The 227,178-nt window shown below is 72.2% G+C and carries 221 protein-coding genes, 5 tRNA genes, 5 pseudogenes and 1 CRISPR repeat array (2 of these 232 only partly in view); of the genes and pseudogenes, 121 read left to right on the top strand and 110 right to left on the bottom strand.

The window, feature by feature from the left end; all coding sequences use genetic code 11:
- A protein-coding gene (locus IMZ35_RS09245; RefSeq protein ID WP_199440569.1) for an AI-2E family transporter crosses the window boundary here: on the top strand, window positions 1-866 show its 3' portion. It extends 313 nt beyond the left edge of the window; 866 of the gene's 1,179 nt are visible here — the last part of the coding sequence; its start codon lies beyond the left edge, outside the window; its stop codon occupies window positions 864-866.
- A 4-nt stretch (window positions 867-870) separates the two neighbouring features.
- Here IMZ35_RS09245 and IMZ35_RS09250 read toward each other — a convergent pair whose 3' ends face one another.
- Entirely contained in the window at window positions 871-2,067 is a 1,197-nt protein-coding gene (locus IMZ35_RS09250) for a diguanylate cyclase (protein ID WP_199440570.1), read from the bottom strand.
- A gap of 153 nt (window positions 2,068-2,220) precedes the next feature.
- On the opposite strand from IMZ35_RS09250, the gene macS reads away from it, so the two are divergent.
- The 7 genes from macS to IMZ35_RS09285 are packed head-to-tail and all read left to right on the top strand — an operon-like array spanning window position 2,221 to window position 9,363.
- A complete protein-coding gene (gene macS, locus IMZ35_RS09255; protein ID WP_229371509.1) occupies window positions 2,221-3,375 on the top strand; it encodes a MacS family sensor histidine kinase in 1,155 nt (384 codons plus the stop codon).
- Window positions 3,376-3,402: 27 nt separating this feature from the next.
- Window positions 3,403-4,044 carry a response regulator gene (locus IMZ35_RS09260; RefSeq protein WP_199440990.1) on the top strand — a complete coding sequence of 214 codons (642 nt, stop codon included), beginning with the start codon at window positions 3,403-3,405 and terminating at the stop codon, window positions 4,042-4,044.
- A gap of 3 nt (window positions 4,045-4,047) precedes the next feature.
- On the top strand, window positions 4,048-4,665 hold the full coding sequence (locus IMZ35_RS09265; RefSeq protein ID WP_199440571.1) for a DUF1707 SHOCT-like domain-containing protein: 618 nt from the start codon (window positions 4,048-4,050) through the stop codon (window positions 4,663-4,665).
- 42 nt (window positions 4,666-4,707) lie between these two features.
- The gene (locus IMZ35_RS09270; RefSeq protein WP_199440572.1) at window positions 4,708-6,183 is read left to right on the top strand and encodes an SDR family oxidoreductase; all 1,476 of its coding nucleotides are present in this window, start codon (window positions 4,708-4,710) and stop codon (window positions 6,181-6,183) included.
- Window positions 6,184-6,241: 58 nt separating this feature from the next.
- A complete protein-coding gene (gene tdh, locus IMZ35_RS09275) occupies window positions 6,242-7,270 on the top strand; it encodes an L-threonine 3-dehydrogenase (protein ID WP_199440573.1) in 1,029 nt (342 codons plus the stop codon).
- A complete protein-coding gene (locus IMZ35_RS09280) occupies window positions 7,270-8,448 on the top strand; it encodes a glycine C-acetyltransferase (RefSeq protein ID WP_199440574.1) in 1,179 nt (392 codons plus the stop codon). The genes tdh and IMZ35_RS09280 overlap by 1 nt, the downstream gene beginning before the upstream one ends.
- Window positions 8,449-8,478: 30 nt before the next feature.
- Complete coding sequence (locus IMZ35_RS09285; RefSeq protein WP_199440575.1) at window positions 8,479-9,363, top strand: LysR family transcriptional regulator; 885 nt, start codon at window positions 8,479-8,481, stop codon at window positions 9,361-9,363.
- Window positions 9,364-9,370: 7 nt separating this feature from the next.
- Here IMZ35_RS09285 and ptsP read toward each other — a convergent pair whose 3' ends face one another.
- The 7 genes from ptsP to IMZ35_RS09315 form a co-directional block, all read right to left on the bottom strand.
- The gene (gene ptsP, locus IMZ35_RS09290) at window positions 9,371-11,002 is read right to left on the bottom strand and encodes a phosphoenolpyruvate--protein phosphotransferase (RefSeq protein WP_199440576.1); all 1,632 of its coding nucleotides are present in this window, start codon (window positions 11,000-11,002) and stop codon (window positions 9,371-9,373) included.
- 187 nt (window positions 11,003-11,189) lie between these two features.
- A complete protein-coding gene (gene rbsD, locus IMZ35_RS09295; protein WP_199440577.1) occupies window positions 11,190-11,579 on the bottom strand; it encodes a D-ribose pyranase in 390 nt (129 codons plus the stop codon).
- Complete coding sequence (locus IMZ35_RS09300; RefSeq protein ID WP_199440578.1) at window positions 11,576-12,445, bottom strand: ribokinase; 870 nt, start codon at window positions 12,443-12,445, stop codon at window positions 11,576-11,578. Before IMZ35_RS09300 ends, rbsD begins: the two co-directional genes overlap by 4 nt.
- Complete coding sequence (locus tag IMZ35_RS30525) at window positions 12,442-13,368, bottom strand: substrate-binding domain-containing protein (protein WP_229371344.1); 927 nt, start codon at window positions 13,366-13,368, stop codon at window positions 12,442-12,444. Before IMZ35_RS30525 ends, IMZ35_RS09300 begins: the two co-directional genes overlap by 4 nt.
- 49 nt (window positions 13,369-13,417) lie before the next feature.
- Window positions 13,418-14,380: an ABC transporter permease gene (locus IMZ35_RS30530; RefSeq protein WP_229371346.1), complete on the bottom strand. Its 963-nt coding sequence runs from the start codon at window positions 14,378-14,380 to the stop codon at window positions 13,418-13,420.
- Complete coding sequence (locus tag IMZ35_RS09310) at window positions 14,377-15,894, bottom strand: sugar ABC transporter ATP-binding protein (RefSeq protein WP_199440579.1); 1,518 nt, start codon at window positions 15,892-15,894, stop codon at window positions 14,377-14,379. The genes IMZ35_RS30530 and IMZ35_RS09310 overlap by 4 nt, the downstream gene beginning before the upstream one ends.
- Complete coding sequence (locus IMZ35_RS09315) at window positions 15,887-16,879, bottom strand: LacI family DNA-binding transcriptional regulator (RefSeq protein WP_229371516.1); 993 nt, start codon at window positions 16,877-16,879, stop codon at window positions 15,887-15,889. Before IMZ35_RS09315 ends, IMZ35_RS09310 begins: the two co-directional genes overlap by 8 nt.
- A gap of 174 nt (window positions 16,880-17,053) precedes the next feature.
- On the opposite strand from IMZ35_RS09315, the gene IMZ35_RS09320 reads away from it, so the two are divergent.
- Entirely contained in the window at window positions 17,054-18,964 is a 1,911-nt protein-coding gene (locus tag IMZ35_RS09320) for a DUF2339 domain-containing protein (RefSeq protein WP_199440581.1), read from the top strand.
- Between the two features lie 193 nt (window positions 18,965-19,157).
- Here IMZ35_RS09320 and IMZ35_RS09325 read toward each other — a convergent pair whose 3' ends face one another.
- Window positions 19,158-21,329: an MMPL family transporter gene (locus IMZ35_RS09325; protein WP_199440582.1), complete on the bottom strand. Its 2,172-nt coding sequence runs from the start codon at window positions 21,327-21,329 to the stop codon at window positions 19,158-19,160.
- A gap of 138 nt (window positions 21,330-21,467) precedes the next feature.
- Here IMZ35_RS09325 and IMZ35_RS09330 point away from each other — a divergent pair, with 138 nt between their 5' ends.
- Window positions 21,468-22,211 carry a TetR/AcrR family transcriptional regulator gene (locus tag IMZ35_RS09330; RefSeq protein ID WP_199440583.1) on the top strand — a complete coding sequence of 248 codons (744 nt, stop codon included), beginning with the start codon at window positions 21,468-21,470 and terminating at the stop codon, window positions 22,209-22,211.
- A gap of 42 nt (window positions 22,212-22,253) precedes the next feature.
- Here the strand turns inward: IMZ35_RS09330 and leuS are convergent, their stop codons facing one another.
- Complete coding sequence (gene leuS / locus IMZ35_RS09335) at window positions 22,254-25,100, bottom strand: leucine--tRNA ligase (RefSeq protein WP_199440584.1); 2,847 nt, start codon at window positions 25,098-25,100, stop codon at window positions 22,254-22,256.
- Window positions 25,101-25,363: 263 nt separating this feature from the next.
- Between leuS and IMZ35_RS09340 the strand changes: the two genes are divergently transcribed.
- Window positions 25,364-25,816, top strand: a complete 453-nt coding sequence (locus IMZ35_RS09340) for an SdpI family protein (RefSeq protein ID WP_307867882.1) — start codon at window positions 25,364-25,366, stop codon at window positions 25,814-25,816.
- A 62-nt stretch (window positions 25,817-25,878) separates the two neighbouring features.
- Here the strand turns inward: IMZ35_RS09340 and IMZ35_RS09345 are convergent, their stop codons facing one another.
- Entirely contained in the window at window positions 25,879-26,451 is a 573-nt protein-coding gene (locus tag IMZ35_RS09345; RefSeq protein ID WP_199440585.1) for a YqgE/AlgH family protein, read from the bottom strand.
- 281 nt (window positions 26,452-26,732) lie between these two features.
- On the opposite strand from IMZ35_RS09345, the gene IMZ35_RS09350 reads away from it, so the two are divergent.
- The gene (locus tag IMZ35_RS09350; protein WP_307867883.1) at window positions 26,733-28,031 is read left to right on the top strand and encodes an MFS transporter; all 1,299 of its coding nucleotides are present in this window, start codon (window positions 26,733-26,735) and stop codon (window positions 28,029-28,031) included.
- A 37-nt stretch (window positions 28,032-28,068) separates the two neighbouring features.
- On the opposite strand, the gene IMZ35_RS09355 is transcribed toward IMZ35_RS09350, so the two are convergent.
- Complete coding sequence (locus IMZ35_RS09355; RefSeq protein ID WP_267877089.1) at window positions 28,069-28,323, bottom strand: response regulator transcription factor; 255 nt, start codon at window positions 28,321-28,323, stop codon at window positions 28,069-28,071.
- A 126-nt stretch (window positions 28,324-28,449) separates the two neighbouring features.
- A complete protein-coding gene (locus tag IMZ35_RS09360; RefSeq protein ID WP_199440587.1) occupies window positions 28,450-29,910 on the bottom strand; it encodes a CCA tRNA nucleotidyltransferase in 1,461 nt (486 codons plus the stop codon).
- 92 nt (window positions 29,911-30,002) lie between these two features.
- Here IMZ35_RS09360 and IMZ35_RS09365 point away from each other — a divergent pair, with 92 nt between their 5' ends.
- The 9 genes from IMZ35_RS09365 to IMZ35_RS09405 all read left to right on the top strand — a co-directional run bounded on the left by IMZ35_RS09365 (window position 30,003) and on the right by IMZ35_RS09405 (window position 40,472).
- Window positions 30,003-30,521: an NUDIX hydrolase gene (locus tag IMZ35_RS09365; protein WP_199440588.1), complete on the top strand. Its 519-nt coding sequence runs from the start codon at window positions 30,003-30,005 to the stop codon at window positions 30,519-30,521.
- Entirely contained in the window at window positions 30,518-32,860 is a 2,343-nt protein-coding gene (locus IMZ35_RS09370; protein ID WP_199440589.1) for a DUF6049 family protein, read from the top strand. The genes IMZ35_RS09365 and IMZ35_RS09370 overlap by 4 nt, the downstream gene beginning before the upstream one ends.
- Window positions 32,861-32,874: 14 nt before the next feature.
- Window positions 32,875-34,509: a murein biosynthesis integral membrane protein MurJ gene (gene murJ, locus IMZ35_RS09375; protein WP_307867884.1), complete on the top strand. Its 1,635-nt coding sequence runs from the start codon at window positions 32,875-32,877 to the stop codon at window positions 34,507-34,509.
- Window positions 34,510-34,593: 84 nt separating this feature from the next.
- Window positions 34,594-36,144 carry a protein kinase family protein gene (locus tag IMZ35_RS09380; RefSeq protein WP_307867885.1) on the top strand — a complete coding sequence of 517 codons (1,551 nt, stop codon included), beginning with the start codon at window positions 34,594-34,596 and terminating at the stop codon, window positions 36,142-36,144.
- A 63-nt stretch (window positions 36,145-36,207) separates the two neighbouring features.
- Window positions 36,208-36,825 carry an RNA polymerase sigma factor SigM gene (gene sigM / locus IMZ35_RS09385; RefSeq protein ID WP_199440590.1) on the top strand — a complete coding sequence of 206 codons (618 nt, stop codon included), beginning with the start codon at window positions 36,208-36,210 and terminating at the stop codon, window positions 36,823-36,825.
- A complete protein-coding gene (locus tag IMZ35_RS09390; protein ID WP_199440591.1) occupies window positions 36,822-37,625 on the top strand; it encodes an RsmA family anti-sigma factor in 804 nt (267 codons plus the stop codon). The genes sigM and IMZ35_RS09390 overlap by 4 nt, the downstream gene beginning before the upstream one ends.
- A gap of 107 nt (window positions 37,626-37,732) precedes the next feature.
- Window positions 37,733-38,725, top strand: coding sequence for a thioredoxin-disulfide reductase (gene trxB / locus IMZ35_RS09395; RefSeq protein ID WP_199440592.1), 993 nt, complete (start codon window positions 37,733-37,735; stop codon window positions 38,723-38,725).
- Between the two features lie 63 nt (window positions 38,726-38,788).
- On the top strand, window positions 38,789-39,118 hold the full coding sequence (gene trxA / locus IMZ35_RS09400; RefSeq protein ID WP_199440593.1) for a thioredoxin: 330 nt from the start codon (window positions 38,789-38,791) through the stop codon (window positions 39,116-39,118).
- A gap of 214 nt (window positions 39,119-39,332) precedes the next feature.
- Window positions 39,333-40,472 carry an N-acetylmuramoyl-L-alanine amidase gene (locus IMZ35_RS09405; protein ID WP_199440594.1) on the top strand — a complete coding sequence of 380 codons (1,140 nt, stop codon included), beginning with the start codon at window positions 39,333-39,335 and terminating at the stop codon, window positions 40,470-40,472.
- Between the two features lie 59 nt (window positions 40,473-40,531).
- Here IMZ35_RS09405 and IMZ35_RS09410 read toward each other — a convergent pair whose 3' ends face one another.
- Window positions 40,532-41,164 (bottom strand): GNAT family N-acetyltransferase, encoded by a 633-nt coding sequence (locus tag IMZ35_RS09410; RefSeq protein ID WP_199440595.1) that lies wholly within the window; start codon window positions 41,162-41,164, stop codon window positions 40,532-40,534.
- A 148-nt stretch (window positions 41,165-41,312) separates the two neighbouring features.
- On the opposite strand from IMZ35_RS09410, the gene IMZ35_RS09415 reads away from it, so the two are divergent.
- Together IMZ35_RS09415 and IMZ35_RS09420 are read left to right on the top strand one after the other, a co-directional pair.
- Window positions 41,313-42,629 carry an aminotransferase-like domain-containing protein gene (locus tag IMZ35_RS09415; RefSeq protein ID WP_199440596.1) on the top strand — a complete coding sequence of 439 codons (1,317 nt, stop codon included), beginning with the start codon at window positions 41,313-41,315 and terminating at the stop codon, window positions 42,627-42,629.
- Between the two features lie 78 nt (window positions 42,630-42,707).
- Window positions 42,708-43,652, top strand: a complete 945-nt coding sequence (locus tag IMZ35_RS09420) for a D-alanine--D-alanine ligase family protein (RefSeq protein ID WP_199440597.1) — start codon at window positions 42,708-42,710, stop codon at window positions 43,650-43,652.
- A gap of 74 nt (window positions 43,653-43,726) precedes the next feature.
- Here IMZ35_RS09420 and IMZ35_RS09425 read toward each other — a convergent pair whose 3' ends face one another.
- From IMZ35_RS09425 to rpmH, 8 genes are all read right to left on the bottom strand, one after another.
- Window positions 43,727-44,710: a ParB/RepB/Spo0J family partition protein gene (locus tag IMZ35_RS09425; protein WP_199440598.1), complete on the bottom strand. Its 984-nt coding sequence runs from the start codon at window positions 44,708-44,710 to the stop codon at window positions 43,727-43,729.
- Entirely contained in the window at window positions 44,707-45,579 is an 873-nt protein-coding gene (locus tag IMZ35_RS09430; RefSeq protein ID WP_307867886.1) for a ParA family protein, read from the bottom strand. Before IMZ35_RS09430 ends, IMZ35_RS09425 begins: the two co-directional genes overlap by 4 nt.
- A 182-nt stretch (window positions 45,580-45,761) precedes the next feature.
- The gene (gene rsmG / locus IMZ35_RS09435; protein WP_199440599.1) at window positions 45,762-46,439 is read right to left on the bottom strand and encodes a 16S rRNA (guanine(527)-N(7))-methyltransferase RsmG; all 678 of its coding nucleotides are present in this window, start codon (window positions 46,437-46,439) and stop codon (window positions 45,762-45,764) included.
- Window positions 46,440-46,749: 310 nt separating this feature from the next.
- On the bottom strand, window positions 46,750-47,322 hold the full coding sequence (locus tag IMZ35_RS09440; RefSeq protein WP_199440600.1) for a Jag family protein: 573 nt from the start codon (window positions 47,320-47,322) through the stop codon (window positions 46,750-46,752).
- A 30-nt stretch (window positions 47,323-47,352) separates the two neighbouring features.
- Window positions 47,353-48,405 carry a membrane protein insertase YidC gene (gene yidC / locus IMZ35_RS09445; protein WP_199440601.1) on the bottom strand — a complete coding sequence of 351 codons (1,053 nt, stop codon included), beginning with the start codon at window positions 48,403-48,405 and terminating at the stop codon, window positions 47,353-47,355.
- A gap of 4 nt (window positions 48,406-48,409) precedes the next feature.
- Entirely contained in the window at window positions 48,410-48,700 is a 291-nt protein-coding gene (yidD, locus tag IMZ35_RS09450) for a membrane protein insertion efficiency factor YidD (RefSeq protein WP_199440602.1), read from the bottom strand.
- On the bottom strand, window positions 48,697-49,128 hold the full coding sequence (gene rnpA / locus IMZ35_RS09455) for a ribonuclease P protein component (protein WP_199440603.1): 432 nt from the start codon (window positions 49,126-49,128) through the stop codon (window positions 48,697-48,699). The genes yidD and rnpA overlap by 4 nt, the downstream gene beginning before the upstream one ends.
- Before the next feature lie 13 nt (window positions 49,129-49,141).
- Window positions 49,142-49,285, bottom strand: coding sequence for a 50S ribosomal protein L34 (rpmH, locus tag IMZ35_RS09460; protein ID WP_199440604.1), 144 nt, complete (start codon window positions 49,283-49,285; stop codon window positions 49,142-49,144).
- Between the two features lie 513 nt (window positions 49,286-49,798).
- Between rpmH and dnaA the strand changes: the two genes are divergently transcribed.
- The 13 genes and pseudogenes from dnaA to IMZ35_RS09520 form a co-directional block, all read left to right on the top strand.
- The gene (dnaA, locus tag IMZ35_RS09465; RefSeq protein ID WP_199440605.1) at window positions 49,799-51,478 is read left to right on the top strand and encodes a chromosomal replication initiator protein DnaA; all 1,680 of its coding nucleotides are present in this window, start codon (window positions 49,799-49,801) and stop codon (window positions 51,476-51,478) included.
- Window positions 51,479-52,311: 833 nt separating this feature from the next.
- Window positions 52,312-53,451 (top strand): DNA polymerase III subunit beta, encoded by a 1,140-nt coding sequence (dnaN, locus tag IMZ35_RS09470; protein ID WP_199440606.1) that lies wholly within the window; start codon window positions 52,312-52,314, stop codon window positions 53,449-53,451.
- Between the two features lie 27 nt (window positions 53,452-53,478).
- Window positions 53,479-54,393: a phosphogluconate dehydrogenase (NAD(+)-dependent, decarboxylating) gene (gene gnd / locus IMZ35_RS09475; RefSeq protein ID WP_199440607.1), complete on the top strand. Its 915-nt coding sequence runs from the start codon at window positions 53,479-53,481 to the stop codon at window positions 54,391-54,393.
- 8 nt (window positions 54,394-54,401) lie between these two features.
- The gene (gene recF / locus IMZ35_RS09480; protein WP_199440608.1) at window positions 54,402-55,553 is read left to right on the top strand and encodes a DNA replication/repair protein RecF; all 1,152 of its coding nucleotides are present in this window, start codon (window positions 54,402-54,404) and stop codon (window positions 55,551-55,553) included.
- A gap of 196 nt (window positions 55,554-55,749) precedes the next feature.
- Window positions 55,750-56,247 carry a DciA family protein gene (locus tag IMZ35_RS09485; RefSeq protein WP_307867954.1) on the top strand — a complete coding sequence of 166 codons (498 nt, stop codon included), beginning with the start codon at window positions 55,750-55,752 and terminating at the stop codon, window positions 56,245-56,247.
- Window positions 56,248-56,495: 248 nt separating this feature from the next.
- Complete coding sequence (gene gyrB, locus IMZ35_RS09490; RefSeq protein WP_199440609.1) at window positions 56,496-58,466, top strand: DNA topoisomerase (ATP-hydrolyzing) subunit B; 1,971 nt, start codon at window positions 56,496-56,498, stop codon at window positions 58,464-58,466.
- A gap of 55 nt (window positions 58,467-58,521) precedes the next feature.
- The gene (gyrA, locus tag IMZ35_RS09495) at window positions 58,522-61,026 is read left to right on the top strand and encodes a DNA gyrase subunit A (RefSeq protein WP_199440610.1); all 2,505 of its coding nucleotides are present in this window, start codon (window positions 58,522-58,524) and stop codon (window positions 61,024-61,026) included.
- Between the two features lie 282 nt (window positions 61,027-61,308).
- On the top strand, window positions 61,309-61,944 hold the full coding sequence (locus IMZ35_RS09500; protein WP_199440997.1) for a DUF3566 domain-containing protein: 636 nt from the start codon (window positions 61,309-61,311) through the stop codon (window positions 61,942-61,944).
- Window positions 61,945-61,996: 52 nt separating this feature from the next.
- Window positions 61,997-62,070: transfer RNA gene (locus IMZ35_RS09505), tRNA-Ile, on the top strand.
- Between the two features lie 276 nt (window positions 62,071-62,346).
- Window positions 62,347-62,460, top strand: a pseudogene (locus tag IMZ35_RS30535) (DLW-39 family protein); the annotation flags it as partial.
- A 37-nt stretch (window positions 62,461-62,497) separates the two neighbouring features.
- Window positions 62,498-62,570, top strand: a tRNA-Ala gene (locus IMZ35_RS09510).
- 178 nt (window positions 62,571-62,748) lie between these two features.
- On the top strand, window positions 62,749-63,216 hold the full coding sequence (locus IMZ35_RS09515; RefSeq protein ID WP_199440611.1) for a winged helix DNA-binding protein: 468 nt from the start codon (window positions 62,749-62,751) through the stop codon (window positions 63,214-63,216).
- Between the two features lie 173 nt (window positions 63,217-63,389).
- A pseudogene (locus IMZ35_RS09520) lies at window positions 63,390-64,100 on the top strand (PP2C family protein-serine/threonine phosphatase); the annotation flags it as partial.
- A 292-nt stretch (window positions 64,101-64,392) separates the two neighbouring features.
- On the opposite strand, the gene IMZ35_RS09525 reads toward IMZ35_RS09520, so the two are convergent.
- Complete coding sequence (locus tag IMZ35_RS09525) at window positions 64,393-64,812, bottom strand: DoxX family protein (RefSeq protein ID WP_199440613.1); 420 nt, start codon at window positions 64,810-64,812, stop codon at window positions 64,393-64,395.
- 120 nt (window positions 64,813-64,932) lie between these two features.
- Here IMZ35_RS09525 and IMZ35_RS09530 point away from each other — a divergent pair, with 120 nt between their 5' ends.
- Window positions 64,933-65,481, top strand: coding sequence for a DUF2020 domain-containing protein (locus IMZ35_RS09530; protein WP_199440614.1), 549 nt, complete (start codon window positions 64,933-64,935; stop codon window positions 65,479-65,481).
- Window positions 65,482-65,563: 82 nt separating this feature from the next.
- On the opposite strand, the gene IMZ35_RS09535 is transcribed toward IMZ35_RS09530, so the two are convergent.
- Complete coding sequence (locus tag IMZ35_RS09535) at window positions 65,564-66,094, bottom strand: hypothetical protein (protein ID WP_199440615.1); 531 nt, start codon at window positions 66,092-66,094, stop codon at window positions 65,564-65,566.
- Between the two features lie 260 nt (window positions 66,095-66,354).
- On the opposite strand from IMZ35_RS09535, the gene IMZ35_RS09540 reads away from it, so the two are divergent.
- Window positions 66,355-66,903: a peptidylprolyl isomerase gene (locus IMZ35_RS09540; protein WP_199440616.1), complete on the top strand. Its 549-nt coding sequence runs from the start codon at window positions 66,355-66,357 to the stop codon at window positions 66,901-66,903.
- Between the two features lie 10 nt (window positions 66,904-66,913).
- Window positions 66,914-67,849: a rhomboid family intramembrane serine protease gene (locus tag IMZ35_RS09545; protein WP_199440617.1), complete on the top strand. Its 936-nt coding sequence runs from the start codon at window positions 66,914-66,916 to the stop codon at window positions 67,847-67,849.
- A gap of 57 nt (window positions 67,850-67,906) precedes the next feature.
- On the opposite strand, the gene IMZ35_RS09550 is transcribed toward IMZ35_RS09545, so the two are convergent.
- A complete protein-coding gene (locus IMZ35_RS09550; protein WP_307867888.1) occupies window positions 67,907-68,317 on the bottom strand; it encodes a PH domain-containing protein in 411 nt (136 codons plus the stop codon).
- Between the two features lie 236 nt (window positions 68,318-68,553).
- Window positions 68,554-68,820 (bottom strand): cell division protein CrgA, encoded by a 267-nt coding sequence (gene crgA, locus IMZ35_RS09555; protein WP_199440618.1) that lies wholly within the window; start codon window positions 68,818-68,820, stop codon window positions 68,554-68,556.
- A gap of 563 nt (window positions 68,821-69,383) precedes the next feature.
- On the opposite strand from crgA, the gene IMZ35_RS09560 reads away from it, so the two are divergent.
- Together IMZ35_RS09560 and IMZ35_RS09565 are read left to right on the top strand one after the other, a co-directional pair.
- Window positions 69,384-70,607: a class E sortase gene (locus IMZ35_RS09560; RefSeq protein ID WP_307867889.1), complete on the top strand. Its 1,224-nt coding sequence runs from the start codon at window positions 69,384-69,386 to the stop codon at window positions 70,605-70,607.
- Window positions 70,607-70,762 carry a hypothetical protein gene (locus IMZ35_RS09565; RefSeq protein WP_199440619.1) on the top strand — a complete coding sequence of 52 codons (156 nt, stop codon included), beginning with the start codon at window positions 70,607-70,609 and terminating at the stop codon, window positions 70,760-70,762. Before IMZ35_RS09560 ends, IMZ35_RS09565 begins: the two co-directional genes overlap by 1 nt.
- 78 nt (window positions 70,763-70,840) lie before the next feature.
- On the opposite strand, the gene IMZ35_RS09570 is transcribed toward IMZ35_RS09565, so the two are convergent.
- Complete coding sequence (locus IMZ35_RS09570; RefSeq protein WP_199440620.1) at window positions 70,841-72,184, bottom strand: FAD-dependent oxidoreductase; 1,344 nt, start codon at window positions 72,182-72,184, stop codon at window positions 70,841-70,843.
- A gap of 67 nt (window positions 72,185-72,251) precedes the next feature.
- Between IMZ35_RS09570 and IMZ35_RS09575 the strand changes: the two genes are divergently transcribed.
- Complete coding sequence (locus IMZ35_RS09575; protein WP_199440621.1) at window positions 72,252-72,893, top strand: aminodeoxychorismate/anthranilate synthase component II; 642 nt, start codon at window positions 72,252-72,254, stop codon at window positions 72,891-72,893.
- 173 nt (window positions 72,894-73,066) lie between these two features.
- On the opposite strand, the gene pknB is transcribed toward IMZ35_RS09575, so the two are convergent.
- From pknB to IMZ35_RS09610, 7 genes are all read right to left on the bottom strand, one after another.
- Window positions 73,067-75,067 (bottom strand): Stk1 family PASTA domain-containing Ser/Thr kinase, encoded by a 2,001-nt coding sequence (pknB, locus tag IMZ35_RS09580; protein ID WP_199440622.1) that lies wholly within the window; start codon window positions 75,065-75,067, stop codon window positions 73,067-73,069.
- Window positions 75,068-75,152: 85 nt separating this feature from the next.
- A complete protein-coding gene (locus IMZ35_RS09585) occupies window positions 75,153-76,727 on the bottom strand; it encodes a serine/threonine-protein kinase (protein WP_199440623.1) in 1,575 nt (524 codons plus the stop codon).
- Window positions 76,727-78,190 (bottom strand): peptidoglycan D,D-transpeptidase FtsI family protein, encoded by a 1,464-nt coding sequence (locus tag IMZ35_RS09590; RefSeq protein ID WP_199440624.1) that lies wholly within the window; start codon window positions 78,188-78,190, stop codon window positions 76,727-76,729. Before IMZ35_RS09590 ends, IMZ35_RS09585 begins: the two co-directional genes overlap by 1 nt.
- On the bottom strand, window positions 78,187-79,620 hold the full coding sequence (locus tag IMZ35_RS09595) for an FtsW/RodA/SpoVE family cell cycle protein (RefSeq protein WP_199440625.1): 1,434 nt from the start codon (window positions 79,618-79,620) through the stop codon (window positions 78,187-78,189). The genes IMZ35_RS09590 and IMZ35_RS09595 overlap by 4 nt, the downstream gene beginning before the upstream one ends.
- Before the next feature lie 3 nt (window positions 79,621-79,623).
- Window positions 79,624-81,054 carry a PP2C family protein-serine/threonine phosphatase gene (locus tag IMZ35_RS09600; protein ID WP_199440626.1) on the bottom strand — a complete coding sequence of 477 codons (1,431 nt, stop codon included), beginning with the start codon at window positions 81,052-81,054 and terminating at the stop codon, window positions 79,624-79,626.
- Window positions 81,051-81,512, bottom strand: a complete 462-nt coding sequence (locus tag IMZ35_RS09605; protein WP_199440627.1) for an FHA domain-containing protein FhaB/FipA — start codon at window positions 81,510-81,512, stop codon at window positions 81,051-81,053. The genes IMZ35_RS09600 and IMZ35_RS09605 overlap by 4 nt, the downstream gene beginning before the upstream one ends.
- Before the next feature lie 51 nt (window positions 81,513-81,563).
- Window positions 81,564-82,769 (bottom strand): FHA domain-containing protein, encoded by a 1,206-nt coding sequence (locus IMZ35_RS09610; RefSeq protein ID WP_199441000.1) that lies wholly within the window; start codon window positions 82,767-82,769, stop codon window positions 81,564-81,566.
- A 116-nt stretch (window positions 82,770-82,885) separates the two neighbouring features.
- Between IMZ35_RS09610 and IMZ35_RS09615 the strand changes: the two genes are divergently transcribed.
- The 3 genes from IMZ35_RS09615 to IMZ35_RS09625 all read left to right on the top strand — a co-directional run bounded on the left by IMZ35_RS09615 (window position 82,886) and on the right by IMZ35_RS09625 (window position 84,933).
- Window positions 82,886-82,968: transfer RNA gene (locus IMZ35_RS09615), tRNA-Leu, on the top strand.
- 684 nt (window positions 82,969-83,652) lie between these two features.
- Entirely contained in the window at window positions 83,653-84,270 is a 618-nt protein-coding gene (locus IMZ35_RS09620; RefSeq protein WP_199440628.1) for a hypothetical protein, read from the top strand.
- A 15-nt stretch (window positions 84,271-84,285) separates the two neighbouring features.
- A complete protein-coding gene (locus IMZ35_RS09625) occupies window positions 84,286-84,933 on the top strand; it encodes an NAD(P)H-binding protein (protein ID WP_199440629.1) in 648 nt (215 codons plus the stop codon).
- A gap of 45 nt (window positions 84,934-84,978) precedes the next feature.
- Here the strand turns inward: IMZ35_RS09625 and IMZ35_RS09630 are convergent, their stop codons facing one another.
- A complete protein-coding gene (locus IMZ35_RS09630) occupies window positions 84,979-86,274 on the bottom strand; it encodes a D-arabinono-1,4-lactone oxidase (protein WP_199440630.1) in 1,296 nt (431 codons plus the stop codon).
- 104 nt (window positions 86,275-86,378) lie between these two features.
- Between IMZ35_RS09630 and IMZ35_RS09635 the strand changes: the two genes are divergently transcribed.
- Entirely contained in the window at window positions 86,379-87,554 is a 1,176-nt protein-coding gene (locus IMZ35_RS09635; RefSeq protein ID WP_199441002.1) for an amino acid deaminase/aldolase, read from the top strand.
- Here the strand turns inward: IMZ35_RS09635 and IMZ35_RS09640 are convergent.
- Entirely contained in the window at window positions 87,524-88,186 is a 663-nt protein-coding gene (locus IMZ35_RS09640; RefSeq protein ID WP_307867890.1) for a TetR/AcrR family transcriptional regulator, read from the bottom strand. The two genes, IMZ35_RS09635 and IMZ35_RS09640, sit on opposite strands and share 31 nt — an antisense overlap.
- Before the next feature lie 199 nt (window positions 88,187-88,385).
- Between IMZ35_RS09640 and IMZ35_RS32075 the strand changes: the two genes are divergently transcribed.
- Window positions 88,386-89,870, top strand: a complete 1,485-nt coding sequence (locus tag IMZ35_RS32075) for a family 1 glycosylhydrolase (protein WP_368857013.1) — start codon at window positions 88,386-88,388, stop codon at window positions 89,868-89,870.
- Here IMZ35_RS32075 and IMZ35_RS09650 read toward each other — a convergent pair.
- Both IMZ35_RS09650 and IMZ35_RS09655 read right to left on the bottom strand, forming a co-directional pair.
- Entirely contained in the window at window positions 89,759-90,115 is a 357-nt protein-coding gene (locus IMZ35_RS09650; RefSeq protein ID WP_199440632.1) for a hypothetical protein, read from the bottom strand. The genes IMZ35_RS32075 and IMZ35_RS09650 overlap by 112 nt on opposite strands.
- Window positions 90,116-90,128: 13 nt before the next feature.
- The gene (locus tag IMZ35_RS09655) at window positions 90,129-90,455 is read right to left on the bottom strand and encodes a hypothetical protein (protein WP_199441054.1); all 327 of its coding nucleotides are present in this window, start codon (window positions 90,453-90,455) and stop codon (window positions 90,129-90,131) included.
- Between the two features lie 196 nt (window positions 90,456-90,651).
- Between IMZ35_RS09655 and IMZ35_RS09660 the strand changes: the two genes are divergently transcribed.
- The 3 genes from IMZ35_RS09660 to IMZ35_RS09670 all read left to right on the top strand — a co-directional run bounded on the left by IMZ35_RS09660 (window position 90,652) and on the right by IMZ35_RS09670 (window position 93,405).
- The gene (locus IMZ35_RS09660; protein WP_498063210.1) at window positions 90,652-92,055 is read left to right on the top strand and encodes an NsdA family TPR-like regulatory protein; all 1,404 of its coding nucleotides are present in this window, start codon (window positions 90,652-90,654) and stop codon (window positions 92,053-92,055) included.
- A gap of 28 nt (window positions 92,056-92,083) precedes the next feature.
- The gene (locus IMZ35_RS09665; RefSeq protein ID WP_199440634.1) at window positions 92,084-92,998 is read left to right on the top strand and encodes a phosphotransferase family protein; all 915 of its coding nucleotides are present in this window, start codon (window positions 92,084-92,086) and stop codon (window positions 92,996-92,998) included.
- A gap of 122 nt (window positions 92,999-93,120) precedes the next feature.
- Window positions 93,121-93,405: a hypothetical protein gene (locus tag IMZ35_RS09670; RefSeq protein ID WP_307867891.1), complete on the top strand. Its 285-nt coding sequence runs from the start codon at window positions 93,121-93,123 to the stop codon at window positions 93,403-93,405.
- Between the two features lie 178 nt (window positions 93,406-93,583).
- On the opposite strand, the gene IMZ35_RS09675 is transcribed toward IMZ35_RS09670, so the two are convergent.
- Genes IMZ35_RS09675 through IMZ35_RS09690 form a run of 4 tightly spaced genes read right to left on the bottom strand, consistent with a single transcriptional unit; the run spans window position 93,584 to window position 96,536 of the window.
- Window positions 93,584-94,603, bottom strand: a complete 1,020-nt coding sequence (locus IMZ35_RS09675) for a CopD family protein (RefSeq protein ID WP_199440635.1) — start codon at window positions 94,601-94,603, stop codon at window positions 93,584-93,586.
- Window positions 94,600-95,175, bottom strand: a complete 576-nt coding sequence (locus IMZ35_RS09680) for a copper resistance CopC family protein (protein ID WP_199440636.1) — start codon at window positions 95,173-95,175, stop codon at window positions 94,600-94,602. The genes IMZ35_RS09675 and IMZ35_RS09680 overlap by 4 nt, the downstream gene beginning before the upstream one ends.
- A complete protein-coding gene (locus tag IMZ35_RS09685; protein WP_199440637.1) occupies window positions 95,172-95,951 on the bottom strand; it encodes a YcnI family copper-binding membrane protein in 780 nt (259 codons plus the stop codon). Before IMZ35_RS09685 ends, IMZ35_RS09680 begins: the two co-directional genes overlap by 4 nt.
- 48 nt (window positions 95,952-95,999) lie before the next feature.
- Entirely contained in the window at window positions 96,000-96,536 is a 537-nt protein-coding gene (locus tag IMZ35_RS09690) for a hypothetical protein (protein ID WP_199440638.1), read from the bottom strand.
- Between the two features lie 247 nt (window positions 96,537-96,783).
- Here IMZ35_RS09690 and IMZ35_RS09695 point away from each other — a divergent pair, with 247 nt between their 5' ends.
- From IMZ35_RS09695 to IMZ35_RS09715, 5 genes are read left to right on the top strand one after another with little or no spacing between them, the layout of a single operon-like run.
- A complete protein-coding gene (locus tag IMZ35_RS09695) occupies window positions 96,784-98,517 on the top strand; it encodes a BCCT family transporter (protein WP_199440639.1) in 1,734 nt (577 codons plus the stop codon).
- A complete protein-coding gene (locus IMZ35_RS09700) occupies window positions 98,514-99,164 on the top strand; it encodes an ABC transporter permease (protein WP_199440640.1) in 651 nt (216 codons plus the stop codon). Before IMZ35_RS09695 ends, IMZ35_RS09700 begins: the two co-directional genes overlap by 4 nt.
- A complete protein-coding gene (locus IMZ35_RS09705) occupies window positions 99,154-100,284 on the top strand; it encodes an ABC transporter ATP-binding protein (RefSeq protein ID WP_307867892.1) in 1,131 nt (376 codons plus the stop codon). The genes IMZ35_RS09700 and IMZ35_RS09705 overlap by 11 nt, the downstream gene beginning before the upstream one ends.
- A complete protein-coding gene (locus IMZ35_RS09710; RefSeq protein WP_199440641.1) occupies window positions 100,281-101,045 on the top strand; it encodes an ABC transporter permease in 765 nt (254 codons plus the stop codon). Before IMZ35_RS09705 ends, IMZ35_RS09710 begins: the two co-directional genes overlap by 4 nt.
- On the top strand, window positions 101,042-102,013 hold the full coding sequence (locus tag IMZ35_RS09715; RefSeq protein ID WP_199440642.1) for a glycine betaine ABC transporter substrate-binding protein: 972 nt from the start codon (window positions 101,042-101,044) through the stop codon (window positions 102,011-102,013). Before IMZ35_RS09710 ends, IMZ35_RS09715 begins: the two co-directional genes overlap by 4 nt.
- A gap of 37 nt (window positions 102,014-102,050) precedes the next feature.
- Here IMZ35_RS09715 and IMZ35_RS09720 read toward each other — a convergent pair whose 3' ends face one another.
- Window positions 102,051-102,497, bottom strand: coding sequence for a DUF6474 family protein (locus IMZ35_RS09720; RefSeq protein WP_199440643.1), 447 nt, complete (start codon window positions 102,495-102,497; stop codon window positions 102,051-102,053).
- Between the two features lie 95 nt (window positions 102,498-102,592).
- Between IMZ35_RS09720 and IMZ35_RS09725 the strand changes: the two genes are divergently transcribed.
- Window positions 102,593-104,233 carry a TM0106 family RecB-like putative nuclease gene (locus IMZ35_RS09725; RefSeq protein WP_199440644.1) on the top strand — a complete coding sequence of 547 codons (1,641 nt, stop codon included), beginning with the start codon at window positions 102,593-102,595 and terminating at the stop codon, window positions 104,231-104,233.
- 39 nt (window positions 104,234-104,272) lie between these two features.
- Here the strand turns inward: IMZ35_RS09725 and IMZ35_RS09730 are convergent, their stop codons facing one another.
- Window positions 104,273-105,037 carry an SDR family NAD(P)-dependent oxidoreductase gene (locus IMZ35_RS09730; protein ID WP_199440645.1) on the bottom strand — a complete coding sequence of 255 codons (765 nt, stop codon included), beginning with the start codon at window positions 105,035-105,037 and terminating at the stop codon, window positions 104,273-104,275.
- 368 nt (window positions 105,038-105,405) lie between these two features.
- Here IMZ35_RS09730 and IMZ35_RS09735 point away from each other — a divergent pair, with 368 nt between their 5' ends.
- The 5 genes from IMZ35_RS09735 (at window position 105,406) to IMZ35_RS09755 (ending at window position 109,934) form a co-directional block, all read left to right on the top strand.
- Entirely contained in the window at window positions 105,406-107,205 is a 1,800-nt protein-coding gene (locus IMZ35_RS09735; protein ID WP_199440646.1) for a gamma-glutamyltransferase family protein, read from the top strand.
- Window positions 107,206-107,342: 137 nt separating this feature from the next.
- Complete coding sequence (locus tag IMZ35_RS09740) at window positions 107,343-108,131, top strand: helix-turn-helix domain-containing protein (RefSeq protein ID WP_199440647.1); 789 nt, start codon at window positions 107,343-107,345, stop codon at window positions 108,129-108,131.
- A 10-nt stretch (window positions 108,132-108,141) separates the two neighbouring features.
- Window positions 108,142-108,369, top strand: coding sequence for a DUF397 domain-containing protein (locus IMZ35_RS09745; protein ID WP_307867893.1), 228 nt, complete (start codon window positions 108,142-108,144; stop codon window positions 108,367-108,369).
- Window positions 108,370-108,390: 21 nt separating this feature from the next.
- Window positions 108,391-109,275, top strand: coding sequence for a sensor histidine kinase (locus tag IMZ35_RS09750; RefSeq protein ID WP_199440649.1), 885 nt, complete (start codon window positions 108,391-108,393; stop codon window positions 109,273-109,275).
- A complete protein-coding gene (locus IMZ35_RS09755) occupies window positions 109,272-109,934 on the top strand; it encodes a response regulator (RefSeq protein ID WP_199440650.1) in 663 nt (220 codons plus the stop codon). Before IMZ35_RS09750 ends, IMZ35_RS09755 begins: the two co-directional genes overlap by 4 nt.
- Here the strand turns inward: IMZ35_RS09755 and IMZ35_RS09760 are convergent.
- Window positions 109,931-110,305 carry a hypothetical protein gene (locus tag IMZ35_RS09760; RefSeq protein WP_199440651.1) on the bottom strand — a complete coding sequence of 125 codons (375 nt, stop codon included), beginning with the start codon at window positions 110,303-110,305 and terminating at the stop codon, window positions 109,931-109,933. The genes IMZ35_RS09755 and IMZ35_RS09760 overlap by 4 nt on opposite strands.
- A 308-nt stretch (window positions 110,306-110,613) precedes the next feature.
- Between IMZ35_RS09760 and IMZ35_RS09765 the strand changes: the two genes are divergently transcribed.
- The 3 genes from IMZ35_RS09765 to IMZ35_RS09775 are packed head-to-tail and all read left to right on the top strand — an operon-like array spanning window position 110,614 to window position 115,376.
- The gene (locus IMZ35_RS09765; RefSeq protein WP_199440652.1) at window positions 110,614-111,882 is read left to right on the top strand and encodes an alginate O-acetyltransferase AlgX-related protein; all 1,269 of its coding nucleotides are present in this window, start codon (window positions 110,614-110,616) and stop codon (window positions 111,880-111,882) included.
- 54 nt (window positions 111,883-111,936) lie between these two features.
- Window positions 111,937-113,421, top strand: coding sequence for a polysaccharide pyruvyl transferase family protein (locus tag IMZ35_RS09770; protein ID WP_199440653.1), 1,485 nt, complete (start codon window positions 111,937-111,939; stop codon window positions 113,419-113,421).
- Entirely contained in the window at window positions 113,418-115,376 is a 1,959-nt protein-coding gene (locus tag IMZ35_RS09775; protein ID WP_199440654.1) for a glycosyltransferase, read from the top strand. The genes IMZ35_RS09770 and IMZ35_RS09775 overlap by 4 nt, the downstream gene beginning before the upstream one ends.
- Before the next feature lie 57 nt (window positions 115,377-115,433).
- Here IMZ35_RS09775 and IMZ35_RS09780 read toward each other — a convergent pair whose 3' ends face one another.
- The 5 genes from IMZ35_RS09780 to IMZ35_RS09800 all read right to left on the bottom strand — a co-directional run bounded on the left by IMZ35_RS09780 (window position 115,434) and on the right by IMZ35_RS09800 (window position 120,656).
- Window positions 115,434-116,600: an SHOCT domain-containing protein gene (locus IMZ35_RS09780; protein WP_199440655.1), complete on the bottom strand. Its 1,167-nt coding sequence runs from the start codon at window positions 116,598-116,600 to the stop codon at window positions 115,434-115,436.
- A 114-nt stretch (window positions 116,601-116,714) separates the two neighbouring features.
- Window positions 116,715-117,728, bottom strand: coding sequence for a hypothetical protein (locus IMZ35_RS09785; protein WP_199440656.1), 1,014 nt, complete (start codon window positions 117,726-117,728; stop codon window positions 116,715-116,717).
- A complete protein-coding gene (locus IMZ35_RS09790) occupies window positions 117,664-118,860 on the bottom strand; it encodes an acyltransferase family protein (protein ID WP_199440657.1) in 1,197 nt (398 codons plus the stop codon). Before IMZ35_RS09790 ends, IMZ35_RS09785 begins: the two co-directional genes overlap by 65 nt.
- The gene (locus IMZ35_RS09795) at window positions 118,857-119,900 is read right to left on the bottom strand and encodes a hypothetical protein (RefSeq protein WP_199440658.1); all 1,044 of its coding nucleotides are present in this window, start codon (window positions 119,898-119,900) and stop codon (window positions 118,857-118,859) included. The genes IMZ35_RS09790 and IMZ35_RS09795 overlap by 4 nt, the downstream gene beginning before the upstream one ends.
- A gap of 132 nt (window positions 119,901-120,032) precedes the next feature.
- Window positions 120,033-120,656 carry a hypothetical protein gene (locus IMZ35_RS09800; protein ID WP_199440659.1) on the bottom strand — a complete coding sequence of 208 codons (624 nt, stop codon included), beginning with the start codon at window positions 120,654-120,656 and terminating at the stop codon, window positions 120,033-120,035.
- A 68-nt stretch (window positions 120,657-120,724) separates the two neighbouring features.
- Here IMZ35_RS09800 and msrA point away from each other — a divergent pair, with 68 nt between their 5' ends.
- Window positions 120,725-121,378: a peptide-methionine (S)-S-oxide reductase MsrA gene (gene msrA, locus IMZ35_RS09805; RefSeq protein WP_199440660.1), complete on the top strand. Its 654-nt coding sequence runs from the start codon at window positions 120,725-120,727 to the stop codon at window positions 121,376-121,378.
- A gap of 364 nt (window positions 121,379-121,742) precedes the next feature.
- Complete coding sequence (locus tag IMZ35_RS09810) at window positions 121,743-123,452, top strand: DUF11 domain-containing protein (RefSeq protein ID WP_199440661.1); 1,710 nt, start codon at window positions 121,743-121,745, stop codon at window positions 123,450-123,452.
- Window positions 123,453-123,462: 10 nt separating this feature from the next.
- On the opposite strand, the gene IMZ35_RS09815 is transcribed toward IMZ35_RS09810, so the two are convergent.
- From IMZ35_RS09815 to IMZ35_RS09830, 4 genes are all read right to left on the bottom strand, one after another.
- Complete coding sequence (locus IMZ35_RS09815) at window positions 123,463-123,909, bottom strand: contact-dependent growth inhibition system immunity protein (RefSeq protein ID WP_199440662.1); 447 nt, start codon at window positions 123,907-123,909, stop codon at window positions 123,463-123,465.
- Between the two features lie 2 nt (window positions 123,910-123,911).
- On the bottom strand, window positions 123,912-124,337 hold the full coding sequence (locus IMZ35_RS09820) for an OsmC family peroxiredoxin (protein WP_199440663.1): 426 nt from the start codon (window positions 124,335-124,337) through the stop codon (window positions 123,912-123,914).
- Window positions 124,338-124,475: 138 nt separating this feature from the next.
- Window positions 124,476-124,548: transfer RNA gene (locus IMZ35_RS09825), tRNA-Gly, on the bottom strand.
- Between the two features lie 42 nt (window positions 124,549-124,590).
- Window positions 124,591-125,001, bottom strand: coding sequence for a DUF7674 family protein (locus IMZ35_RS09830; protein ID WP_199440664.1), 411 nt, complete (start codon window positions 124,999-125,001; stop codon window positions 124,591-124,593).
- A 246-nt stretch (window positions 125,002-125,247) separates the two neighbouring features.
- On the opposite strand from IMZ35_RS09830, the gene IMZ35_RS09835 reads away from it, so the two are divergent.
- From IMZ35_RS09835 to IMZ35_RS09850, 4 genes are all read left to right on the top strand, one after another.
- Window positions 125,248-126,744, top strand: coding sequence for a sigma-70 family RNA polymerase sigma factor (locus IMZ35_RS09835; protein WP_199440665.1), 1,497 nt, complete (start codon window positions 125,248-125,250; stop codon window positions 126,742-126,744).
- A gap of 99 nt (window positions 126,745-126,843) precedes the next feature.
- Window positions 126,844-127,281: a DUF983 domain-containing protein gene (locus IMZ35_RS09840; protein WP_199440666.1), complete on the top strand. Its 438-nt coding sequence runs from the start codon at window positions 126,844-126,846 to the stop codon at window positions 127,279-127,281.
- Window positions 127,282-127,308: 27 nt separating this feature from the next.
- Window positions 127,309-128,172: an Fpg/Nei family DNA glycosylase gene (locus IMZ35_RS09845; RefSeq protein WP_199440667.1), complete on the top strand. Its 864-nt coding sequence runs from the start codon at window positions 127,309-127,311 to the stop codon at window positions 128,170-128,172.
- A 148-nt stretch (window positions 128,173-128,320) separates the two neighbouring features.
- Complete coding sequence (locus IMZ35_RS09850; protein ID WP_199440668.1) at window positions 128,321-129,574, top strand: GAF domain-containing sensor histidine kinase; 1,254 nt, start codon at window positions 128,321-128,323, stop codon at window positions 129,572-129,574.
- A 12-nt stretch (window positions 129,575-129,586) separates the two neighbouring features.
- On the opposite strand, the gene IMZ35_RS09855 is transcribed toward IMZ35_RS09850, so the two are convergent.
- On the bottom strand, window positions 129,587-129,751 hold the full coding sequence (locus IMZ35_RS09855; RefSeq protein WP_199440669.1) for a hypothetical protein: 165 nt from the start codon (window positions 129,749-129,751) through the stop codon (window positions 129,587-129,589).
- Between the two features lie 74 nt (window positions 129,752-129,825).
- On the opposite strand from IMZ35_RS09855, the gene IMZ35_RS09860 reads away from it, so the two are divergent.
- From IMZ35_RS09860 to IMZ35_RS09900, 9 genes are all read left to right on the top strand, one after another.
- Entirely contained in the window at window positions 129,826-130,692 is an 867-nt protein-coding gene (locus IMZ35_RS09860) for a S49 family peptidase (RefSeq protein ID WP_199440670.1), read from the top strand.
- Between the two features lie 99 nt (window positions 130,693-130,791).
- Window positions 130,792-131,637: a LytR/AlgR family response regulator transcription factor gene (locus IMZ35_RS09865; protein ID WP_199440671.1), complete on the top strand. Its 846-nt coding sequence runs from the start codon at window positions 130,792-130,794 to the stop codon at window positions 131,635-131,637.
- Complete coding sequence (locus tag IMZ35_RS09870; protein WP_199440672.1) at window positions 131,637-132,095, top strand: hypothetical protein; 459 nt, start codon at window positions 131,637-131,639, stop codon at window positions 132,093-132,095. The genes IMZ35_RS09865 and IMZ35_RS09870 overlap by 1 nt, the downstream gene beginning before the upstream one ends.
- 24 nt (window positions 132,096-132,119) lie before the next feature.
- The gene (locus IMZ35_RS09875; RefSeq protein WP_199440673.1) at window positions 132,120-133,901 is read left to right on the top strand and encodes a sodium/solute symporter; all 1,782 of its coding nucleotides are present in this window, start codon (window positions 132,120-132,122) and stop codon (window positions 133,899-133,901) included.
- A 255-nt stretch (window positions 133,902-134,156) separates the two neighbouring features.
- A complete protein-coding gene (locus IMZ35_RS09880) occupies window positions 134,157-134,522 on the top strand; it encodes a DUF485 domain-containing protein (protein WP_199440674.1) in 366 nt (121 codons plus the stop codon).
- Complete coding sequence (locus tag IMZ35_RS09885; protein ID WP_199440675.1) at window positions 134,519-136,099, top strand: monocarboxylic acid transporter; 1,581 nt, start codon at window positions 134,519-134,521, stop codon at window positions 136,097-136,099. Before IMZ35_RS09880 ends, IMZ35_RS09885 begins: the two co-directional genes overlap by 4 nt.
- A gap of 193 nt (window positions 136,100-136,292) precedes the next feature.
- Complete coding sequence (locus IMZ35_RS09890; RefSeq protein ID WP_199440676.1) at window positions 136,293-136,628, top strand: rhodanese-like domain-containing protein; 336 nt, start codon at window positions 136,293-136,295, stop codon at window positions 136,626-136,628.
- A gap of 2 nt (window positions 136,629-136,630) precedes the next feature.
- Complete coding sequence (locus tag IMZ35_RS09895; protein WP_199440677.1) at window positions 136,631-137,536, top strand: DUF4328 domain-containing protein; 906 nt, start codon at window positions 136,631-136,633, stop codon at window positions 137,534-137,536.
- 117 nt (window positions 137,537-137,653) lie between these two features.
- Window positions 137,654-138,685 carry a glycerophosphodiester phosphodiesterase family protein gene (locus IMZ35_RS09900; protein ID WP_199440678.1) on the top strand — a complete coding sequence of 344 codons (1,032 nt, stop codon included), beginning with the start codon at window positions 137,654-137,656 and terminating at the stop codon, window positions 138,683-138,685.
- A gap of 1 nt (window position 138,686) precedes the next feature.
- On the opposite strand, the gene IMZ35_RS09905 is transcribed toward IMZ35_RS09900, so the two are convergent.
- Entirely contained in the window at window positions 138,687-139,925 is a 1,239-nt protein-coding gene (locus tag IMZ35_RS09905; protein WP_199441005.1) for a cytochrome P450, read from the bottom strand.
- 147 nt (window positions 139,926-140,072) lie between these two features.
- Here IMZ35_RS09905 and IMZ35_RS09910 point away from each other — a divergent pair, with 147 nt between their 5' ends.
- From IMZ35_RS09910 to IMZ35_RS09920, 3 genes are all read left to right on the top strand, one after another.
- Window positions 140,073-140,897 carry a glycerophosphodiester phosphodiesterase family protein gene (locus tag IMZ35_RS09910; RefSeq protein ID WP_199440679.1) on the top strand — a complete coding sequence of 275 codons (825 nt, stop codon included), beginning with the start codon at window positions 140,073-140,075 and terminating at the stop codon, window positions 140,895-140,897.
- 23 nt (window positions 140,898-140,920) lie between these two features.
- On the top strand, window positions 140,921-141,871 hold the full coding sequence (locus IMZ35_RS09915) for a DUF5926 family protein (protein ID WP_199440680.1): 951 nt from the start codon (window positions 140,921-140,923) through the stop codon (window positions 141,869-141,871).
- An 82-nt stretch (window positions 141,872-141,953) separates the two neighbouring features.
- Window positions 141,954-142,307, top strand: a complete 354-nt coding sequence (locus IMZ35_RS09920) for a DUF952 domain-containing protein (RefSeq protein WP_199440681.1) — start codon at window positions 141,954-141,956, stop codon at window positions 142,305-142,307.
- Between the two features lie 76 nt (window positions 142,308-142,383).
- Here the strand turns inward: IMZ35_RS09920 and IMZ35_RS09925 are convergent, their stop codons facing one another.
- Window positions 142,384-142,941 (bottom strand): ferritin, encoded by a 558-nt coding sequence (locus IMZ35_RS09925; protein WP_199440682.1) that lies wholly within the window; start codon window positions 142,939-142,941, stop codon window positions 142,384-142,386.
- 188 nt (window positions 142,942-143,129) lie between these two features.
- On the bottom strand, window positions 143,130-144,377 hold the full coding sequence (locus tag IMZ35_RS09930) for an arginine deiminase (protein WP_438816846.1): 1,248 nt from the start codon (window positions 144,375-144,377) through the stop codon (window positions 143,130-143,132).
- 206 nt (window positions 144,378-144,583) lie between these two features.
- Here IMZ35_RS09930 and IMZ35_RS09935 point away from each other — a divergent pair, with 206 nt between their 5' ends.
- Entirely contained in the window at window positions 144,584-145,432 is an 849-nt protein-coding gene (locus IMZ35_RS09935; RefSeq protein WP_199440684.1) for a glutamate ABC transporter substrate-binding protein, read from the top strand.
- Between the two features lie 4 nt (window positions 145,433-145,436).
- Here IMZ35_RS09935 and IMZ35_RS09940 read toward each other — a convergent pair whose 3' ends face one another.
- Window positions 145,437-146,231 (bottom strand): CPBP family intramembrane glutamic endopeptidase, encoded by a 795-nt coding sequence (locus IMZ35_RS09940; RefSeq protein WP_199440685.1) that lies wholly within the window; start codon window positions 146,229-146,231, stop codon window positions 145,437-145,439.
- A gap of 16 nt (window positions 146,232-146,247) precedes the next feature.
- Window positions 146,248-147,039: a DUF2470 domain-containing protein gene (locus IMZ35_RS09945; RefSeq protein WP_199440686.1), complete on the bottom strand. Its 792-nt coding sequence runs from the start codon at window positions 147,037-147,039 to the stop codon at window positions 146,248-146,250.
- Window positions 147,040-147,425: 386 nt separating this feature from the next.
- Between IMZ35_RS09945 and IMZ35_RS09950 the strand changes: the two genes are divergently transcribed.
- A complete protein-coding gene (locus IMZ35_RS09950) occupies window positions 147,426-147,938 on the top strand; it encodes a hypothetical protein (RefSeq protein WP_199440687.1) in 513 nt (170 codons plus the stop codon).
- A gap of 1 nt (window position 147,939) precedes the next feature.
- On the opposite strand, the gene IMZ35_RS09955 is transcribed toward IMZ35_RS09950, so the two are convergent.
- The 6 genes from IMZ35_RS09955 to IMZ35_RS09980 are packed head-to-tail and all read right to left on the bottom strand — an operon-like array spanning window position 147,940 to window position 156,349.
- Entirely contained in the window at window positions 147,940-149,103 is a 1,164-nt protein-coding gene (locus tag IMZ35_RS09955; protein WP_199440688.1) for a VWA domain-containing protein, read from the bottom strand.
- Window positions 149,100-151,316, bottom strand: coding sequence for a DUF5682 family protein (locus IMZ35_RS09960; protein ID WP_199440689.1), 2,217 nt, complete (start codon window positions 151,314-151,316; stop codon window positions 149,100-149,102). The genes IMZ35_RS09955 and IMZ35_RS09960 overlap by 4 nt, the downstream gene beginning before the upstream one ends.
- Window positions 151,316-152,428 carry an ATP-binding protein gene (locus IMZ35_RS09965; RefSeq protein WP_199440690.1) on the bottom strand — a complete coding sequence of 371 codons (1,113 nt, stop codon included), beginning with the start codon at window positions 152,426-152,428 and terminating at the stop codon, window positions 151,316-151,318. Before IMZ35_RS09965 ends, IMZ35_RS09960 begins: the two co-directional genes overlap by 1 nt.
- Window positions 152,425-153,846: a DUF5691 domain-containing protein gene (locus IMZ35_RS09970; RefSeq protein WP_199440691.1), complete on the bottom strand. Its 1,422-nt coding sequence runs from the start codon at window positions 153,844-153,846 to the stop codon at window positions 152,425-152,427. The genes IMZ35_RS09965 and IMZ35_RS09970 overlap by 4 nt, the downstream gene beginning before the upstream one ends.
- The gene (locus IMZ35_RS09975; protein WP_199440692.1) at window positions 153,843-155,126 is read right to left on the bottom strand and encodes an SWIM zinc finger family protein; all 1,284 of its coding nucleotides are present in this window, start codon (window positions 155,124-155,126) and stop codon (window positions 153,843-153,845) included. The genes IMZ35_RS09970 and IMZ35_RS09975 overlap by 4 nt, the downstream gene beginning before the upstream one ends.
- 50 nt (window positions 155,127-155,176) lie before the next feature.
- Complete coding sequence (locus tag IMZ35_RS09980) at window positions 155,177-156,349, bottom strand: homogentisate 1,2-dioxygenase (protein WP_199440693.1); 1,173 nt, start codon at window positions 156,347-156,349, stop codon at window positions 155,177-155,179.
- A 68-nt stretch (window positions 156,350-156,417) separates the two neighbouring features.
- Here IMZ35_RS09980 and IMZ35_RS09985 point away from each other — a divergent pair, with 68 nt between their 5' ends.
- The 3 genes from IMZ35_RS09985 to IMZ35_RS09995 all read left to right on the top strand — a co-directional run bounded on the left by IMZ35_RS09985 (window position 156,418) and on the right by IMZ35_RS09995 (window position 159,178).
- The gene (locus tag IMZ35_RS09985) at window positions 156,418-157,284 is read left to right on the top strand and encodes a hypothetical protein (protein ID WP_307867894.1); all 867 of its coding nucleotides are present in this window, start codon (window positions 156,418-156,420) and stop codon (window positions 157,282-157,284) included.
- Window positions 157,281-158,456 carry a fumarylacetoacetate hydrolase family protein gene (locus tag IMZ35_RS09990; protein ID WP_199440694.1) on the top strand — a complete coding sequence of 392 codons (1,176 nt, stop codon included), beginning with the start codon at window positions 157,281-157,283 and terminating at the stop codon, window positions 158,454-158,456. The genes IMZ35_RS09985 and IMZ35_RS09990 overlap by 4 nt, the downstream gene beginning before the upstream one ends.
- A gap of 86 nt (window positions 158,457-158,542) precedes the next feature.
- Entirely contained in the window at window positions 158,543-159,178 is a 636-nt protein-coding gene (locus IMZ35_RS09995; protein WP_199441007.1) for an IclR family transcriptional regulator, read from the top strand.
- Between the two features lie 20 nt (window positions 159,179-159,198).
- Here IMZ35_RS09995 and IMZ35_RS10000 read toward each other — a convergent pair.
- Together IMZ35_RS10000 and IMZ35_RS10005 are read right to left on the bottom strand one after the other, a co-directional pair.
- Window positions 159,199-159,462, bottom strand: a pseudogene (locus IMZ35_RS10000) (IS982 family transposase); the annotation flags it as partial.
- A gap of 148 nt (window positions 159,463-159,610) precedes the next feature.
- On the bottom strand, window positions 159,611-160,210 hold the full coding sequence (locus IMZ35_RS10005; RefSeq protein ID WP_199440695.1) for a TMEM165/GDT1 family protein: 600 nt from the start codon (window positions 160,208-160,210) through the stop codon (window positions 159,611-159,613).
- Window positions 160,211-160,562: 352 nt separating this feature from the next.
- Between IMZ35_RS10005 and IMZ35_RS10010 the strand changes: the two genes are divergently transcribed.
- The 5 genes and pseudogenes from IMZ35_RS10010 to IMZ35_RS32245 form a co-directional block, all read left to right on the top strand.
- Window positions 160,563-162,077, top strand: a complete 1,515-nt coding sequence (locus IMZ35_RS10010) for a cytochrome ubiquinol oxidase subunit I (protein ID WP_199440696.1) — start codon at window positions 160,563-160,565, stop codon at window positions 162,075-162,077.
- A gap of 13 nt (window positions 162,078-162,090) precedes the next feature.
- Window positions 162,091-163,110 carry a cytochrome d ubiquinol oxidase subunit II gene (gene cydB / locus IMZ35_RS10015; RefSeq protein ID WP_199440697.1) on the top strand — a complete coding sequence of 340 codons (1,020 nt, stop codon included), beginning with the start codon at window positions 162,091-162,093 and terminating at the stop codon, window positions 163,108-163,110.
- Window positions 163,107-166,355, top strand: a complete 3,249-nt coding sequence (cydD, locus tag IMZ35_RS10020; protein WP_199440698.1) for a thiol reductant ABC exporter subunit CydD — start codon at window positions 163,107-163,109, stop codon at window positions 166,353-166,355. The genes cydB and cydD overlap by 4 nt, the downstream gene beginning before the upstream one ends.
- A gap of 89 nt (window positions 166,356-166,444) precedes the next feature.
- A pseudogene (locus IMZ35_RS32230) lies at window positions 166,445-167,032 on the top strand (GAF domain-containing protein); the annotation flags it as partial.
- Between the two features lie 207 nt (window positions 167,033-167,239).
- Window positions 167,240-167,494: pseudogene (locus IMZ35_RS32245) on the top strand (sensor histidine kinase); the annotation flags it as partial.
- Window positions 167,495-167,518: 24 nt separating this feature from the next.
- On the opposite strand, the gene IMZ35_RS10030 reads toward IMZ35_RS32245, so the two are convergent.
- Window positions 167,519-168,148, bottom strand: coding sequence for a response regulator (locus tag IMZ35_RS10030; RefSeq protein ID WP_199440700.1), 630 nt, complete (start codon window positions 168,146-168,148; stop codon window positions 167,519-167,521).
- Between the two features lie 60 nt (window positions 168,149-168,208).
- Here IMZ35_RS10030 and IMZ35_RS10035 point away from each other — a divergent pair, with 60 nt between their 5' ends.
- Window positions 168,209-168,703: a GNAT family N-acetyltransferase gene (locus IMZ35_RS10035; RefSeq protein WP_199440701.1), complete on the top strand. Its 495-nt coding sequence runs from the start codon at window positions 168,209-168,211 to the stop codon at window positions 168,701-168,703.
- A gap of 40 nt (window positions 168,704-168,743) precedes the next feature.
- On the opposite strand, the gene IMZ35_RS10040 is transcribed toward IMZ35_RS10035, so the two are convergent.
- On the bottom strand, window positions 168,744-169,343 hold the full coding sequence (locus tag IMZ35_RS10040) for a macro domain-containing protein (RefSeq protein ID WP_199440702.1): 600 nt from the start codon (window positions 169,341-169,343) through the stop codon (window positions 168,744-168,746).
- A gap of 114 nt (window positions 169,344-169,457) precedes the next feature.
- On the opposite strand from IMZ35_RS10040, the gene pheA reads away from it, so the two are divergent.
- Together pheA and IMZ35_RS10050 are read left to right on the top strand one after the other, a co-directional pair.
- The gene (pheA, locus tag IMZ35_RS10045) at window positions 169,458-170,378 is read left to right on the top strand and encodes a prephenate dehydratase (protein ID WP_199440703.1); all 921 of its coding nucleotides are present in this window, start codon (window positions 169,458-169,460) and stop codon (window positions 170,376-170,378) included.
- Window positions 170,375-171,007: a histidine phosphatase family protein gene (locus tag IMZ35_RS10050; protein ID WP_199440704.1), complete on the top strand. Its 633-nt coding sequence runs from the start codon at window positions 170,375-170,377 to the stop codon at window positions 171,005-171,007. Before pheA ends, IMZ35_RS10050 begins: the two co-directional genes overlap by 4 nt.
- On the opposite strand, the gene IMZ35_RS10055 is transcribed toward IMZ35_RS10050, so the two are convergent.
- The gene (locus tag IMZ35_RS10055; RefSeq protein ID WP_199440705.1) at window positions 171,004-171,354 is read right to left on the bottom strand and encodes a metallopeptidase family protein; all 351 of its coding nucleotides are present in this window, start codon (window positions 171,352-171,354) and stop codon (window positions 171,004-171,006) included. The two genes, IMZ35_RS10050 and IMZ35_RS10055, sit on opposite strands and share 4 nt — an antisense overlap.
- A 4-nt stretch (window positions 171,355-171,358) precedes the next feature.
- On the bottom strand, window positions 171,359-172,486 hold the full coding sequence (locus tag IMZ35_RS10060) for a septum formation family protein (protein WP_229371357.1): 1,128 nt from the start codon (window positions 172,484-172,486) through the stop codon (window positions 171,359-171,361).
- A 121-nt stretch (window positions 172,487-172,607) separates the two neighbouring features.
- Here IMZ35_RS10060 and IMZ35_RS10065 point away from each other — a divergent pair, with 121 nt between their 5' ends.
- From IMZ35_RS10065 to serS, 4 genes are all read left to right on the top strand, one after another.
- On the top strand, window positions 172,608-173,249 hold the full coding sequence (locus IMZ35_RS10065) for a hypothetical protein (protein WP_229371359.1): 642 nt from the start codon (window positions 172,608-172,610) through the stop codon (window positions 173,247-173,249).
- Window positions 173,250-174,413 carry a glutathionylspermidine synthase family protein gene (locus tag IMZ35_RS10070; protein WP_199440706.1) on the top strand — a complete coding sequence of 388 codons (1,164 nt, stop codon included), beginning with the start codon at window positions 173,250-173,252 and terminating at the stop codon, window positions 174,411-174,413.
- A gap of 88 nt (window positions 174,414-174,501) precedes the next feature.
- A complete protein-coding gene (locus tag IMZ35_RS10075) occupies window positions 174,502-174,957 on the top strand; it encodes a DUF350 domain-containing protein (RefSeq protein WP_199440707.1) in 456 nt (151 codons plus the stop codon).
- A gap of 96 nt (window positions 174,958-175,053) precedes the next feature.
- Window positions 175,054-176,319, top strand: coding sequence for a serine--tRNA ligase (gene serS / locus IMZ35_RS10080; protein WP_199440708.1), 1,266 nt, complete (start codon window positions 175,054-175,056; stop codon window positions 176,317-176,319).
- Window positions 176,320-176,328: 9 nt separating this feature from the next.
- Here serS and lhgD read toward each other — a convergent pair whose 3' ends face one another.
- The gene (gene lhgD, locus IMZ35_RS10085; RefSeq protein ID WP_199440709.1) at window positions 176,329-177,507 is read right to left on the bottom strand and encodes an L-2-hydroxyglutarate dehydrogenase; all 1,179 of its coding nucleotides are present in this window, start codon (window positions 177,505-177,507) and stop codon (window positions 176,329-176,331) included.
- A gap of 154 nt (window positions 177,508-177,661) precedes the next feature.
- On the opposite strand from lhgD, the gene IMZ35_RS10090 reads away from it, so the two are divergent.
- Complete coding sequence (locus IMZ35_RS10090; RefSeq protein ID WP_199440710.1) at window positions 177,662-177,799, top strand: hypothetical protein; 138 nt, start codon at window positions 177,662-177,664, stop codon at window positions 177,797-177,799.
- Between the two features lie 33 nt (window positions 177,800-177,832).
- Here the strand turns inward: IMZ35_RS10090 and IMZ35_RS10095 are convergent, their stop codons facing one another.
- Complete coding sequence (locus IMZ35_RS10095; RefSeq protein ID WP_199440711.1) at window positions 177,833-178,645, bottom strand: HAD family hydrolase; 813 nt, start codon at window positions 178,643-178,645, stop codon at window positions 177,833-177,835.
- A 57-nt stretch (window positions 178,646-178,702) separates the two neighbouring features.
- Here IMZ35_RS10095 and IMZ35_RS10100 point away from each other — a divergent pair, with 57 nt between their 5' ends.
- The 6 genes from IMZ35_RS10100 to IMZ35_RS10125 all read left to right on the top strand — a co-directional run bounded on the left by IMZ35_RS10100 (window position 178,703) and on the right by IMZ35_RS10125 (window position 186,964).
- On the top strand, window positions 178,703-179,593 hold the full coding sequence (locus tag IMZ35_RS10100) for an LLM class flavin-dependent oxidoreductase (RefSeq protein WP_199440712.1): 891 nt from the start codon (window positions 178,703-178,705) through the stop codon (window positions 179,591-179,593).
- Between the two features lie 217 nt (window positions 179,594-179,810).
- A complete protein-coding gene (locus IMZ35_RS10105) occupies window positions 179,811-180,857 on the top strand; it encodes a glycosyltransferase family 2 protein (protein WP_199440713.1) in 1,047 nt (348 codons plus the stop codon).
- On the top strand, window positions 180,854-181,276 hold the full coding sequence (locus IMZ35_RS10110) for a GtrA family protein (protein WP_199440714.1): 423 nt from the start codon (window positions 180,854-180,856) through the stop codon (window positions 181,274-181,276). The genes IMZ35_RS10105 and IMZ35_RS10110 overlap by 4 nt, the downstream gene beginning before the upstream one ends.
- Window positions 181,273-183,543: a putative glycosyltransferase family protein gene (locus IMZ35_RS10115; RefSeq protein ID WP_199440715.1), complete on the top strand. Its 2,271-nt coding sequence runs from the start codon at window positions 181,273-181,275 to the stop codon at window positions 183,541-183,543. Before IMZ35_RS10110 ends, IMZ35_RS10115 begins: the two co-directional genes overlap by 4 nt.
- Window positions 183,544-183,549: 6 nt before the next feature.
- Entirely contained in the window at window positions 183,550-184,734 is a 1,185-nt protein-coding gene (glf, locus tag IMZ35_RS10120; RefSeq protein WP_199440716.1) for a UDP-galactopyranose mutase, read from the top strand.
- A gap of 253 nt (window positions 184,735-184,987) precedes the next feature.
- Window positions 184,988-186,964, top strand: a complete 1,977-nt coding sequence (locus tag IMZ35_RS10125; protein WP_307867895.1) for a glycosyltransferase — start codon at window positions 184,988-184,990, stop codon at window positions 186,962-186,964.
- Window positions 186,965-187,102: 138 nt separating this feature from the next.
- On the opposite strand, the gene IMZ35_RS10130 is transcribed toward IMZ35_RS10125, so the two are convergent.
- The 5 genes from IMZ35_RS10130 to IMZ35_RS10150 form a co-directional block, all read right to left on the bottom strand.
- Window positions 187,103-187,360 (bottom strand): hypothetical protein, encoded by a 258-nt coding sequence (locus tag IMZ35_RS10130; protein ID WP_199440717.1) that lies wholly within the window; start codon window positions 187,358-187,360, stop codon window positions 187,103-187,105.
- Window positions 187,361-187,450: 90 nt separating this feature from the next.
- Entirely contained in the window at window positions 187,451-188,350 is a 900-nt protein-coding gene (glfT1, locus tag IMZ35_RS10135) for a galactofuranosyltransferase GlfT1 (protein ID WP_199441011.1), read from the bottom strand.
- A gap of 6 nt (window positions 188,351-188,356) precedes the next feature.
- On the bottom strand, window positions 188,357-189,178 hold the full coding sequence (gene wzt, locus IMZ35_RS10140; protein ID WP_199440718.1) for a galactan export ABC transporter ATP-binding subunit Wzt/RfbE: 822 nt from the start codon (window positions 189,176-189,178) through the stop codon (window positions 188,357-188,359).
- A gap of 18 nt (window positions 189,179-189,196) precedes the next feature.
- Window positions 189,197-190,108 (bottom strand): galactan export ABC transporter permease subunit Wzm/RfbD, encoded by a 912-nt coding sequence (gene wzm, locus IMZ35_RS10145; protein ID WP_199440719.1) that lies wholly within the window; start codon window positions 190,106-190,108, stop codon window positions 189,197-189,199.
- Between the two features lie 124 nt (window positions 190,109-190,232).
- Window positions 190,233-190,781: a bacterial proteasome activator family protein gene (locus IMZ35_RS10150; RefSeq protein WP_199440720.1), complete on the bottom strand. Its 549-nt coding sequence runs from the start codon at window positions 190,779-190,781 to the stop codon at window positions 190,233-190,235.
- A gap of 100 nt (window positions 190,782-190,881) precedes the next feature.
- Here IMZ35_RS10150 and IMZ35_RS10155 point away from each other — a divergent pair, with 100 nt between their 5' ends.
- Both IMZ35_RS10155 and IMZ35_RS10160 read left to right on the top strand, forming a co-directional pair.
- Entirely contained in the window at window positions 190,882-192,081 is a 1,200-nt protein-coding gene (locus tag IMZ35_RS10155) for a cysteine desulfurase-like protein (protein ID WP_199440721.1), read from the top strand.
- A gap of 8 nt (window positions 192,082-192,089) precedes the next feature.
- A complete protein-coding gene (locus IMZ35_RS10160; RefSeq protein WP_307867896.1) occupies window positions 192,090-192,746 on the top strand; it encodes a class I SAM-dependent methyltransferase in 657 nt (218 codons plus the stop codon).
- Between the two features lie 7 nt (window positions 192,747-192,753).
- Here the strand turns inward: IMZ35_RS10160 and IMZ35_RS10165 are convergent, their stop codons facing one another.
- From IMZ35_RS10165 to IMZ35_RS10180, 4 genes are all read right to left on the bottom strand, one after another.
- Window positions 192,754-193,215, bottom strand: a complete 462-nt coding sequence (locus tag IMZ35_RS10165; RefSeq protein WP_199440723.1) for a hypothetical protein — start codon at window positions 193,213-193,215, stop codon at window positions 192,754-192,756.
- A gap of 1 nt (window position 193,216) precedes the next feature.
- Window positions 193,217-193,750: a SigE family RNA polymerase sigma factor gene (locus IMZ35_RS31695; protein WP_199440724.1), complete on the bottom strand. Its 534-nt coding sequence runs from the start codon at window positions 193,748-193,750 to the stop codon at window positions 193,217-193,219.
- A 70-nt stretch (window positions 193,751-193,820) separates the two neighbouring features.
- Window positions 193,821-194,195: a hypothetical protein gene (locus tag IMZ35_RS31700; RefSeq protein WP_199440725.1), complete on the bottom strand. Its 375-nt coding sequence runs from the start codon at window positions 194,193-194,195 to the stop codon at window positions 193,821-193,823.
- 117 nt (window positions 194,196-194,312) lie between these two features.
- Complete coding sequence (locus IMZ35_RS10180; protein WP_199440726.1) at window positions 194,313-195,305, bottom strand: NAD(P)H-quinone oxidoreductase; 993 nt, start codon at window positions 195,303-195,305, stop codon at window positions 194,313-194,315.
- A gap of 238 nt (window positions 195,306-195,543) precedes the next feature.
- Here IMZ35_RS10180 and IMZ35_RS10185 point away from each other — a divergent pair, with 238 nt between their 5' ends.
- Together IMZ35_RS10185 and IMZ35_RS10190 are read left to right on the top strand one after the other, a co-directional pair.
- Entirely contained in the window at window positions 195,544-197,067 is a 1,524-nt protein-coding gene (locus IMZ35_RS10185) for a M28 family metallopeptidase (RefSeq protein WP_199440727.1), read from the top strand.
- 76 nt (window positions 197,068-197,143) lie between these two features.
- Window positions 197,144-197,368, top strand: coding sequence for a hypothetical protein (locus tag IMZ35_RS10190; RefSeq protein WP_199440728.1), 225 nt, complete (start codon window positions 197,144-197,146; stop codon window positions 197,366-197,368).
- 66 nt (window positions 197,369-197,434) lie between these two features.
- Here IMZ35_RS10190 and IMZ35_RS10195 read toward each other — a convergent pair whose 3' ends face one another.
- From IMZ35_RS10195 to IMZ35_RS31355, 4 genes are all read right to left on the bottom strand, one after another.
- Window positions 197,435-198,100 (bottom strand): Crp/Fnr family transcriptional regulator, encoded by a 666-nt coding sequence (locus IMZ35_RS10195; RefSeq protein WP_199440729.1) that lies wholly within the window; start codon window positions 198,098-198,100, stop codon window positions 197,435-197,437.
- A gap of 356 nt (window positions 198,101-198,456) precedes the next feature.
- Window positions 198,457-199,353: a KPN_02809 family neutral zinc metallopeptidase gene (gene ypfJ, locus IMZ35_RS10200; RefSeq protein ID WP_199440730.1), complete on the bottom strand. Its 897-nt coding sequence runs from the start codon at window positions 199,351-199,353 to the stop codon at window positions 198,457-198,459.
- 1,016 nt (window positions 199,354-200,369) lie between these two features.
- Window positions 200,370-200,654 carry a hypothetical protein gene (locus IMZ35_RS10205; protein ID WP_199440731.1) on the bottom strand — a complete coding sequence of 95 codons (285 nt, stop codon included), beginning with the start codon at window positions 200,652-200,654 and terminating at the stop codon, window positions 200,370-200,372.
- Between the two features lie 9 nt (window positions 200,655-200,663).
- Entirely contained in the window at window positions 200,664-200,789 is a 126-nt protein-coding gene (locus IMZ35_RS31355) for a hypothetical protein (RefSeq protein WP_267877090.1), read from the bottom strand.
- On the opposite strand from IMZ35_RS31355, the gene IMZ35_RS31705 reads away from it, so the two are divergent.
- The 4 genes from IMZ35_RS31705 to IMZ35_RS10225 all read left to right on the top strand — a co-directional run bounded on the left by IMZ35_RS31705 (window position 200,776) and on the right by IMZ35_RS10225 (window position 203,688).
- The gene (locus tag IMZ35_RS31705) at window positions 200,776-200,961 is read left to right on the top strand and encodes an LPXTG cell wall anchor domain-containing protein (protein WP_199440732.1); all 186 of its coding nucleotides are present in this window, start codon (window positions 200,776-200,778) and stop codon (window positions 200,959-200,961) included. The two genes, IMZ35_RS31355 and IMZ35_RS31705, sit on opposite strands and share 14 nt — an antisense overlap.
- Window positions 200,962-201,323: 362 nt before the next feature.
- Complete coding sequence (locus IMZ35_RS10215) at window positions 201,324-201,539, top strand: hypothetical protein (protein WP_199440733.1); 216 nt, start codon at window positions 201,324-201,326, stop codon at window positions 201,537-201,539.
- Between the two features lie 47 nt (window positions 201,540-201,586).
- Window positions 201,587-202,519: a phosphotransferase gene (locus IMZ35_RS10220; protein WP_199440734.1), complete on the top strand. Its 933-nt coding sequence runs from the start codon at window positions 201,587-201,589 to the stop codon at window positions 202,517-202,519.
- Window positions 202,520-202,542: 23 nt separating this feature from the next.
- Window positions 202,543-203,688 carry a geranylgeranyl reductase family protein gene (locus IMZ35_RS10225; protein WP_199440735.1) on the top strand — a complete coding sequence of 382 codons (1,146 nt, stop codon included), beginning with the start codon at window positions 202,543-202,545 and terminating at the stop codon, window positions 203,686-203,688.
- Window positions 203,689-203,698: 10 nt separating this feature from the next.
- Here IMZ35_RS10225 and IMZ35_RS10230 read toward each other — a convergent pair whose 3' ends face one another.
- The 3 genes from IMZ35_RS10230 to IMZ35_RS10240 all read right to left on the bottom strand — a co-directional run bounded on the left by IMZ35_RS10230 (window position 203,699) and on the right by IMZ35_RS10240 (window position 206,507).
- Window positions 203,699-204,442: a DUF4253 domain-containing protein gene (locus tag IMZ35_RS10230; protein WP_199440736.1), complete on the bottom strand. Its 744-nt coding sequence runs from the start codon at window positions 204,440-204,442 to the stop codon at window positions 203,699-203,701.
- Window positions 204,443-204,543: 101 nt separating this feature from the next.
- Entirely contained in the window at window positions 204,544-204,696 is a 153-nt protein-coding gene (locus tag IMZ35_RS10235) for a hypothetical protein (protein WP_199440737.1), read from the bottom strand.
- 80 nt (window positions 204,697-204,776) lie between these two features.
- Window positions 204,777-206,507 carry a bifunctional metallophosphatase/5'-nucleotidase gene (locus IMZ35_RS10240; RefSeq protein ID WP_199440738.1) on the bottom strand — a complete coding sequence of 577 codons (1,731 nt, stop codon included), beginning with the start codon at window positions 206,505-206,507 and terminating at the stop codon, window positions 204,777-204,779.
- Between the two features lie 177 nt (window positions 206,508-206,684).
- Between IMZ35_RS10240 and IMZ35_RS10245 the strand changes: the two genes are divergently transcribed.
- Both IMZ35_RS10245 and IMZ35_RS10250 read left to right on the top strand, forming a co-directional pair.
- Window positions 206,685-207,116, top strand: a complete 432-nt coding sequence (locus IMZ35_RS10245) for a MarR family winged helix-turn-helix transcriptional regulator (RefSeq protein WP_199441012.1) — start codon at window positions 206,685-206,687, stop codon at window positions 207,114-207,116.
- Between the two features lie 24 nt (window positions 207,117-207,140).
- Window positions 207,141-207,225 (top strand) — tRNA-Ser (locus IMZ35_RS10250).
- Window positions 207,226-207,303: 78 nt separating this feature from the next.
- On the opposite strand, the gene IMZ35_RS10255 is transcribed toward IMZ35_RS10250, so the two are convergent.
- The 19 genes from IMZ35_RS10255 to IMZ35_RS10345 form a co-directional block, all read right to left on the bottom strand.
- Window positions 207,304-208,566, bottom strand: coding sequence for a tyrosine-type recombinase/integrase (locus IMZ35_RS10255; RefSeq protein WP_199440739.1), 1,263 nt, complete (start codon window positions 208,564-208,566; stop codon window positions 207,304-207,306).
- Window positions 208,567-208,575: 9 nt separating this feature from the next.
- Entirely contained in the window at window positions 208,576-208,803 is a 228-nt protein-coding gene (locus tag IMZ35_RS10260; RefSeq protein WP_199440740.1) for a helix-turn-helix domain-containing protein, read from the bottom strand.
- Entirely contained in the window at window positions 208,800-209,951 is a 1,152-nt protein-coding gene (locus IMZ35_RS10265) for a DUF3631 domain-containing protein (protein ID WP_199440741.1), read from the bottom strand. Before IMZ35_RS10265 ends, IMZ35_RS10260 begins: the two co-directional genes overlap by 4 nt.
- A gap of 31 nt (window positions 209,952-209,982) precedes the next feature.
- A complete protein-coding gene (locus IMZ35_RS10270) occupies window positions 209,983-210,972 on the bottom strand; it encodes a bifunctional DNA primase/polymerase (RefSeq protein WP_199440742.1) in 990 nt (329 codons plus the stop codon).
- Window positions 210,973-211,066: 94 nt separating this feature from the next.
- Window positions 211,067-212,563: a DNA cytosine methyltransferase gene (locus IMZ35_RS10275; protein WP_199440743.1), complete on the bottom strand. Its 1,497-nt coding sequence runs from the start codon at window positions 212,561-212,563 to the stop codon at window positions 211,067-211,069.
- A 41-nt stretch (window positions 212,564-212,604) separates the two neighbouring features.
- Window positions 212,605-212,793, bottom strand: a complete 189-nt coding sequence (locus tag IMZ35_RS10280; protein WP_199440744.1) for a hypothetical protein — start codon at window positions 212,791-212,793, stop codon at window positions 212,605-212,607.
- Complete coding sequence (locus IMZ35_RS10285; protein ID WP_199441055.1) at window positions 212,790-212,963, bottom strand: hypothetical protein; 174 nt, start codon at window positions 212,961-212,963, stop codon at window positions 212,790-212,792. Before IMZ35_RS10285 ends, IMZ35_RS10280 begins: the two co-directional genes overlap by 4 nt.
- 234 nt (window positions 212,964-213,197) lie before the next feature.
- Window positions 213,198-215,465: an ATP-binding protein gene (locus tag IMZ35_RS10290; RefSeq protein ID WP_199440745.1), complete on the bottom strand. Its 2,268-nt coding sequence runs from the start codon at window positions 215,463-215,465 to the stop codon at window positions 213,198-213,200.
- Window positions 215,462-216,502, bottom strand: a complete 1,041-nt coding sequence (locus tag IMZ35_RS10295) for an ABC transporter permease (RefSeq protein WP_199440746.1) — start codon at window positions 216,500-216,502, stop codon at window positions 215,462-215,464. The genes IMZ35_RS10290 and IMZ35_RS10295 overlap by 4 nt, the downstream gene beginning before the upstream one ends.
- On the bottom strand, window positions 216,499-216,756 hold the full coding sequence (locus IMZ35_RS10300) for a hypothetical protein (protein ID WP_199440747.1): 258 nt from the start codon (window positions 216,754-216,756) through the stop codon (window positions 216,499-216,501). Before IMZ35_RS10300 ends, IMZ35_RS10295 begins: the two co-directional genes overlap by 4 nt.
- Window positions 216,753-217,001, bottom strand: a complete 249-nt coding sequence (locus IMZ35_RS10305) for a hypothetical protein (protein WP_199440748.1) — start codon at window positions 216,999-217,001, stop codon at window positions 216,753-216,755. Before IMZ35_RS10305 ends, IMZ35_RS10300 begins: the two co-directional genes overlap by 4 nt.
- 106 nt (window positions 217,002-217,107) lie before the next feature.
- The gene (locus IMZ35_RS10310) at window positions 217,108-217,287 is read right to left on the bottom strand and encodes a hypothetical protein (RefSeq protein ID WP_199440749.1); all 180 of its coding nucleotides are present in this window, start codon (window positions 217,285-217,287) and stop codon (window positions 217,108-217,110) included.
- Window positions 217,284-217,448: a hypothetical protein gene (locus IMZ35_RS10315; RefSeq protein ID WP_199440750.1), complete on the bottom strand. Its 165-nt coding sequence runs from the start codon at window positions 217,446-217,448 to the stop codon at window positions 217,284-217,286. The genes IMZ35_RS10310 and IMZ35_RS10315 overlap by 4 nt, the downstream gene beginning before the upstream one ends.
- 98 nt (window positions 217,449-217,546) lie before the next feature.
- Complete coding sequence (locus IMZ35_RS10320) at window positions 217,547-217,753, bottom strand: hypothetical protein (protein WP_199440751.1); 207 nt, start codon at window positions 217,751-217,753, stop codon at window positions 217,547-217,549.
- A 98-nt stretch (window positions 217,754-217,851) separates the two neighbouring features.
- Complete coding sequence (locus IMZ35_RS10325; RefSeq protein ID WP_199440752.1) at window positions 217,852-218,055, bottom strand: hypothetical protein; 204 nt, start codon at window positions 218,053-218,055, stop codon at window positions 217,852-217,854.
- A gap of 92 nt (window positions 218,056-218,147) precedes the next feature.
- Window positions 218,148-218,306: a hypothetical protein gene (locus IMZ35_RS10330; protein ID WP_199440753.1), complete on the bottom strand. Its 159-nt coding sequence runs from the start codon at window positions 218,304-218,306 to the stop codon at window positions 218,148-218,150.
- Window positions 218,307-218,354: 48 nt separating this feature from the next.
- Window positions 218,355-218,783, bottom strand: coding sequence for an RRQRL motif-containing zinc-binding protein (locus IMZ35_RS10335; protein ID WP_199440754.1), 429 nt, complete (start codon window positions 218,781-218,783; stop codon window positions 218,355-218,357).
- The gene (locus IMZ35_RS10340; protein WP_199440755.1) at window positions 218,783-219,310 is read right to left on the bottom strand and encodes a DUF3307 domain-containing protein; all 528 of its coding nucleotides are present in this window, start codon (window positions 219,308-219,310) and stop codon (window positions 218,783-218,785) included. The genes IMZ35_RS10335 and IMZ35_RS10340 overlap by 1 nt, the downstream gene beginning before the upstream one ends.
- Window positions 219,310-219,660, bottom strand: coding sequence for a hypothetical protein (locus IMZ35_RS10345; protein WP_199440756.1), 351 nt, complete (start codon window positions 219,658-219,660; stop codon window positions 219,310-219,312). Before IMZ35_RS10345 ends, IMZ35_RS10340 begins: the two co-directional genes overlap by 1 nt.
- A 125-nt stretch (window positions 219,661-219,785) precedes the next feature.
- Between IMZ35_RS10345 and IMZ35_RS10350 the strand changes: the two genes are divergently transcribed.
- Complete coding sequence (locus IMZ35_RS10350; protein ID WP_199440757.1) at window positions 219,786-220,142, top strand: GntR family transcriptional regulator; 357 nt, start codon at window positions 219,786-219,788, stop codon at window positions 220,140-220,142.
- A 143-nt stretch (window positions 220,143-220,285) separates the two neighbouring features.
- Window positions 220,286-221,758: a helix-turn-helix domain-containing protein gene (locus IMZ35_RS10355; RefSeq protein ID WP_307867900.1), complete on the top strand. Its 1,473-nt coding sequence runs from the start codon at window positions 220,286-220,288 to the stop codon at window positions 221,756-221,758.
- 72 nt (window positions 221,759-221,830) lie between these two features.
- A CRISPR array of direct repeats spans window positions 221,831-222,651; the repeat unit is 28 nt; unit sequence GGAACACCCCCGCGTACGCGGGGAAGAC.
- A 677-nt stretch (window positions 222,652-223,328) separates the two neighbouring features.
- Here IMZ35_RS10355 and IMZ35_RS10360 read toward each other — a convergent pair.
- Window positions 223,329-224,564, bottom strand: coding sequence for an MFS transporter (locus IMZ35_RS10360; RefSeq protein ID WP_199440758.1), 1,236 nt, complete (start codon window positions 224,562-224,564; stop codon window positions 223,329-223,331).
- 196 nt (window positions 224,565-224,760) lie between these two features.
- Here IMZ35_RS10360 and IMZ35_RS10365 point away from each other — a divergent pair, with 196 nt between their 5' ends.
- The 3 genes from IMZ35_RS10365 to IMZ35_RS10375 form a co-directional block, all read left to right on the top strand.
- The gene (locus IMZ35_RS10365) at window positions 224,761-225,969 is read left to right on the top strand and encodes a serine hydrolase domain-containing protein (protein WP_199440759.1); all 1,209 of its coding nucleotides are present in this window, start codon (window positions 224,761-224,763) and stop codon (window positions 225,967-225,969) included.
- A 78-nt stretch (window positions 225,970-226,047) separates the two neighbouring features.
- A complete protein-coding gene (locus tag IMZ35_RS10370; protein WP_307867901.1) occupies window positions 226,048-226,734 on the top strand; it encodes a GNAT family N-acetyltransferase in 687 nt (228 codons plus the stop codon).
- Between the two features lie 108 nt (window positions 226,735-226,842).
- Window positions 226,843-227,178: the 5' portion of a hypothetical protein gene (locus tag IMZ35_RS10375; protein WP_199440760.1), read on the top strand. Its footprint extends 111 nt past the window's final position; the window shows 336 of its 447 coding nt (coding positions 1-336); it begins with the start codon at window positions 226,843-226,845; its stop codon lies beyond the right edge, outside the window.

The following is a 227,178-nucleotide window of genomic DNA, read 5'->3' on the forward strand; positions in this document are numbered from 1 at the left end:
CGGAGCTCCAGTCGCAGGTCTGGGCGAGCATCGACACCATCCGCTCGTGGATGAAGGACGGCCCGCTGCACCTGAGCGAGCTCCAGCTCCAGGAGTACCTGGACCGGTTCGTCTCCACCGTCAAGGAGAACCAGGCGGAGATCACGTCGAGCGCGCTGACGACGGCGGCGACGGTCGGCGAGCTGCTGACCGGCGTCCTGCTGGCGCTGTTCACCCTCATCTTCTTCCTGCACGACGGCGACGGGATCTGGCGCTTCGTGGTCCGCGCGGTGCCGCGCGACGTGCGCGACCGCGCCGACATCGCCGGTCGCCGCGGGTTCGCCTCGCTGGTCAGCTACGTGCGGGCGACGGCGGCCGTGGCGGTCGTGGACGCCGTCGGCGTCGGCGTCGGGCTGTACTTCATCGGGGTTCCGCTGGTGGTGCCGCTGGCGGCGCTGGTGTTCCTCGGCGCGTTCATCCCGATCATCGGCGCCGTGATCACCGGCGCGGTGGCGGTGCTGATCGCGCTGGTCGCGAACGGCGCGGTCGCCGCGCTGATCGTGCTGGCGGTGCTCATCGGCGTGATGCAGCTGGAGAGCCACGTGCTCCAGCCGCTGCTGCTGGGCCGCGCGGTGAAGCTGCACCCGCTGGCCGTGATCTTCGCGATCACCTCCGGCCTCGTCGTGGGCGGGATCGCCGGTGCGCTGCTCGCCGTGCCGCTGCTGGCGGTGCTGAACTCGGGCATCCGGTCGCTGCTGTCGGAGTCCGACGCGCACGTGGCGCCGCGGGACGTCGACGTGCTCGAACCGCAGGAGACCGGACCGCCCGACGTGGCGAGCGACCGCGTGGAGGACTTCGGGCCGGAGGGCCCGCGGACGACGAAGTAGCCGCTCAGGCCATCTCGACGAGGTTGCGCCCGCAGCCCTTCGCGGCCAGCAGGGCCGAGTCGGCCGCCACGAGCAGGTCGGGCAGCTCGTAGCCGAAGCGGTCGGTCGTGGCCACGCCGATGCTCACCGTCAGGCCGGACAGCAGGTGGTCGCGGCCGTCGGTGGTGACGGTCGGCACGATCACCGTGCTCACGGCGTGCCGCACGCGCTGGGCCGCCGCCCTGGCCGCGGCCGGTTCGGTGTCCGGCAGCAGCACGACGAACTCCTCGCCGCCGAAGCGGCCGACCAGGTCCCCCCGGCGCACGGTGGAGCGCAGCAGGGCCGCGATCCCGGCGAGCGCCGCGTCCCCCGCGAGGTGGCCGAGCTGGTCGTTGACGCGCTTGAAGTGGTCGAGGTCGAGCAGCATGACGGCCATCGGACGGTTCCGCTCGGCCGCCTTGGCCAGGTCGAACCGCGCCCTGGCGTCCCAGTGCACGGAGTTCGCCAGGCCGGTCTTGGCGTCGCGCTGGGCCGAGCGCCGCCACTGCGGGAGCTGCGCGGCGCGTTCCAGCAGCGCCATCGGCGGCCCGGCGATCAGCGCGTGCACGGGGTCGCTCACAGCCACGCAGCCCATGAGGCCGCCGAGGCTGACGGCCACCACGCCCAGCACGACGTCGATCGGTTCGCCGACCGTGTCCTCCAGGGCGGAGCCGGGGGTGCGCAGGCGCAGTCCGACGACGACGAGCGCGGCGCGCAGGGTCAGCAGCGCCGTCGCGCACAGGATCATCCGGAAGAGGTCGTCGGTGGGGGCGGTCCAGCCCGCGACGAGCCTGGTGCCGAACACGGCGAGCGCGGAGGCCGACAGGGTGAAGATCCAGCGGTGCGACTCGGGGCGCTGGGTGAGCACGCCGTGCAGCGCGGGCCCGAACAGCAGCAGGACCAGCAGGTTCGGCGGGAGGGCGACGATGCCGGCGGTGAGGTAGCAGAGGTGCGCGGCCCACGGGTTGCGCGTGGACTCGCCCATGCGCTCGCTGAACAGCGAGCTGCCGACGACGACCGCGCCCGCCGTGCCGGCGATGGCGGCGAAGCGGGTGATCTCCTCGGACGTGGGCTGGGGGCCGACGACGACGATCCAGGCGACGACGGCGAGCGCCGCGGCGTCCACCGCGAGCCAGTACGCCAGTGCGGGTCGCCGCAACGTCCACAGTGGCCAATCACGCACCGTCGCCTCCCCCCGCGTCGGGAACGCCCCCCGTGCCGTGACGCGGAGTCAGCCTTTCACAAGGTCACAGAACGCAATAGACGTCCACCTGGGGGTTAGCCAGAGCACTCCGACACGGCAGGATGGGTGTGAAAGGAGCACACCGTGCGCGAAATGCCAACCGTTCCGGGGATGGTGGCGAGGGACGATCCGGTCGCACCGCTCTGGCGCGGCACGGTGGCGCTACGCGTAGTCACATTCCTGTTCGCCGCCGTCAACGTCACGATCCACAGCGACGAGTACCTGCGCCCCTGGCTCGGCTGGACCGTGCTCGGCGTGATGGGCCTGTGGTCCGCGTTCACCGTGCGCTCCTACAGCGCCGAGCGGGGCCGCAACTGGTGGGTCGTGGGCAGCGACCTCGCCGTGGCGTGCGGGCTCATGTCGCTGTCGCCGTTCATCCTCACCGACGAGCAGTACCTCCGCCTCGTCCCGCTGGTCACGACCATCTGGGCGTGCGAACCGGCCGTCGCCGTCGGCGCGCTGGGCGGCCAGGTCGCCGGGGCGCTCGCCGGTGGCGTGCTGGGTCTGAGCACCTACCTCAACCGCGGTGAGATGACCGTGGACGTGGTGCGCGACGTCGTGCTGCTGGTCGGCGCCGGGTTCGTGGTGGGGATGGCGTCGACGACGGCGCGGCGCACGGCCGTGCGGCTCGCGCGGGCGCTGCGCACCGAGGCGGCGACGGCGGAGCGGGAGCGGCTGGCCCGCTCGATCCACGACGGCGTGCTCCAGGTGCTCGCGCGGGTCCGCAAGCGCGGTCTCGAACTGGGCGGGGAGGCCGCCGAGCTGGCCGAACTGGCCGGCGAGCAGGAGGTGGCCCTGCGCTCGCTGGTCGCCGCGGCGCCGGAGGAGTCCACCGTGGACGGCGAGGCCGATCTGCGACCCGCGCTGCAGCTCCTGGCCACCCGGCGGTTCGAGGTGTCGACGCCGGCGACGAGGGTGCTGCTGCCGGCGGCCGCGGTGGCCGAGCTGGCCTCGCTCGTGCGCGAGGCCCTGTCCAACGTGGACGAACACGCTGGTGAGGACGCCAGGGCGTGGGTGCTGCTGGAGGACCTCGGCGACGAGGTCGTGCTCAGCGTCCGGGACGATGGGCCGGGCATTCCGGAGGGCCGGATCGAGGACGCCGCGGCGGAGGGCCGCATGGGCATCGCGAAGTCGATCCGGGGCAGGGTGGCGGCGCTGGGAGGAGCGCTGGAACTCCAGACGGGGCCGGGGGAGGGCACCGAGTGGGAGGTGCGAGTGTTCCGCGCGGGAGATGGGGGAGCTGGTTAGGTGGACGAGCAGAAGACGATCTCGGTGATGGTGGTCGACGACCACCCGCTGTGGCGCGACGGCGTGGCCAGGGACCTCGCCGAGCGCGGGTTCCGGGTGGTGGCGACGGCGCCGGACGCGCCGGCCGCGGTGCGGATCGCCCGCGCCGTGCGGCCGGACGTGGTGCTGATGGACCTCAACCTCGGTGAGCTCTCCGGCGTGGACGCCACCGCGATGATCACCGGCGAGCTGCCGGAGACGCGCGTGCTCGTGCTCTCCGCCAGCGGTGAGCACAGCGACGTGCTGGAGGCGGTCAAGGCGGGCGCGTCGGGCTACCTCGTGAAGTCGGCGTCGGCGGAGGAGCTGGTCGACGCGGTGAACCGCACCGCGGCGGGGGACGCGGTGTTCACGGCCGGGCTCGCCGGGCTGGTGCTGGGCGAGTACCGGCGCATGGCGGCCACCCCGGACGAGGCGGTGGACAAGCCGCAGCTCACCGACCGGGAGACCGAGGTGCTGCGGCTCGTCGCGAAGGGCCTGACGGCCCGGCAGATCGCGAACCGCCTGGTCATCTCGCACCGCACGGTCGAGAACCACGTGCAGTCCACGCTGCGCAAGCTCCAGCTCCACAACCGCGTCGAACTGGCCCGCTACGCGATCGAGCACGGGCTCGACGCCGAACCGGAGGTGTGAGTCGTGACCGATCCGAGGGACCTGCGCGTGTCCGACGCCGAGCGCGAGCACGTCGTCGGCGTGCTCCAGAAGGCGATCGGCCAGGGCATGATCACGCTCGACGAGTTCTCCGAGCGCACCGACCTGGCGCTGGCCGCCAAGACCCGCGGCGACCTGAACGCCGTCGTGGTCGACCTGCCCGGCGTCGTCAACCACGAGGCGACGCTGGCCGCCGCGCCGCGGCGCGACCAGGTCGAGCTGAAGAACACCATGTCGTCGATCAGCCGCAAGGGCCGCTGGACGGTGCCGCGCGAGCTGGTCCTGCGCAACCGCATGGGGTCGACGGAGCTGGACTTCGGCGACGCGGTCGTCCCCCACGACGTCGTGAGCGTCGTGCTGGACGTGACCGCCGGTTCGGTGAAGCTGGTCCTGCCGGAGGGCTCGACCGTGAGCAGCGAGGACGTCGAGGTGTCCGCGGGCACCATGTCGGACCGGGTCGGCGAGCGGGAGCACCGGGGACGTCCGCACTTCGTCGTCACCGGGACGGTGCGGGCCGGGTCGGTGGAGATCAGCCGGGTGCGGCGGATCGCGATCGGCGGTTTCGTCGTGCGGATGCCCGGCTTCCGGATCACCCGCGCCTGATCTCGTCGTGCACGCCGGGCGGTGTGCGCTCAGGATCGTGGCATGCGCTGCCTCGTCACCGGAGCCACCGGATACCTGGGCGGGCGACTCGTCCCGCGGCTGCTGGCCGCGGGGCACTCGGTCCGCTGCCTCGTGCGCGATCCCGGCAAGCTGCGGGACGTGCCGTGGGCGAACCGGGTGGAGGTCGTGCGCGGGGACGTGCTCGACCCCGCCACGCTGGAGCCCGCCCTGCGCGACGTCGACGTCGTCCACTACCTCGTGCACTCCCTGGGCAGCGAGGGCTTCCGCGACACCGACCGCCGGGCCGCCGAGAACGTCGCGGCGGCGGCCGGGCGGGCGGGTGTGCGGCGGATCGTCTACCTGGGCGGACTGCACCCGCAGCGCGTGCCGCTGTCACCGCACCTGGCGTCGCGCGCCGAGGTCGGGGAGGTGTTCCTGCGCTCGGAGGTGCCCACCGCCGTGCTCCAGGCCGCCGTGATCCTCGGCTCCGGGTCGGCGAGCTTCGAGATGCTGCGCCACCTCACCGAGCGGCTGCCGGTGATGATCGCGCCGCGCTGGGTGCACAACCGCGTCCAGCCGATCGCGGTGCGGGACGTGCTGCGCTACCTCGTGGCGTGCTGCGACCTGCCGCCGGAGGTGAACCGCGCCTTCGACATCGGCGGCCCCGACGTGCTCACCTACCTGGAGATGATGCTGCGCTACGCCCGCGTGGCCGGGCTGCGCGAGCGCCTGGTGCTGCCGGTGCCGCTGCTCTCGCCGCGGCTGTCCTCCCACTGGGTGAACGTCGTGACGCCCGTACCGCGGGCCATCGCCGCACCGCTGATCGAGTCGCTGGTGCACGAGGTGGTGTGCCACGAGCACGACATCGCGAAGCACGTCCCCGACCCGCCGGGAGGGCTGACCCCCTACGAGAGGGCCGTGGAGCTGGCGCTGGCGAAGATCCGCGACGCCGACGTGGAGACGCGCTGGTCCGGCGCGTCGGTGCCCGGCGTGCCCGCGACGCCCCTGCCGTCGGAACCGCTGCCGACCGATCCCTCCTGGTCGGGCGGCTCGATCTACACCGACGTGCGCGAGGTGCGCTCCGACGCCGACCCGGAGCGGCTGTGGCGGGTCGTCGAGGGCATCGGCGGCGAGAACGGCTGGTACTCGTTCCCGCTGGCCTGGGCCGTGCGCGGGTGGACGGACCGGCTCGTCGGGGGCGTGGGGCTGCGCCGGGGACGGCGCGACCCGCGGCGGCTGCACGTCGGCGAGGCGCTGGACTGGTGGCGGGTGGAGGAGATCGAGCGCGGGCGGCTGCTGCGGCTGCGCGCCGAGATGAAGGTGCCGGGGCTGGCGTGGCTGGAACTCCACGTCGCTCCGTCGGGTGATGGTGGTTCGCTGTACCGGCAGCGCGCGGTGTTCGTGCCGCGGGGGCTGGCCGGGCACCTCTACTGGTGGTCCGTGTGGCCCTTCCACGGAATCGTGTTCGGCGGAATGGTCCGCAACATCGCCCGAGCCGCCCTTGTGAAGAAGAACTGACGAAGCAGTTCAGAAACTCCAGATGGACCGCACGGTGCCGGTGTCCGAGACTGCCGCTGTGAGAGCACTCGTGAAGGTCGCCCCCGGTCCCGGCCTGGAGCTGACCGACGTCCCCGATCCCGTCGCCGGGCCGGGTGACGTGGTCGTGCGCGTCCTGCGCACCGGCATCTGCGGCACCGATCTGCACATCGACTCCTGGGACGAGTGGGCCGCGCGCAACGTCACCGCGCCGCTGGTCGTGGGGCACGAGTTCGCCGGCGAGGTCGTCGAGGCGGGCGCGGCCGTGACCGGTGTGCGGGTCGGCGACCTGGTCAGCGGCGAGGGGCACCTCGTGTGCGGCACCTGCCGCAACTGCCGCGCCGGGCGGCGGCACCTGTGCGCCAACACCCGCGGCCTCGGCGTGCACCGCGACGGCGCGTTCGCCCAGTACGTCGTGCTGCCCGCCGCCAACGCCTGGGTGCACCGCGATCCCGTCGACCTCGACGTGGCCGCGATCTTCGACCCGTTCGGCAACGCCGTGCACACCGCGCTGTCGTTCCCGGTGGTCGGCGAGGACGTGCTGATCACCGGCGCCGGTCCGATCGGCCTGATGACGGCCGCCGTCGCCCGGCACGCCGGAGCGCGCAACATCGTGATCACCGACGTCAGCGAGCACCGGCTGGACCTGGCCCGCAAGGTGGGCGTCGACCTGGCCGTGGACGTCTCGCGGTCCACGATCGCCGACGCGCAGGCCGAGCTGGGCATGTCGGAGGGCTTCGACGTCGGCATGGAGCTGTCGGGCCAGCCCGCGGCGATGCGGGACATGATCGCGAACATGGCCCACGGCGGCCGGATCGCGATGCTGGGCCTGCCCGCGGCCGAGTTCCCGGTCGACTGGAGCAGCGTCGTGCTGAAGATGCTCCAGATCAAGGGCATCTACGGCCGCGAGATGTTCGAGACGTGGTACTCGATGTCCGTGCTGCTCCAGGCGGGTCTCGACCTCACGCCGGTGATCACCCACCGGTTCCACCACACCGAGTACGAGAAGGCGTTCGCGACGGCCCGCGAGGGGCGTTGCGGCAAGATCGTTCTGGACTGGGAGAACTGATGTACGGCGCGATGCGCGAGAACCTGCGAGCCGGGCTCGACGAGATCCGGAGCGCGGGGCTGTACAAGGCCGAGCGCGTGATCGGCAGTCCGCAGAACGCCGCCGTGCGCGTCGGCTCCGGCGACGAGGTGCTGAACTTCTGCGCCAACAACTACCTGGGCCTCGCCGACCACCCCGCGCTGGTGAAGGCCGCGCACGAGGCGCTGGACCGCTGGGGCTTCGGCATGGCGTCGGTGCGGTTCATCTGCGGGACGCAGGAGCCGCACAAGGAGCTCGAGGCGCGGCTGTCGCAGTTCCTCGGCACCGAGGACACCATCCTCTACAGCTCCTGCTTCGACGCCAACGGCGGCCTGTTCGAGACGCTGCTGGGCGAGCAGGACGCGATCATCTCCGACGAGCTGAACCACGCGTCGATCATCGACGGCGTCCGCCTGTCGAAGGCGCGTCGCCTGCGCTACCGCAACCGCGACACCGCCGACCTGGAGAAGCAGCTCCGCGCGGCGGCCGACGCCCGGTTCCGGCTGATCGCGACCGACGGCGTGTTCTCGATGGACGGCTACCTCGCGCCGCTGGACGAGATCTGCGACCTGGCCGAGAAGCACGACGCGCTGGTGATGGTCGACGACTCGCACGCCGTGGGGTTCACCGGCCCGACCGGGCGCGGCACGCCGGAGCTGTTCGGCGTCACCGACCGGGTGGACGTCGTGACCGGCACGCTCGGCAAGGCGCTGGGCGGCGCGAGCGGCGGCTACACCTCCGGGCGTGCCGAGATCGTGGAGATGCTGCGGCAGCGGTCCCGGCCGTACCTGTTCTCCAACTCCCTCGCGCCGTCGATCACCGCGACCGCGGTGGCGGCGCTGGACCTGCTCGACTCGTCCGGCGAGCTGCTGGAGCGGCTGCGCGAGAACACCGCGCTGTTCCGCCGGCGGATGACCGAGGAGGGCTTCGACCTGCTGCCCGGTGAGCACCCGATCATCCCGGTGATGATCGGCGACGCCGCGGAGGCCGGTCGCATGGCCGACCTGCTGCTGGAGGAGGGCGTGTACGTGATCGGCTTCTCCTACCCGGTGGTGCCGCACGGGCGGGCGCGCATCCGCACGCAGATGTCCGCGGCCCACAGCACGGCGGACGTGAACCGCGCGGTGGACGCCTTCGTGGCGGCCCGAGCCCGGATGTAGCCCGCGGGTCCCGCGGGGGACGATGTGCGGGTGATCGACCCACGACGGCTGCGGGTGCTGCGCGCGCTCGCGGACCACGGCACCGTGACCGCCGCCGGGGCCGCGCTGCACCTCACGCCGTCCGCGGTGTCGCAGCAGCTCGCGGCGCTGGAGGCGGAGACGGGGCAGGACCTGCTGCGGCGGCGCGGGCGGCGGGTGTCGCTGACGGCCGCGGGCGAGCTGCTGGTCGGGCACGCCAACGCGGTGGCCGCCGAGCTGGAGCGGGCGAGCGCCACGCTGGCGTCGTTCGCGGCCGGGTCCACCGGACGGGTGCAGCTCGCGTCGTTCGCCTCGGCGATCACGCAGGTCGTGGCCCCCGCCGTCGCCGCGCTGCGCGTCTCGGCCCCGTCGGTGACGGTGGTGGTGCGCGACGCCGAGGGGCACACGAGCGTGCCGCTGCTGCTGGACGGCGAGATCGACGTGGCGATCACCGAGGAGTACCGGTCGGTGCCGCGCACGGACGACCGGCGGCTGACCCGCTTCCCGCTGTACGCGGAGCCGTTCGACGTGCTGCTGCCCTCGGCGCACCCGCTGGCCGGGGAGCCCGACGTGGACGTGCGCGACCTCGCGGACGAGGACTGGGTGGCCACGCTGCCGGGCAACCCGTGCCGCGACGTGGTGCTGCTGGCGTGCGAGAGCGCGGGCTACGTGCCCCGGATCGTGCACGTCTCCGACGACTTCCGGGCGGTCGCGGCGCTGGTCGCGGCGGGTGCGGGCGTGGCGCTGGTGCCGCGCGACGCCCCGATCCGCGTGCCGGGAGCGACGCCGGTCCCGGTGCGCGGCCGGGCCCCCCAGCGCCGGGTCTTCGCGGCGGTCCGCCGGGGCAGCGAGGACCACCCGCTGCTGCGCACGGTCCTGGACGCCCTGACGGCGTGAGCGACCGTCAGTGCGGGGCGCGGGCCGCGGTCCTCGCCGCGGCGGGGGTGGCGGCGGCGAGCGCGCCGCGGGCGGCGAGCTGGCACACGTCCAGGCTCGACGTCGCGAGCCTGGCGCCCACGGCGGTCAGCGCGGAGGGGTTCATCGACAGGCTCGTCGCGCCCAGACCGGTCAGGACCGTCGCCAGCAGCGGGTCGGCCGCCGCCTCGCCGCACACGCCCAGCGGCGTGCCGGTGGCGGTGGCGGCCTCGCCGACGAGGCCGATCAACCGGAGCAGGGCGGGCTGCCACGGGTCGTTGAGCGCGGCGACCGCGCCGAGCTGGCGGTCGGCGGCGAACAGGTACTGGGCCAGGTCGTTGGTGCCCAGCGACACGAAGTCGACCTCGGCGAGGATCTCGCGGGCGGCCAGCGCCGCCGCCGGGATCTCGATCATGACGCCCGCGCGGGCGATGCCCGCGGCGCGGGCGCGGGCGACGAACCAGGCGGCCTCCTCGGCGGTGGCCACCATCGGGGCCATCACCGAGACCTCGGCGCCGGTGTCGACCGCCGCGGCGGCGATGGCGGCGAGCTGCCGGTCGATCAGCTCGGGCCGGTCGAAGGCCACGCGCAGCCCGCGCACGCCCAGGGCCGGGTTCGGCTCGGCCTCGGGTTCGAGGAAGGCCAGCGGCTTGTCCGCGCCAGCGTCCAGCGTCCGCACGACCACCGGCTTGCCCGCGAAGGGCGCGAGCACGGCGGCGTAGGCGGCGCGCTGCTCGGACTCGCTCGGTTCCTCGGTCGCGGAGAGGTAGCAGAACTCGGTGCGGAACAGGCCCACGCCCTCCGCGCCGGCCGCCGCGGCGGCCTTCGCGTCGGCGGGCGAGCCGACGTTGGCCAGCACCTTCACCCGGTGCCCGTCCTTGAGCACGCCGACGCCGTTCCACGAGATCGCCGGGCCGGTGCCGGCCGCCAGCACGGTGCCGTCGGACGCGGTCACCTCGCCGGTGTCGCCGTCCACGGCCAGCGCGTCGGCGTCGGAGGCGAGGACGCCGCGCACCGCGACGACGGCGGGGATGCCCAGTGAGCGGGCGAGGATGGCGGTGTGGCTGGTCGGGCCGCCCTCCTCGGTCACCAGCGCGAGGACCAGCTCCGGGTCCAGTCCCGCGGTGTCGGCGGGGGCGAGGTCGCGCGCCACCAGCACGCTCGGCGTGCTCAGCGCGGGGACGCCGGGCGCGGCCGTCCCGAGGAGTTCGGCGATCACGCGGTCGCGCACGTCGGCGACGTCGCGGGCGCGCTCGGCCATGTAGCCACCGGCGGCGGTCAGGGCGGTGATGAACCCCTCCGCGGCCTGCCACACCGCGCGGGGCGCGGGCAGCGACGAGCCGGTGACGAGCGTCTCCGCCTGCGACAGCAGGGCGGGGTCGGTGGCCATCGCCGCCGTCGTCTCCAGCACGGACCTCGCGTCGCCGGACACGGCGGCGGCCCGTGCGGTCAGGGCGTCGGCGACGGCCCGCGCGGCGGGGCGGACGCGGGCGGCCTCGGCGGCCGGATCGGCCGGCGGCGGCGTCGAGGGCGGTTCGCCGGGGGCTTCGGCCACCCGCACCACCGGGCCGGACGCCCGACCGGAACTGACACCGACACCGCTCAGCCGCGTGCTCGACATGGTCTAGACCATACCCCTCACCGTTCGCCAAGACGACCAGTGTGGCCGAGCCGTGGTGCGACCGGTACCCGGCGGGACGAGCCGGCAGCGGAAGGCTCACCGTTCGAGTGGACGCGGTGCGCCCGATCGGGCGAGATCCGCTCCCCGGCACCGGCCCCTCGTCGGAGCCGGGGAGCGGACGGGCTGGTCAGAAGGGCACGCCGCAGCGCAGCACGACGTTCGCGAACGGGGTGGCCTCGCCGGTGCGCACGACGAGCCGCGCGCTCGCGACGCGGCGCTTGAGCTCGGCGTGGCTGATCCGGTGCGCCCCCGGCAGGCGCTGGCCGATCGCCTCCGCGCACCGCGGGTTGGCCTCGTCCACCTCGCGCGCGACCGTCGCGTCCTCGACCACGATCTCCGCCAGCAGCCCGTCGAGGACCTGGAGGAACGTCGGCACGCCGAAGGAGAACGCGAGGTCGACGACCTGCGGGCCGGGCGGGACGGGCAGGCCGCAGTCGGCGACCACGACCTCGTCGGTGTGGCCGAGCCGCGCCAGGGCGCCGCTCAGCTCTCCGTGCAGGATGCCGCCGCGCTTCACGGCAGCACCTCCTCCGCGGCGGGGTAGGACGGCTGCGCCCCGGCGCGGGTCACCGACGTGGCGGCGACGCGCGCCGCGAACCCGGCCGCGGCGACGAGGTCGTCGCCCGCGGCGAGCCGCGCGGCCAGCGCACCGGCGAACGCGTCCCCCGCGCCGGTCGTGTCGACCGCGTCGACGGACGGCGCGGCCACCTCCGTCACGCCGTCGGAGGTGACGACGGCCGCTCCGCGCGCGCCGAGCGTGACCACGGCGGAGCGCGGGCCCAGGTCGAGCAGCGCCGCGAACGACTCGCCCGCGAGCGCCCTCGCCTCGTGCTCGTTCACGACCAGCGGGTCCAGCAGCGCCAGCGTCCCGGCGGAGACCGGGGCGACCGGCGACAGGTTCAGCACCGGGCGCACCCCGGCCGCCGCGGCCGCGGCGATGCAGTGCTCGACGACCGGGACCGGCACCTCCAGGTTCGCCACCAGCACCGTCACCCCGTGCAGCGGCACCGCGTCCACGTCGTCGGTGGTGACGTCGCCGTTGGCGCCCGGCGAGACGACGATGGAGTTCTCCCCGTCGGGCGTGACGGTGATGTGGGCGATGCCGGTGGGGCGCTCGGAGGTGCGCACGAGGTCCGTGTCCACCCCCGAGTCCCGCAGCGACGCCCGCAGCAGCTCGCCGTACTGGTCGGAGCCGGTCGCGCCGAGCAGGGCGACCGACGCGCCGAGGCGAGCGGCGGCGACGGCCGTGTTGGCCCCCTTGCCGCCGGGCATCACGACGATGTCACCGCCCAGCACCGTCTCGCCGCCGGCGGGGCGGTGCCCCACCTCCACGACCAGGTCGGCGTTGGCGGAACCGAGGACCAGCACGTCGCGAGAGGTCATTTCGCGAACTCTGCCACGTTCTGCTTGGTCACGATCTTGACCTCGACGTCGATGACCTGCTGGACCTGCTCGCCCTTCGCGGCCTTCACGGCCTGTTCGACGGCCTGACGGCCGAGCACCTTCGGCTGCTGGGCGACGGTGGCGGCCATCGTGCCGTCCTGCACGGCCTTGAGGCCGTCCGGCGTGCCGTCGAAGCCGACGACCTGGACGTCCTTGCCCGCGCGGTCGCCGAGCGCCTTGATCGCGCCGAGCGCCATCTCGTCGTTGTCGGCGAAGACGCCCTTCACGCCGGGGTGGGACTGGAGCAGGTTCGTCATGACGTCCAGGCCCTCGGCCCGGTCGAAGTTCGCGGTCTGGCTGGCGACGACGGTGATGCCACCGGCGTTGAGGCCCTGCTGGAAGCCCTCACCGCGGTCGCGGGTGGCGGACGCGCCGGGGATGCCCTGGAGGTGGACGACCTCGCCGACGGCGGCGCGGGCCAGCTCGGCCGCGGCGAGGGTGCCGCCCTGCACGTTGTCGGAGGCGATCTCGGAGGCGACCTTGCCGCCGTCCACCGAGCGGTCGACCGAGATCAGCGGGATGTTCGCCGTCTCGGCGGCCTTCGCGGCCGGCGCGGCCTGGGCGGAGTCGACCGGGTTGATGATGATCGACTTCACGCCCTGGGTGGTGAGCGTCTGCACCTGGTTGACCTGGTTCGTCGCGTCGTTCTGCGCGTCGGTCACGACCAGCTCGACCCCGAGCTCCCGCGCCGCCGCCTCCGCGCCCTCCTTCAGCTGGATGAAGTAGGGGTTGTCCAGCGTGGACACCGCGAGGCCGATGGTGACGCCGCCGGACGACGCCGTTCCGCCCGAACCGCACGCGGCGGTCAGGGCGAGTGTCGTTGCGGACAGCGCGGCGAGCGCGGCCCTGCGGGTCAGCTTCATCTCTGTCTTTCCTTCCTACGACTGCACGGGGATCGGCTGGTGGAGCGGACTAGCGGGAGGAACGGCGGCGCAGCGTGTCGACGAGCACGGCGAGCGCGATGACGACGCCGATCACGACCTGCTGCCAGAAGGGGTTGACCTGGAGCTGGTTGAGCCCGTTGCGCAGGACGGCGAGGATCAGCGCGCCGACGAGGGTGCCGAAGGCGCGGCCGACGCCACCGGAGAGGGAGGCCCCGCCGATCACCACGGCGGCGATGGCGTCGAGCTCGTAGCCGACGGCGGCCTGCGGGCCCGCGGAGCCCAGCCGCCCGGCCAGCATCATCCCGGCGACCGCGGCGAACAGGCCGGACAGCGCGTAGACGACCAGCTTCTGGTTCTTGACGTTGATGCCGGACAGCCGCGCGGCCTCCTCGTTGCCGCCGATGACGTACATCGAGCGGCCCGCGTAGGTCCGGTTCAGGATCAGCGCGGTGAGGCCGAAGACCACCAGCATGACGATCAGCGGCAGCGGCAGGTGCGGCGTCAGGTTGGAGCCGAGGAAGGTGATGGCGTCGGGCGTGGCGACCGGCGAGCCCTGCGACACGACGAGGGTGAGGCCGCGGGCCACGCTGAGCATCGCCAGCGTCGCGATGAACGCGGGCAGCTTGCCGTGGGCGACGAGCACGCCGTTGACCAGACCGGCCACGACGCCCGTGGCCAGGCCCAGGAGCAGCGCGACCGGGCCGGGCAGCCCGGCCTCGGCCGAGCTCCACGCGCCGACCATCGCCGACAGCGCCGCGACGCTGCCCACGGACAGGTCGATGCCGCTGGAGACGATGACGAACGTCGAGCCGAACGCGAGGACCGCGACGACCGCGGCCTGCACGCCGACGTTGAGCAGGTTCTGCGTGGTGAGGAACGTCGGCCGCAGCACGGCCAGCACGACCACGAGTGCGATCAGCGCGACGAGGGCGCCGTTCTCGGACGCGTGGCGGCGCCAGTCCGGGCCCCTGCGGGCGGTGGCGGTGGTCATGCGGACATCTCCTCAACAGCGCGTTCCTGCACGGCGAGCGCCATGACCCGGTCCTGGGTGGCACCCCGCGCGGGCAGCTCACCCGCCACCCGGCCGTGCGCCATGACGACGATGCGATCACTCATCCCGATCACCTCGGGGAGGTCGCTGGACACCAGCAGCACGGCGCGGCCGGCCGCTGTCATCCGGTTGATCAGCTCGTAGATCTCGACCTTCGCGCCCACGTCCACACCGCGGGTCGGCTCGTCGAGCACGAGCACGCGGGGGTCGGCGAGCAGCCACTTGCCGATGACGACCTTCTGCTGGTTGCCGCCGGACAGCTCGCGCACGGTCTGGTCGAGCCCCGAGGTCTTCACCCGCAGCGCGCTCGCCATCTCACCGGCGCGGCGGCGCTGGCCGCGGCGGTCGACGAACCCGGCCCTGGTGGCCGAGCGCATCGTGACCAGGCCGAGGTTCTCCCCGACGGACGAGGTCAGCACGAGGCCCTGTCCCTTGCGGTCCTCCGGCACGAGGCCGAGCCCGGCGCGCATCGCGGCCCGCACGTCACCGGGGCGAAGCCGCTTCCCGCCGACCTCGACGGTCCCGGAGTCGTAGCGGTCCACGCCGAACGCGGCGCGCACGACCTCCGTGCGCCCGGCGCCGACGAGCCCGGCGACTCCGACCACCTCTCCGGCCCTGACCTCGAAGGACACGTCGCGGAACGCGCCCTCGCGGGTCAGGCCGTCGACGCGCAGCAGCACCTCGCCCGGCTCGCCGGCCCGGCGCGGGTACTGCTCCTCGATGCTGCGGCCGACCATCTGCTCGATCATGTGCTGGACGCTGGCCCCGGCCGGGAGCATGGCGACGCTGCGGCCGTCGCGCAGGACGGTGATCCGGTCGGCGACGCGCCGGATCTCCTCCAGGTGGTGCGTGATGAAGACGAGGCCGACGCCCTGATCGCGCAGCCCGGCCATGATCTCCAGCAGCCGGTCGGTCTCGGTCTCGGTGAGCACGGCCGTGGGCTCGTCCAGGACCAGCACGCTCGTGTTCAGGTCCAGCGCGCGGGCGATCTCGATCATCTGCTGCTGGGCGATGCCCAGTTCGCGGACCGGCCGGGCCGGATCGACGCGCAGGCCCACGCGGTCGAGCAGCGGCACGGCGTCGCGCAGCATCCGCGCCCGGTCCACGACGCCGAAGCGGCGCGGCAGGCGGCCGAGGAACAGGTTCTCGGCGACCGACAGCTCCGGCACCAGGGTCAGCTCCTGGTGGATCACGGCGATGCCGAGCGCGGCGGCCCGGTGCGGCGAGGTGATCCGCACCGGCCTGCCGTTCACGGTCAGCTCGCCCTCGTCCGGGGTGTGCACCCCGGCGAGGACCTTGACCAGGGTCGACTTCCCGGCGCCGTTCTCGCCGAGGAGGACGTGCACCTCGCCCCGCTTCAGCTCGAAGGTCACGTCGTCCAGGGCGAGGGCGCCGGTGAAGCGCTTGGTGATGCCCCGCGCCGTCAGGACGGTGCCGCTGTCAGGCTCAGCCACGATTCGTCTCTCCACACGATCCGCGCGCGATCAGCTTGGCGTTCAGCCGCACGTCGGCGGGCTGCTCACCGGCGATCAGCGCGAGCAGGCTGCGGGCTGCGGCCCGCCCCATCTCCACCGTCGGCTGCGCGATCACCGTGATCGGCGGGTCCAGCAGCGGGAACCACGGCTGGTCGTCGTACACGGCGAGGCCCACGTCGCCGGGCACGACGAGCCCCAGGCGGCGCAGCTCCTCCAGGGCGCCGAGGCCCATCAGGTTGTCCATGGCGACCAGCGCGGTCGGGCGCTCGGGCAGCGCCACCAGCTCGGCGGCGGCGCGCGCCCCGCTGTCGCGGCGGAAGTCGCCGTGCACGACGTACTCGGGCCGGAGGTCGTGGCCGAACTGGGCGAGCGCGGCGGAGAAGTACTCCAGCCGTTCGCGGCCGGTGCTGGTGACCGCCGGGCCCGCGATCACGCCGATGCGCCGGTGACCGGTGTCGATCAACCGCACGGCCAGCTCGGTGAGCGCCTCCGCGCCGTCCGCCCGCACGACGGGGCAGTCGGCCCCGGTGACGGTCCGGTCCAGCAGCACGAGCGGCACGTCACCGGCCACGACCTCCTCGACCCAGGTGGCGTCGTCGGTCGCGGGGCACACCAGCAGCCCGTCGACCCTGCGGTCGAGCAGCGTCCGCACGTAGGTGGCCTGCTGCTCGTCGTTCTCGTCGGCGTTGGCGAGCACCACGCAGTAGCCGTGCGCGCGCGCCTCCTGCTCGACGGCGCGGGCGATCTCCGCGAAGAACGGGTTGACGAGGTCGCTGATGACGAGGCCGAACGTCTTGGTGCTGGTCGTGCGCAACGACCGGGCGAGCGCGTTCGGCCGGTAGCCGAGTTCGTCGATCGCCGCCAGGACGCGGCTCCGGGTCTCCGGTGTCGGCGCGGCGTGGCCGTTGAGAACGCGTGACACCGTGGCGGTCGACACCCCGGCGTGCAGCGCGACGTCCTTCATGGTGGTCACGCTCCGCACCTCCCTGTGCACATGAGAACGATTACACACGCTGGTTAATCGGTTACACAATTCCCGGTGCCGCGTGGATCGATCAAGGGGACCGAGACCACACCCGGGCCCGGGTGAGTAGTGGTACCGATTCGCGCCGCTCGGCGGCGGGTCACGCTGGTGTGCATGACTGGACCGGACCCCCTGTTGCGGCTGGCCGACGAGCTGGGCGACCTGGGCAGGCGCCTCGACGAGGTCAGCTCCTCGCTGCGGCTCGCGCGCGCCGGCTACTCGATCGTGCGGCCGACGCCGCCAGCTCCCGCGCCCGAGGTCCGGCCCGTCGAACCCGCTCCCGGGGTCCGGACCGTCGAACCGCCGCGCGAGCCCGTGCCCGCGCCGCGGGCACGGATCGTCGAACCGCCGCCCGGGCCCGCTGCTCCCGAGCCGCCACCGGCACCGGCACCGGCGCCGTCACCGCCACCGGCGTTCGAGCAGCCCCGGCCGCGGTGGACGCCGCCGCAGGCCCCGCCGCGCCGGTCGCTGATCTCGCGGCTCGGCGAGGACGGCGCCGGGAGCAGGCTGCTGGCGTGGGTCGGCGGAGCCATCACGCTGCTCGGCGTGGTGATGCTGCTGGTCCTGGCCGTGCAGCGGGGCTACTTCGGACCGCTGCCGCGCGTCCTCGGCGGCGCCGCGCTCGGCCTGGCGCTGATCGGGACCGGCCTGCGGATGCACCGCACGCCCACCGCGCGGGCCGGGGCGTTCGCCGTCGCCGCGACCGGCATCGCCGCCCTCTACCTCGACGTCGTCGCGGCCACGTCGCTCTACGCGTACCTGCCGAGCTGGGCCGGTCTCGTCCTCGGGCTGCTCGTGGCCGGTGGCGGCCTGCTGCTCGCGACGACCTGGGACTCACCCCCGCTCGCGGTCGGCGTGGTGCTGGCCTGCGCCGTCACCGCGCCGGTCATCACGGCGGGCTTCACCCCGCTGCTGGTGGCGTTCCTGCTGGTCCTGAAGATCGGCAGCGCTCCGGTGCAGCTGCGCCGCGACTGGCCGGGGCTCGCCCTGGCGGCCGGGCTGCCGCCGCTGATCGCCACCGTGGTGCTCCTGGGCCCGGCCGGGCGAGGGGGCGACGAGCTGGTCGTGGCCGCGACGGCGCTCGCCGCCGCCGTCGCCGGGGTCGCCCTGGCGGTGCTGACCCTGCTGCGCCGGCCGGCCGACCAGGTCTCGCTGCTGCTGATCGGCAGCGCCCCGATCCCGGCGCTGCTGACCGCCGCGCTGCTCCCGCGCCACCTCGGCACCGCGCTCGCCGGTGTCGTCGCGGTGCTGATGCTCGGCGTGTGGGCGTCCGGCCGCGGGCGGCTGCCCGCCGCCGCCGTCGCGGTCGCCGGAGCCGCGGGCGCGTTCGCGCTGCTCCAGGCGACGTCCGTCGCGCTGGACGGCACCGCCCGCGCCGCCTGCGTGCTCGGCGAGGGGCTGCTGCTGACCCTGCTGGCCACCCGGCTGCGCTCGCGGTGGACGCTGCTCGCCGCCACCGCGTTCGGCGCGGTCGGCCTGGTCCTCGCGGTCGGGTCCGCGATCCCGCCGCGACTGCTGCTGACCGCGCCCGGCCCGCGCACGTCGGTCACGGCGGGCGAACTCGTCGCCGGAGCGCTGACGGCGCTGGTGCTGCTGGCGCTCGCCGTGGCGCTGCCGTGGGCGGCGCGGACGCTCGGGGTGCTGGACGAGCCGGGCGACGCGCCCCCGGCGTGGGCGGCCGCCGGCCTCGTGGCGCTCCACGCCGCCGCGGGCGTCGTGATGTGCTGCGCGCTGCTGGTCTCCCGGGACCGCGCGGGGTTCGTCTTCGGGCACACCGCGATCACCGTCTCCTGGACGATCGTCGCGCTGGTGCTGCTGGTGCGCGGAGTCGACGTGCTGCCGCTGCGGGTCGGCGGGCTGGTGCTCGTGGGCGCGGCCGTGGCGAAACTGCTGCTGTTCGACCTTTCGGCGCTCGACGGAATGGCCAGGGTCGCCGCGTTCCTCGGAGCGGGTCTCGTGCTGCTCACCGCGGGCACCCGTTACGCCAAGCTGGTGGCAAGTCGCCGATTTTCGCCCGACACGTGAGGAATGCAGAACCACGAAGCGCTTTCATGCGGCAATCTGTGGGGGGCTCCTTTCACGGGAGCTCCCCCGACCGGCGTCACGGCGTCGGAAGGACCCGGTGTCGGTCGTTTCGCCCCCCGAGCGATCGGCACCGGGCACCCGCTCACGCGGAAGGGCCCCCGGCACCGCGGTGCCGGGGGCCCTTCCGGTTCGCTCAGCCGACGGGAACGGGCCGCCGGTCCTCTTCGAGCAGCGGATCGTCCTCGTCCGACTCGCCCTCGTGGATCGCCATCCGCCGCTGGACGCGCTTGAGCGGACCGGGGGCCCACCAGGCCGCGTCGCCCAGCAGCTTCAGCACGGCCGGGACGAGCAGCATCCGGACCACGGTGGCGTCCAGCGCCAGGGCCAGGATCATGCCGACGCCGACGAACCGCATCATCGTGATCTGCGAGAACGCGAACGCGCCGGTCACGACGATGAGCAGCAGGGCAGCCGCCGTGATGACCCGGCCGGTCTTCGCCAGACCCGTGGTCACGGCGTCCTCGGTCGACGCGCCGCGACCGCGCGCCTCGACCATGCGGGACAGCAGGAACACCTCGTAGTCGGTGGACAGGCCGAACACGATGGCCGCCATCAGCACGACGATGCCCGACTCCAGCGGCGCGGGCGTCACGTTCAGCAGCGACGCGCCGTGGCCCTCCTGGAAGATCCACACGAGCACGCCGAACGTGGCGGACAGGCTCAGTGCGCTCATCAGCACGGCCTTGACCGGCAGCACGAGCGAGCCGAACGCGAGGAACATCAGCACGAGCGTGGCCCCGACGAGCAGCAGGACCATCCACGGCAGCTTCGCGCCGATCTCGTCGAGACTGTCGGAGACCATCGCGGTGCTGCCGCCGACGAGCAGCTCGGCGCCGTCGGGCGGGGTCAGCGCGCGCACGTCCTTCAGCGCCTGCTTCGACTCGTCGCTCAGCGCGTCGCCGCTCAGCCCGGCCATCATCAGGACCGTGCCGTCCTTCGGCTCGACGGTGAGCTGCGCGTCCTGCACGCCGGGCACCTCGCCGACGCGGGTGGCGAACTCCTGCACGGCGGCCGGGTCGGTCGTGCCGTCCAGCACGATCTTGAGCCCGGTGTTGGACAGCGTCGAGAACTCCGAGTTGACGGTCTCGGCGGCGACGCGCGCCGGGTTGCCCTCCGGCAGCACCTTCTCGGTGACCTCGCCGAACCGCACGCCGAGGAACGGCGAACCCAGCGCGAGCAGCACGGCGACGATCGGCAGGGCGAACAGCACCGGGCGCTTCATGACCCTGACGCCGAGCCTGCGCCAGCCCTCGCCCTCCTCGCCCCTGGCCGCGCGCTTGCGCCACGGCATCGCGAACTTGTCGATGCGCCTGCCCAGGACGGCGAGGAGCGCGGGCAGCAGCGTCAGCGACACGACCGCCGCGATGGCGACGGCCGTCACACCGCCGTAGCTCAGCGACTTGAGGAAGCCCTGCGGGAACAGCAGCAGCCCGGCCAGGGCGATGACCAGCAGCGTCGCCGAGAACACGACGGTCCGCCCGGCGGAGGTGACCGTGCGGCGCACCGCGTCCTCCGTGCTGCGGCCCGCGGCCAGCTCCTCGCGGAAGCGGCCCACCATGAACAGGCCGTAGTCGATCGCCATGCCCAGGCCGAGCAGGCTGGCGACGTTGACGGCGAAGGAGTTGACCTCGGCGTTCATCGCGATCACGTGCAGCACGCCGAGCGACCCGGCGATGGCGAGGCCGCCGACCAGGACGGGCAGCGACGCGGCGACCAGACCGCCGAAGATCACCACGAGCAGGACCAGCACGATCGGCAGCGAGACCGCCTCGGCCGTCGTGAGGTCCGACGCGGTGATGTCGTTGATGGCCTTCTGGGTGGGCACGAGGCCGCCGACCTGCGCGTCGACCCCGTCGACGGCGAGCTGGTCGCCGATCTCCTCGTACTGCTTCATCTGGCCGTTGGAGTCGTCGGACTCCAGCGTGATCAGCGCCAGGCCCCTGGACCGGTCCTCCGTCGCGAAGGACGGGACCCCGGTGTTCCAGTAGGACTGGACGGACTTCACGGCGTCGTCGGGCAGGCCGTCGAGCTGCGCGGCGATCCTGCTCGCGACCTCGGGGGAGTCCACGGTGGACCCCGGCGGTGCGGTGTAGACGACGAGGACGTCACCGCCCTGCCGGCCGAAGGTCTCGGTGGCCACCTGGTTCGCGCGGTCCGCCTCGCTGCCGGGGGCCTCGTAGCCGCCCTGGCTGAGCTTGTCGAACACTCCGAGGCCCCAGACGCCGCTCAGCAGGGCGAGCAGGACCGTGGCGACGAGCACCACCCATCTGCGCCGGTAGGCCAGTGCGCCCCACTTCGCGAACACGGTGGTCCTCCTCGTACTGGTGAGCCGAGAGCTCACGGGTTACCGTTTCGTCACTGGCGTCAACTCTGTAAACACCGTTTACTCAGCACTTCGAAGGTACGCGGGAGAAACAGGGCTCACAACTCGATGGAGTGACCTATGACTGAGGCCACACGCCGAGAGCGGCTACGCGCCGACACAGAACAGCACATCCGGCGACAAGCCCGTGCCCTTCTGGTGGGACATGGTCGTGATGCGGTGACCCTGCGTGCCATCGCACGCGAAGTGGGCATCACCGCACCCGCGCTCTACCGCTACTACGACTCGCGGGAGGACCTGCTCCGGCAGCTCTGCGACGACATCTGCACCGACCTGTCGGCGGAGCTGAACGCGATCATCGCGGCGTGCGGCGACACCGTGGTCTCCGACCAGGTGTTCGCCGTGTGCCGCGGCTTCCGCCGCTGGGCGCTCGCGCACCCGCAGGAGTTCACGCTGGTGTTCGCCTCCACCGAGGACACGATCGGCGCGCACGCCCCCCGCGAGCGCCCCGACGTGGTGGGCGACCAGTTCGGCCGGGTGTTCCTGCAACTCGCCGGACGGCTCATCGCGGGCCACCCCGCGCCGGACCCGCCGACCGGGACGGACGTGCCGGAGAGCCTGCACGACGACCTCGCGGCGTTCCAGAAGGTCCTGATCACCGCGGTGAACGAGCACGGGGCCGAGGTGACGCCCGACGTGCTCGGCGAGGAGGCGATCTTCCACGTCGTGCAGTGCTGGGTGCGCCTCTACGGGCACGTGGCCCTGGAGGTCTTCGGCCGCTTCCCCTTCGCGGTGTCCGACCCCGGCGCGATGTTCGACTCGATGATCCGCCGGATGATCGGCGAGATCGGCTTCCAGCCCTGAGCCGCACGGGTGGCCCGCGTCGCGGGCCACCCGTGCGAGGGACTACAGGACGATGTTGACCAGCCGGTTCGGCACCACGATCACCTTGCGCGGCGTCGCCGTGCCCACCAGCTCGGCGATCTTCTCGTCCGCCAGCGCCGCGGCGCGCACCTCGTCCTGGCTCGCCCCGGCCGCCACGACCACGCGCGAGCGGACCTTGCCGCCCACCTGGATCGGGTACTCGACGGTGTCCACGACCAGGTAGCGCTCGTCGGGGCGCGGGAACGGCCCGTGCGCCAGCGACTCGCCGTGGCCCAGCCGCGACCACAGCTCCTCGGCGATGTGCGGGCTCAGCGGCGCCAGCATCTGCACCACGCCCTCGGCGATCGTCCTCGGCGTGCCCGCCGTGCCGCCGTAGGTCTTGGTGATGTGGTTGTTCAGCTCGATCAGCTTCGCGCCCGCCGTGTTGTAGCGCAGGCTCTCGTAGTCCTCGCGCACCCCGGCGACGGCCCGGTGCAGCGCGCGCAGCGACTCCTCCGAGGGCTCCTCGTCGGTGACCCGCAGCTCGCCGGTGTTCTCGTCGACCAGGTTGCGCCACAGCCGCTGCAGGAACCGCTGCGCGCCGACGACGTCCTTCGTGGCCCACGGGCGCGACACGTCCATCGGACCCATCGACATCTCGTAGAACCGGAACGTGTCCGCGCCGTAGGTCTCCGCCATCTCGTCCGGCGTGACCACGTTCTTCAGGCTCTTGCCCATCTTGCCGTACTCGCGGTTGACCTCCCGGCCCTCGAAGAAGAACTTCCCGTCCTCCTCGACGACCTGGTCGGCGGGCACGTACGTGCCGCGCGAGTCGGTGTAGGCGTACGCCTGGACGTAGCCCTGGTTGAACAGGCGGCGGTACGGCTCGTCGCCGGACACGTGGCCCAGGTCGAACAGCACCTTCTGCCAGAACCGCGAGTACAGCAGGTGCAGCACCGCGTGCTCCACACCGCCGATGTACAGGTCGACGCCGCCGGGGTCCGCCGCACCGTGCTCGGTGGTGCGCGGCCCCAGCCAGTAGCGCTCGTTCTCCCGGCCGACGAACCGCTCGTCGTCCGTCGGGTCGACGTAGCGCAGCTGGTACCAGCACGAACCCGCCCAGTTGGGCATCGTGTTGGTGTCGCGGCGGTAGGTCTTCGGCCCGTCGCCCAGGTCCAGCTCGACCTCGGTCCACTCCGTCGCGCGCGACAGCGGCGGGGACGGCTCGGAGTTCGCGTCCTCCGGGTCGAAGGTGCGCGGCGAGTAGTCGTCCACCTCGGGCAGCACGACCGGCAGCATCGAGTCGGGCAGCGCGATCGGAGCGCCGTCGGAGTCGTAGACGACCGGGAACGGCTCGCCCCAGTACCGCTGCCGGGAGAACAGCCAGTCGCGCAGCTTGTACTGCACGGTGCCCCGGCCGTGACCGTGCTCCTCCAGCCAGCCGATGATCGTCTTCTTGGCGTCGTCGACGCCCATCCCGTCCAGGAAGGCCGAGTTGATCGCCGGACCCTCCCCGGTGAACGCCTCGCCCTCGAAGCCGTCGGACGGCCGCACCGTGCGCACGACCGGCAGGCCGAACTTCGTCGCGAAGTCCCAGTCGCGCTGGTCCTGGCCCGGCACCGCCATGATCGCGCCGGTGCCGTAGCCCATCAGCACGTAGTCGGCGACGAACACCGGGACGCGCGCGCCGTTGACCGGGTTCACCGCGTACGCGCCGGTGAACACGCCGGTCTTGTCCCGGTTCTCCTGGCGATCCAGCTCCGACTTGGTCGAGGCCGCCCTGCGGTAGGCGGCGACCGCCTCGGCGGGCGTCGCGGCGCCCTCGGTCCAGCGCGGGTCCACGTCGGCGGGCCACTCGTCGGGAACGATCCGGTCGACCAGGTCGTGCTCGGGGGCCAGCACCGCGTACGTCGCGCCGAACAGCGTGTCGGGGCGGGTCGTGAAGACCTCGATCGACTCGTCGCCGACGGCGAACCGGACCCGCGCGCCGTGCGAGCGGCCGATCCAGTTGCGCTGCATGGCCTTGACCTTCTCCGGCCAGTCCAGCCGCTCCAGGTCGTCGATCAGCCGGTCGGAGTAGGCGGTGATCCGCATCATCCACTGGCGCAGGCTGCGGCGGAACACCGGGAAGTTGCCGCGCTCGCTGCGTCCGTCGGCGGTGACCTCCTCGTTCGCCAGGACGGTGCCCAGGCCGGGACACCAGTTCACCGGCGCCTCGGACAGGTAGGCCAGCCGGTGCTCACCCAGCACGGCCTGCTGCTCGGTGCCGCTCAGCTCGGCCCACGGACGGCCGTCCGGCGTCGGGCGGGAGCCGTCGGCGAACTGCGCGATCAGCTCGTCGATCGGCCGCGCGCGGCCCGCGTCGGCGTCGTACCAGGAGTTGAAGACCTGCAGGAAGATCCACTGGGTCCACTTGTAGTAGCCCTCGTCGATCGTGGAGATGCGACGGCGCTCGTCGTGGCCCAGGCCCAGCCTGCGGATCTGCCGCAGGTAGGTCTCGATGTTGGTCTCGGTGGTCGTGCGCGGGTGCTGGCCCGTCTGCACGGCGTACTGCTCGGCGGGCAGCCCGAACGCGTCGAAGCCCATCGTGTGCAGCACGTTGCGGCCGTTCATCCGGTGGTACCGGGCGAAGACGTCCGTGCCGATGAAGCCCAGCGGGTGCCCGACGTGCAGACCGGCGCCCGAGGGGTAGGGGAACATGTCCTGGACGAACAGCTTGTCGTCCGGTACCGGCTTCCCCGTCGAGAGCGGACCGACCGGGTTGGGCGCGTGGTACGTGCCGTGCTCTTCCCAGTGCTGCTGCCACCGCTGCTCGATGCTCCCGGCCAGCGCGGCCGTGTACCGGTGTGCGGGGACGGCGTCCTGGTCGTGCGCCGTGTCGGTGCTCATCGAACGTCCCTCTCGATCGGAAAACCCGCCCTCACAACGACAAAACCCCCCAGCCACGGATGGGCGTGAGGGGTTGCCGCGCGGACCTGGTCGTGGTCAGCGCGGCGGCGTAAGGAGCAGGCGCGCCGTGCTCATGGCTACAACGGTACCGCGCGTGTCGACCGCCCTCCGAACCGACCTGGTCAGGGGCGGGACCGTGGCGCGGGGCACACCTGAGCGGGGTGGCCGAGCACGCCGGGAGGGCGCGGACCTACTCTCGAACGGTGAACCTCGCTGCCTCGGACGTGAACGCCGCTCCGCTCGCCCTGCGGATCGTGCTGCTGGTGGCGCTCGGCCTCGCCGGGCTGTCCCTCGCCGTGATCGGCTACCTGAGCCTGCGGGGCAAGCTGCCGCGCAACCGGGCCGTGGGCGTGCGCACGGCCGCGACCCTGCGCGACGACGAGGCGTTCGCGCTGGGCAACAAGGTCGCCGGGGTGCCCAACCTCGTCGCCGGCGCGGTCGGCGTGATCGGCGCCGTCGCCGCCGCCGCCCTGCCGTCCACCGCCCCGGTCGTCGTGGCCGCCCTGCTCAGCGGGGTGGGCGTGCTGGTGATCGCCGGAGCGGGCGGGGTCCTGGGCCACCGCGCGGCGGCGGCCATGCCCGAGCCCCCGAAGGGCTGCGCGTCGTGTGCGTGCGCCGGGGCGGGGTGCAGCCCGGTCCTGACCAGGTCGAGCTGACCCACCCGCACCCCGACGCCCACCCCGAGCGGGCGACTCGCGTGAGGGTGCTCTGCGCACCCTCAGTTCGTGCGCACGTCTTCCGGCTGGGTGGCCAGGAGCGCCAGGGGCATCCCCTGCCTGCGCAGGACCGCGCCCCAGAGGTCCACCCCAGGGGCCGTCAGGACGTCGTCGGGCAGGCCGGGCACCACGATCCAGTCGCCCCGGTCCACCTCCCTGGCCAGCTGGCCGTGGCCCCAGCCCGCGTAGCCCGCGAAGACGCGCAGGCCCCGCACCCTCGGCACCAGGTGGTCCGGGTCGCCGTCCAGGTCCACCAGCGCCACGGGACCGTGCACGCCGACCACGCCCTCCAGCTCCCGCAGGTCCTCGCCCGCGCGCAGGGCGGCCAGGCACAGCGCCGTCTTCTGCTCCACCGGACCGCCGATGTAGATCGCCTGCGGCCTGGTCACGTGCGGCCCCCACCCCGGCAGCACGTCGTGCACCGCGACCTCGCTCGGCCGGTTGAGCACGACACCGAGGGTGCCCTCGCCGCGGTGGTCGATCACGTAGACGACGGTCCGGCGGAAGTTCGAGTCGATCAGCCCCGGCGCGGCGACGAGCAGCGTCCCCGGCTCTACCTCGGCATCGTGTGGCACGGTCCGATGATCGCACCGCGCGGCCGGGTGCGTGGCGGGGAAGTCCGGGGCGACGCGGGTCACAGCTGGACGGGAACACGGGAGGGGGGTCGCTCGTTGTACCCGGTGTCAGGCGCTATCGAGTCCCCCGGGCCCTATCTCAACGCCTTCGCGGAATACCGTTCGGCTGGAGCCGCGTCGTGCTCATCGCCGAGAGGCGACCGGGCGTCTGATCTGTGGAAGCCGGACCCGCGAGGGTCCGGCTTCCGTGGTTTTCGCCCCGGATACGTAGGCTCCTCGACGTGAACACGGCCGGGACGACCGCGGTGCAACCGGCACCGCACCGAGGGACGCGTCGTCTGCTCGCCACGCCGGGACTCCGCAGGCTCCTGGCCAGCAGGCTCGCCGCCCAGTGGGGCGACGGCCTCTTCCAGGCCGGTCTGGCCGGAGCGGTCCTGTTCAACCCGGAGCGGCACGCCGACCCCGCCTCCATCGCGGCCGGTTTCGCGGTGCTGCTGCTGCCGTACTCGCTGGTCGGCCCGTTCGCCGGCGCCCTGCTCGACCGGTGGGACCGCCGCCGCGTGCTGGTGGTCGCCAACCTCGTCCGCGCGGTGTTCGTGCTGCTCACGGCCGGTGCCGTGGCAGCGGGACTGGACGGGGCCGCCCTCTACGTCTCCGCGCTGCTGGTCACCGGGATCAGCCGGTTCGTCGGCTCCGGGCTGTCGGCGTCGCTGCCGCACGTCGTGCCGAGGGAGAACCTCGTCGAGGCGAACGCGCTGGCCACGACGGCGGGCGCGCTGACGGCCGTGGTGGGCGCGGGTTCGGCGGTCGCGCTGCGCGAGGTGCTCGGGGCCGGTGACGGCGGGTCGGCGCTCACGACGAGCGTCGCGGTCGTCGGCTCCCTGGTGGCCGCCGCGGTGGCGGCGCGCTTCGCCCGCGGGTTCCTCGGGCCGGACGAGGTCGACGAGCCGAGCCGCACGTTCGTCGCCGTGGCCCTGGGGCTGCTGGACGGGGCGCGGGCCGCGTGGCGCACGCCCAGCGTGACGGCGTCGCTGGCCGCGCTGCTGGCGCACCGGATCGGGTTCGGGGCGTCGCTGCTGGTCACCCTGCTGCTGATGCGCTACAGCCTGGAGGACGTCGGCCCGTTCAAGGCGGGGCTGGCCGGGCTGGGCGAGGTTGCCGTCGCCGGTGGCGCTGGCATCCTGCTCGCCGGTCTGATCACCGACCGGGTGGTCCTCCTGCTCGGCACGCGGCGGACGATCGTGTCCGCGCTGCTGCTGGCGGCGGTCGCCCAGCTCGGACTGGGTCTGCCGATGCTGCTGCCGACGATCCTCGGGGCGGCGTTCCTGCTGACGTTCGCCGGGCAGGTCGTGAAGCTGTGCGTGGACGCGGCGGTGCAGAGCGACATCGGCGACGAGGTCAGGGGCCGGGTCTTCGCCCTCTACGACACCCTGTTCAACGTGGCGCAGGTCGTCGCCATCTCCACCGCGGCCGCCGTCGCCCCGCTGGACGGGCGCGCGCCGGGACTGATCGTGGTGGCGGCCCTCGTCTACCTCGCGGGTCTCGCGGCCCACCTGCTGCTGCTCCGCCGGAGCGCGTGAGCGGTCGCGGCCGGCCGCGACCGCTCACGAACCCGGTTCACCTCGGCAGGGGCAGGCGCAGCATCCCGGCCTCGTGGGCGTAGACGACTGCGGCCATGCGGTCCTTCAGGCCGAGCGCGTCGAGGATCTCCCCGACGACCCCGGCGACGTGCTGCTGACTCACGGCGAGCACGGGCGCGATCTCGTGGTCCGCGAGTCCGCGGGCGAGGCAGCGCAGCACGGCACGCTGCTGCTCGGACAGCAGATCGAGCCCAGAGGTTGTGCGACCAGGCGAGACGTGACGCCCGTTCATCGTGATCACCCCCCAGCGCACGAGCACGGTGCTCGGTGCGCACCGTCATCATTCCGCAACTCGCTGTCACTTCGCTAACAGCGAGCATTCCAGGTCGACACGAAGAGTGAGGAAACGGTCCGCCCGTCACGCCCCCGGCGGTGCGACGCCCTGCTCACGGGCCCAGGCGAGGAGTTCGGCCACCGCCTCGTCGTGGTCGAGCGGTCCCCGGTCCAGACGCAGCTCCTTGAGGAACGTCCACGCCCGGCCGACCTGCGGACCCGGTGGCACGCCGAGCAGTCGCATGATCTCGTTGCCGTCCAGGTCGGGGCGGACGCGCTTGAGGTCCTCCTCGGCGGCGAGACGGTCGATCCGCGCCTCCAGCTCGTCGTAGGTGCGCTGGAGCGCGCTGGCCTTGCGCCGGTTGCGGGTGGTGCAGTCGGCGCGCACGAGCTTGTGCAGCCGGGTCAGCAGGTGCTCGGCGTCCGTGACGTAGCGGCGGACCGCCGAGTCGGTCCACTCGCCGTTGCCGTAGCCGTGGAACCGCAGGTGGAGGTAGACGAGACGGGCCACGTCCTCGACGATCTCCTTGGAGTAGCGCAGTGCGCGCAAACGCTTGCGCACCATCTTGGCGCCGACGACCTCGTGGTGGTGGAACGAGACGCCGCCACCGGCCTCGAAGCGGCGCGTGTCCGGCTTGCCGATGTCGTGCAGCAGCGCGGCCAGGCGCAGCACCAGGTCGGGGGACCGCTCCTCGTCCTCCAGGTCGATCGCCTGCTCCAGCACGACCAGCGAGTGGCTGTAGACGTCCTTGTGCTGGTGGTGCTCGTCGATCTCCAGCTTCATCGCGGGCAGCTCGGGGAGCACCCGGTCGGCGAGCCCCGTCTCGACCACCAGCTCGACGCCGGCCCGCGGGTGCGCGCCGCACAGCAGCTTCGACAGCTCGACCTGCACGCGCTCGGGCGTGATCCGGTCGAGCTGGTCGGCCATCGAGCTCATCGCCTCGACCACCCGCGGCGCGGGGGTGAACCCGAGCTGGGACACGAAGCGGGCGGCGCGCAGCATCCGCAGCGGGTCGTCGGAGAACGACTCGTGCGGGGTGGCCGGGGTGTCGAGCACGCCGTCCGCCAGCGCCCGCGCTCCGCCGGTCGGGTCCACGAACACCCGCTCCACCAGTTCGAACGCCATCGCGTTGACGGTGAAGTCGCGGCGGAGCAGATCGCCCTCGACGGTGTCGCCGAACGTCACCTCGGGGTTGCGGGTGACGCCGTCGTAGGAGTCGGCCCGGAACGTGGTGATCTCCACGGTGACGCCGTGCCTGGTCGCGCCGACCGTGCCGAACGCGATGCCGGTGTCCCAGACGGCGTCGGCCCAGCCGGAGAGCAGCTTCTGCACCTGCGGCGGACGGGCGTCGGTGGTGAAGTCGAGATCGTTGCCGCCGCGCCCGAGCACCGCATCGCGGACGCTGCCCCCGACCAGGTAGAGGCGGTGACCGGCCGCGCCGAAACGAGCGGCGAGCTCGTCGGCGACCGGGGTGGAGCGCAGCACCTCGACGACGGCCTCGTGGGCCGTGCGGGCGAGGTCGTCGTCAGCGGTGGGTCTGGACACGGGGCATCACAGTATCGGCAGCACCCGCTCGTGACCCTCCGCGCCGGACGGGTGACCGACCGCGTCTCCGCCGCGCCACTACCATCGGTGCCATGCCCCAGTCGTCCGGTCGTTCCGGCGGTACCAAGCCGGGGCGCCGGAACCGGCGCCGGGGTCGTCGGCTGAAGACCGTGGACGAAACCTCCGCCGGTGGGCTGGTGCTCGACGCCGCTCACCGGAATGCTGCTGTCATCGGTCGCCTGGACCGGCGCGGCCGGCTGCTGTGGTCCCTCCCGAAGGGACACATCGAGGAGGGTGAGACCTCCGCGCAGACCGCGGTGCGCGAGGTCGCCGAGGAGACCGGTATTCATAGCAGGGTGCTTCGCCCGCTCGGGTCCATCGACTACTGGTTCGTCGCCGAGGACCGGCGGGTGCACAAGACCGTCCACCACTTCATCCTGGAAGCGCTGGGCGGAGAGCTTTCCGACGAGGACGTGGAGGTCACCGAGGTGGCGTGGGTGCCCCTTGGCGAACTGGACGCGCGACTGGCCTACGCCGACGAGCGCCGTCTGGTCCGCCGAGCCGCCGAACTGCTCGCCCAGTACGACGCGGACGGAGCGGAGTCGGCGTGAAGCGGCTGCTCGCCGCGTTCGCGGCGGCTGGATTTCTCCTGACCTCGGGGGTGACCACCTCGCCCGCGCTCGCAGCGCCGGGCGAGGGCGGGCGCGTCCCGATCAAACCCGCGCCGGCGACCCAGCTGTGGTCGACGCGCCAGGTGTCCGCCCAACCAGGACAGTCGCAGGCCCCCCAGTGGCTGCGGCTGGACGTGGAGCAGCTCACCCCCCGCGTCGTCACCGGCGAGGGCGACGTGACGATCAGCGGCAAGATCGTCAACATCGGCGACCGCAGGATCACCGACATCGACCTCCGGCTGGAGCGCGGCGACGCGCTGACCAGCGAGGAGAGCCTGCGCGCCGCGCTGCGCGAACCCGCGTCGGCCGAGCTGAAGCAGCCGCGCTTCACCCCGGTCGCCGACCTGCTGGAGCCCGGCCAGAGCCGGGACTTCTCGCTGACGGTGCCGCTGCGCGGTGGTGAGCGCTCGTCGCTGGAGATCGACTCGCCGGGCATCTACCCGGTGCTGGCCAACGTCAACGGCACGCCGGACAACGGTGGCCGCGCGCGGCTGGCGGCGCTGAGCACGCTGCTGCCCGTGCTGTCCGTCCCCGGCGGTGAGAGCAGGGCGAAGCCCGCCGACCCGGCGCGCACCACCGTGCTGTGGCCGCTGGCCGACGAGCCGCGTCTGGTCGGCACGGACGCGGAGGGCCGGACCGTGCTCACCGACGACGAGCTGGCCGGGTCGCTGTCGCTGGGCGGGCGGCTCTACGGACTGCTCCAGTCCTACGAGGCGGCCGTGCGCGACAGCACCCCGATGGCGTCGTCCCTGTGCCTGGCCGTGGACCCCGACCTGCTGCGGACCGTGGACGCCATGAGCGAGGGCTACCAGGTGCGGGGGCTGGGCGAGGGCGCGGGCCGCGACGAGGCGACGCTGTGGCTGGACCAGCTGCGGCAGCTCTCCAACGGCCGCTGCGTGCTCGCCCTGCCCTACGCCGACGCCGACCTGGTGGCGCTGTCCCGCGCCGGGCTCACCGGGCTGGAGGACCTCGCCGTCCGCAGCACGCTCACCGACGCCTCGTCGTCCGTCGTGGAGGACGTCCTCGACGGCGTCCAGCCGCTGGAGAACGTGGTGTGGCCCGAGGGGGGCGTGCTCGACCAGCAGACCCTGGACGACCTCGCCGAGCAGGGCGTGACGTCGCTCGTGCTCGACCAGTCCGGCCTGAGCCAGGCGCCCGGCACCGGTCCGGTGGCGATCGCGGGCACCGACGGCGTCACGGCCGTCCGGATCGACTCCATGGTGTCCGCGGCCCTCGTCAACGGCAGCGAGCAGACGCAGACCATCGGCGGTGTGAGCACCCCCTCCGAGGCGAAGCCGGTGTCGGTGCAGAACGCGCTGGCCGCGATGGTCTTCCGCGCCGGGTTCGCCGACGGCGGGCAGCACGTCGTGATCGCGCCGCCGCGCCGCTGGAACGCGCCGCTGGGCGAGATGAACGAGCTGCTCACGACGTTGCGCAAGCTCTTCGACAACCAGTTCGCCGCTCCCGCCGCGCTCCAGTCGCTGGTGGGCGGCGAGGCGCCGGAGCAGACCGCCGAGGTCAGCTACCCCGTGGAGACCAGCGCCGAGGAGCTGCCGGAGGCGATCGTCTCGCAGATCGCCGGCGCCGACGCCGTGCTCGGCGGGTTGCAGGGCGCGATGGCGCAGGAGGACAGCGACCGCGCGAAGCCGTCCGACCTGATCGACCCGCTGAAGCTCTCGGTGCTGCGGGCCTCCTCCAGCGCGTGGCGCGGCGACGAGGCGGCGGCGCGCGACGCGGTGGACATCGCCCTCGGCGAGATCGGCGAGCTCCAGGGCCAGGTCACGGCCACCGAGCCGAACAGCCCGATCCTGCTCGGCTCCGGCGACAGCCCCGTGCCGATCAACATCGTCAACAGGCTCGACCTCCAGGTGACCGTGCGCGTTGTGCTGGACGACACACCAGGAGTTCGCCCGGAGGCGTACGCCCCGCAGGTGATCCCCGGCAACGCTCAGCGACTGGTGCAGGTGCCCGTCGAGCTGCTGCGATCCGGCCGGTTCAGCGTCGACGTGCAGCTGATGACCGAGTCCGGGGTGCCGCTGGGCGAGAACGCCCGCGTTGAGGTGTCCTCGGCGGCGTACGGCACGATCACGGTCGTCATCACCGCAACGGGTGCCATCGCGCTCGTCCTGCTGTCCGCACGGCGCATCTTCCGGCGGATCAGGGCGTCGCGCGCGCCCGGTGCGGCGACCGACGTGGACCCCGCGGTCCTCGCCGGGCAGAACGAGCAGGCGCCGACGATCTCCGGCGACGCCGCGGCAGAGAAGTCGAGTACGAGTTGAGCGGAACGCGAGCGGTGACCGAGCAGCAGGTGGACCAGCCGACGGTGCAGGCAGCGCCGTCCGTGGCCAGGGCCAGCGGATCGATGGCGATCGCCACCGTCGTCAGCCGGGTCTCGGGCCTGCTGTCGAAGGTGCTGCTGATCGGCGTCATCGGCCAGGACGTCCTCAACGACTCCTACCAGGTGGCGACGACGCTGCCGACGATGATCAACGAGCTGCTCCTCGGCGGCGTGCTGACCAGCGTGGCGATCCCGCTGCTGGTCCGCGCCGAGAAGGAGGACGGCGACCGCGGCGAGTCCTACGCGCAGTGGATGATCACGATGTCGGCCGTGCTGCTGGGCATCGGCACGCTGATCGCCATCGCGTGCGCCCCCCTGCTGACCGACCTGTTCATCTCCGACTCGCCCGACGCGAACCCGGCGCTGGTCACGGCGTTCGCCTACCTGGTGCTGCCGGGCATCGTCTTCTACGGGCTCACCGCGCTCATCGGCGCCGTGCTCAACACGCGCAACGTCTTCGGCCTGCCCACCTGGGCGCCGGTGATGAACAACGTCGTGGTGATCGTCACGCTGGTGGTCTACACGGTCGTGCCCGGTGAGATCTCCCTCGACCCGGTTCGCATGGGCGACGCGAAGCTGCTCGTCCTGGGCCTCGGCACGATGCTCGGCGTGGCCGTGCAGGCGCTGGTCCTGGTGCCCGCGCTGCGCAGGACCGGCTTCCGGTTCCGCTGGCGCTGGGGCTGGGACCGCCGGCTCGCCGAGTTCGGCGACCTCGCGTTCTGGGTGCTGCTCTACGTCGGTCTCGGCTTCGCCAGCATGGTCGTGCTGACCAGGGTCGCCACCGAGAACGCGGGCGCGCTCGTCGCCTACAACTACCAGTGGCTGATCGCGCAGGTGCCCTACGGCGTGCTGGGCGTGTCCCTGCTGACCGCGCTGATGCCGAAGATGAGCCGCGCGGCGGCGGCGAACGACACCGACGCCCTGGTCGGCGACCTGTCGTTCGGCAACCGCATGTCGGCGATCCTGCTGATGCCGTTCAGCGCCCTCATGACCATCGGTGGCGTGTCCATCGGCATCGCCGGGTTCGCCTGGGGCCGGTCCGGCGTCGAGGGCGGCAGCGCGATCGGCACGGCGCTCGCGCTGTCGGCGTTCGGCCTCGTGCCCTACGCGATCACGCTGCTCCAGCTCCGCGTGTTCTACGCGATGAAGGACGCCAGGACGCCGACCCTGATCCAGGCGATCATCGTCGCGGTCCGCGTCGTGCTGCTCTACACGTTCCTGGCCGTCTCCCCGCCCGACAAGCTCGCGGTCGGCGTGTCCATCGCGATGTCGCTGAGCTTCGTCGTCGGCTGCGTCGTGGGCCAGGTGTGGCTGCGGGTGCGGTTGGGACGGCTGCGCACCGGGTACACGCTGTGGACGGTGTGTCTCACCGTCGTCGCGTCCGCGGTCGGTCTCGCCGTCGCCTACGGCGTGAGCAGGGGCGTCCTCGCCGTCTCCGGCGTGGAGCACCCGGTCGTGTCGGCGTGGGTCGAGGCCGTGCTGCTGACCGTCGTCGGGCTGCCGCTGAGCTTCGGGCTGCTCGCCCTGTTCCGCGTTCCGGAGATGAAGCCCGCCGTTGACAAGATCATTCGACTGGTACGGCGTCGCTGACCGCTGCACCGGGTGCACGTCCCGTACTCTCGGGCGCGGCACACCCGGAATCAGTGGGGGGCATCGCGGACGGGGGAGAGTCGCGTGAGTAGCGGGCCGAAGCTGGGTGGGAACCCCGGCGCCAACAACGCCTCGCTCGTGCCTGGCGGCGTCATCGGGGACGGCAGGTACCGGCTGCTCGCGTACTCGGGCACCGACGACCGGTGCGCCGCGCAGCTCTGGCGCGGTCGCGACGGGCAGCTCAACCGCGACGTGGCGCTCACCGTGCTGGTGGGCGACCTGCCCGACCTCCAGGCCGCCGGACGCGCGCGGCGCACGGTCGAGCGCGCCATGCACGCGTCGAGCTTCACCCACCCCGGCGTGGCCAGGGTGATCGACGTGCTGACGCCCGGCACCGGCATCAAGCCCGGCGAGGGCATCCTCGGCATCATCGTCGCCGACTGGACGCCCGGCACCGACCTCGTCGACCTCCTCGCGGAGGGCCCGCTGCCCGCGGGCACCGCCACCAGGCTGCTCGCGCCGCTCGGCGCGGCCATCGAGGGCGCGCACCACGCCGGTCTCGTCCTGGGCGCCGACCACCCGCAGCGGATCAGGGTCACCCCCGACGGCAAGCTGCGGCTCGCGTTCCCCGGCCCCCGGCCGGAGGCCGTCGCCCGCGACGACGTCCGGGGTCTCGGCGCCGTGCTGTACCTGCTGCTCACCGGCCGCTGGGCGCTGCCGGGCGGTCCCAGCGCGGTCCCGGCGGCCCCCACCGGCCCCGACGGCACGGTGATCGCGCCCAACGTCCTCCAGCCCCGCGTGCCGCACGAGCTGTCGTCGGTGGCCGTGCGCAGCCTGGAGGACACCAGCGTCGGCGGCATCCGCACCAGCGCCGCGATCCTCCAGGTGCTGGAGCAGATCGCCGGCGAGGAGTCCCAGAGCGGCGTCCTGGAGGACACGGCCGACGGCTCGGACGACGACCGCGCCGTGTGGACCACCCAGCGGCCGCAGCGCGGGCGCGAGCACAAGCGCAAGCTCGTCCTCAGCGTCGCGGTCCTCGCCGCGGCCACCCTCGCCGTCATCGCGTGGCTCGGCGTGCAGATCGTCAGCTTCTTCAGCGACGAGGGCCCCTCCGGCGGTGGCCCGACCGTGGTCATCGAGCAGTCCGGGTCGCAGGGCGTCGACGGCGACGCCGCGCCGACCCGCGCGGAACCCGCCGGTCCCGTGCAGCCCGCCTCGGTCGGCGTCTACGACGTCACCAACCAGCCCGACAACGCCAACCGCGGCAGCCGCGCCGCCGACAGCGACGCGGGCACCGCGTGGCAGACCGACGACTACCTCCAGCCCTTCCCCTCGCTCAAGCCGGGCATCGGCCTCATGGCGTCCTTCGCCGAGCCCGTGAAGCTCGCGTCGGTCACCATCACCTCGCCCAGCGCCGGGACGAAGGTGGAGATCCGCACCGCCCCCAGCGAGAGCGCGCCGCTGGAGGAGACCACGGTGCTGACGTCGGCCGACCTGTCGGCCGGGCAGACCCAGATCCAGCTCGGGGACCACGAGCCCGCTCAGCACGTCCTGGTGTGGATCACGACACTGGCGAAGGCCGGCCAGGGCAACCAGACGGAGATAGCCGAACTGGTGTACACCCGCGCCGGGTAGCACCGCGAGCCGGGCGTTCGGGGTGGGCGTCGTGTGACTGATCACTCCCGATATCCTCCCCCCGTGACCGCCGCAGCCAGCTCGGACGCCGACCTCATAGCGGCGCACGCCGCCGGTGACCCCCACGCGTTCTCGGAGCTGGTCAAACGGCACAGGGACCGGATGTGGGCGGTCGCGCTCCGCACCCTGCGCGACCCCGACGAGGCCGCTGACGCGCTCCAGGAGGCGTTCATCTCGGCCTTCCGGGCCGCCGGGTCGTTCCGCGCGGAGGCCCAGGTCACGACCTGGCTCCACCGGATCGTGGTGAACGCCTGCCTCGACCGGATGCGGCGCCGACAATCCCGGCCGACCGTGCCGCTGCCCGAAGCCGGCCCCGGCGAGCCGGTCTCGCCGCGCGACGCGATGTCCGAGCGGGAGACGAGCCTGGTCGTCCAGGAGGCCCTCGCGCAGCTCTCCGAGGACCAGCGGGCGCCGATCGTCCTGGTCGACGTCGAGGGCTATTCGGTGGCCGAGACGGCCAGGATGCTCGGCATCGCGGAGGGCACGGTGAAGAGCCGCTGCGCACGTGGCAGGGCCAAGCTGGCCAAAGTTCTGGGGCACCTCCGGAACCAGGGTGCACGTGCGAACGTCCCAGTCGACGGTGTGGATGTGCAACAGCAACGTCAGTGGGAGGAACGATGAACGGCAGTGAGAGGCGCTCGGACGCGCCGATCGGGCCGCCGTGGTCGGTCGACCTCCTCGCGGATCTGCACGCCGGTGTCCTGGACCCCGAGACCGAGGCCGAGCTGCGGCCCCGCGTCGAGTCCGACCCCGAGGCGCTGGAGGTCCTGGCGGCACTCGACGCGACGCTCGCGGACCTGTCCGCGCTGCCGCCGCTGATCATGCCGGACGACGTGGCCGCGAGGATCGACGCCGCGCTCGCCGAGGAGGCCGCGAAGCAGCGCGCGGAGCAGGCCGCTCCGGCCGAGCAGGCCGCTGCGATCGCACCCGTCGTGAGCATCGACGCGGCCAGGCAGCGCCGCGCCAAGCGCCTCGGCTGGGGCGCGGGACTGCTCGCCGCCGCTGCCGCGGCGGTGGGCGTCGTCGTGGTCGCCCTGCCGGGCGGCGGGGGCGACAGCTCGCCACCGGCGGCGCAGCAGCCGCCCGGAGCGAGCGACGCGCCGCCGCTGGCCGTGCGGTCGGACGCGCTGGGCGAGGCGTACGGCGAGGTCTTCGGCCTGCGCAACTTCGGGCCGCTGGAGAACCAGACCACCCTGGCCGGTTGCCTGGAGGGGGCCGGGATCACCGGCAACCTCGACCCCGTCGGGGTGAGCCCGGTGACGCTGGACGGTGATTCCGCGGTCATGGCGATCCTCCCGGAGGGGCTCCAGAGGTTCCGGTTCGTGGTCCTGGACCCGAACACGTGCGGTCCGGGCAAGCCGGAGGGGCTGCTGGCCGACAGCAGCACCGGCGGCGAGTCGTCGACCGCGCCCACCTCGTAGCGGACCTCACCCGGTCGTCGCGGAATTTCGGCCGCATACCATCGCGTTGAGGCAAGTGCGCGTCCCGGACGTCCGGGACGTGCGACGCGACGTGTTGGAGGTCGAGGGTGTCGGACGTGCGGAACCTGATCATCATCGGATCAGGGCCGGCCGGGTACACCGCCGCGGTGTACGCCGCGCGGGCCCAGCTCCAGCCCCTGGTGTTCGAGGGCACGCAGTACGGCGGCGCCCTCATGACCACCACGGAGGTCGAGAACTATCCCGGCTTCCGCGAGGGCGTCATGGGCCCGGAGCTCATGGAGCAGATGCGGGAGCAGTCCAAGCGCTTCGGCGCGGAACTGCGCTCGGAGGACGTCGAGTCCGTCGACCTGACGGGCCCGGTCAAGCGGGTCACCGCGAACGGTGTCACGTACTCCGCGCGCGCCGTGATCCTCGCGATGGGCGCCGCGGCCCGCTACCTGAACGTGCCCGGTGAGCAGGAGCTGCTCGGGCGCGGGGTGTCGGCGTGCGCGACGTGCGACGGCTTCTTCTTCCGCGACCACGACATCGCCGTCGTCGGCGGTGGCGACTCCGCGATGGAGGAGGCCACGTTCCTCACCCGCTTCGCGAAGTCGGTGACGATCGTCCACCGCAGCGAGGAGTTCCGCGCTTCGCGGATCATGCTGGAGCGCGCCCGCGCCAACGACAAGATCAGGTGGCAGCTCAACACCAGGGTCACCGGCGTGGTGGGCGACAAGACCGTGACCGGTGTGCAGGTCACCGACACCCGCACGGGTGAGACGTCGGAGCTGCCGTTCACCGGCGTCTTCATGGCCATCGGCCACGACCCGCGCAGCGCGCTGGTCCGCGGCCAGGTCGACGTCGACGAGGCCGGTTACGTGCGGGTGCAGCACCCCACGACGCACACGAACCTGGACGGCGTCTTCGCGGCCGGCGACCTGGTCGACAAGACCTACCGCCAGGCGATCACCGCGTCCGGCTCCGGGTGCTCCGCGGCGATCGACGCCGAGCGCTGGCTCGCCGAGCACGGCGAGGCCCACGCCGAGGTGGCCTCCGAGGCCGTCGGCGGCGGGTACGGCACGGCCGTTCGCACCAGCTGATCCCCCACCGTCCCGACACCGTGCCGCTCGGTCCAGCGCGGCACACCTCACCAAGGAGAGAACATGGCCGGCACCACCGTGCACGTCACCGACAAGTCCTTCGCCGACGAGGTTCTGACCAGCGAGAAGCCCGTTCTGGTCGACTTCTGGGCGACCTGGTGCGGCCCCTGCAAGATGGTCGCTCCCGTGCTGGAGGAGATCGCCGCCGAGCACGCCGAGAAGATCACCGTCGCCAAGGTCGACATCGACGCCAACCCGTCGATCGCCCGCGACTACCAGATCATGTCCGTGCCCACGCTGATCCTGTTCCAGGGTGGCCGCCCGGTGAAGCAGATCGTCGGCGCCAAGCCCAAGGCCGCGCTGCTCAACGACCTCTCCGAGGTCCTCGCCTGATCGACCCCGTGTCACCCGTGCGGGTGTACCACGCGGCCTGGCCCGTCCGTCTGCTCAGACGGACGGGCCAGGTCCGTTCGGAGCAGCGATTTTCGCCTGCGTGCTCGCACTGCCACACTGAGTGGCCCTGGCGGGAACACCCGGCGGGGCAAGGCACAATGAGGCGTCAAGTTCCGCGTCGGCTGCTGCCGGCGCCTAGTCGAGCGAGGGGTGCATGCCGCTACTCCGCCGCGGGGATGTCGGTCCTGATGTCGCCGACATCAGGGCGACGCTGACCAGGATCGGTCTTCTGCCGCCGGGCGACCCCCACGCATCGCCCGTGTTCGACCCGACCGTCGAGCACGCAGTGCGAGCCTTTCAACAGCAGCGTGGCCTGATCACGGACGGGATCGTGGGTCCGGCCACCTACCGTGCGCTGCGCGACGCCACGTTCCGCCTGGGCGACCGTCCACTGGCGTTCCTCATAGCTCAGCCCGTCACCGGTGACGACGTGCTGACCCTCCAGGAGCGCCTGCTGGAACTCGGCTACGACGCCGGGCGCGCCAACGGCGTGTTCGGCCAGCAGACCGAGCAGGCGCTGCGCAGCTTCCAGCGGGACTACGGCCTGATCGTGGACGGCATGTGCGGTCCCGACACGGTCCGCGCGCTGCGTCAGCTCCAGCCGAAGGTGCGCGGAGGGCGTCCGGTGTTCCTGCGCGAGCAGGAGCTGGTCCGGTCCTCCGGTCCGCGGCTCAAGGGCAAGCGGATCATCATCGACCCCGGTCACGGCGGTGCTGACCGCGGCGCCGTCGTCGACGGCCTGTCCGAGGCCGATCTGATGCTGGACCTGGCCCGCCGGTTGGAGGGCAAGATGGCCGCCACCGGCATGGAGGCCCTGCTCACCCGCGGTCCGGACAACAACCCGGACGAGGCGTCGCGCGCGAAGTTCGCCAACGAGGCGGGCGCCGACCTGATCCTGTCGCTGCACACCGACGCGAACTCCTCCCCGGAGGCGCAGGGCGTCGCGACGTTCCACTTCGGCAGCGGCAACGGCACCAGCTCCACGGTGGGCGAGGCGCTGGCCGGGTTCATCCAGCGCGAGATCGCCGTCCGCACCGGGATGCGCGACTGCCGCACGCACCCGAAGTCGTGGGAGATCCTGACCCTGACCCGGTGCACGGCCGTGCGCGTGGAGGTCGGTTACCTGACCAACGCCGAGGACCGGGCCCGGCTCGCCGACCCCGGGTTCCGCGACGTCGTGGCCGAGGGCGTCCTGGTCGCGGTGAAGCGCCTGTACCTGCTGGGCAAGGACGACCAGCCGACCGGCACGTTCACGCTGGCCGACCTGCTGCGGCACGAGCTGGCCAAGAACTAGGCAGATGCGCGAGAGGGCCCCTCCAGCGGTGCTGGAGGGGCCCTCTCGCGCTGGCGGGGTCAGGCGGGGCGGAGGCTCGGTTCGGCTGTCGTCACCGTCACCGTGTTGAACAGCCGCTCCAGCGCCGCCTCGACGTCTTCCTTCCACGAGATCGCGCTGCGCAGCTCCAGGCGGAGCCTGGGCCAGCGGGGGTGGGGCCGCACGGTCTTGAAGCCGACCTGCTGGAGGAACGCGGCCGGCGTCACGCAGCCGGGGGAGTCCTCGTCGGGCAGGGCGTCGCCGAACGCCTCGATCGCCTTCACACCGCGCCTGGTCAGGTCCTTCGCGACGGCCTGCACGAGCATGCGCCCGAGACCACCGCCGCGGAACTCCGGCAGCACCTCCAGCGAGGTCATGAGGACCGCGTCGGCGCTGGGCGGCGAGGTGGGGAAGGCCAGCGAGCGGGGCACGGCGGCGGGCGGGGCGAAGAACACCGACCCGGCCGGGATGCCGTCGCAGTAGACGATGCGACCGCAGGAGCCCCACTCCAGCAGCACGCTGGAGACCCAGGCCTCCTTCTCGAACTCGGTGTCCCCGTACTCCTCGGCCTGCGCCTTGAGGTGCGGAGCCAGCTCCCAGTACACGCAGGTCCTACCGTGTTTCGAGAGGTGTTCCAGGTTGTCCAGCGTGACGCCCACAACGCGTCGAGACACCCGACCTCCACTCCACACGCAGGGACCTCTTCGAGGATAGGCCGATGTGCCGGTCCCCGGAAGCCGGATGCCCCGAACGGGACGACGGTTACACTCACCCGGGAAGACCAGCCGGTGACAGCCGGACCCCAGCCTCTCGGAGTGCCCGATGAACGCACCCGGACAGCCCGCCAAGCAGGGCGCCAGAAGCCTCGACCCCCATCTGCGGCGCTACGCAGCACGCACCGCGGGGATGACGGCATCGGAGATCCGGGCGCTCTTCGCGGTGGCGAGCAGGCCGGAGGTCGTGTCGCTCGCCGGTGGCATGCCCCACCTCGCCGCGCTGCCGATGGACTCCCTGGCGGCCGAGATCGGCGACCTGGTGGCCACCGAGGGTCTCGTGGCGCTCCAGTACGGCTCCGCGCACGGCGTGCCGGAACTGCGCGAGCAGATCTGCGACATCATGGCGCTGGAGGGCATCAGGGCCCACCCGGACGACGTGGTCGTGACCGTCGGCTCGCAGATGGCGCTCGACATGGTGACCCGGATCTTCTGCGACCCCGGTGACGTGGTGCTGGCCGAGGGCCCGTCGTACGTGGGCGCGCTCGGCTCGTTCGCCGCCTACCAGGCTCAGGTCGTGCACGTCGCGATGGACGCGGACGGGCTGGTCCCGCAGGCGCTGCGCGAGGCGCTCGCCGCCGTGGAGCGCACGGGCAAGCGGGTGAAGTTCCTCTACACGATCCCGAACTTCCACAACCCGGCCGGCGTGACCCTCGCGGTGTCCCGGCGCGCCGAGGTGCTGGAGATCTGCGCCCGGCACGGCGTCCTGGTGGTCGAGGACAACCCGTACGGGCTGCTCGGCTTCGACGGGCAGATCTACCCGGCGCTGCGCGCGTCCGACCCGGACAACGTGGTGTACCTGGGGTCGTTCTCCAAGACGTTCGCCGCCGGTCTGCGGGTCGGCTGGGCGCTGGCCCCGCACGCCGTGCGGGAGAAGCTGGTGCTGGCCGCCGAGTCGGCGACGCTGTGCCCGCCCACCCTGAACCAGATGGTGGTGTCTCGCTACCTGGCGACGCAGGACTGGAAGGGCCAGATCAAGACCTACCGCGAGGCGTACCGGGACCGTCGCGACGCGATGATCTCCGCGCTGGAGCAGCACATGCCCGACGGCGTGACGTGGACGAAGCCGGACGGCGGGTTCTACGTGTGGCTGACCGTCCCGGAGGGCATCGACACGAAGGCCATGCTGCCGCGCGCGGTCACCCAGCGGGTGGCCTACGCGTCGGGCACCGGCTTCTACGCGGACGGCCTGGGCAGCCGGCAGATGCGCCTCTCCTACTGCTACCCCACGCCGGAACGCATCCGCGAGGGCGTCCGCCGCCTCGCACACGTGCTGGAGGACGAGATGCAGCTGCACCTCACCTTCGGGCCGACGTCGGGTCGTGCGGTGTCCGGACCTCAGGGACCGTCACCGGACACCGCCTGACGGGTCAGTCAGTTCGTCGAGGGCCACCCGGCCGGCGCGGCCGGTCAGGGTGGCTCTCTCGTGATCGAGGAGCGAGTCGTGTCGGAGCGTTGGGTCGCGGTCCTGTCGGGTGGGCTGTCCCACGAACGCGAGGTGTCACTGCGATCCGGGCGGCGGTTGTCGGCCGCTCTGCGGTCGGTCGGCCTGACCGTCGAGGAGTGGGACGCGGACAGCAACCTGGTCGGCCGGTTGCGGGACCACCGGCCCGACGCGGTGGTGGTCGCCCTGCACGGCGGTGAGGGCGAGAACGGCTCGGTGCAGACGGTCCTGGAGATGTTCGGCGTGCCGTACGTGGGCACGGACTCGCGGGCGTGCCGCCGGGCGTGGGACAAGCCGACCGCGAAGGCCGAGCTGGTCCGCGCGGGCCTGACGACGCCGGAGTGGGTCGTCCTGCCGCACGCGACGTTCCGGGAGCTGGGCGCGCAGCCGGTGCTGGACGCGATGGTCGACACGCTCGGGCTGCCGCTGATGCTGAAGCCGGACCAGGGCGGGTCGGCGCTGGGCGCTCAGGTCGTGCGCGACGCGGGGCAGCTGCCGGCGGCGATGGTCGGGTGCCTGGCCTACGGCGAGGCCGTCCTCGCGGAGAAGTACGTGGAGGGCGTCGAGGTGGCCGTGTCCGTCGTGGACGGGCCCGACGGCCCCCGCGCACTCCCCGCGGTCGAGATCGTGCCGGAGAGCGGTGTGTACGACTACACGGCCCGCTACACCGCCGGGCTCACCGACTTCCACACCCCGGCCCGGCTCGACGCCTCGGCGGCGAAGGCGGTGGGGGAGCTGGCGGTGGAGGCGCACCGGCTGCTCGGGCTGCGGGACGTGTCCCGCACCGACGCGATCATCGCCGCCGACGGCACCGTGCACTTCCTGGAGGTGACGGTCTCCCCGGGACTGACCGAGACCTCGTTGCTGCCGATGGCCGCCGAGGCGGCCGGGGAGTCGCTCGGCGAGATCTACGCCGCTCTGATCGAGCGCGCGGTCACCCGCTGACAGCGATGACCCCTCGTGTCGGTCTCGACACGAGGGGTCATCGTCACCGTGACATAAGCACCCCGGTAGGGCGGCTAGTCGGCAGCACGTGTCCGATTTGTCGCTTCCGGCGACATGAGCGTGATGATCCGCTCCAGATCGTCCACCGAGCCGAACTCGACCACGATCCGGCCCTTCCGCTGCCCCAGTTCCACCTTCACGCGCGTGTCGAAGCTGTCCGACAGCCGCTCGGCGAGTTCCTGGAGACCGGGGGCGTGCATCGGCTTGCGCGCGGCGGGCTTCGCCTTCGGCGGGGCGGCGCCCTTCGCCACCGTCACCGCTTCCTCGGTCGCGCGGACCGACATGCCCTCGGCGACGATCTTCGTCGCCAGCTCCTCCTGAGCGCCGGGGTCCTCCAGACCGAGCAGCGCCCTGGCGTGACCGGCGGACAGCACACCGGCCGCCACCCGCCGCTGCACGGGGAGGGGGAGCTTGAGCAGGCGGATGGTGTTCGTGACGACCGGCCGGCTGCGACCGATGCGGTCCGCCAGCTCCTCGTGCGTCACCGCGAACTCCTGCAACAGCTGCTGGTACGCCGCCGCCTCTTCGAGCGGGTTCAGCTGGACGCGGTGGATGTTCTCCAGCAGCGCGTCCCGCAGCATGGCGTCGTCGGCGGTCTGCCGGACGATCGCCGGGATCGTCTGGAGCCCGGCCTGCTGGGTCGCGCGCCAGCGGCGCTCACCCATCACCAGCTCGTAGGTGTCGGCCGTCAGCTCACGCACCACGATCGGCTGCATGAGGCCGAACTCGCGGATCGAGTGCTCCAGCTCGCGGATCGCGTCCTCGTCGAAGACCTGACGCGGCTGCTTGCTGTTGGTCCGGATCGAGGTGACCGGAACTTCCCGGTACACCGCGCCCGCGACCTCACCACCGGCCGCGGTGGCCGTGGTGACGCCACCGGAGCGCGCAGGGGAGTGGCCGTTCGACGCGGGCCGCACCGGACCGGACCCCGGTGGCGGACCGCTCGGGATGAGGGCAGCGAGCCCGCGTCCGAGGCCGCCCTTGCGCTGTTCCGTCATGCCGTCCCCATCTTCGCGCCGAACTCGGCGATCTCGCGTGCCGCATCCAGGTAGCTCATCGCGCCCCGTGAGCCGGGATCGTAGGTGAGCACCGTCTGCCCGAACCCCGGCGCCTCGGAGACCTTCACGCTGCGGGGGATGACCGTGCGCAGCACCGTGTCGCCGAAGTGGCCGCGCACCTCGCTGGTCACCTGGTCGGCGAGCTTGGTGCGGCCGTCGTACATCGTCAGCAGGATCGTCGAGACGTTCAGGTTGGGGTTCAGGTGCGCCTGGACGAGCTCGATGTTCCGCAGGAGCTGACCCAACCCCTCCAGCGCGTAGTACTCGCACTGGATCGGGATGAGCACCTCCTGCGCGGCGACCATCGCGTTGACCGTGAGCAGACCCAGCGACGGCGGGCAGTCGATGAACACGTAGTCCGGCTGGAGCTCGTTGAGCGACTCGGCGCTCAGCGCCTCCTTCAGCCGCGACTCGCGCGCCACCATCGAGACGAGCTCGATCTCCGCGCCGGCGAGGTCGATCGTCGCCGGGACGCAGTAGAGGTTGGGGGAGGTGGGACTGATCTGAGCGGCCTCGGCGACCGAGCACTCACCGATCAGCACCTCGTACACCGACGGCGTGCCGGAGCGGTGCTCGACCGACAGCGCCGTGCTGGCGTTGCCCTGCGGGTCGAGGTCGATCACGAGGACCTTGAGCCCGGCGATGGCGAGCGCGCCGGCGAGGTTCACCGTGCTGGTCGTCTTGCCCACGCCGCCCTTCTGGTTCGCCACCGTGAAGACGCGGCGACGGGTCGGGCGGGGGAGCTGAAGGCTGTCGGGGTGCAGCACGCGAGTCGCGCGCGCGGCCTCTTCGGCGATGGGGGTCCACACGGCGCTGTCTCCTGCCGTCGCTGACTGCGGGTTCTCGGGGGTCTTGCTGCTGGACGTCGAGCGGAGCGCCTCACCGGCACCGACCGCGTCCGGCGCGGTTTCACGTGGAACATCAACCGCCTCGTGGAAGAGGGGCTGCAAGAACTCGTTGCCGGGCCGAGTCACGGGATCCGGATACACGCTCACCGATCCTTCCTTCTGCGCCGCCCACCGTCCCGTCGACCGCTGTTCTCGTCACGCTCGACGAGCACGACGGTCGTGGGGATGTCCAGGACCTCGTCACCACAGGACACGACGCGCTGACGACCGCCACCGGCCCGGCGCACCGCGTCCGCGTCTCGCTCCAGTTCCTCCAGGGCGCTCTCGCCCTTGAGAGCGACCAGCTGCCCGCCCGGTCGCAGCAGCGGCAGGCACCACCGAGCGAGCCGTTCCAACGGGGCCACCGCCCGTGCGGTCACGACGTCGCTGTCGGCCAACCGCGCCCGGATCGCGGGCTCCTCCGCCCGTCCGCGCAGCACGGTGATCGACAGGTCGAGCCTCTCCGCCACCTCCTCCAGCCACGCCACGCGGCGTGCCATCGGTTCGAGGAGGGTGAGTTCGAGGTCCGGCCGGGCGATCGCCAGCGGTATGCCCGGCAACCCCGCACCGGAGCCTACGTCGACCACCCGGCTTCCCGGTGGAAGCAACTCCGCGATGACCGCGGAATTGAGCAGATGACGTTCCCAGAGGCGCTCGACCTCGCGGGGACCGATCAGTCCGCGCTCGACCCCGTGCTCCGCGAGCATCGCGGCGAACGCGTGCGCGCCCTCCACGTGGTCACCGAAGACCAGCTTCGCCTGGTCTTCCATCGATCCGGCCATGTTCTCCGTCCGTGGCGTTTCACGTGAAACCACGCGGCGCTTCGCGAGCGACCGGTGGGTGAGTGGTGGGCGGGTGCGAGCGTCGAACCGCTCACGACGACTGCCGCCGACCATCATGACGGATCATCACCGCGACACGCCAAACAGGTCGCGCGTTTCACGTGGAACAAGAGGGCGAACCGCGCGCCCCACGCTCAGCGCGATCGGTGGCACCGGCCTCGCGGCGGGCGTCGCCGGAAAGACCCCCGACGACGAGCACCGCCCCCGTTTCACGTGAAACGGGGGCGGTGGGTGGAACGGTCGAGCGGGGTCAGGCCCGAGCGAAGATCACCACTCGACGCTGGGGCTCCTCGCCCTCGCTCTCGCTCTGCACGCCGTCGACGGTCGCGACCGCGTCGTGCACGACCTTGCGCTCGAACGGCGTCATCGGGTGCAGTCGCACCCGCTCGCCGGACGAGAGCGCCTTCTCCGCGCTGGCCCGGCCGAGGTCGGCGAGCTCGGCCCTGCGACCGGCCCTCCACTGGGCGATGTCGAGCATGAGGCGGCTGCGCACGCCGGTCTCCTGCTGCACCGCGAGACGGGTCAGCTCCTGCAACGACTCCAGCACGGTGCCGCGCTGGCCGACGAGCTTGTCCAGGTCCTCACCGCCGTCGATGCTGACGATCGCGCGGCCCGCCTCGACGTCGAGGTCGATGTCGCCGTCGTAGTCGAGCAGGTCGAGCAGCCGCTCCAGGTAGTCACCCGCGATGTCGCCCTCCTGGACGAGCAGGTCCTCGGAGCTGCCAGAGCGACCGCGCGCCCCGGTGTCCTCGGTGGTGTCGTCCGCGGCGTCCTCCACGGCGTCCTCCACGTCGGTCTCGGCGGCCTGCAACGTCTCCGACACGATGTCTCCTCTCCGGGGCAGAGCGCCCGGTCAACGACGCTTCTTGTTGCCCGGCTTCTTGCCAGGGGATCGGTCTGGGCTCAGACCGGGGACTTGGGTCGACGGCTTGGCGCCGTTCGTCGCTGTCTTCGGCGCGGTCTTCGGCGTGACCGTGCCGTCGTCCACCGGGGACTCGGTGGTCTCGGCGGGAGCGTCGGACGCCGGAACGGAGCCGGTCGAGTTCGCGGGGCGCTTCTTCTGCTGCGGCTTCGCGCCGGGCTTCGGAGCGAGGGCCTGGCGCTGGGTGGTCGCCACGACCTTCTTCTCCTCCTCCTCGCGGTCGATCCTGCGGTAGACGAAGTGCTGCTGGCCGAGCGTCCAGGCGTTGTTGCTCAGCCAGTACATCAGGATCGCGATGGGGAAGAAGAAGCCACCGACGAGCACGCCGAGCGGGAAGATGTAGAGGGTCAGCTTGTTCATGATCGCGGTCTGCGGGTTGTCCGTGGCCGCCTGCGTCTGCCGGGCCACGGAGTGCCGCGCCGTGAAGTGCGTCGCGATGCTGGCGACGATCATCAGCGGCACCGCGACGAGGACCACCGCGTAGCGCTGGGTGCCGAACTGCGCGAGCTGGTCGGCGGGCATCGTGATGAACGTCGACAGGTTCGCGCCGAACAGCTTGGCGTTGACGAACGACTCCACGCCCTTGGCGTCGAAGAAGTAGACCTCGCCCCAGCCGGGCCGGAACGAGCGCAGCACGTGGAACAGACCGATGAACACCGGGATCTGCACGAGCATGGGCAGGCAGCCGCCGAGCGGGTTGACCCCGTGCTCGGACTGGAGCTTCTGCATCTCCTGCGCCTGGCGCTGCCGGTCGTTGCCGTACTTCTTCTTGATCTTCTGGAGCTCGGGGGCGAACTCCTGCATCTTGCGCATCGACCGCACCTGGCCGACGAACGGCTTGAAGAGCAGCGCACGCAGCGTGAAGACCAGGAAGATCACGGACAGCGCCCACGCGAACCCGCTGGACTCGCCGAAGACGTGGCCGAACACCCAGTGCCAACACCAGAGGATGAAGGACACCGGGTAGTAGATGAAGTTGAGCACGGAGCTACTCCTCGGCGGATTGGTCGGGGACCGGTTCCGGGCGTTGTCGCCGCGGAGGAACGGGGTCCAGGCCTCCAGGGTGCCAGGGTCCGCAGCGGGCGAGCCGGCGAATGGTCAGCCAGGAGCCGCGCAGCGCACCGTGGACGGTCAGAGCTTCCACCGCGTAGGCGCTGCAACTCGGGTAGAAGCGACAGCTCGGAGGCAGCAGGGGGGAGATGAACCGCTGGTAGACGCGGATCGGCAGGACCAGCAGGCGCGCCACCGGTCCGGCACCGCTCGCGGAGACGCGGCTCATCGGTCACCAGCGAACCGCGAAGACGGCAGCAGCCGTCGCAGCGCCGCGTCGAAGTCGCGGGCCAGTTCGTCGCTCGTGGCGCCGGCGGCCGCGGGGAGCGCCCGCACGACGAGCGAGGTGCCCTCGGGCAGGACGGCCAGCCGATCGCGGACGACGTGCCGCAGCCGACGGCTGACCCGGTGGCGGACCACCGAGTTGCCGACGGCCTTGCTCACGACGAAGCCCACCTTGGAGGTGTCCAAGGTGGGCCCGGCCGTGGAGGTGGTGTTCTCCGCTGACGCGCCGTCGGGGGTTGACCGCGCTCCCGCGTCCCCGTGCGGGGACGTCAGAGCGTGCACGACCAACCGGGGCCGGCCTGCGCGTCTGCCTCGGCGGACGACCAGGCCGAAGTCCTGGCTGCGCGTGAGCCGGGCGGCCGCAGGTAGCACGGCGCTGCGGTCGTCAGGCGGACAGGCGGTCGCGGCCCTTGCTGCGCCGCGCGGCGAGGATGGCGCGGCCGGCACGGGTGCGCATGCGCAGCCGGAACCCGTGCGTCTTGGCGCGGCGGCGGTTGTTGGGCTGGAAGGTGCGCTTACCCTTGCTCACGGTCGGATCTCCCGGTGCTGACTACCAAGCAGGTCTGTGGTGTCCCCTAGCCGAGGATCGGCGCCGCCCAGCTTCGGTCGCAGGACGATCGCAGCACAGGCACGCCAAACGCGCCCGTGACTAGCGGGAGACTCCACCGAGGGTACGCAAGCCGACCACCGCTGTTCAAATCGGGGTCGACCAGCGGACACGTTCCCCGTTCCGGATCGCCCGACGATCGGCTCCTTGTGGCGCGTCGCCCGCCTTGTTAGCGTGCACCCCTCGCGGGCACCGGGGTGAGTGCGGAGGAGTCGCCGAGGGAGAGCGGCTCGGAGCAGGTGCCGACCGACTTCCGCCCGACTTCCGCGAGAGCCAGGGAGCAACGGGGGGACCGCTGTCTCCGGCACACCTTCGTGCACAGTTGTGGATAACTCTGTGGATACCTCTATCCTCCGTGTCCACGCCGTGCAGTCGTGACCGACTGGCGAGGGTGCCCCACTAGTGGGGATTCGTCGAGGGGAGGGGAGCGCGGAGGTGTCCGACCACCAGGTCGACCTGGGTCTCGTGTGGGAGCAGGTGGTGCAGGAACTGGCCGCCAGCACCCTCTCGCCGCAACAGCGGGCCTGGATGCGGGTCACCCGGCCGATCGGCCTGCTCGACGGCACCGCGCTGCTGGCCGCGCCGAGCGACTTCGCGAAGGAGGCGATCGAGCGCGCGCTGCGCGAGCCGATCACCGCCGCGCTGTCCCGGCGGCTCGGCCGCGCCGTGTCCCTGGCCGTGAAGGTCGACTCGCCCGAGCCGCTCGCCCCGCCGCCCACGACCCCGATCCCCGTCGCGCCCGGCATCCCCGGCGGCAACGGCATCAGCCAGCCGCCGCTCGGCATGGGCGGCATCGCCGGGCTGGGCTCGATGAACGGGATGGGCGGCCCCGTGGGCGGCGGTGGCATGAGCGTGCCGATGCCCCCCGGCCTCGTCGGGACCGTGCCGCCCGGACCGCCCTCGCACGTCGGCGCCGAGCAGCCCGGCGAGGAGGGCGAGACCGACTCCGACGGCGACGAGGTCGACGAGGAGCGCGAGGCGCTCGCCACCGTCCACGAGATCTGGCCCACGTTCAACGGCCAGGCCCCGACGAGCGGCACGCCGTTCACCAGGCCGGCGAACCCCCCGACGTCGCAGACGCGGCTGAACGAGAAGTACAACTTCGACACGTTCGTCATCGGCGCGTCCAACCGCTTCGCCCACGCCGCCGCGGTCGCGGTCGCCGAGGCCCCGGCCCGCGCGTACAACCCGCTGTTCATCTGGGGCGAGTCCGGGCTGGGCAAGACGCACCTGCTGCACGCCGTCGGCCACTACGCCCAGCGGCTGTTCCCCGGCATGCGCGTGCGGTACGTGTCGACCGAGGAGTTCACGAACGACTTCATCAACTCGCTGCGCGACGACCGCAAGGTCGCCTTCCAGCGCCGCTACCGGGACATCGACGTGCTGCTCGTCGACGACATCCAGTTCCTGGAGGGCAAGGAGGGGACGCAGGAGGAGTTCTTCCACACGTTCAACACCCTCCACAACTCGAACAAGCAGATCGTCGTGTCCTCGGACCGCCCGCCCAAGCGGCTGGAGACCCTGGAGGACCGGCTGCGCACGCGGTTCGAGTGGGGCCTGATCACCGACATCCAGCCGCCGGAGCTGGAGACGCGCATCGCGATCCTCCGCAAGAAGGCGGCGCAGGACCGGCTCGCCGCCCCGGCGGAGGTCCTGGAGTTCATCGCGGCTCGGATCGAGCGCAACATCCGCGAGCTGGAGGGCGCGCTGATCCGGGTCACGGCGTTCGCGTCGCTCAACCGGCAGCCGGTCGACGTGCAGCTCGCCGAAATAGTGCTGCGCGACCTGATCCCCGACTCGCACGCCCCCGAGATCACCGCGCCGACGATCATGGCCGTCACGGCCGAGTTCTTCAGCGTCTCGATGGACGACCTGTGCGGGCCGGGCAAGACGAAGGCGCTGGCCCAGGCCAGGCAGATCTCCATGTACCTGTGCCGCGAGCTGACCGACCTGTCGCTGCCGAAGATCGGGCAGACGTTCGGCGGCCGCGACCACACGACCGTCATGCACGCGGACAAGAAGATCCGCAAGGAGATGGCGGAGCGCCGTCGCATCTACGACCAGGTGCAGGAGCTGACCTCGCGCATCAAGCAGCGCGCCCGTCACGCGCCCTGATCCTCCCCGTCACCGGGCCCGCCGCGGCAGCAGCCGTCGCGGGCCCGTCGCACGTCCGGACCTCCCGCCCGCACCGCGCGACCGGCTCACCGGGCGCCTCGGGACCGCACCGGCGGCACGCCCAGAAATCCCCCGGCCCCTCCGCCCGCCGCACCCGCGTCCAGGACGGTCGGCCCGCCGCTCGCGGGGAGCGCCGGCCGGGTTCCGCCGGAGGCTCCGCCACCCCCGTGCGCGCCGGAATTTTTCTGACCCGGCGGCCGGGACGCGCCGCGCGCCGCCGCAGAAAAGTCCCGATCGGGCGAGATCCGGGCCACGATCAGCCTGTGCAGCACCCGGGTACAACTGGCTCCACACCCGGGGATGCACCCGGGGACAACCGGCCTCTCCTGTGGACCGTTCGGACGATCCGCGGAGTTGTCCCCGGGCACGCCGATCTGTCCCCGGGTGGCACCCCGGGTCCGTCCACATGGTCGCAGGGGTCCTGAGCTGCGAAGAAGAGGGTTGTCCACACAATCCACAACGCTTACTACTACTGCTGTTCGATCTCTTGAAGAGAAGAACAAAAGAAAAACAGGGGGTTGCCGAACCCGGGGACACCTCGCCTCGCAGCGGCTCGGGAGGAGCGGGGAGGAACGACGACCCGGATGACGCGGAGGGCCTCGACGCTCTACGGTTGAGCGACCGCACCGGGGGGCAGGCCGATCGTCAGGTCGGTCGCCGATCCTCTGCGGCGGACCCGATCCGCCCTGGCGGCTCCCACCAACTCCCGACGCACGTCGCGGTGACCCGACCCTCCTGCGGTCGGTCGTGCCGAATCCGAGGAAGGACGCCTCATGAAGATCCGCGTCGAGCGCGACGGCCTGGCCGACGCCGTCGCCTGGGTCGCGCGCAGCCTGCCGTCCCGGCCGCCCGTCCCGGTGCTCGGTGGCGTGCTGCTCGACGCCGGGTCACCGGACGGCGAGCCGGGTGACGCGCTCACCGTCTCGGGCTTCGACTACGAGGTGTCCGCCACGGTCGGCGTCCCGGCGACGATCGCCGACGGCGGCCGCACCCTCGTGTCCGGCCGGCTGCTCGCCGACATCACCAAGGCGCTGCCGAACCACCCCGTCGAGATCTCCGTCGACGGCTCCCGCATGACGATCAGCTGCGGCAGCGCGCGCTTCAGCCTCCCGACGATGCCGGTCGAGGACTACCCGCAGCTCCCGGTCATGCCGCAGCTCGTGGGCGAGCTGGCCGGCGAGGTGTTCGGCGAGGCCGTGTCGCAGGTCGCCGTCGCGGCGGGCAAGGACGACACGCTGCCGATGCTGACCGGCGTCCGCGTCGAGATCGGCGGCGGCAAGCTGACCCTCGTCGCCACCGACCGCTTCCGGCTGGCGATGCGCGAGTTCCCGTGGGAGCCGAACGAGGCCCTGGACGAGACCGCGGTGCTCGTCCCGGCCAAGACGCTCGCCGACGCGGCCAAGACGCTCGGCGTCTCCGGCGGCAGGGTCGAGCTGTCGCTCGCCGCCAACGACGGACTCCTGGGTCTGTCCGGCGCCGGTCGCCGCACGACGACCCGGCTGCTCGACGCCGACTTCCCGAAGTACCGCCAGCTCCTGCCCAGCGAGCACTCCTCCGCGGCGATCATCGACGTGGACCCGCTCGTCCAGGCGGTCAAGCGCGTGTCGCTGGTCGCCGAGCGCGGCACCCAGGTCAGGCTGGAGTTCGTCGAGGGCGGCCTGCGGCTGTCCGCCGGCGGCGACGACGAGGGCAGCGCCGAGGAGGAGCTGCGCGTCGAGTACACCGGCGAGCCGGTGACGATCGCGTTCAACCCCACCTACCTGCTGGAGGGCGTGAGCGCCGTGCGCACCCCCCGCGCGCACTTGTCCTTCACCACACCCAGCCGCCCGGCGCTGCTCAAGCCGGTGGACGAAGATGGCAACGTGGCGCCCGGTTACATCTACCTGCTGATGCCCGTGCGCCTTCCAGGCTGATCCACCCAAGTGAACAGGGAGCAAGACGTGCAGCTCGGACTCGTCGGCCTCGGCAAGATGGGCTTCAACATGCGCGAGCGGATTCGCCGCGCCGGCCACGAGGTCATCGGTTACGACCGCAATCCCGAGGTCACGGACGTGGCGTCGCTCGCCGACCTCGTCGGCGCGCTGCAAGCCCCGCGCGTGGTCTGGGTGATGGTTCCCGCCGGTGAGATCACCAGGCAGACCATCGCCGAACTGGCGGACGTCCTCTCCGAGGGCGACCTCGTGATCGACGGCGGCAACTCGCGCTACACCGACGACAAGGTCAACGCGGAGCTGCTCGGCGGCAGGGGCATCGGCTACCTCGACGTCGGCGTGTCCGGCGGCGTGTGGGGCCTGGAGAACGGCTACGGCCTCATGGTCGGCGGTGAGCCCGAGATGGTCGAGCGCGCCATGCCGATCTTCGACGCGCTGCGCCCGGACGGGCCGCGCGAGGAGGGCTTCGCGCACGCCGGACCGGCGGGTGCGGGCCACTTCGCGAAGATGGTGCACAACGGCATCGAGTACGGCCTGATGCAGGCCTACGCCGAGGGCTTCGAGCTGCTCGACGCGTCCGAGCTGGTCACCGACGTGCCGTCGACGATCAAGGCGTGGCAGCGGGGCACGGTCGTGCGCTCGTGGCTGCTCGACCTGCTGGTGCGCGCGCTGGACTCCGACCCGGAGCTGGACGACCTGCGCGGTTACGTCGAGGACTCCGGCGAGGGCCGGTGGACCGTCGAGGAGGCGATCAACCACGCGGTGCCCGCGCCGGTGATCTCCGCCGCGCTGTTCGCCCGGTTCGCCTCCCGCCAGGAGGACTCCCCGGCGATGCGTGCCGTCGCGGCGCTGCGCAACCAGTTCGGCGGCCACGCGGTGCTGACCGCGGGTCCGTCGTCGGGTGCCGGCAGCACCCAGGGCTGACACCGACCGTGTACGTCCGGCACCTCCAGGTCAGCGACTTCCGCTCGTGGGAGCACGCCGACCTGGTGCTGGAGCCGGGGGTGACCGTGCTCGTCGGGCAGAACGGCCAGGGCAAGACGAACCTGGTCGAGGCGATCGGCTACGTGGCCACCCTCGGTTCGCACCGGGTGGCCACGGACGCCCCCCTCGTCCGGCAGGGCTGTCCGCGCGCGGTCGTGCGCACCGCCGTGGTCAACGAGGGGCGCGAGCTGCTCGTCGAGCTGGAGATCACGCCGGGGCGGGCGAACCGGGCGCGGATCAACCGCGGCCCCGTGCCGCGTCCGCGCGACGTGCTGGGGGTCCTGCGCACGGTGCTGTTCGCGCCGGAGGACCTGGCCCTCGTGCGGGGCGACCCCGGTGAGCGGCGGCGGTTCCTCGACGAGGTGCTCACGTCCCGCGCCCCGCGCTACGCGGGTGTGCGCAGCGACTACGAGCGCGTGCTCAAGCAGCGCGGCGCTCTGCTGAAGAGCGCGGGCGCGGCGCGGCGCGGCGGCCGGCCGGCCGACCTGAGCACGCTGGACGTGTGGGACGGGCACCTCGCCGCGCACGGCGCCGAGCTGCTCGCGGGTCGTCTCGACCTGGTCGCGGACCTCGCGCCGCACATCGCGGCGGCGTACGCGGAGGTGGCGCCCGAGTCGCGTCCGGCGCGGGTGCTCTACCGCTCGACGCTGGGCGGTTCGCAGCCCGAGGGCGTCGGCGTGCCCGGTGGCCCCCGCGCCGACCGGGAGGTGCTGGAGGACGCGCTGCTGGCCGAGCTGAACCGGGTGCGTCCGCAGGAGCTGGAGCGGGGCGTGTCGCTCGTCGGACCGCACCGCGACGACCTCGACCTCGCGCTGGGTGAGCTGCCGGCGAAGGGCTACGCCAGTCACGGAGAGTCGTGGTCGTTCGCGCTGGCGCTGCGCCTCGGGGCGTACGAACTGCTGCGCGCCGACGGCACGGAACCGGTGCTCGTGCTGGACGACGTGTTCGCCGAACTCGACCGGCGGCGGCGCGCGCAGCTCGCGAAGGTCGCCTCGGGGGCCGAGCAGGTCCTCATCACGGCCGCGGTCGCGGAGGACGTTCCCGAGGAGTTGTCCGGTGCCCGTTTCGAGGTGCACGGCGGAGAGGTGCGACGTGTCTGACGAACGCCCCCTCTCCCCACAACCACTGGGCCCGTCCGGGAGCAAAGTACCCACATCTGGGGACAACCCTGTGGATGGTGTGGATAACTCCGTCACTGCACGACAACAACCGGCCCAAAAATCGGACATTTCGTCTTCTGGCGTCCCACTGTCGAGTGGTTCCTCCCCGACTGACAGCAACAAGGACCCACAGCCCCTGACCGGGTCGGACCTCGCGAGAGCCGCCCTGGAGGCGGCGCGCGCCTCCGCGAAGTCCCGCGGCAGGCAGCCGGGACGGCGCGTCGGGGGAGGCCCGGTGCGCCGCCGCAGGCGCTCGTGGTCCGGCGCGGGGCCGGACGACCGCGACCCGCAGCCGCTGGGCAGGCTGGCCTCGCGGCTCGCCGCCGACCGCGGCTGGGCGGAGCGGCTGGCGGGTGGCCAGGTCTTCGGCCGGTGGGCGAAGCTGGTCGGCGAGGAGGTCGCCGAGCACGCCAAGCCGATCGCTCTCAGTGACGGCGAGCTGACCGTCCAGGCCGAGTCGACGGCGTGGGCGACCCAGTTGCGCCTGCTCCAGCGGCAGCTCCTGGTGCGCATCGCGGCCGGGGTGGGCGACGGCGTCGTGAAGAGGCTGAAGGTGCAGGGTCCGGCTGCGCCGAGCTGGCGGTACGGCCCCAGGCACGTTCCGGGGCGCGGTCCGCGCGACACCTACGGCTGACCCCCGTCCGGCGCGCAGCGGCGATCCTGTCGCCCGATGAGCGCCAACCTGCGGATTTCAACCCCCGCAGCGGCCTGCCGGACTCGCCCGCCCCTCGCCCAGGGCCTCTGTGAGCAAACCAGAGGTGTCCTCGGCGCGTTTCTGTCGGTCCCTCCCAGTAGACTGTGGACAGGCGTGAGAGCGGGCATCCCCCGAGTTCAGCCCCCTCAGCACCACCAGTCGCTTCAGTCCGAGGAGACACCAGCCCCGTGGCAGCCAAGAAGAACGAATACGGCGCGTCGTCGATCACCGTCCTCGAAGGTCTGGAGGCGGTGCGCAAGCGGCCCGGCATGTACATCGGTTCCACCGGCGAGCGCGGACTGCACCACCTGATCTGGGAGGTCGTCGACAACTCGGTCGACGAGGCGATGGCGGGACACGCGACGACGGTCGACGTCACCCTGCTCGCCGACGGTGGCGTCCGCGTGATCGACGACGGCCGCGGCATCCCCGTGGACATCCACCCGGTCGAGGGCGTGCCGACCCTGGAGGTCGTGCTCACCAAGCTCCACGCGGGCGGTAAGTTCGACAGCGACTCCTACGCGGTGTCCGGCGGTCTGCACGGCGTCGGCATCTCCGTGGTGAACGCGCTGTCGAGCCGCGTCGACGTGGAGATCAAGCGCGACGGTTTCACGTGGAACCAGACCTACGAGCACAGCAAGCCCGCCCACGACCTCGTCAAGGGCGCGCCGAGCACCGAGACCGGCACCACGATCACGTTCTGGGCCGACCCGACGATCTTCGAGACCACCGACTACACGATCGAGACGATCGCGCGGCGGCTCCAGGAGATGGCGTTCCTGAACAAGGGGCTGACCATCGTCCTGCGCGACGAGCGGGTCGCCGAGGCCGACACCGAGGCCGACGCCGAGGGGCGGGTGGCCGCCGTCAAGGAGCGCGTCTACCACTACCCGGGTGGGCTGGAGGACTTCGTCCGGCACATCAACCACACCCGCGAGGCCGTGCACCAGAAGGTCGTCGGGTTCGAGGTCAAGGGCGACGGCCTCGAGGTCGAGATCGCGATGCAGTGGAACACCGGCTACACGCCGTCGGTCTACACCTTCGCGAACACGATCAACACGCACGAGGGCGGCACGCACGAGGAGGGCTTCCGCGCGGCGCTGACCAGGGTGGTCAACGAGTACGCGCGCGACAAGAAGCTGCTCAAGGAGAAGGACACCAACCTCACCGGCGACGACATCCGCGAGGGCCTGGCCGCGATCATCTCGGTCAAGCTCAAGGAGCCGCAGTTCGAGGGGCAGACGAAGACGAAGCTCGGCAACTCCGAGGCCAAGTCCTTCGTGCAGAAGTCGACCAACGAGCACCTCGCCGACTGGTTCGAGCGCCACCCGAACGAGGCCAGGGCCATCGTCACCAAGGCCGTCTCCTCGGCGCAGGCCCGGATGGCCGCCCGCAAGGCGCGCGAGCTGGTCCGCCGCAAGGGAGCCCTGGACATCGGCGGCCTGCCCGGCAAGCTCAAGGACTGCCGCTCCACGAACCCCGAGGAGTGCGAGCTCTACGTCGTCGAGGGCGACTCCGCCGGCGGTTCGGCCAAGGAGGGCCGGGACTCGATGTTCCAGGCGATCCTGCCGATCCGCGGCAAGATCATCAACGTGGAGAAGGCGCGCATCGACCGCGTGCTGAAGAACACCGAGGTGCAGAGCATGATCACCGCTCTCGGCACCGGCATCCACGACGAGTTCGACGTGACGAAGATCCGCTACCACAAGATCATCATCATGGCGGACGCCGACGTCGACGGTCAGCACATCCGCACGCTGCTGCTCACCCTGCTGTTCCGCTTCATGCGCCCCCTGATCGAGCACGGCCACGTCTACATCGCGCAGCCGCCGCTCTACAAGATCAAGTGGCAGCGCACGGACCCGGAGTACGCCTACAGCGACCGCGAGCGCGACGGCCTGATCGAGCAGGGGCTCGCGAACGGCAAGAAGCTCGGCCGCGACGACAACATCCAGCGCTACAAGGGCCTCGGCGAGATGAACGCCGAGGAGCTGTGGGACACCACCATGGACCCCGCGAACCGGGTCCTCCTCCAGGTCACCATGGACGACGCGGCCACCGCCGACGAGCTGTTCAGCGTGCTCATGGGCGAGGACGTCGAGGCCCGCCGCTCGTTCATCACCCGCAACGCCAAGGACGTCCGCTTCCTGGACGTGTGATCCGGGCGCGAACCACTCCAGGTAGAGCACGGCTGGCGAAGAGGAAAGAAGAACCGTGACCGAGACGACCCTGCCCCCGGAGCACGACCGCACCGAGCCGGTCGACATCCAGCACGAGATGCAGCGCTCCTACATCGACTACGCGATGAGCGTCATCGTCGGCCGAGCGCTGCCCGACGCCCGCGACGGGCTCAAGCCCGTGCACGTCCGCATCCTGTACTCGATGTTCGACTCCGGCTTCCGCCCGGAGCGCGGCTACAACAAGTGCGCCCGCGTGGTCGGCGACGTGATGGGCAACTACCACCCGCACGGCGACTCGTCGATCTACGACGCGCTCGTGCGGCTGGCCCAGCCCTGGTCGATGCGCTACCCGCTGATCGACGGCCAGGGCAACTTCGGCTCCCAGGGCAACGACCCGGCCGCCGCGATGAGGTACACGGAGTGCCGCCTCACGCCGCTGGCGATGCACATGCTGGCGGACATCGAGGAAGAGACCGTCGACTTCCGCGACAACTACGACGGTCGCATCCAGGAGCCGGTGGTCCTGCCGTCGCGCGTGCCGAACCTGCTGATCAACGGCAGTTCGGGCATCGCGGTCGGCATGGCGACCAACATCCCGCCGCACAACCTGCGCGAGGTGGCGGACGGCGTGGTGTGGGCGCTGGAGAACTGGGAGGCCTCCGAGGAGGACACGCTGGAGGCGATGATCCAGCGGATCAAGGGCCCGGACTTCCCGACCAGCGGCCTGATCCTCGGCACGGCCGGCATCGAGGACGCGTACCGCACGGGCCGCGGCTCGGTGAAGATGCGCGCCGTGGTCGACATGGACGAGGACTCCAAGGGACGCGTCGTCCTGATCGTCACGGAGCTGCCGTTCCAGGTGAACCCGGACAACCTGGTCGAGAACATCGCCTCGCTGGTGCGCGAGCAGAAGCTGCACGGCATCGCGAACATCGCCGACGAGTCGAACAGCCGTCGCGGGATGCGCATCGTGATCACGCTCAAGCGCGACTCGGTGCCGAAGGTCGTGCTGAACAACCTCTACAAGCACACCCAGCTCCAGTACTCGTTCGGCGTGAACATGCTGGCTCTGGTCGACGGGGTGCCGCGCACCCTGCGCATCGACCAGGTGATCCGGCACTACATCAAGCACCAGGTCGAGGTCATCGTCCGGCGCACCAGGTTCCGGTTGCGCAAGGCGGAGGAGCGGGCTCACGTCCTGCGCGGCCTGGTCAAGGCGCTCGACGCGCTGGACGAGGTCATCGCGCTGATCCGCCGGTCGCCGACGCCCGACGTGGCGCGGTCCGGTCTGATGGAGCTGCTGTCGGTCGACGAGATCCAGGCGAACGCGGTCCTGGAGATGCAGCTGCGCCGCCTGGCGGCCCTGGAGCGTCAGAAGATCATCGACCAGCTGGCCGAGATCGAGCTGGAGATCGCCGACCTCCAGGACATCCTGGCGAAGCCGGAGCGTCAGCGGACGATCATCCGCGACGAGCTGCGGGCGATCGTGGACAAGCACGGCGACGACCGCCGCACGAAGATCATCGCGTTCGACGGCGACGTGTCGATGGAAGACCTGATCGCGGTCGAGGACGTCGTGGTCACGATCACACGCACGGGCTACGCCAAGCGCACGAAGACGGACCTGTACCGCTCGCAGAAGCGCGGCGGCAAGGGCGTGCAGGGAGCGGCGCTCAAACAGGACGACATCGTTGCCCACTTCTTCGTGTGCTCGACGCACGACTGGATCCTGTTCTTCACGAACAAGGGCAGGGTCTACCGCGCGAAGGCCTACGAACTCCCCGAGGCGAACCGCAACGCGCGCGGTCAGCACGTGGCGAACCTGCTCGCGTTCCAGCCGGACGAGGAGATCGCCCAGGTCATCCAGATCAAGAACTACGAGGTGGCGCCGTACCTGGTGCTGGCCACGAAGTCGGGTCTGGTGAAGAAGTCGAAGCTGACCGACTTCGACTCCAACCGCTCGGGCGGCCTGATCGGCATCAACCTGCGGGACACGGACGAGCTGGTCGGAGCCGTGCTGTGCTCCTCGGACGACGATCTGCTGCTGGTCTCGGCGGACGGTCAGTCGATCAGGTTCCACGCGAGCGACGAGGCGTTGCGGCCGATGGGCCGGGCCACCTCCGGCGTGCTGGGGATGCGTTTCAACTCCGGTGACGAACTGCTGTCAATGGGTGTCGTCCAGGAGGGTCGTTTTGTTTTGGTCGCGACGGACGGCGGGTATGCCAAGCGCACTCCGCTCGAGGACTACCCGGTCCAGGGGCGGGGCGGAAAGGGCGTGCTCACGATCCAGCACGACCGTCGGCGTGGGAGGCTTGTCGGAGCGCTCATCGTTGACGTCGAGGACGAGCTGTACGCGATCACGTCCACCGGCGGGGTCATCCGGACCAGTGCCAGGGAAGTGCGCAAGGCGGGCCGGCAGACGAAGGGAGTTCGCCTGATGAACCTGGGCGAGGGAACGACCCTGATCGCTGTCGCGCGCAACGCGGACGAGCCGGTCGACGTCTCCGACGGTGTGGAACCGGCCGAGCCGGCCAACTGACAGCGGACGAGAGGTTGAGGACTGCTCGTGACTTCACCGGACAACCGAGAAGGTCGGGACGCGGAAAAGACCGCGGTGATCACACGGCCGACCGGCGCCGACGCGGAGTCGACGAAGGCCGCTGAGGAGGCGCGCGCCGGAACCGGTGCCGTTCCCGCGCAGCCGCCCGCCGAACCCGCCGGCGCCGACGCCAGGGGCACGAGCAGTCCCGAGCCCGTGCCGCCGTCGCAGCCCGCCGACGCCGCGCGGGACGTGACGGCGGACCGCGCCGAGACCGTCGACATGCCTCCGCCGCCGTGGCAGCGCGTTCCGAACGACGCGCAGCAGACGGCGACGCCGGACGGGGACGCGCCCCCGGTGGCGCAGAGCGATCAGCACACCGTCGAGACGCGGGTGCCGACGTACCCGGCGCAGGACCCGGACACGATCGCGGTGGCCCGGCCGGTGATCCCCGGCGCGGAGCCGCAGACCGGGAGCAACCGCACGTCGGTCAACCTGGGGCAGTCCGCGGCGCGTCCCGGCGCGGCGCCGTCGAACTCGCGGCGTCCCGGCAGGGGACCGCGCAGGGCGAGCCTCCAGGTCAAGCGGATCGACCCGTGGTCGGTGCTGAAGCTGGCGCTGGTGCTGAGCGTCGCGCTGTTCTTCGTCTGGCTGGTGGCGGTGGGCGTGCTGTACGGCGTGCTCAACGGCATGGGCGTGTGGGACAAGATCAACAGCACGGCGAACGACCTGCTCCAGGGCGACGAGCCGACGGGTGACCCGCTGATCAGCGCGGGTCGCGTGTTCGGTGTCGCCGCCGTCATTGGCGCGGTCAACATCGTGCTGTTCACCGCTCTGGCGACGGTGAGCGCGTTCGTCTACAACGTGTCCGCGGACCTCGCGGGCGGCTTGGAGCTCACGCTCTCCGAGCGCGAGTGACCCGATTTGGGGCAGCGTCGAGGGATGCGGTAACCTTTCGGCGTTGCCCCGAGGGCCTATAGCTCAGACGGTTAGAGCGCTTCGCTGATAACGAAGAGGTCGCTGGTTCGAGTCCAGCTAGGCCCACGATCGGTGTGGTGGAGGTCTGTCCGCAGAAAGCGCGGACCTCCACCGATCGCCGTCACACTGGGGGTCGAACCCCCAAACCCCCGCCAGGGGGCAAGCCCCCTGGACCCCCTGCGGTGGCCGCCTTCGCTTCGCTCGGCTTCACTTCTCGTGGCTGGCTGGCTGATGGTTCACCTGGCTCCTTGCACCTCTGGTGTTGTGTTCGAGCCGCTGGTGGCCTGGTTCTCGGCTAGGGTGGACGGGGTCTCTGGTTGGTCTTTTTGAAGGGGACGAACTGTGAAGAAGCTTCTGGTGCTCGCTGTGGTCGCCGGTGCGGCGCTGCTGTTCGTCAAGCGCAACCGCTCGGCCAAGGCCGAGGCCGACCTGTGGCGCGAGGCCACCGCTCCCACCAGCTGAATTCGCGCGGGCGGTTCTGCCGCCCCGTGACGGGGACGTAGCTCAATTGGCAGAGCACCGCCTTTGCAAGGCGGGGGTTAGGGGTTCGATTCCCCTCGTCTCCACCGGAGAACTGCACGCACGAACGCCGGATGGGCGGAGACCGATCACCGGTCTCCGCCCATCCGGCGTTCGCGGCGTCGTCGGGTGTGATGTTCGTGGCACGGTCGGCGCTCTTGACCTCGACCTCGGTGGAGTTCTTACGGTCTCCTGGTCAGTGATCTCTCACCGAAGGCGGCTCACATGATCAGTCAGCACCTCTCCGACGCCGAACTCGCGGTCCAGCCCGCCGCGTACTGGACCGGCGTGGCCCACGAGGCCCTCATCGCCTTCACCCGGGCTCAGCAGGCCGAGCTCGGCTTCACCCAGCCCCAGTACTGGCTGCTCCGCAACCTGTCGGTGAACGACATCTCGCCCGACGGCCGGGGCATGACCGTCCCCGAGCTCCAGCGGGCGATGAGCACCTACCTCAGGCCCGAGGACGACCTGGAGGCGGAGGCGGAGGTTCTGGTGGAGCGGGGCTGGCTCACGCGTGACGGCGAGACACGGTTGTGGATCACCGAGGCGGGGGACGAAGCCCGTGCCGGCCTCAAGAAGCACGCTCCGGTGATCCGCGATCGCATCCACGAGGGCATCGACGACACCGACTACGTCACCGCCCTGAGGGTGCTCCTGCGGATGATTCGCAACACGGGCGGCCCGGTGGTCTGAGCGCCTGGTCGGACGTCCGATCCGGCGCCGCGGTGCGGCCCCGCTCCCGTGTTTCGGTTTCGCGTCGTGCGTCGCGGCCCGGTATCACCACATCAGGTGATCAGGCTAGGGTGGGCGGCCCGGGCCACGTGGTGTCCCGATCCGACTGGCAAAAGGGTGACCGGGCTTCGCTCATGACTCTCGTCCTCAACTACGCGGCGCGCAGCGACCGAGGTCTGGTCCGCTCCAACAACCAGGACTCCGCGTACGCGGGTCAGTACCTCCTCGCGGTCGCCGACGGCATGGGCGGCTACGCGGGTGGTGAGGTCGCGAGCAAGGTCGTCATCGCCGCGCTCGCGCTCCTCGACGAGAACGAGCCGGGCGAGGACCTCCTCGACCAGCTGCGCGACGCGACGCGCGCGGGCAACGGCGCCATCGCCGACCTGGTGGACATCGACCCCGAGCTCGACGGCATGGGCACGACGCTGTCGGCCGTCCTGTTCACCGGCAGCCGCATCGGCCTGGTGCACATCGGCGACTCGCGCGTCTACCTGCTGCGGGGCGGCACGTTCTCCCAGATCACCCACGACGACTCGTTCGTGCAGTCGCTCGTGGACGAGGGGCGCATCACGCAGGACGAGGCGGCGGTCCACCCGCAGCGGTCGCTGCTGATCAAGGCGCTCACCGGGTACGAGGTCGAGCCGAAGCTGACGATCCGCGAGGCGAGGGCGGGGGACAGGTACCTGCTGTGCTCCGACGGCCTGTCCGGCGTCGTCGCGCCCGAGATGCTGAGCGAGGTCATCCGCACCCCGGACCGCCAGGCGTGCGCCGACCGGCTCATCGAGCTGGCGCTGGAGGGCGGCGGCCCGGACAACGTGACCGTCATCGTGGCCGACGTCGTGGAGAAGCCCGACGAGCCGCAGCAGCACGCCGGCAACGGGACGCGCCCCGGCACGCTGCGCCCGGTCGACGCCGACGGGCCGCAGACCGGCCCGATCTCGATCATCCGCGATCACCAGCTCCAGCAGGCGCAGCACCCGCACGACCAGCAGCGGAGCGGCGGCAGGGGGAAGCTCGTGCTGATCCTCGTGCTCGTGCTCCTGCTGCTGATCGCCGGTGGTGCCGTCGCGGCCTGGTACTTCCTGCTCGGCGGCAACGCCTGACGTCGTCGTCGGCGTGCTCGCCCGGCCCGGCCGGTCAGGCGGGCTGAGGCACCCGCGTCTCGGTCCGGCGAGCGGCGACGACGTTGTCGAGCGCCCACACGCCGGGGCCGGTGAACGCGATCAGCACGAACGCCCAGGCGAACAGCGTCGAGGTCTCGCCGCCGTTCTCGATCGGCAGCAGGCCCTGCGGCTGGTGCACCACGAAGTAGGCGTACGCCATGGAGCCCGACGCCAGGAGCGCCGCTCCGCGCGTGCCCAGGCCCAGGACGACCAGCCCACCGCAGACGACCTGGATCACCGCGGCCCAGCCGCTGGGCCAGGTGGTGAACGGAACGGCCGCCTTGGCGCCCAGGACGCCGAAGAGCGTCTTCACGCCGTGGATCACGAACAGGCCGCCCACGACGACGCGGAACAGGGCGAGCACGTGGTCACGGCCGCGGTCCAAGAAGTCCATGTCTTTCGTCCTCACTGTGCAGGGGGGGTGCGGTGAGGACAAGTTAGCCGTGGTCACGGTGCGCGATCGCGTCGTGACGCTGTCGATTGCCTATGGATCTTCTGGTTGACTGTCCGCGCCATGATTCGCGTCTCACGAGTCCTGCCGTCCCTGCTGTTGCTCGGTGTCGTCGCCGCATGCGGCTCGACCGGAACCGAAGCCCAGTCGGCCCCGCAGGCCACCCCCAGAGCAGAGCAGTCCACCAGCCGGGCACCGGAGGGTCCGCCCCCGGCTCCGGAACCCGTCGCCGACGGGCCCTGTCCCTACCTCGACACCGGGTTCGTCGCGGAGAAGAACGGCCAGCTCGTGCCGAAGGTGCGGCTGTCGGCGGACGAACCCACGCCGACGTGCTTCTTCTACGCCAGCGCCACGGAGGTCCAGCTCACCGTGCGCGTGTACGAGGGCGAGGCCGCGGTGGCGAAGTCCGTCGTGGACGAGGCCGCGCCGATCGCCGACTCGAACCCCGCGAAGGCGCCGGCCGGGTGGGAGGGCGGTTCGCTGGCCACCGGTGCGGGCGCGGTCTACGCGGTCGCGAAGGGCGGCTCCGCCGTGGTCGTCACGAGCAACCAGAAGCAGACCGTCAAGCCCAAGCAGATCGCCGAGGAGGCGATCACCAACCTGGGGCTGTGATCACCGGCGCACCGCTGTTCGGGCACGCCACAGCGCCGCGGTGCGCATCGCACCGCGGCGCCGCCGACCCGGCACGCCGGGCTCAGATCTGGCGGTCCGTCACCTGGCCGTTGCGCGCGCCCTGGCTCTCCTGGACGTCGACCACCTCGACGACCTCGTCCTCGGCCACGACGACCACGTCGGCGGTCGCCGGAGTGGTGGGCGCGTCCTCGTCGTGCAGGTGGATCTCCTCCGGGCGACGCGTGAGCGCCACGTAACCGGCGACGACACCGGCCACCAGGAGACCGAGCACCCACGGCCAGCGGCGGGGCTGCTGCGGCTCGACGGAGCTGGCGAAGTCCTTGCGGGCCTTCTTCGCGGCCTTGCGGAGCTCCTTGGCCCTGCCCTTGGCCTGCTTGCGGGTCAGCTGCGCGCTCCTGCCGACCTCCTTGCGGACCTCCTCGGCCCTGCTGAGCAGGTCGGCACGCGTGGCAGTGGTCTTCTTGGCGAACTGCTTGCGCTGCTTCGCGAGCTTCTTGCGCGACTTGCGGGTCGACTTCTCGAACTCCTCGGCCTTCCCGGCGAGGAGGTCGGCGCGCTCGGCGAGCACGCTGCGCACGGAGTCAGCGGTCACGCCGCGCTCCGCGAGCTTGTGCTCCGCGCGCGCAGCGACCTGGGCCGCAGCATCGGCACTGACCTGACCTGCGCGAACAGCCTGGATTCTGGCGGCGCGAAGTCCTGTGCCCACCGCCTTTCCCACCGACTCCCCCGCTCGGGTCATGACCTCTACCTCGTCCATCCTGTGCTCCGAAAGCTGCCGGTCAGTCATGTCCTCTCCTGTACCCCGTACTGCCCCTCCCCGAACATCCGGGCCGGTAGTGGCACGATGGTGGGGTGGCTGACAGCAACGAATCCTTCGTCGGGACCAAGGTGACGGCGACTCTGCACACCTCGCAGGGCGACATCCGCGTGAACCTCTTCCCCGACCACGCTCCCAAGACGGTGGCGAACTTCGTCGGTCTGGCCGAGGGGACCAAGGAGTACTCCGAACCCAACGCCAGGGGCGAGCAGAGCGGTCCGTTCTACGACGGGTCCATCTTCCACCGCGTCATCGACGGCTTCATGCTCCAGGCGGGTGACCCCACGGGCACCGGCCGCGGTGGCCCCGGCTACCGCTTCGCCGACGAGTTCCACCCGGAACTCCAGTTCAACAAGCCCTACCTGCTGGCGATGGCGAACGCGGGCCCGAACACCAACGGCTCGCAGTTCTTCATCACGGTGGCGCCGACGACGTGGCTGAACTTCAAGCACACGATCTTCGGCGAGGTCGCCGACCAGGAGTCGCGCGCGGTCGTGGACGCGATCGGCTCCACGCCGACCGCGTCCGGTGACCGTCCCGTCAACGACGTGGTGATCGAGAAGCTCTCGATCGAGCGGGCCTGACCGCGGCGCGTTGACCAACTCGCCAGTTCCCCCCGGTGAGCCGGTCGGGGCGCGGCCGGAACTGCCGGCCTGCGCACGTCATCCCGACCGGCCCACCGGGCTGCGCTGCACGAGGTGCGAGCGTCCGGCGTGCCCGGACTGCCTGCGCGAGGCGTCGGTGGGCTACCAGTGCGTGGACTGCGTCCGCGAGGGGCAGCGCACCGTGCGCCGTCCCACCACCGTCGCGGGAGGCCGGGTCACCGGCACACCGCTGGTGACACCGGTGCTGATGGCGCTGAACGTGATCGTGTTCGTGATCACCGCTGCCCAGGCGGGCAGCGTCGGCGACAACCAGGACTCGTCGCTGTTCAACACCTGGACCCTGCTGCCGCCCGCCGTGGCGAACGGCGAGTTCTGGCGGTTGCTCACGTCGGGCTTCCTGCACTTCGGGCCCGCGCACCTGGTGCTGAACATGCTGGCGCTGTGGATGCTGGGCCGTGAGCTGGAGCCGGTGCTCGGCCGCGTGCGCTTCTCGGCGGTCTACCTGCTGTCGCTGCTCGGCGGCGGTGTGACGGCCTACGTGTTCGGCGCGGCGTTCAGCAACGTCGCCGGCGCGTCCGGAGCGATCTTCGGCCTGATGGGAGCCATGCTGGTCGTGCTGCTCCGGCGCAGGTCCAGCCCCGGCCCGGTCATGACGATCATCGCCTTGAACGTGTTCATCAGCATCACCGTGCCGGGCATCTCGCTGCTCGGGCACCTCGGCGGGCTGGTGGTGGGCGCGCTGGTGACCGCGGGTCTGCTCTACGCGCCCCGCGAGCGGCGGAACGCCTGGCAGGCGGGGGCGGTCGTGGCACTGCTGCTGGTGCTGCTGTCGCTCGTGCCCGTGCGCAACGCGCAGCTGCTCGACGCGGGACTGCACGTCGTCCCGTGCCGGGACGGCGTCCACGTCTGCATCGGCGTCCGCTAGGCCGCCGCACCCGGTCCGGAGCGGGCCCGTCCACGCGGACGGGCCCGCCCCGGGTCGTCAAGGGCGCAGGGCGTGCAGCACGTCCGCCACCTCGACCGGGTCCGTGCCGAGGTCCAGACGGGTGAGCACGACCAGGTGCTCGTCCTCACCGCTGCGGCAGTCCAGCTCCAGGCTCTGCGAGTCACGGCCGAGGCGGCGGCTGTGGACCAGGCGCACCGTCACGTCGTGCCACGGCCAGTGCCGCCGGCCGGTGAGACCGCGCACGGCGAGGCCCGTGTCGTCGGTCGCGAGGCGGGGTCGCGCGATCGTGCCGTACAGGGCCAGGAACAGCAGCAGTGCCGCGGCGAGGCCCAGGATCAGCCGTCCGGTGTTCTCCTCGGCGAGCACGGCCAGCGCCAGCGCCACGACGCCACCCGCCCACGCCGTGCCCACCGCGCCGCTCTGCGGCGACCAGTTCGTCGGTGTCACGTCGTCGATCCTCCCGCACTCCGGCGACCGCGGACGCCCCGGACTGTGGACAACCGGAGCCCCGGACCGGCGCTTGTGCAACTTCTCGCAAAGTTGTCCACAGGAGTTGTCCCCACTGGGGATGAGTTGCACGCGTGTGGTTCGGTGACGCGCGAGTGGACGGGAGAGGACGCGGGGTGAACGCGGAGCGGCCCGGACGTGGGGACGTCCGGGCCGGTGAGCACGACGGGTGAGGGCTACCGCCAGCGCATCGTCATGAGGAGGCCGACGATCATCAGCGCGAAGCCGATCGCGAAGTTCCAGGAACCGAGTTCCATCATGACCGGGATCTTCTCGCCGGCGATGTAGTTCACGACGAGCCACGCGAGGCCGAGCAGCATCACGCCCAGCATCACCGCCACGTACACCGGGTGGGACGGCCCCGCGGCCTTCACCTTCACGGGCGTGCGACGGTCGGACGGAGCGGTGTACACGGCCTTCTTGCGGACCTTGGACTTCGGCATGCTGTCCTCGCCTGACGATGAATGTCCCCAGTGGCGCCAGTTTACGCTCACTGCCGGATGAACACGTTAACGTAGCGGAGGGGCGCAGCGAACCACGTGCAGACCCGCATCCTTCGCATTCACACTCTGGTCGGGAGGTTCTTCCGGTGAGTCACGACCCGCCGCCTCCTCCGAGAGGCGGCCAGCCGGGGCATCCGCCGCGCCCCCAGCGCCCGTCCCCCGAGGCTCCGCCCGCGCCTCACCAGGAAGAGCAGCAGGTGGCGCCGCCGTCGTCGCAGGCCGGGCCGCGCCCGGTGCAGGGTCCTCCGGGAGCCGGTCCCCGGCCGGGGCCGTACCCGCCCGCCGGACCCCAGCAGGGCCGCCCCGCGCCGCGCCCGCACCCGGGCCTCCGGCCGCAGGGACCGCAGGGAGCGCCGTTCGCGCCCGGCGCCGCTCCACCCGCCGGGCCGAACACCCCCGCGGGCGGCACCCGGCGCAGCGCCCCTCCGGCTCCGGGAACACCACCGGGAGGCACCCCGGCTGGAGGTGCCCAGGTGGGAGGCACCCCGGCGGGAGGTGTGCCGGTGACCGGTGCGCCCGGCCGGCGGCCGTCCCCGTCCCCGGCCGGCGGTCCGCCCCGGCGGCCTCCGACGCCGCAGGGCTCCCCGGTCGCCGACCGGCTCGGCGGTGCCCCGCGCTCGGCCGCGGACGCCCCGACCGAGCGGGTCCGGGCGCGCGCGGTCGCGCCCCCCGTCGAGCCGACGCAGTTCGCCAAGCCCGTGTTCACCGGCAGCCTGCCGCCCGCGGCGGCGACGCGCCCGCCGCAGCGCCCGGCGCCGCCGGTCCGCCCCCGGACGATCGACGCGCAGACCGTGGTCATCCCCCGAGTGGGTGAAGATCGCGACGCGCAGAACCTCCACGGCGTCGCGGACGCCGACGACGAGTACGACGTCGGCGACGAGGACGCCGTGGCCGCACGCGAGCACCCGGAGGACGGCATCGGCCGCAAGGCCGTGCGCGGGATCGGCGAACTGCTGATCACGGCCGGTCTCGTCGTGCTGCTGTTCGTCGTCTACGAGGTCTACGTCACCGACCTCGTGTCCGCGGGCAAGCAGGACGACGTGACCGCGGCCCTGGACGACCAGTGGGGCGCCAACACCGTCGACGGAGCCCAGCGCGAGGCGAAGTACGAGCTGATCGAGGGCTCGGCGTTCGCGAAGATCTACATCCCGGTGTTCGGTCCCGACTACAAGTTCTCCATCGTCGAGGGCACCACGGACGCGGACCTGGAGGTCGGTCCCGGTCACTACGTGGGCACGGCGCTGCCCGGCGAGCCCGGCAACTTCGCCGTCGCCGGTCACCGCGTCGGCAAGGGCTCCCCGTTCAACGACCTCGACCTGCTCAACTCCTGCGACGCGGTCGTCGTGGAGACGCAGACCGGCTGGTTCGTCTACCGGGTGCTGCCGATGGAGGGCGAGGAGCAGGGCTGGGCCGAGGGCAGGGGCCGCAGCGAGAAGTGCGCGAACGTCGCGCCGATGAAGGACCCGGCGCAGCCCGGCGGCGGCCCGTACGCGCAGACCGTCGGCCAGGAGATCGTCTCGCCCAAGCAGGGCGAGGTGATCAACCCGATCCCCCACTACGAGGGAGAGGTCCCGGTCACGCAGCAGGCGTCGCTGCTGACCCTCACCACCTGCCACCCGCGGTTCTCCGACAAGGAGCGCCTGATCATCCACGCGACGCTGGTCAAGCAGTGGGAGAAGAACCCCGACAAGCCCACCGAGACGCCCCCCGAGCTGGAGGAGTCCTGATGTACGAGTGGATCTGGCGGCACCTGCCGGGGCCGCTCGCGCTGCGCGTGGTCGAGGCGCTCCTGCTGGTCGCCGTCGTCGTGACGCTGCTGATGTTCGTGGTGTTCCCGTGGGCGGAGCCGCTGCTGCCGTTCAACAACGTCACCACCGAGTAGTCACCACCGAGCAGACCCCCGCGCGACACGAGCCCGCCCCCGAGGACCGGGGGCGGGCTCGTGTCGCGTTTCGGCGGGTCAGGAGTGGGAGATCGAGAGCATCGTGTCGCGGTCGACGACCTTCACGCGCTCGCGGCCCTCGGCGGCGCCGAGGGAGAGCTCGTGCTGGTCGAGCTTGGCCCAGCCCTCCAGGGTGGTGAAGGGCACGCCGCGCTGGGTGAGGAACTGCACGATCGCGTCCGGGTCGTCCTGCACGGGCGGCACGAGGTCCGGCACGTCCGCGAGGAGGCTGGTGATCGTCTCCAGCGCGTCGCCCTTGGTGTGGCCGATGAGGCCGATGGGTCCGCGCTTGATCCAGCCGGTGACGTAGACGCCGGGCAGCGCCTGCTCGTCCAGGTCCAGCACGCGTCCCGCCCGGTGCGGCACGGTGCCCGACGCGTGGTCGAACGGCAGGTCGGCCAGCTGCGTGCTGAGGTAGCCCACGGCGCGGTACACGGCCTGCACGTCCCAGTCGTGGAACTCGCCGGTGCCGCGCACGTCGCCGGTGCCGGTCAGCTCGGTCACCTCGGTGCGCAGACCGGTCACGCGCTCGTCGCCGAGGACCTCGACGGGGGCGTGCAGGAAGTGCAGGTGCAGGCGGCGCTGACGGGTGCCCGGATCGCGCATCGCCCACTCCTGGAGCGTCTTCACGACCATCTCGACCTGCTTGTTCGAGCGGATCGACGCCATGCTGGCCTCGTCGAACTCGATGCCCTCGGGGTGGACGATCACCTCGACGTTGGGGGAGTGGTCCAGCTCGCGCAGCTCCAGCGGCGTGAACTTCGCCTGGGCGGGGCCGCGGCGGCCGAAGACGTGCACGTCGGTGACCGGGCTGGCCTTGAGGCCCTGGTAGACGTTGTCCGGGATCTCGGTGGTGAGCAGCTCGTCGGCGGTCTTCGCGAGGATGCGGGCCACGTCGAGAGCGACGTTGCCGACGCCGAGGACGGCCACGCTGCTGGCGTCCAGCGGCCACGTGCGCGGCACGTCCGGGTGACCGTCGTACCAGGAGACGAAGTCGGCCGCGCCGTAGCTGCCGGGCAGGTCGATGCCGGGGACGTCGAGCGGACGGTCCTTGTGCGCGCCGGTGGAGAAGATCACCGCGTCGTAGAACTCGCGCAGGTCGTCGAGCTTCAGGTCGACGCCGTACTCGACGTTGCCGAAGAGGCGGATGTTCGGGCGGTCGAGCACGCGCTGCAACGCGCCCACGATGCCCTTGATGCGCGGGTGGTCGGGCGCCACGCCGTAGCGGACGAGACCGTGCGGCGCGGGCAGCTTCTCGAACAGGTCGACGCTGACCGGGACGTCCGACTTGGCGAGGATGTCGGCCGCGTAGGTGCCGGCCGGGCCAGCGCCGACGACGGCGACGCGGAGAGTACGACTCATGGGAAATACTTTAGGCGAGGCTAACCTCATGGTATTCATGAGGCTGGTCACGACTACCCTGAGCGTCATGCGCGTGCTCGTCGTCGACAACTACGACAGTTTCGTCTACAACCTCGTCCAGTACCTGGCGCAGCTCGGCGTCGAGTGCGTGGTCCGCCGCAACGACGTCGTGGAACTCGACGAGATCGGCGAGGTCGACGGCGTCCTGATCAGCCCCGGCCCGAGCACCCCCGAGCGCGCGGGCTCCAGCATGGACGTCATCCGCGCCTGCGCCGACCGCGGCACGCCCGTGCTCGGCGTCTGCCTCGGCCACCAGGCCATCGGCGCGGTGTGGGGCGGCACGGTCGACCTCGCCCCCGAGCTGCTGCACGGCAAGACCAGCCTCGTGCACCACGACGGCACCGGCGTGCTCGCCGGGCTGCCGAACCCGTTCACCGCGACGCGCTACCACTCGCTGACCGTGCTCCCGGACACCGTCCCGGCCGAGTTCGAGGTCACCGGCCGGACCGGGTCCGGCGTCGTGATGGCGATGCGGCACCGCGAGCTGCCCGTCGAGGGCGTGCAGTTCCACCCCGAGTCGGTCCTCACCGACGGTGGGCACCGGATGCTCGCCAACTGGCTCGCCGTCTGCGGTCACGTCGTCCCGGAGGCGACCGTGGCACGGCTGGAGAACGACATGCGCGTGCTGGCCGCCGCCGCGCGCCAGTAGCCCGGACGCGACGAGGGGGCGCACCGATCGCGGTGCGCCCCCTCGTCGCGTCCGGGCCGGTGGTCGTCGTGCGTTCCAGGGCGCTTGCGCGGGGTCGCGCGCACGCCGGGGTGCGCGGCCCGGATCAGCTCCGGGAGGCCAGCACCGCCACCGCCGCAGGACCCCCCGACGAACTAGTTCGTGCTCGTCGAGGTCGGCGGGACGATGCTGAAGTCGCCCAGCGACACCGTCACCGACTGGTTCTTGGTGATCTTCGTACCGGCGGGGACGCTCTGGGACTGGACCTTGTTGTTCTTGTTCTGGTCCGTCACCCTGGTCTCCTCGCCCTCTTCGAGGTTGCCCTCCCAGCCCGTCGCGCGCAGCTTGTTCCGCGCGTCGTTCAGGGACAGGTTGGTCAGGTCGACCACGATGATCTGGTTGCCCCTCGACACGCTCAGCGTGACGACCGTGCCCTTGTCGACCTTGCCGGGCCGGGGGTCCTGGCCGATGACGATGCCCTCCTCCTCGGCGCTGTCGACCTCCTGGGTCTGCACCTCCAGGCCCTCGCGCTGGAGGGTCGCGGTCGCGTTCGCGACGGTCTGCCCGACGACGCCGACCAGGTTGATCTTGTCGGGCGCGCGGCCGATCTTCACGGCGACCTGCGAGCCCTTGGCGAGCTTCACACCGGGAGCCGTCCCCTGCTCGGCGACGTTGCCGACGAGCGCGGCGTCCTCGGTCTCCACCTGCGGCGAGTCGGCGGCCAGCTTCAGGCCGACGCCCTCCAGCGCCGCCTGGGCGTCCTGGATGGTCATGCCGAGCAGGGCCGGCACGTCGACCTTCTCCGGGTTCGCGCCCACCCGCATGGTGACGCGGGTCTGCTTGTCGACGGGACGGCCGGCGGCCGGGTCGGTCTCCAGCACGCGGCCGAGGTCGTCCTCGCCGCACGCCGGGACGGAGCCCTCCTGGCACGGGATCTGCTCCAGGACGACCACCAGCCCGGCTCTCTGCAACTGGTCGCGCGCGACGGTCTCCTGCTGCCCGACGACGTCGGGCACCTCGACCGTGTTCGTGGGCGCGCTGTCCTTCGGACCCATCAGGGTGGTCGTGATCCACACGGCGAGCGCCAGCACGGCGATGCACAGCAGCACGACGAGCGCGATCATCATCGACTTCTTGCGCCGCACGCGGCGGAGTTCCTCCTCCTCCGCGGTCAGGTCGTCGTAGTCGTCGGGCTCGTCGCGCAGCGCCGACGGGCGGTGCCGCCCGCCGGAGGACACGACCTCGGTGCGCTGCGGCTGCTGGTTCAGCACGGCCGTGCGGTCCTCGGCGGTCATCACCGCGGGAGCCGACGGGCGCTGGCCGGACAGCACGCGCACCAGGTCGGCGCGCATCTCCGCGGCCGACTGGTACCGGTTCGCCGGTCCCTTGGCCATCGCCTTGAGCACGATCGCGTCGAGCGCGGGGGAGACCTGCGGGTTCAGCGACGACGGGGACTTGGGGTCCTCCCGGACGTGCTGGTAGGCCACGGCCACCGGCGAGTCCCCGGTGAACGGCGGCTCGCCCGTGAGCAGCTCGAACAGCACGCAGCCGGAGGCGTACACGTCACTGCGACCGTCGACCGCCTCGCCGCGGGCCTGCTCGGGCGAGAGGTACTGCGCGGTCCCTATCACGGCGGCCGTCTGGGTGACCGCGGCCTGACCGTCGTGCACGGCGCGGGCGATGCCGAAGTCCATCACCTTCACCGCGCCGGCCCTGGTGATCATGACGTTGGCCGGCTTCACGTCGCGGTGCACGATGCCGTGCCGGTGGCTGAAGTCCAGAGCGGCGGAGACGTCGGCCATGACCTCCATGGCGCGCTTGTTCGACAGCGGACCCTGGGTCTTGACGATGTCGCGGAGGGTGCGGCCGTCCACGTACTCCATGACGATGTAGGGCAGCGGTCCGTACTCGGTCGTCGTCTCGCCGGTGTCGTAGACCGCGACGATCGCCGGGTGGTTCAGCGCCGCGGCGTTCTGCGCCTCCCGGCGGAACCTCTCCTGGAACTGCGGGTCGCGGGCGAGGTCAGCGCGCAGCACCTTGACCGCCACGTCCCTGCTGAGACGAACGTCCCGGCCCTTGTGGACCTCGGACATGCCGCCGTAGCCGAGGGTCTCACCCAGCTCGTAGCGGTTGGAGAGCAGTCGCGGAGTGCTCATCGGTGCGTCGTCCCGCTCCTCGTCAACGGACTTCCCATCATGCCTGGCGTTCGCGCTCGTGCTGATTCGGCCCAGCGTGTCCGAATCATGTCGGTACGCACGTCACCTTCACGCGTGATCCCACCTCTACCTCGTCGGCGGGCGACACGGACGTGACGCGGCAGTTCGCCGGATCTCGCGGCAGACCACCGTCGATGGTCGCAGACTCCGGAACCAGCCCGTAATCCTCCAGGTTCGACACCACCACGTCGATCGGGCGATCGATGTAGTCGGTCTCGACGATCCGCACCGTGCTGCTCCGCGGGAGCTGATCCGCCGACTCCACGGGACGGGAGGGCCTGCTCTGCTCGCCCTGTCCCGGTCCGTTCTCCGCGGCGGGGGACGTCGTCGCGCCACGGGCGTCACCGGGGTGGTCCCCCGACGCGCCGTTCCGCTCGGCCATCTCCCGCACGACGACCACGCCGAGCACGATCAGCGCGATCACCAGGAGAGCGACCATAACCCACAGACCGGCCCTCCCCTTCCTCGGTGCTGGCTGGGGAGGGCCGAAGTTTCCGGTGTGCGGTCCGCTCGGCGGACTCGTGTGCGGTCCCACCGGACCGGGTGGCACGACGGGTTGCAGCCCCGGCGCGGAACCGGGGTGGTGCACGGGTTGCAGACCGGGGTGCGACATCTGCCCGGCCATCTGCTGACCCGCCATCTGCGGCCCCGTCATCTGCGGCCCGACCATCTGCTGACCGGTCATCGGCTGTCCGAGCCCGGGGATCATCCCCGTGTTCAGGCCGTTGCCCGCGGCCACCGCCAGCCCGGACGGAGCCGGCAGCGGCTGCCCCAGCCGCACGGCGGCGACCGCGGCGGCGAACTCCCCGCCGTTGCGGTAGCGCTGCCGGGGGTCCTTCACCAGGGTCGCCTCGATCAGCGCGCGCACACCGGGTGGCACGTCCGGCGGCAGCGGCGGCGCCAGGTCGCGGATGTGCATCATCGCGACCGTCACCGCGTTCTCCGACAGGAACGGCCGGTGGCCCGTCAGGCACTCGTAGCCGCACACCGCGAGCGAGTACACGTCGCTCGCCGGCTCGGCCTCGTGCCCGAGCGCCTGCTCGGGGGCGATGTAGTGGGCGGTGCCCATGACCATGCCCGACCGCGTCACCGGCGCCGCGTCGGCCGCCTTCGCGATGCCGAAGTCGGTGATCTTCACCTTGCCGGTGGCCGTCACCAGGATGTTGCCCGGCTTGACGTCGCGGTGCACCAGACCGCGCTCGTGCGCGGCCTGGAGCGCGGTGCCCGCCTGCTGGAGCACGTCCAGCGTGCGGTCGGCGGTCAGCCTGCCGCGGGAGATGATCGTGGCGAGCGGCTCGCCCTCGACCAGCTCCATCACCAGGTAGGCCGTGTCCTCCGGCCCGTCGGGGAGCGACGCCGTCTCGCCGTAGTCGTGCACCGCCGCCACACCGGGGTGGTTCAGCGACGCGGTCATCCGCGCCTCGGTGCGGAAGCGGTGCAGGAACTCGGCGTCACCGCTCAGCTCGGTCTTGAGCACCTTGACCGCCACCCGGCGGTCGAGCCGGGTGTCGGCGGCCTCCCAGACCTCGCCCATGCCGCCGACGGCGATCCGCCTCGTGAGGCGGTACCGGTCGGCGAGGAGCTGGCCGGAGGTCAGCATCAGCCACCTCCGAGGAAGGCGCCGATGATCGCCCGCCCGATCGGTGCGGCGACCTTGCCACCGGTCGCCCCGAGGCCGCGGTTGCCGCCGTCCTCGACGAGCACCGCGACGGCGATCGTCGGCTTGTCGGCGGGGGCGAACGCCACGTACCAGGCGTGCGGGTTGACCTTCTGCGGCTCCGCGCCGTGCTCGGCGGTGCCGGTCTTCGACGCGATCTGGACGCCGCTGAGCCTGCCCTCGCCGCCGGTGTTGTTCTCCGACTTGATCATCATGTCGCGGAGCTCGGCCGCGTGCTCCGGCTCCATCGCCTCGGTGACCTCTTCGGGGTCGATCTCGTCGATGACGCCCAGGTCGGGGTCCAGCACCTTGCTGATCAGGCGGGGCTTCATCCGCACGCCGCCGTTGGCGATGGTGGCCGCGACGACCGCGTTGTGCATCGGCGTCAGCGCGACGTCGCGCTGCCCCAGACCGCTCTGGTAGACCGCCGCGTCGTCCGCCATCTCGCCGAGGGTGGAGCCCACGACGGTCAGCGGGATCTGCGTGTCGGTGTCGTCGATGCCGAACTTCGCCGCCTGCGCGCGCAGCTTCTCCGCGCCCAGGTCACCGGCCAGCTCCGCGAAGTAGGTGTTGCAGGACTTCTCCAGCGCCTGCTCCATCGTCGCGGTGGTGCCGTTGCCGCACGTGGTGCTGTTGTAGTTCGTCAGTCCGGTGTTCGTGCCGGGCAGCGTGATCTCCGGGGCACCGGTGTAGGTGGTGTCCTTGTTCTTGCCCTCGGCCAGCGCCGCGGCGGCCACCACCAGCTTGAACGTCGAGCCGGGCGGCTGCGTCGAGGAGATCGCCCGGTTCAGCATCGGGTCGCCGGGGTCGGTGTTGTACTGGTCGTACGCGGCCTTCTGCTCGGCGACGTCGTGGCTCGCCAGCGGGGACGGGTCGTACGCCGGGCTGTTCACCATCGCCAGGATCGCGCCGGTGCTCGGGTCGAGCGCCACGGCCGACCCGGTCAGGCCCTGCAGACCGTCCCACGCCGCCTGCTGCGCGCGCGGGTCGACGCTGAGCTGGAGGTTGCCGCCCTTGGGGTCGCGACCGGTGATCAGCGACGCCAGCCTCCGGGTGAACAGCCGGTCGTCCGACCCGTTGAGCAGGTCGTTCTCGGCGCGCTCCAGGCCGGCGGGGCCGTACCTGGTCGAGTAGTAGCCGGTGATCGGCGCGTACATCGGCCCGTTGGTGTAGGTGCGCAGGTACTCCAGCTTGTCGTCCGTCTTCGTCACCCCGGCGATGGGCGTGCCGTCGGCGGCGATGAGCTGACCGCGCTCCCGCGAGTACTCGTCGAGCAGCACCCGGCTGTTCAGCGGGTTCTTCCGGTAGTCGTCGGCCTTGATGACCTGCACGTACGTAGCGTTGGCCAGCAGCAGCAGGACCATGACCATCATCGCCAGGCCGACTCGGCGGAGCGGTGTGTTCATTTCGGACGCTCCACCATGACAGTGTGCTGGTCGGCGATCGCCGGCTGCTGGACCTTCGGCTTCGGAGCCGTCTTCGGCGTGCGGGCGGCGGCGGAGATCCGCAGCAGCAGCGCGACGAGGATGTAGTTGGCCAGCAGCGACGAACCGCCGTAGGACAGGAAGGGTGCGGTGATGCCCGTCATCGGGATGAGCTTGGTGACGCCCCCGACGACGATGAACACCTGGAACGCGACGGCGAAGGCGAGGCCCCCGCCGAGCAGCTTGCCGAACGTGTCGCGGACCGCGAGCGCGCTGCGCAGCCCGCGCATGGCGAAGATCAGGTAGATCAGGAGCAGCGCGGCCAGGCCGACGAACCCGAGCTCCTCGCCGATCGCGGCCGTGATGAAGTCCGTGCTCGCCTCCGGCACGATCTCCGGCCGCCCGGCGCCCAGACCGGCGCCGAAGATGCCGCCCGTGCCGAGCCCGAACAGCGACTGCACGATCTGGTAGCCGTCCTCCTGGGCCGTGGCGAACGGGTCGATCCAGTTCGACACGCGGGTCTGCACGTGGGTGAACAGCCGCCACGCCACGACGGCGCCGCCGGCGAACATCACCAGGCCCAGCACCACCCACGCGGCGCGCTCGGTCGACACGTAGAGCAGGACCAGGACGATGCCGAAGAACAGCAGCGAGGACCCGAGGTCCCGCTGGAGCACCATGATGCTGACCGACACCGCCCACGCGGCCAGCAGCGGACCCAGGTCGCGGGCGCGCGGCACGTCCAGACCGAGGATCTGACGACCGGCGACCGTGAACAGGTCGCGCTTCGACACCAGGAACGCCGCGAAGAAGACCATCAGCAGGATCTTCGCGAACTCACCCGGCTGGATGGAGAACACGCCGAAGTTCAGCCAGATCTTCGCGCCGTTGATGGGCGGTGCGATGAAGCCCGGCAGGACACCGGGCAGCACCAGCGCCACCAGTCCGACGAGGCCGAACGTGTAGCCGTACTTCGCCAGCGTCCGGTGGTCGGGCAGGAAGCGCAGGGCGACGACGAACAGCACCAGGGCGATGGCGGTCCACATGACCTGCCTGGTCGCCTTGTCGTCGTCCACCGCCAGGTCGAGCCGGTGGATCATCACCAGGCCCAGGCCGTTGAGCAGCGCGACGCAGGGCAGCATCGCCGGGTCCGCGTAGGGCGCCCACCTGCGCACCGCGAGGTGCGCCAGGGCGAACAGCGTCAGGTACGCCAGGCCCAGGTAGACGATCTGCATCGTCAGCTCCTGCTCCTGGTTGGCCTCCACCAGGATGAGGGCACCGGTGACCAGCGTCGCGGCGAACGCGAGCATGACGAGCTCGGTACCGCGGCGCGTGGGCGCCTTCAGGCCGGGCGACGTGCTGCTCGCCCGCCCGACTGGTGTGCCCTCCCCGGCGGGGACCGGCGAACCCATCGACTACTGACCCTTCCGGCAGTCCACGCCGACTCGCTGCGCGGAGGTGGGAAGGGTCGTCACGCCGGGGGTCGGCGTGGTCGTCGTCGGTTCCGCCGAACTCGGCTGACCGCCCTCCGGCGACGCCGGTGTGCTGGCCGGAGGCTCGCTGGTGGTCGGCGCGCTGGTCGGCGTGCTCGGCTGCGTCGTGGTCGAGGTGTCGGCGCAGATCGGCAGGAGCTGCTCGGTGCGCAGCTGCCGGATCTTCTGCCGCGCGCCCTCCAGACCGTCGACGTCGGTGATCCCGCCGCGGACCACGTCCCTGGCCGCCGCTCGCAGGTCGTCGACCGCGATCGGCTGACACCCGAGCGAACCGGGCGGGCACGACCCCTCGGCCAGGTCGTGCAGCTCCACGCCGAGGAAGCTGCCGCTCACCCCGCGGAAGATCGACACCTGGCCGTCGTCGGTCGCGCCGACGTAGTACTGCCGCAGCACCCACCAGCGGGTGGCGTACCCACCCGCCGCCACCAGCAGGAGCAGGAAGAGCACGAGAAGCGCGGCCCGGATGCGGCCGCGCCTCCTGCGCTTCGGGTCCACCGGTTGCGCCGGTGTCTCCACGCGCTGCTGGGCCGGTCTCGGCGTCAGCGACTGCGCGCGGGACGCGGGGGAGTCCGGTGGCGGCGGGTCGTCCGCGCCGTCACCGGCGGCGCCGCCGACGATCGGGGCGTCCTCCCCGAAGTCGATGTCCGCGACGTCCGCCACGATCACCGTGATGTTGTCGGGACCGCCGCCCTTGAGCGCGAGCTCGATCATCCGGTCCGCGCACGCCTGCGGGTCCGGAATCCGGATGGCCTCCTCCATCGTCTCCTGGCTGACCACACCGGAGAGCCCGTCGGAGCACAGGAGGAAGCGGTCGCCCGCGCGCGCCTCGCGCACGGTGAGGCTCGGCTCGATCTCGTGACCGGTCAGCGCGCGGAGCAGGAACGAGCGCTGGGGGTGGCTCGCCGCCTCCTCCAGCGTGATCCGGCCCTCGTCGACCAGCGACTGGACGAACGTGTCGTCGTGCGTGATCTGCGAGAACGTGCCGGCGCGGTAGAGGTACGCGCGGGAGTCGCCGATGTGCACGAGCCCGATGCGGGTGCCCGCGAACAGGACGGCCGTGAGCGTGGTGCCCATGCCGTCCAGGTCGGGGTCGCCCGCGATGAGCTCGGATATGGCGCCGTTGCCGGCCACCACCGCTTCGCGGAGCTGGCCGAGCAGGTCGTCACCGGGCTCGTCGTCGTCGACGGGGGCCAGTGCGGCGATGACCACCTTGCTCGCGACTTCACCGGCGGCGTGGCCACCCATGCCGTCGGCTACCGCGAGCAGGCGGGGGCCCGCGTACACGGAGTCCTGGTTGTTGGAACGCACCAGGCCCCGGTCGCTTCGGGCCGCGTATCGGAGGACGAGGGTCATGAGCGCAGCTCGATCACCGTTTTGCCGATTCGGATCGGGACACCGAGCGGCACCCGCAGAGGAGCCGTGACCTTGTCCCGGTCCAGATAGGTGCCGTTCGTGGAACCGAGGTCCTCCACGTACCAGTCGGTTCCACGCATGGACAGCCTCGCGTGCCTGGTCGACGCGAAGTCGTCGTCCAGGACGAGGGTGGAGTCGTCGGCACGACCGATCATGATCGGCCTGCCGTCCAAGGAGATCCGGGTGCCCGTCAGCGCGCCGTGGGTGACCACGAGCTGCCTGGGCGCCTTGCTTCCCCTACCTGTTTTATTCGCGTTCTTCCGGAACCCGGTCGCCGCGACCCGCAGCCCTGAGGCGGCGTAGAGGTCCGACCGGACTACCCGAAGTGCAGCCAGCACGAACAACCAGAGCAGGACGAGGAAACCCGCTCTGGTCAGCTGCATCACCAGCTCTGGCACCGGTTGTAACCGCTCCCGCCTTGAGTGCTGACACCGACGCCCGTCTCGACCTCAGCCCTGTGTGCGGAAGACCAGCGAGGAGTGGCCGATGCGGACGACGTCGCCTTCCGCGAGCTGCCAAGTCTGCACTGGAGTGCCGTTCACCGTGGTGCCGTTGGTCGAACCGAGATCAGCGAGCATTGCACTCTGCCCGTCCCACGTGATTTCCAGGTGCCTCCTGGAGACCCCGGTGTCGGGGAGGCGGAAGTCCGCTTCCTGCCCGCGGCCGACCACGTTGCCGCCCTGCTTCAGGGAGTACGTGCGGTTCGAGCCGTCGTCGAGGTGCAGCGTCGCCGCCAGCTGGCGGGGGCCGGTCTGCACGGCGGGCGGGGCGTAGCCGGCGGACGGGTCCTGGTAGCCGGGCTGCTGCCCGTAGCCCTGGTCGTAGCCGCCGGGCTGCTGGCCGTAGCCCTGGTCGTAGCCCTGCGGCTGCTGGCCGTAGCCCTGGTCGTAACCGGGCTGCTGGCCGTAACCCTGGTCGTAGCCCTGGGGCTGCTGAGCGGGTGGCTGGCCGTAGCCCTGGTCGTAGCCGCCGGGCTGCTGCCCGTAGCCCTGGTCGTAACCGGGCTGCTGGCCGTAACCCTGGTCGTAGCCCTGGGGCTGCTGAGCGGGTGGCTGGCCGTAGCCCTGGTCGTAGCCGCCGGGCTGCTGCCCGTAGCCCTGGTCGTAACCGGGCTGCTGACCGTAACCCTGGTCGTAGCCCTGTTGGCCATAGCCGCCCTGCCCATAGGGGTCGTGGCCGGGCTGGCCCTGTCCTTGTCCGTAGCCGGGAGGCTGGCTCATGGATCGGTCTCCTGCGGTGCGAGGTGGTGCTGACCGTCGGCTGGCAACTTTCACGTCGGGGTCGACGGACGAGCTGGTTCGGAACTGTCCGGTGTGCAGCGCGTCGGAGCGCTCCAGGGAGACTACGACGTCACCATATGTGTCCCACCCGAACTCGGCGAGGTGCTCCTCGATCGAATCGGCCAGGAGCTGGGTTATGCGCAGTTCGTCCTGACCGTCGCCGGCGAGGCGGTCGTGGTCCTGCGGTCCGAGCAGAACCTTGTAGTGGTTCGGCGCGAGCAGGCGACCCCCGGCGAGTTCGCGGATGTTGCTCTCGCTCTCCCGCTGCAGCGCTTGCGCCACCTCCTGCGGGACGACGTTGCCGCCGAACACGCGCGCGAAGGTGTTGCCAACGATGCCTTCGAGCCTGCGCTCGAAGCGCTGCACGAGGCCCACGGCTAACCCCTCCAACCCGACGCTTCCTGACTCGATCGTATCCGGGCCGGGGAGGGTCGACACGGGGCAATTGGTTATTCGTGGGGACGCCGTGCTAGTGTTCTCCACGTCGCTCCGGGCGAGTGGCGGAATGGCAGACGCGCACGGTTCAGGTCCGTGTGTCCTAACGGACGTGGGGGTTCAACTCCCCCCTCGCCCACGTGTGAAACAAGGTCCCCCTGGTCTCTGGCCAGGGGGACCTCGTCGTTCACCCCTCTCCCGCGGTGTTCCCGGGTGTTCCCGCGCACATACGCCTGAACTCCGTGTTTCGCCCCGGTACTTCGTACGTGATCTCAGTCACCGGAGCGTCCTGGAGTGCTCTCCGAGCGTCCGGTCGGGGGTTCCTCTCCCCGCGAGGCCGCCCGTCTGTTCGCTGCGGGCGAACGCGACCGCCACGTCCCGTCACTCTCAGCGGCCGATCGCGGAGAACCGGCGGGTGCGATGGGCTGAAGTCCGCACACCGCTCTTGACGCGCCCGAGGTGCGGAATTTTCACCCCCTCGGACGTCGTCCGGTCGCTCTGGCACGACCAGCGGTCGATTCGGGCCCGCTCGGGCGTCGTCCGGTCCTCTCCGAACGGCTTCGGAGAGGTTGCTCCACGCGTTCCCCACCCCTCGGGAGCACTGCTTATGGAGTAGCGGGCGCCCGGCGCATCACCCAGACGGCAGCACCGCAGGACCGAACTTCTCCTACCGCCCGTCGACCGGTCACCGACGCCTCGAAACCGTCGATCGCAGGAGGTCAACAGAGCCGGGGGCAGCGCGCTTTCCACCTGGTACGCCTTATCCAGAGCACGAGTCGAAGCGCGGCGAACCCCCGCCGCGGTTGCCGAGGGAGGCCCTGGCGTGAGCAGCACCCCAGCACGGATCGCGGTTCCCGACAGCGCGCGAGCGCAGTCGGCCACCGCTCTTCCGGTTCCAGAACTGCCGGCCTCCGTCGAGGAGCTGGCTGCCGAGGCCGCCGTGCGGCTCGGCTGGAACGGCGTCGTGCTCCCCGAGACGGTCCTCATGGGCCGCAAGGTGGTCGTCGTCGCCGAACTGATCGCCGACGCCCACGCCGAGCGCGTCTGCGTCGGAGCGACCCCCGAGGCCGACCGGACCACGGTGTCCACGTGGGTGTGGCCCGAGATGGAGGGCCGCGTCCCGCCGTCGGCCGTGCGGATCGTCGGCGTGCTCGCCGTCGCCCGGCACTGGAGGACCGGCCTCGCGTCCGCCGTGCCGTTCGCCCGCTTCGGCAACGCCGCGGTCGTCCTGCCGTCCTCGGTGGCCTTCAGCCACGACTACCTGGTGAACTGTCTGCCCCGCGTGCGCCGCTACGGCGTCTCGGTGCTGCTCGCCGACACCGAGCGCGACGTCACCGTCGACGCGTCGGGCCGCAACGAGCAGGTGCCGGTCGAGGACACCGCCACCACCCGCTGGGTGAACGAACTGGTCTACGAGCAGGTGCTGGCCACCGCTTCCTGACCTACGGTCGGAGGCATGAGAGTTGTCGTCGCCGGGGGCCACGGGAAGATCGCGCTCCACCTGGAGCGCCTGCTGGCCACCCGAGGAGATCTGATCACCGCGCTCGTGCGCAATCCCGACCACTTCGCCGACGTGCGGGACGCCGGGGCCGTACCGGTCCACTGCGATCTCGAATCCGTCGAAGCGGGTGCTCTCGCCGAGTACATGACGAGCGCGGACGCCGCGGTGTTCGCCGCCGGGGCGGGGCCGGGCAGCGGAACTGCCCGAAAGGACACGGTCGACCGCGGTGCGGCGGCGCTGTTCGCCGAGGCGGCACAGCTCGCGGGTGTCCGGCGGTTCGTCCAGGTGGGCTCGATGGGAGTCGACCGGGCCGACGACCCCGGAGTCGACGAGGTGTTCGCCGCCTACCTGCGAGCCAAGCGCGCGGCCGAGGAAGACCTGCGGGAACGCGACCTCGACTGGACGATCCTGCGTCCGGGCGGGCTGACCGACGACGCGCCGACCGGGCGCGTGACGCTGGCCGCCGGGGTGGAGGGCGGCACGGTGCCGCGAGCCGACGTGGCCGCGGTCCTGGTGGCGCTGCTGGACGCCGCGGGAACGATCGGTCGCACCCTGGAGCTGACGAGCGGCGACACCCCGATCGAGGAAGCCGTCCGCCTCTGACCCCGAGCCGGGTCGTGTCCGATCGCCGCGCCCTCGTCGCGGGGGTCAGACACGACCCAGCACCCGGTCCAGGTACGGGTTCGTGAAGCGGCCCTCCGGGTCCACGGCCGCGCGGACGCGGCGGAAGTCGTCGAAGTGCGGGTAGCGCTCGCGCAGGACCGCCGCGTCGAGGCTGTGCATCTTGCCCCAGTGCGGCCGGCCGCCGACCGAGCAGGCGATCTGCTCGAACGTGTCGAAGTACTGCCGGTACGGCATGCCGAGGAACTGGTGCACGGCGACGTAGGCGGTGTCGCGGCCGTGCGCCGTCGACAGCCAGACGTCGTCGGCCCGCGCGACCCGCACCTCGACCGGCACGATCACGCCGTGGTCCAGCCGGGCCACCGCCGAGCGCAGTTCGCGCAGGACGCCGTGCAGCGCCTCGCGGGGCAGCGCGTACTCGGTCTCCACGAACCGCACGCGGCGCGGCGTCGTGAACACGCGGTGGGAGACGTCGTCGTAGACCCGCTCGGACACCAGTGATCCGCACACCCGGTTGAGCCGCCGGGTCGTGGACGGCACGGCGCGGGCCAGGTGGCACACCAGCCCGAAGGCCGCGTTCTCCACCACCTCGTACTCGTAGAACCGGCGCAGCGCCGACAGCGGGCGCCGCTCGGCGTCGGCGGGCAGCCGGTTGTTGCGCTTCACGATCACGTGGTCGCCGTGCGGGAACCAGTGGAACTCCACGTGGTCCTCGGCGGCGGTGAGGGCGTCGAACTCCTCCAGGACCGCGTCCAGGCGGCCGGGGGACTCGCACGCGTGCAGCGCGAAGGCGGGCACGCACCGCAGCGTGAGCGTCGTGATGATGCCGAGCGCGCCGAGGCCGACGCGCGCCGCGCTGAACAGGTCGGGGCGCTCGGTGGCCGAGCAGCGCACGACCGAGCCGTCGGCCAGCACGAGTTCCAGCGCCGCGACCAGGGTGGCCAGGCCGCCGAGCTCCGCGCCGGTGCCGTGGGTGCCGGTCGACACGGCTCCCGCGACGGTCTGCGCGTCGATGTCGCCCAGGTTGGGCAGGGCGAGCCCGAGCCGGTCCAGTGCGGCGTTCAGCTCGCGCAGGGTGGTGCCGGAGCGCACCGTGACCAGGCACGCGTCCCGGTCCACGTCGACCACGCCGGTCCAGGCGTCCAGGTCGACGGCCACGCCGGGGGCGACGGCGATGCCCGTGAAGGAGTGGCCGCTGCCGCGCGGCCGGACCGCGGGCGCGCTCGTCACCGCCTCGACGATCGCCTCGACGCTCGCCGGGTGCTCGACCCGCTGGGGGTTCGCGAAGGCCGTGCGCGACCAGTTCGTCCACGACGTGCCCATGCGACCTCCGAAGAGTGATGTGACCCACACACGTTAGGTGAATGGTATTCACCTTTCAAGGAGGTTCGTCGTACCGTGGGACGGTGAACCCCACGCGCTGGCGGATGCTGCTCGACACCGCGACGAAGGACCTCGATCCTCCGTTCGCGGTCGTCGACCTGGACGCGTTCGAGCACAACGCGGCCGACCTGGTCCGCCGTGCCGCCGGGCGACCGATCCGGGTGGCCAGCAAGTCCGTGCGCGTGCGTCACCTCCTGGACCAGGTGCTCGCGATGCCGGGCTACGCCGGGGTCATGTGCTACTCGCTCCCCGAGGCGCTCTGGCTGTCCGGGCACGACACCAGCGACGACCTGCTCGTCGCCTACCCCACGGTCGACCACGCCGCGCTGCGCAGACTCGCCGCGGACGACGTCGCGCGCGCCCGCACCACCCTCGTGGTCGACTCGACCGCTCACCTCGACCTGATCGACGCCGCGCTGGGTCTGCACCACCCCGAGATCCGCGTCTGCCTCGAACTCGACGCGTCCTGGCGACCGCTGCCGGGGCTGCACGTCGGTCCGCGGCGCTCGCCGGTGCACTCCGCGCGGGACGCCGGCCGCCTGGCTCAGCGGATCGCCGACCGCGCCGGATTCACCCTGGTGGGGGTCATGGCCTACGAGGGACAGATCGCCGGACTGGGGGACGCCCCACCGGGGCGCCCGCTGCGCGCGACGGCTCTGCGGTGGATGCAGCGGCGCTCGGCGGCCGAACTCCTGGATCGCCGTGCCGCCGCGGTCGCGGCCGTGCGGGCGCAGGCGCACCTGGAGTTCGTCAACGGCGGCGGCACCGGCAGCCTGGAGACGACCGCCGCAGACGGGTCCGTCACCGAGCTCGCCGCCGGATCGGGCCTGCTCGCGCCGACCCTCTTCGACGCCTACCGCGCGTTCACGCCCCGGCCGGCGGCCCTGTTCGCCCTCCCGGTCGTCCGCCGCCCCGGCCACAAGACCGCGACGCTGTTCGCCGGTGGCTACCCGGCCTCGGGCACGGCGACGCCGGACCGGCTGCCCCGGCCGCACCTGCCGGAGGGGCTGAAGCTGCTCGGGCTGGAGGGCGCGGGAGAGGTGCAGACCCCGGTCGTGGGCCGTGCCGCGGACTCGCTGCGCCTCGGCGACCGCGTGTGGATGCGGCACGCCAAGGCGGGGGAGCTGGCCGAGAGGTTCTCGCGGTTCCACCTCGTGCGCGGCGACGCGGTGCAGGGCGCGGTGCCGACCTACCGCGGCGAGGGAGTCGACTTCGGCTGACCGTCCGCCGTCGGCTGCCGCGTGTCGATGCGGCTGGACAGGTAGCCCCTGACCAGCTCCTTCGCCTCCGCGAGCACGCCGGGATCACCGTCGGGGTCGCGGCGGAAGGCGAGCTTCAGCACGCCGTCGGCCGCCTCCACGGCGATGGAGATCGGCAGTTGCAGCTCGTGCAGCGGGATGCCGAACTTCGCGGCGATCAGCTCCGAGAGCCGGTCGGAGATCACCGCGTTGTTGTCGCGCTGGTCGTCGAGCAGCCGCATGTCCACGACGTCGCCGAAGTGCAGCCGGGAGAACGCGGGCACCTCGCGGTGCATCGCGACGTACACGTCGAAGATCGAGTCGACGGCGTCCCACCAGTGTTCGAGGACCGTGGTGGAGAAGCGCGCGGTGATCGTCTCCATGAACTTCTCCAGGTTGCGCAGGGTCAGCGACTGCACGACCGCGCGCTTGTCCGGGAAGAACTGGTAGAGCGAACCGACGGCGACACCGGCGCGTTCCGCGATGAGCGTGGTCGTCACCCCGTCGTAGCCCACCTCGTCGATCAAGGACGCGCACGCCTCGACCATGCGCTCGACGCGCTTGGCACTGCGCTGCTGAACCGGCTGCCTGCGCAACGGGGTGGCACTGGTCACGGCGACTCCTGAAGTGGCGGTGGTCAGGTCATCTAACCCGTTTTGCGCTGCACGTACTTCCACGTCACCACCATCCGGCCCACTATCCGATCCGCTTTCACGTCTGGCCGCCGAAAAGATCACCCGGAGGCGCTACGCGGCCCTGCCCGACCGTTTCCCGCGGGGTGTTTCCACCTCGGCCTTCCGGAGCGAGGTCGGGGTGGCCGAGGACGGTCGCGGCCCCACCGTCCGGGACACGGTCACCGCCGCTCCGGGCCGGGTCCGCGAGGGGCAGAACGCCGACGTCGCGTGCGACCACCACCGCCGCCGGCGCGAGGACGTCGCCCTGCTCAAGGACCAGGACGTGGACGTCCACCGCTTCTCCATCGCCTGGTCACGCGTGCGGCCGACCGGCAGCGGGCCCGTCGAGCCGCGCGGTCCCGACCTCTGCGACCGGCTCGTCGACGCACTCGCCGACGCGGGGGTCGAACCCGTCGTCACGCCGTACCACCGGCACACCCCGCAGCCGCTGGAGGACGCGGGTGGACAGCTCGTCCGCGACACGGCGGAGCTGTTCGCGGAATGCGCGGGGGTGACCGCCGATCGGTTGGCTGATCGGGTGAAACACGGGATTCCCCTGAACGGGCCAGCGATAGTAACCCTTCTGGGGTACGCAATCGGTCTGCACGCTCCCGGCCGGACCCTGCTGCACGGCGCGCTGCCCACCGCGCTGCCCCCTGCTCACCACCAGAACCTCGCGCACGGGCTCGCCGTGCGGTCCCTGCGCGCCGCCGGGGCCGAGAACGTCGGCACCGCCGACGACCGCACGCCCGCGTGGGCCGCGAGCGACTCGCGCCGCGGGACCGGGCGGTGGCCGACACCGGCAACGCGCCGCACGACCGGCTCTACGCCGATCCGCTGCTCACCGGCCGCTACTCCGACGAATTCGCCGACCGCTTGTCCGTCCTGGACGGCGATCTGGCGACGATCGCCGCACGACCAGCGGCGGATCGACTACCCGGCCGCGCACGCCGAGGCCGCCAGGAGGGTCGGGGCACGCGGCTGCTTCGTCTGGTCGGTCATCGGCGACGTCGAGTGGGCCTGGTGCTGCCACTTCGCGATCAACCTCGGCAACGCCTTCGGCACCCCGTCCGACCGCTCCGGCCGCCGCCCGTACGTCCTGCTCTCCGCCGGGGTCGTGGCCGTCGCCGCGCTGCTGCTCGTCGCGTGGCGGACCGGGACGGCCGCGCTGATCGCCGCGCCGCCGGATGTCGCGGGCTGTTCGCCGTGTCCGCGGTGGCCACGCTCGTCGCAGGCGCGTGCATCGCGCGTTCCGTGTCCTGACCCCGGGTGCCGTGGTGACCGCGGACCGGTGTCGGTCGAGGAGGGAAGGTGTGCACGACACCGGTCCGCGGGAGCACGGTCACGACGGCGGGCAGTGGCACCTGCCGGTGCCGTCGTGTCATTCGGTTGGTCTGTGGCCGGCCGGCGGCCCGGTTCGTCGCGGTCGGGGGTTCGCACGTCCCGGACCGCCGGCCGGTGGGCGGTTGCTCGACCAGTCGTGTCGGGGGAACGACAGGTCGGGGCCGCCCGTCAGTGGGCTCTGGCCACCGCGCGACGGGCACGGGTGACCGCGCCGGTCACGGTCGCCGAGCGCTGGCGAGCCGGGCGTGGAGCGAGACCGCCGACGACGAGGTGGTCGTAGGCCGCCCGCCAGACGGAGCACGGGGCCTTCTGCTGCCGCCAGCGACCGGAGCACTCGGGGCAGTTGCCCTTGTCGTCCGGTTCGTGGGCGGCGAGCAGGGCACGCCAGCCGTCCGTCAGCTTCGGCAGCTCGGAGCGAGCCACCGAGAGCAGGGAGGGGGCGTCAGCGCGTGTGGCCAGCTCCGTCAGGAGATCGAGCCGCTCCCACACCGCGTTGCGAAGAACTTGTCCGAGGATCTCGTCCACCGAAACGTCACCGTCACCTTTCCGCCTGCTCGGCGGCTTCGCGTAGAGCTGCCCTGAGCGCAACGAGCTGATCTGCCGACAGAACCGCAGTCTCACCCGGCGGACCCACGAGCACCACTCGGTCCTCGTCCACCATCACGGTGAGACACCTGTCCCGGTCGACGACGTCACCGCAGCTGATCCGCCACCAGCGGCGCTCGCCGGTCGTTCCACGCCTCGTGGAGTCGAGGGCCGACTCCACGTACGAGCTCGCGGGAGAGGAACCGGGGTCCGTCGTGGCGACGGCAGACGCTGCCGGGCCACCGGGGGTGGTGGTCACCGTCCGCTCGATCAGATCCACGTCGGAAGTTCCTCTCCGTGCTCACTCGCTCACCGGATCCCAGATTGCGATGATTCCCACAGCAACGGGGCGCCTGCGCGGTGGCCGGTGGCACTTCCACGACGAGCGGTCGGCGAACTTCGGCAGAGCCGATCAGCCTCGCCGATCAGCACTTCTCGCGGTCGGTGGAGTGCCCCTACTCTGCGAACGACGCCCAATGGACTGTGAGGGGGCGCAATTGAACACCATCGGTTCCCAGGGCTCTCCTGTTACCCCGGAGGTCTGGGATCAGCAGGAGATGCGCGAAGCGCTGGCGAAGCGGGAGATCAGTTCGGTCTACCGGCTGCTTCGCCGGCACGGCGTGTCCCAGCGCCAGATCGCCGCTCTCACGGGCCAGTCGCAGTCCGAGGTGTCCGAGATCCTCAAGGGTCGTCAGGTCATGGCCTACGACGTCCTGACGCGGATCGCGCTCGGTCTGGGCGTTCCCAGGGGGTACATGGGCCTCGCCTACGACGAGGCCACGGCAGTTCGGGTGGCTGCGACGCAGGAGTCACCCCATTCGGAGGAGGACGAGTCGGTGAAGCGTCGGAAGTTCCTCGCGCACGCCGCCGCCGTTACGGTGGGCGCGGCCGTGCTCGGTGCGGACTCCGGGTCGTGGGTCTCGAACCCCACACAGACTCCGGCTCCGGGACGCATCGGCATGACCGACGTCCGGCAGGTCGAAGCGGCCACCCGCGCCCTGCGCGCCCTCGACTACCAGTACGGCGGTGGCTCCTGCCGCGACGCCGTCGTCGCCCAGCTCTCCTGGGGTCAGCAGATGCTCGGCGCGACCGCGACGGACCTCGTGCGCGAGCGCCTCTACGTCGCGCTGGCCGACCTGCACAACCTGGCCGGGTGGACGTCGTTCGACACCGGCCTGATGGACTCGGCCCGCAACCACTTCGGCCAGGCGCTCGACCTCGCCAAGCAGGGCGGCAACGAGGCGCTGGTCGCCAACATCCTCTACCGCATGGGCCGCGTCTACCTGCACCAGGACGCTCCGGACGACGCGCTGAAGGTGTTCCAGCTCGGTCAGCTGGCCGCGCAGAACTCCGGCTCCGAACTGGCGGTGGGCATCCTGTGCGCCAACGAGGCGTGGGCCTACGCGAAGATGGGCTCCGACGACCAGGCCATGCGCCTGCTGGGCCGGGCGCGCGACGAGTTCGCGCGGGCCAACATCAGCGAGGCGCCCGCGTGGGCGAAGTTCTTCAACGAGATGGACCTGTCGTCCATGATCGGCACGGTCCACACCGAGCTGGCCCAGACGGTCGACCCGAAGTACACGCGCACCGCCATCCCCGCGCTGTCCAAGGCGATCAGCAGCTACGGCGAGGAGATGAGCCGCAACCGCTCGTTCAACCTCACGTCGCTGTCGATCAACCACCTGCTGGAGGGCGACGTCGAGTACGGGGCCAAGATCGGCCGCCAGGCGGTCGAGCTCTCCGAGGGCTTGAAGTCCAAGCGCACGCGCGACCGCATGAGGCCGCTCCAGCTCCAGGCGGAGAAGCGGCGCAACAACCCGGAGGCGCGCGAGCTGGCCGACCGGCTCGCCAAGTTCACCGGAAGCGACACGGCGGCATGAGCGTGCGCGCCGAGGAGCGGCCGGGGCGATGACCACGACCGCGGCGGCTCGACCCGGGGGGCGGTTCACCGCCGGGAAGCTGCACGCGGTCCTGGAGGACGTCTGCTCGGGTCTCGGCCTCGACCACCGCGGCGCGCGGCTGATCAAGTTCACCAGCAACGCCGTGTTCCACCTCGCGCACGACCCCGTCGTCGTGCGGATCGTCGGGTCGGTGGGGCTGCGGCACCGCGCGTCCAAGGTCGTGGACGTGGCCCGCTGGCTGGAGGAGCACGACGTCCCGGCCGTACGCCTGCTGCCGGGCGTCCGGCAGCCCGTCGTCGCGGGTGATCACCTCGTCACGGTCTGGTCCGCCGTCCCCGCCACGGGACGCGCGCTGACCGGCCGCGACCTCGGCCGGGTGCTGCGCAGGCTGCACGAACTGCCCGCTCCCACCTTCGCCCTGCCCCGGTGGGCGCCGCTGGACGACGTACGGCGTCGACTCGCCGACGCCGAGGAGCTGGCCGACGACGACCGCGCCTTCCTGGAGGAGCGGTGCGCCGACCTCGCGGTCCGCCTCGCGTCGCTGCGGCCGGTGCTGCCGACCGGCGTGCTGCACGGGGACGCGCACCTGGGCAACCTCATCCCGAGCCCGCGCGGTCCGGTGCTGTGCGACTTCGACTCCGTCTCGCTCGGCCCCCGCGAGTGGGACCTGACCGTGCTGCCCGTCGGCGTCGCCCGCTTCGGGCACGCCGCGCACCTCAACCGTCAGCTCGTGCGGTCCTACCGCTTCGATGTCACCCGATGGGATGGCTTTGGCGTTTTGCGTGCTGTGCGTGAGCTGAAGCTCACGACCGCGGTGCTGCCGATCCTGCGCAGCAACCCCGTCGTACGCTCTGAGCTGCGACGACGCCTCGACGCTCTGCGGCGCGGCGACACCCGGTCCAGGTGGACCCCTTACCGCTGATCACTCTCCGCGTGCGCGGCTGTTCGGTAACGTGGGTCGTCCCGAACACGAATGCAGCATCGACGGACTCGTTCGACCGTGTCAGGGTTCTGGTGCGGACGACGGTGAGGTGGGCGACCCGGGTGAACGCGTTGGTGAGTCGACTGGGACTGCGGCGCTGGCGCGCTCGACGCGCACTGCGGCACGCGCTCGTGCTGGACCAGATCGTCGACACGGAGCTTCCGCTCCTGGCCGCCTTCGACGAGGAACGCCGCCGCAGATCCGCCGACCACCTCGCCGAACTGCTCGAACTCGCCCGCGACTACCGCTACTACGCGAACGGCTGGATAGACGGCCGAGAGCTGGACCGCCGCGGCCAACAGGTGGTCGAACGCCTGGAAGAACTCCGCACCTGCCGAGCCAAATGATCGCCCGCTCCTCCAAACGCTTCTGCCCACCACCCCCGTGCGCGAGTTGAGCGTTCAGGCACCCCGAGTTGAGCGTTCGGGCACCGCGAGGTGAGCGTTCGTGCACGGCCCTCGGTGGCGACGTTCTACGTGAAACAATTCCGGGTTGTCCACAGGGTTGTCCACAGGGGTGGACGAGTCAGCTCACCGGGGCTCTGGACAGGACGACGGCCAGGCCGAAGGCCACTCCCATGATCGTCAGCTCCAGCGCGGCCCAGCCGATCACGGCCGTCGTCCGGTGCTGCGCGACGTGCGGCATCAGGCGCCAGCGGATGTTCGCGCCCAGCGCGGCCAGCAGTGCCGAGCACACGATCTTGCCCACCAGCACCAGGCCGTAGCTCGTGGTGAACAGCGACTCCGGAAGCTCCACGACCGGGTTCAGATTCAGCTCCAGCAGGCCGTTGAACAGGCCCGTTGCCGAAACCAGGATCAGTGAGACGGTCGCCAGCTTCGAGAACTTCGGCAGCGCGTCGGCCAGCAGTCCACGCCGGTGCGCGACCAGGACCACGAGCGCTCCGAGCCCTCCCGTCCACACCGCCGCACCCACCACGTGCAGCTCCATGGAGATCATCGAGTAGTCGTGGTACTTCCAGTTCGACGCGTGTCCGGTGATCGGCAGCGGCAGCAGTCCGAACACCGCGACGAGGATTCTCAGCTCGGCCGGAACGGACTCCCCGGAGCGCACGGCGAGCACGGCGATCCACAGGGAGACGAGGGCGCAGACGGCGCTGAACAGCAGCCCCTGCCCGGCCCCGACCTGGCGCACGTAGTCCACGGCCGAACCGATCGTGATCGTGGTTCCGGGCCGCAGTTCCGCGGCCTGGAGCACGATCGACAGCAGCGCGCACAGCACCCACACGGCGGCGGCGACCACGGCCGCCCGGCGGGCGATCCGCATCACCGGCTCCGTGAGGGCCGGACGCGAGAAGCCCAGCAGCTTCGGCAGCAGGCTCAGCCCCACGGCGGCGGTGGCCGCCAGGTCGAGCACGACGCGCACCAGCGGAAGACCCAACCGGACCGCGAGCCCCGGCTCCGCCACCCCCGGCACGGGGTCCTGGGCGGCGAGGAGCAGCCCGAGGAGCACGCCCAGCACACCGCCGAGCGTGGTGACCAGGAGCACGAAGTGCCTGGTGGGGAGCGCGGTCCGGTTGGTCGTCATGCCCGGCCGTCCTCCTTGCCGCCACCGCCGCGCAGCGCGAGGAACACGCCTCCGCCGAGCAGCACCACCGCGGCGACGATCCACGGCCAGATCGGCATTCCGCTCCCGCCGTCGGGAGAGTTGGACGCCGAGCCGCTCGCGGCGGACCCGGTCGCCCTGATCTCCGACTCCGGCGCCGGGGTGCCGGTGCCGGCCGTGGTGAGGGTGAACTTCACCGAGCCGGTCACGGGGTGGCCGTCGGCGGACAGGATCCGGTAGCCGACGGTGTACTCGGCGGCCGGGCCGAGCGGCCTGACCTGCGCCGTCACCACGTTGTCCTTGATGGTGGGGGCGCTGGCGGCTTCCCAGTGACTCCCGTCCGGACCGATCACGGTGACGGTGTTGATGTCCTCACCGCCCTGCACCGGCTGGTCGAACGTCAGGGTCAGCTGCCGCGGACCGGCGTCGACCGACGAGCCGTTCGCGGGATCGCTGCCGATCAGGACGTTGTGCGCCAGGGCGGGACCGGCGGTTCCGAGCGCCATCGCGCCGGCGATCACCGCGGACGCGAGGAGGGACGGCCAGCGCCTCATGCCCCGGAGCCCCCACCGCTGCGGCGGGACCGCAGGACAGCGCCCACGCCGACGCCGAGCCCGAGCGCGCCGACGGCGAGACCGGCTCCGGCCAGGTAGCGGGCGGTGGTGTCCTCACCGGTGGAGGACTCCGCGTGGGAGTCCTGTTCGGTGGACGCGGTGCCGGTGGACGCGGTGTTGGCGGCCGTGCCGTGGTGGTCGTCGCCCTCGGCGGCGTCCACCAGGTTCACGACGGGGGCCGGGTGCTCCGGCTCCTCGGCGCCCTCGGCGGGAGGCGGCGCGTCCCACGCGACGACCTCGCCGTTGTCGTAGGTCTGCGTGGCGACGAGCAGCAGGCTGTCGGTGTTCTCCGGCAGCGGGCCGACCGAGATGTCGAACTCGTTGAACTGGCCGGGCTCGATCCGGGTGCCGGGGTCGGCGGTCCAGGTGATGGTCCTGGCGGCCTCGGTGATCTCGGTGCCGTGGGACGTGATCGGGGTGTCGAGCGCGGCCTTGACGACCTCGCCCTTCCAGCCGGGAACCGGCTTCGTGCTCACCGAGGCCAGCGGGTGCTCGGCGGGGAGGGTGATCTCCAGCTTCACGGTGCCCGCGTTGGGGCGCTCGTTCGGCACGCGCAGGGTGATCTTGCTGTAGCCGCCCTTGACGGCGTCCTTCGGCGTGGAGGCCGTGACGTGCGCGGACGCCGTGCCGGCGGTGCTGAGGGCGACGACGCCGGCGACGCCGAGCACGGCGCAGCCGCGGGCGATCGTGCGCACGCCATATCGATTTGTCGACATTGAGTTGTTGCTCCTGAGATCCAGAGGGGTGCGGGGAAGGATTCGGAATCAGGAGAACAGCGGCGGGCCGCGCCGCCCGTGCACGCGGCACAGCAGCGCACCGGCGAGCACGTGCGGTCGCAGGTCGACGGGGGCCGCGCCGACGCGCAGCGGCGCGGACGCGGGTGGCGGCGCGAGCCTCCTCGGCACGAGCCGGGACACGGCGGCCACCAGGGAGAGCAGCGCCCGGTCCGCCCTGGCCAGCAGCAGGCCCGTGAGCAGGGCGGCCAGCGCGTGGGCGGCCGTCATCTGCCACGGGTCGATCAGCGGCTCGCGACCCGCGTGCTGGTGCCGGCCGACCGAGGTGAGCAGGGCGTGCTGGGCGATCTGCGCCGCGCCGAGCACGAGCAGGACCGACCGCGCGTCCCGCCGCCGGTCGGCCAGCGCGGTGCTCGCGGCTCCCGCCAGCACGGCCAGCGGCAGGGCGGGCAGGAACTCCGACGGCGAGCCACCGCCGACGCCGTGCGCCGTCACGGTGAGCGCGGAGGACGTGACGGCCAGCAGCACTCCGCGCAGCACGCGGGTGGGAGCAGGCCGTCCGGTCACGCCCCGAGCCTAGGAGACCGGGCACCCCCGGCGGGAGCCGGTTCTCCCGCTCACCGCGGGGCGCGGGACGAAAGGGCAGATTCGCAGAACGCTCGTACTATTTCTATTGGTGCGTTTCCCCAGGTCACAAGAGGGGAATCAGGCGGGCGGGTGCGCGCGTCGACTTGCCCTGTTCACTCGAATGGTCCACGGTGGTCGGGCTGCTGGCGGTCGGGGGATTGGCCAGAACGCCTCGGTCGCCTTGCCGATGAACGGGAAGGCACGCCACGTGACAACAAGTGAACACCCGGTGGGACAACCACTTCCGGGCACACCGCCACCGGACCGGCGGGGTCCGGCGGACGGGACGCGAAGCCCCGCCCGCACCGATCCCGTGGTGTTCGCCGTCGCCGCGGGCCTCGTGCTGGCCTTCGTCGGCTGGGGCGTCCTCGGCACGGACTCGCTGGCCTCGGCGTCCACGAGCGCGCTGAACTGGATCATCCGCAACCTGGGCTGGGCGTTCGTGCTGACGGCCTCGGGGTTCGTCGTCTTCGCGCTGTGGCTGGCCCTGAGCCGCTACGGGCGCGTCCCGCTGGGCCGCGACGACGAGGCTCCCGAGTTCTCCACGGTCTCCTGGGTCGCGATGATGTTCAGCGCGGGCATGGGCATCGGCCTGATGTTCTACGGCGTCAACGAGCCGCTCACGCACTTCGTGACCCCGCCGCCCGGCACCGTCGAGGGCGGATCGGACCAGGCCGTGCAGACCGCGATGGCGACCACGATGTTCCACTGGACGCTGCACCCGTGGGCGATCTACGCCGTCGTCGGCCTCGCCATCGCCTACGGCAGCTTCCGCCGCGGCCGCAAGCAGCTCATCAGCTCGGCGTTCGCACCGCTGCTCGGCGAGCGCCGCGCCGACGGCGGCGCGGGCAGGGCCATCGACGTCCTCGCGATCGTCGCCACCCTCTTCGGCTCGGCCGCCTCGCTCGGCCTCGGCGCGCTCCAGATCGGCAGCGGCCTGGAGGTCGCCGGCTGGGCCGGTGAGATCGGCAACGCCGTCCTCGTCGGGGTGATCGCCGTGCTCACGGCCGCGTTCATCGCCTCGGCGGTGTCCGGCGTGGCCAAGGGCGTGCAGTGGCTGTCGAACGTCAACATGGTGCTCGCCGTGGTGCTGGCGGCGTTCGTCTTCGTGGTCGGCCCGACGGTCTTCGTCCTGAACCTCGTCCCCACCGCGATCGGCGACTACTTCCGCGAGCTGGCCGACATGGCCGGTCGCACCGCGGCGTCCGGCGGCGACGCCACCGAGAAGTGGCTGTCCGGCTGGACGATCTTCTACTGGGCGTGGTGGATCTCCTGGACGCCGTTCGTCGGCATGTTCATCGCCAGGATCAGCCGCGGCCGCACGATCAGGCAGTTCGTCGCGGGCGTCATCCTCGTGCCGAGCGGCGTGAGCCTGGTGTGGTTCGTGATCCTCGGCGGCAGCGCGATCCACGCCCAGCGCGGCGGCACGGACGTCGCCGGTCGCTCGACGCCGGAGGCGCAGCTGTTCGGGCTGCTCGACACGTTCCCGTGGGCCGGGCTCACCACCGTGCTGGTGATGCTGCTCGTGGCGATCTTCTTCGTGTCCGGCGCGGACGCCGCGTCGGTCGTCATGGGGACGCTGACGCAGCGCGGCTCCATCGCGCCGAGCAGGGGCGTCGTCGTCTTCTGGGGCGCTCTCACCGGCCTCGTCGCGGCGGTGATGCTGCTGCTCGGAGGCTCGGACGCGCTGAAGGGTCTCCAGAACACCACGATCATCGCGGCCCTGCCGTTCGTCGTGGTGATGATCGGGCTGTGCGTGTCGCTCGCCAAGGACCTGCGCAGTGATCCGCTGATCCGCAAGGAGGAGCGCGTGGCCGAGGTCATGGACGAGGTGACCACCCGCATCGACGACCCGGAGCACCCCGGTGACACCATCCCGGTGGTCGACGAGCCGGTCGCCGAGCGGGCGGGCCGCCCGTGAGCTTCTCCGACTACGTCGCCTCCCGCTGGGAGCAGTTGCTGACCGACTCGTGGCTGCACGTCAGCGGGGTCGTGCAGGCCACCGTCCTGGCGACGGTCCTGAGCCTGCTGATCGGCGTCGCGGTCTACCGCAGTCCCGTCGGCTCGGCCGTCGCGACGGCGCTGACCAGCGCGATCCTCACCATCCCGTCGTTCGCCATGCTCGGCCTGCTGATCCCCGTGCTGGGGCTCGGCGTCGCGCCGACGATGACGGCGCTGGTGCTCTACGCGCTGCTGCCGATCGTGCGGAACACCATCGTCGGACTGTCCGGCGTGGACCCGGCGGTCGTGGACGCGGCGCGCGGCATCGGCATGAGCCGCTTCGACGTCCTGACCAGGATCGAGCTGCGGCTCGCGTGGCCCGCGGTCCTCGCCGGGATGCGGGTGTCCACGCAGATGCTCATGGGAATCGCGGCCATCGCCGCCTACGCCAAGGGCTTCGGCCTCGGCAACGTCATCTTCAGCGGGCTGGCCAGGGTCGGCAGCGCGAACGCGGTGAACTCTGCTCTCGCGGGCACGGTGCTCGTGGTGCTCCTCGCGCTCGTGCTCGACGGGCTGTTCGCGCTGTTCGGCCGACTGACCACTTCGAGGGGGACACGTGGGCGTTGAGATCAGGTTGGACGAGGTCACCAAGCGCTACCCGGGGCAGAAGGAGCCCGCGGTCGACCGCTTCTCGATGACGATTCCCGAGGGGGAGATCGTCGTGTTCGTCGGGCCGTCCGGCTGCGGCAAGACGACCACCATGAAGATGATCAACCGGTTGATCGAGCCCACGTCGGGCACGATCACGATCGGCGGCGAGGACGCGCTGTCGATCGACCCGGACGAGCTGCGCCGCAGCATCGGCTACGCGATCCAGCAGGCCGGGCTGTTCCCGCACCTCACGGTCGCGCAGAACGTCGCCGTCGTGCCCGGACTGCTCCGGTGGGACAAGAAGAGGGTGTCCGACCGGGTGGACGAGATGCTCGACCTCGTCGGGCTGGACGCCGGTGAGTTCCGCGACCGCTACCCGCGCCAGCTCTCCGGCGGGCAGCAGCAGCGCGTCGGCGTGGCCCGCGCGCTCGCGGCCGACCCGCCGGTCCTGCTCATGGACGAGCCGTTCGGCGCGGTCGACCCCATCACCAGGGGGAACCTCCAGGACGAGCTGATGAGCCTGCAGGCGGAGCTGCACAAGACGATCGTCTTCGTCACGCACGACTTCGACGAGGCCGTGAAGCTCGGCGACCGCATCGCCGTGCTCGGGCCGCGCTCGACGATCCTCCAGTACGACACGCCGGAGGCGATCCTCGCCAACCCGGCGGACGACACCGTGGCCGGGTTCGTCGGCGCGGGCGCGTCGCTCAAGCAGCTCACCCTGCAACGGGTGCGCGACGTCGAGCTGAGCGAGGTGCCCACGGCGTCGGTCGGCGACGACCCCGCCGCCCTGCGCGCCGCGCTGGGCTCCCGGCGCGGCGCGATCGGCCTGGTGCTGGACGTGCGGCGACGTCCGATGCGCTGGGTGTCCTCGCACGACCTGGCCGGTGCCGCGTCCCTGGGCGCGGCGGGTCGCGCGGTCGAGGACACCGTGTCCACCCAGTCGACGCTCCAGGACGCGCTGGAGGCGATCCTCACCGACGACGGCGGCCTGGCCGTCGTGGTGAAGGCGCGCGGCGAGTACGCGGGCGTCGTCACCATCGACACGCTGATGGCGACGATCCGGCAGATCCGGGAGGAGGCGGTCGCCCGGTGACCGCCGAGTTCACCCCCGACTCCGGGTCGAGGCGTGCCGAGCGGCTGCGGCTGTTCGCGCAGCCGGTCGTCGTGCTGCTGATCCTCGCCGGTGTGCTGCTGTGGGCGTTCAGCCGCGACCTCGACGAGATCGAGGCGCGCAACCTCAACGCCGCGAACATCCTGACGCTGACCTGGCAGCACCTGCTGCTGACGGTGACCGTCGCGGCGATCGTGCTCGTCGTGGCGGTGCCGCTCGGCGTGGTGCTGACCCGCCGCTGGGCCCGTCCCGTCGCACCGCTGTTCCTGATCGTCGCCAACATCGGCCAGGCCGCGCCCGCCGTGGGCCTGCTGGTGCTGTTCTTCCTGTTCACGGGGAACGTCGGCTTCTGGGTGGGCGTCGGCCCGATCGCGCTCTACGCGCTGCTGCCGGTCCTGCGCAACACGATGGTGGGCCTCCAGCAGGTCGATCCGGCGCTCGTCGAGGCCGGTCGCGGCATCGGCATGTCGTCGTTCTCGGTGCTGCGCCGCATCGAGTTCCCGCTGGCGGTCCCGTACGTCCTCGCCGGTCTGCGCACGGCGCTGGTGCTCGCCGTCGGCACGGCGACGCTGGTGTTCCTCATCAGCGCGGGCGGCCTGGGCGTGCTGATCGACACCGGCTACAAGCTGGACCGGCCGTCGGTGCTGGTGGTGGGCGCGACGCTCGCCGGGACGCTGGCGCTGCTCGTCGACTGGCTCGGCAACCTCGCCGAGCAGCGACTCGGACCGAGGGGGCTGCGATGAGGCGACCGGTCGCGACACGGCTCGCCGGAGCGCTCGCGGTCGTCGGCCTGCTGTCGGGCTGCGGCCTGTCACCGGGGTCCGCCGTGCCGCTGGACGTCGGTCCCGGCTCCATCACGCCGGTCCTGGACGGCGTCGAGGTGACCGTCGGCTCGAAGGACTTCACCGAGAACATCGTCCTCGGCTACGTCGCCGAGTTCGCCCTCCAGGCGGCGGGCGCCGAGGTCAGCGATCTGACGAACATCCAGGGCTCGCAGAGCGCGCGGCAGGCGCTGCTCACCGGCCAGGTCGACCTGTACTGGGACTACACCGGCACGGCGTGGATCACCTACCTGGGCAACACCGACCCGATCCCCGACGGGCGGGAGCAGTTCGAGGCGGTGCGCGCGGCGGACGTGGGCAACGGCGTCGCCTGGCAGAACTACACGGCGTTGAACAACACCTACTCGTTCGGCGTGGACAAGGAGGTGGCGGCGCGTCTGGGCGTCACCACCATCTCCGACCTGGCCCGGCTCGCCCGCGAGCGGCCGGAGGAGGCGACGTTCTGCCTGGAGACGGAGTTCGCCAGCCGCAACGACGGGATGCCGGGGTTGCAGCGGGCGTACGAGTTCACCGTGCCGCAGGACAACGTCCGCATCCTCGGCACCGGCCCGATCTACCAGGCCGCGGCCGACGCCGACGTGTGCAACTTCGGCGAGATCTTCACGACCGACGGCCGCATCCTGGCCCTGGACCTCCAGGTGCTCGTCGACGACCGGAAGTTCTTCCCGCAGTACAACGCGGCGCTCGCCGTCCGGCGGGCGAAGCTGGACGAGGACCCGCGCATCGCGGAGGTGCTCGCGCCCGTCGCCGCGAAGCTGGACAACGACGTCATGCTCCGGCTGAACGCCAGGGTGGACGTGGACGGCGAGGACCCGGCCGACGTGGCCCGCGACTGGCTGGTGGCCGAGGGCTTCGTCACGAAGGGCTGAGCGGGGCGGTCGGCCTCGCGACCGCGAGGCCGACCGCTCAGCCGACGCCCAGGCGGCGGAGCAGGTCGGCCTCCAAGGCGTCCAGGTCCGTCGCCACGGCCCGGTGGGCCGCCTTGCGCCGCGACGTGGGCATCCGCTCCGCCGCGCGCACCGCGGCCAGGAGCTTCACCAGGCGCGACTCCGTCTCCTCCACGTACACCCGGTCCTTCGCGCGCAGCTCGTCCAGCGCGCCCGCGAAACCCGCGATGCGCGCGTGCAGCCGGGCGCCCCTGCCGCTGTAGAGCGGCAGCTCGTCCACCGCGACGCCCAGCCGCGACGCCCGGTACCGGTCGTACCGGTCGGCCAGCACTCCGGCGGTCCGCGCCACGAACGGCATCATCACCGGGACGAGAGCGGGAGCCACCACCTTCGCCACACCGATCAGGTTCTTCGCCCTGCCCGGAGTGATCCTGGGACCCTCCGGGGTCACCTTCTTGCGCGCCATCGAGGCCCCACCTCCTACCCGGAACAGTACAAAAGATCCAGATCAACGGAGGGGTCCGCTCCACATCCTCCGCTGAACGGACATACCCTGCAGGGGTGACTTCCCAGGTGCAGCTCGACGCCGGCGTGGTCACTCGTTGTCGGCGGCGGGTGCACCTCGAAAACGATCCGGACGTGGTCCAGGCGCAGTCGGCGCCTCCCGATCTCGTCGCGGAGCAGCGGAAGGCGGACGCGGCCGCGCACCGCCGGGGCGTGGCGACCGCGCTCGGCCGGATCGTCGGCTCCGATCTCATGGAGATCCCGACGGGCCCCGACGTGCGCACGGCCGACCGCGAACGGGTGACCCTCGCCGCGATGCAGGCCGGAACGCAGTTCATCTGGGGAGCCGTGCTGCCCCGCGACGAGTCCGGCGGACGCCGCGGCGGCATCGACCTGCTGGTCAAGGACTCGACCGGGTACGTGCCGGTGCTCGTCGTCCGCCACAAGATCACCGATCCGGGACAGGGCGCGCGCACGTCGTCGCTGGCCTACCCGCTGCCCGGCGCCAGCCGCGCCGACCCGCTGCGCAGGGTCCGGCCGCAGCCGCGCGACCAGCTCCGGCTGGCCCACGCCCAGCGCCAGCTCCAGGCCGCCGGGTACGCCGTGCGCGGCCGGGCGTCCGGCGGCGTGATCGGCATGGACGCCGACGTGGTGCTGTGGCACGACCTGGAGGCGCCGACCTGGCCCGGCGGGCGCACGGCGCTGTCCGAGTACGACGCGCGGTTCTCCGACCGGTTGTCGGTCGCCCACGCCGCCGCGGGCGGGGCCGAGCCGCTGGCGCGGCCGTCGCGGATCGTGGAGTGCAAGAGCTGCCCGTGGTGGCCGAACTGCGAGCAGGACCTGCGGCGCGGCCGGGACGTGAGCCTCGTCGTGCGCGGCGAGGACGCCGTGGTGCTGCGCCGGGTGGGCGTGCCCACGGTGGACGCGCTGGCCGCGCTGGACCCGGCGAAGGAGCTGACGCCCCTGGTGGGGATGCCGTTCTCCGACGCGGTGGTCCTGGCGCGGGCGTGGCTGCGGGACCTCGCGGTCGTGCGGCGCGTGCCGCGGGTGGACGTGCCGCGCGCCGACGTCGAGGTCGACGTGGACATGGAGAGCTTCGCCGACCTGGGCGCGTACCTGTGGGGCAGCCTGCTGTCGGGGGCCGACGTCGGCGAGGAGCACGGCTACCGCGCGTTCGCGACCTGGGAGCCGCTGCCCACGAACGACGAGGGGCGCTCGTTCGGGGAGTTCTGGACCTGGCTGACGGGCGTGCGGCTGCGGGCCCGCGCGCGGGGCCTGACGTTCCGCGCCTACTGCTACAACGAGCTGGCGGAGAACCGCTGGCTGCTGGCGTCCGCCGAGCGCTTCGCCGGTCAGCCGGGAGTGCCGACCATCGCGCAGGTCAAGGAGTTCATCACCTCCGACGCGTGGGTCGACCTGTTCGGCATCGTGCGCGAGCAGTTCATCTGCGCCCACGGCAAGGGCCTGAAGACGATCGCTCCGGTCGCCGGGTTCACCTGGCGCGACCCGGAGGCGGGCGGCGAGAACTCGATGCGCTGGTACCGCGACGCGGTGGGCATGGACGACGGCGAGCCGAACGACCCGCAGCGGCTGCGCCTGCTGGAGTACAACGAGGACGACGTGCGCGCCACCCACGCCCTGCGCGAGTGGATGACCTCGGACGCGATGGCCCGGCTGCCCTTCGCCGGAGACCTGTAGCGGACGCGGCCGGGACGCCCCCGGCCGCGTCCTGGCAGGTCAGCGGGGGGACATCCGGATGCCGCCGTCCATCCGGATCACTTCGCCGTTGAGGTAGTCGTGCTCCACGACCGACACGGCGAGCTGCGCGTACTCCTCCGGCAGCGCGAGGCGCTTGGGGAACGGCACGGCGGCGGCGAGCCCCTCCCGGTACTCGTCGGCGACGGTCGCCATCATCGGCGTGTCCACGATGCCGGGGGCGATGGTCATGACCCGGATGCCGGTGGACGACAGGTCGCGCGCGGCGGGCAGCGTCAGGCCGACCACGCCGCCCTTGGACGCGGAGTAGGCGATCTGACCGATCTGGCCCTCGAACGCGGCGACCGACGCGGTGTTGATCACGACGCCGCGCGCGCCGTCGGTCAGCGGCTCCGTCCGGCCGATGGCCTCGGCGGCCAGGCGCAGCACGTTGAACGTGCCGATCAGGTTGATCTCGACGACCTTGCGGAACAGGTCGAGGTCGTGCGGCCCCCTCTTGCCGACGGTCCGGCTCGACGGCCCGATGCCCGCGCAGTTCACGACGATCCGCAGCGGGTGCTCGGCGGAGGCGGCGGCCGCGGTGTCCACGGCGAGCTGCACCTGCTCGGCGGACGTCACGTCCGCTTCGAGGTAGGTGACCCCGTCGATCGCCGGAGCCTTCTCCACGCCGGCGGCCAGGTCCAGCGCGAACACCCGCGCCCCGCGCTCGGCCAGCGCGCGCACCGTCGCACCGCCCAGGCCGGACGCCCCACCCGTGACGATCGCCGCGGTACCCCTGATCTCCATGCCACTCCTCCTCGACGCGCTGCGTGCCGTCCAGGAGGTTAACGGGCGTTCAGGGGTGGTGCGGAGCGACCGTGCTCGGGGTCATCCGCGTCTGGTGCTCGTGGGCGAACCGGCGAGGTGCAGCAGGGCGACCAGCGGCACGGCGGCCAGGACCGCGAGCCCGACGAACAGTGCGGCGATGGCGAGAAGCTCCATGTGGTGAACAGTGCCCCTTTCAGGGGTTTCGGCGCGTCGTCCTCCGGTGGTGATTCGTTCTCCACCCGAGGGACTACCCAGATCACGCTCCGCTACAACCATCGTTTCTGAGAGTGGTGGCGATCTCGTTAGCGGGGGTAACAAAACCGCGCGCGCAGACGTAGGTTGTCCTGGTGTTCACCACCCGGCCGGAACTCGTCGGCACCCACGGCATGGTCGCCTCCACCCACTGGCTCGCCTCCTCGGCGGGCATGGCGGTGCTGGAGGACGGCGGCAACGCGTTCGACGCCGCGGTCACCGCGGGCTTCGTCCTCCAGGTCGTCGAACCGCACCTCAACGGCCCCGGCGGCGAGGTGCCCGTCCTGTTCGCCCGCGCGGACGACCCCGTGCCGCGCGTCCTCGCCGGTCAGGGCGTCGCGCCCGCCGGTGCGACGATCGAGCACTACACCGGTCTCGGCCTGGACCTCGTGCCCGGCAGCGGCCTGCTCGCCGCCACCGTGCCCGGCGCGTGGGACGCCTGGCTGACGCTGCTGCGCGACCACGGCACCAGGTCGCTGCGCGACGTCCTCGGCCACGCGATCGGCTACGCCCGCGACGGCTTCCCGCTGATCGAGCGCGTCTCCACCACGATCGCCACCGTCTCCGACCTGTTCCGCGACCACTGGCCGACCTCCGCCGCCCGCTGGATGCCCGGCGGCCGTCCTCCCGCGCCGGGCTCGCGCTTCCGCAACACCGCGCTCGCCGACACGTGGGAGTGGCTGCTCGCCGCCGCCGAGGCCGCCGGTTCCGACCGCGAGGCGCAGATCGAGGCCGCGCGGCGCGCGTGGTCGCAGGGCTTCGTCGCCGCGCACGTCGACGAGTTCGCCCGCACCGCGTTCCGCGACGACTCCGGCCGCGACCACGCCGGCGTGCTGACCGGCGAGGACATGGCGAACTGGGAGGCCACCTACGAGGACGCGGTGTCCGCGGAGTTCGGCGACCTGACGCTCGCCAAGCCCGGCGGCTGGACCCAGGGCCCGGTGCTGCTCCAGCAGCTCCTGCTGCTGGAGGGCTTCGCCGACCGCCTGTCCCACGTCGACGGCGTGCCCACCGCCGAGACGATCCACCTCGCCACCGAGTGCGCCAAGCTCGCGTTCGCCGACCGCGAGGCCTGGTACGGCGACACCGGAGAGGTGCCGCTGGACGTGCTGCTCTCCCGCTCCTACGCGGCCGAGCGGCGCGCGCTCGTCACCGACCGGGCGTCCCTCGACCTGCGTCCCGGCTCGCCGAACGGCGTCGAGCCCGTCCTGCCGGGCCACGTCCTGCGCGGACCCGGCGCCCGCGGGACCACCGCGACGGGCGGCGCCATCGGCGAGCCCACGGTCTCGCGCACCGGCACCACGCGCGGCGACACCGTGCACGTCGACGTCGTGGACCGCTGGGGCAACATCGTCTCCGCCACGCCGTCCGGCGGCTGGCTCCAGTCGTCGCCCACGATCCCGTCGCTCGGCTTCTGCCTGGGCAGCCGCGCGCAGATGTTCTGGCTGGACGAGGGCCTGCCCAACTCCCTCGCGCCGGGCAAGCGACCCCGCATCACCCTGTCGCCGTCCCTCGCCCTGCGCGACGGCGCACCGGCGATCGGCTTCGGCACCCCCGGCGGCGACCAGCAGGACCAGTGGCAGCTCGGGTTCTGGCTCGCGCACGTCGTGGGCGGCCTGAACCTCCAGGCGGCCATCGACTCGCCGATGTGGCACAGCAACGCGTTCCCCAGCTCGTTCTTCCCGCGCGCCTGGACCCCCGGTGAGCTGGTCGTGGAGTCCCGGATCGGCGCGGCGGCGATGGACGACCTCCGCGCCAGGGGGCACTCGGTCGTGGACGCCGGCGAGTGGGCGCTGGGCCGCCTGTCGGCCGTGGCGCGCGACGCCGGGCCGGACGGGCTGCTCCGCGCCGCCGCCAACGCCCGCGGTGCGCAGGGCTACGCCGTCGGCCGCTGACCACCCTCCGTGACGCGGCCCGGTCCGGGGGGCACCGGGCCGCGTCACCCGTCCGGTGCCGTTGCCGCCGTGAGAATCCCACTGCGCGACTCCGTCTGGAACCGTTCGGCGATCGGGCGAGGACGAGGAGGTCACCGGTGGAGACGACGTTCCGGCAGCGGCGGCTGGGGAAGGCGTTGCGGGTGCTGCGCGAGCGGGCGCGGCTCACGCAGATCGAGGCGGCGCGGGGGCTGCGGTACGACCACCGCAAGCTGAGCAGGATCGAGAACGGCCAGCGCCCGGAGTACCACGCGTTCCGCGCGATGCTCGACCTCTACGGCCTCACGGTCCCGGAGTGGGAGCCCTACCTCGACCTGTACGACCGCGCCTGCGAGAAGGGATGGTGGCAGGCGTACGGCCTGGAGGACCAGGGCTTCATCAGCGTCGAGAACGACGCCACGGCCGTGCGCGAGTTCCAGCTCGGCTACGTGCCGGGCCTCCTCCAGACGGAGGACTACATGCGCGAGGTGTTCGGTTCGTCCAGCGTCGCCCGGTCGGAGAAGTGGATCGACGCGCAGGTGGAGATCCGGCTGCGGCGGCAGCAGCGCCTGATCGAGCCGGAGCCGCTGCGGCTGCACGCGATCGTCGCGGAGAGCGCGCTGCGGACGAGCGACCGGCAGCGGCGCGTCGTCCGGCGGCGGATGGAGCTGCCCAACGTGACCGTGCAGGTCCTCCCGTCCGGCTTCCACGACGGCCTGCTCGGCTCCTTCACCGTGCTCGACCTGCCCGAACACCACGGGATCGTCTACGTCGAGCACGTCGCGGGGTCCGTGCACATCGACGGCCCAGAACGGGTCGGGGCCACTAGGCTGCTGTTCGAGCACCTCTCGGAGCGAGCGCTGACTCCCGAGCAGTCCGCCGCGTGGATCGAGGGGCAACGGGGATGAGGTGTCGGCGGTGAACGGTCTTCGGTGGCGCAAGAGCACCCGCAGCGGCAGTGGCGGCAACGGGAACTGCGTCGAGGTGGCGCACACCGGCGCGATCCGCGACACGAAGAACCCGGCCGTGGTGCTGACGGCCGACTGGCCCGCGTTCCTCGCGGCGGCCAAGAGCGGCGTCTTCGACGCGGGTACGCCGGGAAGCGCAGGCGGGGGCTGCGCTGCTCGGGGGACGAGCGGACGCTGAACCCGGCGTAGCGTCGCCGGTGTGCGCCGGCGTCGGCTGTTCATCGTCCCCCCGGCGGTGTTCGCGCTGGTCGGGGCCACGGCCAGCCGCGGCTGGGAGCCGCCGCACCCCCTGGTCCACCTGTGGATCACCGGCACGTTCGCCCTGCTGGCGCTGCCGCAGCGGTACCGGTTCGCCGTCGTCGTCGCCACCGCGGCGTCCGCGTACCTCTACCACGCCGTCGCCCACCAGGGCGGGCCGCTCGTCCTCGCCCCGCTGATCGCCCTGTTCGTGCTGCGCCGGGACCAGGTGGTGGAACGCCGCCGCGCCCGCCAGCAGGAGGAGCGCGCCCGGATCGCCCGCGAGGTCCACGACGTCGTGGCGCACAGCCTCGCGATGATCAACGTTCAGGCGGGCGTGGCCGCGCACGTCGCCGACCGGCGGCCGGAGGAGGCGGTCACGGCGCTGCTCGCGATCAAGGAGGCCAGCCGGACCGCGCTGGTCGACCTGCGGGCCGCGCTCGGGATGCTGCGCTCCGGTGACGGCACCAGCCCCGTGCCGGGCCTGGCGAGGCTGTCCGAGCTGATCGGACCGGTCGGCCTGCCGGTCGAGGTGCGCGGGGAGCCGGGCGAGCTGCCGGCGCACCTCGACGCCACCGCGTACCGGATCGTGCAGGAGGCGCTCACCAACGTCGTGCGGCACGCGCGCGGAGCCACCCGCGTCACCGTGGCGTTCGACCGCGAGGACGACGTGCTGCGGCTGACCGTGTCCGACGACGGGACCGGCGCCGGCGACGCGGGGCCGGGCAACGGCGTCCGCGGGATGCGCGAGCGCGTCGAGGCCGTCGGCGGCGTGCTGGACGCGGGAGGATTCCCCGGTGGCGGCTTCCGGGTGCGAGCCGTCCTGCCCGTGGGAGGCGCGCGGTGATCAGGGTCGTGCTGGCCGACGACCAGGCGCTCGTGCGCGCCGGGTTCCGGCTGCTGCTGGAGACCGAGGACGGCTTCACCGTCGTCGGCGAGGCCGGCGACGGGGAGCGGGCCGTCGAGCTGGCCCGCGAGCACCGGCCCGACGTGGTCGTGATGGACGTCAGGATGCCCGGCGTCGACGGACTGGAGGCGACCGGGCGCATCGCGGGCGACCCCGGTCTGGCGGGGGTGCGGGTGCTGGTGCTGACGACGTTCGACGTCGACGAGTACGTGTTCGAGGCGCTGCGCGCCGGGGCCAGCGGGTTCCTGCTGAAGGACACCGAGCCGGTCGACCTGCTGCGCGCGCTGCGCGTCGTGGCGGCGGGGGACGCGCTGCTCGCGCCGAGCGTGACCCGCAGGCTCATCGCGGAGTACGCGGCACGCCCCGAGCACCGCCGGCCGGACCACGCGACGCTGCGGGAGCTGACGACGCGGGAGCGCGAGGTGCTGGCGCTGGTGGCGGGCGGGTTGTCCAACGACGAGATCGCGGCCCACCTGGTGATCAGCCCGGCGACGGCGCGCACGCACGTCAGCCGCACCATGGTCAAGGTGGGCGCGCGCGACCGCGCGCAACTGGTGGTGCTGGCCTACGAGTCGAAGCTGGTGGTTCCCCGGAGCTAGGCGATGGCGCCGGGCGGCAGCTTCAGCCGGAACGGCAGCGTCGTCACCACGGCCAGGTCGGACGCCGTCCGCCGCATGAGCGTCGGCGCGTTGCGCGCGCCGGGCTCGGGGAGGTCGATCAACCGGTCCACGGCCTCGATCAGAGGCCCCTCGTAGATCCACACGGCCTGGGCCGGACGGCCGGAGTCGCGCACCACGGGCAACCTGCCGGCGCGGGCCTCGGTCTCCGACCAGAACAGGATCGAGTCGATGAAGCCTCTGCGCTGCTTGAACGCCATGATCCGGTCGAGCTGGCCGTCGTCGTCCCGCAGGTGCAGGAACTGAAAGCCGCTTTCGCGCAACTCGATGACCTTGCTGAGCGCTTGGTCCACGGCGCACCTACCTCTTCGAGGTCCCCTGTAGGCACAGGCAGTCGTATGACTCAAAATGATCGTACGCTAAGTGCACAATAGACCATAAGATCTAGGCCGACCGGGTGTTGCAGCACGATCAACTCTGACTGTCCGTCCCCGTTTTCCTGCTGTTCATCTTCCGCGGCGAGCACGGCCCGACGCACGTGCGACGGGAGCGCGGCCGTCCGCGATTCGACCAGAACCTCGCGCGACCCCCTGCCCGGCTGATTAGGCTGCCGCTCGTGATGGTCGAACCGGGTGGTGCGCCTTCGCAGAAGAGGTCTGCGTTGCCCCCGCTCCACGAGTCGTTCCTGCCGCGCGAGCACGGGCTCTACCGCCCGCGCCACGGCACCCGCCAGGGCACCGCGCGCGGGGCGGCGGTCGTGTTCTTCTTCGTGCCGCTGCTGCTGCTCGTCCTGGGTGTGCGTCCCCCGGCCTTCGAGAACCGGGCGCTCGCCGCCTTCCCGTCCGTCACCGACGGCTGGGGCTTCTTCACCGGTTTCGACCGCTGGGCCACCGATCACCTGCCGCTGCGCGACAGGGCGGTGACCGCGGCCGACGGCATCAGCCGCGGCGTGTTCGGCGAAGCGCCGAAGCTCCAGCGGAAGACCGACGTCGGCCCGGTCCAGGCCCCGCCCGCTGCGACGGAGCCGGAGGAGGACCGCGACACCCCGCTGCCGTCGGACTACCCGGCCGTGATCGAGGGACGCAGGGGGTGGCTCTACTACGGGGTGGACGTCCAGGGCGCGTGCACGCCGGACCTGCCGCTGGACGAGGTGATGAGCAGGCTCCAGCGGCTCCGCTCGGTCGTGGAGGGATCGGGACGGCAGTTCGTCCTCGTGGTCGCCCCGAACAAGACGACGATGGTGCCGGAGAACCTGCCCACCCAGTACTACGGCTCCGAGTGCGCCGAACCCGTCCGCGACGAGTTCTGGAACCGGATCAGCGCCGAGGCCGGAGCCGTGGACCTGCGTCCCGCCCTGCGCCAGGCGGCGGCCGAGGCGGGAGCGCCCGTCTACTCCAAGTACGACACGCACTGGACGCACGAGGGCGGGCTGGCCATGAGCCGGGCGGTCGCCGAGCAGGTCAAGCCGGGCGTGACCGCGACCTGGAAGATCTCGAAGGCCGACGTCAGCGAGGTCCCGGCCGACCTGCCCAAGCTCCTGGGGCAGAGCAAGAGCGTCTCCCTCCAGAACTACGACCTGGCTCCCGACGGTGCCAGGGTGCGCAGCAAGCCGGTCCCCAGGCCCCTGTCCAACGCGAAGCGCTTCGTCCAGCTGCCCGGAACCGGGCTGGTGAGCACGGGGGTGGCGATGATCGGCGACTCCTTCACCTACTACGTGCTGAGCGACGTGGTCGCGGCCTTCTCCGACATCACCGTGCAGGACAGCGACAAGATCCCCGCCGATCCGCGCGAGGTCGGCGAGCTGCTGGCGCAGCAGGACGTCGTCGTGGTCGAGGCGGCCGAGCGCACCCTCGTGAACGGGACGCACCCGCTGCTCAACACCGAGATCGTCGACGCGCTCGCCGCCGAGCTGGCCGAGCGGCCGAGGTGACGAGATCGGCGGACCCGTGCCGATCGTTCACCCGGTCTCACTAGAGTCGCCGACGTGAGCAGCAGCGAGAACACTCGACCGACGGGCACGGTCGCGGTGTGGGGGACGTTCGACCTCGACAACTTCGGGGACCACCTCTTTCCGCGAGTGACCGAGCAGGAGATCACCCGACGCCTGGAGGGATGGCGGGTCAGGCCCTTCTCGCCGTACGGCGAGCAACACCCGTGCCGGATGGACGGGGGTTTCCTGGCCGAGGCGCTCGACGACTGGAGCCCCCTGCGCGTCGAGCAGCTCTCACGTCTCGCCGACCTCACGCTGATCGGCGGCGGGGAGATCATCCACTTCCAGGACCACGTCCTGGCGGGGGCGTACCACGCCTCGGAGGAGAAGCTCGCCGCCAGGGCCCCCTCCCGCTACTTCGTGGACGGCCTGGGCGCGGACTTCGAGCGCGCGCACCCGGTGGTGTGGAACGCGGTCGGCATCCCGTTCGCCCCGGAACCCGCACAGGCCGGGATGATCAGGGACGCCGTCGAGCGCCGCGAGTACACCTCCGTGCGCGACGAGCTGTCCCTGGAGCGCCTGCGGGCCTGCGGTGTCGAGAAGGACGTCGCGGTCGTCCCCGACATCGGGTTCCTGCTGGACCGCCTGGTCGCGCCCGAGGTGCTCGACGAGCGCCTGCGCTACCTCAAGTTCATGGAGTGGTACCCCAGCGACCGCCCGGCGCTGATCGTGCACGCCAACCGCTCGGCCGTGCACCGCGCCGCCGAGGTGGCGAAGACGATCGAGTGGGCGCTGGACGAGGCCGTGTCCGCCGACGTCGTGCTGCTGGAGACCGGCCCCGTGCACGGTGACGGTCTCTTCGCGGACGCGCTCGCGGCACGCCTGACGGGCCGCCGGATCTACCGGTTGCCCGCCGGGCTGCCGCCCGAGGACGTGCTCGCGGCCGTCCACGGTTCCGCCGGTGTGATCGCCATGAGCTTCCACGCCAACATCGCGGCCTTCGTCTTCGGCAAGCCGTGGGTCGTGCTCGACCTGAGCGACCAGAGCAAGCTCCGGGCGCTCGCCGAGACGATGGGAGCGCCGGACCAGCGCGCGGTGGACGCCGACACGCTCGCCAACGCCGTGCGCGCGGCGTTCGGGCGCACACCGGACCGGGAGCGGCTGCGCGCCCTCCAGGCGCGGGTCGACGCCCACTTCGACCGCGTGGCCGACATGGCCCTGCGCGCCCGCGAGGAACGCGGTGGCGACACCGCGGCGCGGATCGCCGACCTCGACCGGCAGAACGGGCTGCTGCGGCAGGCGTACCAGCAGTTGCGCCGCCGCCAGTTCGCCGAGCGGGTCGCCCTGGTGACCGAGCTGGAGAAGACGCGGTCCGAGCTGGAGCAGATGCGGGCCCGCTGGAACTCCGCGGTGAGCGAGTTGCAGGACCGCGCGGCGCACGACAGCCGTGAGCTGGAAGCGCTGCGCAACACCAAGCTCGTCCGCTGGAGCGAGCCGGCCCGCACCGTCTACGGCCGGATCAGGAGGTCCGGATCGTGATCGACCCGGCCTACGACACCCCGGTCCCGCCACTGGTGTCGATCGTGCTCGTGTCCTACGGCGGCCGAGCCATGCTGAACCGCTGCCTCTACCTCGTGGAGCAGCACACGAGCGTGCCCCACGAGGTGATCGTCGTCGACAGCGGTTCGCTCGACGGCACCGACGAGTGGGTCGGCAAGCACCTGCGCGGAGCCCGCGGCCACGTGATCGGTCGCAACGTGGGCTTCGGCGCGGGGTCGAACCGAGGCGTGCTGGACGCGCGAGCGCCGTACGTCTGCTTCCTGAACGCCGACGTCGAGGTCTCGCCGGGCTGGCTCCAGCCGCTGGTCGACGTGCTCGACCGGCACCCGGAGACCGGCGCGGTGGCTCCGGTCCTGCGGGAGTCCTCCGGGGAGATCCAGGAGTTCGGCTCGGTCGTCGGCGCCGACGGGTGGTGCCGCGCCTGGGGCGACGGCGCACCCGTCGGCGACGAGGACGCCCTCTTCCCGCACGAGGTCGACTACGCCTCCGCGGCCTGCCTGCTCGTGCGGCGACGGGCCTTCAACGAGGTCGGCGGGTTCTCCACCGACTACGGCGTGGCCTACTTCGAGGACGTGGACCTCGCGTTCGGCCTGCGGGCCGCCGGGTGGAGCACGCGCGTCGAACCCCGCAGCACGGTCGTGCACCAGCGGCACGGCTCCTCCGACGGCAAGACCGCCAAGGAGCTGATGGAGCTCAACCACAGCACGTTCCTGCGGCGGTGGGGGTCCACTCTGGACGGCCGGCCGACGCTGCCGCCGAAGGGGGAGCGCCCGCACCTGTTCTACTTCGCGCGCGACGTGCTCGCCGACGAGCGCGTCCTCGTGGTCGACGACCGCGTGCCCAACGCCGACCGGGGCAGCGGCGACCCGCGGACGATGCGGTTGCTCGAAGCCCTCGCCGCGCCGGGACGCCGCGTCACGTTCCTCGCCCGCGACCGGCTGCGCGCCGAGGCGTACGCGCCCGGACTGCTGGAGCTCGGCGTGGAGGTGGTGTGGCAGCACGCCAACCCGTTCCAGGTCATGCGGGAACGAGCGGGCCTCTACGACGTCGCGTTCGTGATGCGGCCGCACAACTTCGAGTGGATCGCCGAGGCGCTGGCCGAGAGCCAGCCGCAGGCGGTGAAGGTGTACGACTCCGAGTCCCTGTTCCACCGCCGCGCGGAGCAGTACGTCGGTGTCGCGCGGAGCGAGTCCGCGCGCCGCGCCGCGCGCCGCGAGGCCGACGAGCTGCGGCGGCTGGAGGAGGCCGCGTTCCGCTGGGCCGACGTCGGTGTCTGCGTCACCGAGATCGAGGCGGACTGGGCGCGGTCGATCGCGCCGGACACCTCGATCCGCGTGGTGGGCTACCCCACGGACGTCTCACCCGCGGTGCCCGGTCTGGAGGACCGCAGCGGCATCTCGTTCTTCGGCGGTTTCATGGCGGGGCCGGGAAGCCCCAACGAGGTCGCGGTGCTGGAACTCGTCGGCGAGGTGCTGCCCGAGCTGTCGCGCACGCACCCCGACGTCCAGCTGTCGATCATCGGAGCCGACCCGACCCCGGACGTGCTGGCTCTGGAGTCCGACCGCGTCCAGGTGATCGGTCGCGTGCCCAGCCCGGCCCTGTGGCTGGGGCGTTCCCGGTTGCAGGTCGTCCCCATGCACCTCGGGGCGGGCATCAAGCTGAAGTTCCTCGACTCGATGGCGGCCGGGCTGCCGTTCGTGACGACGACCGTCGGCGCGGAGGGGCTGCGGCTCGGGGCGTTCGCCAAGCACCTCGTGGCCGACTCGCCCGCCGAGATGGCGGAGCTGGCCGCCGCGCTGCTGTCCGACGACGCCCTGTGGCTGGAGGCCCACCACGAGGTGCTGCGCATCGCCCGCGAGTGGTTCTCCTGGCGGGCGTTCCGCGGCGAGCTGGACGAGGTGCTCGTGGACTGCGGAGTGGCGCCGAGGTTCTGATCGGAACGAGGAGGGGGACCGGGCGCGCGCCCGGTCCCCCTCCTCGTTCGACGTCCGTCAGCCGGCCGGGAACTCGTCCACCTGGCGCTGGAGCAGCGTCTTGTACGCCTTGGAGGCCACGTCCTCCGACGGCGCGTACGACTCGACCCGCACCACGAACCCGTCTGTGACGTAGTGGGCCCGGTACGTGGCGGTCTTGTTCACGTCGGTGAGCGGCAGGTGCCGTCCCAGGACGCCGGTCGGGCTGTCGTTCAGCGCTTCGAAGCTGGCCGCCTGGTACAGCTCGTCCACCTGCGTCAGCACCGCGGCGGCGTCGTTCGCCTTGAACGCCCAGATGCCCTGGACGAGACCCGTGTTCTCGTCCCTGCTGACGACGAAGCGGACCTCGGTCACCCCGGCCTGCTGGAGGATCTGCGCCTCCTCGACCGTGGGGACCTTCGCGTCGAGCGCCGCCTGGATGGGCAGGCTCTTGAACTGCACGGTCTTGCTCGGCAGTTCGACGAACGGACCGTCCGGCACCTTCTTGGGCACGGTGGTCGTGGTCGTCGGCGCGGGCTGCGCGGTGTTCGTGTCGCCCGTACCGCCGCTGCCGTTCCTGCCCCAGATGAAGTAGGCGCCGACGCCCGCGCCGACGAGCAGCACGAGGACCAGCACGATCGCGATGATCTTCCCCTTGCCGCCGCCGGTGCCCTCGTCGAAGACCTCCGGCCCCTGCTTGACGCCCCAGGCGCTCGCGGCGTCGAGCGAGGGGAAGTCGGTGTTGCCCCAGGGCGGAGCGGAGGAGTTGCCCCAGTTCGGCGCGTTGGGCGGGCCGGGCACCTGCTGCGCCGGGAAACCGCCGCTCTGTGCCGCTCCCTGGTTGCCGATCCCCGGAACGACCTGGGTGCGGTCGGAGTCCTGCGGGCCGTTGGTGCGCACGACCTGCGTGCGTTCCGCGTCCTGCGGGCCGTTGGTGCGCACGACCTGCGTGCGTTCCGCGTTGTCCTGCGGCTGGCCGCCGCTCTGCGCAGCGCCCTGACCGCCGCCCGGCGTCGCGTCCGGAGGACCCGCCTGCCAGGAGAAGGGGGGCGGGAACGGCGATCGTGATTGCGGCGCGGGTGGTTCTGCGGCCGACGGAGCCGCGGACGCGAGCAGCTCGTCACGACGGCGCCGGTACTCGTCCGCGGAGATACTCCCGCCAGCCAGCGCGCTGTCGAGCTCTTGCAAGTCCTCTTGCCAGGACATCTGCGCCCCTCCCGGTGAAACTCAGGCAGAGGCCATTCTCACCGATGGCCTCCGCCACTCGTGTTCCGCCTCCCGGATCGCAACCTCCTTGTGAGAACCGGGGGCGGCACACCACTACTTCGCCGGCACCTTCGCGATCACCTGGTCGAGGAACGCGGTGAACGCCGCCTGCGCCTCCTGCTCCCCGAACGCCTTCGGAGCCGCCGTCCCCACCCTGATCGTCGTGCTGCCCATGACGTAGACCGCGCGGAACAGGAACTGGTCCTGGTGCTGCCCCTTCGTGGTGGACACGCTCTCCGGGACGTCCTGCGCCTGGAAGGGGGTGAGGCCGATGGTGGTGTGCGTCTGGATGAAGGCGTTGCCGAGCTCGATCGCGGCGTCCTCGTCCTTCGCGCCGAACACCGCGACCGCGTAGCCGAGCCCGCGGTCCGACCCCGACTTCTGCACGACGTCCGTCACGCCCGCCGTCTGCGCGGCCTTGAAGTCGGCCTCTCCCAGAACCTTGCGGTTCTTGGCGTCGTCGACGCCGTACTCGCCGGTGTTCGCGTTGGGCTTGCCGGGCGGGTCGGGCAGGTCGTCGAGCCCCGGCGTCCGCGCCTGCTCGGCCGTCGTGGACGTCTGCTGGGCGGCCGGGGTGGTATTGCCGTCCCTGAAGCCGAACCACCACGTGGAACCGCCGACGAGCGCCAGCACCAGCACGGCGACGAGCACCCACAGCCCGGTCCGCTTCTTCCCCGTCGCCTCGAAGACCTCGGGACCCTGCATGCCCTGGTTCCAGGGCGTGCCCTGCTGGAAGCCCTGCTGTTGCTGCTGGGCGGCCCAGGGCGGTGGGGTGGCCTGCTGCTGCTGGCCGCCCGCCGGTGGCCAGTTGTTCGGGGGCGGGGGGAAGGCCGGCGGCCGGATGAACGCGGTGGCCCCAGCGTCTCCCGACGTGACCACCTGGGTCCGCTCCGCGTCGCCGGACGGCTCCTGGTTCCCGGGAGCCTGCGCCTGCCAGCGCAGGCCCTGAGGCGCCCCGCCGGTCGCGCTCGCCAGCACCTCGTCACGGCGTGCCCGGTGCTGATCAGGCGATATCTGCCCCTTGGCGAGCGCTTCGTCCAGCGTCCGCACCTCGTCCTGCCAGCCCATCGCGGTTTCCTCCAGGGGTCGGTTCATCGGTGTCAACAGGGCGTTCGAGGTCCGCGCGCCGTCGGCGTCGGCGGCGCAGCAGGCGTTCGAGCGGGCGTTCGACCGCGCGGTAGAACAACTCCGTCGCGACCGCGATCACCAGCACCGAGATCAGCAGTGCCCAGGACGCGCCGATCGCGTCGACGAGCAGTTCGAGCACCGCGAAGCCGATCGGCATGTGCACCAGGTAGACGCTGTAGGTGCGCCTGGCCAGTGCCCTGGTCCAGCGCGACCGCGCCACCGGGCCGTTGGCAGACATGAACAGCAGCACCAGCAGCACGATCATCAGCAGCACGTTGTGGTAGCCGCCGCCGGGGGTGAAGATGCCCCGGCTCACCAGGTCTGCGCGCACGAACAGCAGCAGGTGGACCGCTCCGAGCGCCACGGCGGCACCGAGCCGGACGCGTCCCGCCTGCGCGAGGGAGATCAGCTGTCCGATGAAGACGATCGGGAGGAACGCGACGACCGTCCGGACCGGCCCGACCGCGCCCTGCGGCACCAGCGACGTCGTCACCGAGATCAGTGCGGCGGCGACGGCGGACGGAAGCCACGGCCAGCGGCGCAGCAACGGGATCGTGAGGGCGGTGAAGGCGTAGAAGGCGAGCTGGACGAGCAGGGTCCACACCACGGGGAGCAGCACGGCGCCACCGACGAAGTACGGCCCGAACCACGCGTTGTTCAGCAGGTGGAGCGCGGTGGCGGCCGACTCCGGCGCCATCTCGCGCACCAGGCCCGTGCTCACGACCGCGAAGGCGAGGATCAGCGCGGCCCACAGCGGGGGGAGGACGCGGACCGCCCGGCGGCGCAGGAACTCGCCGGGGCTCTCCCGCAACGACACCCTCGTCACCACGAGCCCCGACACCAGCAGGAACGAGGCCACGCCGATGAAGGCGAGGTCGGGCCGCAGGTGCAGCGGCGACGTCACGGCGTTCACGAGGTCGCCGATCGGCCAGGACCGGTTCTTGCCGCTGATCCAGCTCGCGAGGTGGGTGTAGACGATGGCGGCGGACGCGACGACGCGCAGCACGTCCAGCCCGTGCAGGTACTCGGAGCGGCCACCGCCCGCGGTCGGCGGGGTCGTCGGCGTGGTCACGCTTGCCCCCGGACCGGCGCGGTGCGCAGCGCGGTGCTCGCCCGGTGACCGCACTCGGACGCCAGCAGCGTGGCGGCCGACGCGATCACCAGGGCGAGGAGAGGGGGGAGCGCGGACAGCGCGCTCGCCAGCGCCCAGCCGATCGTCCCGGTGAAGACGAGGATCCAGCGGCTCCGGCTCGCGAACCAGTCGCCCACCGAGCGGCGGGTGCTCCCGAGGTCCGCTCGCACCAGGGCGGTGAAGAACAGCGCCGCGTAGCACGCGGTCAGGCCGTACCACCAGCCTTCGAGGTCCGGGAACGCCCGCTCGGTCCATGCGACGAGGCCCCACGCCGCGAGCCCGGCGAGCACCAGCGGCCACAACGGCGCGGCGCCGCCCGTGCCGCTGGCGACGAGCTGACCGATCACGGCCAGCGGCCAGAAGCACAGCAGGAGCGCGAGGGGCGACGAGGGATCGCAGAACGCCGCGAGAACGCCGACGACCGCCAGTTGTGCCAGGGGCGTCCACCAGACCGCTCGGCCGCCGGACCGGGAGATCACGGCGCCGGTCAGGGTCGTGATCAGCTCGACGCAGACGACCCAGCCGAGCGCCAGCACCGGCGCCGCGCCGGGAGCCAGGTAGTTGATCAGGCCGACGTCGCCGAACGCCCCCGCCGGGCTCAGCTCGCCGGTGTCCCGGCCCGCCAGCACGTCACCACCGGCGAGCAGCAGAGCCGCGGCGACCGCCGCGCCCACGACGAGCGGGAGGTAGACCCGGACCAGCCGGTCGCGGACGGAGCGGCCCGCACCGCTCGCGCGGACCGAGGTGAAGCCGCTCGCGAGCAGCAGCAGCATGATGCCGAGCGGGCCGCCGTCCTCGCCGATGCCCAGCGGCCGGGAGACCCACTCGCGCGTCTCGTCGACGAGGGCGAGGCGGACTCCCCGCTGATCGCTCCACAGCCCCCACAGGTAGCTGTAGAGGAGGAGGGCTGCCCCCGCGGCCCGCACGACGCGCGCGGCCCGCACCTGCGCGTGGCGCGCCCCGGCGGAAGCGTGCGACATCGTCTTTCCTCGACCTTCCGGACCGCGGCTCGGAGGTCCTGTGCCGCGTCAGGGCCGACCCCCGAACGGGCGACCCTGAAAGCGTGTGGAAGGAGGGTAAAACACGACGGTCCGCACTTATGCGAGCTTTGCTCAGAGAACCTGCGGCAGCCGCTCCAGCTGAGCGGCGAGCGCCCCGGCGAACGTCCGCACGACGTGCTCCGAGTCGGTGCCGTAGGCCTCGACGCGCACGACGCCGGACGACGACACGTAGTGCCCGCGGCAGGTGACGACACCGTCCGCACCCGGCGGGGGTTCCAGCAGCAACGCCGACGTACCCGGTGGTGTGCTGCTCAACCGCTGGTAGTCCGAGTCCTCGTAGAACCGCTCGATCCCGGCGACGAGCTCGACGGGGTCGTGGTTCTGCCGGAGTTCGAACAACCAGCTCCCGACGGTCACCCCGTCGTCCGCGGCCACCTTGGCGGTGACGTTCCTCACGTGCGGTTCGAGGAGCTCGATCTCGGACCCGGTCAGCACGCGGGCGTTCTCGACCACCTGGAACTTCTGGGACAGGTCGAGCACGACCTCTCCCGGCGGGAGGACCACCGGGTCCGCCTGCGAGACGATCGTCGGGCGGCGCGGATCGCCGGTGACGACGACGCCCCGCGGAGTGCTGCTGTCCCCGCCGTCGCCGCCCCACGCCCACGCGCCCCAGGCCACCGCGGTCAGCAGCGCGACCGTCAGCGCGGCACCGGTCCTGCCGGGCAGTGGCGACATGGGAACTCCTGGTCCGCGGGTGCTTCGCAGCACGTCCGGTCGACGCGATCGTTCCGTATCCTGGACGCATGGCCTGGTTCGGACGTGACAAGACTATGCAGGTGGACGCCGCGAACGCTCTGCCAGGGCGTTCGACCCCGCTCGCCGTGCCCACCCACCACGCGGTCCTCCCCGACCGCCGCATCCGGCCCCCGTTCCCCGACGGGCTCCGGACGATCGTCGTCGGCATGGGCTGCTTCTGGGGCGCCGAGCGCGTCTTCTGGCAGACCCCCGGCGTGTACACCACGGCCGTCGGCTACGCGGGCGGCTTCACCGAGAACCCCACCTACGAGGAGACGTGCTCCGGGCTGACCGGGCACACCGAGGCCGTGCTCGTGGTGTTCGACCCCGCGCAGATCTCCGAGGAGGAGGTGCTGCGGGTGTTCTGGGAGGGCCACGACCCGACGCAGGGGATGCGCCAGGGCAACGACGTGGGCACGCAGTACCGCTCGGCGGTCTACTACGCCGACGACGCCCAGCGCGCCGCCGTCGAGTCGACCCGTGCGGCCTACCAGGAGGCGCTCACCGCCTCCGGCCACGGCGAGATCACCACGGAGATCGCCCCGCTGGGCTCCTTCTACTACGCCGAGGAGTACCACCAGCAGTACCTGCACAAGGTGCCGAACGGCTACTGCGGCATCGGCGGCACGGGCGTGAGCTGCCCGGTGGGCCTCGGCGCCTGACGGTCGCGCACGGCGTCCGCGCCGCGGGTGCGGCGCGGACGGGTGTGGACGGGAAGGTCGCAGCGGTCAGCCGCCGGACTCCGGCTGCTCGATCGCGGTGCTCGCCGCGTCGGGGGGCTCCGCGTGCGCCGCGCGGAACTCGACGCGGGTCACCGTCCTCGTCGCCCCTCCTCGGCCGCCCGCGGAAACCGTGCGAGCGGGTGCGTCGGCACGGGAAGCGCGCGCGGGCGGGGGTCACCCGGACGAAGGTCCTCTGATCGGCGTGGGCTACCTTACCTGCGATTACTCGATCACAGGTCGTGTCCAGAGCGGCGCATCGCGAGATCGCGCGCCGGGCGGCGGCCCACCGCTGGGGAGAAGACACTTGTCCACCACCGTCACCGGGGTGGCTAGCAGAGCTGTTGCGCTCGCTGCTGCCCTGACGCTGGGAAGCTGCGCGCTCGCGACCTCCGCCGTCGCGCAGCCGACCGGTGACCCGAGCAGCACGCCGACCACCACCACCCCGACCGCCACCTCGACGTCGGCGCAGGTCCCGGCGCCGGTGGCCCGGCCGGACCTGCGCGTCTCCGCCACGGCGGCCCCCGGCGGGCACCTCGTCGGGGAGCGGGTCGCGGTGACCGTCACCATCGTCAACGCGGGCCCCGTCGCCGCCACCGGCGTCAAGGCCACCACCTACCGCCGCTCCGGCTCACCGTTCTTCGTGGACTCGCAGTCGTGGGGCGACCTGGACGTCTTCGGCCCCGGCACGACCGTCCCGGCGGGGGCCACCACCGTGGTCGAGGTCGTCGGCTCCGTGCCCGGCTGGGACGGCGGCGACCCGCAGTTCACCGTGGACGTCCGCGCCGACGACGACGTCGAGCGCGCCGACAACCAGGCGCAGGTCACGTTCGGCCTCGTGCCGTCGACCACCACCGGCACCGTGTCCGGCGCGGTCTTCGGCGACCGCGACGGCGACGGCGCGTTCGGCGACGGCGAGGGGCTCGGCGGCGTGACCGTCGTGCTGTCCGGCAACGGCCGGAGCTTCGAGGGCACGACCGCCGCCGACGGGAGCTTCAGCGTCACCGGGGTGCCGGCGCGGGTCTACTCCGTCTCGCACCGCAACGTCCCGGACGGCTGGGTCGTCCCGCACTCGGCCGAGCAGGTCGGTGTCGAGAGCGGCACGTCGGAGCTGCTGGTCCGCGCGGTGCGCCCGCTGTCCGACGTGCTGAGCGCCGACGTGGAGTTCACGGCCGACTCGTACCGGGCCGGTGCCGAGGCGCGCGTCCGCGTCACGCTCACCAACAGCGGCCCGGTGGCGCTGCCGGGCGTGCACGTCGGGTGCGACCGCAGCGGCGACGGGCCGCACGTGCTCCTCGCCGACGTCGAGGACGTCGGCGACCTGCACTGGTCGCGACCCGGTGTGACCGTCGGCGCCGGGGTGACCTGGACGTTCGAGGCGCGCGGGACGGTGCCGGACGAGGCGGACCGCTACGGCTCGGTCTTCGCGTCCTGCGACTTCGGCAGCGCGAACTTCGACCAGAGCGGCTTCCCGAAGGCGTTCGACACGGCGAGGGTGCCCGGCGTCTCCGCGAACACCGACGGCCTGATCCACCACGACGCCGACGGCGACGGGGCGTTCGGCGAGGGCGAGGGCGTCGCGGACACCACCGTCGGCCTGGTCGACCCCGACAGCGGCCTGGTCGTCGCGGAGTCCACCACCGGGTCGGACGGTCGCGTCGAGTTCACCGCCGTGCCAGCGGGCATGTACCACCTGAGGCTGTCCGGGCCGTGGCGCTGGGAGGGCGGGACGGCGCCGTTCATCTACGTCGGCACCTGTCCGCTGTACTGCGGCGGCGGCTGGGAGTGGCGCGTCGTGCCCGGCGCGGCGGAGCGCGCGGTGGACCCCGTCGCGGCGGTGCCGGCGACGGGACTGCCGCGCGCGGCGCCGACGGTCCGCAGCAGCGGTGGCGGCGGTACGACGTCGGACGACCTGGCGTTCACCGGCGTCGACGTGGCGGGGCTGTTCTTCGCCGGTCTGCTGGCGCTGGTCGCCGGGATCGGCGCGGTCGTGATCGGTCGCCGCCGCAGCGCGTGAGCCGGTCAGCTCAGGGGTGCAGGCGGGTGACTCGCTCGTCCGGGTCCGGCGGCGGGTTGCGGTAGCGGCGCACCGCCTCGTCCACCGGCGCGGCCAGCGTGATCAGCTCGTCCTCGTACTCGGGCAGCGTCTCGACGAGGTGGTCCAGCCGCGCCTTCAGCTCCGGACCGGCCTCCCAGAACGACTCGTCGACGTTCAGCAGCGCCACGAGCACGTCACCGGGGTACAGGCCGCCGCAGGAGTACGGGGAGCGGTCGATCTCGTCCAGCACGACGGGCACCAGGTGCGCCAGCCCGACCTGCTGCTGGAGCAGCACCACCAGGTCGACCGGCCGCAGCTCGGCCAGCGGCTTCTGCCAGGCCTCGAAGACCGCCCTCGTCACCTCCGTGGTGGGCGAGAGCGGCCGGCCCCACTGCTCTCCCTCCAGGTCCTGGAGGGAGAGCGCGCGGTCGTCCACCGTCAGGCCAGCGATGCTTCCAGCGTGATGGTGGTGCCGGTCAGCGCCTGGCTGACGGGGCAGTTCTGCTTGGCGTCCTCGGCGGCCGCGGCGAAGTCCTCGGCGCTCAGGCCGGGAACGGTGCCGACCACGGTCAGCTTGATGCCGGTGATGCCCTGACCGGGCTGGAACGTCACGTCGGCGGTGGTGTCCAGCGCCTGCGGCGGGGTGCCGGCCTTGGCGAGACCGTTGGACAGCGCCATCGAGAAGCACGACGAGTGCGCCGCCGCGATGAGCTCCTCCGGGCTGGTCTTGCCGTTCGGCTCCTCGGAGCGCGCGGGCCAGCTCACGGGGTAGGAACCGATGCCGGAGGACTGGAGCTCCACGACTCCGTTGCCCTTGAGCAGGTCGCCCTCCCAGTGGGTGGTCGCCTTGCGCGTGGTTGCCATCTTCACGACTCCGTCTCGACGAGTTCCGGTGGATCCACCAGAACCGTAGCCGCTGCGAGCGCGGCCGACCGGCCGGGAGAGAAGATCGAGAGCGCAACACGAAGAAGCCGGTGCCCGAAGGCACCGGCTTCTCTGCTGAGCGGATGACGAGACTCGAACTCGCGACCCTCACCTTGGCAAGGTGATGCGCTACCAACTGCGCTACATCCGCCTGTACTGCCTGCACCGGTCGTTCTCTCCGGTACGTGGAGAACTATAGCGGATGTTCCGCCGGGGTTTCACCGGGGGGTCGGACGGACAGCAGCAGGCGGTCCACCTCGGCCAGCCGCTCGGTCGACCACCGCCACTCCCACAGCGGCCTGACCTTCTCCACGACCTCGGCCGGCAGCCGTCGCGCCACCTCGTCGCGCAGCTCCCAGTCGTCGAACACGTGCTCGTAGAAGCTCACCACGGCGGCGTTGGAGAGGAACTGCTCCGGCTGCTGGAAGCACCAGTGCGCGAAGTCGTACGCGCGGCGCAGCGTCCCCCGGTCCTCCTCGCGGTGCGCGTCGAGGGCCAGGCGCCACAGCTCCGACAGGAACACGTGGCAGGACCAGGAGCTGTGCTCGACCACGGAGACCAGTTCGGGGAACTGAGCCGAAGCTCTCTCGCGCCAGTCGGCCACGACGAGGCAGGCTACCCGCCACCACCGGCGGTGGCGCGGTGACGGGGCCCGAGCGACGTCCAGACGTGACCGGTCCGTCATCGCGGGTCGCCGCGCACCGTCGGCGTCCGGCCGCCGGGACTGCTCCGCCCGGCGGACGCCGGAAGTATGGTCTTGTGCTCGCGACGTCCGGGGCCGGTCGGCGGGCCGACCGCGCTGTGGCATGTTCGGGCAGACTGAGGACCGGGTGAGGAGGTGCCGCGCCGCATGGTCGCTGACGCTGTAGCGCCGAGGCGCGCACCGGACGGTCCCCCCGACGACCTCGAACTGCTCGCCAGGGTCAGGGCGGGCGACGACACGGCGTTCGGCGAGCTGTTCGCCCGGCACTCCGAGGTGGTCCGCCGCTTCGCGCTGCGGCACGTCGGCGCGGCCGCGGAGGCCGACGACCTGACCGCGGAGACCTTCTTCCGCGTCCTGCAAGCGGTCCGCCGCGGCTCCGGGCCGCGCGACCACTTCCGCACCTACCTGCTCACGGTCACCCGCCGCGTCGCCTGGGAGTGGAGCGCGCGCCGCAGGGACGTCCCGGTGGACGACGAGGAGCTGTTCCGCCGCGTCGAGCCGTTCGCCGACACCGCGGGCCGCCGCGCCGAGCACACCCTGATCACCCGCGCGTTCGCGAGCCTGCCCGAGCGCTGGCGCACCGTGCTGTGGCGGGTCGAGGTGGAGGGCGAGCGCCCGGCGACGGTCGCGCCGCACTTCGGGCTGAGTCCCAACGCGATGGCGGCGCTGGCCCGCCGCGCCCGCGAGGGGCTGCGGGCCGCGTACCTCCAGGCGCACCTGGCCGAGGGACGCGGCGGTCGCTCCTGCCGCTCGGTGCTGACCAAGCTCGGCACCTACACCGCCGGTGGCGCGCGGGGGTCGGAGGAGCAGCGCATCCGGCAGCACCTGGAGACGTGCTCGTCGTGCCGCTCGCTGCACGACGAGCTGGTGGAGGTGTGCTCCGCGCTGCGCGCCCACGCGCCGCTGATCGCGCTGCCGGCCGCCGCGCTGGCCGGTGGGCACGCCTCGGCGGTGCTGGGCGAGCTGTCCCTGCTGGCGGGACGGGCGAAGCTGGCCGTCGTGGCCGCGTCCACCGCCGCGCTCGGCCTGTTCGGGGTGGCTGCGCTGCTGCCGGACGGCGGCCCGGCCGCCGTGCTGCTGCAACCCGATCAGCGGGCGAGCGGCGTGCTGGAGCTGTCGACGCCGAACTCATCGGCGGGGAGGAGCACCACGGCGCCCGGTGACGCCGACGCTCCCGCCGAGCCGGGGACCGGGGCGCCGGTCGCCGTCGTGCCGGGACACCGGGACGGCGCGGGCCGGACGACGCCGCCCGCCGGGGTGACGCGGCGGGACGGGGAACCGGTGCGGACGGGAGAGCTGGTCGCCCCCGTCGTGGTGTCCGCGCCGTCCTCGGTCGCGCGGGACGCGGGCGTGCGGGACGCGGGCGTGCGGGACGCGGTCGTGCGGGACGCGGTCGCGCGGGACACGACGTCGCCGGTCGTGCCGTCGGAGGAGCCCGGCGGGGTCGGCGTCCGGAGCGAGCCGGCGTCCAGCGCGTCGGCGTCCAGCACGTCGGCGTCCGGTTCCCCGAGCACCTCGGAGGCCGCCCCGACCTCGGAGCGCCAGGGGGTGAGGTCGTCGCCCTCGATCACCACCACCAGCGTCCGGCTCCGCCCGACGCCGCTGTCGCACCCGGCGGACGCGGACGCTCAGCGCGCTCCGTAGTCGTCGCGGCGGCCGGTGTTTCACCCGCGGGGTTCATCCGTGGAACGGTACGGTTGGGGCGCTCGCAGGTGACGAGCGTTCGAGCCGAGGAGACGGTTGATGACGCGGCTGGTGCGCGGAGCGGACGGCCGGATGTGGACGGTCCGCAGCCGGGTGGAGTGGCGCAACCCGAGTGCCACCGACGACTTCGAGCACGACGTCAGCGGCGGTCACACGCCCGGCGTCGTGATGTTCGGAATTCTGATCGTCATGGGTGTCCTGCTGGTCGCGTGGACCCCCGAGGAGGTCGTCGTCCCGGCGTGGCTGATCTTCGCGCTGATCCTGCTGTTCCTGTTCTTCCCCGTCCGGTGGTCGCTGCGCAGGCCGTGGACGCTGGTCGCGGAGTCCAAGGCGACGGCCGACGACCAGCCGCCGGAGCTGTGGGTCGGGCAGGTGCGCGGTGTGCTGGCGGTGCGCCAGGAGGCGTCGAACGTCGTCCGCAACATCGAGATGTACTCGCTGCCGAACGTGGACGGCCCGCTCCAGCCGGTCGACTGATCGCCGCCACCGGGTGACACTGGTCGGGTGCCGGAACTCCCCGAGGTCGAGGCTCTCGCCCACCACCTGCGCGAACACGCCGCGGGCCGGGTGGTGCACCGCGTCGACGTGGTGTCGCTCCAGGTCTTGAAGACGGTGCTGCCGCCGTGGACCGAGCTGCACGGCCGGACGGTCACCGGCGCCGGTCGGCACGGCAAGCACCTGGACCTCGACTGCGACGGGCTGCACCTCGTCGTGCACCTGGCGCGTGCCGGGTGGTTGCGCTGGTCGGACACGCTGGCCGCGCCGCCGCCCAAGCAGGGCAGGGGTCCGCTGGCGCTGCGCGCGCACCTCGGGCCGCCCGGCGCGGGACCGGGCTTCGACCTGACCGAGGCGGGCACGAAGAAGGGGCTGGCCGCGTGGATCGTGCGCGACCCGGCCGAGGTGCCGGGCGTCGCCCGGCTCGGCCCCGACGCGCTGTCGATCGGCCGCGCGCGGCTCGGCGAGCTGTTCGCCGGCCGGTCCGACCGGCTGAAGACGGCGCTGACCGACCAGACGCTGATCGCGGGGCTCGGCAACGCCTACTCCGACGAGGTCCTGCACGTGGCGCGGCTGTCGCCGTACGCCACGGCCGGGCGGCTGCCGGCCGACGCGCTGGACCGGCTGCACGAGGCGCTGACCGGCGTCCTCACCGACGCGGTGAGCCGTTCGGTGGGCCAGGACGCGGCCCGGCTCAAGGGGGAGAAGCGGTCCGGCCTGCGGGTGCACGCCCGGACCGGCCTGCCGTGCCCGGTGTGCGGGGACACCGTCCGCGAGGTGTCGTTCGCGGACCGGGCGTTCCAGTACTGCCCGACCTGCCAGACCGGTGGCGAGCCGCTGGCGGACCGCAGGACGTCCCGCTTCCTGAGGTGAGGATGATCACGCGCGGTTCGGTGACGGCGTCCTGGTGTGCGGCGAGCCACCGATCGGCGCAGGAGAGATCCACCGGTCGGGTGAACAAGGCGGGCGTTGGTGACCGCGGACCCTTGCCACCGGAGAGCCGGGAGAACAGCATGGACCCGTGGGTGACCTTCTGACCGAGCGCGCGGTACTCGGTGTCATCGCGACGCTGGCCGTTCTCGGTCTCTTCGTGATGCTGTGCCGGGCCCGCCGAGTGAGCACCTCGGTCGAGGACGCCGTGATGGACATGCTGCACCGCATGTCGAGGGCGTCGTCCGACCTCCGCGAGGGCCTGACCGAGGAGGCCGCCAACAAGGCGACGCCGCACCTGCGCGAGATGCTGCGGTGCGTCGCAGTCGGCCTCACCGACGCCGACGGCACCCTCCTGTCGTGGGACGGCGGCGCCGCGGAGCACTACGCGCCGTTGCGCGAGTACGTGGAGCGGTCGATCCGGGAGCACCAGAAGGAGCACGTCGAGCACCGCAAGCTCGACTGCGAGCTGCCGGGACCGTGCGCGCTGCACAGCGCCGTGATCGTTCCCCTGTTCGTGGAGGGCGACGTCGCGGGCACGCTGATCGTCGTCAGCGGGGTCGCGAACAAGCGCCAGGTGCGCATGGCGGAGGAGACCGCGCGGTTCGTCTCGACGCAGCTGGAGCTGGAGGTGCTCCAGAAGTCGCGGCAGGCGCTGGCCCAGGCCGAGGTGAAGGCGCTGCGCGCGCAGATCTCGCCGCACTTCGTCTACAACGCGCTGAACACGATCTCCTCGCTGATCCGCACCGACCCGGCGCACGCCCGCGAACTGCTCCAGGAGTTCGCCGAGTTCACCCGGTACTCCTTCCGCACGGACGGCTTCTTCACGACGCTGTCCGACGAGCTGAACAACATCCACCGCTACCTGACGATCGAGCAGGCCCGCTACGGCGAGCGGCTGAACGTGCGGCTGCGCGTCGCTCCCGAGGTGCTCCAGGTGGTGCTGCCGTTCCTGGTGCTGCAACCGCTGGTGGAGAACGCGGTGCGGCACGGCCTGGCGAAGAAGCCGGGCGGCGGGCTGCTGACGATCACCGCGGAGGACAACGGCGCCGAGGCGCTGATCAGCGTCGAGGACGACGGCGTCGGCATGGACCCCGACCGGCTGTTCGACGACCTGAAGGACGCGCACCAGACGGGGGCGCACGTGGGCCTGGGCAACATCAACAACCGGATGCGGTCGGTGTTCGGCGACGAGTACGCCCTGGTGGTGGAGACCGCGCCGGGCGCGGGCATGAAGACGATCATCAAGGTGCCGAAGTTCAGCCGCGGCGTGCGGCCGAACCTGACGCTGGTGCAGCCGCAGGAGGAGCCGAACACCGCCGAGCAGCCGGTGATCCGGGCCTGACCGGCCGCGCGCTCAGGAGGCGACGGCGAGGACGGTCACGAACATCACGACGCACACGCCCCAGAGGATCCACATCCAGTAGACGTTCATCGGAGTGGGGCCGTCCGGGTGCTGGCGGCTGCGGTCGTCCCACCACTCGACGTAGCGTTCGAGCCACTTCACCGGGTTGAACGTCACTGCCCACCTCGCCGCGGTCCGACCACGATGCTAACGGGTGCGACCCCGCGTCCCGTGCACGTAGGGTCGGTGGCATGAGCGTGACGGACAAGATCACCGCACGGTTGCCCAAGATCGTCGCCGAGCGCGGTGACCGGCCCCCGGTGGTGGCGGCCGTCCGGTTGCACGGCGTGATCACGCCGACCCCCGCGCCGGTGGCGCGCAACACGATCAGCCTGCAGGCGCTGGAGTCCGCGCTCACCCGCGCGTTCGACCACGACCGCCTCGTCGCGGTCGCCCTGCTGATCAACTCGCCGGGCGGGGCGCCGACCCAGTCCGCGCTCGTCGCGGAGCGCGTCCGCGAACTGGCGGAGCGGAAGAAGGTGCCCGTGCTGGCGTTCTGCGAGGACCTCGCGGCGTCCGGCGGCTACTGGCTCGCGTGCGCGGGCGACGAGATCTACGCCCACGGCACGTCGATGGTCGGTTCGATCGGCGTCGTCAGCTCGGGCTTCGGCCTGAACGGCCTGCTGGAGCGCTGGGGGGTCGAGCGCCGGGTGCACACGGCCGGGCAGAACAAGGTGCGTCTCGACCCGTTCCAGCCGGAGAAGCCGGAGGACGTCGAGTGGCTGAGGGGTCTGCACACCCAGTTGCACGAGCAGTTCGTCGCGTGGGTTCGGCAGCGGCGCGGGGAGAAGCTCGCCGGCACCGACGAGGAGCTGTTCTCCGGTGAGGTGTGGACGGGCGCGCGGGCCGTCGAACTCGGTCTCGTGGACGGGCTCGGCACGGTGCGCAGCGTGGTCGCCGACCGCTTCCCGGACGCCGTGATCTCCGTCGCCGAGCCGCGCCGCCCGCTGCTCGCCCGGCTGGGGATGGCGGGAGCGACCACACGATCGGGCGACCTCCTGCTCACCAACCTGGCGGCACTGGAACACCGGGCGCACTGGTCTCGTTTCGGCCTGTGAGCTGTGGGTGGATCGATCGGGTGACGAGTGCGCAGCGGTGGTCATCACCCGGACGGACCGCCCGCGGAACGTAGACACGACGTGGTCCGGGTGGGCAAGATGCCCGACACAGTGAGCACCCAGGAGAGCGCCGGCCTCCTCGTCCTGGCGGTGGACGACGAGGCACCCGGTCTGAGCGAGATCAAGTACCTGCTGGAGAGCAGCCCGCACATCCGCCGTGTGCTGACCGCCTTCGACGCGGCCGAGGCGCTGCGCATCCTGCGCGGTGACTACGACGTCGAGGTGATGGACCGCACGAAGGCCGGGCTGCCACCGGTGGACGCGGTCTTCGCGGACATCAACATGCCCGGGTTGAGCGGCACCGACCTCGCCAGGGTCCTCAACGCGTTCCGCGCGCCGCCCGCGCTGGTGTTCGTCACCGGTGTGGAGCACTCGGAGGCGGTCGTCGCCTTCGAGGTCGGCGCGCTGGACTTCGTCACGAAGCCGATCAACGACGACCGCGTGAACAAGGCGATCGAGCGCGTGGTCCAGCGGGTCGGCTCGGTGCCGGCGACGGTGCCGGAGCCGGTCGCCGAACCGCAGGACGAGGAGGTCATCCCCGTCGAGCTGGGCGGGACGATCAAGCTCGTGCCGCGCGCGTCGGTGCGCTACGTGGAGGCGCAGGGCGACTACGCCCGCCTGCACACCGCCGAGGGCAGCCACCTCGTGCGCATCCCGCTCGCGCAGCTCGAGGAGCGCTGGGAGAGCGCCGGGTTCGTCCGCATCCACCGCTCGTACCTGGTGTCGCTGCCCCTGGTGAGCGAGCTGCGGATGACCTCCAACGGTTACGCCGTGATCATCGGCACCGGCACGGACGCCAAGGAGCTGCCGGTGAGCCGCCGCCACACCAGGGAGTTGAAGGAACGCATCGTCCGGCCGCCGAAGAGCGGCTGGAGCGGTGGCTGATGAGCCGTCACGACGGTGCTGCCCGTCCTCCCGGCCAGCCCGAACAGCCCCTGCCCGCCGCCCGTGACGCCTCGATGCCGGTGCCCTCGACGAAGCCGCCGAGACGCCGCCGCGTCGTCCTGGCCGAGTCGCGCGGCAAGGGCGGCACGGCCCGCGCGCGCACGATCGTCGAGCTGGAGGAGCAGACGAGTGTCGGCGAGAAGCTGGTTCGTGATCTGATCAAGCAGCAGTTGCGGACCGCGCTCGGCCTCGCCGGACTGGTCCTGCTCCTGCTGGGGTGGATGCCGGTCGCGTTCTACCTGGTCCCCGCGCTGTCGGAGGCCAGGCTGTTCGGGGTCCCGCTGCCCTGGTTGCTGATGGGACTGGTGCCGTTCCCCCTGCTGTACGCGGCGGGGTACTGGTACCGCAGGAAGGCCGAGCACCACGAGCGCGACTTCGTGAACATGGTCGACCGCTGACCAGGAGAGGCCGGACGACGCGGCGTGATCGAGAACCTGTGGAGCCTCACCGGTGTGCTGTGCGTGGCCGGTCTCACGTTCCTGCTGGGCTTCGTCGGCTCGCGCAGGGCGAACACCACCCCGGACTTCCTGGTCGCCCGCCGCGCCATCCCGACCAGCCGCAACGCCGCCGCGATCTCCGGTGAGTACCTGTCGGCCGCCTCGTTCCTGGGCGTCGCGGGACTGGTGCTGAAGGACGGCGCGGACGCGCTGTGGTTCCCGATCGGCTTCACGGCCGGGTACCTCGCGCTGATGCTGTTCGTGGCCGCGCCGCTGCGCCGCTCCGGCGCCTACACGCTGCCCGACTTCGCCGAGGCCAGGCTGGGCTCCACGACGCTGCGCCACTTCTGCACGTTCTTCGTCGTCTGCATCGGCGTGCTCTACCTGGTGCCGCAGTTGCAGAGCGCCGGGCTGACGCTCACCACGATCACGGGGCTGCCCGGCTGGATCGGCGGGGTCGTCGTCATCGTCGTCGTGGTGGTCAACGTCCTCGGCGGCGGGATGCGGGCGATCACCCTGGTGCAGGCGTTCCAGTACTGGGGCAAGCTCTTCGCCATCGCCGCGCCGACGTTCGTGCTGTTCGCGGTCTTCCTGTCCAACCCGTCCAACGGCTCCCGCCCGCTGACCGACGAGGGCGCGCCGCGGTTCACCGAGACGGCGCGGGTGGTGCTCCAGGAGCCCGTCGTGCTGGACGTGCACGAGCCGACGCGGCTGGAGGCCACCGGCACCGTCGAGGGCTCGCCGGTCGACGGCCCCGTCTACTGGGCGCCCGGCCGGACCTACCGGGTCGGGACCGGGACGGAGCTGGTGTTCGCCCCCGGCACGCCGGTGCCCGTCGTGGACGGCTCGCCCAGCACCAACGCCGAGTGGCTGCGCGCCGAGAACGACGGCCTGTCCGGGATGTTCGAGACGTACTCGCTGATCTTCGCGACGTTCCTCGGCACGATGGGCCTGCCGCACGTGCTGGTCCGCTTCTACACCAACCCCGACGGCAGGGCCGCGCGGCGGACGGCCATGCACGTCATCTACCTGCTCGGCCTGTTCTACGTGTTCCCGCTGATCCTGGGCGTGCTGTCGCGGGAGTACCTGCCGCGGCTGCTCGTGCACGGCCGCACGGACGCCGCCGTGCTGCTGCTGCCGGGGGAGATGCTGCCGAACGTCTTCGGCCAGATCCTCGGCGCGATCGTGGCCGCCGGCGCGTTCGCCGCGTTCCTGTCGACGTCGTCGGGGCTGGTCGTGAGCGTGGCCGGGGTGGTGTCGACCGACCTGCTGCCGGGCAAGGTGCGGGACTTCCGCTGGGCGACGCTGTTCACCGGCGCGGTGGCGATCGGGCTCGCGCTGCTGCTGCCGCGCAGCGACGCCTCGCTCACGGTGGCGGTGTCGTTCGCGCTGGCCGCCTCGACGTTCTGCCCGCTGCTGGTGCTGGGCATCTGGTGGCGCAAGCTCACCTGGGTCGGCGCGGTGTGGGGGTTGTGCGTGGGCGGCGGCCTGGTGCTGAGCGCGCTGGTCGTGAACGTCGTCAGCTCGTTCACCGGTGACTGGGCGCCGGACGTGCTGCTGCAACCGGCGCTGATCACCGTGCCGATCGCGTTCGCCACGATGATCGCGGTGAGCCGGGCGACGGCCCGCAGGCTGCCGGAGGACGTGAACACGATCCTGCTGCGCCTGCACGCCCCCGATCCGCTGGGCTTCATCCAGGACCGGGACGTGCAGCGGTTCGGCACCGCGGAGGAGAGGGCCTCGCAGGGCCGCCGCCGATCGCGCTGAGTGAACTATGTCTCGTTCGGGTGACGAGAACCTCACCGATCTGGTTAACGGGCCTTTGTTGCACGGGAGCGGTTGTTCGTCTCCGTGCACCTACCGCTCATCGCTTCACCCGGCGTCCCCGTCGCACGTGGTGGACCGGAGGGTTACGAACGTGACCCACGTCTCTCTACGGTGCTGCCGGTACCGGACGCACAGGAGGCATCACGTGCCCGTCACGCCGCTGACACAACCGCCGAGTAGCGCGAGGAGGGGACAGTGAGCACGACCGAGAGCAGCTCGGCGGGTTCCGACCCGACAGCACCCGACCCCGACGCGCAGAAGTGGATCGAGCTCCAGCAGAGCCCCGACTTCGTGGAGCTGCGAGCCCGGCTGAGGAAGTTCGTCTTCCCGGCGACCGGCCTGTTCCTGGCCTGGTACGTCCTCTACGTGCTCCTCGCGGACTACGCGCACGAGTTCATGGCGACCAAGGTCGTCGGCAACATCAACGTCGGCCTGATCCTCGGGCTCCTCCAGTTCGTCTCGACGTTCGCACTGACCACGCTGTACGTCCGGTACGCCAACAAGAGGCTCGACCCGGCCGCCGAGAAGATCCGCACCGAGGTCGAGGGGAGCGCGCCGTGAACAGCAACCCGGTTCTGAACATCGGCATCTTCGGACTGTTCGTCGTCGTCACGCTCGTCGTGGTGTTCCGCGCCAGCCGCAACACCAAGACCGCGTCGGACTACTACGCCGCTGGCCGGGCGTTCACCGGCCCCCAGAACGGCATCGCCATCGCGGGCGACTACCTCTCCGCCGCGTCGTTCCTCGGCATCGCGGGCGCCATCGCCGTCTACGGCTACGACGGCTTCATGTACTCCATCGGCTTCCTCGTGGCGTGGCTCGTGGCCCTGCTGCTGGTCGCCGAGCTGCTGCGCAACACCGGCAAGTACACGATGGGCGACGTCCTGAGCTTCCGGATGCGGCAGCGCCCGGTGCGCGCCGCCGCCGCGACGTCCACCCTCGTCGTGTCGTTCTTCTACCTGCTCGCGCAGATGGCGGGCGCCGGTGGCCTGGTCGCCCTGCTGCTCGGCATCACCAACAAGGCCGGTCAGGCCGCGGTGATCGCCGTCGTGGGCGCGCTGATGATCGTCTACGTGCTGATCGGCGGCATGAAGGGCACCACCTGGGTGCAGATCATCAAGGCGATCCTGCTGATCGTGGGCGCCGGCGTGATGACGCTCTGGGTGCTCGGCAAGTACGGCATGAACCTGTCCGGCCTGCTCGGCGCGGCGGCCGACGCCTCCGCGGGCAAGGACGTGCTCGGCCCCGGCCTGCAGTACGGCGCGACCGGCACCTCCAAGCTGGACTTCCTGTCCCTGGGCATCGCCCTGGTGCTGGGCACCGCCGGTCTGCCGCACATCCTGATGCGCTTCTACACCGTGCCCACGGCCAAGGAGGCCCGCCGCTCGGTCGTCTGGGCGATCTGGCTGATCGGCCTGTTCTACCTGTTCACGCTGGTCCTGGGCTACGGCGCGAACGCCCTCGTCGGCGCCGGCACGATCACGTCGGCGCCGGGCGGCGTGAACTCCGCCGCCCCGCTGCTGGCCGAGGTCCTGGGCGGCCCGGTCCTGCTGGGCTTCATCTCGGCGGTCGCGTTCGCCACGATCCTCGCGGTCGTCGCCGGGCTCACGATCACCGCGTCGGCGTCGTTCGCCCACGACATCTACGCCAACGTGATCAAGAAGGGCGTGGTCGAGGACAAGGACGCCGAGGTCAGGGTGGCCCGTCGCACCGCGGTCGTCATCGGCGCCGTCGCCATCCTCGGCGGCATCGCGGCCAACGGCCAGAACGTCGCGTTCCTCGTGGCGCTCGCGTTCGCGGTCGCCGCCTCGGCCAACCTGCCGGTGATCCTCTACTCGCTGTTCTGGAAGAGGTTCAACACCTCGGGCGCGCTGTGGAGCATCTACGGCGGTCTCACGATCACGATCCTGCTGATCCTGTTCTCCCCGGCGGTGTCCGGCAAGAAGACCTCGATGTTCCCGAACGCGGACTTCGACCTCTTCCCGCTGTCCAACCCCGGTCTGGTGTCCATCCCGCTGTCGTTCCTGCTGGGCTACCTGGGCACGGTCCTGTCCAAGGAGCACAACGCGCCCAAGTACGCCGAGATGGAGGTCCGCGCGCTGACCGGCATCGGGGCCGAGAAGGCCACCGCGCACTGAGCCCGCGTCCCACCCCCGCCGAGGGCCGTCTCCCACCGGGAGGCGGCCCTCGGCGCGCGACGCGGTGGGACGGGAGGAGTTCACCGAGAGGCGCCGGAGGACCGCGACGGCGTCGGTGGTGAGCTTCTTCGCCGACGGACTCCGACCGCGCGGCTCACGCGCGTCCGACGGGGTGACGTGGCAGCATTGCGGTGTGACCGTTCCGACCGTTCAGGTGTCCGACGTGCCCGGTGAGCTGCCCGAGGGCGCGGTGCTGCTCGACGTCCGCGAGGACGACGAGTGGGCCGCGGGCCACGCGCCCGGCGCGCTGCACGTCCCCATGAGCGAGATCGCGTCCCGCCTCGACGAGCTGCCCCCCGACGCCGAGCTGTTCGTGATCTGCCGCTCCGGCGGCCGCTCTGCCCGCGTGACGCAGTTCCTCAACGCCAACGGCTGGGACGCCGTGAACGTCGACGGCGGCATGTCCCACTGGGCCGCCACCGGCCGTCCGCTGGTGGGAGAGGGCGACACCGCGCCCGAGGTCCTCTGACGATGCGTCCGCAGCCGCCGATGCGGGTGGACTGGGTGGCGAGCCCGCCGCCCGGCGCCTACCAGCACCGCCCGGCGCCCCGCGCGCCGCGCTACGGCGGCCCCCCGTCCTACCCGGCGCCGCCGCGGTGGGGCTTCCCGCTGCTGGCGTGGCGCTGGCCGACGTCGGTGCTGGGCTCGCCGGACTCCCCGGTGGACTCGGTCGACCGGGTCAGGTCGCTGGCCCGCACGGCGAACAGCGCGCTCGGCCTGACGGCCGTGACGGCCCTGTGGGCCTTCGGCAGCGAGGTCTGGCGGTACGTGCTGGTCGCGATGAGCCGCTACGGCGCGCTCTCCGCGTCCGCGGTCGGCGTCTCCGACGCGATGGTCGTGTCGTCGTCGGTGGTGACGTTCGTGGCCGCCGGCGTGTCGGCCGTGCTGGTGCTGCTGTGGCTGCGCCGCGCCCGGTCGGTCGCCGCGCTGTCGGCGGGCTACGGCCCGTCGCGCTCGGACACCGCCGTCGTCGTGGGCCTGCTGGTGCCGGGGATGAACCTCGTCGTGCCGGGCTCGGTCGTGGCCGAGCTGGAGCACGCCGCGCTGCGCCAGCCGGCCGACCGGCGACCGGCGCCGTCGCGTCCGGTGCTGGTCTGGTGGGCGCTGTGGGCGGCGAGCGCCCTGCTGGTGCTCGCGAACGTCGTCGCCTCGTTCTTCACCAGCACCCAGGCCCTGGCGAACGGCATCGTCCTGCACGCCCTGTCCGACCTGGTCGCGGCGGCCACGGCGGTGGCCGCGCTGCTGGTCGTCCGCAGGATCACGACCCTGATCCTGCCGGTGGACACGGCGGCCCTGCGCTTCCTGCGCGTGCTGCGCGTGGACGACGCCCCCGCACCCCCGCTGCGCGCCTCCCGCACGGTCCCGTCCCCCCGCTGATCCACGAGTTGAGCGTTCCAGCACCACGAGTGGAGCGTTCGAGCACCGCGAGTGGAGCACCCCGATCGGACAGCTCGCCGACACCGCACGTCCACCTCGCCGTGCCAGGGTGGTCCGGTGCGAGCACTCGTCGCGGTCGTCGCCGTCCTGGCCGGTCTCCTCACGCCGGGGACGGCCGCCGCCCACCACCACCGGCAGTTCGACCTCCAGGCGCACCGGGGCGGCATCGGCCTCACGGTGGAGAGCACGATCGCCGCGTTCTCCACGGCGCTCGAACTCGGCGTGACGACACTGGAGCTGGACGTCCAGATCACCTCGGACGGCCGGGACGTGATCACCCACGACCGGCGGACGAACCCGGCGAAGTGCAGCGACACCGAGCCGGCGTTCCCCGGTGACCCGGCGTTCCCCTACGTCGGCAAGTACATGAAGGACCTGGCGTTCGCCCAGGTCAGGACGCTGGACTGCGGGTCGAAGCGCTGGTCGCAGTACCCCGGCCAGGAGCTGTCGCCCGGCGCGCGGATGCCCACGCTGGCCGAGGTGTTCGCCCTCGCGCGGTCCTACCGCGCGAAGGACGTCCGCTTCAACGTCGAGACCAAGGTCGAGGCCGCAGCGCCGCACGAGACCGCGCCGCGCGAGCAGTTCGTGCAGGTCGCGGCGAAGGAGATCCGCAGGTCCGGCTACCTGCGCAACGTCACGGTGCAGAGCTTCGACTGGGGCGCCCTGGTGCGGATGCGTCAGGTGGAGCCGCGCATCGCGCTCGTCGCGCTGACCCAGCCGGAGTTCCTGCACGGCCCGAACGGCACGCCGTCGCCGTGGCTCGGCGGCCTGGACGTGGACGACTTCGGCGGCAGCGTCGTGCGGGCCGCGCGCAGCATCGGCGTCAGCGCCCTGTCACCCGTGCACGGCAACCCGCAGGGCGGCGCCGTCACCGATCCGGGCTACGTGCCGTTCACGACGCGGGCGCTGGTCGTGGAGGCGCACCGGGCCGGGCTGAAGGTGATCCCGTGGACCGTGAACGACCGCGCCACGATGAACGCGCTGGTGGACGCCGGGGTGGACGGCATCATCACCGACTACCCGGACGTGCTGCGCCAGGTGATGGCCGAGCGCGGCCTGCCCCTGCCGAGGCCGTACCACCGCCGCTGACTCAGCCCGACAGACGCAGGTCGTGCAGGCCGCGCATCACGAACTCCGCCCTGCGACGGGGTTCCGCGGCCAGCTCGGCGGCCGGGAGCTTGCGCACCAGGGCGCTCAGCGCGGCCTCGAACTCGATGCGCGCCAGCGGTGCGCCCAGGCAGTAGTGGATGCCCGCGCCGAAGCCCAGGTGCGGGTTCGGCGTGCGGCCCACGTCCAGCACCTCGGGGGCGGTGAACACGGCGGGGTCGTGCGCGGCCGCGCCGAGCAGGGCGGCGATCTTCTCGCCCGGCCGCACCACGTGCCCGGCGATCTCCACCTCGGCCGTCGCCGTGCGCTCGAAGAGCTGCAACGGCGAGTCGTAGCGGATCAGCTCGTCCACGGCGGTCGGCAGCAGCGACGGGTCGGCGATCAGGCGCTCCCACTGCGAGCGGTTGCGCAGGAGGGCCAGCACGCCGTTGCCGATGCCGTTGACGGTCGCCTCGTGCCCGGCCATCAGCAGCAGCACGGCGGTGGCGACCAGCTCGTCCTCGGTGAGCTTCGCGCCGTCGGTGTCGGTGACCGCCACCAGGTCGCTGACGAGGTCCTCGCCCGGCTTCGCGCGCCGCAGCGCCACCAGGTCGCGCAGGTAGGCGACGAACTCGCCCGCCGCCCGCTCCGCCTCGCGCCGCCGCTCCTCCGGCAGCCCGTACTCGTACATCTTCACGATCGAGTTCGACCACGGCTGGAGCAGGCCGCGGTCGGCGCCCGGCACGCCCAGCAGCTCGGCGATCACCTCGACGGGCAGCGGAGCGGCGACGCGTTCGAGCAGGTCACCGCTGCCGCCGTCGCGCACGTCGCCCACCAGTTCGTCGACGAGGCGGTCCGACAGCGCCGCGATCCACGGCCGCAGCCGCTCGACGTGCCCGCGTCCGAAGGCGGCCGCGACGAGCCGCCGCAGCCGGGTGTGGGTGGGCGGCTCGTTCTCCAGCAGCGAGTTGCGGTGCAGCAGGTTGAACGAGGCGAACGCGTCGATCGGCCGGACGTCGGACCAGACGCGGCCGAGGGACCGGTGGCGCAGCACCGCGGACGCCGCCGCGTGGGACACGGCGACGGCGAGCCCGAGCCCGTCGTGCCGGTGGACCTCGCCCCGCGAGCGGAGCGCGGCGAAGGCGGGGTAGGGATCGGCGACGAAGGCCGGGTCCTCCGGGGCGAACGGCGGGGCGACGGTCACGAGCACGGACGGTAGGTCGCGAAGGGCACTCGCGTCCATGTGACCTTCGTTGTGCACGCGACTCTCCACCGACCGTCACCCGCCGCGGTTCCAGCTCGTCACCCGGAGGGCATTTACGCCGAACGCCACCGGGCTGCAACGCCGACGTCGCCTTCGATTCACCCCCCACCTGGATCTTGAACCATCGTGCCGCCCTCCGTGATCGCGCACCGCGGCGCCTCGGCGCACCGCGCGGAACACACCCTCGCCGCCTACGCGCTCGCCCTCGACCAGGGGGCAGACGGACTGGAGTGCGACGTCCGGCTCAGCCGTGACGGGCACCTCGTCTGCGTGCACGACCGCCGCGTGGACCGGACCGCCTCCGGCCGCGGCGTGGTCAGCGCCCTGACCCTCGACCAGCTCGCCGCCCTGGACTTCGGTCACTGGCACGACGAGATGCCCTCCTCGCCGGACGACCTGGTGCGCGTCCCGAGCGCGCTGCCGTCGGCCGAGCCGCACGCCCGCGGGCTGCTCACGCTCGACGCGCTGCTCGGTCTGCTCGCCGACACCCGGCCGGACGTGCGGCTCTTCGTCGAGACCAAGCACCCCGTGCGCTACGGCGGCCTCGTGGAGGCCAAGCTCGTCGCCGCCCTCGCCCGGCACGGCCTGTCGCGCCCGCGCTCCAAGGACGACTCGCGGGTGGTGATGATGTCGTTCTCCTCCCGCGCGGTGCGCCGGATGCGCGAGCACGCGCCGCGCGTGCCCACGGTCCTGCTGCTGGACCGGTTCCCGCCGGGCCGCCGCGACGGCACGCTGCCGCCGTGGGCCGACCACACCGGGCCCGGCGTCCACCTGCTGCGCGAGGACCCCGGCTACGTGGCGCGCAGCCGCGAGCGCGGCCACGACACGTACTGCTGGACCGTCGACGAGCCGCGAGACGTGGAGCTGTGCGCCCGGCTGGGCGTGCGGTACCTGGCGACGAACGCCCCGGCGTCGACCCGCGGCCTCCTTGCGGCAGACTTGCCCCTCTGACCTGCGAGCTCTAGGAGGGCACGGTGGCCAAGCGCACGGCCGTGAAGAAGGCAGCCGAGTCGGCGGACGGGATCAACCCGCGCCAGCCGTGCCCGTGCGGTTCGGGCAAGAGGTACAAGGCGTGCCACGGCTCCGGTGGTGGTCCCGCCGACGTGCTGGTCCCGCGGCCCTTCGAGGGGCTCGCGGCGGAGTGCGAGCTGATCGCGCTGCGCGAGTTCGTCCCGTCGGCGACGGTGCGCCTGCCGCTGCGCGAGGGCGACCGGGAGATCACCCTCGCGACGGTGCTGCCGATGGCGGCGGCCGGACTCGTGCGGGGCGACGGCGTCGCGTTCGTCGGTCTCCAGGTGCAGACGCGCTCCGGCGACATCAGCCGCGACGTCGCGCGCGCCGTGCTGTGGGCGCGGCAGGCGAAGACCGGTGAGGCGCTGCCCGTCGTGGGCGTCGACACCGGCGCCGACCCCGGCCGCCTCCAGGACCTCGTGGACCCGGACGCGGAGATCGTGCCCGAGCTGAAGACCGACTTCGCGTGGTGGATGCCGCCGGACAACGAGCCCACCGGTGACGTCGCGCTGTCGCTGGAGCGGGCGAACGCCGCGATCCTGCCGACCGAGCGCCTCGACGCGCCCGGCGTGCGGGCGGCCTACTGGGTGGACGCGGGCGACAAGGCGCACCTGCGCTGGGTGCGCCCGGAGCCCGAGGAGAAGCTCCTCGCGGCGATGGCCCGGCTCTCCCACCGCGGCGAGCTGGACCTGGGCGAGGGCTCCCGCTACGCGGGCTCGTTCCGCGCGCACGGCCTGCTCGTGCCGGTGTGGGACCTGGACCGCGAGCTGCACGCGCGCGAGTGGGCCACGCCGGCGCAGGAGCTGGGCGAGCGCCTGGAGGCCGCGCTGGCGAGCCTCGACGACGAGCCGCTCGCAGAGGCGGAGCGCCGGGCCCGCGACGGTCTGCGCGGCCGGCAGATCACGCTGCGCTAGCTGGAGTTCGTGGACGGGTCCGCGGTTGGCCGCGGGCCTGTCCACAGCTCTCCCCGTGGTTGTGCACAGGAGGTGTGGACAGGTGCTGCTGCACATCAGTTCGCGCGACGAGTGGGCGGAGAGCCGGCGGCGCGGGACGATCGCTCCGCGGTCGCTGACCGAGGTCGGGTTCGTGCACTGCTCCGACGTCGGGAGCGTGCACCTGCCGGCCAACTCGTTCTACCGGGGCCGCACCGACCTGGTGCTGCTCGTGGTCGACCCGGCGCGCACCGGGTCGCCCGTGCGCTGGGAGCCGGGACGGCCCGAGCACCCCAGCGGTGTGTGGTTCCCGCACGTGTACGGGCCGATCGCGGTGGACGCGGTCGTCGCCGTGCACGACTTCCCGCCGTCCGACGACGGCGTGTTCCGGCTGCCGCGAGCGCTCGCGGAGGTCTGAGCAGCACGACGGCGCCCGCCCCCGGAGGAACCTCCGGGGGCGGGCGCCGTCTGGCGCTCACGCGTGTGGCCGGGCGCTACAGGACGCCACCGGCGGCGCGCGGGGCGCCGGCGTCGCCCTCGTCGCCCACGTGCTCGCGGACCAGGAAGTTCTCCACGTGGAACAGGTTGCCCTCGGCGCGGTCGACGACGGTCAGCAGCGTGCTCATCGACGCCACCTCCTCGACCTGCTCGGAGAGGAACCACTGGAGGAACTGCTCGCCGATGTAGTCGCCCTCGTCGCGGGCGGTCTTCGCGAGCGTCACGATCTGCTCGGTGACGTCCTTCTCCTGCTGGAGCGCCAGTTCGATCGGCTCGCGGGCGGAGTTGAAGTCGTTGCGCACCTCGGGAATGCCGGGAATGGTCACCTGGATTCCGTTGTCCATGAGGTGCTGCACGATCATCATGGCGTGGTTGCGCTCCTCCAGGGACTGCTTGTAGAAGTGCGCGGCCAGCCGCGGGAGATCGTTGTTGTCGAACCACACGGCAACCGCGACGTACTGCTGAGACGCCGCGAACTCGTTGCCCACCTGGGCCTGGAGCAGCTCGTGGAACCTGGACTTGCGCGGGGTCAGCTTCTTCACGTCGAGTGCCATGACGGCGAATGTACGGGAGAATGGCGAAATGCGCACCGCAGGTTAGGCTGAATTATCTTTGGAAAGGCGAGCCTAAGGTGGGTGAGCCTTTCCTCGGTCGCACCGGCTCCGCCCCCGTCTCACGCGGCCGCGCGGCGCCGCCCGATCGCCGGTGCGACCGGGCGGCGCCGCGCGCCGCGGTGGCGCTCTCAGACCAGGGGAGCCCGGTCGATCGGGCACGACATGCAGCGCGGGCCGCCGCGACCGGAGCCCAGCTCCGAGCCGCTGATCCGCAGCACCTCGACGCCCGCGGCCTCCAGCCGTTCGTTCGTCTCGACGTTGCGCTCGTAGGCCACGACCAGGCCGGGAGCCACGGCGAGGGTGTTGTTGCCGTCGTCCCACTGCTCGCGCTCGGCCGTCACGACGTCCAGGCCCGTGTCGATGACCCGCAGCCGGTCGATGCCCATCGCCGTCGCCGCCGCCTCCAGGAACGGCACCGGCCCGTCGACCAGGACACCGCCGTCCCCGTTCGACCGCACCGGGTAGGCGAACAGGTTGTCGCGCACCGCCGGGTACATGACCAGCGCGTCCCGGTCGACCATGGTCAGGACGGTGTCCAGGTGCATGGTCGCCCGCTCCTGCGTGATCGGCACGGCCAGCACGGTGTGCGCGAGACCGTCGGCCAGCGCGGAGCGGGCGAACGACTCGGCACCGGCCGGGGTGGTGCGCTCGCCGACGCCGATGGCCAGCACGCCCGGCGCGAGCAGCAGCACGTCACCGCCCTCGACCGGCGCGGAGTGCGCGCCGTACGCGCGGCCCGTCCGCCCGAAGCGCGGGTGGTAGGCGTAGATCAGGTCCGTCAGGGTCGTCTCGCGGTCGCGCGCGGGCAGCGCCAGCGACGTGATCGCGACCCGGTCGGCCACCCACACCGACGAGTCCCTGGTGAACAGCAGGTTGGGCAGCGGGTCCACGGCGAAGTCGATCGGGTGGTGCATCCTCCTGACCAGCGAGGCGCCCTCGCCCGCGGGAAGCTCCTCGAAGGTCATGCCGGCCGTGAGCACGTCGGCCAGCGGCCCGGCGGCGAGGGAGGACAGGTGGGAGCGCAGCGCGTCCGCCAGGTCGATGCCGAGCCGCCGCTCGTTCACCGCGCTGTGGATGCCCGCGATGCGCGCCCGGTCGTCCGTCAGCGCCTGGACCAGCAGGTCCGACAGCAGCAGCACCTCGGCTCCGCGCGAGGTCAGCGTCTCGGCGAACGCGTCGTGCTCCTCCTGGGCGCGCGCCACCCACGGCACGCCGTCGAACAGCAGCTGGTCGTTGTTGCGCGGCGTCAGCCGCTTGAGCTCGGCGCCGGGGCGGTGCAGCAGCACGGTGCGGAGCGGGCCGACCTCGCTGTCGACCCTCGGGGCGGGGATCGGCGCGGGCGTGGCTCCGGTGTCGGCGATCGGGTGCGCGGTCACGGAGCCGAGCCTAACGCGTGACGGAGGAAACAGCCGCTCAGAAGTGTCAGAGCAGACCAAGTCCATAGCGTTGGTACCTCTGGGCGAAGATTCGTTGCGCAATCGGCGTATCGAGCGGTGATTTCGTTGTTCACCGTCGCACGCCCCGCCGCGCGCCGACGCAGTACCCTCCGCGCGCCACCCGATCCGAGGGGACAGCGCCACCGATGCCGAGCGTCAGAAGACCCCTGCGCTTCGCGACCGCGAACCACAGGTTGTCCACCGCACTGGTCCTCGTCCTCGTCGTCAGCTGCAGCGTGTTCGAGGCGTCGGCTCCTCCGCGCCCGGGCGAGCACCTCACCATCGGGATCAAGTTCGACCAGCCCGGCGTCGGCCACCGCACCGACGAGGGCACCTACGAGGGGATCGACGTCGGCATCGCCCTGCGCGTCGCCGCCGGGATGGGCGTCCCCGAGCACGCGGTGACCTTCGTCGAGGCCCGCTCCGAGGAGCGGGAGAACCTGCTGGCGCAGCAGAAGGTCGACCTGGTCGTCGCCAGCTACTCGATCACCGAGCCCCGCAAGCGCTACGTCGACTTCGCCGGGCCGTACTTCACCGCCGGGCAGGCGCTCCTCGTGCGCAGGAAGAACACCGACGTCACCGGTCCGCAGTCCCTGGACTCGCCCGACTGGCGGCTGTGCTCGGTCATCGGCTCCGCCGCCGCGCACAGGGTCAAGAACCGCTGGGCGCGCAGCGTGACGCTCAAGGAGGTCGAGTCCTACCGGGAGTGCGTGGACGCGCTGCGCAACGGCGACGTCGACGCCGTGACCACCGACGACGTCGTGCTCGCCGGGTACGTCGCCGCCGAGCCGGAGAAGTTCAAGCTCGTCGGGCCGCCGTTCTCGCAGGAGCGCTACGGCATCGGGCTGCACCGCGGCGACCCGCGCCGCGCGGCCGTGACCAGGGCGCTGCGCGTCGCCGTCGAGGACGGGAGCTGGCGGCGGATCATGCGGGAGAACCTGTCGAAGTCGAACTTCCCGATCCCGCCGGTGCCGCAGATCCTGGACTCGCCCTGAGGTCTCAGGGGAGCCAGGAGACCACGCCGCGCAGGGCCGAGTAGCCCACGAACGCCACCACGTCCAGGATCGTGTGCGCGAACACGAGCACCCACAGGCGGTTCGTGCGCTGCCACACCCGGCCGAACACCAGTCCCATGACCAGGTTCCCCACGAACCCGCCGAAGCCCTGGTACAGGTGGTACGAGCCGCGCAGCACGGCGGCCGCCAGCAGCGCCGTGTTCTCCCGCCAGCCGAGCTGCCGCAGCCTGGTCAGCAGGTAGCCGACGACGAGGACCTCCTCGGCCCACGCGTTGCCCGCCGCGGCCAGGATCAGCACGGCGCTGCGCCACCACGCCTCGTCCAGCGTCGACGGCTGCACCGCGAGGTTCAGGCCCAGGTTCCACGCCACCAGGTAGAACGCCAGGCCCGGCAGTCCGATCAGCGCGGCCAGCCCGAGGCTGCCGAGCAGGTCGGGGCCGAGCCGGGCGCGGTCCAGGCCCAGCGCGCCGACCCTGATCCCCGTCCGCCACAGCAGGTACAGGCCGAGGCCGCCCCACGCCGCGAGCTGGAGCACGCTCAGCAGTTGCGCCACGAGGTCCAGCAGGCCGAAGTCGGCCTGCGGCACGTTGATCGCCACCGACTGCTGGTTCAGCGGGACGGGCGTGAGGAGGCTGTCGAGCAGGCGCACGAGGCTGCGCAGCCCGGACAGCCCGAGGGTGACGCTGAAGACGATCAGCAGTTCGACCTGGAAGCCGCGACGCTCCGACCGCGGGAGCACGGCGGGGAACTCCGGTCGTGCGGGTGCCAGCCAGTTCACACCCGCACGTTACTCGTCAGCCCCGCCTGGTCCGCGCGAGGAACGGGCAGCCCACGAGCCGCCGCAGCTCCGACGCCAGCTCCGCCGCGGTGCTCACCGGGTGGGAGAACGCGATCCGGACGTCGTGGTCGGTGTCGGCCGCCTCGACCCGCAGCCGCAGGCCGAACCGGTCGAGGCCGAGCGGCCGGACGTGGCCGCCGCGCAGCTCGTCGGGCAGGTGCTGCGACAGCATCGCCACGACGTCGCGGTGCGACAGCTCCAGGTGCCGCAGCCACTGGTCCTCCTGCCCGCAGAACGGGTCGGGGGCGGCGGTGGCGAACTGCTCCGGCACGACGGACGACGTGCCCTCGGCGTCCGCGATCACCAGCGACGCCGGGGCCAGGCGCAGGACGGTCGCGCCGTGACCCGCGTCGAGCAGCCGCGGGTCGGGGCGCTCGTCGACGACCGCCAGCACCTCCTCGCGCGCCTCGACCGCGTCGAGGGCGCGCAGCCAGCCGGTGATCCACAGCAGGCCGCGCACGGGCTCGCGCAGCTGCACGGGTGCCTGGTCGGCGAGTTCCAGCACCACCGTCAGCTCGGACCCCGGCGCCTGCCACACGGCGGCCACGAGCGGGTGGTCGTCGGGCAGCATCAGCATCGCGCTGCCCGAGGGGTGCACGTGGTGCAGCAGCGGCGCGACGCGACAGGACTCGCCCGCGTCGGCGCCCAGCGACGGCAGCAGCGCGGCGCGGCCGCCCCGCGCCGCGATCGTCCGGGCCCGCTCGGCCGCGTGGGGCGCGGGGGGACGCCGGTGGACGTTGTCGGTCACTGCTCACCTCCTGGACTTAGGCGAGCCTAACTTGCCGAACACCGGTGACGGAAGTCCCCCGGTGGTCGTACCGTCTTCAGCACCCGGTGGAGGTGGCCGTGGCCGTGCGGGACACGCCGTCGACCCGGGTCGACGCGCTCGACGACCGGTGGACCCCGCGCCGCCTCCGGCGGGAGGCGTCGCGCTCGCTGCGCCGGGCCGCCGCCGGTACGCCTGGCGCTGCACGACGCGGGGCCGCTGGTGCGCGGCCGCATCGCCGGGCACCGGCGCGCGCGGCTCGTCGAACCCGACGCGAACGGGCACGCGGTGGTCGTCTTCCGCGGTGTGCGGCGTCTCTTCCCCGCCGCGGTGTTTCGCCCGTCGCGCGCACGGATATCCGGTCGGGAGTGAAGACCACGGCCCCCTCCGCGCACGGCCCCGCGATCAGCGACTCGTGGGCCGCCCGGTGCTCGGCGAACGCCGACCGGCGGGCCGGGGTGCTGCTCGGGCTCGCGGTGCTCTCGATCATCTTCGTCACCGCCGTGATCCGGGCCGTCGAGTCCCGCTGGTCCTACGTGCTCGTCGTGCTGCTGGTCCCGCTGTGCGTGGAGCTGGCGGTGCCGGGACTGCGGCACTTCCTCACCAGGTCCAGGACGCGGCTGCTCATGGCGGAGCACAGCTGGCGTCCCGTGGCCGCGGAGTTCGTCCCGGGCCGCGCCCGCGTCGGCCGGCAGACCTACCTCGACATCGAGGGCTACGACCGCAGCTTCCTGCGGCTGCCGGGCATGCCGGACCGGGTCCGCGAGCAGGTGCGCCGCTCGGGACGCGTGTGGCTGGCCGGACCGGACGACAAGGGGCACGCGGTGGTAGTCACCGACGCGCGCCCGTTCCTCACCCTGGGCCGGATCGTCGTCCGCTGAGTCACCTGCCCACCGGGAGGTCGGAGCGCTCCGCCCACGCGGCCACGTCCTCGCGGCGCAGCGCCGTCGCCAGCAGGTCGGGGAAGCGGTCCGGCGTGCAGGCGAACGCGGGTGCGCCCAGCTCCGACAGGTGCGCCGCCAGCTCGTGGTCGTAGGACGGGGTGCCGCCGTCCGACAGCGACAGCAGCACCACCACCGTCACACCGCTGGACACCAGCTCGCGCACGCGGCGGCGCAGCTCCGCGGCCGATCCGCCCTCGAAGAGGTCGCTGATCAGCACGATCACCGTGTCGGCCGGCCGCCGGACGAGCGTCTGCGCGTACGCGACGGCCCGGTTGACGTCCGTCCCACCGCCCAGCTGCGTGGAGAACAGCAGGTCGACCGGGTCGTCCAGCGCCTCCGTCAGGTCCACGACCTCCGTGTCGAACACGACGAGGCTCGTGCGCAGCGACCGGATCGACGCCAGCGACGCGCCCAGCACCGCCGCGTGCACCACGGACTCGGCCATCGACCCGGACTGGTCGACCAGCAGGACCACGTCCCGCAGCGACGCCGACCTGGTGCGGCGCGTGCGGCCCACCAGGTCCTGCACCACCAGCGTGTTCCGCCGCGGCTGGTAGTGCCGCAGGTTGGCCCGGACCGTCGCCGACCAGTCCACGTCGGCCACCCGCGGCCGACGGGTCCGCCGCGCGTGGTCCAGCGCGCCGTGCACCGCCGTCACGAGCCGGTCCCGCAGCCGCTTCTCGACGTCCTCCACGACCGTGCGCACCACCAGGCGCGCCGTCTCCCGCGTGCGCGCCGGGATGGCCGAGGACAGCGACACCAGCGTGCTCACCAGCGACACGTCCGGCTCCACGCTCGACAGCAGCTCCGGCTCCAGCAGGAGCTGCCGCAGGCCGAGGCGCTCCAGCGCGTCGCGCTGCACCACCCGCACCACCGACGCCGGGAAGTACCGGCGCACGTCGCCCAGCCAGCGGTGCAGCACGGGCGCGCTCGCCCCCAGGCCGCCACCGCGGTTGCCGCCGTCCTCCGCGCTCGCGCCGCCGCCGTACAGGCCGGTCAGCACGGCGTCGCGGCGCTGGTCGTCCTCGCCCAGCGGCACCTCGTCGCCCGCGGCCGGGCCCAGCAGCAGCTGCCACCGGCGTGCCCGCTCGTCCTCGCTCACCCGCCCACCCCCAGCAGTCCGCGCAGGTGACCGGTGATCCGGCCGGCCAGCGCCTCGTCCCAGTCCGCTCCACCGGTCTCCGCCGGGCCGGACCCCACCCGCTGGCCCAGCAGCCGCCGCTCGGCCGGGCTGAACTCCGCGACCGCGCGGCGCAGCAGCGGCAGCGCGTCGTCGAACCGCTCCGGGGACAACCCGGTCAGCCACGCGTCGACCAGGCCGAACAGCCGGGCGTCGGCCGCCAGCAGCGACGCCGACCCGCGCAGGAAGCCCGCCACGAACGCCGTGGCCCCGTCGTCCGCCGACACCGCCCGGTGCAGCCGGGCGGCCACCGCGCCGGTGTCCAGGTCGCCGGACTCCCACAGCAGCCGCGTGGCCCGGCCGGCCGGGAGCCCGTGCGCGTCGCGCACGTCCACGAGGCGCAGCAGCGCCCGCCGCCACCCGTCGCGGTGGCCGGCGTCCGCCGCGAGCCGCACGGCCTCGTGCGTCCCGTCCAGCACGACCAGCACGCGCTCCGCGGTCTCGTCGTCCACGCCCCGGCACGCCAGCGGCAGGCCGACGCAGCCGCGCGCCAGGAGCCCGTGCAGCGCCACCCGCAGCAGCTCCGGGTCCGTGCCGCGGACCGAGCCGTAGCGCACGGTCGTCGCCAGGCCCGGCACGGCGGCCAGCAGTTCGACGGCGTCCGTGGCCGCCGCGGCGCACCGGTCCAGGGCCGCCCGCGCGGCGAGCACCGCACCCGGCAGCTCGCAGCCCACGGCCCGCGCCAGCACAGCCGCCGCCTGCGCCACCCGCCGCGCCTGCGTGGCCTGCCCGCGCAGCACGCGGTCGGCCGCGCCGGCCACCGTCGTGCCGTGCCGGGCCGCCGCGGCGACCGCCACCGCGAAGCCGGGGTCCCAGCGCAGCTCCCACGTCTCGGCGAAGGTGCCCGGCGACCGCCGCTCGTGCGGCCTGCCCCACGGCACGCCCAGCACCTCCAGCCCGCGCAGCAGCATCGACCGCTCCCGGTGCAGCGGCGTGCGCAGGTCGAGCTGGACCTGCCGCGCCTCCGCGCCGGGCGGCAGCCGCAGCCTGCGCTGCGCCCGTTCCAGGTCGGCCGCCAGCGGGGAGCGCGGCACGCCGTCGCCGACCCGGCCCAGCCGCTCGCCCACCACGAGACGCTGGTGCACGAGCCGCAGCGGCACCTCGTCGCCACCGCACAGCACGGCCAGCGCCGCCTCGCTCACCTCCGACAGGCCCGGCGACGGCCGTCCGCGCAGCGCCGCCAGCGCGTCGGCCAGGCGCACCGCCTCGACGGCGCTCGCCGTGGAGGCGGGCAGGTCCTCGCCGCGCAGCACGCCGCACACCCCGGCGAACCAGCGTGCCGTGGTGGCCGCGGCGTCGTCACCGGCGACGGCGCACTCCCACAGGTGGGCGTACCAGCCGGGGGAGGCGATCCCGGCGCCGTAGCCGGAACCGGCCGTGAGCCGCCCGTGGCTCCACGGCACCCACGTGCCGGACACCGCGCGCCGGGTCCGGCCGCGCAGCAGCGCCGCGTCCGCGGACGCCGGCGGCAGCGTCCGCAGCGCGGGCACGTGCCACGCGCCGCACACCACCACGATGTCCCCGGTCACGTCCGCGCACGCCCGGCGGACCGCCTGCCGCATCGCCGCCTCGCGCAGCAGCGTCCGCGAGTCCACGGCCTCCGGCAGCTCCTCGCGCATCGCCGTCATCGCCTCGGCGACGGCCTGCGCGAGCTGGCGCGGGCCGGTGCTCGCGTGCCGCTCGACCACGTCCTCCCACCAGCGCTCCGGGTCGTCGAACCCGGCCGCTCGCGCCAGTTCGCCGAGCGGGTCGGCGGCGGCGCGCGCCTCCTCCGGCTCGTCCTCCCCGGACAGCGACACCGCGGCGGGCAGGTCGGCGAACCGGGCGGGCACCCCGGCGCGGTGCGCCCAGGCCAGCGCCTGCCACTCGGGGGAGAACTCGGCGAACGGCCAGAACCCGGCGGTGCCGGGACCGCTGTCCCCCCGCCGGGGCTCGACGTGCAGCAGCACCGCCACCGGCGGGGTCAGCGCGGGCAGGTGCGCCAGCAGCGCGTCCGCCTCCGGCGGCCCCTCGACCAGCACCAGCTCCGGCCGCACGGCCTCCAGCGCCGCCGCGACCATCCGCGCCGAGCCGGGGCCGTGGTGACGGATGCCGAGCAGCGTCACCCGCTCCGGCAGCGCGCGGGGACCGGCCATCAGGCGCCGCTTCCCGCGTACCCGGAGGTGTCGAGGTCCTGGCACGCCCGGTAGAGGTCGCGCCAGCCGGCGCGCTCCCGCACCACGGTCTCCAGGTACTCGTGCCACGCCGCCGTGTCCGACACCCGGTCCTTCACCACAGCGCCCAGCAGCCCGGACGCCAGCTTGTCCGCGCCGAGAGTCCCGTCGCCGAAGTGCCCGGCCAGCGCCATGCCACCGGCGACGACGGAGATCGCCTCCGCGGTCGACAGGCTGCCGCTGGGACGCTTGAGCTGCGTGCGGCCGTCCGAGGTGGCGCCACCGCGCAGCTCCCGGAAGATGCGCACGACCCGGCGCACCTCCTCCAGCGCGGGCGGCTCGGCGGGCAGCTCCAGCGCGCGGCCGAGCTGCGCGGCGCGGGCCACGACGATCCGCACCTCCGCGTCCTCGGTCGCCGGTGGCGGCAGGACGACGGTGTTGAAGCGCCGCGCGAGGGCGGACGACATCTGGTTGACGCCCCGGTCGCGGTCGTTGGCCGTGGCGATCACGGTGAAGCCCGGCACGGCCCGGACCTGCGTGTTCAGCTCCGGGACGGGCAGCGTCTTCTCCGACAGGACGGTGATGAACGAGTCCTGCACCTCGGCCGGCATCCGGGTCAGCTCCTCCACCCGCACCACCGAGCCCGTGCGCATCCCGCGCAGCACCGGGCTCGGCACCAGCGCGGCCTCGCTCGGCCCCTCGGCGATCAGCCGCGCGTAGTTCCAGCCGTAGCGGACGGACTCCTCGCTCGTGCCCGCCGTGCCCTGCACGACCAGCGTCGAGTCCCCGCTGACCGCCGCCGCGAGGTGCTCGGACAGCCACGACTTCGCCGTGCCGGGCACACCCACGAGCAGCAGCGCGCGATCGGTGACCAGCGTGCCGACCGCGACTTCCACGAGCCGCCGCTCGCCCACGTACTTGGGGGTGATCACCGTGCCGTCCGGCAGCGTCCCGCCCAGCACGTAGCGCACGACGGCCCGCGGCGACATCCGCCAGCGCGGCGGGCGCGGCCGGTCGTCCTGCGCGGCCAGCGCGGCGAGCTCGGCGGCGTACTCCTGCTCTGCGGCGGGCCGCAGCACGTTCTCGGAGCTCACTGGTCTTCCTCCCCCTCGGCAAAGGACTTCCTCAAGCGCAGCCGCAGCCGCAGCACCTCCAGCTCGCCGGAGTGCGCGGGCCAGCGCTGCTCGATCCGCTCCCGGCTCGCGCCGAGCACCCCGGCGTCCCCCCTGGTCACGAGGACGGACGGCGGACGGCCCACCCGCCAGGACGGGTCGCGCAGCTCGGCGAACCGGTCCAGCAGCGCCGCCGTCGCCCACGGCGGCCACGGCGAGGGCAGCTGCGAGCAGGCGTGGTCGACCACGTCGTAGTGCCACTCCCCGGCCATCGCCACGACCACCCGCGCCGCGAGGTCGCCGGGCAGCAGGCCGAGCAGCTCCAGCAGCGGCATCGAGTTCAGCACCAGGGCCGCGGCCATCGCCCACGGCTCGGGGTCGGCGGACCGCCTGATCTGCCCGGCGACCCCGCGCAGCAGGGAGAAGCTCCACGGCCCGCGCTGGAGCTCGCTCGCGGCCCGCGCGTCGTCCACGCCCAGCCGGGTGGTCCAGTGCTCGGTCGGCACGCTCGCCGCCGCGCCGCCGATGCGGTGCGCGACGCTGCTCTCCGACCCGTCGCGCAGCAGGTCCCGCGCCTCCTCCGCCGTCGGCGCCTGCTCCGCCCACAGCTCGTCGGGCCGCACGTCGAACCCCTCCGGCGTGAGCACCAGCCCGCGCAGCAGCCGCTCGGCCGCCCGCTCGCGCAGCGCCGAGCCGGGCAGCGCGCGCAGCAGCCGGACGGCCTCGTCGTGCACCCCGGCGGAGCGGTCGTCCAGCGCGGCCTCCAGCACCGGTTCGTCGTCCGGGGAGAGCCGGGTCGCCAGCGCGCCGATCAGCACCTCGCGGTCGGCGGCCCGGCGCTCCCGCCAGTACTGCGCGGCGACGAACGCGCCGACTCCGCCCGCGTCGGCGGCGCGGGCGCGGCGCAGCGCGGCGAGCCGCTGCGCCGACGGCAGGTCGAGCACGTCCTCCAGCGCGACGTCCTCGCCGCCGCTGGCCCACGCCCAGCCCGGCCGGGTCGTCGCGAGCCACCGGCCGCGCGACCCGAGGACCCCGAGGACCGCAGGGCGCAGGCCGGGGTGGGTCGTGCCCAGCCCCAGCAGGTCCGGCAGCTCGGCGGGGGAGGCGACCACGCGCGCACCGGCGGCCGTGGCGCACCACTCGGTCAGCAGCAGGTGGTCGTCCACCGCGAGGACCTCCGCGAGCACGGCCCGCGCCGCGCTCCCGGCCACCGCGTCCGCAGGCGGAGGGGCGGGGGCCAGCAGGCCGGTCGCGCCCAGCGGTTCCGGCAGCCGCGCCGCGTAGCGGGCCGGCCCCAGCGCGGCGCACGCGGCCAGCAGCTCCTCCGCCGCGCTCCCGCCCCGGTCCGCCCCCAGCACCAGCGCCCGCACGGCGGCGTCCCACTCCTGCCGCACGCTCATCCCACGACCTCCGGAGCCCCGCCGGGAGCCGCCACGGCCCCCAGCCGCACGCTCGTCCCGTCCCACAGCCCCCAGGCGTCGAACTCCGCGCCGCCGGTCACCGCGAGCGCGCGGTCCAGCGCGCGGTCGTCGCGCACCGGCAGGACCCGCCGCTCGGCGTCGGCGAGGTGCCGCACGTCGGCGGTGAACCGCACCCGCGCGCACCCGACCGGCTGCAACCGCTGCCACGGGTCGGCGAGCACCAGCGGCTCCAGCGCGGCCAGCGCCTCGCGCCAGGTGCCCGGCGCGGGGACCGGTTCCGGCGCGCGCTGCCCGTGCAGCTCGCCCACCGCCACCCGGCGCGGCGGCACACCGGGGTAGGGGTGCAGCTCGCCGAAGCTCTGCGTGCCGTGCGGCAGCGCGGGCACCGGCGCGGCGCCGCCTCCCGCGTGCCGGACCGCCACGACCCACTCGCGCCGCCAGCGGCCCCAGACCCACTGCCGGACCGTGCGGACCCGGCCGTCGTCGTGCTCGGAGCGCAGCAGGGCGGCCCAGTGGTCCGTCCAGCCCGGTTCGGCCCGCACCCGCTCCTCGGCGACGGTGAACCCCAGCCGGGCCCGCACGACGGCGGCCAGGGGCTCCTGCGGCGTCTCGGCGAGCCGGGTCAGCAGGTGCAGCCCGCCGAGCCGGTCGGCGGCGTCCTGCGGCCACGCCGGGCCACCGGCGGCGACGATCGCCCGCACCTCGGCGACCGCCGAGGCGAGACCCGCGGCCTTGGCGTCGACCAGCCGTGCCGTGGCCGCGCTCCACCACGCCGCGTCCCGGCCGGGCAGGGCGGCCAGCCCCGCTGACGCCACGTCGGCGAGCCAGTCGCGCAGCCCGGCCACGCCAGCGGTCACGGCCTCCCGCCGCTTGGCCGCCGTGCGCTCCCGCGCCCGCTCGCGGCGCTGCTCCGCCTCGGGGGAGGAGTCGCGCGCGGCCGGGCCCGCCGCGTGCCGGGCGAGCCGGTCCCGCACCCACGCCGGTTCGTCGGCGACGGGCAGCGGGGTCGCGGCGTGCCGCAGCCGCAGCGCGAGGGCGTGCTTGCAGGGGGGCCGGCGCGACGGGCAGGAGCAGTGCGCCGACAGGTCGGCGAGGACCACGCACACGGCGTGCGCGGCGTCGCCGCCACCGGGGCACGAGCCCCACAGCGCCGCCCCGCTGCGCCCCAGCCCGGACCAGCCGGTGGACGCGGCCAGCCGCGCCGCACCGCTCGCGACCCGCGCGTCCGGCGCGAGCCCGAGCACCGCCCCCACGTCCATGCCGCAACGCTAGGGGCGACCACCGACACTTTCCGCCGCCGAACGAGCGGTCAGGGCAGGTCCGGTCCCCGGCGTGCCCAGGACCAGGCGTAGCGGGGGTCCTCCGCCTCCAGCGCGGCCTCGCCCAGCTCCAGCGGCCGGAACGTGTCGACCATGACCGCGGTCTCGTCGAACGCCTCCACGCCCAGCGACGCCTCCACCGCGCCCGGCTGCGGGCCGTGCGTGCAGCCGGACGGGTGCAGCGAGAAGGACCCGACGCCGATGCCGGAGCCCTTGCGGGCCTCGTAGTTCCCGCCCACGTAGAACATCAGCTCGTCGGAGTCGACGTTGGCGTGGTTGTAGGGCACGGGCACGGCGAGCGGGTGGTAGTCGACCTTGCGCGGGCAGAACGAGCACACGACGAAGCCGGGGCCCTCGAACGTCTGGTGCACGGGCGGCGGCTGGTGCACCCGCCCGGTGATCGGCTCGAAGTCGCGGACGTTGAACGCCCACGGGTAGAGGCAGCCGTCCCAGCCCACGACGTCGAACGGGTGGTTGGCGTAGGTGAAGCTGGTCAGCCCGGCGCGGTGGCGCACCAGCACGTCCACGTCCTCGCCGTCCACCAGCAGCGGCTCGGTGGGGCCGCGCAGGTCGCGCTCGCAGTAGGGAGCGTGCTCCAGGAACTGCCCGCGCGCCGAGAGGTACCGCTTGGGCGGGCCGACGTGGCCGCGCGCCTCCAGCACCAGGACGCTCATCGGGGAGTCGGGCACGACGCGGTAGGTGCACGAGGTCGGGACGACGACGTAGTCGCCGTCGCCTACGGTCAGCGCGCCGTAGACCGTCTCCACGGTGCCGCCGCCGGACTGCACGTAGAGCAGCTCGTCGCCCGCGGCGTTGCGGTAGAGGGGACTCGGCTCGGACGCGACGACGAACGCGACGACCACGTCGGCGTTGCCGAACAGCACGCGCCTGCCGGTGACGGCGTCGGTCGGCTTCCACTCCAGCAGGGGGGCGCGCACGTGCCGGGGCTTGAGCGGGAGGTTCGGCGTGAGCACGCCGCGGTCCTCGTCGACGGTTCGCGCGTCCACGATCGCCGTGGGCAGGAACCGGTGGTAGAGCAGGGCGGAGTCGGCCGAGAAGCCCTCCACGCCCATCAGCTCCTCGGCGTACAGCCGGCCCTCCGGATCGCGGAACTGCGTGTGCCGCTTGCGGGGGATCTCACCGACCTGTCGGTAGTGCGCCATTGCCCCCTCCGGGCGTTCGCTGAGCGGACGTCTTTGTTCTGTGGCCGTACGCCACTAGCGTGTCAGCCGTGTCAAGCGCTGTCGAACTCCGTGCGCCCGGTCCACGCGGTACGCCGCCCCTGCTGGCAAGGCTCGTCGACGATGCCGCGTTGTTCCCGCCGGGCAACGCGTCGATGCCGGACGCCATCCGCGGCCACCTCGATTCGAGGGTCGGTGAACACGCCGGTGTGCTGGGACTCTTCCTCTGTCCCGCCTCGCGCCTCGCCGAGCTGATCACCGAGTTGATCAAGGTCAAGCCGGTGAAGCCCCTCGCCCTGTCCCTCGTCATCGACACCGGCCTCGGCGGGGTCCCCAAGGCGGTGTCGATCGTCGAGTCCCGCAGCGAACTGCTCGCCCTGCGCATGGTCGAGATGCCCGCGCCGTCCGACGTGGACGAGGTGTGGCTGGAGCGCGTCTCCGAGTTCGTCCCGGAGGACGTCATCCGGGTCGTCGAACCGCGCCGGGGTGGAGCGGAGTGGCTCGACGGCGTCCGCCGGGTCATCGAGCACGGCAGCTGGCCCAAGCTGCGCTGCGGCGGTGTGAGCAGCGAGAACTTCCCCAGCGTGCACGAGGTCGCCGACTTCCTGGCCGTCGTCAGCGGCGGCGGGGTCGCCTTCAAGGCCACCGCCGGGCTGCACGGCGCCGTCCGGCGCACCGCCGAGGACACCGGGATCACCCACCACGGCTTCCTGAACCTGCTCGTCGCCACGGCCAGGTCGCTGTCCGGCAAGGACGTGCGCGAGGCGCTGGCCAGCACCGACGCCGAGGCGCTGGTGAAGGAGGCGTCCGAGCTGTCCGACCAGGCCGCGCACGCCGTCCGCGGCGTGTTCGCCTCCTTCGGCTCGTGCTCGCTGTCCGAACCCGTCTCCGAGCTGGAAGAGCTGGGCCTGTTGTGAGCTGGATCTCCGACGCCGCGTTCACGCCGGACGAGCCGTTCGGCCCGCAGACCCTGCCCTACGGCGTCGTGGAGCGGGGGATCGCGGTGCGCGTGGGCGACTCCGCGCTGCCGCTGCGCTCCGTCGCGGGCTCTCTCGGCCCGCGGCTGCCCGACCTGGTCGGCGCCGACTCGCTCGACCCGCTGCTCGCCGCGGGCCGTCCGGTGTGGAGCGAGCTGCGCGCCCGCCTGGTCGAGCTGGTGTCCGCGGCGACCGCGCCGCGCGGCGCGGAGCTCGTGCCGATCGACGGCGCCCGCCTGCCGTTCGCGGTGGCGGACTACGTGGACTTCTACTCCTCGCGCCACCACGCCGAGAACGTCGGCAGGATCTTCCGGCCGAACAGCCCCGCGCTGCTGCCGAACTGGACGCACCTGCCCGTCGGCTACCACGGCCGCGCCGGCACGGTCGTCGTGTCCGGCACGCCGGTGCGCCGCCCGCACGGTCAGCTGCCCGCGTCCGGTGGGCCGGTGTTCGGTCCGACCCGCCGCCTCGACGTCGAGGCGGAGGTGGGCTTCGTGTGCGGCGGCCCGGTGCGCGGGCGGCTGTCCACCTCGCAGGCCGTCGAGCACGTCTTCGGCGTCGTCCTGCTCAACGACTGGTCCGCGCGCGACGTCCAGGCGTGGGAGGGGCAGCCGCTCGGCCCGTTCCTGGCCAAGTCGTTCGCCACGTCGGTGTCGGCCTGGATCACGCCGCTGGAGGCGTTCGCGGTGGCGCGGGTGAGCCCGCCGCCGCTGCCGAACCCGGTGCAGCCCTACCTGGTGAGCGACTCGCCGTGGGGGCTCGACATCACCATCGAGGTCGGCGTGAACGGCACGGTCGTCGCCACGCCGCCGTTCCGCGAGATGTCCTGGACGTTCCCGCAGCAGCTCGCGCACCTGTCCGTCAACGGTGCGACCGTGCGGCCGGGCGACCTGTTCGGCTCGGGCACGGTGTCCGGGCCGGAGAAGCACCAGCGCGGCTCGCTGCTGGAGCTGAGCTGGGGCGGCCAGGAGCCCTTCGCCCTGGACGACGGCACGACGCGGTCGTTCCTGGAGGACGGCGACACCGTCACCATGACCGCGTCCGCGCCGGGCGAGGACGGCTCCGTCGTCGGGCTCGCCGAGGTGACCGGCACGATCCTGCCCGCCGAGTAGGGAGAGCCGTCGTGCCCGCCAGACCGCACTCCGACCAGCGCGGCAGAGGGCTGGGGTCACCCGCGCCGGCGCCGTCGGCGTCCTCGCTGTCGGGTGGCCGGGAGAGCTCGCTGACGCTGGAGCGCGGTCTCGCCCTGCTCCAGGCCGTCGCCGACGCGGAGAGCGAGGCGCCGACGATCAGCGAGCTGGCGGCGGAGATCGGCGCGAGCCGGGCCGCCGTCTACCGGCTGCTGGTGCCGCTGCAGGCCAGGGGACTGGTGCGCCGCGAGGGCTCGCGGGTGCGGCTCGGCCTGGGCGTGCTGCGCCTGGCGTCGAACGTGCTGCCGCAGCTGCGGCTGGCCGCGCAGCCCGCGCTGCGCACCCTGGCAGAGGAGATCGGCGCGACCGCCCACCTCACCGTCGCCGAGGGCGGCGAGGCGCAGGCCGTCGCCGTGGTCGAGCCGTCGTGGACCTCGTACCACGTGGCGTACCGGGTGGGCAGCAGGCACGCGCTGCACCGCGGCGCGGCGGGGAAGGCCATCGCCCTGCCCGCGGAGGGCCGGAAGTGGGTCGCGTCGTCCGGCGAGCTCCAGACCGGCGCGTTCGGCGTGGCCGCCCCGGTGCGGGGCGTGCCCGGCCTGCGGGCGAGCGTGGGCGTCGTCGCGCTGGAGAAGTTCGACGGCGACGCCGTCGGCCCGCGGGTGGTGCGGGCGGCCGAGGAGGTCGCCGCGGCACTGGCCTAGACGAGTGATTCCCAGGTCGGTCAGTGGTCGCAGGCGGTCAAGGACCGGGTGAGGGCTCGTCCGGTGACGCGGTTGTGCCAGACGGCGGCGGCCGGGGCCAGCAGTCGCCGGGCGATGCGGACTGCGACTCCTCCGATGGTGCGCCCGCCGTGCTGTTCGAGGTTCAGCCGGCCCTTCACCGTGTCGTCGACCGACTCGACGAGCTGGCGGACGGACTTGAGCAGCGGTTCGCCGGGACGCGGTGCGCGGTTGCGGTGGGAGGGGCGGATCAGCCGGACTCCGCGCTGGTGCGGGAAGCGGGGGTGTTCGGGCCGGTCGTCACGAACCGATCTTGAACACCCCTCGTCCGTCTCCGGACACCACCCCGACTTGCGCACCGCTCGTCCAGGCCACCGCTCGTCTGGGCCCCCGCTCGTCTGGGCCACCGCTCTTCTAGGCCACCGCCTGCCACAGGGCCAGGAGCGCGAAGACGGTGAACACGACGCCCGCGCCGCGGTTGATCAGGTGGGCGGGGACGCGGTTGGCGAGCTTGCCGCCGACGAACACCGCGAGCGCCGTCACCGACATCAGCGCGAGGAACGTGCCGAGCACGACCGCGCTCGGCTGGGCGTACCTGGCGGCCACGCCGACCGCCGCGAGCTGCGAGGCGTCGCCGAACTCGGCCGCGAACAGCGTGCCGAACGAGGTCAGCGCCGCTCGCCGGAACGAGGTGGTCGTCGCCGTGCCGCCGGAGCCGTCGGCCTCGTCCGTGTCCGGCGTCGAGAAACCCTCCTTGAACAGCAGGAACGCGCCGACGCCGAAGACGACGAAGACCGCGGCGGCGACGAGCCGCTGGGGCAGCAGGGTGAGCGCGCTGCCCAGGGCCACGGCGATGACGGCCTGGAGCGCGAACGCGACGGCGGAGCCGGCCAGCACGGGCGCGGCGCGGAACCGGGTGCGGAGCACGAGCGTGAGCGCGGTGGTCTTGTCGGGCAGCTCCAGCAGGAACACCAGCCCGAAAGCGGTGACGAGCGCCAAGAACCACGAAGACATCTGCCAGAGCCCCTTACGTCCGATGAGAACCCGGACGGAGGCGCGGTCGACCCCGACCGGGTGTGGTGCAACCCGGCCGGAGGTCTCGTTCGCCCGCTGGCACGCGGGTGAGGGACCGGATCGGCGCGCAGGCCGGTCAGTGTGTCGATCACCTCGCCGGAACCCCCGCCGTTGACGAGCGCTGGCGGTTCCGGGAACTACTCCCCTCTGGCGAGACCATCGTACCTCGCGCGTTCGCGCAGGTCACCGTGACGGCGCGCACGGGGTCCCGGTCGCGGGGGGACCTTCGTCCCGCCCCCGGAGAGGACGCTCGCACCTGCTGCGCGGGGGTGCACCGGCCTACCGTCGACACGTGGACGTTCTCGACCTGGCACGGTGGCAGTTCGGCATCACCACCGTCTACCACTTCCTCATGGTGCCGCTGACGATCGGCCTGTCGCTGATCGTCGCGGGGATGCAGACCGCCTGGGTGCGCACGGGCGATCGCAAGTACCTCGCGATGACGAAGTTCTGGGGCAAGCTGCTCCTGATCAACTTCGCGATGGGCGTGGTGACGGGCATCGTGCAGGAGTTCCAGTTCGGAATGGCCTGGAGCGCCTACTCGCGGTTCGTCGGCGACGTGTTCGGCGCGCCGCTGGCGATGGAGGGCCTCGTCGCGTTCTTCGTGGAGTCCACGTTCCTCGGTCTGTGGATCTTCGGCTGGGACCGGCTGCCCAAGCGGGTGCACCTGGCGTGCGTGTGGGCGTTCTCGCTGGCCACGGTCGCGTCGGCCTACTTCATCCTCGCCGCCAACTCCTGGATGCAGCATCCCGTCGGCATCGAGGTGCGCGACGGCAGGCCGGTGCTGACCTCGATCGGCGCCGTGCTCGGCAACAGCACCGTGCTGGCCGCCTTCCCGCACACCGTCTTCGGCGCGTTCTGCGTCGCGGCCACGTTCCTCGTCGGCATCTCGGCGTGGCACCTGTGGCACCGGTCGGACGACGAGCCGGTGTGGCGCGGGTCGCTGCGGCTGGGCGCGTGGGTCGGCGTCGTGGCGTTCGCCGGTGTCGCGATCAGCGGTGACCTCCAGGGCAAGCTCATGTTCGAGCAGCAGCCGATGAAGATGGCCGCGGCCGAGGCGCTGTGCCGCACGGAGGAGCCCGCCAGCTTCTCGGTCTTCGCCATCGGCGACGTGGCCAGCCCGGACTGCGAGGACGTCAAGAGCATCACGGTGCCCGCGCTGCTGTCGTTCCTCGCGCACAACGACTTCAGCAGCGAGGTCAAGGGCCTCGACGAGCTGGTGCCGCTGTACCAGGAGCGCTACGGCGCGAACTACCCCGTGGACGAGCGGCTCGGCGAGCTGTCGGGTCAGCCGATCGACTACGTGCCGCTGCTGCCGGTGACCTACTGGGGCTTCCGGCTGATGATCGGCTTCGGCGCGATCGCCACGTTCGCCGGCGTCGCGGCGCTGTGGCTGACCCGCGGCGGACGCCTGCCGCGCGGCCGGTGGTTCCCGATCGCCGCGCTGGCGAGCATCGCGACGCCGTTCCTCGCCAACAGCTTCGGCTGGATCTTCACCGAGATGGGCCGCCAGCCGTTCGTCGTCGTGCCCAACCCGTCCGGTGTGGACGGCGTGTGGATGTACACCGCGCAGGCCGTGTCGAACTCGGCCCCCGGCGAGGTCCTCACGTCGCTGATCGCCCTGACCACCGTCTACGGCGCGCTGGCCGTCGTCGAGGGCTTCCTGGTCCGCCGCTACGTGCGGGCCGGCGTCCCCGGTGTGCTGCCGCCCGAGAAGCCCGCCGACCAGAAGCACGACACCGACGAGCACGACGACGAGAAGCCCGACGCCGAGAAGAAGTCCGACGTCCTCGCCTTCGCCTACTGAGAGGAGTCCGGTCGTGAACCTTCCCCTGCTCTGGTTCTGCGTGATCGCCCTGCTGTGGCTGGGCTACCTCTTCCTGGAGGGCTTCGACTTCGGCGTCGGGATGCTGCTGCCGGTCCTCGGCCGCGACGAGACCGAGCGCCGCGTCCTGATCAACACGATCGGCCCGGTCTGGGACGGCAACGAGGTGTGGCTGATCGTCGCGGCCGGTGCCACGTTCGCGGCGTTCCCCGGCTGGTACGCGTCGCTGTTCAGCGCCACCTACCTGCCGCTCACGCTGTTCCTCGTCGCGCTGATCGGGCGAGGGGTGGCCTTCGAGTACCGCGGCAAGGTCGACTCGGCGCGCTGGCGGCGGGTGTGGGACCGGATCATCGTGACCGGGTCGTGGACCGCTGCGCTGTGCGTCGGGTTCGTGATCACCGCGACCGTGCTGGGCCTGCCGCTGGACGCCGCCGGCGACCGGATCGGCTCGCCGTTCGCCTCGGTGACGTGGGAGACGGTGCTCGGCGCGCTCGCCGTCGCCGGGTACGCCCTGGTGCACGGCGCGATCTTCCTGGCGCTCAAGACCGAGGGCGACGTCCGGTACCGGGCCCGCGCGCTCGCGCTGCGGGCGGCGCCGGTGGCGCTGCTGCCGCTGGTCGTCCTGCTGCTGCTCGTGCAGCTCCGCTCCGGCGAGCCGTGGACGTGGGCCGCGACCGGCGTGGTGCTCGCGGCCGTCGCAGCGGCGCTGGCCAGGCTGGCGCGCGGACGCGAGGGCCAGGCGTTCAGCGGCATGGCCGTCGCGGTGGCCGCCACCGTGCTCGCCCTGTTCGGGGCGCTGTACCCGGACGTGCTGCCGTCGACCGCCGACCCGGCGCACTCGCTGACCGTCGCCGGTGCCGCGTCCAGCTCCTACACGCTCACCGTCATGACGTGGGTCGCCGCGTTCGGCACCCCGGCCGTCCTCGTCTACCAGGGCTGGACGTACTGGGTGTTCCGCAAGCGCATCGGCGTCCGCCACATCCCCGCGACGCACGTCCCGGCGGCGTCGTCGTGACGACCGCGCCCGTCCCGGTCCCCCCGGCCTCGACCCCTTCCGCCACGAGGCCGGGGAGGGGCCCGCTCGGCGCGCTGCCGACCCTCTCGCCGTCAGCGCGCCGGGCGCTCGCCCTCTGCGGGGTGCTCGCCGCCCTCACCGCCGCCGCCCTCGTCGTGCAGGCGCTCGCCCTCGCCACGGCGGTCGCGAACGCCGTCACCGGCGTGCCGTTCTCGGCCACCCCGTTCGCCGTCCTGGCCGGCGCGGTCGTCGCCCGCTCGCTGCTGGCCTGGGCCACCGAGTCCACCGCGGCCCGCGCCGCCGCCGGGGCGAAGGAGGAGCTGCGCGCCGCGCTGCTCGACCGGGCGCTGGAGCGCGGCCCCGAGTGGATCGCCGCCCGCGGCGCCGCCGAGCTCGCCGTCCTCGCCACCAGGGGGCTCGACGCGCTCGACGCCTACTTCACGAAGTACCTCCCCGCCCTGGTCACGGCCGTCGTCGTGCCCCCGCTGGCCGGTGGCTGGATTCTGCTGACCGACCCGACGTCGGCCGTGCTGATCGTCGTCACCGTGCCGCTCGTCCCGATCTTCGCGATCCTCGTCGGCTGGTACACCCAGCGCCGCGTCGAGCAGTCGGCCGACGTGACCGAGCGGCTGTCCGGGCACCTGCTGGAGCTCGTGCGCGCCCTGCCCGTGCTGACCGCGTTCGGCCGGGCCGCGGCGCAGGGCGAGGCGGTGCGGCGCGTCGGCGAGGAGCACCGCAGGGCCACCACCAGCACGCTGCGCGTCGCGTTCCTGTCGGCGCTGGTCCTGGAGATCGCCGCGTCGCTGTCGGTCGCGCTGATCGCCGTGGGCATCGGCCTGCGCCTGGTGTCCGGGGAGATGACGCTCGTCGTCGCGCTGTCCGTGCTGATCCTCGCGCCCGAGTGCTACCTGCCGCTGCGCGCGGCCGGTGCCGCGCACCACGCGAGCGAGGACGGCCTGGAGGCGGTGCGCCGGGTGGCCGAGGTCGTCGCGGCCGAGGACGACCGCGAGCCGGGACGCCGGACGCCCGCGGCGCGCGTGCACGGCGTGCGGGTCGGTGGCCTGCGGATCCGCCGCCGCGACGGGTTCGCCCCGGACGGCGAGTCGTTCGAGCTGCGCGCCGGGCACGTGCACCGGCTCGACGGCCCCAGCGGCGCGGGCAAGTCGACGGTGCTGGGCGTGCTGCTCGGGTTCGTCCGGCCCGACGCGGGCCGGATCACCGTGGACGACGCCGACCTGACCACCCTGGACCTCGCGGCCTGGCGGCGCAGGGTCGCGTGGGTGCCGCAGCGACCCGCCTTCGCCGCCGCGACCCCGTTCGGCGAGCTGGAGCTGGCCGTCGCCGACCAGCCCGGCGGGCCGCCCGCGCGGCAGGAGGCGCTCGGCGTGCTGGCCGAGGTCGGCGCCGGCCACCTCCTCGACCGGCCCGTGCGCGAGCTGTCCACGGGCGAGCGGCAGCGCGTCGCCGTGGCCCGCGCGCTGCTGCGCGTGCGGCGCGGCGCGTCCGTGCTGCTGCTCGACGAGCCCACCGCGCACCTGGACCCGGTGACCGCGACGCGCGTCACCACCGCGGTGAGCGGGGCGGCCGCGGGGGGAGCGGCCGTCCTGCTCATCACCCACCGCGTCACCGAGCACGCCGAGGGCGCCGACGTGCCCGCCGAGGTCGTCGCCGCCGCCGGGGACGCGCCGACCGGTCCGCCACCGCCGCTGCGCGCGCTGCTCACCCGGCGCACCGTCGCCGGTGGGCTGCTGGGCGTGGGAGCGCTCGGGGCCGGGGTCGCGCTGAGCGCCGTCTCCGCCTACCTGATCGCCCGCGCGTGGCAGCAGCCGCCGATCCTCACCCTGTCCGTCCTCGTCGTGGGCGTGCGGACGTTCGCGCTGCTCAAGGGCGTGCTGCGCTACCTGGAGCGGGTCGTGTCGCACGACGCGGCGTTCCGGCTGGCCGGATCGCTGCGGGTGCGGCTGTGGGACGCCGTCGTGCGCCGCGGGCCCGCGCGGCAGCGCCCGGACGCGCTCCAGCGGCTCGTCGACGACACCGACACCGTGCGCGACCTCGTGCCGCGCGTGCTGGTGCCGCCGCTGGTGGCCGCCGGGGTCGCCGCCGGCGCGGTCGTGCTGCACCTGTTCCTGCTGCCGGGGGCCGGGCTGGCGCTCGCGCTCGCCCTGCTCCTCGGCGGCCTCGCCGCGCCCGCGCTGGCCGTGGCGGTCGAGCGCCGCGCCAGCACCGCCCTGTCGGCGGGACGGCGCTCGGTGAGCGCCGACGTGCTGACCCTGCTGAGCGCCGCCCCCGACCTGATCGCCACCGGCGCGCACCTGCGCCGCCGCGCCGACCTGGCCGCGCTCGACGCCGACCTCGCCCGGCAGGCCCGCAGGCAGGCGCTCGGCGCCGGTGCGGCCACCGCCGTGCTGCACCTCACGACCGGCCTCGCCGCGCTGGTGTGCACCGCGCTCGGCGCGGTCGCCGCCGCGGGCGGGAGCCTGAACCCGATCCTCGTCCCCGTGCTCGGCCTGGTCCCGCTGGCGCTCGCCGAGGCGCTCTCGACGCTCGCGCCCGCCGCGCAGCAGCTCCCCACCCTGCGCACGGCCCACGCCCGGCTGGACCTCGACGTGCCGCCGCCGGCCGCCCCGGCGGAGCGCGGCCTGCGGCTGGAGGGCGTGGACGTGCGCTGGCCGGGAGCGGCGGCACCGGCGCTGCGCGGCGTGGACCTCGACGTGCCGCGGGGCGCGCGGGTCGCCGTGCTCGGACCGTCGGGCGCGGGCAAGTCGACCCTGTTCGCCCTCCTGCTCGGGTTCCTGCCCGCCGAGCGCGGCCGGGCCGCCCTGCCCGAGCGGGTCGCCTGGTGCCCCCAGGAGCCCCAGCTCGTGTCCACGACCGTCCGGGAGAACCTGCGCCTGGCCGACCCGCACGCCTCCGACGACCGGCTGCGCGAGGCGCTCGTGCTGGCCGGGCTGCCCGGCTGGACCGACCGGCTCGACCTCGTGATCGACGGCACCACCACCTCCGGTGGAGAGGCGCAGCGCCTGTCGCTCGCCCGCGCGTGGCTGTTCGACGCGGACGTCGTCCTGCTCGACGAGCCCACCGCCCACCTGGACGAGCCCACCGCGCGCGCCCTGCTCGACCGGCTCGACGTGGCGCTGCGCGGGCGCACCGTCCTGCACGTCACCCACCGGCCGGAGGAGGCGCGCGGCGCCGACGTCGTCCTGGAGGTCGTCGGTGGCCACGTGCGGGAACGCGTTTACCGTTGACGGTCGTGGATGCCCCGCTCGCCAGCCGCGTGCTGGCCGCGTCGACCGAGATCACCTCGGCCGCGCTCGCCGGTGACGACCCGGACGCCGTGCTGCCGCTCGTCGTGCGCCGCGCCGCCGCGCTCGCCGAGGCGGACCTCGGCCTGGCCATGCTCAGCGCCGACGACGGCTCGCTGACCGTCGAGGCGTCCTACGGCCACTCCGGCGGCAACCCGGTGGGCACCGTGCTGTCCCCGCGCTCCGCAGCCGCCAGGGTCGCCCGCAGCGGCGTCCCCGTGGTCGCGGCCGACTTCACCACCGACCCCCGCACGGCGCCGTTCGTGCCCAGGGGCCTCGGCGGCTACGGACCGTTCGCCGTGGCGCCCTTCGGCACCCGCGAGCGCAAGATCGGCGCGCTCGCCGTCTACCGCAGGCGCGGCAGCGACCCGTTCACCTCCGAGACCGTGGACCTGCTGACCGCGTTCGCCGCGCAGGCCGGACTCGCCGTCGTGCTCGCCGAGGGCTCCACCGCCCGGCAGCACGTCGCCGTCTACCAGGAGCGCGAGCGCATCGCCCGCGACCTGCACGACGTCATCATCCAGCGGCTCTACGCGGCCGGGGTGCAGCTCGACCTGCTGGGCCGCCGGCTCGGCAAGCGCTTGCTGCCACCGGAGAAGGAGCGGCTCGCGGAGGCCGTGGACCAGCTCGACGAGACGATCGCCGAGGTCCGCGCCACCGTCCGCGCCCTGCGCAGCGCCGACCCGGCCGGTCCGGAGCACGCCGACCTGCTGGACTCGGTGCGCGCCGAGGTGCGCACGGCCGGTGAGCTGCTGGGCTTCCCGCCCGACCTGGAGGTCCACGGCGACCCGGCCGACCTGCCCGGCGACCTGGCCGACCACGCCCGCGCGGCGCTGCGCGAGGCGCTGTCGAACGTGGTCCGCCACTCCGGCGCGAACGCCGTGTCGGTGCTGCTGCGCCGCGACCCGTCCGGCCTGCTGCTGCGCGTGAGCGACGACGGCTGCGGCATCCCGCCCGACGTGACCCGCCGGGGGCTGCGCCACCTCCAGGAGCGGGCGCGGTCGTCGGGCGGCACGTTCACCGTCGACTCGTCCCCGCGCACCGGCACCACCCTGACGTGGCAGGTCCCCGTGCCGGACTGACCACCCCGCGGGCGGGACGAGACGTCAGCGGGTGCGGCGGGCGACCCAGGCCGCGGCCTGGGTGCGGCGCTGCATCCCCAGCTTCGACAGCACCGCCGTCACGTAGTTCTTCACGGTCTTCTCCGCCAGGAACAGCCGCTCGGCGATCTGGCGGTTCGTCATGCCCTCGCCGATCAGGTCCAGCACGCGCCGCTCCTGCTCGGTCAGCCCCGACAGCACGTCCGTCTCGGCCGGGCGGCGCATTCTGTCCAGCACGCGCGCGGTCGTCACCGGGTCCAGCAGCGAACGGCCGGCGGCCACCTCGCGGACGGCCGTCACCAGGTCCTGACCGCGCACCTGCTTGAGCAGGTAGCCCGACGCCCCGGCCATGATCGCTCCGACGAGAGCCTCCTCGTCGTCGAACGCCGTCAGCACCAGGCAGCGCGGCCCGTCGGGAAGAGAGCGCAGGTCACGGCACAGGTCGACGCCGTTGCCGTCCGGCAGCTGCACGTCCACCACGGCCACCTCGGGACGGGCCGCGCCCGCGCGGGTCAGCGCCTCCGCGACGCTCCCGGCCTCGGCGACCACCTCGATGTCGTCCTCGTCGTCGAGCATCTCGCGCAGCCCCCTGCGCACGATCTCGTGGTCGTCGACGAGCAGCACGCGCACCGGCACGAACCAACCGTACGTCGAATGCCGGTGTTCCGGTGGCCCGGGGGTTGACACAGTGCACGCATGGCAGGGAACACCGTGCGTCCGATCGACGAGGCCGACCGGATCGTGGTCGGCCGACTGGTGCTGGAGCTCTGGGGAGCGCACACCGCCGTGGCGCACGGCGAGGTGTTCTTCCCCGCGAGCCTGCCGGGGTTCCTCGTCGAGCAGAACGGCCAGGTGCTCGGTCTGCTCACCTACGCGGTCAACGGCGCCACGCTGGAGATCGTCACGTTCAACGCCCTGCGCCGCGGCCGGGGAGTGGGCACCTCGCTGCTGGAGGCCGCCGTCCAGCGCGCCCGGCAGCTCGGCCTGTCACGGGTGCGCCTGACGACCACCAACGACAACCTCGACGCGCTGCGCTTCTACCAGCGGCGCGGCTTCAAGCTGTGCGGCGTGCGACCCGACGCGCTGCGCGAGTCGCGGCGGCTCAAACCGGAGATCCCCACGGTGGGGGAGTACGGCATCCCCATCACCGACGAGCTCGACCTGGAGAGATGGGTCGCGCCCCGCCAGTAGTGCACAGGTTGTCCACAGCTCTGTGCACAACTGGCCGGCCTCAGCGGTGGGGCAGCGGGCTGAACACCTCGTCCCACGCAGCGGCCACCTGCCGCGCGCACGTCTCCGGGGCGACCCCGCCGACACCGGTCCCCAGACCCGGCACGGCGATCGTGCGGATCACCCGCCGCACCGGCCGGCCGTCGTCCAGCCGCCCGTTCTGCCACAGCCGCAGCACCGCGCGAGCCGCCAGGTAGGGGTGCACGGTGTCACCGGGCAGCAGCTCGCCCGGCGTGCGCATCGTCGGCGCGCTGATGAGCCACGCCGGCTCGGTCTCGCCGGTCGCCACCAGGAGCGCCTCGCCCACCGGCAGCTCACCGCCGTGCAGACCGAGGACGCCGCTGCGCACCTGGTCCTCCACGTGCGGGAAGGCTCTCGCGTAGACGGCGTCGATGCCCCCGCGCATCCACCCGAACGAGTTCGCGGGACTCACCACCGCCTCGGCGACGATGTCCAGCACCGATCCCCGGTGCACGCGGATGCCGGGACGTCCCTCGGCGACGGTGGACCAGGCTCTGGTCAGCGGTTCGTCAACCGCGCACAACACGAGTCGGGGCGCTGCAGCCGGAGCGTTGATCTCACCCTCCGTATCGGCGGTCACGTCTCAAGCATTCCAGGAGCACGGGCCGCTGCGGAACCGGGTGGGGCACCCGCCAGCCGGGTGATCCTCACCTCGCCGGTGCCCCCTCGCGGTCGTGCTCGTAGGGTTGCTCCCGTGTCGCGCATCGCCTACTTCGGCCCGCGGGGAACCTTCACCGAACAGGCCGCCCGCGCCTTCGCCGACCTCGACCAGGACGAACTGGTCGCCGCGGAGACCGTCCCCCTCGCGCTGACCTCGACCCGCCGCGGCGACACCGACGCCACGTGCGTGCCCGTGGAGAACTCCGTCGAGGGAGCGGTCCCGGCCACCATGGACGCCCTCGTCGAGGGCGAACCGCTCGTCGCCGTCGGCGAGTTCGTGCTGCCCGTCCGCTTCAGCGTCCTGGTCCGTCCCGGCACGGACGCCGCCGCCGTGCGCACCGTCGCGAGCCACCCGCACGCCCTCGCCCAGGTCCGCCAGTGGCTCGGCGAGCACCTCCCCGGCGCCCACGTCGTCGCCTCCACCTCCACCGCCGCGGCCGCCGCCGCCGTCCGCGACGGCGAGTTCGACGCGGCCGTCAGCGCCCCCGTCGCCGCGACGCACTACCCGCTGCGCGAACTGGCCACCGACGTGGCCGACGTCGCCGACGCCAAGACCCGCTTCCTGCTGCTGCGCCGTCCCGGCACGCTGCCCGAGCCCACCGGCCAGGACCGCACGTCCGTCGTCGTGACCACCGCCGACCGGATCGGCGTGCTGTCCGAGCTGCTCGCGGAACTCGCGCTGCGCGAGATCAGCCTGACCCGGATCGAATCGCGCCCCACCAAGGGACGCCTGGGCGAGTACCGCTTCTTCGTCGACCTCGCCGGTCACGTGGCCGAACCACGCGTCGGCGACGCGCTCGCCGCCCTGCACCGGCACAGCAACCACGTCCGCTTCCTCGGCTCCTACCCCGTGGCGGAACCCGCCGAGAACACGCGGCGGCCCGCCGCGACCAACGCCGACTTCACCGCGGCCGCCGACTGGGTGGCCGCCCTGCGCGAGGGGACGACCGCGTGAGACTGCTGCTGGTGCGCCACGGGCAGACCGCCTCGAACAGGCGCCACGCCCTCGACTCGCTGCCGCCGGGCCCCCCGCTCACCGAGGAGGGCCGGGAGCAGGCGCTCGCGCTGGCGGCCGACCTCGCCGACGAACCCGTCGTCGCCGTCTACGCGAGCACCGCCGTGCGCGCGCAGGAGACGGCCGCGCCCGTCGCCGCGCACCACGGCCTCCAGGTCGAGGTCGTGGAGGGCGTGCACGAGGTCTTCTGCGGCGACCTGGAGGGCCGCGCCGACCAGGAGGCGTTCGAGGCGTTCGTCGCCGTGTTCTCCGCGTGGGCCGACGGCGACCTGTCCGTGCCCGTGCCCGGTGGCGAGGCCGGCCAGGACGTCGTCGACCGCTTCGCCCCCGTCGTGCGCGCCATCCGCGACCGGCACCAGGAGGGCACCGCCGTCCTCGTCACGCACGGCGCGGCGATGCGGCTGGCCGCGCTGTCCCTGGCCGGCGACGTGCGCCCCACGCTCGCCGAGAGCGCCCTCATCCCGAACACCGGTCGCATCGCCCTGGAGGCGACGCCGGACGGCTGGCACTGCCTGTCGTGGACCGGCCTGGACCTCGACGCGGCCCGCGGGCCCCGCCCGGTGGGCTAACCCCAGCCGAGCTCGTGCAGGCGGGCGTCGTCCACGCCGAAGTGGTGGGCCACCTCGTGCACGACGGTGATCGCGACCTCGTCCACGACGTCGTCCTCGTCGTCGCACACGTCCAGGATCGCCTCGCGGTAGACGAAGATGCGGTCCGGCAGCACCCCGCCGTAGTCCGAGGTCCGCTCGGTCAGCGCCACGCCGTGGTAGAGCCCGAGCAGCGACGGGTCGTCGGGGTGCCGGTCCTCGACCAGCACGACCACGTTGTTCATCGCGTGCGCGAACTCGGGCGGGATCAGGTCGAGCCCCTCGCCGACCAGTTCCTCGAAGCGCTCCCTGGTCATCTCGACCGGCACGGCGTCAGCCCTCCTGCTCCTCGGTCCGGGTGACCGTGCTGGAGGTGGGCGCCACCGACGACTGGCCGGAGGGGGGCGCGGAGGGCTGGCCCGTCGTGGACGGCTGCTGGCCCTCGGAGTGCAGCGGTGCGCCGGTGGGCTCGGCCTGGGGGGCGACGGTGGTGGTCTGCGGCGGGTTGGACGTGGTCAGCGGGGGCGCGTCGGGGTTGCGGACGCTGCCGGTCCACGCGACGAGGGTGTTGCCCTCGGGAATGGCGCCGATCTTGCAGTTGGCCCTCCTGGACCCGGCGGCCCAGCTCTCCGAGACCCTGGTGTCCCAGCTGACGGCGAGCTTGTCGCCCCTGAGGTCGGCGCCGCCGGTGTACTCGGCCGCCATCGTGCTGCACTCCTCGGCGAGGACGTCGTCCTGCCGGGCGGGGTCGGGGAAGTCCGGGCCGACGAGCGTGCCGAGGTCGGCCACGCCGATGATCTCGAACGTGTGAGGCTGGGCGCACTCGATCGGGTCGCCCACGGAGTTGCCGTTGATGCCGAGGCAGACGCCTGCGTCGTAGACGAGCGACTGGTCCTGGGTCTTGGCGGTGCCGTAGGACGGCAGCAGCGCGCCGGAGGCGGCGGCGACCTGGAGACCGCAGCGCAGCGTGCGGTAGCCCTCGCCCCAGCGCCGCTCACCGGGGTTGAGGGTGCCGACGCTGTACTTGCCGAACGGGTCGAACTTCTCGTTCAGGTAGGTCAGGGACGTCTCGGTGCAGTGATCGGCGCTGATCGTCTGCCAGACCTCGTTGTCCGGGAACCGCGCGTCCTTCCCGTACGTCGAGGTGATGTCGACGGTTCCGGTGACCTCGAACAGGTGCTGACTGCCGCAGTCCACCCTGGCCACGTCCGACAGGTCGGGGCGGGTCCAGTTGAGGCAGTCGCCGGCGTTCGCCTCGAACGCCGGGTTGACGGCGGCCGCGGTGACGCCCCTGTCGCCGCGCGTGCCGGTGCCGCCACCACCGCCACCGCCACCGCCGACCGGCCAGGAGGTGAAGGTGCTCAGGACGAGGAGGAGGAACGCGCCCGCGGATGCGCCGATCATGACCAGGCGCGTGCTGCGCAGGCCACCGCGGCGAAACCACTGAACGTTCACAGGCATCCGCTCCATGATGCCCGTGTGCTCCGCACAACCGACCAGGTGGGGGTTGCAGTGTTGCTTTTGGGCAACTCGTCACCCGTTCGGCCGTCTATCTCTGTACCGTCCCCGGCGGGAGTGGCTGATGACTGAGAATGACAGGTCCGGGACCCCTGGTACGCCCGGGACCGGACGCAACGACGACAACACGACGACTCCGCCGCCGTACGTCCCGGCGGGTCAGGAGCAGCCGACGCAGGCGCCGGGCGCTCGTGGTTCCATCCGGAACCAGGAGGCCGGCGTCACGAGGGCGCGACCGGAGTCCCTCGCGGACAAGCGGGCGCGTCAGCAGGCCGAGGCGGCCGAGCTGGTCCGCCGGCAGGAGGCCGACGCGGAGTTCGAGCGCAAGGCGAAGCTGCGCAAGCGCTTGCTCGTCGGCAGCGGTGTCACCGTGGGCGTCGTGGCACTGGTCGCGGTCTGGTACGCGGTGGCGAGTCCCCGCGAGGTGACCGCGCAGTGCACCGACTCCAGCGACGTGATCGTCGACGACGACTACTGCGATCAGACCTACTACAGCAGTCACGGCGGCTACAGCAGCGGTGGCTTCATCTACATCGGCGGGAACTCCTACCGCTACAACTACGGCGGTGCGGGGACGGTCGGGCAGAAGGTCAGCGGCGGCAGCTACACCGCGCCGAAGGGCGCGAACGTCTCGACCAAGTCCGGCACGACGATCCAGCGCGGTGGCTTCGGCGTCTCCGGCGGCAGCAAGAGCGGGGGCAGCTGAGTGCGTCGCGAGTCCTCCCAGCCGAGGCAGAACTGGCAGCGCACCGTCTCCGACCAGGGACTCGTGTTCGGCGCCCCCGCCGCGGGGGTCAACGGCCAGCCGCGTCCCTACTGGGACGAGTCGGCCCACTACGTGTTCGAGATGAGCGAGGTCCTCTCGCTGGAGGCGGACGTCGAGCTGCTGCACAACATGTGCCTGGAGGCCGTGGACAACGTGGTGCTCACCGAGCGCTACCGCGACTTCGGCATCCAGGAGTGGCTGTGGCCGGCCATCGCGGAGTCGTGGAAGCGTCGTGATCCGCACGTCTACGGGCGGTTCGACCTGCGCTACGACGGGTCGGGTCCGGCGAAGATGCTGGAGTACAACGCGGACACGCCCACGTCGCTGCTGGAGGCGGCGGTGGTCCAGTGGAACTGGAAGACCGACGTGTTCCCCGACGACGACCAGTGGAACTCGGTGCACGAGCGGCTGGTCGAGCGGTGGGCGGAGATCAGTGCGAAGCTGCCGTCCGGTGAGCTGCACTTCACCTGGTCCACGGCCGATCCGTCGGGGGAGGACCACGTGACCGTGGCCTACCTGCAGGAGACGGCGGCCGAGGCGGGGCTGAACACGGTGGGACTGGCGATCGAGGAGATCGGCTGGGACTCGCTGCTGCGCAGGTTCGTCGACCTCGAAGAGGCGCCGATGCGCACGGTGGTGAAGCTCTACCCGTGGGAGTGGGTGGTCGACGAGCAGTTCGGCCGCTTCGCCGTGGAGACCCTGCCGGGCACGCTGTGGGTCGAGCCGCTGTGGAAGATGCTGCTGTCGAACAAGGCGCTGCTCGCGGTGCTGTGGGAGATGTACCCCGGCCACCCGAACCTGCTGCCGGCCTACCTCGACGACCCCGGTCTGCTCACGGAGTACGTGCGCAAGCCGCGGCTGGGACGCGAGGGCGCCAACATCCAGATCGTCGCGCCGGGCTACGAGACGCAGACCACCGGGGTGTACGGCAAGGAGGGCTTCGTGTACCAGCTCTTCGACCCGCTGCCCGAGTTCGACGGCTACCGCCCGGCGCTGGGCGCGTGGGTCGTCGGCGACACCGCGGCCGGGCTCGGCATCCGCGAGACGGTCGGCCTGGTGACCGACGACGGTGCCGCGTTCGTGCCGCACCGCATCGTCGGATGACCGACGCCCGGCGTTCCGGCCGGTCCCGTCCCCCGCACCCGTTGTCAGGCAAGATCCTCACGGCTCTGATCCCCCTTGGAGGGCACTGGTGAACATCACCACCATCGCACTGGAACCCGGCTTCGGGGCCGCGATCGGCAGGGGCGTCGGTGCGATCGCGCTGTACGCCGTCGTGGGGCTCCTGCTCATGGTCGTCGGTTTCTACGCCATCGACTGGACGACGCCGGGCAAGCTGTCCGTGCTCGTCCGCACGGGTGCGCCGAACGCCGTCATCGTGACCGCGGCCGGTCTGTTCAGCATGGCGCTGATCGTGGTCGTGGCGATCTACAGCTCGGCCGGCCGGCTGGACGAGGGCCTGCTCAGCGCGCTGATCTTCGGGTTCGTCGGGATCGTGGTGCAGGTGCTGGCGGTGCGGCTGCTGGAGTGGGTGACGCGGCTGGACATCGGTCCGCTGATCGAGTCGGAGAAGTTCGCTCCGGCCAGCGTCGTCGTGGCCGCCGCGCACATCGCCCTGGGTCTCGTGGTGGCCGTCGCCATCAGCTAGACCGGGTCACCCCGCTCGTGGAGGGGCCGTCGCCGTTCGCGGTGGCGGCCCCTCCGGCGTGCCGGTCCCGGAGCGGGTGGCCTACCCTGATCAGTCGTGATCGACCTCAAGGCAGTGCGCGAGAACCCGGAAGCCGTCCGTGCGTCGCAGAGGGCGCGGGGCGAGGACTCCTCCGTGGTCGACGCCCTGCTCGCCGCGGACGAGCGCCGCCGTTCCGCCGTCTCCCGCGCCGACACCCTGCGCGGTGAGCAGAAGGCGTTCGGCAAGCAGGTCGGCCGGGCGCGCGGCGAGGAGCGCGAGGCGCTGCTCGTCCGGGGCAAGGAGCTGGCCGCCGAGGTCAAGGCCGCGGAGGCGGAGCAGCACGCCGCCGACGCCGAGCTGACCGAGCTGCACCGGGCCGTGCCGAACGTGGTGCACCCGGACGCGCCAGCCGGTGGCGAGGACGACTACGTCGTCGTCAAGCACGTCGGGACGCCGCGCGAGTTCGACTTCGAGCCGCTGGACCACCTCGACCTGGGCACGCGGCTGGGCGCGATCGACGTGGAGCGCGGCGCGAAGGTCGGCGGGTCGCGCTTCTACTTCCTCACCGGTGTGGGGGCGCAGCTGGAGCTGGCGCTGCTGAACATGGCCGCCGCGCAGGCGACCGCGGCCGGGTTCACCCTGATGATCACGCCGACGCTGGTGCGTCCGGAGATCATGGCGGGCACGGGCTTCCTGGGCGCGCACGCCGACGAGATCTACCGGCTGCGCGACGACGACCTGTACCTGGTGGGCACGTCGGAGGTGCCGCTGGCCGGGTACCACGCCGACGAGATCGTGGACCTGGGCGCGGAGCACGCGCGCCGCTACGCGGGCTGGTCGTCCTGCTACCGCCGCGAGGCCGGGTCGTACGGCAGGGACACCCGCGGCATCATCCGCGTGCACCAGTTCAACAAGGTCGAGATGTTCTCCTACGTCCGCCCGGAGGACGCGGAGGCCGAGCACCTGCGCCTCCTCGCCTGGGAGGAGGAGATGCTCGCCAAGATCGAGGTGCCCTACCGGGTGATCGACACGGCGGCGGGCGACCTCGGGACGTCCGCGGCGCGCAAGTTCGACTGCGAGGCGTGGGTGCCCACGCAAGCGGCGTACCGGGAGCTGACCTCGACGTCGAACTGCACGACGTTCCAGGCGCGGCGGCTGAACATCCGCTACCGCGACGAGAACGGCAAGCCGCAGATCGCCGCGACCCTGAACGGCACCCTGGCCACGACGCGGTGGATCGTCGCGATCCTGGAGAACCACCAGCAGGCCGACGGCTCGGTGCGCGTGCCGGAGGCGCTCGTCCCGTTCGTGGGGACCGAGGTGTTCGTCCCGCGTTCCTGAGGGGACGGGTCAGACCAGCGACACCACGTGGCGGGCGATCTCCAGCGCGCTCGTCGCGGCCGGTGACGGCGCGTTCAGCACGTGCACCTGGTTCTCGGCGGACTGGATCAGGAAGTCGTCGACGAGGCTGCCGTCGCGCAGCATCGCCTGCGCGCGGACCCCGGAGTCGGCGCGCACCAGGTCCTCCTCGCGCACGGCGGGCACGAGCCGGGCGAGGCCGGCGGCGAAGCGCTTGCGGGAGAACGAGCGCAGCACCTCCTCCGCGCCGGTGCGGGCGAAGCGGCGGGCCAGCCGCCACGAGCCGGGGAAGCGCGCCACCTCGGCCAGGTCGCGGGCGGACACGTCGCGCCAGCGGTAGCCCTCGCGGCGCAGCGCGAGCACGGCGTTCGGCCCGGCGTGGACGCTGCCGTCGAGCATCCGGGTCAGGTGCACGCCGAGGAACGGCAGCGCCGGGTCGGGCACGGGGTAGATCAGGCCCCGGACGAGGTGGCGCCGGTCGGGGCGCAGTTCGAAGTACTCGCCGCGGAACGGCACGATCGTCGCGGCCGGGACGAGTCCGGCCAGTCGCGCCACGCGGTCGCTGTGCAGACCGGCGCAGTTGATCAGCGCGTCCGCCCGGACGACGCCCCGCGGTGTGGCGACCTCGATGCCGGTGCCGGCCGGTGACCGGCGGATCGCGAGGGCGGGGCTGTCCAGCCGCAGGTCGGCTCCGTGCTCGCCGAGCAGGCGGATCAGCGCGGCGCACACCGCGCGGTAGTCGACGACCGCGGTGCTGCGCACGTGCAGCGCGCCGACGGCCGCGACCTCGGGTTCGTGCTCGCGCGCCTGCTCGGCCGAGATCCGCTCGGCCGGGACGCCGTTGGCCTCCGCGCGCCGCGCGAGCGCGTCCAGCCGGGGCAGTTCGCCCGCGGAGGTGGCCACGACGAGCTTGCCGCACACGTCGACGGGCACGCCGTGCTCGCGGGCGAACGCGACCATCGAGGCGTTGCCCGCGATGGACATGCGGGCCTTCAGCGAGCCGGGCGCGTAGTAGAGCCCCGCGTGCACGACGTTGCTGTTGCGGCCGGTCTGGTGGGCGGCCCAGCGCGACTCCTTCTCCAGCACCGTGACCGCGTCGCCGCGCCGCGCCACCTCGCGGGCCACCGCCAGACCCACGATCCCGCCACCGATCACCACGACGTGCCGCACGCGCCACCCCCGCACCCAGGTCCGGTCTCGCAGCGTACGACCTGAAGCGGCGTCCACTCACCGTTGGTGAGTCGTGTCCGATCCGTCACCCTGATGGCCGAAGCGGGGCGGCATACTGGTCGGACCAACCTCGCAGGGTGACAGGAGCAGGTAGATGAGTTTCGCGAGCATCGTCCGTTTCACGGTGGCCACCGCTGCCGCGTCCACCCTCGCGATCCTGGCTGTGGCCCCTGTCGCCTCCGCCGGTGTCGTCAGCACCGACTCGGTGCGCATCACCAGCACCACGAACTGAACACTCGTTCGGGTTAACCCGAACGAGTGAAGGTTAGAACCAGCGCTCCAGCACGAGGGCCACGCCGTCCTCCGTGCTGGGCGCGGTGACCTCGTCGGCTGCGGCCAGCGCCTCCGGGTGACCGCCGGACATGGCCACGCCGTGTCCGGCCCAGCGCAGCATCGGCACGTCGTTGGGCATGTCGCCGAACGCCACCACGTCGTCCGCCCGCACGCCGTACCGCTGCGCCACGTCCGCCAGTCCGGTCGCCTTGGTGACGCCGGCCGCGGAGATCTCCACCATCCCCGAGTCGGTGGAGAACGTCACCGCGAACGCGTCCCCCAGCACCGCCTCCAGCGCCTCGGCCATCTGCCCGCTGGTCATCTCGCCGTGCTCGACCAGCAGCTTCACCGCCGGGTGGCCCAGCACCTCGGCGCGCGAGACGTCCACCTGGTCGCTGCCGGCCCACGGGTGCTGGTAGCTGTTCTCGGCGACGAACTGGCGCACGTCGTCGTCGAACGCCGTCGCGCCCACCCGCTCGGCGGCCAGCGCCGAGCCGGGCAGGGCCGAGTCCGCCGCGTCGGCGAGGTCCGACAGCTGCACCGGCTCCAGGCAGCGCTGCCACAGCACCCGGTCCGCGCCCACGTCGTAGAGCACGGCGCCGTTCGCGCACACCGCCAGCCCGTCGTGCCCCGCGCTGCGGGCCACGTCCGGCACCCAGCGCGGTGGCCGCCCGGTCACGAGCACGAACGGGGTGCCCGACTCCCGCACCCGCGCCACGGCCGCGGCCGTGCGCTCGCTCACCAGAGGGCCGAGGCCGAGCAGGGTTCCGTCAACGTCAGAGGCTACGAGCCGAGGTGCTTCCACCCCTCCATCTTGCCTGGCGGGGGTGAACACCGGGGGCGCGCTCGTTACTGTGCGGAAGTGCGCATCGGGATCACCATTCTGCCGGAGGACCGCTGGTGGGCGGCCGAACCCAAGTGGCGAGCGGCGGAGGAGTTCGGCTTCGACCACGCCTGGACCTACGACCACCTCGGCTGGCGCACGCTGGTCGACGGCCCGTGGTTCGGCGCCGTGCCGACGCTGACGGCCGCCGCGACGGTCACCACGCGCATCCGCCTCGGCACGTTCGTGGCCTCGCCCAACTTCCGCCACCCCGTGCCCTTCGCGCGTGAGCTGATGACACTGGACGACATCTCCGACGGGCGGCTGACCCTCGGCGTGGGAGCCGGTGGCGCCGGGTACGACACCCTCGTGCTGGGCGGGCAGCCGCCGGCGCCGAAGGACCGCACGGCGCGGTTCGGCGAGTTCGTCGAGCTGCTGGACCTGCTGCTCACCCGCGAGCGCACCACGTGGCGCGGGGAGCACTTCGCCGCCGTGGACGCCCGCAGCGCGCCCGGCTGCGTGCAGCGCCCCCGCATCCCGTTCGTCGTCGCCGCGAACGGCCCGAAGGCGATGGACGTCGCCGCGCGCTACGGCACCGGATGGGTGACCACCGGCGTGGAGACCGAGGACCACGAGGAGTGGTGGCGCGGTGTCGCGCGGCTCGCCGGGCGCTTCGACGAGACGCTGGCGTCGATCGAGCGCGAGCGCTCGACGGTCGACCGCTACCTGATGCTGGACTCCGCCCCGGTCTTCTCCCTGTCCAGCGCAGAGGCGTTCCGCGACGCCGTGAGCCGCTCCCGCGAACTCGGCTTCACCGACGTCGTCACGCACTGGCCGCGCGCCGACGGCGTGTACGCGGGGCGCGAGTCGGTGCTGGAACAGGTCGCCGCCGAGGTGCTGCCGGAGTTCTCCCTCACGGCTCGCGGCTGACCGGCTCGGTGAAACAGCCGCCTCGCCTGGGAGTATCTTCGGATCACGGCGACGGTGTGCGCACCTGCGGTCCGAGGCGCGGTGATTGTACGGGGGGTGACCTCCCGCCGCAGCTCAGACGGCCGGAGGTGCGTGCTAGCGTGCCACGTCCGAGAGTCTGCATCTGCATCTCGGCGTCCTTCGCGACGCTGCACAGGTGCACAACACAGGAGGCTTCATGCTTTCCGTGGTGATCCCCTGCTTCAACGAGGAGCAGGGGCTGGACCGCCTGAAGGAAGCCCTGGTCAAAGAGCTGAGCGAGATCACTCCTCAGTTCGAGGTGCTCCTCGTCGACGACGGCAGCAAGGACCGCACCCTGGAGGTGATGCGCCGCATCTCCTCCGAGGACCCGCGCTTCCGCTACCTCGCGCTGAGCCGGAACTTCGGCAAGGAGTCGGCCATGCTGGCCGGCCTGAGCCAGGCCGAGGGCGACGCCGTGGCGATCCTCGACGCAGACCTCCAGCACCCGCCGGAGCTGCTCGCCAAGATGCTCCCGATGCTCGACCAGGGCTACGACCAGGTGGTCGCCCGCCGCACCCGCAAGGGTGACAGCGGTGTCCGGTCGTTCATCTCGAAGTCGTACTACAAGATCATCAACCGGCTCGTCGACGTGCAGCTGGAGGACGGTGTCGGCGACTTCCGCGTGCTGAGCCGCCGCGCCGTGCGCGCGCTGCTGTCGCTCGGAGAGTACAACCGCTTCTCCAAGGGCCTGTTCTCCTGGATCGGCTTCGACACCGCCGTCATCGACTACGAGAACGTGACGCGGCAGGAGGGCGCCAGCAAGTGGTCCTTCCGCAGCCTCCTGAACTACGGCATCGACGGCGTCATCTCGTTCAACAGCCAGCCGCTGCGCATCGCCATCTACCTCGGCGGCTTCGTGACGTTCTTCGCGTTCGCCTACACGATCTTCGTCCTGGTGGACGCGATCGTGCGCGGCAACGGCGTGCCCGGCTACGTGACCCTCGTGTCGAGCATCCTCGGCATCGGCGGGCTCCAGCTGCTGTTCCTCGGCGTGCTCGGCGAGTACCTCGGCCGCATCTACTACGAGACCAAGCGCCGGCCGCACTTCCTGCTCAAGGAGGCCAGCGTCGCCGAGACCCCGGTCACCGTGGCCCTCGGTCCCGACCTGGAGAACGAGCTGCGCGTGCGGGACGCGGTCGTCGCCCGCAACGGGCACGACGGCCAGCCCGCGTCCGCCGCCGACGACGACCGGGCCCGGTTGTGAACTTCGGTCGCATCGTCCGCTTCGCCCTGGTCGGCGTCGTCAACACGCTGACGTACTACGGGTTCTACCTCCTGCTCGGCCGGGTCCTGCCCTACTTCGCCGCGCACGTGCTGGCCTTCGTGCTCAGCATGATCGGCTCGTACTTCCTGAGCTGCTACTTCACGTTCCGCGTGAAGCCCAGCTGGAAGACGTTCTTCCTCTTCCCGCTGTCCGCCGCGTCGAACTTCGTCATCACGTCGGTCGGCCTGTGGCTGCTGGTCGAACTGCTGCACATGAACGAGACCGTCGCGCCGCTGGTCGCCGCGGCCGTCGCCGTGCCGATCACGTTCGTCGTCGCCCAGTTCATCTTCCACGGCAGGGGCGGCTTCTCGCCCGTCCCCGCCGAGGAGCCCGCCGAGCCGCAGGAGACCGTCCGGTGAGCGTCGTCCGCGATCGAGCCGCGACCCCGGAGCCGCACGTCGGCGACGACGAGGCCGCCCGGACGCCGCGGGGCGGCCGCGCCCGCTGGGGCTGGCCGCTGCTGACCACGGGACTCGTCGTCGTCCTGGCGCTGATCCCGCTGGTCAACAACCGCATCTTCTACTACTGGGACGACAGCGCGGCCCAGTTCATGCCGACCTGGTACCACCTCGGTGAGCTGATCAGGTCCGGCGAGTGGCCGCCGTACCTCGACGTGGACGCCTGGATGGGCGGCAACTACGCCGCCGAGGCCCTCTTCGGCCTCTACAACCCGCTCTACGTGGCGAACTACGTGCTGGTGTCCGTGCTGCCGGACCTGGCCGTCGCCGCCACCCTCGTCAAGATCGAGTTCCTGGTCGTCCTGGCGCTCGGCGTGTACCTGACGTGCCGCGAGCACGGCGCCGCCCGCTGGGCCTCGTCGGTGTTCGCGGTGGCGCTGCCGTTCAGCGGCTTCACCCTCTACTTCGACACCAGCGTGTGGGCCGCCGGACTGATGTCGTTCGCGCTCGTGCCGCACGTGTGGTGGTCGGCCCGCAAGATGGCCCGCGGCCGGCTCAACCCGATCTGGGTCTTCCTGATCGGCGCGCTCACCATCACCACCGGCAACCCCTACGGCACCCTCGGCGTCTGCATCGTGCTGTTCGCGCTGCTGGTCGAGGTCGGCCTGCGCCGGGAGTGGCCCGCGCTGCGGCAGCTCGTCCTCGTGGGCCTGTGCATCGGCGCCACCGTGCCGCTGGTGTACCTGGCGCTGCTCGGCAGCTCCTCGGTCACCTGGCGCACCGGACAGGGCATCTGGAACGACGGGATGCTCGTCCCCGGGGTGGGCGACCTGCTCAACCTGAGCTCTCCCACGTACCTGCCCCAGGTGCTCAACTGGAGCGCCCGCAGCGGCCTGACCGTCCCCGCGACCTACTTCGCGTGGTTCGTGCTGCCGCTGGTGCCGTTCCTGCGCTGGCAGGTCCTGCGCGAGCGCTGGCGCGAGCTGACCGGCGTCGGCGTCGTGATCGTCGCGTACTTCCTGCTCACGGTCAGTCCGTCGCAGCTGTGGATGTTCCGCTGGCCGCTGCGGCTCGTGGAGGCGTTCTACCTCGGGGTCGCGATCCTGCTCGCCGTCGTGCTCTCGGCGGGCCTCCACCGCGACCGGCTGCGGCAGCGGGCGGCGGTCAGCGGCGTCCTGCTGGTGCTCGGCGCCTACCTCTCGTGGTCCGCGGCGCCGCAGTTCGGCAAGTGGCACGCGCTGGCCCTGCTGGTGACCGCCGCGCTGACCGCGCTGGTCGTGCGGGCGGTGCGGCACGGCCACACGCGGGCGGCGCTGGGCCTGCACCTCGGCACGGCGCTCGTCCTGCTGCTCCAGACCTCGGTCTTCAGCGGCAACTTCAACGTCAACCCGTACTACTTCCCGCACTCCGTGCAGGAGCTGCGGGCCAACGTCGACGAGCGCTACCGGGGCACGACGATGCAGTTCGCGTCGCTCCCCCTGGCCGCGGCGCACCAGGGCGGCCTGAGCCCGGACGGCGCGTGGCGCGACGTGCTGTTCGGCAGCGCCTACCGCCCGGCGGGCGTCAACTCCGTGCAGGCCTACACCGGCATGGGCTTCCGGGACTTCTCCGAGACGTTCTGCATGACGTTCATCGGCGAGTCCTGCCCCGCCGGCTACCGCAACCTGTGGTCCCCCCGCGACGCGGCCGGCACCACGCTGGCCGACATGATGCGGCTGGACACGGTGGTCGTGCAGCGCGGCATGGTCGACGACCCGCAGCCGGAGCCCGGCTGGGCCGTGCGGGAGCGCGACGACGACGTCACGGTCCTCACCAGGACCGAGCCCCGGCAGTGGCCCGACGGCCGCCTGGGGGCCGTGTCCGGGGGCGTCGAGGTCGTCTCGGACGTCTCCGACGGCGACACCTCGGAGACGGTGCGCTTCACGTCGTCCGGCGGGGGCGCGGCGACGTTCACCTTCGCCCGGCTCAACTGGCCCGGCTACACCGCGCACGTCGGCGGGCGCGAGCTCCCGATCAGCACGGGGCCGGCCGGTCTGCTGGTCGTGGAGGTCCCGGAGGACGTCACCAGCGGCGACATCACCCTGGAGTGGACCCCGCCGGGGTTCCTGCCGGGCATCGTCGCCGCCCTGGTCGGTCTGGTCGGCGCCGTCGCCCTCGGAGCGCTGGCGTGGTGGCGAAATCGACGGTCGGGGCAGTTCCGATCGGTGTCCCCCGGCCGGGTAGCGTGAGCCGCCGTGAACTTCGCTGACTATGACCTGATCGTCGTCGGATCCGGATTCTTCGGTCTGACCGTCGCCGAGCGCACAGCTACCCAGCTCGACAAGCGGGTCCTGGTGCTGGAGCGGCGCGAGCACATCGGCGGCAACGCCTACTCGGAGGCCGAGCCGGAGACCGGCATCGAGGTGCACCGCTACGGCGCGCACCTGTTCCACACCTCGAACAAGCGGGTGTGGGACTACGTGAACCAGTTCACCGAGTTCACCGGCTACCAGCACCGCGTGTTCGCGATGCACGACGGCCAGGCCTACCAGTTCCCGATGGGCCTGGGCCTGATCTCCCAGTTCGTCGGCCGCTACCTCTCCCCGGACGAGGCGCGGGCGTGGGTCGCCGAGCAGGCCGCCGAGTTCGACTCCAAGGACGCGCGGAACCTGGAGGAGAAGGCGATCTCGCTGATCGGCCGTCCCCTCTACGAGGCGTTCGTGAAGGACTACACGGCGAAGCAGTGGCAGACCGACCCGAAGGAGCTGCCGGCCGCGGTCATCAGCCGCCTCCCGGTCCGCTACAACTTCGACAACCGGTACTTCAACGACACCTACGAGGGCCTGCCGGTCGACGGCTACACCGCGTGGCTGGAGAAGATGGCCGACCACCCGAACGTCGACGTCCGGCTCAACACGGACTTCTTCGACGTGAAGGACGAGATCCCGGCGGGCACGCCGATCGTCTACACGGGCCCGGTCGACCGCTACTTCGACTACTCCGAGGGCTGGCTCGGCTGGCGCACGCTCGACTTCGAGCAGGAGGTCCTCCCCACGGGCGACTTCCAGGGCACGCCGGTCATGAACTACAACGACGCGGACGTCCCCTACACCCGCATCCACGAGTTCCGGCACTTCCACCCCGAGCGCGAGTACCCCGCGGACAAGACGGTCGTCGTCCGCGAGTTCTCCAGGTCCGCGGAGAAGGACGACGAGCCGTACTACCCGATCAACACGGCCGAGGACCGCGCCAAGCTGGAGCGGTACCGCGAGCTGGCCAAGACGGAGGCCGCCGAGCGCAACGTGCTCTTCGGCGGACGCCTCGGCACCTACAAGTACCTCGACATGCACATGGCCATCGGTTCGGCACTGAGCGTGTTCGACAACAAGATCGCTCCTCACCTGACCGAGGGCAAGGCCCTCGACGGCAGCATCGACTGAGGTCAGACCGCTCCACCACCGCCCGGCCGGACGCACTGCTCCGGCCGGGCGGTCGCGTTCTGCTACGAATCGTCCACTCCGAGCACCCGAGCAGAGCGCCGCCCGATCGTGGGTACTATGGTCGCTTGGCGCCGCCATCCCGGTTCTACGCACACCGGGGCGTTCGCCGGCGGCTCCAGCAGTGGACGCCGCGACCCCACGAACGTTGACATCTGACCCGAGCCGCAGACCAGCGGTTCGCCGGAGGAAGCACGTGACCGAGCAGGCCAAGCCCGCCAGCGCCGCAGCCCCCAAGACCGAGACCGCCGCGGACAGCAAGGTCACCGACGTGACCTCCGTCCGCGTGGCCGGTCGGGCAGCGGGGATCAACCCCGACCAGGTCCTGCAGCGGGTCATCCTGCCCAGGGACGAGGACCCGCTCGACGTTCGCCCGCTCTACCTGGACGAGCCGGACGGCGTGCACAGCCACGTCGCCGGTCGCCGCTCCGTGACCGTGCCGCACTCGGCGCGGGTGTCCTTCGCCTCCTACTTCAACGCCTTCCCGGCGAGCTACTGGAAGCGCTGGACGACCGTCGACGAGGTCGTGCTGCGCCTGACCGTCCGCGGCGCCGGGCGCATCGACGTGTACCGCTCGAAGCCCAGCGGCGACACGGTGCACCTGGAGGGCCACCCGGTCCGCAGCCCGAAGACGTGGACCAACCTGGAGCTGCGCGTCAGCCTCGCGCCGTTCGAGGACGGCGGCTGGATCTGGTTCGACGTCTTCACCGACGACTCCACGTTCGAGATCAAGGAAGCGGCCTGGACGACCGACACGCCCCTGCCGGAGCAGAAGGTCGCCATCGCCATGACGACCATGCGCCCGGTGGACGCGGTCATCGCGCTGCGCGCGCTCGGTGAGGACCCGCAGGTCCTGGCCGTCGTGCAGAAGGTCTTCGTGGCCGACCAGGGCAGCCAGAAGGTGCGCGACACCGAGGGCTACGCCGAGGCCGTGAAGCTCCTCGGCGACAAGCTGGAGGTCATCGAGCAGGAGAACCTCGGCGGCTCCGGCGGCTTCACCCGCGGTCTGTACGAGGCGATCGAGCACACCGACGTCGCCCAGATCATGCTCATGGACGACGACATCCGGCTGGAGCCGGACGCCGTCCTGCGCTCCAACGCGTTCGCCCGCGCCGCCGCGCAGCCGGTCATCGTCGGCAGCCACATGCTGAACCTCCAGGCCCGCGCCCGCCTGCACAGCATGGGCGAGGTCGTCGACCTCGGCACGTGCTTCTGGCGTGCCGCGCCCGGTGCGGTCACCGACCACGACTTCGGCGAGGAGTCGCTGAGGGACACCGAGAAGCTGCACAAGCGCATCGACGCCACCTACAACGGCTGGTGGATGTGCCTGTTCCCGCGCGAGATCGTGCAGCGCACCGGCTACCCGCTGCCGCTGTTCATCAAGTGGGACGACGCGGAGTACTCGCTGCGCGCCCTGGAGCTGGGCTACCCGACGGTGTCGCTGCCCGGCTCGGCCGTGTGGCACATGCCGTGGACCGACAAGAACGACGCGACGGACTGGCAGGCGTACTTCCACACCCGCAACCGCCTGGTGATGGCCGCCCTGCACAGCCCGTACGACGTGCGCTCCACGCTGGTGAAGCAGGGCCTGAAGCTGTCGCTGCGGCACCTGCTGTCCATGGAGTACTCGACGGTCGTGCTCCAGCAGAAGGCCATCGAGGACTTCCTGGCCGGCCCGTCGAAGCTGTTCGGCTCGCTGCGCACGGCGCTGCCGGAGATCCGGGAGCTGCGCAAGGCGTACAGCGACGCGCAGGTCCTGCCGTCGGCGCGGGAGTTCCCGCCGCCCACGTTCGACATGGTGCGCGCCGAGCAGATGCTGAAGCCGCCGGTGAACCCCGCCGTGATCGCGGCCAAGGCGTCTAAGGCCCTGCTGCACAACCTGCGCGCGCCGCTGGACGCGACGACCCGTCGTCCGCAGATCAACGTGCCCGCGACCAACGCGCGCTGGTTCCTGCTCGGCAACCTGGACAGCGCCACCGTGTCCAACGCCGACGGCAGCGGCGTCGCGTTCCGCAAGCGCGACCCGCAGGAGTTCCGCCAGCTCATGGCGCGCGTGCTGCGCAACTACCGCCGCCTGGGCCAGGAGTGGCCGCGGATGAAGCGCGTGTACCGCGACGCCATGCCGGAGCTGACGAGCGTGGAGTCCTGGCGCAAGGTCTTCGAGAACAGCTGACCGTTCTCCCCGGCCCCGAGGCCGCCCCCGCCACCAGGCGGGGGCGGCCTCGCCCGTTTCCGGACGCTCCACCCGCGAGTTGAGCGTTCGGGCACCACGAGTGGAGCGTTCGGGCACGGTGAGTGGAGCGTTCGTGACTCAGGCGCGGTCCTTCACGACCGTGCCGTGGTGGCGCGCGTTCTGGGGGATCGACTCCACGTGGGCTGCCACGACGTGGAGGAAGTTCACGGCGAACTCGTCGCCGTTGGCGCCGACGACGCTCTGGGTGTGGCCGTTGCGGACGATCTGGACCAGCCGGGGACCCAGTTCGTCGGCCGTCTCCGGCGTGATCTCGATCGTGAACGGGGCCGGGTTGGCGGTGAGGTGGAGCACGAGGGCTCTGCGCGCTGGAGTCATGTCCCCAGCGCACCAGCCGCCACCCGGCCCGGCAAGGCGGGTTCGCGGTCAGCGATTCCGCGTCGAGCGCAACGCGGAGCCGCCGACCGTTCAGCGCTTGCGGAAGAACTTCTCCGCGCGGCCCTGGAGCACGAGCTTGAACCACTCGGCGAACGCCTTCGGGTCCTTGCGCACGCCGAGGAAGTACAGGCCGAACCGGAAGACCTCCAGCAGCCCCAGCTTGCGCATTCCGGGCTGCGACAGCAGGTAACCGCGGTTGCGGTAGGTGTAGTACCGCTTGACCTGGTTCTCCGGGTCCTGCGCGTGGAAGCGCCCGCCGAGCATCGGCTTGAACTCGTCGGAGCCGTCCGGGTGCAGGTAGGTGGCCTTGAGCGACGTGCCGAACGGCACGCCCGTGCGGACCAGCCTGCGGTGGATCTCCACCTCGTCGCCGCGGAAGAACAACCGGTAGTCCGGCACGCCGATGACGTCGACCGTGGACGCGCGGAACAGGGCGCCGTTGAACAGCGACGCGATGCCGGGCAGGAAGTCCTGACCGAGCTCGTCGGTCCCCCGCTTCCACGTCAGGCCGCGGCGCAGCGGGAACGCGAGCTTGTCCGGGTGGTCGATGTTCGCGACCACCGGGGACACCGCGGCGAGGTTGCGCTGCTCCGCGGTGTCCAGCAGGGTCCGCAGCACGTGCTCGTCCGCGGGACGGCCGTCGTCGTCGGCCAGCCACAGCCACTCGGCGCCCAGCGTCAGGGCGTGCAGCATCCCCAGGGCGAAGCCGCCCGCGCCGCCCAGGTTGCGGTGCGACGCCAGGTAGGTGGACGGGATCGGGCACTGCTCGACGAGGTCCCCGACGGGCTGATCGGGACCGTTGTCGACCACCACGAGGTGGTCCGGGACGCGCGTCTGCGACGCCAGCACCTTGAGTGACTGGGCGAGCAGCTCGCGCCGGTGCCGGGTCACGACGACGGCGACCACGGAGCCCTTGGGCAGTGCGTCGATCACGTTCTACTCGCCGCCGTTCGCGCTCAGGATGGGTTCGTTGTCGAGTCCGAGCCGTTGCCGCGTCTCCGGGCTGAGGTACTCGAACGGGTCGTGCCCCTTGTACGCGGACAGCACCTCGCGCAGCGGGCCCTGCTGCTTGACGTGACCCTCGTCCATCCAGATCGCCGAGTCGCAGAACTCGATCAGCGTCTCGTCGGAGTGGTTGGCGAAGACCAGCAGGCCGGAGCGCCTGACCAGGTCCTTGAGCCGGTCCCGCGCCTTGGCCATGAACGCCGCGTCGACGGCGCCGATGCCCTCGTCGAGCAGCAGGATCTCCGGGTCGATGGACGTCACGACGCCCAGCGCGAGCCGCACCCGCATGCCGGTGGAGTAGGTGCGCAGCGGCATCGACAGGTAGTCGCCGAGTTCGGTGAACTCCGCGATGTCGTCGACCCGCTTCTCCATCTGCTTGCGGGTCATGCCGAGGAACAGGCCCCGGATCATGATGTTCTCGTAGCCCGAGATCTCCGGGTCCATGCCGACGCCGAGGTCGAAGACCGGCGCGACCTTGCCCTGGATGCGCTGGCTGCCGCGCGTGGGTTCGTAGATGCCGGCGAGCAGGCGCAGCAGCGTGGACTTGCCCGCGCCGTTGTGCCCCACGAGACCGACCCGGTCGCCCTCCTTGAGGGAGATGTTGATGTCGTGCAGGGCCTCGATGATCGGCACCCTGCCCTCGGAGCCGATCTTGCCGCCGACCTTGCCGAGGGCGAGCTTCTTCAGCGACCTCGACTTGGCGTCGAAGATCGGGAAGTCGACCGAGGCGTTCCAGACGTCGATGCTGACCATAGTTTGTCGCGGCCTCACTCAGACCCAGTAGGAAATGCGTGCACGGTAGTTGCGCAGGACCACGAGTGCCAGTGTCCACCCCACGACGGTGAACCCGGCGACGACGACCCAGTGGTGCCACTGCTGCTGGTGGCCCAGCAGCGGCGCGCGCACGATCTCGAGGAAGTGGAACAGCGGGTTGAACTCGGCGATGTAGGACCGCCACCCGCCGCTGCCGCCGGACACCGAGTTCAGCACGCCCACGTGCCACACGATCGGCGTCATGAAGAAGATCAGGTTGATGAAGCTGTGGATGACCGGGGGGATGTCCCGGAACCGGCTGCTGATGATGCCGAACAGCAGGGCGACCCACACGGCGTTGAACGCGACCAGGGCGAACGCCGGGATCGCCAGCAGGATCATCCAGTTCACGCCCGGCTGCACGACGTTCTCGCCCGCCATCTGGTAGGGCTCGGTCAGCGACGGGAAGAAGATCGCCAGCACGATGAGGTAGACGACGAGGTTGTGCGCGAAGAACAGCACCTGCCGCCACACCAGGCGCAGCACGTGCACCGTCAGCGGCGCCGGGAGGTGCTTGATGAGCCCCTCGTTGGCGATGAAGACGTCGGTGCCCTCGGTGATGCACCCGAGGATGAAGTTCCAGATCACGAACCCGGCCGTCACGTACGGCAGGAACGTGGCGATCTCCTGGTTGAACAGCTGCGAGTACAGCAGTCCGAGGGCGAGCGCCGTGGTGCCCATGGAGATGGTGATCCACAGCGGTCCGATGACCGAACGGCGGTAGCGCTGCTTGATGTCCTGCCAGCCCAGGTGACCCCAGAGCTCGCGATGACGCCACGCGTCGCGGACGTCTCCGACCGCGCGTCCGAAGGTGCGCGAGTCTGGCGCAGGGGGTGCCTCGGGTCCGTCGACCGTACTCGTGGGTTGCACGAGAAATGAGAGTACCGGCGGCACTCCCCTCCACTCCCCGCCGGGCGGTCACGGTGCGGTCACCGCAGGTCGCCGGAACCCGCGAACGCCGGGGGACGGCCAGCGCCGCCGCCCCGGCCGGGGCCTACAGGTACTGGCCCGTTCCCGTTCCGCGCAGGTGAGGACCGGCGTCGTGGGCCTCCGCCGCGCCGGAACCGGCGGGCAGCGCGCGGCCGCGCATCTGCTCCAGCTGGGCCCGCGCCGCCATCTGCTGCGCGAACAGCGCGGTCTGGATGCCGTGGAACAGGCCCTCCAGCCAGCCGACGAGCTGGGCCTGCGCGATGCGCAGCTCCGCGTCCGACGGGGTGTCACCCGCCGTGAACGGCAGCGACAGTCGCTCCAGCTCCTCGCGCAGCTCCGGCGCGAGCCCGTCCTCCAGCTCCTCGATCGAGCGCTGGTGGATCTCCTTGAGCCTGTTGCGGCTCGCCTCGTCCAGAGGAGCCGCTCGCACCTCCTCCAGGAGTTGCTTGATCATCGTGCCGATCCGCATCACCTTCGCGGGCTGTTCCACGAGGTCGGTGACGTCCTGGCCGCCCTGGGCCCCGTCGGCGGCGGGGATGCGGGCGGCGCCGACCGGCGTGCCGTCCGGACCGACCACCACGACGTGCCGCTCCTGCTCTCCTGCGTCGCTCATGCCTCCATCCTGACGCGATCCGGCGGCGGACGCCGCACCGGGTCGAAAGACAGCCCTCCCCTGCTTTCACCCGACCCGGGGTCCTCCGTACGGTGTGCCCATGGCGTTCGACGTCGCACGGGTGAGAGGGCTCTTCCCGGCGCTCGGAGACGGCTGGGTGCACCTGGACGCTCCCGCCGGGATGCAGGTCCCCGAGCAGGTGGCCACCGCCGTCTCCACCGCGCTGAGAGCTCCCGTGTCGGGTCCCGGCGGGATCTTCCCGGCCTCGCAGCGGGCAGAGGCCATCGTCGACGCTGCCCGCAGAGCCGTCGCCGACCTGGTCGGCGCCGATCCGGCCGGTGTCGTGCTGGGCCCGAGCGCCGCCGTGCTCCTGCAACGCCTCGCCGACGCGTTCTCCGACGGCTGGTTCCTCGGGGACGAGGTCGTCGTGTCCCGGCTCGACCACCCGGCCAACATCGCCCCCTGGCAGCGCGCCGCCCAGCGGACCGGCAGCGTCGTGCGCTGGGCCGAGGTCGACATCGAGACGTGCGAGCTGCCCAGCTGGCAGTACGACGAGCTGGTGACCGATCGCTGCGAGCTCGTCGCCGTCACCGCCGCGTCCGGCACCGTGGGCACCCGCCCGGACCTGCGCAAGATCGCCGAGACGGCCAGGGCGCACGGGGCGACGATCGTGGTCGACGCCTCCTCCGCCGCGCCGTTCGTGCCGCTGGACATCACCTCGATGGACGCCGACGTCGTCGCCGTGTCCGCGAACGCCTGGGGCGGTCCGCCGGTCGGCGCCCTGGTCTTCCGCGACCCGGCGATGCTGGAGCTGCTGCCCTCGTTCGCGGTGGAGCCCGGCGCCCGCGGGCCGGAGCGCCTCGAACTCGGCCCGCACGCCTACCCGCTGCTCGCCGGGCTCGTCGCGTCCGTGGACTACCTCGCCGGGCTGGACGACGCCGCCCTCGGCCCGCGCCGCGAGCGGGTGCTCAGGTCGCTCGGCTCGGTGAAGGCGTACCAGGCGGGCCTGCTGGCCAACCTCATCAACGAGCTGCGCTCGCTGCGGCACGTCATGGTGATCGGCGACGCCATGCGCCGGGTGCCGGCCCTGGCGTTCACGATCGCGGGGGTGAAGGCGGTCGAGGCGGTCGAGCACCTGTCCGACCGAGGGGTCTGCGCCTTCGCCGATCCCGGTCAGCACGGCGTGTTCTCCGCGCTCGGAGTGGGCGAGGTCGGCGGCGCGGTCCGGGTGGGACTCGCGCACTACACGAACGCCGCGGAGGCCGACCAGCTCGTGCGGGCGGTCGCCGAACTCGGATGAGCCGCGGCGTGGACGACGCGCTGGCCCGCGACCTGGCCGACCTCGCCGCGCTGGTGCGCCTCGCCCCGCTCACGACGGACTACCTGCCGAACACCGCGCACGAGCTGCGTCCCGCCGCGCTCGCGGCCGTGGTCGACGAGATCGTGGTGGGGTCGCGCACGGTGCTGGTGGAGTGCGGCTGCGGCTCGTCCTCGGTGATCATCGCCAGGCTGCTGGCCCGCCGGGGCTTCGGCCACCTGCTGTCGATCGAGCACGACGAGCGCACGGCCGCGTACGTGGCGAGCCAGTTGCGCCGCGAGAGCCTGGGCCACGTCGCCCGCGTCGTGTTCGCGCCCCTGGAGAAGCACCCGGCCGCGCTGGGCGCTCTGCGCTGGTACGCGCCCCGGCTGGTGCACGACGAGGTGGCCGCGCACGTGGAGCGCTTCGGCCTGGTGGACCTGCTGCTGGTGGACGGCCCGGTCTCGCGCGACGCGGGCGGTGAGCTGGTGCGCTACCCGGCGCTGCCGGTGCTGCGCGGCGTCCTGGCGCCCGGCGCGGCCGTGCTGGCCGACGACGCCGGGCGGCCGGGCGAGCGGGCCGTCCTGGCGCGGTGGTCCGAGGAGTTCGGCCTGAGGTTCCGGCTGGCCGACCGGACCCTCCTGGCGGTCGCGAGCGCCCTGGCCTGAGCGCCGGTCAGCCGGGCCGCGCCTCGGCGGACGGCTCCTCCGGCCGCACCGACGAACCGGACGCGCCGGCGCCCGGCGCGACGGCGCTGCTGCTGACCGGCGTGCTGCTGACCGGCGTGCTGCTGACCGGCGCGCTGCTGACCGGTGTGCTGCTGACCGGCGTGCTGCTGGGCGGCTGGCTCGCGGGGGCGCTCGGCACGGGGGAGGGTGCCGGCGTCGTGGACGACGTCGGCACGACGGGGAAGTCGGCGGGACCGACCGGCTCCTGACCGGCTCCGGCACCGCCCACCAGCACGGCGAGCACCACGGCCAGCGCGCTCGCGCCCCCGCTGGCCGCCACGGCCGCGTGCCTGCGCCGGCGGCGGACCCGCTCCCCGGCCCGGACGACCGCGTCGGCGGTCAGCCACCCCGGTGGCGCGGGACGGTCGCCGACGTCCCCGAGCACGGATCGCAGTTCTGCCGGGTCCACGTCACACCACCTCCTGGTTCCTGCTCGGCGCGGCACGCTCCGAGAACTGCCCGTTCAGCCGCCGCTTCAACGTCGCCAGCCCCTTGGACGTCTGGCTCTTGACGGTGCCCGGCGAGCAGCCCAGCACCTCGGCCGTCTCCTGCACGCCCAGGTCCGTCCAGTACCGCAGCACGAGCACCGCGCGCTGCCGCGGCGGCAGCGCGCCCAGCGCGTCCCAGACGACGATCCGGTCCTCGCCGCCCGGCCCCTCCGAGGGCACCTCGGCGTCGGTGCCGGTGCTCTGCTCCCTGCGCCACCACAGCCTGCGCCGCTCGGCGAGGTAGGCGCGCGTCACGATCCGGCGGAGGTACCGGGTGAGCTGCTCCCGCTCGTCCAGGTCGTTCCACCGCAGGTAGAGCTTGAGGAAGGCCGACTGCGTCAGGTCCTCGGCCCGGTGCCGGTCGCCGCACAGCAGGTACGCCGTCCTGCGGACCGCGTCCACGTGCTGCTCGAAGCAGAGGCGGAACTCCTCCTCCGGGACGGTGTGCGTCCTCACCGCGCGTCCTCCGCGACAGCGCGGAGCGCCGGTGCGCGCCCGCGCACCGGCACCCCGTCGTGGTGGGTGGTCAGTTCTGCGCCTCGGCGACGGACGGCACGGGCGCGGCGGCGGGGTGCGACTGCTCGGGCGCGGTAGGGGGGTGCGACTGCGCTGGTTCGGCCACCGGGGACGACGGCGCTGGCACGGCCTCCGGGGGCGTGGAGGCGGGCGCGGCGGTGGGGTGCGACTGCTCGGGTGCGGTCGGGGGGTGCGACTGCGCGGGCTCGGCCACGGGGGACGAGGACGCGGGCTCGGCCACCGGGGACGAGGACGCGGGCGTGGCGGCCGGGGACTGCACGGGCCGCGGCGCGTCCCCGCCTCCGGCGAACGCGATGGCGGGGACGGCGACGGCGATACCGCCGAGCGCGACGGCGACCGCCGCGAACGTGAGTCGAGTGCGCACGAGAACTCCACGGGTGACTTCCGGACGCCGCGTGGTTCGCGGCGATCTCGGTGATCCCCCAGGGGGGCGGGGGCGGCACCCGGTTGCCCACCCGTGGAGTGACTCGGGTCACCCCGCTCAGCGCACCCGCAGCACGACCTTGCCGAACACGTCCCCGCCCTCCTCCAGGAGCCGGTGCGCCCGCGCCGCCTCCCGCACCGGCACGACCTCGTGTACGACCGGCTTCACCAGGCCGCGCTCGACCAGTGGCCACAGCCGCTCGCGCACCGACCGCACGATCTCCGCCTTGCCGCCCCTGCCGTCGACCGGGCGGGCGCGCAGGCCGGTGCCCGAGACCGAACCGCGCTTCGCGAGCAGCCTGCCGATGTCCAGCTCGGCCTTGCGCCCGCCCTGCATCCCGATCACGGCGAGGTGCCCGTCCGCCGCCAGCACGTCGACGTTGCGCGCCAGGTAGGAGGCGCCCATGTTGTCGAGCACGACGTCGGCGCCGTGGCCGTCGGTCGCTGCGCGCACCTTCTCGACGAAGTCCTCGTCCCGGTGGTTCACCAGGATCTCCGCGCCCAGCTCGGCGCACCGCGCGAGCCGGTCGGCCGAACCGGCCGTCGTCGCGACCCGCGCGCCCAGCGCCACGCCGACCTGGACGGCGTGGGTGCCGATGCCGCCCGCGCCGCCGTGCACGAGGAGGACGTCGCCCCGCTCCAGCCCGGCGAGCATCACCACGTTCGACCACACCGTGCACGCGACCTCCGGCAGCGACGCGGCCGTCACGAGGTCGACGCCCTCCGGCACCGGCAGGAGCTGCCCGGCGGGCACCACGACGCGCTCCGCGTAACCGCCGCCGGCGAGCAGCGCGCACACCTCGTCGCCGACGCTCCAGTCGCGCACCCCCTCGCCGAGCGCGGCGATCGTGCCGGAGCACTCCAGGCCCGGCACGTCCGACGCGCCCTTCGGCGGCGGGTAGAGGCCCTGCCGCTGCAACAGGTCCGCGCGGTTGACGGCGCTCGCCGCGACGTCCAGCAGCACCTCGCCCGGTCCCGGCTCCGGATCGGGCGCCTCCGTCCACTCCAGCACGTCGGGGCCGCCGGGTTCGCGAATCGTGATCGCACGCATGTCTGCGACCGTAAACCGCTCGCGGAGGCGGTGCCGCGCGGGCACCACCGCCCGGTGGACCACCCGTGGCCGTTCGCGAACCTCGTCCCGCGCGCACCGCGGCCGGACGGGACGCCGCACGTCACCGGGGTCACGGAGCGTCTCCACCTGCTCACGGGGCGACAACCATCCGGGTGAGGGCTTGTGCGAGCCCGCTCGGCTGGCGAGAGTCGGCGCACCCGACGAAGGGGGCGTGCACATGCCCGCCAGATCATCAGTGGGACGCGGCGCCGCCGCCGCGTTCGCAGCCTGTGTCACCGTCGCGCTGGTCACCGGACCGGCAGCAGTGGCGGGACCGGCGGCGAAGACCGGTCCCGCTCTCGCGGAGAAGCTCGCGAAGAGCGTGACGCCGACCGGCGTGAACCGCCATCTCATCGCCCTCCAGCGGATCTCCGACCGCACCGGGGGAACCCGCGCGGTCGGCACACCGGGGTTCGACGCCAGCGTCGACCACGTCGCGGGCACGCTCCGCGGCGCCGGTTTCGAGGTGACGACGCCCGAGTTCACCTATCCCGTGCAGGTCACCGACGCCGCTCTCGCCGCGGTCGGCGGCGTCACCGTGGAGAACATCCCGCTGGAGTTCTCCCCGCAGACCCCGGTCGGCGGGGTGACCGGCCCGCTGCGCGTGGTGCCGGAGGACGCCACGCCGGGCTGCGAGGCGTCGGACTTCACCGGGCAGGACTTCACCGGTTCGATCGCGCTGATCCGGCGCGGCGCCTGCACGTTCGACGTCAAGCACCGCAACGCCGCCGCGGCCGGGGCCGTCGCAGTGATCGTGGCGAACAACGCCGACGGCCCGCTGTCCGGCGTGACGCTGGGAGAGCCCGGCGTCGTGCCCACGGGCGGGGTGAGCCGCGCGGACGGCACCGCGCTGGCCGCGTTCGCCGGGCAGGCCACGACGGTCGACCTGCGCTTCCACGTCGACGAGCGGGTGGCGCGCAACGTCCTGGCGCAGACGCGGACCGGCCGCGGAGACAACGTGGTGATGGCCGGTGCGCACCTCGACAGCGTCGAGGCCGGGGCGGGCATCAACGACAACGGCTCCGGCTCGGCCGCGCTGCTGGAGACCGCTCTCCAGCTCGGCAGCCGCCCGAAGGTCGACAACGCCGTGCGCTTCGCGTGGTGGGGCGCGGAGGAGCTGGGCCTGATCGGCTCCACGGAGTACGTGCGGGCGCTGTCGTTCGAGCAGCAGCTCGACATCGCGCTGTACCTCAACTTCGACATGGTGGCCTCGCCGAACGCGGCCTACTTCGTCTACGACGGCGACGACTCGGACGGCGTCGGCGCGGGCGCTGGCCCGTACGGCTCGGCCCAGATCGAGAAGGCGTTCGTCGACTACCTGGCCTCCACGGGCGTGCAGACCGAGGGCTCGGACTTCACCGGCCGCTCCGACTACGGCGAGTTCATCGCCAACGGCATCCCCGCGGGTGGCCTGTTCACCGGGGCCGAGGAGATCAAGACCGAGGCGCAGGCCGCCAAGTGGGGCGGGACGGCGGGCGTCGCCTACGACCCGTGCTACCACCAGGCGTGCGACGACCTGGGCAACCTGGACCGCACGGCGCTGGACCGCAACGCCGACGCCATCGCCTTCGTGACGGCGTCCTACGCGGTGAGCACCGAGGACGTCAACGGCGTCCCGCCGCGCGCGGAGCGTGCCGAGGTCCGCGCGTCGACGGCGCGCGGTCTGCACGTCGAGCACCACTCGCACGCGGCCACGTCCTGATCGCCGGCGCGGGTCCGTCCACCCGGACGGGCCCGCGCCGTTCCTCGCACCCGGCGATGCGCGCCAGCACCTCCGGGTGTCCGTCGTGGACGGTGACGGGGACGGTGTCGTCAGCGCGCCGGGTTCGTCGACGACCAGCGCCGACCCGGCCCTCCCGCACCACTCGGTCCTCCAACCGGTCTGCGTCGCGTCGGAGTCGGTCGAGGACGCCGCCCGCGAGGTGGTGCGCGTCGCCCGTCTCGGACCGGACGGCCCGACCGGCACCTTCACCTCGTGGGATGGCGTGAACGTCCCGTGGTGACCACCCGCTCCGCCGCGGCCCGGTCGCCCGCCCCTCGTCGGAGGACGGCTCCGGTCCCGCCGCCGGTCAGGCCGCGAGCTGGAGCGGGCGCAGGAAGGTGATCTTCCGGTGGCTCGTGCGCACGACGTGCCGCTCCGCCAGGTCCCGCAGGCACGTGCTGACGGCGGGGGTGGACGCGCCGATCGCGGCGGCGAGGTCGCCGTGGGTGAGACCGATGTCCAGCTCGCGGCCGTCCTCCGAGGGGACGCCGTAGCGCTCGTCGAGCTTCTTCAGCAGCGCCACGAGCCGCACCGGCACGCCGTGGGTGGAGTAGGCGAGCGCCGCGTCCCGGAGACGGAGCTGGGTGGCGAGCGCCCAGTTCACGACCGTCGAGATCCGCGGGTCCTGCTCGGCCAGCGCCAGCAGCCGGGACGCCCGCACCGCCCGCACGCGGACCGTCCTGAGCGCGATGTGCGAGGCGTTCCACGTGCCGTGCAGGAAGGCGGACTCCACCCCCAGCAGATCGCCGGGGCCGCTGATGCCGATCACCGCCGACGAACTCCCGGTGCGCGCCTCCCGCACCGACTTCACGTGCCCCTCGACGAGGACGAGGACCGAGGACGCCGGTTCGCCCTGGACGGAGAGTTCGCTGCTCCCGGAGAACTCCTGGTCGGTTCCCGTGGAGAACAGCGCGGTCGCCTCCGCGAGGCCGAGTTTCGACATGAAGGTGTTCTCGGGCCACGGAATCGTCATCGTCGGCTCTCTCGTGCGGCGAACTCCGGCACGTTCGGCGACGACGTTCTGAGGATTAATCCGACAATGGCGGGAAAGGGGACCGGAGCCGTGTTCACGAGCGTCGGGCGGTGACTGGAGAGCATGGCGTGGTCCTGTTCGCTGAACGTGGCACGAAGTGTGCCCGCACACCGGTGACACCGGCGTGGTGTCCCTGCGTTCATTCACCCTATCCAGTGAACAACTGCGGGGTGGAACCGGCGAGGTCCAGCAGTTGTCCGAAGTCGCGCTTCCGCGATTCCCGCGCGCGGCGCTCGTCCGTCCAGCACGGTGGTGGGACGCGGGTCACCGCGTGCGGCGACCCGCGTCCCACCCGCTCAGAGGTCGTTCGTGCCGAACGTGTCGCAGCGGGCCGGGTCGCCGGTCTCCAGACCGGTGGTGAACCACCGCTGACGCTGCTCGGAGCTGCCGTGGCTGAACTTCGTCGTGTCGACGGCGCCACCGCCCAGTTCGGACTGGATGAAGTCGTCGCCGATGCGCCCCGCCGCGTCCAGCGCGGCCGTCACGTCGGCCTGGTCGATCTCGCTGATGAGCGGCTGGCCGCTGGCCGTCGGAACGGTCGTGGCGTGGTTCGCCCAGGCCCCCGCGTAGCAGTCGGCCTGGAGCTCCAGACGCACCGAACCGGAGTCGGGACCGGTCTCGTTGCCCACGCGCTCGTTGGTGCCCAGCAGGTTCTGCACGTGGTGGCCGTACTCGTGGGCCAGCACGTAGGACTCCACGAACGGGCCACCGGTGGCGCCGAAGTCCTTCTGCAACTGCTGGAAGAAGTTCAGGTCGATGTAGACCTGCGCGTCGGCCGGGCAGTAGAACGGGCCCACGGCCGAGGTCGCGTTCCCGCACCTGGTCTGCACGCCGCCCTTGAAGAAGTTGGTCTTCGCCAGCTGGTACGTGGTGCCGGAGCGCGCGAACTGGTCCTTCCAGAACGCCTGGACCGAGTTGATGACCGCGACCGCCCGGCAGTCGGCGTTCGCGTTGGCGTCCGCGCCGGTCCGGCACTTCTGGGACAGCGACTCGGAGCTGATCGACTGGTCCTGTCCCACGTCGCCGAAGCCGGCCGTGTCCGGCAGGGAGCCCCCGGCGAACTGCGAGAACAGGAAGTAGATGACGAGACCCACGACGCCGAGGCCGCCGCCGCCGAGGGCGACGCGGCCCCCGGACCCTCGTCGATCCGCGACCTGTGATGTGTCGAGTTCGGCGTTGTCGTTGAACTGCACTGCACGTCCTCCCGCCAGGAACCCCCCGGAGCGGGACAACGATAACGCCGGAACGACCTCGGTGCGGTGCCCGAGCAGGGCACCGCACCGAGGCTTCCAACACGTGACCGTGGTGATCGTGGTCGTGAGCGGGTGGCGCGGAACTCGTCCGGCTCACTCCTGAGAGGAGCCGAGGAGGAGTTCAACAGCGTCGGTGCGCGTGACACAACACCGATGGTGCTCGCGCACCGGAGCCTGCTCCGCTGCCCGTCGAACACGTGCGGAACGGATCAGAAGCGTTCCGGACGTGGAGGTGCAGCCGACGGCACGTCATCACGTCGATGAGTTCTCCGCACAGCACCACCTGATCCTTTCCGGCGGGTCCGCGGGGCGCTTCTGGGGTGGCACCCGCCGACCGGCTCTGGTTCGAATATGCGCTTGACCGGCGGGCTGCGCAACCCCAGGAGGCATCTCCGAACCGGTGAAACCACGGGTCGCCGATTCGGGGGACGCACAGTTGCCGACGGTTGCCCAGGGTGACCTGGATCACCGGAAAAAGTGAACAATGCACACATCCGATCCCGCGCGGGGTTCGTGGTCGCGGTCCGTGTCGTCGCGCGGCCGTTCGACGTACTAGATCTTCTCGATCGAGGGTTTTTTGGCATTCTTATTGCTCGTCGGTAACCGCAGCTTCACTCGTTTCGGGGGTAAGTCACACGAAACGGGAAGGTTCTTTCCCTAAGGGCTGAAAAAGGTGGCGTACTAAATCCTGTGGCCTACAGTCGCGTATGTCTTTGTGATCAAGCCGGGATGACGTCGCGTGTCGGCGTCGACGGTCGGTGGAGGAGAGGCTCGTTGACGCCCCGTTCCGGTCCGGCCCGCTCTGGGCGCCACCGAGGACGTGATCGATCCGACCGTGCGAACCGCCGAGCGACGTGAGAGGTCCTCCTCAGTTCGTCCCGCCTTGTCTCGTGAGACCCCGATCCACACGAATCGAGAGAGAGCCCAGCAATGCACATCTCCGTGCGCAGAGCCCTTCAGACCGCCGTCGTCGCGAGCGGTGTGGTCGTCTCCGGCTCCGGCCTCGCCCTGGCGAGCCCGGACTCGGCGGCACCGTCCCCCGTGATCAGGTGCGACGAGCGCGGCACCGTCTGCACGCCGCAGGAGCAGGCTGCCTGGAACGAGCACTGGATGGCCAACATCCCCGTCTCCGCCACCTCCACGCCCGACTGCCCGTGCGAGGAGGGCACCGAGAACGAGTGCGAGAACCCGCCGACGACCACCGTGCCCACCCTGCCGCCGACCACGTCGACGCCCCACACGTCGACGCCTCACACGTCGACGCCGAGCACGAGCACCCCCGGCACCACGCCGCCGGTGACGACCACCACCGTCGCCACCAGCACCCCGCACACCAGCACCTCCGCGCCGCGCACGAGCACGGTGTCCACCAGCACGAAGCACGTCGTGCACGTCGGCGGCTCGCACCGCGTCCCGCCGGCGCACGCCCAGCGCACCCCCGAGCTGGCCAAGACCGGCGTCAACCCGGTGGTGCTGCTCCTCGGCGGACTCGCGACGGTTCTCGCGGGTGCGGCCGCCGTGCTGTTCGCCCGCAGGAAGCGCGCCTGATCTGACCTCGCGCACCGCGGGCGGCCCTGGGGCGGGTCGCCCGCGGTGCGCGAGCGGATCGGACCAGGTCGACGCGATCTGGTGACCCGCTCGCGCGAAGGCGGCGACCACGGCGTGTTCACCCGCTCCCGCACGGCGGCCTCCCGGCCCGCCGCCGCGGTCGAGCGCCGCACGTGCCCGTCGAGCCCACCCACCAGCGGGCGGACTTCCGGGATTCCGGTGTGGACGGTGGCCGCGCTGAACTCCGAGAACCCCGCCGGGCCGGTGCTCGCCCTTCCCGCCGACGCGCGGTGGAAGTTCCCCCCACCGCTCCTGACCGGCGCGTTGTTTGATCTTCGCGTTACGGGGGAAGTGTGCGGGACATGACTGCTCCGCAACGCTGGTCGCGCCGGCGCTGGGTCCTGGTCCTCTGCTCGTACTTCCTCGGCTGCGTGGTGTTCGGCGTCCTCCTGGCCGCCGTCGACCCCGGTCCGCTGTGGATCGCCTACCTGGCCACGATCGGCATCGCCCTCACCGGCGTGGCCGTCTTCGGCGTGATCGGCGGGTTCGGCCAGCTCTCGCTGCGCAGGCAGCGGTAGCGAAAAAGCCGGAGGTGGCCGGGCGGACGGCGTGCCACGATGACCGCGTGTCCGCTCTCGATCTCGCCGCCCGCACCGCCCGCGCCACGAACGCCGCCGTGGAGGCCGGACGCGCGCTCGGCCTGACCGTCGGCGAACCGCGCGTGCTGCACGACGTGTTCTCCGTCGTCGTCCACCTGGCACCCTCACCGGTCGTGGCGCGCGTGCCGACCGTCCTGACCTCCACGTCGGCCGGGCTGGCCGCGCGGCAGCGCGACGAGCTGGCCGTCGCCGGGTGGCTCGCCGACCAGGGCCACCCCGTCGTCCCGCCCAGCCCGCTCGTGCCGCGCGAACCCGTGTCGCACGACGGGTTCTCGATGACCCTCTGGCAGTTCGTGGAGCAGGACCCGGCCGCGGAGCCCGACTTCTTCCGCAACACCGCCAGCACCGCGCGCCTGCACGCCGCGCTGCGCGACTTCCCCGGCGAGCTGCCGTTCCTGGGGTTCCTGGACGACTCGATCGCGGAGTCCTTCACCGCGCTCGCCGATCGGCCCGACCTGCTCGCGCCCGCGGACCTCGACCGCGCCCGGCGCGAGTGGGCGGTGCTCGAACCCGTCGTGCGCAGCCGCGAGGGCTTCGCCGCGGCCTTCCCCGGCGTCGACGTGCAGCCCGTGCACGGGGACGCGCCGTTCTACAACGTCATCGTCACCGCCGACGGCGAGCTGTGGTCGGACTTCGAGTGCGTCGCGCTCGGCCCCGTCGAGTGCGACCTCGCGCTCCTCGGCGAGGAGGGCCTGGCGATCTACGACGCCACCGCGGCGGAACTCGGGCTGCGACCGCTCGACGAGCGCGTGCTGGCCGTGATGGGGGCGGCACGGCAGATCCAGGTCGTGGCGGCGCTCGCCCTGGTGGACCACCTGCCGTCGCTGGCCGAGGACCTGGCGCCGGCGGTGGAGGCCTGGCGCGGTGCTCCGTTCGCGGGAGGGCTCGCCGACCGCTGACGCGGTGCCCCTATCCTCCCCGCGTGAGCGAGGACGTGTGGGACGTGGTCGTTGTCGGTGCCGGACCCGCTGGGGCGTCGGCGGCGCGGTCGGCCGCGGAGAACGGCGCGCGGACCCTGCTGCTGGAGCGAGCCGAACTGCCCCGCTACAAGACGTGCGGCGGCGGTCTGATCGGCCCGTCCCTCGGCGCGCTGCCCGACGACCTCGCGCTGAAGGTCCGCGCGGACATCACCTCGATCAGCTCGACGCACGCGGGCCAGCGGTTCCGCAGCAGGAGCCACTCCGAGCCGGTGCTGAAGCTGGTCTACCGCGACGAGTTCGACGCCGCCCTCGTGGACACCGCTCGCGCGCGCGGCGTCGTCGTCCGGGAGCGCACCCTCGTGCGCGAGGTCGAGCAGGACGCCGACGAGGTGGTGCTCCAGACCGGTGACGGTCCGGTCCGGGCCAGGGTCGTGGTGGGCGCGGACGGCAGCGCGAGCAGGCTCGCCGCGCACGTCGGCGTGGAGTGCGACCAGGTCGACCTCGGGCTGGAGGTCGAACTCGACGTCGCCGGGCGCGAGGAGGACTGGGCCGGGCGCGTGCACCTGGACTGGGGACCGCTGCCCGGCTCCTACGGCTGGGTGTTCCCCAAGGGCGACGCGCTCACCGTCGGCGTGATCTCGGCGAAGGGCGACGGGGCCGCGACCCGCGCCTACCTGGACGACCTCGTGCGCTGGCTCGACCTGGCCGACCTGCCGGTGCTGCGCAGCTCCGGGCACCTCACCCGGTGCCGCACCGAGTCCTCACCGCTGGCGCGCGGCCGGGTGCTCGTCGCCGGAGACGCGGCCGGGCTGCTGGAGCCGTGGACGCGCGAGGGGATCTCGTTCGCCCTGCGCTCCGGCGTGCTCGCGGGCCGGTTCGCGGCGTCCGCCGCCGTCGGCTCCGGACCCGTGGAGCGGCACACCGCCGAGTACGCGCGGGAGGTCGACCGCGACCTCGGCGCGGAGATGCGCGCCGGGCGCGTGCTGCTGCGGGCGTTCGAGAAGCGTCCCGGCGTCGTCCACGGCCTGCTGTCGCGCACCCGGCCCGGCTGGCGCGCGTTCGTGGACATCACCAGCGGGCGCAGCACCCTGGCGCGGAAGCTCCGGCACCGGGCCGTCCGGCTCGCGGTCCGCGCCATCAGCCGCTGACCGGGGAGGATCAGGCCCAGCGGAACGGCCAGGCGATCTTCTCCTGGATGCGCTCGCCGTAGCCGCTGAGCGTGCCCGCGTTCTGCTCGACGTTGTCCGGGCAGAACACCCAGTGCTCGGCGGCCACGTGCAGCGCGTGCTCGTCGACGACCGGCGGCGCTCCGACGCTCAGGTTCAGCGAGGTCGCCCCCGCCTGCACCAGACGTGCCCCGAACCGCTCCTCCCACGAGCGCAGCAGCGCCGTCAGGGGAACGGTGTCGGCGTGCGTCGCCGCACCCTCCCAGCCCATCGCCACCAGCGCGTCCGCGCTCCGCTCGACCGGCACGAGGGCGATCAGCACCCCCTCGACCTCCAGCAGCCCGGCGTACATGTCGGCCACCGAGTCGGGGTCGCGCTCCTCCTCGCCCGCCGCCGTCAGGCCGGGGCAGTGCTCGCCGAACGGCGCCAGCAGCTCGTAGCCCTCGTCGGCGTGGCTCTCGACCCAGTAGTCCCAGGTCTCGGCCATGAAGTCGTCCGGGTCGTACTGGTCGACGTAGTCGACGGACTCGGGCGAGCTGCCCTCCCACCAGGCGCGGTCCTCGCGCACCAGCACCGGCCACAACCCCGACGTCGCGTGCGCGAGGCGCAGCGCCGCCCACAGCCCGGTCGGCGCGGAACCGGTGCTGATCCAGAACGCGTCCTCACCGGCCAGCTCGACCACCCGGCCCTCGGGCAGTTCCACGTTCAGGTCGTTCAGCCGGTCCCGCAGTTCCACGTCACGCCTCTCAGTCCCGCACGAGTTCTCCGGAGGGATGGTGTCAGGGCCGCGGCCGCGGTGCGCGGCGGCCACCTGCGAGGGCGTGCGCGACGAGCGCCTCAGCGACGCGGGCCGCGGGACCCGGCGCGGTTGCGGGGACGGCGATCGGCCGGGCCACCGACGAGCGCACGGCGGGAACCGAGGTGCGGGCGGGCCACTCCGGCCTGGTGGGAGTGCAGGTCGGCGGGCACTTCGTTGATCTTGTCGTCCATGCGTCGGACTGTATTGACCCCCACCGACAAAAACGGGAGGGCCGCCCCGAGCGGGACGGCCCTCCACGTCGACCGGTCCGTCACGGGGTGGTCGTGATGCGTCCCGTCGCCGGGGGAACGAGGTCCGGGTTGGCACCCAGGAACGCGATGAACGCGTCCAGGTCGATGCCGCCGCCGGTCACCTCGGTGCCCTTCGTGAACTCGCTGAACCCGTCACCGCCGCCCTGGAGGAAGCTGTTGATGGTCACGCGGTAGCTCGCCGCCGGGTCGATCGGGGTCCCGCCGATCGTGACGTCCGAGACCTTGGAGCCGATCGGCGCGCTCGCCGACCACGTGTAGGCGAGCCCGGCCGACGGCTGGAGGATCGTCTGCTTGACGCTCCCGTCCGCGTTGGCCTTCCACTGCTGCTCCAGCGCCGCCTCGATGTTCGCGCCGGTCAGCGTGACCGTCTGCAGGATGTTGCCGAAGGGCTGGACCGTGAACGCCTCGCCGTAGGTGACGACGCCGTCGCCCTCGCCGTTCGGGGACGAGGCGAAGGTGAGGTCGGCCCGCACGCCGCCGGGGTTCATCAGCGCGATCACGGCGTCGTTGCCCGCGGTGGCCGCGAGCTGCGAGTCGGCGATCGCGTTGCCCAGCGCCGAGTCACCGGCGGGCGTCTGCGCCTTCAGGAGGTCCCTGGCGATCGTGCCGACCTGGCGGTTCGCGATCGGGCCGGACTTCGCCTTCGCCACGTCGATCAGCGCCTGGACCTCCGGGTCCGGCGCGACGTCGCGGGTGACGACCTTGTTCTCGGCCCGCGTCGCGGAGCGGATCACCTCGCGCGTCCTGCGGTCGATCTTCAGGTCCACCACGGACAGCTCGCGGCCGAACGCCAGACCCTCGATGAACGGGCGCGGGTTGCCGGCCGGGTCGGTGACCGTGCAGTTGTACTGCTGGTGGCTGTGGCCGCTGAACACGGCGTCGATCTTCGGGCTGACCCTCTCGGCGATCAGCTCGCCGGGACCGCCCGCGACCGTGGAGCAGTCGTTGGGGCCGCCGCCCGAGGTGCTGTCGCCCTGGTGGACGAGCAGCACGATCGACTTCACGCCCGCCGCGTCCAGCAGGTTCGCGTACTCGTCCGCCGCGGTGATCTCGTCGCCGAACCTCAGCTCCTGGATCCCGTTCGGGTCGACCAGCAGCGGCACGTCCTTCAACGGCATCCCGATGAAGCCGACCGGCACGCCGCCGCGGAACTCCACCCAGAAGGGCGGGAGCGCGGGCAGGCCGTTCTTCGCCAGCGTCACGTTCGCGCCGAGGAACGGGAAGTCCGCGCCGTCGTAGGTCTCCTCGAACTGGCAGCCGTCGGTCGGGTGGCAGCCGCCGTGCTGCATCCGCAGCAGCTCGCGGTAGCCCTCGTCGAACTCGTGGTTGCCCGCCGCCGTGGCGTCCATGCCCACGTCGTTCAGGAACTCGACGGTCGGCTCGTCGTGGAACAGCGCCGACACGATCGGCGACGCGCCGATCAGGTCGCCCTGGCCGACGACGATCGAGTTCTTCACCTGCGCACGGAGTGCCTTGATGTGCGTGGCGTTGTAGGCGGCGCCACCGGCGTCGACCGTGGAGCCGTTCGACAGCGTGACGCGGCCGGACGAGCCGGACGGCGGTTCGACGTTGCCGTGCAGGTCGTTGATGCCGATGAGCCGCACGTCGACCGTGCCGCCCCGGTGCTTCGCGCTCTGGTCGGCACCGGCGGGACCGGCGTTCACCGTCACGGCGACGGCGGCGGCTGCGGTCAGTGCCAGCACCGACGTGCGCCGGGTGGACAACCTCATGGAGTTCCTCCTCGCCTGCCACCCGGCTCCGCGGGCGGGTCACGGCGCAGGAGTTTGCCCCGCCGAGGTCTCAGAAACCAGACGTCCGGGCGGATCGTCGGTTAACGGAGATGAACCGGGCCTAACCTGGGGGTCGTGACGGGTGCCCAGGAGCCGCACTGGCTCGACGACGGTGAGATGCGCGCGTGGCGGAGCTACGTGACCGGTGCCGCCATGCTGTCCTACCGGCTGCACAAGGAGCTGGTCGACGGCAACGGCGTCTCGCTCGCGGACTACGAGGTCATGGTGCGGCTGTCGGAACAGCCGGGCGGGCGGATGAGGATGACGCAGCTGGCGAGCGAGGTGGCGTCCTCGAAGAGCCGCGTCTCGCACCAGGTGGCGAGGATGGAGAAGGCGGGCCTGCTCAAGCGCAGCAACTGCGGAGAGGACGGCCGCGGCGTGTTCGCCGAGCTCACCGAACGCGGCGCGCGCCAGCTGGAGCAGGCGGCCCCGACCCACGTGGACGGCGTCCGCTCGCACCTGGTCGACCTGCTCTCGCGCGAGGAGCAGGAGGTGCTGGCGAAGGTGTTCGACCGCGTCATCACGCACCTGCGCGAGGTCGAGGGGTAGCCCGGTAGGCTCTGGGCGGTATCGGGAAGCGTGGCAGAGCGGCCGAATGCACCCGCCTTGAAAGCGGGAGACGGGCAACCGTCCGGGGGTTCAAATCCCTCCGCTTCCGCAGGTCGGAGCCCCGGTCACCTCGTGAGGTGACCGGGGCTCTCGTCGTTCGTCTCAGTCGTCGTCTCAGTCGTGTGAACTAGGCCGGTACGGGCACCCCCGCCGTCCCCTCGTCGTCACCGTCGTCGTCCACGTCGGCGGGCTTCCAGAGCAGCCCTCCGACGCGCTGAGCGACGTCCCGCCGGATCGCGGAGGTGATGTGCTGGTACCTGGCGGCCATGGCCGTGTTGGACCACCCCATCGTGCCCATGACGGCCCGCTCGGCCACACCGAGCAGCAGCAGCACCGTCGCGGCCGTGTGTCGTGCGTCGTGCAGTCGCCGGTCCGGTACGCCAGCTCGTTCCAGCAGTCGCTTCCACTCCACGTGGTCCGTGCGCGGGTTGAGCAGTGCTCCGGTCGGCGTGGTGAACACGTAGCCGCTGTCCGTCCAGAGCTGAGCGGCCTTGACCCGTTCCCGTTCCTGCTCGCCTGCGTGCAGGCGCAGCAGGGCGACCAGTTCGTCCGGCAGTCCGATTCCGCGCTTCCCCGCCTTCGACTTCGTGCCCGCGGTCTCCTTGCGGGCCGCTGCTCGTTGCGGGCAGTGACCGGCGAACCTGCGTCCGCAGGGGTCGGCGCATCCGTGCTTCCACCGGGGACGCAGTCGGCTGCGTCGGACCTGGAGCGTTCCCGCTTGAAGGTCCACGTCTTCCCAGCGGAGACCGAGTGCTTCTCCCTGGCGCAAGCCGAGCGCGAGTGCGATTGCCCACCGCGCGCTGTTCCGCTTCTTCAACGCGGCTTCCAAGAGCTTCTTCACATCTTCCACGGAGTACGGCTCGACCTCCGTTTCTTCGAGTTTCGGAGAACGTGCCAACGTGGCTGGATTCTCGGTGATGTGCTTCCGCTGCATGGCCACGTTCAGCGCGGCGCGGACAGTGCGGTGCACCTGGTGTGCGGTCGCGGATGCTGAGCCGTTGCGCATCATCTTGCGGTACAGCCTTTCGAGGTGTTCGGGCTCCAGTTTGTCCAACCGGTGCGCCCCAACTCCGGGAATGAGGTGAACCCTCACCGCGATTTCGTAGGCGTTGTACGCGTTCTCCGTGAGGACTGGCGGGGCGACGATGTTGTCCAACCAGTGCTGTAGCCACTTCTCCACGGTCCACGCCTTGCCGGTCTTGCGGACCTTGCCCGCGTCGCGCTCCTGTTCGAGCTTGCGGACCTTCTCGGCGACCTCCGGCCGTGTCGTGGCCTGCATGTGACGGCGGTCGGGCTTGCCGTTGTCCTTCACACCCACGGTCACGCGGCCGTGCCAGTAGCCGTCCGCACCCTGGTAGATGGTGGATTCCCCGTTTGACCTGCGTCCCACTGCTGCCTCCTACGCGGCTTCCGGGTTGTTCGTGTGCTGGGTGGTGAGTCGTTCGACGTAGCGGATCAGCGCGGAAACGGGGACGCGGTGCAGTCGGCCGATGTGCACCGTTTCGACCTGTCCGGTGCCGACGAGTTCGTACATGAGGGTTCGGCCGATGTTGAGGCGCTTGGCCGCGTCTTTGATGGACAACAGCAGGTCTTCCGAACCCTGGAATGCGGTTGCGTTTCCGGTCACGCGGCACCTCCGGCGTACTCGGTGGGGAAGGGCGTCACGACACCGTGTCGCTCGGATCGGTTTTCGCGCGGGTCGTCGTTGTCGGGTTGGGGGCAGTAGCGGTTCCAGGCGTCGGTGAAGGTGTCGCGGTTGTAGCCCTTGGCTTGGGTGCCGTCGGGAAATCGGATGTTGGTGGAGGTGATGCGGTATTCGCGCAACATCGCGCCGAGTTTGTGGGCGGTGAGTCCGTTGGGTCCGTGGGTGCGCCAGGGCGCTTCCGGGTCGGCGTTGAGGCGGGCGAGCAGGTGTGCGGTGGGCAGGGTGGGGGTGTTGGTGAAGAGGGCGCGGCAGTCGGTGAGGAGTCGGACGCCGGGGGTGGCGTCGCCGTCGTCGTTGGCTTCGGCGGTGAGGGCCAGGACGGCGGCGCGGGCGCGGCCGGGCCAGTGCCCGCCGGCGTGGTCGGCGACGGCGATGAGGGGTTCCCAGGTGTCGGCGGCGCGGTCTTCCACGGGCATGGCGGGTTCGGCGTTCTCCAGGCGGTCGAGGTCGGTGCGCAGCCAGCGCGCGAGTCGTTCGGCGAGCTGGCGCAGGGCGGGGCGGTCGCGGCGGTGCCGGTAGGGCGCGGCCTGTTCGCCGGGGGCGCGGCGGCGCATCCGGACGACCACGGCGCGGTCTTCGATGGTGTCGGGCATGGCGCCGATTCCGGCGAGGGCGGCCATGGCGAAGGTGGGGATGGATTCGACGGTGTTGCTGGCGGCGTCGTAGCGCTTGGCGGGGCGGTTGCGCTGGTGTCCGGCGTTGAGCAGCCCGCGCAGGTCCTCGTTGCCCTCGGCCTTCGGGCCGAAGATGGTGTCGGCCTCGTCCACGAGCATCGTGGGCGGGTCGTCGCTGATCGAGCGGTACACGGCGGCGGGGGAGGAGTTGACGGTGATGAACGGGTCGTGGCAGGTGGCTTCCACGACGTCGAGCAGCCGGGACTTCCCGCACCGCTTCTCCGGTCCCCGGATGACCAGCCGCGGGGCGTGTGCCCACGCCGGTTGTGCGTGACTGGCGGCGATCCACAGGACCACGGCGTCGGAGGCTTCGGCGGTGGGCAGCACGACGTAGCGGGTCAGCGCGGCGTGCACGTCGTCCAGCAGTGCGGCACCGCCGGTCGGGTCCTGGATCATGCGCGTGCCTCCGTGGTGTTCTGCTGGTTGCTCATGCCGCGCCCTGCGTGCTGAACAGCTCGGGTGCCGGTGCGCCGGGGCTGCCGGGTTGGGAGGGCCGGGTGGTGGTGGCTCCGGCGCGGAGTCCTTCGGTGATGGTTCGGCGGACCTTGGCGTCGGTGCAGTCGCAGCGGTCGCTGATCATGTGGGCGGCGGCTGCGTGCAACTGGACCTCTGCTGTAGTCGAGGACAGACGGCCGTCCCCGACGTGGCGGCCCAGGGCGACGGCGGCGATGAACAAGGTCTTGCCGTGGGTGCCTGGTTGGGCCGCTGCGACCCGGTCCCGCTCACCTCGCACAGCGGCGGAGGTGTAGGCGTCCAGCCGCGCGGAGGAGCGCAGAACGGGCGCTGAGACGGCCGTACGCGGCTTGGGCGTGAGCGCCTGGACCAACCAGCCCGGCAACGGGGCGGGGTCGAGGTCGTCGGTGACTTCGTAGGCCCCGTCCGGGGTGGACGATCCGGGCGCGACGACGTATCCGCCGGCCGCGCGGGTGTCGACCATCGGTCCGAGCGTGGCCGCGGTGTTGCGCAGCTGCACATCGGCCGGGGCGCGGTAGTACAGGTGCTCACCGCCACGGGCGGTGGAGACCGAGCGCGTGCCGAACAGCTCGGCGAGGTCGTGGTTCCCGCGCACGCACAGGTCGGTCAGCACGTCGCGGCCCCACTCGATCCCCGCTCGACTACAGCCGTCCTGCCCGACCACGGCGGCAGGTGACTTCGGCAAGTCCAGGTCGACCACGACCAGACCGGAGGGGCCGGTGGCGATGCCGACGTTGAACGCGCCCGTCGACCAGCAGCGGCGGATGGTGTCGGGGTCGCGGGTGGCACGACGCTCCCACCCGACGTGACCAGTGGTGCAGGAACCGGTGCGGGGACAGGACTTCTCACCGTGCAGGGCGGGAACCTTGCTGCCGGGACGCAGTGGGAAGACGTGCCAGCCGCGCGCGGCGGCGGCCAGGGCGTGCTGAACCAAGGTGCTCATGTGGTGGCTCCAGGTGGCAGGACGGACGTGGGGTTGCGAGAGCCCGGACCGGCGGGGGGTGTGTCGTGGCGGACTGCTCCGCCGGTCCGGGTGGTCAGGCCAGGGCGCGGGCGACGGCTGTGCCGAGCCATTGGGCGACGTTGGCGGAGACGGCGTTTCCGGCCTGCATGGTCTGTTCGCCGACGTTGCCGGTGACGCGGTAGGTGTCGGGGAAGCGTTGGGCGCGGAGTTGTTCGCGGGGGCGCAGCATCCGGTAGCGGCAGTCCTCGACGGCTAGGGCGGTGTGCAGCAGGCCGTGGGCTTCGCGGGTGGCGAGGGTGGAGATCGGGCGGTCGGTGCGGTGGGGTGTGGCGCCCTTGCGGTAGGGGATGACCAGGGCGTGCGCCGGGGCGGTGTGGTGGCGCCCGGGCGGGACGGTCAGCCCGTGGTGGTTGCCGCCGGCGGAGACCGTGGAGAGCGGATCGGTGACGGCGGTGGCGGTGGCGTGGTTGCGCAGGACGGTGACAAACGGCGGGCAGAGCACGGCGTCGTTCTCGCGTGTTGTGCGGGCGGGCATGGGCACGGTGACGGTGGTGGGGTCGGTGCGCCAGGTGCCGCCGGAGGGCACGAGCATGGGCGGGCAGGCCAGTCCGTCGCCGATCTTGACGGTGCGGGTGGGCAGGGGGCCGTGGTAGGCGGGGTAGGCGCGGCCGTCGTCTCCGCCGTGGGTGACGGTGACCATCGTGGGCTGCTGACCGAACATGGCCAGCCCGGTCCGGATGCGCTTGAGGGTCGACGTCGCCAGAGGTCGGGTCCTCTCGCCGATGAGGCCGCCGAGGTCGGTCCAGTCGATCGCGGCGGCGGCGGGCAGGACGTAGGGCTCCACGACCGTGTGGCGGCACGTTGCGTTGGGGCAGCGGTAGTCGTACTGCTGGCGGTACTTGCCGATGCGGCGGGTGCGGTCGCGTCGCCACACCTGCCGCGCCCGCACGTCGGCTTCGCACACCGGGCACCACGCGGGTGGGCGGGGTGCGACGTCGGGCAGGGGCACGCCGTGGCGGGTGAAGACCATGTACAACCTGTCTCGCCACTGGGGTGCGTGCGGGTTGGTCTCGTCTCCGACGTGCGCGGAGGACACCGACACGAACTGGACGTTGTAGCCGAGGGTCTTCATGCCGCTGACCCACCAGTCGAACAGTTCCCAGTCGGTGGCCACGTCCACGACGTTCTCCACCAGGACGGCGCGGTAGCGGTGGACCTCGGTGGCGCGGATGACGTCGTGGAACGTCGCTCGTGTGCGCTCGAATCCGGCTCCCGCGACCGGTCCTTGCTCCAGCAGGTCGAGTTGGGCGCGCTGGCGCTTGCGCCCGCCGGCGGGGCTGATCTCGGTGCAGATCGGCGAGGCCCACAGCACGTCCGTGGCGGGCAGGCGGCGCATGTCGTAGTTGGACACGTCGGCGCACAGGTGCTCTGCGTCGGCGAAGTTCGCCGCGTGGGTCTCGATCGCCCGGTCCCAGTGGTTCGCGGCCAGCTTCAACTCAAACCCCGCGGCGGTCAGGCCGATCGAGGACCCGCCCGCGCCGCAGAAGATGTCGGTGAACGTCAGGCTCATGTCGTGTGCGTCCTTAGTGGTCGTTGAGCGAGCGGGTGCGGCTACTTGCGTGCGTCGTCGGCCCTCTTGCAGGTGGGGCACCAGGTGCGGGTGGTGAGCCAGGTCCAGACCGCTTCGGGCTTGTCCACGCGCAGTCCGCACGCGGTGGTGGAGTGGCCGTCCCACAGGCTGCGTTTGACTTCGAGGTGGATGAGGTCGTCGTCGGGCATGGCGGGGCTCCTGGTGGTCATTGGCGCTTGTCGTGGGTCCATCCGGCGCGGGTGACGCAGGTGGGGCACAGGGGCGCGTTGCGGGCCGCGCCGGTGCCGACGCGCACCCCGCACAGGGCGCGGGGGTTGTCGGTGAGTCCGAGGGTGTGGGCGAGGGTTCGGGTGTTGCCGACGATGTGCATGACGGACACAACACCTCCATGATGTGACTCTGAGTAGTCAACTGTGGGCGTGCGAGGACCAGGGAGGGAGGCGTGCCCTTCTGGTCCGGCAGGCTGTTTTCCGGGGTTTGTGCAGGTCGGAGCGGTGAGGCTCCCTGGCTCCCTGTGTGGGTGTTCGTGCTGTTCACGACAGGGAGCCGGGTTGGGGAGGCGGTTGGGGAGTCCTCCCCGTGGCGTGTCCGCCTCCCCGTGTTCCTCCCCGGCTCACCCTCCGCCCGTGTGGTCACTGTCAGTGATCGCGCGGCGGATGTCGGTGAGTCGCAGGGTCATGTAGCCGTTGGACTTGTAGGGCTCGACGTGGCGGTCGGCGAGGCGTTCGGTGAAGTCGGTGGCGGACATGCCCTCGTAGGTCGCGGGGTGCAGCTCGGCCAGGCGCTGGCGGGCGATCTCGGTGCGGACCTTGGGCTCGTCGCCCATGACCTGCTCGACGTCGGCGAGCAGGTCGCGCGGCGGGGTGCGGTCTGCTGCCTGGTTGGTGGTGCGCCGGCCGCGCTGCTGCTTGGCGCGCTCGGCGATGGTGGTGGCCTCGTCGCCGTCGATGAAGTGGGTGCGGATGGTGATGGAGGACTGGCCGGAGGGCAGCGGGACGCCGTCACCGGCGACGACGAGGGTGCCCTTGTCCATGCCCTGGCGCAGCTTGTGCGGTGCCGCGCCGCCGTTGATGGCCTTGTCTCCCAGCGCCATGCGGGCTTCGGACTCGGTGCCGACCACGAGGGACGCGCGGATGTGCGCGCCCTCGCGGACCAGCTTCGGGAGGTTCTGGTCGGTGGGGTTCTGGGTGCCCTGCCAGAGGATCACGTTGACCGCGCGTCCCTGGTTGTGCAGCTTGCGGGCGGCCATGAAGTACCGCGACGTGCTCTTGGAGCCGCCGTAGGGCCGCTTGTCCTCGCCGATGGCCGGGCACATGAACGCCTGCTGCGCCTCGTCCACGACGAGGAACAGCGGGTGGAAGCCCTGCCCGGAGCGGGCGAGGTCGCGGTCGACGCCGTTCTTGTGGGTGTCCGGGTCCACAGCGGCCAGACGGCGTTCCATCTCCCGCACGCCCTCTTCCAGCATCTCCGTGGCGGCGATGACGTGCTCGTCGGTCGGCCCCTCGATCAGGATCGAGGCGAGCCCGTGGAACATGTGCCAGTCGCCGATGCCCTTGAGGTCGGCGATGCGGAACTCCACCGAGATGTCGAGTGCCAGCCACAGCGCCAGCGCCCGCAGCGCGGCGGTCTTGCCCTGGTTGGACAGACCGGTGATGAGCAGGTGCCGTTGCAGCAGCGCGATGGCCGCGGCGTCACCGCGCAGGTCCTCACCCCACGGCGCGCGTCCGGTGTAGAGGTCCGCGCGCAGCGTCTCGTCCACCACCAGCGGCGACGGGCCGATCGGCTCGTCCAGCGCACCGGAGTCGGCGATCCACAGCCGCACCGTCCGTGCGGCGGGCGGGATGCTGATGAACAGCTCGTGCTCGTGGCGGTCCAGGTTCTCCGCCAGCGCCCGCCGGCGGCCCTGCACCTGGGCGGTGTTCACCCCGGACGGGAGGGTGACGTCGACCTCCACACCGCGCCCGGCGATGACGATCGGACCCAGCAGCGACGCGCCCGAATCGTCCATCTTCTTGATGGCGTCGCGCAGCTCCTTGATACCCAGGTCCCGCAGCGCGGTCACCACCCGGGAGGGGGTGACGGGCGCGCCGACATCGCGACCGGCGCCGGGCTTGACCAGCCACGCCGGGGCGTCCCCGACACGACGGCCGGTGTTCCACAGGTAGGCCGCGCCCACCCACGGGGCGGCCAGCAGCAGTGGCCCCCACACCACGGAAACCACGAACACCACCCCGCGCACGAACGCCAGCACCGCGGAGAACGGGTCCAGGAACGCCGAGACGTCGCCCTGCGACACGGCCAGCACGATCCCGATCCCGGTCAGCGCACCGGTCAGCCCGGCGGCACCCACGGCCGTGGCGCGCACGACCTTGACCGGCGCGTCGAGCCAGTCCATCGCCCGGCGGTGCCGGGCGTCCTTGAACCGCTCGGCACGCTCCTCCCACGCCGCGACCGCGTCGGTGTCACCGGCGATCTCGGCGGCGCGCATCATCCGCTCGTAGCGGGAGGTGGTGCGCGAGTCCCACACCCGACGCACGACCACCGACGTCCCGGAGGTCAGGTAGAGCGTGTGGCGCAGCACCCACTTACCGGTCCGCACGGTGCGGTCGTGGGTGGCGACCGTGCGCACCACGACCACGCCGCGCACCACGGCCGCGGTACTGCGCTCCACGCGGTCGGTGACGGCGGCACGCATCCGCCGCCGGTCCAGCTCGGCGGACTCCTCCTCGGTCAGGATCTCGCCCTGGATGACCGTGGACGGCTCGATCTCGTTGCCGGGTTCGGTGGCGGGCGAGTTGGTGGGGCGCAGGGGAAAGACGTTGCTCGTGCTGGTCGAGTCGTCGGGGTCGGGTGCTCCGGACGCGGTCGTGGTGGTGCTCATCGCTGCGCCTCCTCGGCGGTGTCGTCGTCGTGCATGAGGTGGGTCAGGGCCGCGCCGAGTCCGAGGACGAGGACGGGCAGGCAGGACACGACGGTGGTGATCTGCCAGGGGGCCACGGCCATGCCGGCGGCCTTCATCAGGTGGTAGGCGATCTGCCCGCCCGCACCGAGCAGCAGTGCGCCGAGTGCGGACCACTTCGCGAACGAGCGCGCCTTGCGGGAGCGGGTGGTGCTGGACAGCCACACCCGCAGAGCGAACGCCGCGTACGCCTCCACCCCCAGCGGGAGCGTGATCGCGGAGTCGATCGTCCAGCCGTCCGCGATGCCGGGGAGCGGGGTGATCTCGCCGAACCCGGTGAGCTTGCCCAGCTCCACCCACCCGCCCCAGATCGCGACGAACGCGCCCAGGGCGATGAGCAGCACCGGCCAGGATCGGACCTGCCGGGCACGCCGCACCGGACGCACCGGGGTGGTGTCGCGGTCGGTGAGCACCAGCCACGCCCGCCGGACACGACCGGTCACTACTGGGCTGCGATCCGCTGGCGGGTTGGCCACCTGAACCGCGGCCGATGTGGTGTCCGATCCGATGCCCAGGTCTGCGGCGATGCTGACCTGCGACGACGAGAGCACCACGGCGGGCTGCGCGGACGCAGTCGTGTCGGTGTCCTCGTGCGCGTCGGGGGCAGCACCGACGGGTACGGCATCGGGCGCGCCGTGCGTGGCGTGCTCGGCAGTCGGGACGTCCTCGGTGGTGACGTCGTGCCCGGTGTCGTGCCTGGTGGTGGGTGTGGTGTCGGGGGTGGGCACGGCGTGCAGCAGCCGGGGCCGGGTGTCCTCGGGAACGGTCAGGGTGGTTCCGGTGCTCGGGGTGGTGGAGCGGACGGCCTTGACTGCGTCGAGTGCGGCGCGGGCCTTGGGGCCACCGACCTTGAACTTCTTCATGACCTGGTTGCGGGAGGGGATGCGGCCGTCGTGCTCGGCCAGCTCGGCGACCTGACGGGCCAGGCGGTCGAGCTGCTTGGGGTAGGCGCTGGTCACCGGAGACCTCCTCGGTAGGCGTGAGCGGTGCGCAGGGAACGGGGAAGCCGCGGTGCGCGGCGACGGGTGATCAGGTAGGCCACGGCCAACGCCGGGACGGCGTAGGCCAGGGCGAGCGCGGCGGGGTGCTCGGCCTGGGTGGTGACCGCCCACTGCACGGCGGCGATCACTGCGGCGGTGGCCAGGAACTTCCACAACAGCGCGCCTAGGACCAGCCCCGCGACGACCACTGCCAGGACGAGGAAGGCGTTCACCGGTCACCACCGTTGTGCTCGGCGCGGATGGCGGCGGCGGTGCGGCGGGCGCGTGCGGCCAGCTCGGCGGCCTCGGCCTTGTCGGTGGTCCAGGGGTCGGTGGCGGTGCCGTCCAGGACGTTGGCCTTGTGGTCGAACCAGGCGGCGCGCTGCTCGGGTGTGGCGTCGGGGCCGGGTTGGGTGCGCAGCAGTTCCAGCAGCGAACCGGTCAGGGTCAGCGGGCGCGGGCGGTCGTTCTCGGGCATGGCAAGGCTCCGGTGGGTCGGGTGTGGGGTGGCGAGGAACCCGGACCGGCGGGGTGTTGGTGGTGGCGGACTGCCGCCGGTCCGGGTTGGTGGGTGGTGCGGTGTGTCAGTGGGTGCGGGTGAGGTGGTCGCGGACGAGGTCGAGCTGGTCTGCGACGCAGGTGCCGTCCCAGCGGACTTCGGGGGTGGCGCCGGGGGTGGTGTGGACGGTGCCGGTCTGGTCGTGGCGGGTGTGCTGGACGCGGTCGCCGTGGCGCAGTCGCAGGCGGGTGCGGTGGGTGCTCATCGCGGGGCCTGTCCGGTGCGGGTGGCGCGCTCGCCGAGGGTGTCCACGATGTGCTGGGAGGTGGCGGGGTCGCCGTTGACGAACGCCTCGATCAGGGCGTCGGCGAGGTCGGTGGTGTCGGTGATGGTGTTGCGGTCGCGGGGCGTGGGCCTGCCGCTCATGACGGGGCTCCTGCTCGTGAGGTGGTGGTGCGGGGTTGTGAGAGCCCGGACCGGCGGTGTGCGGGTCGTGGCGGACTGCCCGCCGGTCCGGGGCGGTGTCAGCGGCGGCGGGGGTCGGTGAGGTCCTTGGGGCCGGTGTAGTCGAGGGGGTAGCCGTCGGCTCCGCGTCCGCGTCGCTTGGACTCCTTGACGAGCTGCTCGGCGGTGGAGTGCTCGCCCATGTCGCGGTAGTCGTTGATCTGCTGGCGGAGGTGGCGGGCGTCGGCGTGGAAGGCGATTTCGGCGGCCTTGTTCTTGAACTGCACGGGTGCTCCTGTGGTCTGGTCTGGTGTGCCGGGGTGGCGGAGTGCGGGCGGCCGGTCGTGAACCGGCGGGGCCAGGTGCCCACCGCCCGCCGTGCGGGTTAGGCGTCGCGCCAGATTTGGCAGAGGTTGCGGCCGCAGGTGCGGCCGTCGGCCATGCGGCCGGTGGCCAGGGCCTTGCCGCAGGGCTTGCCGCCGCGGCCGGTGGGTGCGGGGCAGCAGGCGCGGGACTGGGTGAGGCCGCTGACGGCCTTGCCGCCGACCCACTTGGCCGCCTTGAACGCGGCACTGGACGTGCTGGACACTGGGTGTGCTCCTTCGGTCTGGTGATCGTTGGGGTTGTGAGAACCGGACCGGCGGTGTGTCTGTGGCGGACTGGCCGCCGGTCCGGGCACAGCTAGGCGGCGGCGCGGCGGCCCTGCCGCACGTGGCAGGCGGCCTGCCAGGTGCCGCAGTGCACACGCAGTCCCTGGGCGGACCTGATTTCGACGAGCACGGTCATCTGCCCGCAGGTGGGGCAGGGGCGCTTGGTGCCGTCGGGGTGGGGGATGCGCATGGCTGTTCCCTTCTCGGTTCACGGACTTCTCGTTGTGGTGCAGGGGGTTCAGGCGGCGAGGCTTGTGGTGTCGTCGTCGGCCTCGAAGCAGGGCCAGCACAGGCCGGTGGAGGTGGGGACGACGTAGCCGACGTCCTTGCCGCAGGTGCCGCAGATGCGGCGCGCGAGGTTGGCCTTCGCCAGAGCGGTCCACTTGGCGGGGGTCATCGGCAGGCAGGGCACCGACTCGGCGATCAGGTAGAGGTTGGCGAAGACCTTGCGCTTGGAGGCGTTGTGGCGCAGGTAGAGCAGCGCCACCGGGCCGTGACCACCGGGACGGCGGTTCATCGCCCGCAACTGCCGGCGGGTGGCCAGCAGATGCCGCGGTGCGATGCCCCAGGACAGCAGCGGCAACCCCAGGTGCGTGCCGCGGGTGAACTGCTGGGCGTCCGACCAGGGCACGTCGGCCATGACCCACGGGTACTGGCGGCGGCCCATCACGCCACCACGGCGGTCAGCAGCGCTGCGACCAGCAGCCACAGCCAGTGCCAGGACTGGTCCAGCGCGTACGCCCCGGTGCCCAAGCTCGGGTTGTCCCACGACACCTCCGCACCGCCAGCGTCCGTGTGGAAGAGTCGGACCTTGACGTCGGTGTCGGTCAGCGCGATGACCTCGCGGGGTGCGCCCAGGGCGTAGAACTCGGCCTTGCCCACCAGCGCGGCCAGCTTCGCCAGCGTGGTGTAGCGGTCAGCCCAGTAGTGCGTCACAGCCGACACCACCTGACCGGTGAAGAATCCGGCGGGGGAGATGGTCAGGTCCAGCACCGCCCACAGCAGCGCGACCACGGCGGCGGTGACGGCGGTGTAGACCGCGACGTGCGAAGCACACGCCACACGACCCGCACGCCCCGGACGGCCCTTGGTCGCGGCCTGGTGACTGGTCTGCCCCCAGTGATCAGCCACGGCGTGCGCCACCAGCAGGCCAGGCAGAACCACGGCGAAGGTGACAGCGGCGGTCAGACTCATCACGCCACCCGGCCCATGCCGGAACCAGCAGCGGCGCGAGCGGCCTCACGACGCGCCTTACGCCCGACACGCTTGGCCTTGCCGAACACCGGGGCGGGAATCGTCGCCGCGGTGACCGGGTGAGTCATCTCCTCGGCCTCCTGCTTGGTCTGAGCCAGGGTCACGCCGTACTGCGACACAACGCCCTTCAAGGCGCGGGCCAGAATGCGACGGTCACGCCGCTGACGAGCCGTGCCGTCCAGCAGCGCCGATGTAGGCGCTGCCGAAGCGGCGATCTCCTGCGATACGTGGCCCTGGAGCGACTCCAAGAGGCGGCGGGTGAGGCCGTCGGGGTAGATGCGGTCTTCCATTCGATGTCCCTTCTAGAGCGTTACCTTGCGTTCTAGTACGACCAAAGCTAGCCGGGTGCCGCGAGCTGGTCCATACTCCGATTGGGTGATCTAGAACGGACTAGAACAGCAGGTATCGTGGAGGCATGCAACTTCCGCGAACCGCAGGTCATCCGTACCAAGCGCTGGCGGCTGACGTCGTGGCCCAGATGGAGCGGGGCAGCCTCAACGTTGACGATCAACTGCCGTCAGTTCGTGAACTGGCCAAGACCTATGGCGTCACCATTGCGACGGCACAGCGCGCCGTGAGCCAGCTCGCTTCTGACGGTTATGTGAGAACCGTGCCGGGGTTGGGAACCTTCGTGACAGCGAAGCCGGTCGACGCTGCTGGAAGCCCTGTCGCGGTCACCCCAGAGCGCTTCGCGGAGTTGGAGGCGGAGGTCGCTGAGCTTGCGAAGGTGGTGGACGAAATACGGCGAAAGGTCGGTGGTGGTGACCGGTAATGTCTGGCGCTCTCGTGCTCATGGCTCAACTATCGGGCCATGACTAGGGCAGTGTCCAAAGACGGGTTGTCCTAAACGTAAGAACCGTATGACTAGCAGGCATAAGTGCTGGTCACTGACGCCGAGGGGCGCTGAGAACGCTAGTGGAACAGCCGTGGTTGTCGCGAGCAAACGCCGAAGCGACTCTGAACACGAGTCTTCTTCCGGAAGTGTTGAAAGAGTACCGAAAAGCAAATGGTCTAAATCAAGCCGATATGGCTAGACTGCTCAACCTCGATCAATCTTATGTGTCAAAGATCGAGAATGGGCAACGGCATGTTCGAGACATGGAAGTCTTGCTGCGCATCGCCAACCAACTGAGCATTCCGCCTAGTCACCTGGGCGTCTCTCAAGACTTGCTCGAACCGGTTCCTGAACCGTCTACTAGCCCGCTTGTCGGTGCCGCCGATCCGGTGGAAGTCAGCCAAAGTGACTGGAGGCGGGATAGGCGATATTTGAATCGCCACCGTGGGGAACTTGCGCAACTAGCCAAGGATCTGTATAGCGCTGACTTTCATCTGAATTCGACCACGTTGATGGCTCCTGCGGATTGGATGCCTAATGCTCCAATCAAGTTGGATGACATTGAGTTGGAGTGGTCAGAAAGTCAGCCCAAAATTGCGGTCACCGGGACTGAGCCAGAAGCCTCTAACGTTTTGCCCTTGCGTGCTGCGGGACGACGCTTCGACAGGTACACGTCCGCAATCCGATACTTGGATCGACCTGCGCTCTTCGAGAATCGGGCAAGCTATCGCCTTCTCGGTGCGAACCTCCAGGATGGGAAAAAGGCGAAACTGAGCTTTGGTCTAGGTACCTACTTTGACAAACTGGATGCTTCGGAGGCGGCTGCGCACGAGTTGGCAGCGGCGGTGAGGTCTGGCCCAGCGGATGAAACTCCGGACTGGTCCGCTCTGCCGTTGCGCTCCTTGATTGGTGACCCGTTTGACCTAGAGCGACGAGCAGTAATGCCTGCTATTGAAACCCTTACGCTTAGGCGTCAGGTTGACAGCGGGCGTGCGACTTTCCTCCTGCACTGGAGAGACCCCGCCAAGGTTGCAACCGCAGCGGGTATCTACGGCCTGATCCCTGCGGGGGAATTCCAGCCTTCGAGCGTGACGGCGTGGGACACCAAGAACGATTTTAACCTCTGGCGGAACATGGTGCGCGAGTACTCGGAAGAGCTATTGGGGGAGCCGGAGCGCGATGGAAGTCAAGGGCAGCCGATTGACTACGACAACTGGTCGCTCTATCGGTCGCTTCAGCAAAGTCGCAGTGAAGGCACTGTAAACGCCTACTGTCTAGGGTTGGGGTTAGACACCCTAACTTTGACGGCCACGCTGCTAACTGTGGTCGTGATCGACGACCACGTCTTTGATGAACTTTTTGGCGACACCGTGAAGATAAATGCTGAGGGTTCGCTCGTGTCGGCTATCGAATCAACGGCGGTGTCGGACGGTGTTCCCTTCACGGAGGAAACCGTGCAAAGGATGCTTACTTCGGAACCAATGGCGTCCCCTGGAGCCTGCATCCTGTCGCGTGCTTGGGAGTTCAGGGATCAGCTCCTGCGAGACCGTTGACCCACGTGCTAGTTGAAGCACTCCGCGTACCGGGGAGCCTCGCCACTCAACGGCATCGTGGCCCGAGTGGCGGGAGCACCCCCGCGTACGCGGGGGAGACCCTGGCTCCGGCACGAGCGACACGGCCGGGCTCGAAACACCCCGGCGTACGCGGGGAAGACGTCTCCGCGATGTCGTCGGCATCGCCGATGTAGGGAACACCCCCGCATACGCGGGGAAGACCCCGACCCGCGCCCGGCCACCGAGCGCATCGAGGGAACACCCCCGCGTACGCGGGGAAGACGCTCGGCCCTGCGTCATGATCTCCATCAGGACCGGAACACCCCCGCGTACGCGGGGAAGACGGCCGCTGGGTCGACGCGAGGTTCACGTTCAAGGGAACACCCCCGCGTACGCGGGGAAGACCGTGGTCCAGGGGGAGGCAACCCCCGCAGAGGCGGAACACCCCCGCGTACGCGGGGAAGACTCGGTCTCGACGTCGATCTCGCGCCGGGCCGCCGGAACACCCCCGCGTACGCGGGGAAGACACCGGGCGCATCGAGAACGACGTCGCCCACGTGGGAACACCCCCGCGTACGCGGGGAAGACGCGATCACGGTCAGGGCGATCAGGGTGGTGGTGGGAACACCCCCGCGTACGCGGGGAAGACCAGAACGAAACACTCGACATCGCTGGCATCGTCGGAACACCCCCGCGTACGCGGGGAAGACTCGGTGGTCGCCTCGGGGCTCTGGGTGGTGGGGGGAACACCCCCGCGTACGCGGGGAAGACGATCCGTCTCCGGAGCGGGAGCAGATGGAGGCGGGAACACCCCCGCGTACGCGGGGAAGACGTCGATGCCCTTGATGTCGCCGTGGTCGGCGAGGGAACACCCCCGCGTACGCGGGGAAGACACTTCTTGACCTGGTGCTTTGTGTCGAGTGGTGGGCTTTCAGCATGGGTTTGTACGGGTGGAGCATAGCCGTGAGGCTGCCGCAGTGGCTTGAGAAGGATTGGTCTGCGGTTGCGGAGGTAGTGGCGGCTGCTCTAGTCGTTTCCTGGGGGCGAAGCGTCCCAAGCGTCCCAAGCGTCCCGTCGCAGGTCAGCCCTGGGACGCTTTGATTCGCCGGGACGCTTGAAGCGTCCCATGGGACGGATGAAGCGTCCCGCTCGTTCAAAGCGTCCCAGGGTTGACCTGCACTGGGACGCTTGGGACGGATGGGACGCTTTGGGGAGGGGTACCGGCGTGGCTGGTCGCAGCGCAGGGCGATTTGGTCGGACATTGGTCTAGATGTGGAGTGTGGGCAAGGGATCAGGGCGTCGGGCCGGTGGGTCGTCCGCAATCAGTCTCAGTCGTCGTCTCAGTCCTGGTGTGTTCGGCCGTGTTCGCGGACGTCCGTGCAGGTGCGCGCGATGGGTGATAACTGCTCTGAGCAGCCAATATGGTGGTGCATGGACGTGGATGGACGGTCGTTCGCAAACCTTGAAAGCGGGAGACGGGCAACCGTCCGGGGGTTCAAATCCCTCCGCTTCCGCAGGTCGACCAGCGAGAACGGGCCGGGCGCGACGTGCTGTCGCGCCCGGCCCGCCGCTATCCGGTCGCCGCTCGCCTGCGCGTCAGCCCGCGGACCTGCCTGCTGGTGAGCGCGGCGAGGGTGGCCGTCACCAGCAGGGCGGCCAGGACGACGAGGGTCGTGGACACGCCCCAGTGCTTCGCGAGCGGACCCGCGGCGATCTCGCCGATCGGCATGGCGACGAACGAGCCCAGCATGTCGTAGGAGTACACCCTGGCGAGCTTCTCCTCGGCCACGTTCTCCTGGAGCGACACGTCCCAGGCCACCGCGAAGAGCTCGTTGGACACCCCCACCAGGAACATCGCCAGCAGCAGCGGAACCACGCGCGGCGCCCCGGCCAGCACCAGCAGCGGCACCGCGTCGAGCAGCACGACCAGCACGCCCACCAGCAGCGCCCGCCGTGGTCTCCACGTCGCGGCGACGACTCCGCCGACCAGCAGTCCGACCGTCTGCGCGGCGATCACGAAACCCCACGCCGCACGCCCGATCGTCCCGTCCGCGACAGCTGGTCCGAGGACGAACAGGCCACCCGCGACCACCGCGTTGACCACGGTGAACTGGAGCACCACCACCCACACCCAGGTGTGCTCCACGAACGCCCGCCACCCGTCGCGCAGGTCGCCCAGGACGTCGGTCGTCCCGGAACGCGGCACGCGGACCGCGCGGACACGCCAGTACGCCAGCGCGGCCAGCCCGAACACCACGCCGTTGCCGACGAGCGCCCAGCCCGGTCCCGCCGTGGCGACGAGCAGGCCGCCCAGCGCCGCTCCGGAGAAGCGACCGGTGTTCACGGCGATGCGGGCCAGCGCGTTCGCCCTGACGAGCAGTTCCGCCGGAACCGTCTGCGGGGTCAGGGCCGAGGCGGCGGGCAGGGAGATCGCCGCGACCGCGCCGTTGGCCGCGCTCAGCGCGATCAGCAGCGGCAGCGAGCGGAGATCGCCCAGGAGCGTCGCGGCGATCAGCAGCTGGGTCGCGGCGGCGGCGGAGGCCGTGCCCTGGAGGACGACCGACCGTGGCAGCCGGTCGGCCAGCACGCCGCCGAACAGCACCAGGACGACCAGCGCCGCCGACCTGGCGCCCACCACGATTCCGAGGTCGACGACGCTCCCGGTCATGTCGAGCACGGCGAAGGCCAGCACGATCGGGGCGATCGCGTTGGCCAGTTCGGTGCAGCCCCGCCCGGCGATCAGCCAGCGGAACGCGGTGAACCGCAGAGGGGTGGGTGTGCTCGTGGTCGTGCGGTTCTGTGCCACGCCGGGGAACACTGCCGAAGAACCGTTCGGGTGTCAGGTGATTTTCGCCCGGTCCCCGCCGCCACCGCCCGGTGCGGGTCCGGCTCCTCGGTGGAACTCCCCAGGGGACGCGTCGCCGGCGTACCCCCACGGGGGTGGTCGAAGATGCCGCCTCCGGGCGACGACCGGAGCCGCCGATCTCCCTAGCGTTCGGCCCATGAAGCGAACCTGTGCAGTGTTGATGGCGGTGACGGTGGCGCTGGGCACCGCGACCGCCGGGGTGGCCGGAGCGACGGGCGACCACCGTCCGGACACCCGGACCCTCCAGCGCGACGCCGACGCGCTGCTGAAGCAGGGCGCCCCCGGCGTGCTGGTCGAGCTGGACACGCCTCGCGGCGACGTGAGGGTGCGCAGCGGCTTCGGCGACGTCGCCGCGAAGACGCCCGTGCCGTGGAACGCGCGGTTCCGCATCGGCAGCTTCACCAAGACCTACGTGTCGGCCACCGTGCTGCAACTGGTCGGCGAGGGGAAGCTGTCGCTGGACGACAGCGTCGAGCGGTGGCTGCCCGGTGTCGTCGCAGGCAACGGCAACGACGGGAACGAGATCACCGTGCGGCACCTGTTGCAGCACACCAGCGGTCTCCACGACTACGTGGGGGAGCTGACGTACCTCTTCGACCGGGACCAGTTCGTGCAGAACCGGTTCGTCAGCCACGAGGCGGCGGACCTGGTCGCGCTGGCGATGAAGCACCCGCCGCTGTTCCAGCCGGGCGAGGCCGGGAAGTGGGAGTACTCCAACACCAACTTCCAGCTCGCCGGAATGGTGATCGAGAGCGTCACGGGCCGCAGCTGGCAGAGCGAGGTGCGCAACCGCGTCGTCCGGCCGCTGGGGCTGCGCGACACCGTCCTGCCCGGCACGTCCAGCGCCGTTCCCGGCCCGAACGCCATCGGCTACCAGCGCTTCCTCGTCGACCAGACCCGGCCGGAGCTCGACGAGTCGTGGACCGAGGCGATCGACGTGACGGAGCACGACCCGTCGTGGGGCGGCGCCGCCGGTGACATGATCAGCAGCACCGAGGACGGCAACCGCTTCCTGCGGGCCCTCGTGAGCGGGAAGGTGCTGCGTCCCGCCCAGCTGGCCGAGATGCAGAAGACCGTGTCCACCAACGAGGGCTTCCAGGGCGCGTGGCCCGGCGCCCGCTACGGGCTCGGCCTGATGTGGGTCCCCAACTCCTGTGGCGGCTCCTGGTCGCACGGCGGCGACATCCACGGCTTCAAGACCCGCAACGGCGTCTCCTCCGACGGCTCCCGCAGCGTCGTGGTGTCGATCAACACCGACTCCATGGTGCCGGAGCGGGGCACGCCGCCCCCCGCGAAGGACCAGACCGTCGACCTGATCGAGCACGCGCTCTGCGGCACCCGCTGACGGCGGACCAGCACGAGGGGGGCGGTGGGCCAGGGGGCCACCGCCCCCCTTCCGGCGCGTCGTGGTTCGCTGCGTGTCGTGAGCGAATCGCTGATGTCCCCGTCCGGCGTCGTCCGCCGCTGGCAGCTCGGCTGGGGCGCGGTCAGGGGCCTCGGTCCCGCCGAGGAGGTCCGCGGCGGGCTGCGCGTGCTGATCGGCCAGCCCGGCAGGCACGCGGAGGTCGTGGCGCTGCACGCCGACGACGACCCCGCCTCGCTGCGCGGGCTCGCGGCCGAGGTCGCCGGCGCGGAGCGGCCGAGCTGGCTGACCGTGCCCACCACCCGCCCGGCCGAGGTCGCCGAGGTCCTGCGCGGCGCGGGGCTCGCCCTGCTCGACCGGCCGGAGTGGCTGATGACGACCGAGCTGGAACGGCACCCCGCCCGCACGCCCGCCGAGGACTACTCGGTCGCCACGACGACCACCGCGAACGACGCGAGCACGGTGGTCCGGGTGGAGGTCGTGCACCGCTGCGGTGACGTGGCCGCGCACGGCACCACGGCCGTGACCGGCGCCGACGCCGTCGTCCACGACGTCGCCACGGTGCCGGCGCACCGCCGTCGCGGCCTGGCCGCCGCGGTGATGGCGGCTCTGGCCCGGTGCGCGCGGGAGCGCGGCGCGACGACGGGACTGCTCGTCGCCAGCGCGGACGGCAGGCACCTGTACTCGGCACTGGGCTGGACGGAGCGCGCCGCCGTGGTCATCGCGCGCACGCCCGACGCGGACTGAGCGCGGAGACCCGGAGGAACTGCGTGCAACCCTCCGCCGACCCCACCGCGTTGAAGGGGACGAGGACGTCGCCGAACCCGGTGACGACCGCGAACCCGAGGAGCAGCAGTGCGCACACGACTGGTGTTGGTGGCCGGAGCAGTGGTGCTCGGCGGTCTGGGCGTCGCCCTGCCGGTGATCGCCAGCGCGTCGGGCGGCGACGCACCCGCTGCCGCGGCGACCACGACGATCCCGACCTCGAAGCCCGCGCACAGCACCACGCGGATCTCGGTGCCCGTCGCGGTCGAGCCGGGGCGGAGCACCGCGCAGGCGCCCGGCACCACCGTCCCCGAGGACACGACGTGGGCGCCGCGGCCCACTCCGCAGGCCACCGCGCGGCCTCTCCCGGCCACCGCGCCGGGGCCCGCCACGAGCGCCGCGCCGGAGACCACGCCGTTCCCCGAC

This window comes from Umezawaea beigongshangensis, assembly GCF_016464305.1.
GTDB lineage: Bacteria > Actinomycetota > Actinomycetes > Mycobacteriales > Pseudonocardiaceae > Umezawaea_A > Umezawaea_A beigongshangensis.

Excerpts from the sequence above, each read along its gene's own strand:
- macS (WP_229371509.1), top strand. The coding sequence starts at position 2,221 with ATGCCAACCGTTCCGGGGATGGTGGCGAGGGACGATCCGGTCGCACCG.
- IMZ35_RS09260 (WP_199440990.1), top strand. The coding sequence starts at position 3,403 with ATGGTGGTCGACGACCACCCGCTGTGGCGCGACGGCGTGGCCAGGGAC.
- IMZ35_RS09270 (WP_199440572.1), top strand. The coding sequence starts at position 4,708 with ATGCGCTGCCTCGTCACCGGAGCCACCGGATACCTGGGCGGGCGACTC.
- IMZ35_RS09280 (WP_199440574.1), top strand. The coding sequence starts at position 7,270 with ATGTACGGCGCGATGCGCGAGAACCTGCGAGCCGGGCTCGACGAGATC.
- ptsP (WP_199440576.1), bottom strand. The coding sequence starts at position 11,002 with ATGTCGAGCACGCGGCTGAGCGGTGTCGGTGTCAGTTCCGGTCGGGCG.
- IMZ35_RS09300 (WP_199440578.1), bottom strand. The coding sequence starts at position 12,445 with ATGACCTCTCGCGACGTGCTGGTCCTCGGTTCCGCCAACGCCGACCTG.
- IMZ35_RS30525 (WP_229371344.1), bottom strand. The coding sequence starts at position 13,368 with ATGAAGCTGACCCGCAGGGCCGCGCTCGCCGCGCTGTCCGCAACGACA.
- IMZ35_RS30530 (WP_229371346.1), bottom strand. The coding sequence starts at position 14,380 with ATGACCACCGCCACCGCCCGCAGGGGCCCGGACTGGCGCCGCCACGCG.
- IMZ35_RS09315 (WP_229371516.1), bottom strand. The coding sequence starts at position 16,879 with ATGAAGGACGTCGCGCTGCACGCCGGGGTGTCGACCGCCACGGTGTCA.
- IMZ35_RS09320 (WP_199440581.1), top strand. The coding sequence starts at position 17,054 with ATGACTGGACCGGACCCCCTGTTGCGGCTGGCCGACGAGCTGGGCGAC.
- IMZ35_RS09330 (WP_199440583.1), top strand. The coding sequence starts at position 21,468 with ATGACTGAGGCCACACGCCGAGAGCGGCTACGCGCCGACACAGAACAG.
- leuS (WP_199440584.1), bottom strand. The coding sequence starts at position 25,100 with ATGAGCACCGACACGGCGCACGACCAGGACGCCGTCCCCGCACACCGG.
- IMZ35_RS09355 (WP_267877089.1), bottom strand. The coding sequence starts at position 28,323 with ATGAACGGGCGTCACGTCTCGCCTGGTCGCACAACCTCTGGGCTCGAT.
- IMZ35_RS09365 (WP_199440588.1), top strand. The coding sequence starts at position 30,003 with ATGCCCCAGTCGTCCGGTCGTTCCGGCGGTACCAAGCCGGGGCGCCGG.
- IMZ35_RS09390 (WP_199440591.1), top strand. The coding sequence starts at position 36,822 with ATGAACGGCAGTGAGAGGCGCTCGGACGCGCCGATCGGGCCGCCGTGG.
- trxA (WP_199440593.1), top strand. The coding sequence starts at position 38,789 with ATGGCCGGCACCACCGTGCACGTCACCGACAAGTCCTTCGCCGACGAG.
- IMZ35_RS09405 (WP_199440594.1), top strand. The coding sequence starts at position 39,333 with ATGCCGCTACTCCGCCGCGGGGATGTCGGTCCTGATGTCGCCGACATC.
- IMZ35_RS09415 (WP_199440596.1), top strand. The coding sequence starts at position 41,313 with ATGAACGCACCCGGACAGCCCGCCAAGCAGGGCGCCAGAAGCCTCGAC.
- IMZ35_RS09425 (WP_199440598.1), bottom strand. The coding sequence starts at position 44,710 with ATGACGGAACAGCGCAAGGGCGGCCTCGGACGCGGGCTCGCTGCCCTC.
- rsmG (WP_199440599.1), bottom strand. The coding sequence starts at position 46,439 with ATGGCCGGATCGATGGAAGACCAGGCGAAGCTGGTCTTCGGTGACCAC.
- yidD (WP_199440602.1), bottom strand. The coding sequence starts at position 48,700 with ATGAGCCGCGTCTCCGCGAGCGGTGCCGGACCGGTGGCGCGCCTGCTG.
- dnaN (WP_199440606.1), top strand. The coding sequence starts at position 52,312 with ATGAAGATCCGCGTCGAGCGCGACGGCCTGGCCGACGCCGTCGCCTGG.
- IMZ35_RS09500 (WP_199440997.1), top strand. The coding sequence starts at position 61,309 with ATGCCTCCGCCGCCGTGGCAGCGCGTTCCGAACGACGCGCAGCAGACG.
- IMZ35_RS09515 (WP_199440611.1), top strand. The coding sequence starts at position 62,749 with ATGATCAGTCAGCACCTCTCCGACGCCGAACTCGCGGTCCAGCCCGCC.
- IMZ35_RS09525 (WP_199440613.1), bottom strand. The coding sequence starts at position 64,812 with ATGGACTTCTTGGACCGCGGCCGTGACCACGTGCTCGCCCTGTTCCGC.
- IMZ35_RS09530 (WP_199440614.1), top strand. The coding sequence starts at position 64,933 with ATGATTCGCGTCTCACGAGTCCTGCCGTCCCTGCTGTTGCTCGGTGTC.
- crgA (WP_199440618.1), bottom strand. The coding sequence starts at position 68,820 with ATGCCGAAGTCCAAGGTCCGCAAGAAGGCCGTGTACACCGCTCCGTCC.
- IMZ35_RS09565 (WP_199440619.1), top strand. The coding sequence starts at position 70,607 with ATGTACGAGTGGATCTGGCGGCACCTGCCGGGGCCGCTCGCGCTGCGC.
- IMZ35_RS09570 (WP_199440620.1), bottom strand. The coding sequence starts at position 72,184 with ATGAGTCGTACTCTCCGCGTCGCCGTCGTCGGCGCTGGCCCGGCCGGC.
- IMZ35_RS09575 (WP_199440621.1), top strand. The coding sequence starts at position 72,252 with ATGCGCGTGCTCGTCGTCGACAACTACGACAGTTTCGTCTACAACCTC.
- pknB (WP_199440622.1), bottom strand. The coding sequence starts at position 75,067 with ATGAGCACTCCGCGACTGCTCTCCAACCGCTACGAGCTGGGTGAGACC.
- IMZ35_RS09585 (WP_199440623.1), bottom strand. The coding sequence starts at position 76,727 with ATGCTGACCTCCGGCCAGCTCCTCGCCGACCGGTACCGCCTCACGAGG.
- IMZ35_RS09590 (WP_199440624.1), bottom strand. The coding sequence starts at position 78,190 with ATGAACACACCGCTCCGCCGAGTCGGCCTGGCGATGATGGTCATGGTC.
- IMZ35_RS09595 (WP_199440625.1), bottom strand. The coding sequence starts at position 79,620 with ATGGGTTCGCCGGTCCCCGCCGGGGAGGGCACACCAGTCGGGCGGGCG.
- IMZ35_RS09600 (WP_199440626.1), bottom strand. The coding sequence starts at position 81,054 with ATGACCCTCGTCCTCCGATACGCGGCCCGAAGCGACCGGGGCCTGGTG.
- IMZ35_RS09625 (WP_199440629.1), top strand. The coding sequence starts at position 84,286 with ATGAGAGTTGTCGTCGCCGGGGGCCACGGGAAGATCGCGCTCCACCTG.
- IMZ35_RS09630 (WP_199440630.1), bottom strand. The coding sequence starts at position 86,274 with ATGGGCACGTCGTGGACGAACTGGTCGCGCACGGCCTTCGCGAACCCC.
- IMZ35_RS09635 (WP_199441002.1), top strand. The coding sequence starts at position 86,379 with ATGCTGCTCGACACCGCGACGAAGGACCTCGATCCTCCGTTCGCGGTC.
- IMZ35_RS09660 (WP_498063210.1), top strand. The coding sequence starts at position 90,652 with ATGGACTGTGAGGGGGCGCAATTGAACACCATCGGTTCCCAGGGCTCT.
- IMZ35_RS09665 (WP_199440634.1), top strand. The coding sequence starts at position 92,084 with ATGACCACGACCGCGGCGGCTCGACCCGGGGGGCGGTTCACCGCCGGG.
- IMZ35_RS09675 (WP_199440635.1), bottom strand. The coding sequence starts at position 94,603 with ATGACGACCAACCGGACCGCGCTCCCCACCAGGCACTTCGTGCTCCTG.
- IMZ35_RS09680 (WP_199440636.1), bottom strand. The coding sequence starts at position 95,175 with ATGAGGCGCTGGCCGTCCCTCCTCGCGTCCGCGGTGATCGCCGGCGCG.
- IMZ35_RS09685 (WP_199440637.1), bottom strand. The coding sequence starts at position 95,951 with ATGTCGACAAATCGATATGGCGTGCGCACGATCGCCCGCGGCTGCGCC.
- IMZ35_RS09695 (WP_199440639.1), top strand. The coding sequence starts at position 96,784 with ATGAACGGGAAGGCACGCCACGTGACAACAAGTGAACACCCGGTGGGA.
- IMZ35_RS09715 (WP_199440642.1), top strand. The coding sequence starts at position 101,042 with ATGAGGCGACCGGTCGCGACACGGCTCGCCGGAGCGCTCGCGGTCGTC.
- IMZ35_RS09720 (WP_199440643.1), bottom strand. The coding sequence starts at position 102,497 with ATGGCGCGCAAGAAGGTGACCCCGGAGGGTCCCAGGATCACTCCGGGC.
- IMZ35_RS09730 (WP_199440645.1), bottom strand. The coding sequence starts at position 105,037 with ATGGAGATCAGGGGTACCGCGGCGATCGTCACGGGTGGGGCGTCCGGC.
- IMZ35_RS09780 (WP_199440655.1), bottom strand. The coding sequence starts at position 116,600 with ATGTCCTGGCAAGAGGACTTGCAAGAGCTCGACAGCGCGCTGGCTGGC.
- IMZ35_RS09785 (WP_199440656.1), bottom strand. The coding sequence starts at position 117,728 with ATGGGCTGGCAGGACGAGGTGCGGACGCTGGACGAAGCGCTCGCCAAG.
- IMZ35_RS09795 (WP_199440658.1), bottom strand. The coding sequence starts at position 119,900 with ATGTCGCACGCTTCCGCCGGGGCGCGCCACGCGCAGGTGCGGGCCGCG.
- IMZ35_RS09800 (WP_199440659.1), bottom strand. The coding sequence starts at position 120,656 with ATGTCGCCACTGCCCGGCAGGACCGGTGCCGCGCTGACGGTCGCGCTG.
- msrA (WP_199440660.1), top strand. The coding sequence starts at position 120,725 with ATGGCCTGGTTCGGACGTGACAAGACTATGCAGGTGGACGCCGCGAAC.
- IMZ35_RS09820 (WP_199440663.1), bottom strand. The coding sequence starts at position 124,337 with ATGGCAACCACGCGCAAGGCGACCACCCACTGGGAGGGCGACCTGCTC.
- IMZ35_RS09835 (WP_199440665.1), top strand. The coding sequence starts at position 125,248 with ATGGTCGCTGACGCTGTAGCGCCGAGGCGCGCACCGGACGGTCCCCCC.
- IMZ35_RS09840 (WP_199440666.1), top strand. The coding sequence starts at position 126,844 with ATGACGCGGCTGGTGCGCGGAGCGGACGGCCGGATGTGGACGGTCCGC.
- IMZ35_RS09860 (WP_199440670.1), top strand. The coding sequence starts at position 129,826 with ATGAGCGTGACGGACAAGATCACCGCACGGTTGCCCAAGATCGTCGCC.
- IMZ35_RS09865 (WP_199440671.1), top strand. The coding sequence starts at position 130,792 with ATGCCCGACACAGTGAGCACCCAGGAGAGCGCCGGCCTCCTCGTCCTG.
- IMZ35_RS09870 (WP_199440672.1), top strand. The coding sequence starts at position 131,637 with ATGAGCCGTCACGACGGTGCTGCCCGTCCTCCCGGCCAGCCCGAACAG.
- IMZ35_RS09895 (WP_199440677.1), top strand. The coding sequence starts at position 136,631 with ATGCGTCCGCAGCCGCCGATGCGGGTGGACTGGGTGGCGAGCCCGCCG.
- IMZ35_RS09905 (WP_199441005.1), bottom strand. The coding sequence starts at position 139,925 with ATGGACGCGAGTGCCCTTCGCGACCTACCGTCCGTGCTCGTGACCGTC.
- IMZ35_RS09925 (WP_199440682.1), bottom strand. The coding sequence starts at position 142,941 with ATGGCACTCGACGTGAAGAAGCTGACCCCGCGCAAGTCCAGGTTCCAC.
- IMZ35_RS09935 (WP_199440684.1), top strand. The coding sequence starts at position 144,584 with ATGCCGAGCGTCAGAAGACCCCTGCGCTTCGCGACCGCGAACCACAGG.
- IMZ35_RS09960 (WP_199440689.1), bottom strand. The coding sequence starts at position 151,316 with ATGGCCGGTCCCCGCGCGCTGCCGGAGCGGGTGACGCTGCTCGGCATC.
- IMZ35_RS09970 (WP_199440691.1), bottom strand. The coding sequence starts at position 153,846 with ATGAGCGTGCGGCAGGAGTGGGACGCCGCCGTGCGGGCGCTGGTGCTG.
- IMZ35_RS09975 (WP_199440692.1), bottom strand. The coding sequence starts at position 155,126 with ATGGACGTGGGGGCGGTGCTCGGGCTCGCGCCGGACGCGCGGGTCGCG.
- IMZ35_RS09980 (WP_199440693.1), bottom strand. The coding sequence starts at position 156,349 with ATGGCGCACTACCGACAGGTCGGTGAGATCCCCCGCAAGCGGCACACG.
- IMZ35_RS10005 (WP_199440695.1), bottom strand. The coding sequence starts at position 160,210 with ATGTCTTCGTGGTTCTTGGCGCTCGTCACCGCTTTCGGGCTGGTGTTC.
- IMZ35_RS10035 (WP_199440701.1), top strand. The coding sequence starts at position 168,209 with ATGGCAGGGAACACCGTGCGTCCGATCGACGAGGCCGACCGGATCGTG.
- IMZ35_RS10060 (WP_229371357.1), bottom strand. The coding sequence starts at position 172,486 with ATGCCTGTGAACGTTCAGTGGTTTCGCCGCGGTGGCCTGCGCAGCACG.
- IMZ35_RS10065 (WP_229371359.1), top strand. The coding sequence starts at position 172,608 with ATGACTGAGAATGACAGGTCCGGGACCCCTGGTACGCCCGGGACCGGA.
- IMZ35_RS10090 (WP_199440710.1), top strand. The coding sequence starts at position 177,662 with ATGAGTTTCGCGAGCATCGTCCGTTTCACGGTGGCCACCGCTGCCGCG.
- IMZ35_RS10105 (WP_199440713.1), top strand. The coding sequence starts at position 179,811 with ATGCTTTCCGTGGTGATCCCCTGCTTCAACGAGGAGCAGGGGCTGGAC.
- IMZ35_RS10130 (WP_199440717.1), bottom strand. The coding sequence starts at position 187,360 with ATGACTCCAGCGCGCAGAGCCCTCGTGCTCCACCTCACCGCCAACCCG.
- wzt (WP_199440718.1), bottom strand. The coding sequence starts at position 189,178 with ATGGTCAGCATCGACGTCTGGAACGCCTCGGTCGACTTCCCGATCTTC.
- IMZ35_RS10150 (WP_199440720.1), bottom strand. The coding sequence starts at position 190,781 with ATGAGCGACGCAGGAGAGCAGGAGCGGCACGTCGTGGTGGTCGGTCCG.
- IMZ35_RS10155 (WP_199440721.1), top strand. The coding sequence starts at position 190,882 with ATGGCGTTCGACGTCGCACGGGTGAGAGGGCTCTTCCCGGCGCTCGGA.
- IMZ35_RS10180 (WP_199440726.1), bottom strand. The coding sequence starts at position 195,305 with ATGCGTGCGATCACGATTCGCGAACCCGGCGGCCCCGACGTGCTGGAG.
- IMZ35_RS10185 (WP_199440727.1), top strand. The coding sequence starts at position 195,544 with ATGCCCGCCAGATCATCAGTGGGACGCGGCGCCGCCGCCGCGTTCGCA.
- IMZ35_RS10195 (WP_199440729.1), bottom strand. The coding sequence starts at position 198,100 with ATGACGATTCCGTGGCCCGAGAACACCTTCATGTCGAAACTCGGCCTC.
- IMZ35_RS10215 (WP_199440733.1), top strand. The coding sequence starts at position 201,324 with ATGACTGCTCCGCAACGCTGGTCGCGCCGGCGCTGGGTCCTGGTCCTC.
- IMZ35_RS10235 (WP_199440737.1), bottom strand. The coding sequence starts at position 204,696 with ATGGACGACAAGATCAACGAAGTGCCCGCCGACCTGCACTCCCACCAG.
- IMZ35_RS10240 (WP_199440738.1), bottom strand. The coding sequence starts at position 206,507 with ATGAGGTTGTCCACCCGGCGCACGTCGGTGCTGGCACTGACCGCAGCC.
- IMZ35_RS10245 (WP_199441012.1), top strand. The coding sequence starts at position 206,685 with ATGCGCGCGTGGCGGAGCTACGTGACCGGTGCCGCCATGCTGTCCTAC.
- IMZ35_RS10265 (WP_199440741.1), bottom strand. The coding sequence starts at position 209,951 with ATGATCCAGGACCCGACCGGCGGTGCCGCACTGCTGGACGACGTGCAC.
- IMZ35_RS10270 (WP_199440742.1), bottom strand. The coding sequence starts at position 210,972 with ATGAGCACCTTGGTTCAGCACGCCCTGGCCGCCGCCGCGCGCGGCTGG.
- IMZ35_RS10275 (WP_199440743.1), bottom strand. The coding sequence starts at position 212,563 with ATGAGCCTGACGTTCACCGACATCTTCTGCGGCGCGGGCGGGTCCTCG.
- IMZ35_RS10280 (WP_199440744.1), bottom strand. The coding sequence starts at position 212,793 with ATGACCACCAGGAGCCCCGCCATGCCCGACGACGACCTCATCCACCTC.
- IMZ35_RS10290 (WP_199440745.1), bottom strand. The coding sequence starts at position 215,465 with ATGAGCACCACCACGACCGCGTCCGGAGCACCCGACCCCGACGACTCG.
- IMZ35_RS10305 (WP_199440748.1), bottom strand. The coding sequence starts at position 217,001 with ATGCCCGAGAACGACCGCCCGCGCCCGCTGACCCTGACCGGTTCGCTG.
- IMZ35_RS10310 (WP_199440749.1), bottom strand. The coding sequence starts at position 217,287 with ATGAGCACCCACCGCACCCGCCTGCGACTGCGCCACGGCGACCGCGTC.
- IMZ35_RS10315 (WP_199440750.1), bottom strand. The coding sequence starts at position 217,448 with ATGAGCGGCAGGCCCACGCCCCGCGACCGCAACACCATCACCGACACC.
- IMZ35_RS10330 (WP_199440753.1), bottom strand. The coding sequence starts at position 218,306 with ATGCGCATCCCCCACCCCGACGGCACCAAGCGCCCCTGCCCCACCTGC.
- IMZ35_RS10335 (WP_199440754.1), bottom strand. The coding sequence starts at position 218,783 with ATGGGCCGCCGCCAGTACCCGTGGGTCATGGCCGACGTGCCCTGGTCG.
- IMZ35_RS10340 (WP_199440755.1), bottom strand. The coding sequence starts at position 219,310 with ATGAGTCTGACCGCCGCTGTCACCTTCGCCGTGGTTCTGCCTGGCCTG.
- IMZ35_RS10345 (WP_199440756.1), bottom strand. The coding sequence starts at position 219,660 with ATGGAAGACCGCATCTACCCCGACGGCCTCACCCGCCGCCTCTTGGAG.
- IMZ35_RS10350 (WP_199440757.1), top strand. The coding sequence starts at position 219,786 with ATGCAACTTCCGCGAACCGCAGGTCATCCGTACCAAGCGCTGGCGGCT.
- IMZ35_RS10365 (WP_199440759.1), top strand. The coding sequence starts at position 224,761 with ATGAAGCGAACCTGTGCAGTGTTGATGGCGGTGACGGTGGCGCTGGGC.